The sequence below is a fragment of the Falsiroseomonas stagni DSM 19981 genome (genome assembly GCF_900114315.1).
In the GTDB taxonomy this organism is placed as follows: Bacteria; Pseudomonadota; Alphaproteobacteria; order Acetobacterales; family Acetobacteraceae; genus Falsiroseomonas; species Falsiroseomonas stagni.
Window position 1 is genome coordinate 111804 of sequence record NZ_FOSQ01000002.1, and the last position, 222510, is coordinate 334313.

Below are 222510 nucleotides of genomic sequence, written 5' to 3' on the forward strand. Positions count from 1 at the left end.
ATGGCTGCGCCTTCTGCAACAAGGGCAACACGAAATCGGCGCTGGATGCCGGCGTCACGCCGGCGCAGATCGATGCCATCGGCGATATCGGCAATCCCGTCTTCGACGACCGCGACCGCGCCGTGATGCGCCTGGCCGCGGAAATGGCGCTGCCGAACATGCAGGGCGAATGCACGCCCGCCCTGCAGGCGGAACTCCGCCGCTTCTTCACCGAGGCCGAAGTGGTCGAACTCGCCATGGTCGCCGCGGTGCTGACCGGCATGGCCAAGATGCTGTTCGTCTTCGACCTGGTCAGCCGGGAAGCCACCTGCCCGATCGGGCCCAACGCCCTACGGTAGCGGCTCCACCCGCCAGCCGAATTCGCCCCGCCGCAGCATTACCGGCTCCGGCCCCGTCATGGCTGGAGGCGCGCCGCGCCAGGCGCAGAGCATGGCTTCCTCCTCCCCGGTCCAGCGCCAGAAGGTGAAGAAGGTGAAGCGTTCCGGCGCCCCTCGCGGCAGATGCTGCCAGGCCCGCACCAGGCCGTCGCGCGACAGGTCGAAGACCTCGATCCCATTGAGCGCCATGTAGTCGGAGGCCGAGACGGAGATCATCCAGCGCAGCTCCGGCGAGAAGCGCGGCTGGTCGGCCAGCGATTCCATCGCGCCATGGGCCCGGTCCACCCAGAGGAAATCGGCATGTTCGTAGTGCTGGCGCTGCACCAGATAGCCGCGCGGGGCATCGAAGACCGCGACCAGGCGATGGGTGACGCAGTCCGGATCGTCGAGGCCGCGGGCGCAGGCCGCGGAATCCGCCAGGCGGATCGGCTCCCGGTCCCCCTGCAGCACCAGCACGCCGTCCCCCTGGCGGGCCAGCGCCAGCGCTGCCGGTGTCGGCAGCGGGGTCGCCGCCCCGAAGCCGGGCGCGGCCACGAAGGGGTCGCCCTCTCCCTCGCAGGGCATGGCGGCCACAGCGAGGCCGGGCAGCAGCAGCAGGGCGGCGAGAACGGATCGCATGGCCGGCATGATGCCAGCGCCGCCTTGACGAATCACCAGCGCCATCGGCCCCCGCCGGCCGGGCCCGGGCTGACTCCGGCAGGCCAGGGCGCTACACCCTCGGCCATGGCCACCCACCCCCGCCGCCCGCCCGGCCAGCGCTGGATCAAGCGCCCGCCCCGGCCCTCCCGCGCCGCGCCGCCCCAGCCGGCGGTGCGCCAGAAGCCCGGCCGCACGCAGCTGCTCATGGCGGTCGGCACCGGCACCGCGGCCGGCATCGTCGCCGTCATCCTCGCCCAGCTCGCCGGCGCCCGGCCCGGCATCCCCGGCTTCGCCTTCGGCGTGGCCTTCTGCCTCGGCTTCATCCTGCTCTGGCGCGGCTTCGGCGGCACGGTGCAGGACATCAAGGACCTCTTCCGATGACACGCAAGCTCATCATCGCCGGCGCGCAGCTCGGCCCCATCCAGCGCGCGGACAGCCGCGCGGCGACGCTGGCGCGCCTGGTCGCGCTGCTGGAAGCGGCGGCCGCGAAGGGCGCGAAGCTCGTGGTCTTTCCGGAACTCGCCTTCACCACCTTCTTCCCGCGCTGGCCGATGGACCGCGACGCGCCGGAACTGGTCGGCTGCTTCGAAGCCGCCATGCCGAACCCGCAAGTGCAGCCGCTCTTCGACCGCGCGCGCGAACTCGGCGTCGGCTTCTACATCGGCTATGCGGAGCTGACGCCCGATGGCCACCGCTTCAACAGCGCCATCACCGTCGGCCCCGATGGCGCGATCCTGTTCAAGTACCGCAAGATCCACCTGCCCGGCAGCGACCATGTGAAGCCCGGCCAGACGTACCAGCAGCTCGAGAAGATGTATTTCGAGTATGGCGACATGGGGTTCCCGGTGCAGCGTGGCCCGGATGCCTGGGGCCGCCCGGTGCTCGGCATGCTGGTCTGCAACGACCGCCGCTGGCCGGAGGGCTGGCGCTGCCTCGGCCTGCAGGGCGTGGAACTCGTCATGGTCGGCTACAACTCCGCCGCCTACGATCCCAATGGCGGCGATGGCGAAAGCGAGGAACTGCGCACCTTCCACTCCATCCTCGCCGCCCAGTCCAACGCCTACATGAACGCCACCTGGGCGATCGCCGTCGCCAAGGCGGGCGTGGAGGATGGCGCGGGGCTGATCGGCGGTTCCGTGATCGTCGATCCCAACGGCCAGGTGGTGGCGCAGGCCACGACCAAGGGGGATGAGGTGATCGTGGCGGAGGTCGATTTCGACGCCTGCCGCCAGGGGAAGGAGAAGATGTTCAACTTCGCCCAGCACCGCCGCCCGCAGCACTACCGCCGCATCGTGGACCAGGTGGGCGCCGAGACGCCCGTCTGATCCATCCGCTCCGCCTGGGGTTCGAGTCGCCGGCCATCGCCGCGCGCGATAAGGGAACAGCATGTCCACACGCCGCCTGACCGTCGCCGCCGCCCAGATGGGTCCCCTCCAGAAGGCGGAGGGCCGCGACATCGCGATCGCCCGCATGGTCGCGCTGATGGAAAAGGCGGCGCGCCGCGGGGCGGAGGTCGTGGTCTTCCCCGAACTCGCGCTGACGACGTTCTTCCCGCGCTGGTACCACGAGAACCTGGCGGAAGCAGACCACTGGTACGAACACGCATTGCCGTCGAACGAGACGGCTTCCCTGTTCGACGCCGCCCGCCGCCTGAACATCGGCTTCCACCTGGGCTATGCGGAAAAGACGCCGGACGGCCGCCGCTTCAACACCGCGGTCTATGTCCATCCGAATGGCGAGATCGTGCTGAAATACCGCAAGGTCCACCTGCCCGGCCACGCGGAATACGACCCCGTCCGCCGCGTCCAGCACCTGGAGAAGCGCTATTTCGAGCCCGGCGACCTCGGCTTCCCCGTGGTCCGCGCGCCCCTCGGCGCCGCCGGTCCCGTCAATATCGGCATGATGATCTGCAACGACCGCCGCTGGCCGGAAGCCTGGCGCGTGCTCGGCCTGCAGCAGGTCGAACTCGTCATGCTCGGCTACAACACCCCCAGCCTGAACATGGAGAACCGGGGGTTCGAGGCGCATCACCTCCGCGTCGCGCACAGCCATCTGTCGATCCAGGCGGGCTGCTACCAGAATGCCTGCTTCGGCGTCGGCGTCGCCAAGGCGGGGACCGAGGATGGCCACGAACTCTTCGGCCATTCCATCATCGTCAACCCGCAGGGCGAGATCATGGCCCAGGCGACGAGCTGGGATGACGAGGTGATCGTCGCGGAATGCGACCTCGGCATGTGCGAACTCGGCCGGAACACGATCTTCAACTTCGCCCGCCACCGCCGCCCGGAACACTACACCCGCATCACCGCGCAGGTCGGCAGCGAAGCCCCGCCGGCCTGGACGCCGCGCGAAGGCTAGCCGCCGCCCCGCCGCCCGCGCTAAACCCCCGCCACGCCCCGATCGCGAAGGCCACGCATGACCGACCCTGCCGCCTACCCCGTCCTTTTCCGCGTCACCGCGGCGACAGAGCTGCGCCAGGGTCCGGGCGCGGACCAGAAGGCGGTCCGCGCCCTGCCCGCCGACCAGATCGTGGTGATGGTGGCGGAAGCCGTCGATGGCTGGGTCCAGGTGGAGGCCCCCGGCGGCCAGCAGGGCTATGCCCCGGTCGGGCTGCTCCGCCGCCAGGTCGCCGGCGCCAAGTCGCCGACCCATGTGACGGAAACCTTCCCCTGGCGGAATGTGGATCGCGTCAACCGCGATCCGAAGATGCTGCACCCCGCCTTCCGGGACCGCGCGCTGCGCGTCGTCAGCCGCCTCAACGCGGAAGGCATCCCCTTCGGAATCTATGAGGGCATGCGCGGCCCCTGGCGGCAGAACCACCTCTACGCCTCCGGCCGCAGCCGGTCGGGCCGGATGCTGACGCCGGTGCAGGCCTGGAACAGCCTGCACCAGTTCGGCCTGGCCGCCGATTTCGTCCTCGCCCTCGAAGGCCGCTGGTCCTGGGATGCGGATGAGGGCCAGGCCCATATGTGGGACCGCCTGGAAGCCGTCGGCCGCGACGAGGGCCTGGTCTCCAAGCCCGGCGAACGCCCGCACCTCCAGCTCGCCGGCATCACGGTCGAGGATCTGAAGAATGGCGGCCTGCCCCCCGGTGCGGACCCGGCCTGGGTCACCGCCTTCACCTGGGTGACGGATAGCTGGGACGGCAAGCCGGCCGGCCCGAAGGTCAAGTAGCCGCGCTACCTGGCGCGGGCCAACTCCCGCGCCAGCGTCTCCCGCTCCGGGCAGGCGCCGCAGCTGTTGGTGAGTTGCGCGAGGTTCGCCGCCGCCCCCGCGCGGTCCCCCATCTCCAGCATCAGGCTGCCCTGGTAGGCCAGGGCGCCCGGGTGGTTCGGGTTGCTGCCCAGCGCCAGCAGATAGGCCTCCATCGCCGCGTCGCGCCGGCCCATCCGGCGATGCGCGAAGGCGATGTAGACCAGGATGTCGGGATCGCCCGGCAGCCGGGCCAGCGCGGCCTCCAGCAGCGGCAGGCCGAGTTCGTAGCGACCACCCTCCACCAGCCGGGCGCCCTCCGCCACCTCCGGATCACCGGGCGGGTCCGGCAGCACCGCCAGCGCCGGCCCGGCCAGCAGGGCCAGGGCCAGGGCCATCACCACCGCGCGCATCATTCCGCCGCCAGGGCCAGCGCGGGGCGGCCCGCCACCACGGCCTGGATCGCCAGCGCCGCCGCCGCCTGGCAGGGCTCGATCACCGGTACCCCGCAGGCGGCCTCCACCGCCGCGCGATGGGCCGCCATGCCGGCGCAGCCCAGGATCACCGCCTCCGCCCCCTGGTCCACGATGCGCCGCGCCGCGGCGATCAGCGCGGCGCGCGGCGCCACCGGGTCCGTCAGCACATCCATCGGCAGGTTCAGCGGCACATGCCCGGCCAGCCGCGACTCCACCCCCATCGCCGCCATGGAACGCCGCTGCCGCGCGACGGAGGGATCGGCGAAGGCGATGATGCCGAAGCGGTCCGCCCGCGCCAGCGCCGCGGCGATGGCGCTGCGCAGCGGGCCGAAGACCGGCGCCTTCGTGACCGTCCGCACGGCGTCCACCCCCGGGTCCGACACGCAGGCGATGATGTAGGCCGCGGCGGGTTCCTGCTGCACCAGCTGGCACAGCGGTTCCGCCACGCTGAACCAGTCCCGCCAGGTCACCACCGCGGGCGGGCCGTCCCGCAAATCCGTCACCTCCAGCACCGGCATCCCCGGGGCGGCGAAGCCTGCCAGCGCCGCCGCGATCCCCCTGGTGCAGGCGGTGCTGCTGTTCGGGTTCACCACCAGGATACGCTCTGCCATCGCCCCGCTCCTTGCTGCCACCGCGGAGCCTTTCGCCCCGCCGCCGCGTTGACGCAGCATCCCGGACCAGGCCCGCGCCGACAAGCGCCGGGCTGGGCGAGGCCCGCCACTGCCACCCTGCCATGCAACCGCAACGCTTGATCCAGCCCCGGCGCCACGCCATGATGCAGTGCACAATTGGCGGGGCACGCCTGGGCTTCCCGGCCGTCACCGACGGCCGCCGCCCCGGTCGGGGCCACAACGCCGGAAGGGACGCCTCATCATGCGCTGGGAGCCCGATCGCTCGGTCGCCGCCCTGCCCTACACGCCCCCCACCAGCATCTGGCAGGCCGCCGGACGCGGGATGCGGAACCGTTGCCCCATCTGCGGGGTCGGGAAGGTCTTCAAGGGCTATCTGAAGGTGGTGGACGAATGTTCAAACTGCCACGCCCCGCTAGGCCGGCTGCGGGCGGATGACGCGCCGCCCTATTTCACCATCTTCGTCGCCGGCCACATCCTGTTCCCGCCGGTGCTGTGGATCGAGAAGGCGTACCAGCCGCCCATGTGGCTCCACATGGTCGTGTGGCTGCCGGCCTTCACCATCGCCTGCCTGCTGCTGCTGCCCCCCATCAAGGGCGCGACGGTCGGCTGGATGATGCGCCTCGGCTTCGATGGCTCCGAGCATGGCGCGGAGCCCATGCCCCGTCCCAGGCCCTCACCCGGAACGCCCGATGCCTGATCGCGTGCATGGCAAGCGGGACCTGGTCAGCATCGTGCTGCCGGACGCGACGCCGCTGCCCAGCCCCTATGCGGAGGCCGATCGCCGCCAGGCGGTGGAGGATCTCCTCGCCGGCAATTGCTTCCGCCCCGACGGGCTCGGGCATGGCCCCTATGGCCTGGCCATCGCGGTGCGCGACGGGCGCCTGATCCTCGATATCCGCGACGCGCAGGACCAGCCGCTGCATGCGCTGGTCCTGGCGCTCGGCCCCTTCCGCCGCCTGATCAAGGACTACCACCTGGTGGTGGAAAGCCATGAGAAGGCGGTCGCGGAAGGTGGGTCGGAGGCCCGGATCCAGGCCATCGACATGGGCCGCCGCGGTCTGCACAACGAGGGGGCGGAACTGCTGACCACCCGCCTCGCCGGCCGGGTCGAGATCGATTTCGAAACCGCGCGCCGCCTCTTCACCCTGGTCTGCGCGCTGCACCAGCGAATCTAGCGCGGGCGAATCTAGCGGGCGCGGGCCTCGCCGCTCACGGGATCGACGCGCAGTTCCACCTTGCGCCCATCCCGCGTGCGGTATTCGACCTTCCAGTAACCGCCATCATCCCAGTCCAGTTCCTCCAGATGCCCGAAATCCGGCCGCTGCTCGATCATCCGCAGCACGTCGGAAGCCGGCCGTGCATTGGCGGGCGGTGCCGCGGCCCATCCAGGCAGGGCGACCAGGGCGAGCATCGCGGCGGCGGGCAGGGTCAGGCGCATCATTCTTCCTTTCGTCACCGGCCCCCTGGATGAGGAGGCACCCGGCATGGTTCAACACAGCCTCTTCGGGAGACAGGCATGAAGATCGACGGCACCCCCTATCGCAGCGTCTGGGTCGACCAGGCCGATGGCTGGTCCGTCCGCATCTTCGACCAGACGAAGCTCCCCTGGTCGCTCGACATCCTGAGCCTGACGGATGAAGACCAGGTTGCCACCGCCATCCGGTCCATGCAGGTGCGCGGCGCGCCCCTGATCGGCGCCGTCGCGGCCTATGGCGTGGCCCTCGCGCTGCGAACCGATGCCTCCACCGCCACCCTGGACCGCGTCGTGGCCATGCTGGGGGAGACGCGGCCGACGGCGATCAACCTGCGCTGGGCGCTGGCCCGCATGCGCGGCGCCCTCCACAACCTGCCGGCCGCCGATCGCGTGGCCGCCGCCTATGCCGAGGCCGCCGCGATCTGCGACGATGATGTGGAGACCTGCCGCCGGATCGGCGAACACGGCCTGCCCCTGCTGCGGGACATCGCCGCGCGCAAGCAACCCGGGCAGCGCGTGAACATCCTGACCCATTGCAATGCCGGCTGGATCGCGACCGTGGATTACGGCACCGCGCTCTCCCCCATCTACCAGGCCCATGATGCCGGGCTGGACGTCCATGTCTGGGTGGATGAGACGCGGCCACGCAACCAGGGCGCGGCGCTGACGGCCTGGGAACTCGGCCGCCACGGCGTGCCGCACACCGTCATCGCCGACAATGCCGGCGGCCACCTGATGCAGCACGGGGCGGTCGACATCGTCATCGTCGGCACGGATCGCGTGACCCGCACCGGCGATGTCGCCAACAAGATCGGCACCTACCTCAAGGCCCTCGCCGCGCGGGACAATGGCGTGCCCTTCTGGGTCGCGCTCCCCCATTCCACGCTGGACATGACGGTCGCCGACGGCGTTGCGGAGATCCCGATAGAGGAACGCAACCCCGTCGAGATCACGGACCTCACCGGCCGCACGGCCGATGGACGGATCGAGACCATCCGCGTGGTGGCGGAAGGCAGCCCCGCCGCCAATCCCGCCTTCGATGTCACCCCCGCGCGCCTCGTCACCGGCCTGATCACCGAACGCGGCCGCTGCGAGGCCAGCGAGGCCGGGCTCCGCGCCCTCTATCCCGACAAGGGCTGAGAGGCGGGGCCCGGGGGCGCCCCGCCTGTCCCATCCTGTTCGCCCATTCCTTACAACTCCTTCATTCCTCCCGGCCTAGACGTCGCCCCGCAAGGCTAAGGGAGGTACGTCGATGGCCAGGTTCTCCATCCGCGAACAGATCATGGCGCTGACCGGCGCCTTTCTCCTGCTGCTCGCAGCCATGGGCATCGTCGCCGTCACCAAGGTCGGGGCGCTGCGCGACCAGATGGAGGAGGTCGCCACCAACTGGATGCCCAGCATCATGGCGGTCGCACGGATCGAGAACCTCACCAACGACATGCGCGTCTCGGTCCTGTCCCATGTCATGGCAAGCGACGGGAGCGAGATCGCCCAGTTCGAGCGCCGGCTGGACCAGACGCGCGCCAGGCTCGCCGATGCCCGGCGGGTCTATGAGGCGCTGATCTCCTCCCCCGAGGAAGCGGCGATCCACGCGCGGTGGCGCGATGCCTGGATGCGGTACGAGGCCGCGGTGGCCGATGCCCTGGCCCTGTCGCGCCGCAACGCGGATGAGGAGGCCCGGGCGATCATCAACAGCCGCGCCCGGCCCGCGGCGCTGGAGGCGATGGCGCGGATCGAGGAACTGGCCGAGCTGAACAATGCCGGCGGCCAGGCCGCGGCGGAGACGGCCAGGACCCTCGCCACCAGCGGCTTCCTGCTGATCGCGACGCTGGGCGCCCTGTCAGTGCTCGGCGCGGTGCTGGTCGGAACGGCGGTGATCCGCGGCCTGTCGCGCCAGATGGAGGCCGTGCTCCAGCCCATGGAAAGCCTCGCCCGCGGTGACCTGGCGGCGGCGGTGCCAAGCCTTCCGAAGCGGACCGAGATGGGACGCGTGGCCGACAAGCTCGGCAGCTTCAAGGCCGCGCTCATCGCCCAGCGGGACGCCGATGCGCAGGCGCTGCGCGACGCCGAGGAGAAGGCGAAGAAAGCCGCCACCCTTGCGCGCCTGGTCGCGGAATTCGAACGCAGCGCCGCCGCGGGGCTGCGCGGCGTGGCCGGTGCGGTGACGGAGCTGGATGCCATGGCTTCCGCCATGGCGGAGACAGCCAAGCGTGGCGAGGGCCAGGCTGTCGGCGTCACCACCGCCGCGACGGACGCCGCCGGCTCCGTGAACACGGTCGCCAGCTCGGCCGAGGAACTCGGCGCCTCGATCGGCGAAGTCGCCCGCCAGATCAGCGAAACCGCCCAGGTGGCCCGCCGCGCCAGCGACAACGCGCGCACGACCGATGGCACGGTCACGAACCTGTCGGAGGCCGCGCTCAAGATCGGCGACGTGGTGCGGCTGATCTCCGGCATTGCCGGTCAGACCAACCTGCTGGCGCTGAACGCCACCATCGAAGCCGCACGCGCCGGTGAACACGGCAAGGGCTTCGCCGTGGTGGCGAGCGAGGTGAAGACCCTGGCGGCGCAGACCACCAAGGCGACCGAGGAGATCAGCGGCCAGATCGCCGCGATGCAGGCGGAGACGAGCCGGGCGGTGGACGCCATCCGCGGCATCGTCGCCACCATTGGCCAGGTCGATGGCATCGCCATGCAGGTGGCCGCCGCGGCGGAACAACAGGCCGCCGCGACTCAGGAAATCATCCGCGCCGTGGTCGCGGCGTCCGCCGGCACGAAGCAGGTGTCAGACTTCGCGGAGGAGCTGATGCAGGGCGCCACCGCGACCGGCGCCGCCGCCACGCAGGTCGGCGCCTCCTCCCGTGAATTGTCGCAGCGGGCGGAAACGCTGCGGCGCGACGTGGATCAATTCCTCGACGGCGTTCGCGCGGCCTAGCAGGCGGCGTTCAAGTCAACGCAGCTCTCGCCCTAGAAGTGATTGAATCTAGGACAAGAAATGCGTTCAGATGATTCCATCTGAACGCAGCCTGCTAGCGCCCCGCCAGGGGCCCCTTCGCCGGCGTGGCGCCCGCGCCATCCAGCAGCCACAGCCCGGCCACCAGCGAGATGCCGCCAATTCCCGCCAGCGCCGCCGCGAAGAACGGCGGCACGCGCCCGGGCAGGGTCGCATCACCCATGACGAGCAGCACCGTCAGCAGGATCGCCAGCAGGCCGAGCACGACGAGGGTGAGCGCAAACCGGGGCATGGGGTTGGTTCCAGGGGCAGTGGTGAACATCAGCATCCCCCTTCTACGCACCCCATGGGGCGGGCACGGGCCGCTGGCGGGGCGAAATTGGGGCATGGCGTTAACGGCATCCTTCATGCTGCATACGAAAGAAGCACAGGATTTTCCGGGACTTGCACGCCCGGCCGCCATTCCGCCCTCCCGGCGGGCAATCGTGTCTCGAAATCAGGTGAATTCTCAGTAATCCGGGCCTGCGCCGCGTGGCGTCCGGGGCGCGCTGATGGGAGTGTCCCGGCCAGACCACACCAATGACCCGGAGGCCCGTCACCATGCGCCGTACCCTTGCCGCATGCCTGCTTGCATTCAGCACGCTCGCCGCAGCGCCCGCCAGCGCGCAGCAGCCGCCGCTGCGCTGCGCCGTGGACGGCACCTTCGCGCCCCACGCCTTCCCGCGCCTCGAAGGCGGCGTGCAGGGCTTCAACATCGACCTGTTCCGCGAAGTCGCGAAGCGCATGGGGCGCGAGATCGTCATCGACAGCGCGAGCTTCTCCGGCCTGGTCCCCGCCATGAATGCGGGCCGCTACGACTTCCTCTGCGCGCCGACGACCGCGACGGCGGAGCGCGCGCAGAACATGCTGCTGACGGAAGGCTACCTCTACACCGCCTTCCAGTTCGGCATCCGCCGCGGCAGCGCGCCGATCCGCAGCCTGGACGATCTGCGCGGCAAGGCGATCACGGTGAACAAGGGCAGCGCCTATGATGCCTGGGCGGCGGCGAATGCGGAGCGCCTCGGCTTCACCGTGCAGACCTATGACACGCAGACGGATGCGGTGCAGGCCGTGATCTCCGGCCGCGCCTACGCCAATCTCGGCGGCAACACCGTGGTCCGCTATGCCGCGTCGCGCACGCCGCAATTCATCGCCGACTTCGTCATGACCGACACGCGCGCCCATTGGTCCGCGCCGCTGCCGCTGGGTTCCACCGCCATGCGCGTGCAGCTGGAGAACGCGCTGGAATGCATGAAGCGGGACGGCACCATTGCGCGGCTGTCGCAGCAGTGGTTCGGCAGCGCGCCGGCGGCCGACGACGCCGAGAACACGGTATTCCCGGGCACCGGCGTGCCGGGCCTCGCCAACTACGACCCGACGCCGCGCGAACCCCGTTGCTGATCCTGGCTGCCACGACGCCCTCTTCCCCCCTGCGGGGAAGAGGGATGCCTGAAGCCGGAGTCCCCGCCGCATGACGGGCTGGGAAAAATTCGCCTTCTCCTTCCTGAACCCCCGGGTCGCGGCGGAATACGCACCGAAGATCATCGAGGGTCTCGGCCTCACCATCCTGCTGGCCGCCTGCATCATCGCGACCGGCCTGGTCGCGGGCCTTGTGCTGGCCACCATCCGCGCGCTCGGCATCCGGCCGCTGAACTGGCTCATCATCTTCACGGTCGATGTGTTCCGCGCGCTGCCGCCGCTGGTCATCATCGTGCTGATCTATTTCGGCCTGCCCAATGCGGGCATCGACTTCTCCGGCTTCGGCGCCACCTGGCTCGCGCTCTCCCTGGTGCTGATGGCCTTCGCGGAGGAGATCTACTGGGCCGGCATCTGCGCCGTGCCCGCGGGGCAGTGGGAGGCATCGCGCGCGCTCGGCCTGCGCTTCCTGCCGACACTGTTCCGCATCGTCCTGCCCCAGGCCATCCGCATCGCCATCCCGCCGCTGGTCAACCGCACCATCGCCATCACCAAGGGCACCGCGCTGGGTTCCGTCGTGGCCGTCGCGGAGATCCTCGGCGCCGCGCAATCCGCCATGGCCTTCTCCGGCAACCCGACGCCGCTGACGCTGGGCGCCATCGCCTACATCATCCTCTTCCTCCCCGTCGTCTTCGCCGGGCGATGGATCGAGACGAAATTCGCCTGGAAGCGCTGATGGAAGACTTCATCGAGACCTTCCTGAACCTGGACATCGCGCGCCAGGCCAGCCCCATCCTCATCCAGGGCCTGATCCAGACGCTGCTGCTGGCGGCGATGACGGTGCCGCTCGGCCTCGGTGCCGGGATCATCCTGGCGGTGCTGTCCACGCGGAAGAACCCCTGGCTGCGCTATCCGCTGATGGCCTTCGTCGATTTCTTCCGCGCCATCCCGCCGCTGGTGCTGCTGATCTTCCTCTATGCCGGCCTGCCCTTCGCGGGCGTGGATCTCGGCGCCTGGGGCGCGGTCGCGCTCGGCTTCCTGCTCAACACCGGCGCCTACTACGCGGAAATCCTGCGCGCGGGGATCGAGAGCGTGCCCCGTGGCCAGCCGGAGGCCGCGCGTGCGCTCGGGCTTCGCCCCTGGCAGGTCTGGGTCTTCATCGTGCTGCCCCAGGCCGTGCGCAACGTGCTGCCGGACCTGATCTCCAATACGCTGGAGGTGGTGAAGCTCACCTCCATCGCCAGCGTCGTGGCGCTGCCGGAGTTGCTCTTCCAGGCCCGCCAGGCGCAGAGCGTGACCTACAACGCGACGCCGATCATGGTCGCCGCGCTGGCCTATTTCATCCTGCTCTGGCCCTGCGTCAGGCTGCTGTCACGGCTGGAGAACAAGCAGATCGCGGGGAAGCGGTAACGCTCAGAACCTCAGCCCCATCGCCCGCACCATCGCGCTGTCCTCCGCGTAGAATTCCCGCGCATAGCGCGCGTAGTCGGCGCCATTCGCGTACATCAGCGGCATGTTGAAACGCTCCAGGATGGCGAGATGCGCGGGGTCCCGCAGCGCGTCGCGGAAGGCGTCGTGCAGCGCGGCGACGATTTCCGGGTCCATCCCCTTCGGCCCCGCCAGGCCATAGGGGGACGAATTCACCACCGGCACGCCCGCCTCCCGCAGGGTCGGCGCCATGGTGAAGCGCGCGGGCCGCTCCTCCCCCCAGGTCGCCAGCAGGCGCAGGCGGCCATCCAGCACCAGCTCCGCCCAGACGCTGCTCTCGGCCGAGACATTGATCTGCCCGCCCAGCAGCGCCTGGATGTTGTCCGCACCGCCGCGGAACGGGACATGCACCCATTGGATGCCGCCTGACAGCTGCGCGATGCGCTCCATCGTCACATCCAGCGTGGCCACGCCGGGGGTGCCATAGGTGATCTTCCCGGGATTGGCCCGCGCATCCGCCAGCAATTCCTGCAAGGTCCGCCACGGCGCATCGGCGCGCACGACGATGCCGAAGGTGTAGCCCACAAGGCGGATCACCCAGGTGAAATCCTCCAGCGGGTCGTAGCTCGGCCGCGCCATCATCACGGGGATGCGGAAGATGGAGTTCGGCATGCAGGACAGCGTGTAGCCATCCGGCCTGGTGCCCTGCGCCAGCGCCGTGGCACCCAGGCTGCCGCCGGCGCCGGGCCGGTTCTCGATGACGATGGGCTGGCCGAGCCGCCGCGACGCGCCCTCGCACAGCGCCCGCATCTGGATATCCGTGGTGCCGCCTGGCGGGAAGGGAACCAGCACGCGGATGGCACGGTCCGGGAAGCGCCCCTGAGCCAGCGCGGGCGTTGCCAGCACCATTCCCAGCGCGGCGCGGCGGCCCAAGCGGAATCCCTGCATGGATCGTTTCTCCCCAAGAATTTCTTGGGAATCAGACTGCCTCGGGCAGGCCCCCCGCTGCAACCACGACGCGCAGATGGTGGTCCACATCGCCGAACAGCGTGCCGATCATGGTCAGCCGCTTGAAGTAGTGGCCGGCCTTGTATTCCTCCGTCATCGCGATGCCGCCATGGAGCTGGATCGCATCCTTGCCGAGCTGGTCGGCCAGCTTCGCGACCAGCGCCTTGGCCGCGGACAGCGCCGTGCGCCGCGCCGCCGCATCGCCGGACTGCACCATCATCGCGGCATACATCGCCATGCTGCGCGCCTGTTCCGTCGCCACCAGCATATCCGCCGCGCGGTGCTGCAGGGCCTGGAAATTGCCGATGGCCTGGCCGAATTGCTGGCGCTGCTTCAGGTAGTCCACCGTCAGGTCGCGCAGCACATCCATCGCACCCAGCGCCTCGGCACACAGCGCCGCATTCGCCTCATCCACCACCAGCTCGATCAGCGGCAGCGCCTGGCCTTCATGGCCCAGCAGGGCGTCCGCGGGCACCCGCGCGCCCTCCAGCACCAATTCGGCCGCCCGCAGCCCGTCCTGCGTCGCGTAGCCGCGGCGCGTGACGCCAGGCGTGGCGGGGTCCAGCAGGAACAGGCTGATCCCCTCCCGGTCCCGCCGCGCGCCCGATGTGCGGGCGGAGACGATGATCCGGTCCGCGCTGTCGCCGGCCAGCACGACGCCCTTGGCGCCATCCAGCACCCAATCCGCGCCATCCCGCCGCGCCGCCGTCGCGACGTCATGCAGATCATGCCGCGCCTGGCGTTCCTGATGCGCGAAGGCGAGGACCATGGAACCCTCGACGACGGAGGGCAGGATCGCCTCGCGCTGCGCCTCGCTCCCCGCCCGTCGCAGCAGCCCGCCCGCCAGCACCACCGTCGCCAGGAAGGGCTCCAGCACCAGGCCGCGGCCGAAGGCTTCCATGACGATCATCGTCTCCACCGGCCCACCCCCGAAGCCGCCATCGGCCTCGTCGAAGGGCAGGCCGAGCAGCCCCATCTCCGCCAGCGCCTGCCAATTGGCATCGGCGAAGCCCCGCGGCGCGGCGCGGTATCCCTTCCGGTGCTCGAAGTCGCCATAGGCATGGGTGAGGAGGCGATTGACGCTCTCGCTCAGCATGCGCTGTTCGTCGGTCAGGTCGAAATCCATCGGTGATCAGAGCCCCAGAAAGGCTTTTGCGATGATGTTGCGCTGGATCTCGTTGCTGCCACCGTAGATCGAGACCTTGCGGTAGTTGAAGAACAGCGGCGCCGCCGCATCCGCCCATTCCGGCCCGACGGAGGGCAGGTTCAGCCCTTCCTCCTCCCGGTCCGGCCGCGGCATCGCATAGGGGCCGGCGACATCGACCAGAAGCTGGGTCGCCTGCTGCTGGATCTCGCTGCCCTTGATCTTGAGGATCGACGATGAAGGATCGGGCTTGTCCGATGCCTTCGTCCGCTGCGCGGCCACGACGCGCATCTGCGTGATCTCCAGCGCCTTCAGCTCGATCTCGGACCAGGCGAGGCGGCGGCGGAAGTCGGGATCATCCCAGACCATCCCCTCCCCGGCCGGCGTCTCCTGCGCCAGGCGCTTCACCCGCGCCAGGCGTTCCTTGGTCAGCCCGATGCGCGCGATGCCGATGCGTTCGTTGGAGAGGAGGAACTTCGCATAGTCCCACCCCTTGTTGACCTGGCCGACCAGGTTCTCCGCCGGCACGCGCACATCGTCGAAGAAGACCTCATTCACCTCATGCCCGCCATCGATGGTGATGATGGGGCGGATGGTGATGCCCGGCGTCTTCATGTCGATCAGCAGGAAGGAGATGCCCTGCTGCTTCTTCGCCGCCGGGTCCGTCCGCACCAGGCAGAAGATCCAGTCGGCATATTGTCCCAGTGTCGTCCAGGTCTTCTGCCCGTTGACGACATATTCGTCGCCTTCAAGCTTCGCGGTGGTCTTCAGCGATGCAAGGTCCGACCCCGCCCCGGGTTCGGAAAAGCCCTGCGCCCACCAGATATCCAGCGTCGCCGTCGACGGAAGAAACCGTTCCTTCTGCGCCTGGGAGCCGAAGGTCGCGATGACCGGCCCCACCATGTTCACGTTGAAGGACAGCGGCTGCGGCACGGCGCAGGCCTGGATTTCTTCGGAAAAGATGTAGCGCTGCACCGGCGACCAGTCCTTGCCGCCCCATTCCAGCGGCCAGTTCGGCGTCGCCATCCCATGCGCGTGCAGGACGCGCTGCGTCGTCACGATATCCTCGCGCGACAGCTTCCGCCCCTCGCTCACCTTGCGGCGGATCTCCGCGGGGATCTGGGTCTTGAAGAAGGTGCGGAGGTCGTCGCGGAAGGCGATCTCGTCCGGCGTGTAGCGGAGGTCCATGGCGTCTCTCCTAGTGGTGGGCCGCGCGCGCGGCTTCCTCGTCCCGCAGCGTCGCGGCCATCAGCTTCCCGGCCGCGCTGCGCGGCAGGCTTTCGCGGATTTCCAGCGCCGAAGGCAGTTCATGCTTGCCGAGCCGGTCGGCCAGAAATGCGCGCAATTCGTCGAGCGTGAAGGGGGCCGCACCCGGCTTCAACGCACAGAAGGCCTTGGCGGCCTGGCCGCGATAATCGTCCGGCACGCCGATGACGATGCATTCCGCGACGGCGGGATGTTCGTAGATCGCCTGCTCGATCTGCGCAGGATAGACGTTGAAGCCGCCGGACAGGATCATGTTCTTGCGGCGATCGACCAGGGTGAAATAGCCCTGTTCGTCCATCCAGCCGACGTCGCTTGTCAGGAACCAGCCATCGACGAAGGTGTCGGCATTTTCGCGCCCCCAATAGCCCACGAAGACATTGGGGCCGCGCACCGCCATCTCCCCCACCTCACCGGGCGGCAGCACCCGCCTGGGGTCGTCCAGCGCCACGATCCGGGCATCCACGCCCGGCAGCGGCAGGCCGATCAGCCCCGCGCGGCGCGGCGCATGGGGCGGCAGGCGCGTGCCAGCCGGCCCCGTCTCCGTCATCCCCCAGCCGCCGCCGATACGCTGGCCGAGCACCGCTTCCAGCCTCTGCTGCACCTCATGCGGCATGGGCGCGCCGCCGGAACTCAACTGCCGCAGGGAGGAGAGGTCCCGCTTCTCGATCCCCGGCAGGTTGAGGATGCCGATCCACATGGTCGGCACGCCGGGGAAGGTCGTGATGCGCAGCCGCTCCACATCATCCGCCCAGGCGGCCGCGTCGAAGCGCACGCGCAGATGGCACAGCGCGCCTTCCGACATCTGCCGCAGCAGCACGGCGGTCAGCGCGAAGATGTGAAACAGCGGCAGCGCCACCAGCACCCGCGCCGTGCCCTCGGGCAGGGAGGTCGCGTCCCGCCACGCCTTGTAGCAGGCGACCGTCGCCGTCAGGTTCCCATGCGTCAGCATCGCGCCCTTCGGCGTGCCCGTGGTGCCGCCGGTGTATTGCAGCAGCGCGATATCCTCGACGCCGATCGCGGGCCATGCGAGCGGCAAATCCGCTTCGGGCAACTCGAAAAAGTCGTTCGCCGCATCCTCGCCGCCCCAGCGCGCCTCCGGCGCCAGGAACACGTCGCGCACCGCGCCCGTCTCAAGCAGCCATTGCGCGTTCGCCACCAGCGACCCGAAGCCGGTGGTGATGACGCAGGTGGCGCCCGCATCCCGCGCCTTGTGCGCGATCTCCCGCTTCGCATCCAGCGCCGAGAGATGCACCACCCGCGCCCCCGTCCGCAGCACGGCGAAGAAGCAGAGCGGATGCCAGGGCGTGTTCGGCAGGTAGAGCGCGACGCAATCCCCGCGCCCGACGCCCCGCGCCATCAGCCCCGCCGCGATGCGGTCCGACCAGTCACGCAGTTCGGCGTAGCGCAGCAGATGCCCGCGATACTCCAGCGCGGGCAGGCCAGAAAAACGCGTGGCGACGTCGTCCAGGAACCCCGGCAGCGTGCCCGTCCGGATGGGCACGTCCCACCGGCATTCCGGCGGGTATGCGGAATCCCAGGGGCGCATCACCCGGCCTTGAGACTCGCGAAACCCTTGCCCTCCGCCGCCAGCCTGGCCAGCAGCGGTGCGGGGCGGAGCGATTCGTCGCCGGTCTGGTCGGCGAATTGCGAAAGCCGCGCGGCAATGTCGGAAAGCCCGCGCGCATCCGCGTAATGCATCGGCCCGCCACGCCAGGCCGGCCAGTTGTAGCCGTTCAGCCAGACCACATCGATGTCGCCCGGTCGCGCCGCGATCCCTTCCTCCAGGATGCGCGCGCCCTCGTTCACCATCGGCAGCACCAGGCGATCGAGGATTTCATCGCCATCAATCGCCCGCCGCGTCACGCCCTCGGCGCTCGCGACCTTCTCGATCAGCGCATCGACATCCGGGTCGGCCACGCCGGTCCGCGCACCCTGCGGATACAGATAAAAGCCCTTCTGCGTCTTCTGGCCGAGCCGCCCGGCCTCCACCAGCGCATCCGCCACCGGCGCGCGGCCGCCCGTGGCCTTGCGCACGCGCCAGCCGATATCGAGCCCCGCGAGATCCGTCATCGCAAACGGGCCCATCTTGAAGCCGAATCCCGTCAGCGCGGCGTCCACCTGCGCCGGCGAGGCCCCTTCCAGCAGCAGCCTTTCCGCCTGGCGCGACCGCTGCGCGAGCATCCGGTTGCCCACGAAGCCGAAGCAGACGCCGACCACCACCGGCACCTTCTTCAGTTTTCGGCCAATTTCCGCAGCCGTCGCCAGCGCCTCCGGGCTCGTATGCCTCGCGCGCACGATCTCCAGCAGCTTCATGACATTGGCCGGCGAGAAGAAATGCATGCCGAGCACGTCGCCGGGGCGCGATGTCACCGCCGCCATCGCATCGATGTCGAGGTAGGAGGTGTTGGAGGCCAGCACCGTCCCCGGCTTCGTCACGCGATCCAGCGTCGCGAAGACCTGCTTCTTCAAGTCCAGGTCTTCGAAGATGGCTTCGACCACCAGGTCCGCATCCGCCGCGCTCTCCAGCCCGACCGAGCCTTCGATCAGCGCCATCCGCGCATCGCGCGCCTCACCCGTCAGGCTGCCGCGCTTCACGCTGGCCTCATAGGTGCCGCGGATGCGCTCGATGCCCCTGGCGCTCGCGGCCGCATCCGTCTCGATCACGCGTACGGGGATGCCGGCATTGGCGAAGCACATGGCGATGCCCGCCCCCATGGTGCCGGAACCCAGCACCGCGGCGCGCTTCACCTCCCGCGGCTTCGTGCCGGCAGGCACGCCCGCGATCTTCGCCGCCTCGCGCTCCGCGAAGAAGACATGGCGCAGCGCCTTGCTGCGGGGGTCATCCAGCAGGCGCAGGAAGGCCGCGCGTTCGAAGGCGACACCATCGACGAAGGGCATGTCGAAGCAGGCGCGGACACAGGCAATGCAATCCGCGATCTGCGGCTCATCCTTCGCGCGGCCCGCCAGCTTCGCGGCCTCGGCCTCGAATTCCTCCCGCGATCCCAGCCCCTCATCCCGCGCCGAGACCGGCTTCGACCGCTTCCCATCGGCAAGACCCGCGGCATGGGCGCGCGCGGCCGCCACCAGATCGCCCTCCGCCACCGCATCCGCCAGGCCCGCTTCCACCGCGGCCTTCGCCGGCAGCGGATCGCCTGCCACCATCAGCTTCAAGGCCGCCACCGCCCCCATCAGCCGCGGCGCCCGCTGCGTGCCGCCAGAGCCCGGCAGCAGCCCGAGTTTCACTTCAGGCAGGCCGAGGCTGGCCTTCGGCCCCAGCACCCGCGCCGTGCAGGCCATGGCCACTTCCAGCCCACCGCCCAGCGCCGCCGCATGGATCGCCGCCACCACCGGCTTCGCGCAGCCATCCAGCGCTGCCACCAGCTCCGCCAGCGTGGGCGAGGCCGGCGGCTTGCCGAATTCGGAGATGTCGGCGCCCGCGATGAAGGTCCGCCCCTCCGCGGCGATCACCAGCGCGCGGACCGAGGCATCGGCCTCCGCCCGCTTCACCGCATCGAACAGCGCGGCCCGCAGGGCAGCCGAGAGCGCATTGACCGGGGGATTCGACAGCGTCGCGACACCGATGCCGTCCACGACCTCGAACCGGACCAACTCGGCCATGCGGCGCCCCCTTATTCCGTATTACGGAAATTAATACTCAATACTTGGCATACAGGTCGCTCATCCCCGGCATAGCGTCAAGCCAAGGGCATAATTTCATGATACAGAATTATGGACCGACGCCTTGCGATGCCGAAAACCCACCCCCATCCTGCGCCATCCGACGCGGAGCCCCCGATGCCCCTTCCCGCCCTGCTGCAATCCCGCCTGAGCCTGCCCGCCATCGCCGCGCCGATGTTCATCGTCTCCCACCCCGACCTGGTGATCGCCCAATGCCGGGCGGGCATCGTCGGTTCCTTCCCCGCGCTGAACGCCAGGCCGAAGGAGGCGCTGGACGAATGGCTGACGCATCTCCGCGCCACGCTGACGGATCGCGATGCCCCCTTCGCCGTCAACCAGATCGTCCATGCCTCCAACGACCGGCTGGACCATGACCTGGACATCTGCGCGAAGCACCGCGTGCCCATCATCATCACGTCGCTGCGCGCACCCAACGCCGTGATCGACAAGGTGCATGGCTGGGGCGGCATCGTGTTCCATGACGTCACGAACCTCAGACACGCGGAGAAGGCGCTGGAGGCCGGGGTCGATGGCCTCATCCTCGTCGCCGCCGGCGCCGGCGGCCATGCCGGCACGCTGTCCCCCTTCGCCCTTGTCGCGGAGGTGCGGCGCATCTTCGACGGTCCCCTCGCGCTGTCCGGCAGCATCACCCAGGGCGGGCAGATCCTGGCGGCCCAGGCCATGGGCGCTGACCTCGCCTATATCGGCACGCGCTTCATCGCGACGCGGGAGGCGAATGCGGCGGAGGGCTACAAGCGCATGATCGTGGAGAGCAGCGCCGCCGATGTCCTCTACACGCCCTTCTTCACCGGTGTGCATGGCAACTACCTGAAGCCCTCCATCCTGGCCCAGGGACTGGACCCCGATGCGCTGCCGCCGCGCGACAAGACCGCGATGAATTTCGGCAGCACCAGCGTGAAGGCTTGGCGGGACATCTGGGGCGCCGGCCAGGGGGTGGGCAGCATCACCGATGCCCCCAGCACGGCAGAGGTCGTGGCCCGCCTGCGCACGGAATACGAGGCGGCGCGCGAAAGGCTGCGCTGATGGCCCGCCGCCGCGCCGGCGAAGCCCTGCCCGCGGAGGCCGCGGATACCGTCACCGCCCTCACCCGCGGCCTCGATGTGCTCGGCTGCTTCCGCCGCGGCGATGGCCCGCTCGGCAACCAGGAGATCGCCGCGCGCACCCGCCTGCCGCGCAGCACCGTCTCACGCCTCACCGCCACCCTCACCCGCGCGGGCTGGCTGCTGCATGTGCCGGAGACGCAGCGCTACCGCCTCGGCCCCGCGGCCATCGCGCTGGGCGGCGCGGCGCTGGGGGGCCTCGACATCCGCGGCATCGCCCGCGCGCCGATGCAGGACCTCGCGAACCGCACGCGCGCTGTCGTGGCGCTGGGCATGCGCGATCGGCTGTCGATGCTCTACCTCGAAGTCGTGCGCAGCGACGCGCCCATCTCGCTGAACCTGGAGGCAGGCTCACGCATCTCGCTGGCCTTCTCCGCCATGGGCCGCGCCTGGCTGGCCGCCGCCCCCCCCGCCGAACGAGAGGATGCGCTGCTGCGCCTGCGCGAATTGGATGACGGCGCCTGGCCCCGAATCGCCGCCGGCGTGGCCCGCGCGCGGGAGGATGCGGCTGTTCTCGGCATCTGCTGTTCCTTCGGCGAATGGCAGGATGGCGTGAATGCCATCGCCACCAGTTTCCGCCCCGGCGGCGGCCTGCCGCTGATGGTGCTGAATGTCGGCGCGCCGGCCTTCGTCTGCTCCACCGAGTCGCTGCTCGACGAAGCGCGCCCCGCGCTGCTCGCCCTCGCCCGCAGCCTGGACGGTGTGCTGGACCGCCCCGGTTGACTGGCCGAATTGACCCCGCGCCCGCACGGCGCCTAGCCTCCCCGCGCTGTCGAGAAGAACAGCGAGGAGGAAGCCACCATGCAACGCCGTTCCCTGCTGCAGGCGGGGGCGGGGCTCGGCCTGTTCGCGCCGCATGCCCCCGCCATCGCCCAGCCCGCCCGCACCGCCACGCTGCGCTTCGTGCCACAGGCCAATCTGACCGCGCTCGATCCCATCTGGACGAGTGCCATCGTCACCCAGATGCATGGCTACCACGTCTACGACACGCTTTACGCACTCGACGCCCAACTGCGCCCGAAGCCGCAGATGGCGGAGGGGCATGAGACCTCCGCCGATGGCCGGACCTGGCGGATCAGGCTGCGGGAAGGCCTGCGCTTCCATGATGGCGAACCCGTCCGCGCCCAGGATTGCGCCGCCAGCCTGGCGCGCTGGGCCCGTCGCGATCCCTTCGGCCAGATCCTGGCGCAGTCCGTGGACGAATGGCGCGCCGCCGATGACCGCACCCTGGAAGTCCGCCTGAAGCGCCCCTTCCCGCTGCTGCTGGAGGCGCTGGCCAAGCCGGACGCCAATGTCCCCTTCATCATCCCCGCCCGGCTTGCGGCCACCGACGCCAACACCCAGGTCAGCGACCCCGTCGGCAGCGGCCCCTATCGCTTCGTCCGCGACGAATTCGTCAGCGGCAGCCGCGTGGTCTATGCGAAGAACGAGGCCTATCGCCCGCGCAGCGACGCCAATGAAGGTGCCTCCGGCGCCAAGATCGCCCACTACCCCCGCATCGAATGGCACATCCTGCCCGACCCCGCGACGGCCGCGGCCGCCCTGCAGGCCGGCGAGGTCGATTGGCTGGAACAGCCGCTATCCGATTTGGTGCCGACGCTGGCGCGCAACCGCAACATCCAGGTGGGCGTGCTGAACGATGCCGGGCTGATGTCCGTCATGCGCCTCAACCATTTGCAGGCCCCCTTCAACAACCTGAAGGTGCGCCAGGCCGTGGCGCTGGCGGTGGACCAGCAGGAATACATGCGATCCACGCTGGGCGACGACCAATCCGTCTGGCGCGAATGCCGCAGCCTGTTCCCCTGCGGCACGCCCTATGGCGTGGAGGATCTGTCACCGCTCAACGCCGCGCCCCGCAGCCTGGACCGCGCCCGCGCGGCGTTGCAGGCCAGCGGCTATAACGGGGAGAAGGTGGTGGTCATCAACCCCACCGACTTCCCGCTGATCGGCCCGCATGGCCAGATCACGGCGGACCGCCTGAAGCGCATCGGCATGAATGTCGAACTGGCGGAAACGGATTGGGGCACCGTCGTCCAGCGCCGCGTCCGCACCGAACCGACGGAGCGCGGCGGCTGGAGCATCTTCCACACCTACGGGTCGTCGCTGGCCTACCTCAACCCCGCCGTGTCGTCCCTGGTGAAGGGGCCGGGCGCCACCGGCTGGTTCGGCTGGTACGACAGCCCCCGCGCGCAGGAGCTGATCCAATCCTGGTTCGACTCCCCCGACGCCGCGCAGCAGCAGCGCCTGGCGAATGAGATCAACCGCCTGGCGCAGGACGATGTCGCGACCGTCCCGCTCGGCCAGTTCACCGTGCGCAACGCCTGGCGGCGGAGCATCACGGGGCTGGTGAAGGGGAGCATGCCGTATCCCTGGGGGGTGCGGCCGGCGTAAGGATCGACCCCCTCACCCAACCCTCTCCCCCGTCCGGGGGAGAGGGCTTTTCGAGTCAGCCGCCCAGCTTGGCCTTCAGCACCTCATTCACCAGGGCGGGATTCCCCTTGCCCTGCAACGCCTTCATCGTCTGGCCGACGAAGAAGCCGAACAGCGTCACCTTCCCGGCCTTGTACTGCTCCACCTGCCCCGCATTCGCGGCCAGAACCTTGTCCACCGCGGCATCGATGGCGCCGGTATCCGTCACCTGCTTGAGGCCGCGCTCCGCCACGATCGCGCCGGGCGTCTTGCCCTCCTCGAACATGATCTCCAGCACATCCTTGGCGATCTTGCCGTTGATCGTCTTGTCCGCGATCAGATCGATCAGCGCGCCGAGGTCCTTGGCCGGCACCGGGCTTTCCTCGATCCCCACGCCGCGCTTGTTCAGATGCGCGAAGAAATCGCCGGTCAGCCAGTTCGCCACGATCTTGGCGTCCCGCCCCGTGGCGACGCTTTCGAAGAAGACCGCCGTCTCCTTCTCCAAGGTCAGCACATGGGCGTCATAGGCTGACAGGCCCATGGCGACGTAGCGCGCGCGGCGCGCATCCGGCAGTTCCGGCAGCGCCGCCTTCAGCGCCTCCACCCAGTTGGATTCGAGGACCAGCGGGGGAAGGTCGGGCTCGGGGAAATAGCGGTAGTCATGCGCGTCCTCCTTGGACCGCATGGACCGCGTGGTGCCGCGGGCGGTGTCGAACAGGCGCGTTTCCTGCGACACCTCCCCGCCATCCTCCCACACCTCGATCTGCCGCCGCGCCTCGGCCTCCACCGCCTGCATGACGAAGCGGATGGAGTTGACGTTCTTCACCTCGCAGCGCGTGCGATAGCCCTCGCCCGCCTTGCGGACGGAAACGTTGACGTCGGCGCGCATGGACCCCTCATCCATGTTGCCGTCGCAGGTGCCGAGGTAGCGGAGAATCTGCCGCAGCTTCGACAGATAGGCCCCCGCCTCCTCCGGGCTCCGCATGTCGGGCTCGCTCACGATCTCCATCAGCGCCACGCCGGACCGGTTCAGGTCGATGAAGCTCTTGGACGGGTGCTGGTCATGCAGCGATTTTCCCGCATCCTGTTCAAGGTGCAGGCGCGTGATGCCGATGGTCTTCACCGCGCCATCCGCCAGCGTGATCTCCACCGCCCCTTCACCGATGATCGGGTGCGCGAACTGGCTGATCTGGTAGCCCTGCGGCAGGTCGGCGTAGAAGTAGTTCTTCCGGTCGAAGCGGGACCAGAGGTTCACCTTGGCGTTCAGCCCGAGCCCGGTCCGCACCGCCTGCGCCACGCATTCCGCGTTGATCACCGGCAGCATCCCGGGGAAGCCCGCATCGATGAAGCTCACCTGGCTGTTCGGCGCAGCGCCGAAGGCAGTGGCGGCGCCGCTGAACAGCTTGGACTGGCTGATGACCTGGGCATGGACCTCCAGGCCCACGACGATTTCCCAGGGGCCGGTGCGGCCCTCGATGGTGTAGCTCATGCCCCAGCCCTCAGTCCCGGCAATGCCGTGAATCCAGCCGCCTGTTCGATCGCGCGGCCCACGGCGAAAACGCTTTCCTCGTCGAAGGCCCGCCCGATCACCTGCAACCCCAGCGGCAGCCCCTGCCCGTCCAGCCCCGCCGGCACGGCCAGGCCCGGCAGGCCCGCCAGGTTGGCCGTCACGGTGAAGACGTCGTTCAGATACATCGTCACGGGGTCGTCCTGCTTCTCATCCATCCCGAAGGCGGCCGACGGCGTGGCCGGCGTCACGATGGCGTCCACGGTCCTGAACGCTTCCTCGAAATCCCGCCGGATCAGCGCGCGGATCTTCTGCGCCTTCAGGTAGTAGGCGTCGTAGTAGCCGGCGCTCAGCACGTAGGTGCCGATCATGATCCGGCGCTTCACCTCCTGCCCGAAGCCCGCGGCGCGGGTGCGCTCATACAGGTCGCGCAGGTCGCTGCCCGGCTCCGTCACCCGGCTGCCGAAGCGCACGCCGTCATAGCGCGCCAGGTTGGAGGACGCCTCCGCCGGCGCCACGATGTAGTAGGTCGGCAGCGCGTATTTCGTGTGCGGCAGGCTGATCTCCACCATCTCCGCGCCCTGCTCCCGCAGCCAGGCGAGGCCCTGGTCCCACAGCGCCGCGATCTCCGGCGCCAGGCCATCCAGGCGGTATTCCTTCGGCACGCCGATCCGCAGGCCCTTCACGCCCCGCCGGCAGGCCGCCGCGAAATCGGGTACGGGCATGTCCGCGCTGGTGGAATCCTTCGGGTCGTAGCCCGACATGGATTTCAGCAGCAGCGCGCAATCCTCCACAGTCCGCGCGACCGGCCCCGCCTGGTCGAGCGACGACGCGAAGGCCACGACCCCGAAGCGGGAGCATCGGCCATAGGTCGGCTTGATGCCCGCAATGCCGCAGAAGGCCGCGGGCTGGCGGATGGACCCGCCGGTATCGGTCGCCGTCGCCCCGAGCGCCATCCGCGCCGCGACCGCGGCCGCGGACCCGCCCGACGACCCGCCCGGCACCAGCCGCGTATCCGGGTCATTGGCGCGCGACCACGGATTCTCCACCGGCCCCGCCGCGCTGGTCGTGTTGGACGACCCCATGGCGAATTCGTCGAGATTCGCCTTGCCGAGGAAGACCGCCCCGTCATCCAGCAGCTTCTGCGACACCGTGCTCTCATAGGGCGGCACGAAGCCCTTGAGGATCCTGCTGCCGGCCGTCGTCTCCGTCCCCGCCGTGCAGAACAGATCCTTGATCGCCAGCGGGATGCCTTCCAGCGCCCGGGCATCGCCCCGCTTGCGCCGCGCATCGCTCTCGGCGGCCTGGGCCAGCGCCTTCTCCGCCGTGACGGTGATGTAGGCGTTGATCCGCGGATTCAGCTTGGCGATCCCGTCGAGATGCGCCTGCGTGAGTTCCACGCTGCTGATCGCGCCTTCCTCCAGCGCGGCGAGGGCGCCGGCCAGGGTGAAATCGGTCGGATGCATCACTCAACCACCTTCGGCACGCCGAACCAGGCGCCCATGCGGTCCGGCGCATTGGCCAGGACCTGTTCCGCGCGATCGCCATCGGTCACGGCATCCGGCCGCAGCCGCGCCTGCGCCTGGCCCACCGGGCTGCCGCCCGACATCGGCTCCACGCCTTCCGTGTTCACGGCTTGCAACTGCTCGATCCAGCCGAGGATGCCGTTGATCTCGGCCTGCACGCGGGGAAGCTCATCATCTTCCACCCGGATGCGGGCCAGGGCGGCGATGCGCCGGACGGTTGCGGAATCGAGGGACATGGAGCGCCGAAAATCCTTGATATCGCTTGGTTTGCCCAAAGCGAGGCGGCGGACCATAACGGCCGCCATGCCCATCTTCAACATGGCCGACCTTCGTGCCGCGCTTCCCCGCCATTCCCGCCTGATCGGGATCGACCCCGGGGCGAAGATCATCGGGCTCGCGCTGAGCGATGTCCTGCTGATGCTGGCCAGCCCCTACGGCTCCCTCCCCCGCGGCAAGCTTGGGAAAACCGCCGCCGAGATCGCCGCCATCGCGACGAAGGAAGGCGCCGGCGGCCTGGTGGTCGGCCTCCCACTCTCCATGGATGGCAGCTTCGGCCCCGCCGCCCAAGCGGCCAAGGATTTCGGGCGCGACCTGGCCCATGCCGCCGGGCTGCCGGTCGCCTTCTGGGATGAACGCCTGTCCTCGGCGGCGGTGAACCGCGCGATGATCGAGGCCGATGTGACGCGCGCGAAGCGCGCCAAGGCCGTGGATGCGGCCGCCGCGGCCTGGATGCTCCAGTCGGCCTTGGACGCGAGCGTGCCCCCCGGCTAGTTTCGCCCCAACCAGCGGCGAGTCCCCATGTTCCCCTATCCCCACCGCCATCTGCTCGCGATCGAGGGCCTCGAGCCCCCCTATATCGCCGACCTCCTCGACCTCGCGGAGAACTACGCCCTGCTGAATCGCCAGGGCAAAACCCAGCGGGATTTGTTGAAGGGCCGTACCCTCATCAATCTGTTCTTCGAGGACAGCACCCGCACCCGCACCAGCTTCGAACTCGCGGGCAAGCGGCTGGGCGCGGACATCGTCAACATGTCCGTCTCCACCAGCAGCGTGAACAAGGGGGAGACGCTGCTCGACACCGCCTCCACGCTGAACGCCATGAAGACGGATTTGCTGGTCATCCGCCACGGCCAGTCCGGCGCGCCGGCGCTGCTGGCGCAGAAGCTGGACGCCGCCGTCATCAATGCCGGCGACGGCACCCATGAACACCCGACCCAGGCGCTGCTGGATGCGCTGACCATCCGCCGTCGCAAGGGAACGCTGGAGGGGCTGACGGTGGCCATCTGCGGCGATGTCCTCCATTCCCGCGTCGCGCGGTCCAACATCCACCTCCTGCTGGCGATGAACTGCCGCGTCCGCATCGTCGGCCCGCCCACCCTGATCCCGGCCGAGGCCGCGGCGCTCGGCGTCGAGGTCCACCACTCCATGAAGACCGGCCTCGCCGATGCCGATGTCGTCATGATGCTCCGCCTGCAGAAGGAACGGATGACCAACGGGCTCGTGCCGAGCGCCCGCGAATTCTTCCGCTTCTACGGCCTGGATGCCGAGAAGCTGGCCCATGCCAAGCCCGATTCCATCGTCATGCACCCCGGCCCCATGAACCGCGGCGTGGAAATCGACAGCGCCATCGCCGACGACCCCGTGCGGTCCGTGATTGGCGAACAGGTGGAGATGGGCGTCGCCGTGCGGATGGCGGTGCTGGACGTGCTGGCCCGGGGCCTGCGCCGGAACGCGTAAAGAGCATATTGCCTACAATTTTGTTGCCGATCACGTCGCCGTGATCGATATTACGGGCCTCTGCACGGAGGCCCCGCATGACCACCATCGCCTGGGATGGCCGCACCCTCGCCGGCGACCGCCGCGGCAATGCCGGCGGCATGGCCTATGAACTCGGCAAGCTCCGACGCACCGCCGATGGCCGCCTGCTCGGCTTCTCCGGCGATATCGGCGTGGGGATGCTGATGCTGGATTGGCTGGATCGCGGGGGCGCTCGCCCGCCCCAGCAGGACACCGACCGCTGGGCGACCGTGCTGGAAATCACTCCCGACGGCGCCTGCTGGTGCCATGGCCGCGACAGTCGCTGGCGGATCGAGCAGCCCTTCTTCGCCATCGGCTCCGGCCGCGACTTCGCCCTCGCCGCGATGGCGCTGGGTCGGTCAGCGGCGGAGGCCGTCGACCTCGCCGCGCGCTTCGACACCGGCACCGGGAATGGCGTGGATGCGCTCGCGCTGGCCGAGGCCCCCGCGCTGCGCGTCGCAGCCTAATCCGCCGTCGCCCCGCTCGCCCTGACCAGCGGCACCCATTCCGCCAGTTCCCGCCGCAGGAAGGCGGCAAACTCCGCCGGGCTGCCTTCCAGGATCGGCGGCAGATCCTGTTCCACCAGCCGCGCGCGATTGCCGGGCTCCATCACCGCCGCGCGCACTGCCTCATTCATCCGCGTGACGATCGCGGCCGGCGTGCCGGCCGGCGCAAACAGGCCGAACCAGGAATAGGCCTTGTACCCCGGCAGCCCCGCCTCCGCCGCCGTCGGCACATCGGGCATCAGGGGAGAGCGCGCATCCGTCGCCACCGCCAGGCAGCGCAGCCGCCCGCCCGCGTGGTGGGGCGCGATCAGTGCCGGCGTGTCGAAGCAGATGGAGACCTGCCCCGCCAGCATATCCGTCAGCATCGGCGCGCTGCCGCGATACGGCACATGCGTCGCCTCCGCCCCGATGGCGTTCAGGAAGGCGACGGCCCCGATATGCGCCGACCCGCCCGCGCCCCCGGTCCCATAGGCATACTTCCCCGGATTGGCCTTCAGCAGTGCCACCAGCCCGCGCAAATCGGTGACGCCGAGCGACGGATGCACCGTGATGCAGATCGGCACCATCACCGTCGGCGCCACCGCCACGAAATCCCGCTCCGGGTCATAGGGCAGCCGCGCGCCGTAAAGCCCGACCGCCAGCACATGGGTGGAGATCGTCCCCATCACGAAGACGCTGCCATCCTGCGGCGACTTCGCCACGCTGTCCGACCCGATCGTGCCCCCCGCGCCGCCCCGGTTCTCGATCACCACCGGCTGCCCCAGCACCTGCTGGATGCGCGGCGCAAGGAGCCGCGTGGAGACATCCGTGCTGCCCCCCGCCGCGAAGGGCACCACGATACGCACGGGCCGCGTCGGCCAGGGCGCCTGGGCGCGGGCTACCCCCGGCAGGAGGAGGGCGGGCAGGAGAAGGGCGGAACGACGATGCATGTGGCAGGCCCCAGGGTGAAGCCAGGACGATAGGCCAGTGCCGAGCCCACGCCACCAGGCCCGCCTGCGTCCGTTGCGATGGCGGCGCCATGGCTGCCGCGGTAGCGTGCGGCCCGATGCACGACATGCGCGCAGCCTGGGCAAGCCCGACCGATGCCTGAGCCGGCAGCCCCCTGCCCGCGATCCCGTCGATCGACCGCCTGCGTCGGACCGCATGACCGCGGCTGACCCGCCCCCGCCCACCCCCCTGCCCAGCTACACCTACCTCCTGGTCGGCTGGCGCCAATTCTGGCCCACGCTGCTGGAGGAAACCCGGCGCCATCCGGAAAGGCGCCTCCGGCGGTCGGGCACCTGGGTCCTTCTCTCCGTCGTCACGCTCTGCATCGTCGCCGCGGCCCAGCTTTCCGCCGTCATCCCCGACATCCGCGCCCGCCAGGCGTGGAAGCCGCTGCCGGCTACCATCGTCGCCGCCCAACCCGGCGGCGGTGGGCGCCAGGGCGGCTGCTTCCACCTGCGCCTTGATGTTGAGGCGCGGGGCCGGGTGATTCCCACCGTCACCACCACCCACCCGCATTGCCCGCGCCGAAGCTGGTCCGACCCGCCCCGCCCGCCCCAGCCAGGGGATCGCATCACCGTGCGCGCAGACCCGAACGACCTGCGCCGACTGATGCCGGACAGCGCCCTGTTGAGGGTCTTCAACTACATCGCCATGGTCATCCTGTTGACGATCCTCGGCATCATCCCCACCGCCCTGGCCCTCGTCGAGCACCGCGCCGCGAGGATCATCCTGCGCGAACGCGAAGGCCGCGCCTGAGGGCCGATGGCGGGACTCCACCGCCACGCTATAACCGCCGCATGGCCGACATCCTCCTCACCAACGCCCGCCTGATCGACCCCGCCTCTGGCCTCGATGCCCCGGGCGGCCTGCTGGTGCGGGATGGCGCGATCCTCGACCTCGGCGGCAATCTCGGCGTGCCGAATGGCGCGACCATCGTCGATGCCGGCGGCGCCGTCCTTGCCCCCGGCATCATCGACATGCGCGCCGCCCTCGGCGAGCCCGGCTTCGAGCATCGGGAGACCGTCGCCTCCGCCGCCCAGGCCGCGGCTGCCGGCGGCATCACCACCCTCTGCGCCCTGCCCGATACCGACCCGCCCATCGACGACGCCGCCCTGGTGCAGTTCCTGATTCGCCGCGGCGAACTCACGGGCAGCCTCACCATCCTGCCCTACGGCGCCGCCACAGCGGGCTGCGAGGGCCGCGACATCGCCGAATACGGGCTGCTGAAGGAATCCGGCGCCATCGCCTTCACCGATGGCCGCAAGGCGATCGGCAGCGCGCGCCTCATGCGGCTCGCCCTCTCCTACGCCCGCGCCTTCGGCAGCTTCATCATCCAGCACCCGGAGGACCCCTCCCTCGCCGCCAACGGCGCCGCGACGGAGGGCGAACGCGCCACCCGCATGGGCCTGCCCGGCATCCCCCCGGCGGCGGAGGCGATGATGGTCGCCCGCGACATCGCCCTCGCCCGGCTGACCCGCGGCCATGTCCACTTCGCCCATGTGTCCACCGCCGCCGCGCTGGACCTGATCCGCGGCGCGAAGGCCGAGGGCCTGGCCGTCACCTGCGACACCGCGCCCCCGTATTTCGATCTGAACGAGACGGCGATCGGGGAATACCGCACCTACGCCAAGCTCTCGCCCCCGCTGCGCATCGAGGCCGATCGCCTGGCCGTCGTCGCCGCCCTCAAGGACGGCACCATCGATGCCGTGGCCTCCGACCACCAGCCCCGCGACGCCGACGACAAGCGCCTGCCCTTCGCCCAGGCGGAGGCCGGGGGTGCCGGCCTCGCCACGCTGCTGGCCGTCACGCTCGCCCGCGTCCATGGCGGCGACCTGACCATGCCCCAGGCCCTCGCCCTCCTCACCGCCCGCCCCGCCGCGCTGCTGGGCCTGGAAACCGGCCGGCTCGCCAAGGGCGCCCCCGCCGACCTGATGCTGTTCCAGCCGGAGCGCGGCTGGCGGGTGGAGGCCGGCAAGCTGCCCGGCAAGGCGCAGAACACCCCCTTCGATGGCCGTGCCCTTGAAGGTCGCGTCATCGGCACCTGGAAGGCCGGGCGGAGGGTCTTCGGCTGATGTCCCTGATCCTGGCTGGCCTGCTCGGCTACCTGCTCGGCTCCGTCCCCTATGGCCTGCTGCTGACCCGCGCGGCGGGGCTGGGCGACATCCGCGCCATCGGGTCGGGCAATATCGGCGCCACCAATGTGCTGCGCACCGGCAACAAGAAGCTGGCGGCGGCGACCCTGGCGCTGGATGTGCTGAAGGGCGTCGCCGCCCTGCTGATCGCCCGCGCCGCCTGGGGTGAGGACGCGGCGCTGGTCGCCGGCTTCGCCGCCATGGCGGGCCATGCCTTCCCCGTCTGGCTCGGCTTCAAGGGCGGCAAGGGCGTCGCCACCGGCGCCGGCGTGCTGCTGGCCGCCACCTGGTGGCTCGGCCTTGTCGCCGTGCTGACCTGGGCGGCGGTCTTCTTCGCCACCCGCATCTCCTCCGCCGCCGCGCTGGCCACCTGCGCCATCGCCCCCGCCATCGCCATCCTCTTCGGCGACACCAGGCTCGCCCTCTTCGCCCTCGGCCTCGCCGCCCTCATCACCTGGCGCCACAAACCCAACATCCAGCGGTTGATGGCGGGGACGGAGCCGAAATCCTCCTTCGGCGCCAAGAAGGGCTGATCCGTCGCGCTTGCGCGCACACCCGCTGCGCGATCACACTGGCCGCCTATCAACCTGGACGACAGGATGGCGGCCACTTCCCTTTCCCCCGAAGACCTCGCCTGCCTCCGCCTCGCGCGGAGTGAGGGGATCGGCCCCGCCACCTTCCGCCGCCTGATCGCCCGCCATGGCAGCGCCCGCGCGGCGCTCGATGCCCTGCCGGCCCATGCCGCCCGCAGCGGACGGCCACTCATCCCCTTTCCCGAAGCCCAAGCGGAACGGGAGCTCGCGGCGCTCACCATGCTGGGCGGCCGCTTCCTCTTCCTCGGCTCCCCCCTCTATCCACCCCTGCTGGCGCTGCTGGAGGATGCGCCCCCCGCCCTCGCGGTCCTCGGCAACCCCGCCCTGCTCGCCACCCGCCAGATCGGCCTGGTCGGCGCCCGCTCCGCCTCCGCCGCCGGGCGCCGCATGGCGGAACAACTCGCCGGGGAGTTGGCGGCAGCCGGCCTTGCCATCACCTCCGGCCTCGCCCGCGGCATCGACGCCGCGGCGCATGAGGGCGCGCTGGCCGCGAAGGGCGCCACCATCGCCGTGGTCGCCGGCGGCCTGGACGAGCCCTACCCGCCGGAGAACGCGCCCCTCCAGGCCCGCATCGTCGCCGAAGGCGGCGCGGTGGTGGCGGAAGCCCCCCTCGGCACCGCCCCCCTCGCCCGCCACTTCCCCCGGCGCAACCGCATCGTCGCCGGCCTGGTGCTGGGGGTGGTGGTGGTGGAGGCCGCGCCCAAATCCGGCAGCCTCATCACCGCCCGCCTGGCCCTGGAGGCGGGGCGGGAGGTCTTCGCCGTCCCCGGCAACCCGCTGGACCCCCGCGCCAGGGGGGGCAACGACCTCATCCGCCAGGGCGCCCACCTGACCGAGACGGCGGAGGATGTCCTGCAATTCCTCCCCGAAACGCCGCGGGACCTGCCCCTCTTCGCCCCGCGAAACACGCCCGAAACACGCGCGGATGCCCCGCCGGAGGCCCCTTTCCCCCCCGGCGAGCCATCCAAAGTGCTTGAATTGATTGGCACCCAACCGGTAGCCGTTGACGATCTGGTCCGCCGCTGCCAGCTATCCGCCCCGTCCGTGCAGGCGATCCTGCTTGACCTGGAGTTGTCCGGGCTGGTGGAAACCCTGCCCGGAAACCGGGTCGCACGGTCCCTTTCCTAGGCCTTGCCGACAAGCGCGCGAAAGCAGATCGACAGAACATGCCCGACGTCCTCGTGGTCGAAAGCCCTGCCAAGGCGAAGACCATCAACAAGTATCTCGGCTCGGACTTCACGGTCCTCGCCTCCTTCGGCCATGTCCGCGACCTGCCGCCCAAGGACGGCTCCGTCCGGCCGGAGGAAGACTTCGCCATGGATTGGGAGGCCGATGAGCGGGGCGAACGCCAGGTCGGCGCCATCGCCAAGGCGCTGAAGGGCGCCCGCCGCCTGTTCCTGGCCACCGACCCGGATCGGGAAGGAGAGGCCATTTCCTGGCACGTCCAGGACATGCTGGCCCGCCGCGGCGCCCTGAAGGGCATCGACGTCAAGCGCATCACCTTCAACGAGATCACGAAGCGCGCCGTCCAGCACGCGGTGGCGAACCCCCGCCAGCTCGACGTGCCGCTGATCGACGCCTACCTGGCCCGCCGCGCGCTCGACTACCTCGTCGGCTTCAACCTCTCGCCGGTCCTGTGGCGCAAGCTGCCCGGCAGCCGTTCCGCCGGCCGGGTGCAGTCGGTGGCCCTTCGCCTGATCTGCGAACGGGAAGCGGAGATCGAGGCTTTCCGCGCCCGCGAATACTGGACGGTGGAGGCGCAGTTCGCGACCCCCGTCGGCGCCAAGTTCACCGCCCGCCTGACCCACCATGAGGGCAAGCGCCTCGAACAATTCGACCTGCCGAACGAGGCCACGGCGATGGCCGCCAAGGCGGCGGTCGAGGCCGGCAAGTTCAGCGTCGCCGCCATCGAGAAGAAGCGCACGAAGCGAAACCCGCCCGCCCCCTTCACGACCTCCACGCTTCAGATGGAAGCGTCGCGAAAGCTCGGCATGGGCGCGCAGGCGGCGATGCGCGTGGCGCAGCAGCTTTATGAAGGTGTCGATATCGGCGGGGAGACCGTCGGCCTCATCACCTATATGCGCACCGATGGCGTGCAGATGGCGCGGGAGGCCATCTTCGCCATCCGCGACCACGTCAAGGAAGCCTTCGGCGACAACTACGTCCCCGGCGCGCCGCGCGAATACTCCTCCAAGGCCAAGAACGCCCAGGAAGCGCACGAAGCCATCCGCCCGACGGACGTGACCCGCACGCCGGACCAGGTGGCCCGCTTCCTCGATGACCGGCAGCGCAAGCTCTATGACCTCATCTGGAAGCGCGCCGTCGCGTCCCAGATGCAATCCGCCGAGATCGACCAGACCGCGGTGGACATCGCCGACCAGACCGGCCGCACCAGGCTGCGCGCCAATGGCTCCGTCATCGCCTTCGACGGCTTCCTGCGCCTGTACCGGGAGGATGAGGACGACCGCGCCGCCGACGCCCGCGCCGGCCTCGCCACCGCGGCGGAGGATGAGGACAGCAAGATCCTGCCCCCGATGCGGGAGAAGGACGGGCTGAAGAACGGCCCCGTCGCCGCCAACCAGCATTTCACCCAGCCCCCGCCCCGCTTCAGCGAGGCGACGCTGGTGAAGCGGCTGGAGGAACTCGGCATCGGCCGCCCCTCCACCTACGCCTCCATCCTGCAGGTATTGCAGGACCGCGAATATGTGCGCCTCGACAAGCGCCGCTTCATCCCGGAGGACCGCGGCCGGCTCGTCACCGCCTTCCTCGTCTCCTTCTTCGAACGCTACGTCGATACCGGCTTCACCGCGGGGCTTGAGGAGAAGCTGGACGACATCTCCGGCGGCCGTGCCGATTGGCGCGCCGTGATGCACGCCTTCTGGGAGGATTTCTCCAAGGCCATCTCATCGACCAGCGAACTCACGATCAGCGACGTGATCGATGCGCTGGACGAAGACCTCGGCCCGCACTTCTTCCCCGCCCGCACGGACGGCACGGACCCGCGCGCCTGCCCGGCCTGTTCCGGCGGTCGCCTCGGCCTGCGGCTCGGCCGCACCGGCGCCTTCATCGGCTGCAACAACTATCCGGAGTGCCGCTACACCCGCCCCCTGGTCGCGCCGGGTGCGGAAGCCGATGGCGCCGCCAGCTTCAACGAGGGCGCGCGCGAACTGGGCGTCGATCCGGTCTCCGGCCAGCGCGTCCAGCTGAAGCGCGGCCCCTACGGCCTCTACGTCCAGCTCGGCGAGGAAACCGAGGACGCCAAGGGCAAGAAGGTGAAACCCCGCCGCGCCAGCCTGGCCAAGGGCATGGACCCGGAGGGGCTGACGCTCGACCGCGCCCTCGCGTTGCTGTCGCTGCCCCGCATCGTCGGCGTGCATCCCGAGACGACGGAGGAGATCACGGCGGCCATCGGGCGCTTCGGGCCCTATTTGAAGATGGGCAACCTCTTCAAGTCGCTGGACCCGGATGATGATGTGCTGGTGGTCGGCCTCAATCGCGCCGTGGCGCTGCTGGCCGATGTGAAGCCGCGCGGCCGGGGGCTGGGCGACCATCCCAGCGGCGGCGTGGTGGAGGTGCGGCGCGGCCGCTTCGGCCCCTTCGCCATGCATGGCAGCCGCGTGGCGTCCCTGCCCAAGTCGATGGACTTTGACAGTGTCACGCTCGACGAAGCCGTGAAGCTGCTGGCGGAGAAGGGCAAGGATCTGCCGCCCAAGGGGGGCAAGGGCGCCAAGGGGAAGGCCAAGGCCGCGCCGAAGAAGGCGGCCGCCAAGGCGCCAGCCGCCGATGACGCCCCCGTGGTGAAGAAGGCGCCTGCGAAAAAGGCGGCAGCCCCCAAGGCCGCGGCCGCCAAGAAGCCGGCGGCGAAGAAGCCGGCGGCGAAGAAACCCGCGACCACGACGAAGAAGCCGGCCGCCCGGAAGGCCAGCTGAGATGCCGCGGCGCGCCCCGCCGCTGAAGGGCTTCGGGGTGCGCAGCCGCGCACCCCTCGGCAAGAAATCCGCCCTCCATCGTATCGCCGCCACCGCCGAGCCCGGCGTGATGCCGACACTCGAAAAACTGCGGGAATTCATCCAGGCGGCGGGCCAGCGTGTCGGCAAGACGGAAATCGCCGCGCATTTCGGGCTCAACTCCGACCAGCGCATCGAACTCCGCGGCATGCTGCGGGAGTTGACGGAAAGCGGCCACGCCACGCCGATCGGCCGCAAGGGCCTCATCGCCCATGACCGCCTGCCGGACATGGCTGTCGTGGAGATGACCGGCACGGACCCGGATGGCGACCCCATCGCGCGCCCCGTGCAATGGGACAAGGCCAACGGCCCGCCGCCCATCATCTACATGCACCGGGAAGCCGCCGGGCAGCCCGCCCTGGCCCCCGGCCAGCGCGTGCTCGCGCGCCTGAAGTTCATCGGCATCGGCCGCTATGAAGGCCGCACCTTCAAGCGCCTGCACAGCACCGCCCCCACCCGCATCCTCGGCGTGTTCGAGGATGGCAGGATCACCCCCACCGACCGCCGCCAGAAGGCGGATTGGCGCGTGCCGGCGAATGAGGTGAACGGCGCCCGCCCCGGCGATATCGTGCTCGCGGAGCCCCTGCCCTCCGGCCACGGCCTCGGCGCCCGCCCCGCCCGCATCATCGAGCGCATCGGCAAGATGGGGGAAGCCCGCGCCGTCTCCCTGATCTGCATCCACGCCCATGGCATCCCCGACGTCTTCCCGGAGGAAGCGCTGGAGGAAGCCGAGGCCGCGAAGGGCGTGACGAAGCGCGGGCGGGAGGACCTCCGCGCCATCCCCCTCGTCACCATCGATGGCGAGGACGCCCGCGACTTCGACGACGCCGTCTGGGCGGAGCCCAGCGAGGGAGGCTGGCGCTGCCTGGTCGCCATCGCGGATGTCGCGCATTACGTGAAGCCCGACAGCGCGCTGGACCGCGAAGCCTGGGCCCGCGGCAACAGCGTCTATTTCCCCGACCGCGTCGTGCCCATGCTGCCCGAAGCCCTCTCCAATGGCTGGTGCAGCCTGCGGCCGAAGGAGGATCGCGGCTGCCTCTTCGTCGAGATGAACTTCGACAAGTCAGGCACGAAGACCAGCCACCGCTTCGGGCGGGGGATCATGAAAAGCGCCGCGCGCCTCACCTACGAACAGGTACAGGAAGCGCGCGATGCCGGCAGCGTGCCGGATGGCGTGCCCGACGACCTCATCACGCATCTCTACGGCGCCTTCGACGCCCTGCTGGCCGACCGCGCCCGCCGCGGCACGCTGGACCTCGACCTGCCCGAACGCCGCGTGCTGCTGGACGCGAAGGGCCAGGTGCAGGGCGTGGTGCCGCGCACGCGCCTCGATTCGCACAAGCTGATCGAGGAATTCATGGTCGCCGCCAATGTCTGCGCGGCGGAGGAGCTGGAACGCCTGTCCCAGCCCTGCATGTACCGGGTCCATGACCGCCCCTCCGACGAGAAGCTGGAGGGCCTTCGCCAGTTCCTCCAGTCCCTCGACCTGAACCTCCCGGCGCGGGACCGGCTGCATCCCCGCGACTTCGGCGGCATCCTGGAGCGCGTGAAGGACAGGCCGGAGGAGCGCCTGGTGAACGAAGCCGTGCTCCGCGGCCAGTCCCAGGCTGCCTATGACCCCGAGAATATCGGCCATTTCGGGCTCGCGCTTTCCCGCTATGCCCATTTCACCAGCCCCATCCGCCGCTATGCGGATCTGCTGGTCCACCGCGCCCTCATCCGCGGCCTCAACCTCTCCAAGGGCGAAGGCGGCCTGACCGATGCCGAAACCGCCCGCTTTCCCGACACCGCGGAGCACATCACCAGCACCGAGCGCCGCGCCGCGGCGGCGGAGCGGGAGGCGGTGGACCGCTACCTCGCTGCCTTCATGGCAACACGCGTCGGAGAGTTGTTCGAAGCGCGGATTTCGGGGGTGACACGCTTCGGCCTGTTCGTCACCGTGGAGGAGAACGGCGCCAGCGGAATCGTACCGCTCGCGTCCTTGCCGGACGACAGATGGACGTTGGACGAGGCCGGACGCGGATTATCCGGCCGCAATACGGGTCTGACCTTTTCCCTTGGCCAGGCGGTCGAGGTGCGGCTGGCGGAGGCGACTCCGCGGACGGGTGGGATGGTCTTCGCCATCATGCAGGGCGATCCCTCCGCGGTGGCACCCCGCGGCGCGCGATCGCGCGCCGGTGGCAAGCGCTTGTCGAAATCGCCCGCGCGGCGACCCTCGGAACGCTCCTCGCGGCGGCAGTAGCCGCGCCTGCCACGGCGCAGGAAGGCAGCTTCCCCCGCAGCGCCGTGGAACCCGTCCTGGCGGAGAGCCACGCCGTGGTGCTGGAACGGCACCTGGACGCGGAGAACCCGGCCAACCTCGCGTTGTGGTCGCTGCGCGGCCTCACCGTGCTCGATTCGCGCCTCGGCGCGGAGATCCGCCAGGACCGCCTCCGCCTGCTGGGGGAGGATCGGGTCCTGGCCAGCATCCCCATCGCCCCCCTGGTCGCCCGCGCCGGCCCGCGGCAGCTCGGCAACGCGGTCGCCCTGACCCTGACCGACCTCTACGAGGCCGCCTGGCGCGCCTCCCCCGCGCTGCGCCGCGCCGGGCATGAACGCATCATCGCCTCGGGGTTCGAGGAGCTGTTCAACCACCTCGACCCCTACAGCCGCTACGTCACGCCGGCGGAGGCACGGACCGCGCGCGAACGCCGCGTCGGCCAGTCCGGCCTCGGCCTTCGCGTCGCCGCGCGGCGCGATGCGCTGGTGATCGCGGAAGTGTCGCGCGACGGCCCCGCCGCCCAGGCCGGCATCCGCCAGGGGGACCTGCTGATCGCGGTGGAGGGCCGCACCCTCGGCCCCCGCGACCCGGGCCTGGCCGCGACGCTGCTGGAAGGCCCGGAAGGCTCGGAGGTCACCTTCACCATCAGCCGTGGCCGGATGCGCCGCGACGTGACGCTGGTGCGGGAAGTGGTGGTGCCGGAAACCGTCTCGGCGGAATACCGCGACGGCATCCTCTGGCTGCGCATCACCGGCTTCTCCGCCGTCACCGACCGCCGCGTCGCCACCCTGCTGAGCGACGGATTCGCCGTATCCCGCCCGCCCCGCGGCGTGGTGCTGGACCTCCGCGGCAATCGCGGCGGGCTGCTCGGCCAGGCCGTGGCCGTCGCCGATGCCTTCCTGGCCGATGGCGAAGTCGTCCGCACCGAAGGCCGCCACCCCGAGGCCAACCGCCGCTACCGCGCCGGCGGGCAGGATCTGGCCCAGGGCATGCCCGTGGTGGTCCTCGTCGATGGGCGCACGGCCTCCGCCGCGGAGATCGTGGCCATGGGCCTGGCGGAACGCGGCCGCGCCGCCATCGTCGGCAGCGCCACCATGGGCAAGGGGCTGATCCAGCTGGTCGCCCCCCTGCCGAATGAGGGCGAGATCCTGGTTACCTGGTCCCGCGTGGTGGCGCCGAGCGGCTGGCCCATCCAGGGCATGGGCGTGCTGCCCGCGCTCTGCACCAGCCTCGGCCCGGAAGCCCTGGCCCAGGGCCTGGCGCGGCTGAACACCGGGGAAGCCCCCATGGGCCGCGCCCTGCTCCGCCAGCGCGCCGCCCGCGCCCCGGTCCTGGCCAGCGAGATGTCGGCACTGCGCGGCGCCTGCCCGCCCGCGGAGGGCCGCACCGCCGACCTGACCGCTGCCCGCGCCCTGATCGAGTCGCCCGCCGCCTACGCCACCGCCATCCGCGGACCCGGCGGCTGAGCGGCGAATCGCCCCGCCGCGCTTGACCTTCCCGCCCGCCGGACTATGGTGCGCCTCCTCGACGGGCGGGCCGCAAGGCTCGCCCGCAACCTGTTTCGCGCGTTGGAACCTGAACGATGGCCAAGGCCAATACCATCCTGATCAAGCTCGTCAGCACGGCGGAGCCGTCCACGGGCTACTTCTACGTGACCAAGAAGAACACCCGTAACGCCCAGGGCAAGCTGGAGCTGAAGAAGTACGACCCCGTCGCGCGCAAGCACGTCGTCTTCCGGGAAGCCAAGATCAAGTAATCCCGCGCGGGGCCCCGCGCCCCGCGCCGATTGACTGATCCAACGCGAACCGCGCCAAACCCAGGTGGTTTGGCGCGGTTTTCGTCGTTTGCTGTACCGCATTGATGAATCGGGGAAGGCGTTGCCTTCCCCGAACCCCATCCACCAGGGCCGAGACGGCCCTGGACCGTCGCCAGGAACTACCGCGCCTGGCGGGCGGCAGGCGTGCCTCGATCGGCGCTCGGCGGCCAGTCTTCCTCGACCGCGGGCTCGACCCGGTCCCGGCCATTGTTCTTCGCGCGATACAGCGCCGCATCCGCGGCACTCACCACATCATCGGACTGCGCCCCGATGCCGCCGGACGCCACGCCGATGCTCGCCGTGACATTCAGCGCATGGCCCTCGGCCACCATCGGCACATTGGCAATCGCCGCCCGCAGGCGCTCCGCCACCAGCATCCCATCCTCGGTCGTCGCACCCGACATGACGATGAGGAACTCCTCCCCGCCATAACGCGCGATCACATCCGCGGCGCGCAGATGCCCGCGCACGCGCTCCGCCACCTCCCGCAGCACCACATCGCCCGCGGCATGGCCATAGGTGTCGTTCACCGACTTGAATCGGTCCACGTCGATCAGCAGGCAGGCCGCGCCGGAATTGCGCAGCACGCCTTCCAGATGGCGGCGGACATAGCGGCGGTTGCGCAGCCCCGTCAGCGGGTCCGTCACCGCCATCTCCAGGCTGCGGTCGAGGTCCGCGCGCAGCCTTTCCTGGTAGCGCTTGCGCCGGATCTGGTTGCGCACCCGCGCCCGCAACTCATTCGGGTCCACCGGGCGCAGCACATGGTCATTGGCGCCCAGGTCGAAGCCCCGCAGCACCAGACCCTTCTGCCCGGTATCCGCCACCAGCAGCACCGGCAGGTCCCGCGTGGCCGCCTGCGCCCGCAGGCGCGACGCCAGGCGCAGCGCATCGCCGCCATCCAGCGACAGGCTCAGCAGCACCACGTCATGCTGCCCATCCATCAGGATGTCCCAGCTTTCCGCACTGTCCGTGCAATGCGCGACATCGATGCCATCGGCGGCCAGCACGCGGGTCAGCGCATCGGCCTCGTCGAAATCCTCATTGACGATCAGCGCGCGGGCACCGGCCACATTGGGGGATGGCCCCGGCGGTGGCTCGAACCCCAGGTCGCGCGCCGTCTCCGCCCGCAGGCGCCAGGCATCCAGCACCTGCTTCATGCGCAGCAGCGCGCGCAGCCGCGCGAACAGCGTCGCATCGTCCACGGGCTTGGACAGGAAGTCATCCGCGCCCGCTTCCAGGCCGCGCACACGCTCCACCGGATCGGTCAGCGCCGTGATCATCACCACGGGGATATGCGCGGTGCCCGGCTGCGCCTTCAGGCGCCGGCAGACCTCATACCCATCCATCCCCGGCATCATGACGTCGAGCAGCACGACATCCGGCATCCAGCGCTGCACCGTCGCCAGCGCCTCCGGGCCGGAGGAGGCGAGCTGCACCTCGTAATACTCGTTCAGCAGCTTGGCTTCGAGCAGCCGGAGATTGGCCGCGATGTCATCGACGACGAGGATTCGGGCGGTCATCGGCCTGCCACTCCCGGCTGGCGGCGCAGGGCGAATCGGCGTAGAGAAACCCGGTTATCGGCTACGCACATCGTCATAAATTTGTCAAGGACAAAATCATGGCAGATACCACCACCGGCGGACGCCCCCATGCGGAGGTCGCCAACGCCACCCTCTTCTTCCGGCGATGGCTCGCCAATCCGCTGCAGATGGGCTCCATCATCCCCTCCTCCCCCGCACTCTGCCGCCGGATCGCGGCCCTCGTGCGGCATGCGGAGGACGAGGTCGTGGTGGAACTCGGCGCCGGCACGGGCGTGATCAGCCGCGCGCTCCTCGCCGCGGGGGTGCCCGCGGAAAAGCTGGTGGTGGTGGAGATCGTGCCCGACATGGCGAACCATCTACGACGGGTTCTGCCCGGCGTCACGGTCATCCAGGGCGATGCCTTCCAACTTCCCGATGCCTTGCCGGCGCGGCTGCACGGAAAGGTGGGCACCGCGATCTGCGGCATCCCCCTTGTGCTGCTGCCGATCGAGCAGCAGCGCCGATTCGTCGCGGCGGTCGAGGCCGTGGCCCCAGGCAAGGGCTTCCTGCTGTACACCTACTGCATCACCTCGCCGCTGCCATGGCGCGATCTTGGACTGGCGGCGAAGCGGAAGGCCTGGACCCCCCTGAACTTCCCACCAGCCAGCGTCTGGCATTACCAGCCTGCCCGCTAGCGCGCCGTCCCGCAACGTCCGTTGGCCGGAATTGCGTGAAGCTCTACCGGCCCGCGCACAGGACGCCCCGCTGCTCAACCGCTGGCAAGTGCCACGTCCGTCCCATCCGCCCGCATCATCCGCGCCACCAGCCGGGGATGCGGGCTGCGCCGGACCTTCAGCGCCTCCTCCAGCCCGCGCGCCGCCAGCGCCTGGCGCAGCGCGTCCACGTCGTGGTGCTCGGCCTCCAGCGCCACCAGGCGGCAGCCTGAATCCGCCAGCCGCGGCGCCGCCCCCTGCCCGTCATCCCATTGGATGAGGGAGGGGATGAGGTTGCGCATGTCCTGGCGCTGCGGCGGCATCGCCATGCGCCAGGACAGCGTGCCCCGCTTCCACGCCTTCACCTCCCCGGCCACGGCCGGGCCCAGCCGGGCGGCCACCGCCTCCAGCGCCGGGGTGCGGGCCACCCAGCCGATCAGATGCGGCCCCGCTTCCAGCATCAGCGCCACGGAGGGGTCATCGAGGTCGAAGGGCCGCCCCTGCGCCGGCGCCGGCTGGTCGGGATCGGGGGCGATCACCTCCAGGTAGCAATCCGGGCCGAGGCCCATGACCAAATTGTGGGTGCCGATGCCCTCATGCTTCCCGCCGGGAAGCGGACGCGCACCGAGATGCGCCTCCACATAGGCGGCGCCTTCGTCGAGCGTCCGCGCGCCGATGACGATGTGGTCGATCTCCGCCATGGTCAGCGTGCCTTGAACTGGGTGTTGCCGAACAGCACTTCGCGCTCCTTGTCACTCATCGCGCCGACCCGCTGGTTCGCCGCCAGCACCTCAACGCCGCGGATCACCGCCGGTCGCATCGCGATCGCATCGTGCCAGCGTTTCACCGAGGGGAAATCCGCCAGGTCGATGGCCCGGCGCGCGGGGTTGCGGATCCAGGGGAAGGTCGCGATGTCCGCGATCGAATACTCGGCGCCCGCCAGGTACTCGGCCTCCGACAGCCTTTTCTCCAGCACCCGGTGCAGGCGGCCCACCTCCTTGGCGTAGCGGTCCTTGGCGTAGGGGATCTGTTCCGGCGCATAGGCGTGGAAATGCCCGTACTGCCCGAACATCGGGCCGACGCCGCCCATCTGGAACATCAGCCATTGCAGGCAGGCGTAGCGCCCGGCGGGATCGGCCGGCACCAGGCGCCCTGTCTTCTCCGCCAGGTACATCAGGATCGCGCCCGATTCGAACAGCGCGATCCGCTGCCCGCCCGGCCCATCGGGATCGACGATGGCGGGGATGCGATGGTTGGGCGTGATGGCGAGGAATTCGGGCGCGAACTGCTCCCCCGTCCCGATATTCACCGGCACCACCGTGTAGGGCAGGCCCAGCTCCTCCAGCGCGATATGCACCTTGTGGCCATTCGGCGTCGGCCAGGTCCAGACCTCGATCGGCTTGGCGGCTGCCATGGGGGCGTCTCCGTCGGTTCTTGTCGCGGACGTTGATCCCGCCCCGCCGGGGTTGCAAGACCGGGCCGCGATGCCTCCCACGCGGGCAGGGCCGCGCATCGACCACGCGGCAACCCCGCTTCCCCCCGACGATGCTGCGCTGCGGCCTGCTTGCCGCTATAAGCCCGGCATCAAGAACCGAGGCCCCCTTGCCCGATCATGACCTGCCCCCGGCCATCCGCGCCCTCGATGACCGGGCCTGGCTCGACCTGCTGCTGAAAAGCCTGGTGTCGCGCGATGTCGCCGGCGCCACCTTCCCCGCCTTCCCGGATGCCGAGACGCAGCGCCGCTTCGTCGGCGCCGATGGCCCTTCGACGCTGCATGAGGCCTTCAGCTTCTACACCCTGCTGAAGGAACGCGCCGCGGCGCTGGGACAGCCCCTGTCCGATGGCCGCGCCTTCCTCGATTTCGGCTGCGGCTGGGGGCGCTTCCTGCGCTTCTTCTGGAAGGATGTGGGGGCGGAGGCGCTGCATGGCTGCGATGTCTGGCCCCAGGCGATCGATCTGTGCCGGGACCTCGGCGTGCCGGGCAACCTCGACCGGCTCTATCACTGGGGCCGCCTGCCCTATGCCGATGCGTCGATGGACATCGTCATGTCCTATTCCGTCTTCACGCATCTGCCGGAGAAGCCGCATCGCCACTGGGTGGCGGAGATCGCGCGCGTGCTGCGCCCCGGCGGCATCTTCGCCCTGACGCTGGAGCCGCGCCGCTTCCTCGATTTCGTGGAATCCCTGCCGGAGGGCGCGACGGGGTGGGAAGGCGATCTGCGCCGCCACGCGCCGCGCATCCCCGCGCTGCGCAACCAGTTCGACGCGGGCGACATCGCCTTCCTGCCGAGCGGGGCGGAGGGCGACTTCGCCAGCGCCCTCTATGGCGATGCCGCCGTGCCGCTGGCCTTCATCGAACGCCACTGGTCCGACTGGTTCACCATCCGAGACTACGTGGACGACCCCGGCCGCTTCTTCCAGGCCGTCCTGGTCGTGCAGCGGAAGTAGCTGGCCTTGCTGCCTCCCCCGCGATTGCGGGGGAGGGTCGGCGCAGCCTTGGCGGTTAAGCCAACGGCCTCAGGCATTCCCGCCGAGATACTCCATCGCCACCTGCACGCCGCCCGCCTTGTGCGGGATGCCGGCCGCGCGCAGCCCCATCTCGACCCCGCCCAGCGCGCCGACCAGCTGCAATTCGCTGATGTCGCCGAGGTGCCCGATGCGGAACACCCGGTCATTCAACTGGCCGAGCCCATTGCCCAGCGACATGTTGAATTTGCTCAAGATTGTCGCCCGCAAATCGTTCGCGCTATGGCCCTCCGGCAGCCGCACCGCGGTCAGCACACTCGAGAAATGCCGGGGGTCCTGGCACTGCGTCTCGAAGCCCCAATGCCGCACCGCGCGGCGCGTGGCTTCCGCCACCTTGTCGTGGCGGGCGAAGACGTTCTGCAGCCCTTCCTCCAGCAGCATGTCGAGCGCGGTGTCGAGCGCGTAGAGCATGTTGGTGGCCGGCGTGTAGGGGAAGTAGCCGGTCGCATTCGCCGCCAGCATCGGCTTCCAGTCCCAGAAGCTGCGCGTCAGCTTCGCCGTCTCGCTGGCCTTGATCGCCTTGGCGCTGATCGCGTTGAAGGACAGCCCCGGCGGCAGCATCAGCCCCTTCTGGGAGCCGGAGACGGTGACATCGACGCCCCATTCGTCATGCCGGTAGTCCATGGAGCCGAGCGAGCTGATGGTATCCACCAGCAGCAGCGCCGGGTGCCCCGCCGCGTCGATGGCCTTGCGCACCTCATCGATGCGGGAGGTGCAGCCCGTGCTGGTCTCGTTATGCACGACGCAGACGGCCTTGATGGCGTGGCCCTTATCCGCCGCCAGGCGCTCCGCGATCTGCTCCACATCCGCGCCGCGGCGCCAGTCGGTCTTGATGAAATCGGCCTGGATCGACAGCCGCTCCGCCATCTCGTTCCACAGATGCGCGAACCACCCCGTCTCGCACATCAGCACGCGGTCGCCGGGGGACAGCGTGTTGACCAGCGCCGCTTCCCAGGCGCCGGTGCCGGATGCCGGGTAGATCACCACCGGCCCCTCGGTCTGGAACACCTTCCGCACCTTGGCGAGCAGCTGCTTGCCCATGGCGCCGAAATCGGGGCCCCGATGGTCCATGGTCGGGTTGTCCATCGCCCGCAGCACGCGGTCCGGCACGTTGGAGGGGCCGGGGATGTGCAGGAAATGCCGCCGTGAATCGGGCTTGGACTGGAAATAGGCCATGGGGCGATCCCTCTCTTGTCCCCCTCCCCTACCGCCCTTCCATGCCACCCGCCAATGAGTAACCCTTGTCGGATTGATGAGCATTATAGATCGGATTTCCAGGCAGGCCCGCGCTACATCCTGCCGGAGATGAGGGACCGTCACCGCATGAACGCCATCGCCGGCCAGCACAGGCTCACCGACAGCCAATTCGGGCAGCGCCTGCGCCGCCATGTGGAGGGCGAGGTCCTGTTCAGCGCGGGCGATCGCGGCCGCTACGCCACCGATGCCTCCATCTACCAGATGCAGCCCGTGGGCGTGCTGGTGCCGCGCAGCATCGATGACGTCGCCGCCGCCATGGCGATCTGCCGGGAGGAAGGGGTCGCCGTGCTGCCCCGTGGCGGCGGTACCAGCCAATGCGGCCAGACGGTCAACCACGCCCTCGTCATCGACTGCACGAAGCATCTGCGGAACGTCTTGTCGGTGGAGGGCGATACCGCCCGCGTGCAGCCCGGCATCACCCTCGGCGCACTGAACGACGCGCTGAGGAGCGCCGGCAAATTCTTCCCGGTCGATCCCTCCACCTGGCAGCGCTGCACCATCGGCGGCATGGCGGGCAACAATTCCTGCGGGTCCAAATCCATCCGCTACGGGCTGATGGCCGATAATGTCCGCGCCATCGATGCCATCCTGGCCGATGGCGCGCGCTTCACCTTCGGCGACATCCCCGACAATCTCGGCCCCGACATCCCCGGCAGCGTCGGCGACCTGATCGCGAAGCTGCGTGCCCTCGGCGCGCAGGAGGCCGAGGAGATCGCCGCCCGCTTCCCCGAACAGCTCCGCCGCGTCGGCGGCTACAACCTGGATGCGCTGACGCCCGATGCCCGCGCGCATGGCCGCGGGTCGCTGGCCCGCCTGCTGGTGGGCAGCGAGGGGACGCTCGCCTTCTCCGCCGCGCTCGATCTGAAGCTCTGGCCCATCAAGCCGCGCAAGGTGCTCGGCATCTGCCAGTTCCCCTCCTTCCGCCGCGCGATGGAGGCGTCGAAGCACCTGGTCTCGCTCAATCCGGAAGCGGTGGAACTCGTCGATCGCACCATGATCGACCTCGGCCGCTCCATCCCGATCTATCGCGACACCATCGACCGGATCCTGATCGGGGAGCCCGACAGCCTGCTGATCGTCGAATTCCACGGCCATGACGATGCGACGCTGCTGCAAGGGCTGGACCGGCTGGAGGAGATGATGGGCGACCTCGGCCTGCCCGGCCAGGTCGTGCGCATCACCGATGCCGGCTTCCAGGCCAAGGTGGCCGAAGTCCGCGAAGCCGGCCTCAACATCATGATGTCCATGAAGGGCGACGGAAAGCCGGTCTCCTTCATCGAGGATTGCGCCGTCGCCCTCGACGACCTCGCGGACTACACCGAACGCCTGAACGATGTCTTTGCCGAATACGGCACGAAAGGCACCTGGTACGCCCACGCCTCTGTCGGCTGCCTCCATGTGCGGCCGGTGCTGAACATGAAGTCCGGCGAAGACGTCAGCAAGATGCGCGCCATTGCCGAAAAGTGCTTCGCGCTGGTGCGCGAATACAAGGGCAGCCATTCCGGCGAGCATGGCGACGGCATCGTCCGGTCCGAATTCAACGAACCCATGTTCGGCCCCCGCATCGCCCGCGCCTTCGAGGCCGTGAAGGACGCCTTCGACCCGGGAACCGCCGAACTCCCGCACGGCCTGCTGAACCCCAACCGCGTCGTCCACCCGCCCCGCATGGATGACCGCACCCTGCTGCGGTACCACCAGGACTACACCCCCGCCGCCATCACCCCCGCCATGGACTGGTCCGCCTGGCCCGGCCCGCAAGGCGGCCTGCTGGGCGCGGTGGAGATGTGCAACAACAACGGCACCTGCCGGAAATTCGATGCCGGCACCATGTGCCCCTCCTACCGCGCGACGCGCGACGAGAAGCACCTGACGCGCGGCCGCGCCAACACGCTGCGCCTGGCCCTCACCGGCCAGCTTCCCGGCGGCCTCGCCTCCGATGACGTCGCCGACGCCATGGAACTCTGCGTGGGCTGCAAGGGCTGCAAGCGCGAATGCCCGACCGGCGTCGACATGGCGAAGATGAAGATCGAGGCCGCCGCCGCCCGCAACGCCGCCCATGGCCCGCGCCTGCTGGACCGCCTGATCGGCTCCATGCCCCGCTGGGCGCCCTTCGCCGCCATGGTGCCGATCCTGGCCAATGCGCGGGACCTCATCCCCGGCGGCAAGCGCCTGTCGGAGGCGCTGCTCGGCCTGGCTGCCGGGCGCACCCTGCCCCGCTTCCGGCTCGACGCCTTCCATGACTGGGAATGCCGCGCGCCGGATGGCCGCGCGGGCGAGGTCATCCTCCTCCCCGACCTCTTCAACCGCTATTTCGAGCCCGAGAACATCCGCGCCGCGCTGCGCGTGCTGCGCGCCGCGGGCGCCGATCCCGCCGTGGCCCGCCCGCCGCGTGGCACGCGCCCCCTCGATGATGGCCGCACCTGGCTCGCGGCCGGGATGGTGGACCAGGCCCGCGCCGAGGCCCGCCGCACCATCGAGGCCCTGTCCCCCTTCGAGGCGCCGGTCCTCGGCCTCGAACCCTCCTGCCTCATGACCTTGCGCGACGAATTCCTCGCTTTGCTGCCCGGCGAGGCCAGCGAGAAACTCGCTGCCCGCGCCATGCTGATCTCCGAATGGCTGGCGGCAACCAAGCCGACGCTCCGCCTCAAGCCCATCGGGGCGGAGGCGCATATCCACGGCCATTGCCACCAGAAGGCCTTCAACGCCTTCACCCCCGCCGTCGCCATGCTCGCCGCCATCCCCGGCCTGAAGGTGACGCCGATCACGTCTTCCTGCTGCGGCATGGCCGGCGCCTTCGGCTATGAGGCGTCGAAACTCGCTGCCTCGAAGGCCATGGCCGAACTCTCCCTGCTGCCCCACATCCGCAGGACCGCTGCCAGCGCCTTCATCGTCGCGGATGGCACCTCCTGCCGCCACCAGATCGGCGACCTCGCGCAGCGCAACGCCCTGCATTCCATCCGCCTGCTGGACAAGGCCCTGGCATGAGCGCCGATATCCAACGCCTGCTGGATTTCTGGTTCAGCGAGGGCCCCGACACCTGGCGCCAGGCCTGGTTCGTGAAGGATGAGGGCTTCGACGCCGCCTGCCGCGACGGCTTCGGCGCGCTGGTCGTCCCGGCCCGCGAGGGCGCGCTGGACGCCTGGGCGGAGACCCCGGCGGGCGCGCTGGCCCTCCTCCTCCTGCTCGACCAGTTCCCCCGCAACCTGTTCCGCGGCAGCGCGGAAGCCTTCGCCAGCGATGCGCATGCCCGCGTCATCGCCCGCCGCGTGGTGCTGGACCGCAAGCTGGACCTGGCGCTGACGCCGCTCCAGCGCGTCTTCCTCTACCTCCCCTTCGAACACAGCGAGGCCCTGGCGGACCAGGACCTCGCCGTCGCGCTGTTCGAGGGTCTGCGCGATGTCCCCGCTTTGGCGCGGCCCGGCAGCGTCATCGCCTATGCCTGGGCGCACCGCGTCGTCATCCAGCGCTTCGGCCGCTTCCCCCACCGCAACGCCGCGCTCGGGCGCGCGACCACGCCCGAGGAAGCTGCCTGGCTCGCCGCCGGAGGGGGATTCTAAACATAAGCGGTGGCCAAGCCTAAATTCGAGTAAGGCTTCATGTCAATCAAATAGAAAAACAAGATGTCCACTAAAATCCCAAGAGATAGCCTGCTCATTTGGGAGCCGGTTATGCCGGACCGTCAGAACAACCTGACCCGCGACGTAATCCGCCGGGAGGATCGTAATTCTATCGGATCTACCACGCCCATTCGCCACAAAAATTGCTGTTGGTGTCTTTTGGAGCGGCGGCACCAAATCAACGAAACATCGATACGTATTTGGCTCATCATTCCGCGCGAGACCGTACTCAGCCGGACGCCACAAGCACCTTGAACGTGTAGCGTTAACGGAACTCGCGAAATTAGCGTTTGCCGTATTATTCAAGGCATCAAGGAGGCGGACTTCGTTTGCGGCAAAAGCGATGGCTACGCTTCTTGTCACACCGGACAGCGCAAATTCGGCACGGGATTCTGCTCGCTCAATCCGCCCCGAAAATTGCCAGATAACACCAGCGCTGATAGCAACACCGGTGGAGATCGTCACAATGGGCGCGAAGTCCTTGAAATAACCAAGCAACCTCTGATTTAGAGGGATGTCAGACGCACTCGTTTTTTCCGACTTACCATCAGGCTCGTTGGACATCGTTTTTCCTAGCCTCAATACGCGTTCAAACAATTTGACAGGAAGCGCATACAGCGCACCATATTCAATACGAATAAGCAACAATTAATTGCGCACGCGATAGTTGTCACGCTGCGATCGCCGCCGCGACCGCCGGCCCCAGCCCCTGGAATTCCGCCGCGCGGGGGCTCTTCGGCCGCCAGGCCAGCGCCAGCACGCGCCCCGGCGCCGCCCCCTCCAGCCGCCGCACCTCCACCGGCGCGCCCGCCAGCACCCCGCCATCCAGCGCCAGTTGCGGCAGCAGCGTCACGCCCAGCCCCCCGGCCACCATCTGCACCAGCGTGTGCAGGCTGGTGGCGGCGAAGCCTTCCTCCCCGCCCGGCAGGATGCCCCGCGGCAGGCCGCAGGACGCCGCCGCGTGGTCACGCAGGCAATGGCCATCCTCCAGCAGCAGCACCCGCTCGCCCCCCAGCGCCTCCACCGGCACCGAGTCGCGCGCCGCCAGCCGGTGGCCCGCCGGCAGCGCCACGCTGAAGGCATCCTCCCCCAGCGGCAGCGTCTCCAGCGCCGCCGCCGGCCCCGCCAGGGGCAGGGCCAGCAGCAGCAGGTCGAGCCGCCCATCCTCCAGCCCCTGCACCAGGCGTTCCGTCAGATCCTCCCGCAGCCACAGCCGCAGCCGCGGATAGGCGCGCCGCAGCGCGGGCATCAGCCGCGGCAGCAGGAAGGGCCCGATGGTCGGGATCACGCCGAGCCTGAGCGGCCCCGTCAGCGGGTCCCGCGCCGTGGCCGCCGTCTCCGCCACCGCCTCCAGCGCCGCCAGCGCCACCCGCGCCCGCGCCACCACCTCCCGCCCCAGCGGCGTGAAGACCGGGCGCTTGGAGGCGGAGGCGCGTTCCAGCAGCTGCGCCGCCATCTGCCGCTCCAGCGCGATCAGCCCCGCCGACAGCGTCGATTGCGTCACCGCGCAGGCGGTCGCGGCCCGCCCGAAATGCCCGTGATCCGCCAGGGCGATGAGGTAGCGAAGCTGCTGCGGGCTGGGCAGGATCATCGAGCCATCCGATCACCGGGACCCCGTCTTCCCAGCCGAATGATCGGCCCGGTCGATGGAAATCCGGAAAACAATTCATTGGAAGCGACTGAGCAGGTGCAGCATATCGCAGTGCAGCAATGCCCCGCGACCGGTCCCGCGAAACATTCCGCGACCGGCCGCGCCGCCTTGCGCAACCGCAGACAGGAGCTCCCCCTCATGCTGACCGTTGGCGACAAGTTTCCCGACTTCAAGCTCACCGCCGTCAAGGCGGGCAAGGAAGGCCTCGGCGGCCCCGGCAAGTCCTTCACCGAGATCACCGAGAGCACCGATGCCGGCAAGTGGAAGGTCGTGTTCTTCTGGCCGAAGGACTTCACCTTCATCTGCCCGACCGAGATCGCGGCCTTCGGCAAGCTCGCCGGCGAATTCGCCGACCGCGACGCGGTGCTCTACGGCGTGTCCACGGACAGCGAGTTCGTCCACCTGAACTGGCGCGTCCACAACGAGGACATCAAGAACCTCGAGATCCCGATGCTCGCCGACGTGAAGCGTGAACTGTCGACGGCGCTCGGCATCCTCGACAAGGCCGCCGGCGTGCCGCTGCGCGCGACCTTCATCGTCGATCCGGACCATACCATCCAGTGGGCCTCCGTGAACGGCCTGAATGTCGGCCGCAACCCGCAGGAAGTGCTCCGCGTGCTCGACGCGCTGCAGACCGATGAGCTGTGCCCCTGCAACTGGACGAAGGGCGAGGAAGCCCTGAAGCCGCAGGAACTCTTCGACAAGGCCGCCTGATACGCCCCCTCCCCCGCGCTTGCGGGGGAGGGCCGGGGTGGGGGTCCGCCCCACCTCTCCAGTTCCATCGAGGCCCCCATCCCCGGCGACCTCGGCGCGGGATGGAGCGGGCCCCCAGCCAGAGGTCCCTCCCCATGTCCCTCGAAGCCATCCGCAACCGCCTGCCCGACTATGCCAAGGACCTGAAGCTCAACATCGGGTCGCTGGCGACGGAGCCCGCGCTGACGCAGCAGCAGCGCGCCGGCACCTTCGTCGCCTCCGCCATCGCTAGCCGCAACGCCGACCTCACCGCCGCGCTGGTCGCGGAATTCGGCGCGCAGCTGTCGCCGGAAGCCCTGGCCGCCGCCAAGGCCGCCGCCGCCATCATGGGCATGAACAATGTCTACTACCGCTTCACCCACCTGGTCGGCGGCGACTACCCCTCCATGCCCGCCAAGCTGCGCATGAACGTCATGGCCAAGCCGGGCGTCGAGAAGGTGGATTTCGAGCTCTGGTCGCTCGCCGTCTCCGCCATCAATGGCTGCGGCATGTGCATGGAAAGCCATGAGAAGGTCGTCCTGCATGGTGGCCTCGGCAAGGAACAGGTCCAGGCCGCCGTGCGCATCGCCGCCGTCGTCCACGCCGTCGCCGGCGTGCTGGATGCGGAAGACGCGCTCGCCACCACGCTCCGCGCCGCCGCCTGATCAACGCCGCAGCCCTCTCCCCCCCCACCGGGGGGGAGAGGGTTGGGTGAACGGGGACATGCCGGCGCCGGCGCAACACCGCCCCCCGCCCGACACCCTTCCTCAACCTCTCACGGCCTACCGTCCGCCCATGGCCGCCGCACAGCAACGTTCACTGGGTGACAGGGAGCGCTTCGTCGCCTTCGCCTTCGCCTCGGCCGATCTGCTGGTGGAGGTCGGGGCCGATGGGCGTGTCACCTTCGCCGCCGGCGCCTTCCGCGCCCGGCTCAACCGCACGCCGGAAAGCCTGATCGGCCGCGACGCGGCCGATGTCCTGGCGCCGGAGGATCGGGGCGCCTTCCAGACCGCGGTCGCGCTGCTGCCGCCGCATGGGCGCCTCGGCCCCACCGCGTTCCGCCTCGCCGATGCCGCGCGCACGGTCGTCTCGGTCTCCGGCCTCCAGCTCGCCTCAGCGGATGCCGGGCAGCGCCTCTGCCTGACCTTCGCCCCCATGCCCGCCCCGCCCGAATTCCGCGCCTGCGACGGCGAGGTCCTGATGCGGGAAGCGACGCAGCAGCTCCGCGCCGGCGGCAAGGTCCAGCTCGGCCTGCTGGAGGTGAAGGGCGTGGCCGGCACCGAAGCCGAACAGCGGATCGACAGGCTGATCGCCAGCCAGCCCGACCCCGGCGGCCTGGCCGCCCGGCTCGGCCCCGGCCGCTATGGCGTCGTCCCTGGCGAGGCCGGGACATTCCCCAATCTGCAGGAGGTGACCAGGCACCTCGAAGCCTTTCTCGGCCCGGACGATCCGGGTATCGCCGTGGTCGCCACGCCCATCAACCTCTCGACCGACGGCCTCACCCCGTCCCAGGCCGCCCGCGCGCTTCGCCACGGCCTGGCCGCCTTCGCGCGTTTCGGCGCCGATGGGCTGCGCGATGCCGGCTTCGCCGATGGCCTCGGCGGCGTCGTCGCCCGCGTCACCGCCCGCGCGACGGCGCTGCGCCGCACCGTCGCCGAACGCCGCTTCCGCCTGGATTTCCAGCCCATCGTGGACCTGGAGACACGGCAGCTGCATCACCACGAGGCCCTGATGCGCCTGGAACCCGGCGTGCTGGAACCCGGGGAGGGCCCGCAGGAATTCATCGCCCTGGCCGAGACCATCGGCCTGACGGAGGATCTCGACCTCGCCGTCGCCTCCATGGCCATCGCAGCCGCCAATGCGGTGCCGGAAGGCCGCCACCTCGCCTTCAACATCTCCGGCCTCTCCACCCAGTCCCGCGGCTTCCGCACCCGCCTGCTCGCGCTGCTCGACCGCGATCCGCGCGGCGCGAGGCGCGTGATGGTGGAACTGACCGAGAGTGCCGAGATCGAGGATGAGGACGCCGCCGCCGCCACGCTGCGGGCACTGCGGGGGCGCGGCGTGCCCGTCTGCATCGATGATTTCGGCGCCGGCGCGGCTGCCTTCCGCTACCTGAAATCCTTTCCCACCGACTATGTGAAGGTGGACGGCACCTTCGTGCAGGCCGCGCTGACCAGCGACCGGGACCGCAGCTTCGTCGCCGCCATGGTGGATCTGTCGCTGGCCGTTGGCGCCAAGGTGGTGGCGGAACGCATCGAGACGGAGGAGGAGGCCGAGATCATGCGCGGCCTCGGCGTGCATTACGGCCAGGGCTGGCTGTTCGGGAAGCCCGGCCCGCTGTAGCAGGCGCCATGCGCCTTGCCCTGTCCCTGCTGCTGCTGGCGCCCGGCCTGGCGAGGGCGGAGGCGCCGCGCCTGGCGCTGCCCGTCACGCCCGCCTGCATCTCCTCCCCCTTCGGCCCGCGCGACCTGCCCAATCCCCGCGCCTCCGGCGACCACAAGGGGATCGACCTGCCCGCCCCCGCCGGCGCCTGGGTCCGCGCCGCCGCCGCGGGCACCGTCACCAGCATCCGCCGCACCCGCGCCGGCACGGGGCTGGAGGTGGAGTTGCGCCACGCCGATGGGCTGGTGACGCGCTACGCCCATCTCGGCACCGTCGCCCCCGCCCTCGCCAATGGCCGCCGCCGGGTGGCGGAGGGCGAGGCGATCGGCCGCATCGGCCGCACCGGCATCACCACGGGCACGCATCTGCATCTGGAAGTGCTGCGGGAAGGCCGCCACCTGGACCCCGCGCCGTTCTTCGAGGTCAGCCCCTGCCCCTGATTCCGCTGGCGCGGGCCGGTATGTTTCTGTTATGTTCCGTACATCACGCACGCGGATTGCGTCCGCCGCCTCCCGCCAGAGCCCCGAACGCCCGCCGGCGGCACCGCGAAAACGGTGCTAAACGCACCTAATCGGCATAATCGGCTTAAACGGGTTAGCGACTAAAAAGTCACATCAGGGCCTGTGGACACTTGGCTGCGGGCGCACTCGGCGGCGTCTTTCCGCGCGGGGTCGCGTGGGGTCAGGGTGACGATGGAACCCCATCGCCACCCCGCCCCCGCTACGACGCCCCCCTTGGCAGGCACGAAAATCCACTCGCCGATTGCATCCCGGGCCAAGTGTCGACAGGCCCTACCCGCCATACCCCGCCTGTCGCGGCAGCCAGAGCGCGATCTCCGGGAAGGCGATCAGCATCGCGGTCCCGAAGGCCAGCATCAGCATATAGGGGTAGATGCTGCGGTTCACCTCCGACAGCGGCGCGCCGGTGATGGCCTTGATGACCACCAGGTTCAGCGCCACGGGGGGGGAGATCAGCGCCATCTCCAGGCTCAAGGTCAGCAGGATGCCGTACCAGACCTTGTCGATGTCGAGTTGCGCCAGCAGCGGCAGGATGGCCGGCATGGTCAGCAGGATGATGGAGAAACTCTCCAGCACCAGCCCCAGCACGAAGAGCAGCACCATCATGGCGATGAGGAAACCCGTGCGCCCCAGCCCAAGATCGGCAACGAGCTTCGTCAGCTCCTGCGGCACCTGCAGCTTGGTCAGCATGAAGCCGTAGATCGCCGCGCCCGCGATGATCATCAGCAGCATGGCGGAGGTCCTCGTCGCCTCCTCCACTCCCTGCACCACGTCCCGCCAGGTCAGGGTGCGGTAGATCAGCCCCGCGATGACCAGCGCATAGAGCGTGCCCGTGCCCGCGGCTTCCGTCGCGGTGAAGACACCCATGTAGATGCCGCCGAGCACGAAGATCGGCAGGCTCAGCGACCAGCCCGCGCGGGCCAGGGCGTGATGCGCGGCCTCCGGCACCGGCTCATCCGCCGGCACCACCGCCTTGCCCTCCGTCACGAAGCAATAGACGGCGAACATCGCCGCCATCAGCAGCCCCGGGATGATGCCGGCCAGGAACAGCGCGGCGACCGAGGTCTCCGTCACATAGGCATAGAGCACCATCGGCGCGGAGGGCGGGATGAGGATGCCGAGCGTGCCGCCACCGGCGACGACGCCGAAGGCGCCCTTGCGGGACATGCCGTATTTCAGCATCTGCGGGATGGCGATCTTGCCGATGGTCAGCGCGGTCGCGACCGATGAACCGCTGATGGCCGCGAAGATCGTGCAGGCCGCGACGGTGGCGATGCCGACGCCGCCGCGCACCTTGCGCAGCATGGCGAAGGCGGCGTTGTAGAGGTCATCCACCACCCGCCCGCGCACCATGATATGCGCCATCAGCATGAACAGCGGGATGGCGATCAGCAGATAGCCATCCAGCTTGCCGATCACCATCTCCCCCAGCGCCGGCACGCCGCCTTCGAGGGCGATGAGCACGCCGAGCGGCAGCAGGAACAGCGCCGCGAACATCGGCATGCCGAGGTAGAGCAGCCCGATCAGGACAGCCAGCAGGATCAGGAAGGTCACGCGATCACTCCCCGCGCGCCAGCGTGTCGCGCGGCAATTCCTCGTCGCCCGTCGGCAGGTGGTCCGGCCGCCCGCCGAGTGCCAGCACCAGGCTCTGCACCAGCGCCACCACCAGCATCAGCCCCGCGCCGATGGGCAGCAGAAGCTGGATCCACCATTCCGGCACGCCGTCGATATCGGTCATCATGCCGACCATCAGGCTGAACTCGATGGCTTCCCAGCCCGCATGGACCAGCACCGCCGCCACCGCCGCGACACTCAGCGTGCCGATGAGGTGCGCGGCCCGCGCCAGTTTCGGGCCGAGCCTGGAGACCGCGACATCGACGCCGATATGCTCGAAGCACCGCTGTGCCTCCGGCGCCGCCAGCATCACCAGCCCCAGCACCAGCCAGCCCGCCACCTTGTCCACCCAGGGCTGCGGCGCGCCGAAGGCGTAGCGCATCACCACGGAGTAGCCGACGAGGAACAGGCAGGTGACGGTCGCCATCGATCCGATGGCGACCGCGATTCGGCTGAGGAAGGCCGACAGGCGCTGCACGAAACTCACGCGGCCGGGATGCCGCGCAGCAGTTCCAGGATGCGGGCCCCGCCTTCCGGCGCGATGCGCAGGAAGGCGTCGATCACGGGCTGCTGCATGGCGGCCCGCCACGTCGCGAGTTCCTGCGGCGTCTGCTCATGGATCGTCATGCCCTTGGCGCGGAGTTCGGCCACCGCCGCGGCGGCCGTCTCCTCCGTCACGCGCAGCTGGTCGATCTCCGCCTTGCGCGCCGCGGCATCGATCGCCGCGCGGTGCTCGGCGCGCAGCCCGTTGTACCAGCGCGGGTTGACGTAGACATGGCTGATGACGGCGAAGTAGGGCGTGACGGTGCCGAAGCGCTGCACTTCGTAGAAGCGGCGCGACACGGCGGCGGAAAGGTCCGTCAGCCCCGCATCCAGCACGCCGGATTGCAGCGCCTGCGGCACTTCCGGCCCGGGCATGGAGGACGGCGCCGCGCCAACGGCCGTCAGCGCATTGTCCGTCAGCGAATTCAGCCCGCGGATCTTGAGGCCCCGGAAATCCTCCAGGTTCACGATCGGCCGCCGGCCACTGGTGAAGATGCTCTGGCGGGTGGTGTAGAGCCACATCAGGTTCTTCACCGCGCGGCGTTCCAGCGCCGTCTCCAGGAACCTGGCCGCGTCGCTGCCGACGAAGCGCTGGATGCGCGGGAAATCCGTGAAGAAGTAGGGCACGGTCATCGCGTTCATCTCCGGCAGGGTCGTGCCCCACTGGAAATTCACCGCGGCCGCGGCCTCGAAGGATCCGCGGGCGACGCCCGGGAAATTCTCGCCGGCGCGGGCGAGCTGTTCCGCCGGGAAGACCTGCACCGCCACCTGGCCGTTGGACCGCGCGGCGACATCCTCCGCGAAGGAGGCGATGACGCGCGCATTGTGGTGCGCGGGCGGGAATTGGTGGGACAGGCGCATCGTCACCGCGGCCTGGGCGCGGGCGATGCCCGGCGCGGCGATGACGGCAGCGGAGGCGGCGAGCAGGTGGCGGCGGCGCATGGCGTTGTTCTCTCCCCGATCTGGCGGGCGAGGTTTGCGACAGCAGGCGCCGCCGGTCAACGTCAGGGATGGATGCGCGGGGGATGGTGGTGGGCGCTACAGGGATTGAACCTGTGACCCCTACCGTGTCAAGGTAGTGCTCTCCCGCTGAGCTAAGCGCCCCACCGCCGGGAAGGCCCGCTGATTAGCGCCCATCCCGGGGGGAGACAAGCCCCCCAAAACGGCACTGCGCAGGCGCGTGGACAGCATGACCACCGACAACATCCTGTTCCTCCTCGCGCGGCTGCTGATGGGCGGGCTTTGCGGCCTGGCCGCGGTGCTGGCGCTGTGGCGCCTGGCCGCCGCGTCGCGCCAGGGAACGCCGGAGCCGGTGCTGGGCCTCATCGCCCTCGTGCTCGGCATCGGCGTGGCGGAGGCGGTGCAAGACAGCTGGACCAATGTCGTGCAGGCCCCGACCGCGCCGATCGGCCTCAATGCCTGGCTGTGGGTGGCCTTCGACCTCGCCGTGCCGCTGTTGTCGCTGCGGGTGATGCAGGTGATGGCGCAGCGCGACGCGGCGCTGGCCAGGCTCGCGGCGCTGTCGGTGACGGACCCGCTGACGGGCCTCGCCAATCGCCGGGGGTTCGAGGCGCAGGCCCATGCCGCCATCGCCGCCTGCCGCCGCCGCGGCCAGCCCCTGGCGCTGCTGGCCTTCGACCTCGACCGCTTCAAGCGGATCAATGATGGCTGGGGCCATGCGGCCGGCGATGTGGTGCTGGCCGGCGCCGCCCGCGCCATGGCGGGGCAGCTCCGGGCCGGGGATGTGCTGGGCCGGCTGGGGGGCGAGGAATTCGCCGCCCTGCTGCCCGCCACCACGGTGGAGGAGGCCGTCACCCTGGCGGAGCGCCTGCGCCAGGCCGTTCGCGCGGAAGTCCCGCATCCCGCCGGCGGCGACGTGGTGACGACCATGTCCATCGGCGTCGTCGCGCTGGGCGCCGGGGAGGTGGCTGAAACCCTGAAGGCCGCCCTCGCCGCCGCCGACACCGCGCTCTATGTGGCGAAGGAGAAGGGGCGCGACCGCGTCGAAGTGTCGCAGGCGGGGTGACAGCAGGGGTCGCGCTGTGGCTTGATCGGGGCCTTCATGGACCTCCCCCTCAACACCGAGGCACAAGCCGCGGACACCCCGCCCTACCGCGTCGCGCGGCCGGAGAGGCAGACCGTGCCCCTGGTCTTCGCCTCCCCGCATAGCGGCACGAACTACAGCGCGGATTTCCTCGCCCGGGCGCGGCTGGACGCGACGGCGCTGCGCCGCAGCGAGGACAGCTTCGTCGATGAGCTGTTCGCCGCCGTGCCCGGCTATGGCGCGCCGCTGCTGACCGCCACCTTCCCGCGAGTCTATTGCGACGCGAACCGGGAGCCCTGGGAACTCGACCCCACGATGTTCGACGGCCCCCTGCCCGCCTGGGTGAACAGCGCCAGCCCCCGCGTGGGCGCCGGCCTTGGCACCATCGCCCGCGTGGTCGCGAGCGGCGAGCCCGTCTACCGCCACAAGCTGCCCTTCGCGGAGGCCGAGGACCGCATCCGCCGCTGCTGGCAGCCCTATCACGCGGCGCTGGGCGAATTGATCGCCGATACGCGATCGGCCTTCGGCGTCTGCCTGCTGATCGACTGCCATTCGATGCCCGCGCACCCCGCCCATGGCGGCAACCCCGCCGATTTCGTCCTGGGCGACGCGCATGGCACCGCCTGCGCCCCCCGGGCGACCCGGCTGGTGGAGGAGACGCTGGCCGGCATGGGCTACCGGGTGCGCCGGAACGACCCCTATGCCGGCGGCTACGTCACCCGCCACTACGGGCGCCCGCGGGAAGCCGTGCACGCCCTGCAGATCGAGATCGCCCGCAGCCTCTACATGAATGAGACGCGGGTGGAGCGCGCGCCGGGCATGGGGCCGCTGACGCGGGACCTGAAGCGCCTGGTCAGCGTGCTGGCCGGGACGGACTGGACGTTTCTGCGCTGAGGTCGATGGCCGGGGGCTTCCGGCCTCTGCTGGCAGCGCGTCAACCGCGCCCCGTAACCCCTTGATTGTTTCCCCGCCCCGCCGGGCAAAAAAAAGGGCGGTCCCGTGAGGGACCGCCGAGTTTAGGGAGGAAACGTCCAAGAAAGACAGACAACCCGGCGGTGCCTTGTTGCTGCGATGCACAAAATAGGGATGGCCTCCCCTCGCCGCAAGGTCTTTTTGCCCCCGCAGCCCAGCCATGCACCGCGCGCATGAAAACGTTAACGATCTGCGCCCGGCGCTTAACGAACGCCCAAGCAATCATCCGAAAGGGAGCATTCGTGGCAAGCTTTGCCTCCTCGCGGTGCAGCGCTCAGGCCGCGAATTCCGCCCGGATCGCCGCCCCGTGCTCATCCAGCGCGGGAACCCGGCCGTATACGCGCGCGCCATCCGCGAATCGCGCCGCCGGCGCGGCCATGGAGACGACCCCCGCCGGAGTCTCCACCGCGAGCCGCCGCAGCGCCGGATGCGCCGCCAGCTCCGCCACCCCGTTCACGAAGCCATAGGCAATGCCCGCCGCGTTCAGCCGGGCCGCCGCCTCCGCCCGGGTCAGCACGGCGAAGTGCCGCGCGACCTCCGCATCCACCGCCGCGCGGTTCGCGACCCGGTCATTGTTGCTGCCCCAGCCCGGCCGCGTGGCGATCGCCGCATCGCCTATGAACCCCGCGCAGAGGCCGATCCATTCGCGTTCGTTCTGGATGGAGATCAGCACCAGCGCGCCGTCGGAACACGCGAAGGCGCCGTAGGGGCAGATGGAGGGGTGCGCCAGCCCGACCCGCGCCGGCGCGCGGCCCGTGCCCTCGAAATACAGCAGGGGGACATTCATCCAATCCGCCATGCCGTCGAAGAGCGAGACGGCGATGCCCTTGCCGCGGCCGGTGATGCCGCGCTCGATCAGCGCCTCCAGCACCGCCGCATGGGCATTCATCCCGCAGGCGATGTCGACGACGGACACGCCAACCCGCCCCGGCCCCGCCGGATGGCCGGTGATGGCGGCCAGCCCGGACTCCGCCTGCACCAGCAGGTCATAGGCCTTCATCGCGGCATACTCGCCTTCCTCCCCGTAGCCGGAGATGTCGACGGTGATCAGCCGCGGGTGCTGTTCGCGCAGCGCGGCGCTGCCGAACCCCGCCCGCGCCATGGCGCCCGGCGCCAGGTTCTGGATGAAGACATCCGCCTTCGCGAGCAGCCGCCCGAGAAGCGCCTTGTCCTCGGGGTTCTTGATGTCGAGGGCCAGGCTCTCCTTCCCCCGGTTCAGCCAGACGAAGTAGCTGGATTGCCCCGCCGCCGCCTGGTCATAGCCCCGGGCGAAGTCGCCATCCGCGCGTTCGATCTTGATGACCCGCGCGCCGGCATCGGCGAGCTTCACCGAACAGGTCGGCGCGGCGACGGCCTGTTCCATGGCCACCACGAGCAGCCCAGCCAGCGGCTTCCCCGCCTGTTGCGCAAGATCGATCAAGCCATCCCCCCTTGCCGCGATCGTCCCGCAGCCACCAATTGCGCGCCGACACGATGCATCGGGATGCGTCCATGCCGAAGAGCTGGGATCAGAAATACCACGGCGCCAAGCCCGCCCATGTCGCCGTGCTCGAAAAACCCTTCGCCGGCCTCCGCGCCGGACAGCGCCTGTTCATCGCGACGCCGGCGCTGCTGGAGGCGCGCATCCGCGCCATCCCCGCCGGCACGACGCAGGACATCGCTGCGCTACGCGCAGACCTCGCGCGCGAACACCGCGCCGACGCCACCTGCCCCACCTCCACCGCCATCTTCCTGCGCATCGTCGCGGAGCGGGCGCTGGAGCGGATGGCGGAGGACCCCGCGCCCTTCTGGCGCCTGGTCGGGCCGGAGACGCCGCTGGCCCGGAAGCTGTCCTGCGGCCCCGACCTCATCCGCCACCATCGGGAGATGGAGGCCGGCCGCGGCGCACCGGCACCGGAGAGGGCTAGCGTCGCCGCAAGCCGAGCAGGCTGAGCAACTGGCGCGTGAACCAGAACGCCGCCAAGGCGCAGAACAGGGTGCCGCAGGTCCACAGCACCTGATCGCCCAGGCTGAGCGGCCTGACCAGCACGGCTCGCCCCGCGACCAAGGCCACCCAGGCGCACAGCATGATCTGGGCGACATAGAGGGCCACCTGGATTCCGCGCCAGAACAGCGCCAGGGCGGGCCGCCACCCCATCAATAGCTCCGCGGCATCCCCAGCACATGCTCGCCGATATAGCTCAGCACGAGGTTCGTGCTGATCGGCGCCACCTGGTAGAGCCGCGTCTCGCGGAACTTGCGCTCGATGTCGTATTCCTCGGCGAAACCGAAGCCCCCATGGGTCTGCACGCAGGCCTCGGCGGCAGCCCAGGCGGCATCGGCGGCGAGCATCTTGCCCATATTCGCCTCCTCCCCGCAGTTCTCGCCGCGCTCGAACTTCTCCAGCCCCTGCTTCACGATGGCCTCCGCCGCACGCATCTGCGCGTACGCCTTGGCGATCGGGAACTGCACGCCCTGGTTCTGCCCGATGGGGCGGCCGAACAGCACGCGTTCCTTGGCATAGGCCACGCTGCGCTCCGTGAACCAGCGCGCATCGCCGACGCATTCGCTGGCGATCAGCAGCCGTTCCGCATTCATGCCGTCGAGGATCTGGCGAAAACCCTTGCCCTCCACGCCGACCAGGTTCTCGGCGGGGACTTCCATGTTGTCGAAGAAGACCTCGCAGGAATTGTGGTTCATCATCGTGCGGATGGGGCGGATGGTCAGGCCGTTGCCCAGCGCCTTGCGCATGTCGACGATGAAGGTGGACAGCCCATCGGTCTTCTTCGCCACCTGGTCCTTCGGCGTGGTGCGTGCGAGCAGCAGCATCAAATCGGAATGCTCCGCCCGGCTGGTCCAGATCTTCTGGCCGTTGACGATCCACTTGTCGCCCTCGCGCTTCGCCGTCGTGCGCAGCGCGGTGGTGTCCGTGCCGCTCGTCGGCTCCGTCACGCCGAAGGCCTGGAGCCGCAGCGATCCATCCGCGATGCCAGGCAGGTACTGCGCCTTCTGCGCCGGGCTGCCATGCTTGAGGATGGTGCCCATGATGTACATCTGCGCATGGCAGGCCGCGCCATTGCTGCCGCTGGCGTGGATCTCCTCCAGGATCGCGGCAGCACCGGACAGCTTCAGCCCGGCGCCGCCGAATTCCTCGGGGATCAGCGCGGCCAGGTAGCCGCTTTCCGTCAGCGCGTTCACGAACTCCGTCGGATAGCCGCGCCGCGCATCCAACTCGCGCCAGTATTCGCCGGGAAAGCGCGCGCAGAGCTTGCGGACCTCGGCCCGGATCTCGGCATAGGGATCGGTCGCGGGGTGATGCATGTCCATGGCGGTTTCCTCGGGGAGATTCGCGGCAATCTGGCGTGGGCGGTGCGGCGCGGATACTACAATCGTGGCCGATCACCTATGCCGGCTTTGTATCGGCGGCAATCAGCTGCCCGTCCCAGACGCCGCTTTCCACCATGGCGCTCACCTCCTCCCGCAGCATCTCCGCGAAGCGGCGCACCGCGTTGCCGGGCTGGCGGCCCAGCGGTTCCGCCACCACCAGCTTGCGGGACAGATGCGGGTCGATGATGGGGGCGGCGTGCAGGCGGCCCGCTTCCACCTCCTCATGCACCGCGGCGCGGGGCAGGATGGTGGCGCCGAGCCCCCGCAGCACCAGGCCCTTCAGCACCGTCAGGTCATCGGCCTCCACCGCCACCTCCAGCGACAGGCCCCGGCGCTCCGCCTCCGCCTCCACCAGCAGCCGCAGGCCATGCTGGGGCCCCGGCAGGATCAGGCGATGCGCCGCCACCGCCGCGAAGCCGATGCCATGATGCGGGGATGGCACCTGGCCGCTGGCGGTGACGAAGCACAGCGTCTCCACCAGCAAGGGTGAGGCCCGGACGCCGGCCGCCCGCGCGCCCGCATAGACCACGGCGATATCGACCTCGCCGCCCTGCAGCCATTCCAGCAGGTAGCCGCTGAAGGCCTGCACGACGCGCAGCTTCACCTCGGGATGCGCGGTCAGGAAGCGTTCCACCAGGCGGTTCGCGACCACGGCGCCGACCGTCGGCGGCATGCCGAAGATGACGCGGCCGCGCACCGCGCCGGCTTCCTCCATCAGCCCCGCCCGCGTCTCCTCCACGTCGCGCAGGATGGAGGCCGCCCGCGTGCGCAGCCGTTCCCCCGCGGCGGTCAGCACCATGCCGCGGCCATGGCGGGTGAAGAGGGGCACGCGCAGCTCCTCCTCCAGCAGCCGGATCTGCCGGCTGAGCGCGGGCTGGGCGATGCGCAGCCGGTCGCTGGCCCGGCTCAGGCTGCCGAGTTCCGCCACCTGCACGAAGGTATTGAGCTGCCGGAGGTCCATGACCCATCCCATCACGGCATAGCTCAATGCACAACCTTATAGTCCCGCTATGCCCCTGCCCGCGCCATCATCCCGCTGGACCGAGGAGGAACACCATGACCCCGCACGACACCCCGGATTGGCGACGACAGGTCTTCGACGTGCTGAAGGCCGCCGGCGTCAAGCACATCGCCTATGTCCCGGATGCCGGCCACGCCACGGCGCTGCGTCTGGCGGAAGCGGATCCCGACATCAACGCCGTGGTGCTGACGACGGAAGAGGAAGGCATCGGCTACCTCGCCGGCGCCTGGCTGGGCGGCGAAAGGGGCGCGCTGCTGATGCAATCCTCCGGCGTCGGCAATTGCATCAACACGCTGGGGCTGGTCGCGATGGCGCGCTTCCCCTTCCTGACGGTGGTGACGATGCGCGGGGACTGGGCGGAGTTCAACCAGCACCAGAACCCGATGGGCCAGGCGACGGAGGCCGCGCTCAAGCTCATGGGAGTCATGACCTGGCGCGCCGACCATGCGGCCGATGTCGCGCCCCTGCTGAAGGGCGCCGCGACGATGGCCTTCGAGGGTGATGGCGCCTGCGCCGTCCTGCTCGGCCAGCGACTGATCGGTGAGAAGGCGTGGGTGCAATGACGATGAGTGGAAACCTCGACCGCCGCGCGGTCGTCGCCGATCTGCTGCGGGACCGCGGCGGGTTGATGGTCGTCAGCGGCCTCGGTTCGCCGAGCTACGATGTGATGGCCGCCGGCGACCACGATCTGAACTACTACCTCTGGGCCGCGATGGGCAGTGCGATGACGGTGGGGCTCGGCCTGGCGACCGCGCAGCCGACGCGCCCGGTCGTGGTCATCACGGGGGATGGGGAGGCGCTGATGGGCTTCGGCGCGCTGGCGACCATCGCGCTGCGACGCCCGCCGAACCTTTCCCTCGTCATCCTCGACAACGGCCATTTCGGGGAGACGGGGATGCAGCCCAGCCATACGGGCCAGGGCATCGAGTTCACCCGCGTGGCGGAAGCCTGCGGCTTCCCGACGGTGGATCTGGTGACGGAGCGCCAGGGCGTCGAGCCGCTCCGCCGCCGCATCCACGCCATGGCCGGGCTGAACCTGGCCGTGGTGAAGATCGCGGCGGAGAATCTGCCCCGCGCTTTGCCGCCCCGGGACGCGGTCCATGTGAAGAACCGCTTCCGCCAGGCGCTGGGCTTCAGCCCGGCCTGACGGCGCCGGTCCTACCGGTAGCGGTCGCGGTCCCGCCCGCGGCCGCGACCGCGATTATCGTAGTAGGGCTGCCGCGACTGCTGCGACTGGTCATAGAGGTAACCGCCCGCCCCGCCGACGCCGGCGCCGAGCAGCGCGCCCAGCCCCGCATTGCCGCTGAAGCTGCCGAGGATCCCGCCGACGGCACCGCCGCCGAGCGCACCCGTCGCCGTGCGCTGCTGCGTCGGGTTGAGGTCACCGCAGGCGGAAAGGCCGAGGCCGGCCGCGAGCAGGATGCCAAGCTTTGCCTTCTTCATGATGGCGTCCTGCTCAGCGGGCCGCGCGCGGGGCGCGGGCCGGGGGCGTGGGTTGCGGGCAGGGGAAGGTCGCCTGCGCCCAGCGCAGCATCCCATCCAGCGCCGGCTCCCGCGCGTATTGCGGATTGGCGCGCGCCCAGTTGCTGAAGGCGATGCCGGATTCCGCGACGGTCGGCCCCGGCGTCGGGACGCAGAACAGCGGCCGCATCGGGCTGGAAGCGGGGTGCAGCAGCGTGTGGTACTGGCCGGCCGCGGTCAGGAACCCCTGGCAATAGGCGATCGCCTCCAGCCGCGGCACGCCGCCCCAGCTCGGCTGGCACACCGCCGCGAGGTCGGAGACGGTGGCGACATGGTCGATCAGGTCTTCCTGCTGCCGGGTGGCCGCAGGCTGGGCGGCGGCCGCCCCCGCCGCCAGGCATAGCGCGAGTGCAATGGGTATCGTCGTCTGCCGCATGGCGTGCCCCCCTGTGGCCGACAAGTTCGGCCGCGCAAGGAACGCGCGCGATGGGAAACGGTTCCCCGCGTCAGCGCAGCATCGGCACCAGGCTCGCCACCAGCAGCAGCGCCATCAGGATGTTGAAGGCGCGCAACCGCCCGGGGCTGCGCAGCAACCGCCCCGCCCCCGCGCCGATCCCCGCCCAGACCAGCAGGCATGGCAGGGATACGGCGATGAAGGCGGCGGAGATGGCGACGACCTGCGGCAGCAGCGGCTCCCCCGCCCGGGTGAAGGCGGGCGTCACCGCGGCCGCGATCATCCAGGCCTTGGGGTTCACCCATTGGAACAGCGCCGCGCTCCGGAACCCCATGGGCGGGCGCCGGGGCCCCTCACCCGCCCCCTTTCGGTCCGATACCGGCGCGGAGGCGATCTTCCAGGCCAGCCACAGAAGCCAGGCCGCACCGGCCCACCGCATCGCCTCATGCAGCCAGACGCTGGCCGCGAGCGGCCCGGCCAGGCCGAGCCCCACCAGCAGCAGCATCGCGCCGAAGCCGCCGGTGATGCCCAGCATGTGCGGCACGACGCCCCGCACCCCATGGCTGGCCGCGCCGGCCGCCACCATCAGCACATTGGGCCCCGGCGTGACCGAGGTGGCGATCGCGAAGCCCAGCAGGGGGAGCCATTCCGTCATGCGCCCAGCCTGCCGGTCAGGGGATAAAGGTCAATATGACTGACCCATATGGCAGCCCTGCGTTTGCGTCAGGGGTTGGTGACCGCCATCCGAGCCGCGATCGCCTGCACCCGCACCCCGTCATGCGCCACATCCAGCGTGACGGAGATCAGGCGGTTGTCGTCCCGCCGCGCGCGGTAGCGGCATTCCACCGCCGCCCCCGCCACGGGCGGCGCCCCGCAGGTGAAGCCGAACCGGGACAGCCGGCCGAACAGCGGCCCGATCTCGCTGCCCGGGGGATGCGCGGCGCGCAGATCCCGCTCCAGCTCCTGCGCGCCGATCCGCGGGCCGGACCGCACATAGCGCTCCATCTCCGTCGGCCCCGCCGTCCAGCCGCCCCGGAACACCTGGGACGCCACCAGCAGCCCACCCAGCATCAGCGCCACCATGATGAGGGCGTTGCGGCCGGTATGCTGCTTCCCCTCCGGCGCCGGCGTGTCGTCATTGGCGACGCGCCGCTTCAGGGGCAGCCAGGCAGGGAGGAAACGGGCCAGCGGATCAGGCCCGGTGCCGTGTGACCAGGCGCCCGGGCCGGGCACCCGTCGCGCCGCCCTTGTCGCCCACGCCGTGCCGGAAGGTCGCGACGCCATTGGCCCAGACCTCCTCGATGCCGATGGAGGGCACCATCGGCGTGTCGAAGGTCGCGGCATCGATCACCGTCGCGGGGTCGAACAGCACCAGATCGGCATAGGCGCCTTCCCGCAGCACGCCGCGATCCACGATGCCATAGGCCTCCGCGCAGCGGCCGGTCATCTTGTGGATGGCGGTTTCCATGCTGAACAGGTTCAGGCCGCGCGCGTAGTGGCCAAGCACGCGGGGGAAGGTGCCCCAGAGCCGGGGGTGCGGATGCGCGTCATGCGGGATGCCGTCGCTGCCGATCATGGACAGCGGATGCGCCATGATGCGCTGCACATCATCCTCATCCATCTGGAAGCTGATCTGCCCGGCCGGCGTCAGCTTCTGCGCGGCGGCGCGGATATCCGTGTTCCAGCCGCGGGCGATGTCCGCCAGGTACTTCCCCGCCATCTCCGGGTGCGGCACCGACCAGGTGATCATCACCGGCACGTCGTCCCGCAGCCGGTCCGGCATCAGCACGGTGGAACCGGCGGGATAGGGATAGACGTCGTAGGCCACTTCCTGCGTGCGCGAATAGGCCTCGATCAGCGGCAGCGTCTGCACGGAGCGCCCGTAATTCTCTGGCAGCGAGCATTTGTGATGGCTGATCTGCACCGCGACGCCGGCCTTCTTGCCGATCCGCATCGTCTCCTCGATCGAGGCCAGGACGCGATCGGCCTCATCGCGCATATGCGTGGAATAGAGCCCGTCATAGGGCTTCAGCGCCTCGGTGATCGCGATGACTTCCTCGGTCGTCGCATGCTTGTTGGGGTCGTAGTAGAGGCCGGTGGAGAAGCCGGAGGCGCCTTCCTGCATGGCCTGCTTCACGCGGGCATGCATGTGGTTGATCTCCCGCTCATTGGCCGGGCGCATCACATCGCCCTCCATCGCCTCCACGCGCAGCGTCTGGTTGCCGACCAGCGCGTAGACATTCACCTCCGACCCCTTGGAGTTGATGGCGTGGGCGTAGTCCCCGAAATCGCCGAAGCGCCACCAGCCCTCCGCCCCGATCAGGTCGAGCGGCGGCGGCGGCGCCGTCTTGAACCGCGCGGGGGCGAGGGAGACACCGCAGCAGCCGCAGACCACCGTGGTGACGCCCTGGCTGGTCTTGCAGGTGGTGGCCTGGTGGCCCATCAGCACGGCGCGGTCGTCATGCGTGTGGGCATCGATGAAGCCCGGCGCCACGGCCTTGCCCGTCGCGATGATCTCCCGGTCCCCGGAGGCGCCGCCGAGGTCGCCCATCGCCGCGATCCGGTCCCCCTTCACCCCGATATCGCCCACGCGCCGCGGCGCGCCCGTGCCGTCGAACAGCGTGGCATCGCGGATGATGAGGTCGCAGCGGAGGGCCATGGGATTGTTCCTAGGCGTCAGGGATCGGCGTCGAGAAGGGCGGGAAGGACGCGCTGGCCATGGATGATCCGGATGACCTCCACTTCCTCCCCGGCGTAGCGAAACAGAATCACGTAGTCCCGCCAAGCCAGGGACCGGATATCCTTGCCAAGGTCTGCACGCACGCGTCCGAGCGTCCCGGACAGGCTGGCGATCTCATCACCGCGCTGGCGCAGCCGACTGGTGAAGTCTCTCGCCTGATCAAGCCTGCCCCCGTCGCCCGCGTGAGGTACTGGCGCAGATCCAGCAGGTCCCGCAGCGCCGCCGGCGTGAAGAGCGCGCGGCGCAATCACTCGCGGCCTTCGGCGCGTAGCGGGGCGTCCAGCGCCCGGTCGACTTCCTCCGGCAATAGTCGTCGCGGATCGGCCAGCGCCTCCGCGATCGAGTCCCGCAGCGCCTGGTGTCTGGGCTGGTCGGCCGCGAATAGCCCGAGCGCCCCTGTCACAACACCCTTGGGCACCACATCCTCGGGCGAGGTGTAGGGGCCGGATTCCACCGCAGCCGCGATCACGCCCTTGAAGCGATCACCGATCTCGATCCTCACCCCGGCGCCCTCCTTGGCTTGCGCGGGAGGATACTAGCACGCGCGGGGGGCGTCGCCGGAAGCAGGAGACGGGGTGGCCTGCGTCCGCTCCCATGTCGCGGGACGAGAAAGACAGTTCGTTCTTGGTCCTGCCATTCGGGAGGCATGCCGGAATATTGTCCTGGCCTATGGAAGGAGGCCCATGATCGAGCGACTCCAGATCGATGAAGGCGACCTTCGGCGCTTCATGAGCAACCCGCCGGCACTCCCAGACGGACAATGATGTCGACTGGGTCACCCGGGGCTTCCAGGCCCTCTATGGCGAGGGCAATGCGAGCAAGGCAGGCTCTGTATGGGTCGAGCCCTATTCGCGCATGCGCGACGGCCGGAAGGAGGACGTCTCCGGCCATTGGCGATCCCACAAGCCCGGCGTGGGCGGGGAGGACGACGCGACGCCCACCGCGCGCCGCCCCCGCGACGACATGTTTCCCAAACACTCGGAGGGCGGCGGCCCGATGGGTCCCGGCGGAGGCGGTGGCGGCGGTCCGCGACCTGCGCCGGCGGCTCCTGCAACAACGCCGCCACCACGGCCATACACGACACCCGAGACGCTTCGATCCGGTGCTTCGCGGTCAACCAGCGCGCGCGTGTATGACCGTCCTGGCGGAGAAGCCCAGTGGCGCGCCGATTGGGACGCACTCGAAGGAAGCGTAGAGCAGAGATCGAACTCAATCGGTGAAAGCATGTCGATCCGCCGCCTGCCCGACGGACGCATCGCGATCATGCGAGAGAGCCGCGCAAACGGCATGCGCATCGAGATACACGATCCGGCGGCAAGTCCGGCGCTGCGGTTCAAGTTGCAGTATGGCCACCGATAGGAGTCGCATGATGGTATCCCCGCTCCCATCCCTCGCATCCAGCGGCCTCAACCTTGCCATGGCCCGCCCGGGCTTCGAGCGCCTTCCACCCGCCACCGAACGCGACCAGGCGGCGGCCGCGCGCCGCCTTCTCGCTTCCCTCCCCTCCTCAGGCCACCAGGGCTTCAACCGCGACTTCCTGCGCCAGGGTGGCATGCAGATCGCCTTCCTGTCCTGTGACGGCGCCGACCCGGCCGACCTCGACCGCCTCTTCGCGGCGCTGCGCGCTGCCGGTGTCACGACGCTGCTCGGCACCGCCGTCGCGCCGGGGGCGGCGCCAACGGCGGTCTGGCACTTCCCGGCCGACGTCGCGCTCTACGATGCCTTCACGGCCGATCATCGCGAACCGGCCCTCGCCTGGTCGCCTGACGGGGCGGTCTCGATGCTGACCGACGGCGAAGACATCAGGACCATCGCCGCGCCGCCCGCCCTGCTGGCCGCCGCGCTCGATGGCCGCGCCAGGACGCTGAGGGAGGCGCTGGCGCGGGAGGTCGGCCCCGGCGCTGCCGTGGCTTACGCGGAAATGCTCGATCACTACGCCGGGTTGGTGTTCGATCCTTCGCCATGACACCCCGCGGCGGCCCCAGCGCCCTTCCCGATTTCTGGCCCGCCGAGGACCTGGCCCGCCGCGGCATCGTCCCGCACGGCAATGACGACGTCATGCGCCAAGCATTCACCGAGGCCATGACCTTTATCGATATCTACACCGCCGCCTGGGGCGCCCCTGCTACCCGGCTGTCCCTGCCGGCGATCCGCACCCGCGGCTGGTCGGTCATCGCCGGCTTCATGGAAACAGGATTCCGGGACCGCGGCGACGAGGACGACACGCGCCTCGCAGACGCTGTCCGCGGCCGGGCGAAGGATGGCGTGGCCGGCATCATCATCGCCGGCCCCAACCCCGCCCCGAGCATCGTCTGGCACGTCCCGCCCAGCATCATCGGCCTGCGAAGCCTCTGGATGTGCCACAAGGGGATGGAGACCCTGATGCTGCCCCCGGATCGCGGCTTCGCCCTCTTCGGCGATGGCGAGCAAATCGTCATCCTCGCCGGCCCGCCCGATTTTCTCCGCGCCGCCGTGCCCGACCCCGCCGCGATGCACCGCGACATCACCGCCCACGCCGCGGAGATGGACCGCATCAACGGCCACAGCCACAACACCGACCTGCTGCGCTACTACGCTCCCGTGACGATCGACTATTGAGCCCGCCTGCATGACGACAAGCCCCTCCGCCCTCCCCGACCCCGCCGCGATGCACCGCGACATCGCCGACCATGCCGCCACGATGGACCGCATCAACGGCCACAGCCACAACACCGACATGCTGCGCCACTACGCGCCCATGGCGCTCACCGCCTGAGCGATCCCCGCTCGCCACCCGGTTGCATCGGGCTTCCGGTTGTTCTCTATTTGCGGGAAAGCAACAGGGGGCTTCGACCGATGCAGCGTTCCGTCTTCCCGCCCGTCACCCGCCGCGCCTGGCTCACCGCCACCGCCGGCACCCTCGCTTTGCCGGGCCTCGCCCGCGCCCAGGCCGCGCCAGTGAAGATCGGCCTGGTCACGGTGCTGACGGGCCCGCAGGCCGCGCCCGGCACCCATCTGCGCGACGGCTTCCTGCTGGGCATGCGCCACCTGGACAACCGCATCGGTGGCAGGCCCGCGGAGGTGCTGGTCATCGATGACGAACTCCGCCCCGATGCCGCCGTCACCAAGGTCCGCGCGGCGCTGGAGAGGGATCGCTGCGACTTCATCGTCGGCACCCTCTTCTCCAACATCCTCGCCGCCATCATCCGCCCGGTCACGGAAACCCAGACCTTCCTGCTGAGCCCGAATGCCGGCCCCTCCCCCATCGCGGGGCGCGGCTGCAACCCCTTCTTCTTCGCCACCTCCTACGTCAACGACCAGAACCACGCCGTGCTGGGCGCCGCGGCGAATGACGGGATCGAGGTCGCGGGCACCGTCCGCCCGATCCGCCGCGTCATGATCATCACGCCGAACTACCAGGCCGGCCGCGACGCCGCCGCGGGGTTCAAATCCACCTTCCGGGGTGAGGTGATGGACGAGACCTACGTCCCCCTCACCATCACCGATTTCTCGGCGGAGCTGGCACAGATCGCGTCACGGCGGCCGGATGCCATCTACACCTTCATGCCCGGCGGCCTCGGCGTGCAGTTCGTCCGCCAGTACCGCCAGGCCGGCATCACCATCCCCGTGCTCTCCGCCTTCACCGTGGACGAAGCGGTTCTGCCCGCGCAGGGCGACGCCGCGCTCGGCCTCTTCACCGGCACGACCTGGACGCCGACGCTGCCGAACGAACAGAACACGCGCTTCGTCGGCGACTTCCTGACGACGTTCAACTACGTCCCCGCCAGCTACGCCGCCCACGCCTACGACACGGCCATGCTGCTGGACAGCGCCGTGCGCCGCACCGGCGGCAACCTGGCCGACAAGGGCGCGCTGCGCGCCGCCATCCGGGCCGCGGATTTCCGCAGCGTCCGCGGCCCCTTCCGCTTCGGGTCGAACAACTTCCCGGTGCAGGATTTCTGGCTGGCCCGCGTCGGCCGCCGCGCCGATGGCCGCCTGCAGACCGAACATGTCCGCAAGGTGTTCGAGAATGCGGTCGATCCCTTCGCGGCGGAATGCCGCATGCCGGCGGGCTGAGCGCGATGGACCAGGCCCCCGTCTTCCCCCGCGCCGACGCCTCCCGCATTCCCTATTCCGTCTTCACCTCGCCGGAGGTCTATGCGCGGGAACAGGAACGCATCTTCCGTGGCCCCACCTGGAATTTCCTCGGCCTGGAAGCCGAGATCCCCCGACCCGGCGACTTCAAGAGCACCTATATCGGCGACACGCCCGTGGTGATGACACGGGCGGAGGACGGCACCCTCGCCGCCTGGGTCAATCGCTGCGCGCATCGTGGTGCGGCGGTCTGCCGGCTGCGGCGCGGCAATGCGCTGAACCACACCTGCGTCTACCACCAGTGGAACTACACGGCGAAGGGCGACCTCCAGGGCGTGCCCTTCCGGCGCGGGATGAAGGAGATGGCGGGCATGCCCGCCGATTTCGACCCGAAGAACCACAGCCTGCGACAGCTCCGCGTGGAGAGCTATCGCGGCCTGGTCTTCGCCACCTTCGATGGCAGCATCGGCGATGTGGCGAGCTACCTCGGCCCGCAGATGCGCCCCTATGTCGATCGCATCTTCAGCAAGCCCATCGTCTATCTCGGCTGCACGCGGCAGTATTCGAACAGCAACTGGAAGCTCTACCTGGAGAATGTGAAGGACCCCTACCACGCCTCCCTGCTGCATCTGTTCCACACCACCTTCAACATCCTCCGCGTCGGCATGAAGGTCAGCACGGTGACGGACAGCACCGGCCTGCACAGCGCCCTGCTGGTGGTGAAGAACGAGGAGGAGAATGCCGGCGCCTACAAGCAGCAGGCGATCCGGTCCTACGACGAAGGCTTCCGCCTGGAAGACGACAGCGTGCTCGGCATGATCCGCGAATATGACGAGCTGAGCACGAACCACATCCAGCCGATCTTCCCGCAGCTCGTCATCCAGCAGATCCACAACACCCTGGTCGCGCGCCAGGTCATCGCCAAGGCGCATGACCGCTTCGAACTCGTCTTCCACTTCTTCGGCTATGAGGACGATACGCCGGAGCTTCGCGCGCTGCGCATCAAGCAGGCCAATCTGGTCGGCCCCGCCGGCTACATCTCCATGGAGGACACGGAGGCCACGGAACTCGTCCAGCGCGCCGTCACCGGCGGGGGCGACTCCCATTCCGTGCTCGACATGGCGCGCGGCGCGGCGAACGACCTCGACAGCATGGTGAGCGAGGGCCTGGTCCGCCGCTTCTGGCGTGGCTACCGCGACATGATGGGCTACGAGACCATCCCGGAAAGGGACATCGCATGAGCCCCGCGCTTCTGCTGCGGCTCGAGATGCAGGACCTGCTCGACCGCTACATCGCCGCCATCGACGATGACCGGCTGGAGGATTGGGCAGCCTTCTTCACGAATGACTGCCTCTACGAGATCATCCCGCGGGAGAATGAGGAACTCGGCCTGCCCGCGCCGCTGATCCGCTGCGACAACGCCGCCATGCTGCGCGACCGCGTCGCCAGCCTGCGCCACGCCAACATCTACGAGAAGCCGGCCTATCGCCACCTGGTCTCCGCCCTGGTCGTGACGGGATCGACGGAGACGGAGGCCAGCTTCCGCGCCAACTACGTGGTGGTGAACACGTCCCAGGAAGGCAGTTCCGCCATCTACCAGGCCGGCAGCTATGCCAGCACCGCGGTGCGAACGCCTGATGGCTGGCGGTTCAGCCGCAAGCGTGTGATCTACGATACGGCCAGGGTGCAGACGCTGCTGGCCTACCCCATCTGACCGCAGCACCGCCCCGCGCGCGATGGCGCGCGGGGCGACGGGGCGGCATCACGCCCCGTAGAGCGCCTTCGCCTGCGCCGGGCTCACCAGCCCATCCGCCACGTCACGCTCAACCAGCGCGCGGTCGCGGTCCTTCGCATCGCCCATGCCGCCGCCGCCCGGCAGCTTCAGCAGCAGCCGCTTGCCCTTCGGCACCACCTGGTAGCCCTTGGTGCGGATCGTCGTGCCATCGGTGAAGCCGACCCAGCCGGAGGCGCCATCACCCCCGCCATCCCGCCCCTTCGGCGCATTGGCGACCCGGTCGAAGATGGCGTTGACGGCGAATTCCGCCTCCCCCTTCGCGCCGATCTCCATGATCTTGCCGAAGCCGCCGCGCGTGCGGCCGGCGCCGGCGGAATCCGCGCGGATCTGGTTCTGCCAGAAGATCACGGGCGCGACATTCTCCGTCGCCTCCACCGGCATGGTGCGCACGCCGCTGGGGAAGGCCGTGCCATCCAGCCCGTCCTTCGTCGGGCGCGCGCCGGTGCCGCCGGAATTGAAGGTGATGATCTCGAAATCCGGCAGTTCCGCCGCGGCGCCGCTGACCTGCGCGCCGCCCCGCAGCGGCGGGTTCCACAGCGCCGACGACCCTTCCGCATTGACGCGATCCGGCACCGCCTGGTGCAGGCATCCCATCATGAGGTCCGGCAGCAACTGCCCCACCACGTGACGGACGGAGACGGGATAGGGCCGCGGCGCATTCAGGATGCAGCCCTCCGGAATCTCCATCCGGAAGGGCGCCAGGCTCGCCCAGTTGTTGGGGATCTCCGGCGCCACCACGCATTTGATCCCGAAGCAGGCATAGGCGCGGCAATAGGCCGCGGGGACATTGATGCCACGCCCCGACAGGCCCGACGTCCCCGCGTAATCCACGACGATCTCGTCATCCTTGATCGTCATCGCGGCCTTCAGCGTGACTTCCGCCTCATAGCCATCGGATTTGATCGTGCCGCGATAGGTCCCCTTCGGCAGTTTCCGGATTTCATCCAGTGTCGCGGTCAGGGATGCGTCGAAGATGTAGCTGGCGAGGGGATCGATGCTCTCCATCCCGTACTCGTCCATCATCTCGACCAGCCGCTTCGCGCCCGCGTCGTTGCAGGCGCACAGCGAATAGATGTCGCCTTCCAGTTCCACCGGCGTGCGGCTGCCCATCCGGACGAAATCGAAGAAGGTCTCGTTGGGCTGGCCCTGGTCGAAGCACTTCACGATCGGGATGTAGAGCCCTTCCTCGAAGACGCTCCTGCCATCCGGCCCCATGCCGAGCCCGCCGACATCGATGACATGCGCGGTATTGGCAAACAGCCCGACGATCGCGCCGTTGCGGAACGCCGGCGTCACCACCGTCAGGTCATGCAAATGGCCCGTGCCGAGCCAGGGATCATTGGTGATGTAGTGATCGCCCGGCTTCATCGAGGCCGCCGGGAATTTCGCGAGGAAATGCCCCACGGATTCCATCATGGAATTCACATGCCCCGGCGTGCCCGTGACCGCCTGCGCCAGCATCCGCCCCTGCAGATCGAAGATGCCGGCGGAAAGATCGCCGGCTTCCCGCACCGTGGTGGAGAAGGCCGTGCGGATCATGATCTGCGCCTGCTCCTCCACCACCGCGACCAGGCGGTTCCACTGGATCTGGCGCTGGATCTTCTCGAGAGCGTTCATCACGCAGCCTCCCCGCGGGTCAGTTCCAGATACCCCAGCCCATCCACCCGGCAGCGCCACCCCGGCCCCACCAGCGTGCTCGTCTCCGCCTCCGCCACGATGCACGGCCCCGGCACGGTGCAGCCCGGCGGCATCGCCGGCCGGTCATAGACCTGCCAGGTCGCGACCTCCCCCGTCGCGGTATCCCGCACCTGCTGCACGCGTAGGGCCGCCGGCGCCGGCGCATCCGCCACATCGGCCACCGGCAGCACCTCCTCCGGCACCGTCGCCACCGTCACGGCGAAGGCCAGAATTTCCACGTCGCTGCCCGGCACCGGCCGGTCATAGAAGCGCGTGTATTCGGCGTCATAGGCCGCGCGGATCACCGGGATGTCCTCGGCCGTCAGCGCGCGGGACGGCAGCACGACGCTGATCTCATGCCCCTGCCCGACATAGCGCATGAAGGCGAGCCGATGCTCCGCCATCGGCGCGCCGAAGGCCCCTTCCGCCACCACGCGCCGCGCCTCATCCGACATCGCACCCAGCAGCGCGTTGACGGCGCCGACATCGAAGGAACGAAAACGCTGGTAGAGCGACTTCACCACCTCATACCCCACCGGCGCGCGCAGGAAGCCGATGGCGGAGCCGACACCAGCGCCAGACGGCACCAGCATCCGGTTCACGCCGATCTTCTCCGCCACGCGATAGCCATGCACGGGCCCGCCGCCGCCAAACGCGATGATCGCGCGCCCGCCATAGGATTTCCCGCTTTCGATGGCGTGGACGCGGGCCGCATTGGCCATGTTCTCGTCCACCATCTCCACCACGCCGAGCCCCGCCATCTCCGGCGGCAGGCCCAGCCTCTTCCCCACATCGCGGCCCAGCGCATCCAGCGCCGGCTGCACATGCAGTTTCAGCGCACCGCCCGCAAACAGGTCGGGCTCGTACCGCCCGAGCGAGAGGTTCGCATCCGTCACCGCGGGGTGCCTGCCGCCGCGCCCGTAGCAGGCCGGCCCCGGATCGGCGCCGGCGCTTTCCGGCCCCACCTGGATGCGCCCCAGCGCATCGCAATGCGCGATGGAGCCACCACCCGCGCCGATCTCCACCATCTCGATCACCGGGATGCGCAGCGGCAACCCCGATCCCTTCTTGAATCGCCCGACGCGCGCGACCTCGAAGCTGCGGGACGCCTGCGGCGCGTAGTCGTCGATCAAACACACCTTCGCCGTGGTGCCGCCCATGTCGAAGGACAGCACCTTCCCCCAGCCGCGCTGCTTCGCGACATGCGCCGAGAAGATCGCGCCCCCCGCCGGCCCGCTTTCCACCAGCCGGATCGGAAACCGCGCCGCCGTATCCAGCGTGGTCAAGCCACCACCCGACAGCATGAGGAACAGCGGGCAGGTGAAGCCACCACCGCGCAGCCCGGTCTCCAGCCGCTTCAGGTAGCTGGCCATCAGCGGCTGGACATAGGCGTTGGCGGCGGTGGTGGAGAACCGCTCCCACTCCCGCATCTCCGGCGACACTTCGCTGGACAGGGAGATGTTCAGTTCCGGCCACAGCCCCCTGACGATCGCCGCCGCGCGCTGTTCATGCGCGGGGTTCACGAAGGCATGCAGGAAGCCGATCGCCAGGCTCTCGATCCCCTCCGCCTTCATGAAGGCGACCTGGTCGGCCACGGCCTTCTCATCCAGCGGCAGCAGGACCTTGCCTTCATTGTCCAGCCGCTCCGGCACCGTCAGGCGCCAGCGCCGCGGCACCAGCGGCTGCGGCAGGTCGATGTTGAGGTCGTACTGGTCGTAACGGCTCTCATTCCCCAGCGCGAGGACGTCGCGGAACCCCTCCGTCGTCAGCAGCGCCGTCTTCGCGCCCTTGCGCTCGATGATCGCGTTCGTCGCGAGCGTCGTGCCGTGGATGACCAGCACGATGTCCGCCGGCGTCATCGCCGCGCGCGCCATGACCACGCGCACGCCTTCCAGCACGCCGAGTTCCGGCGCGTGCGGCGTGGTCAACACCTTGCCGGTCCAGCGCTCGCCGTCGCGTTCGATCGCGACGTCGGTGAAGGTGCCGCCGATATCGACTGCGAGGCGTGCGCTCACTGCGCCGCCCCCGCAACCCAACGCTGCACCACCGCGCAGGCACTGGCAAAATCGTCCATCCGCATCGCTTCCTTGGGATTGTGGCTGCCGTGCTGGTTGCGCACGAAGATCATCGCGGCGGGGATGCCCGCCATCGCAAACGCCGCCGCGTCATGCCCCGCGCCGCTCGCCATGCTGAGGTGCTTCACCCCAAGCTCATCCGCCGCGCGGATCAGCCCCGCCTGGATGCCCGCATCCATCGGCGCCGCGCGGCTCGTCGTCTCCCGCCCCAGCTCGAACTTCACGCCGCGGCGCGCCTCGATTTCCGGCACCGCCTCGTACAGCGTTTCCATCAGCGCATCGACGCTGTGCGGATTGACGCTGCGGACATCGAGCTGGAATTGCGCCTCGCCCGCGATCTTGGTGAAGCCCGCCTCGGCCGTCGTGCCCATCACGCAGAAGGTCACCACCAGCCGGTGGCCCTGCGCCTCCAGCTCCACCCAGCGCTCGTCGCAGCGGAAGGCGAGTTCCGCCAGCGCGATCGCCGCATCGCGCCGGTATTTCCGGGGTGTGGCGCCGGAATGGTTGTATTCGCCCAGCACCCGCGCGGCGCGCAGCCGGCGGGAACCGGGGATGCCGGTGACGATGCCGACGGGCACGCCCTCCCCCTCCAGCACCGGCCCCTGCTCGATATGCAATTCGAGGAAGGCCGCGGTGTCGTCAGCCGAGAACGTCTTCCCGCCCGCTTCCACGAAGCCCGGGTCGAAGCCCTCGGCGCGCATATGGTCGGCCAGGCTCCGGCCATTGTCCTGCCGCTTCACCTGCAGCTCCTCGGCCTTCAGCAGGCCGAGCGCGCCGCGCGATCCGGGGTAGGAGATCGGGAACCAGCTCCCCGCCTCCTCCGCCCGTACCGCCAGCACGGTGATGTCCCGCGCCGGCACGAAGCCCGCGCGCTTCATCCCCGACACCGCGGCGAGTCCCGTCAGCACCCCGGCCGCGCCGTCGAAGTTCCCGCCATTGGCAACACTGTCGAGGTGACTGCCCAGCACGATGCGCTTCGCCGCGCGATCAGCCCCAGGCAGCGTCATCAGCAGATTGCCGACGGGATCGGCCCGGCATTCCAGCCCGATCGCCTCCGCCGCCGCGCGGACGATGGCGTGCGCGCGGCGCTCGCCCTCCCCATAGGCATCGCGGGTGATGCCGATGCCGTCGAAGGTCGCCTCCCGCAGTTCATCGAACAACGTCGAGGCCAGCGCCACATCGGGCGTCAGGTTCGGCAGCATCGGCGAAACCTCCTCAGAACGCCTTCACGACGCCACCATCCACGCGGATGATGCTGCCCGTCATGTAGGACCCCATCTCGGAGGCGAGGAAGGCACCCATCGGGCCGAATTCCTTCGCATCCCCGATGCGCCCCGCCGGGATGGTCGCCGCGCGCTCCTTCATCACCTGCTCCACCGGCACGCCGCGCTTTGCGGCCAGATTGCCCTGCGTCTCCCGCTGCCGGTCCGTCAGGATGGCGCCGGGGGCCAGGATGTTGCAGGTGACGTTGTCGCCCGCCACTTCGCTGGACAGGGACTTGTTCCAGCCCACGATGCTGGCGCGCAGGATGTTGGACAGCGCCAGGTTCGGGATCGGCTGCACCATGCCCGTGGAGCCCACGGTGATGATGCGCCCCCATTTCTGCGCCCGCATCGCCGGCAGCAGCTTCATCGCGAGCCGGATGGGGTGCAGGACGATCTTCGGGAACCACTCGGCGATCTGCGCCTCCGTGATCTCCAGCGCCGTGCCGGGCGGCGGGCCGCCATGGTTCAGCACCAGGATGTCGACGCCGCCCATCAGGCGCACCGCCTCATCGCCGAGGCGATCCATGTCGGCGGCATTCGCGACATCGGCCGGCACGCCATGGGCGGAAGCGGCGCCGGCGGCCACCATCGCCGCCGCGGCCTCATCCAGGCTCGCCTGGGTGCGCCCGCTGATGACGAGGTGCGCGCCCTCCGCCGCCAGGCTGTCCGCGATCGCGCGGCCAAGGCCCTTGGAAGCCCCCATCACCAGGGCGCGCTTGCCCTTCAATCCCAGATCCATGGCGTGATTCCCTCTCGGCAGAATGCGCCGGACCCTGCCGCCATGCCGTCCTGCTGGCAAGCCGGGCACGGTCTGCTAACGCTGCTGCAACGCCGATGAGGGAACGCCCGATGCCCAAGCCCATCCTGCTGCTGACCCGCAAGCTGCCCGACGCGATCGAGGCCCGCGCCGCGCGGGACTATGACGCCCGCCTGAACAGCAGCGACGATCCCTGGTCCCGCGACGGCGCGGAAATCGCCCGCCGCGCCGCCGAATGCGGCGCCGCCGGCATCCTGTGCGCGGCGGGGGACCCGATGGGCGCCGCGACGATCGAGGCGCTGCCCCCCTCGGTGAAGATCATCGCCACCTTCTCCGTCGGCACCGACCACCTGTCGATCCCGGCCGCGGCGGCCCGCGGCATCACGGTGGCGAACACGCCGGGGGTGCTGTCCTTCGCCACCGCCGAATGCGCCTTCACGCTGATGCTGATGGCCGCCCGCCGCGCCGGGGAGGGCGAACGCCTGGTGCGCGCCCGCGCCTGGACGGGCTGGGCGCCCACCCAGCTCATGGGCGTGACGCTGGAAGGCAAGAAGCTGGGGATCGCGGGCTATGGCCGCATCGGCCAGGAACTGGCCGCCATGGCGCGAGGGATGCGGATGGAAATCCACTACCACAACCGCAACCGCGTGGCGCCGGAACTGGAACAGGGCGCCATCTTCCACGCCGATGCGAAGGACTTCCTGGGCGCCATCGACGTGCTGTCCATGCACATCCCGGGCGGCGAGGCCACGCGGAAATGGCTGAATGCGGAGCGCCTGTCCTGGATGAAGCCCGGCTCCATCGTCGTGAACACGGGCCGCGGCGGCACGGTGGACGACGCAGCCCTTGTTACGGCGCTGTCATCTGGCCATATCCGGGCGGCGGGCCTCGATGTCTATGACGGGGAACCGGCCATCCACGAAGGATACTTCGCGCTCGAAAACATCGCACTTCTCCCGCATCTCGGGAGCGCCACGGAGGAAACGAGAAACGCCATGGGGCATCGCGCGCTGGATAACCTCGATGCCGTCCTGCTTCGCGGGACGGTAGCGCCTGATGCGCTGCCGTGAGCGTTTTTTTTGGTCGCATTGAATGATTGACTTTCGCCATTCGGTAGAGCCCAACTATCTGGGGTTGCAGTAATTACACGAAGTCTACGTTGTTCGCGGGGGGCATCCGGCCATCCGCAACGCGTTCGAACCAGGGGGACCCGCCTGCCAAGGCGGGTCGTGACGGGATGAGAAAGGCGGCTCGGATCACCCTGTTCGTCCAGGAACGCGAAGGCGGCCTGGACACCACGCCGGACCTCGAACTCCTGCACGCGCTGCTTCGTCAGCCCCCCCTCGTCACCCGCAACGATGATGGCAGCCGGACCTATGTGTTCGACCTGGTCGATCCCGGCGGCGCCACGCAGGATCTGGATTTCGCCAATCGCATGCTGTCGCTCGAATCGCTCAGGGCCTGCAGCCTGGCGCTTGGCCGCACCGCCCGCGCCATGGGCCTGCCGCTGACCGCCGCCCTGGCCGATTCGGCAGAGGTCGTGGCGGAAGCGGAGATCCGCTCCCTCATGCCGGTGTCGCGGCAGCGCATGCAGGCTTAGCCACGCCCGCCCCGTCTCACGGGACGGGACGCCTGAGGCGCAACCGCCCGCGCCGCCGCCCCTCGACAGCCATGCCACCCGGCGTCAGTTTCCCCGCGCCAGCCCTCCGCGCGCCGCAACCGGGACACACCCCATGCTCTTCGACTTCGATGCGATGCCCCATGGCAACCGCTACAAGCTCCTTGTCTCCTGCGTCGTGCCGCGGCCGATCGCTTGGGTCGTCTCCCGCGATGCGGCGGGCGTGCTGAACGCCGCCCCCTACTCCTTCTTCAACGTCTTCGGGGAAGACCCCGCCGTCGTCGCCATCTCGGTGGGCCCGCGGCCGGAGGGCTCGGCCAAGGACACGCTGGCCAACATCCAGGCCACCGGCGAATTCACCCTCTCCATGGTCCCGCATGACCTGGCGGAGCGCATGGTGATCACCGCCGCCGACTTCCCGCCGGAGGTCGATGAACTGGCGGAGGCCGGGCTCTCCACCATCGCCTCCACAAAGATCGGCACGCCGCGCATCGCGGAGAGTCCGGTCGCCATGGAATGCACGCTGTGGAAGACGATCCCCGTCGGCGTCCACACCATGGTGATGGGAGAGGTGAAGGCCATGCACATCGCCGATGAGGCGGTGATGAACGCCGAGCGCGCCTATATCGACACGCCGAAGCTGGACCTGGTGGGCCGCATGCATGGCCGGGGCTGGTATTCCACCACGCGGGACCGCGTGGAGATCCCCCGCATCACGCCGGCGGAATGGGCCGCGCGCAAGAAGGCGGCGGAGTAGCCCCTTTCGATGTCAGGCGGCGTGTCAGGCGGCGTGTCCGGCCGGCTGGGCGGGGCAGGCCCCGACCTGGCGCCGCGCGCGCCCGCGGCCCCGCGCCGCCGCCGCGCCGCGCCCTTCTGGGCCTGGGCGGCGGTGCTGGTGGCGCTGCTCATCACCGCGCCGCTGGCCTCCGTCCTCCTCACCGCCGCGACGCCCCTCTTCGCCGCCGATGGCGGCCAGGCCTGGGCGCATATCCTGCGCACCATGCTGGCGGAGCTGCTGGTCAATTCCGTGCTGCTCTCGGTGCTGGTGGGCATCATGGCGGCCTGCATGGGCGCGGTCTCCGCCTGGCTCGTCTCCACCTGCGCCTTCCGCGGCCGGGGCTTCCTGGAAGTGGCGCTGCTGCTGCCCATGGCGATGCCGGCCTATGTCTGCGGCTACGCCTATGTCTGGCTGCTGGACGTGGCCGGCCCGGTGCAGGAAGCGATCCGCGCCGCCACGGGCCTGCGCTGGGGCCAGTACTGGTTCCCGGAGATCCGCAGCCTGCCCGGCGCCGCGCTGATGCTCGCCGCCGTGCTCTACCCCTATGTCTACCTGCTGTGCCGCAACGCCTTCCTGCAGCAGAGCGTCTGCCTGCTGGAAGCGAGCCGCACGCTGGGCCACGGCCTGCCACGCACCTTCCTGCATGTGGCGCTGCCCATGGCGCGCCCGGCGCTGGCCGCCGGCGTGGCGCTGGTGCTGATGGAGGTGCTGGCCGATTTCGGCACGGTGCAGCACTTCGCCGTCCGCACCTTCACCACCGGCATCTACGATGCCTGGTTCGGCCAGGGGGATCGCCCGGCGGCAGCACAGCTGGCGGCCTGCCTGATGGGCGTGGTGGCGCTGCTGCTGCTGCTGGAACGGCTGTCGCGCGGGGGCCGCCGCTACCACCCCACCACCACGCGCCACCCGCCGCTGCGCCCCGTGGTGCTGCAGGGCTGGAAGCAGGCCGCGGCCATCATCGCCTGCGCCACGCCCGTCCTGCTGGGCTTCGTGATCCCCGGCGGCACGCTGCTGGCGCTGATGCTGCAATCCGGCGATCCGCTGGATGCAAGGCGCACCCTGCCCTTCGCGCTCAACAGCCTGACGCTCGCTTCCGTCACCGCCGGCATCGCGGTGGTGGTCGGCGCGCTGCTGGCCTGGGGCAACCGGCTGCATCCGTCCCGGCTGCGTGGCGCCGCCAACCGGCTGGCCTCCCTCGGCTATGCCTTGCCCGGTTCCGTCATCGCGGTGGGCACGCTGGTGCCCTTCGCGCTGTTCGACAATGCGGTGGATGCCTGGATGCGCGCCCGCTTCGGCATCTCCACCGGCCTGCTGCTGTCCGGCACCATGGCGGCGCTGGTCTTCGCCTATCTGGTGCGCTTCCTCGGCGTCGCGCTGTCCGCCGTGGAATCGGGGCTGACGCGCGTGAGGCCGAGCCTCTTCGCCGCCGCCCGCGTACTCGGCCGCCGCCCCGGCCAGGCGGTGCGGGAGGTGGAGCTGCCGCTCGCCCGCGGCGCCCTCCTCACCGCCGCCGTGCTGGTCTTCGTGGACACGATGAAGGAGCTTCCCGCCACCCTCATCGTCCGGCCCTTCGACTTCGATACGCTGGCGGTGCGCGTCCATTCGCTGGCCTCCGACGAACGCCTGGCGGAGGCGTCGACCAGCGCGCTGCTGATCGTGGTGGTCGGCCTGCTGCCCGTGATCGCCCTGGTGCGCGGCATGCGGAAGGGCTGAGGGCCACCGCCCGCCCTGGTGGCTGGCGCAAGCTCCCCCACATCATCGTCGATCCCGCCTGCTGCGCGGCCGCGCTGCCGGTGCCGGCGGCATCATCGCGCCTCGTTCCCAGCCAGGAAGGTTCCCCGCCATGAAGACGACCCGCCGCGCCACGCTCGCCGCCGGCTTCGGCGCTTGCCTGCTGCCCGCGCTGCCCGCCCTGGCCGCCGCACCGCCACGCGGCGGGCAGGTCGCGGGCTGGTACCGCTTCCGCCTCGGCGCCTTCGAATGCACCGTCATCTCCGATGGCGCCATCACGCTCGCGCCCCCCTTCCCCACCTTCGGCGCCGGCGTGGCGACGGAGGCGGAGGTGACCGCCGCGCTGCGGCGCGCCTTCCTGCCGGAGGACCGGCTGCCCACCGCGATCAACTGCCTGGTGGTGAACACCGGCAGCCAACTCATCCTGCTGGATGCCGGCGTCGGCGCGCAGCCCGTGTTCGGCCCCGGCACCGGCCGCCTGGTGGAATCGCTGGTGGCGGCCGGCATCCAGCCGGCGGAGGTGGATCTGGTGGCCTTCACCCATGCCCATCCCGACCATGCCTGGGGCATCGCGGATGCCGCGGGGAACAGCGTCTTCCCCAATGCCCGCTACGCCATGTCCTCCACCGATTTCGACACCTGGACGAATGAGGCGCTGCTGTCCCAGGCCGAGCCGATCCGCGGCTTCGTGCAGGGCACCCGCGCCGTGCTGCTGCCGCGGCGGGACCGCTTCACCATGCTGGCCGTGAATGCGCAGGTGGCGCCGGGCATCCGCGCCGTGCCGACGCCCGGCCATACCCCCGGCCATGTGGCCTTCCACCTGGAAAGCGAGGGGCGGCGCCTGCTGGTGCTGGGCGACATCGCCAACCACCATGTGCTGGCGCTGTCCCGCCCCGACTGGCCCTTCGGCTTCGACAGCGACCCGGCCCAGGCGGCCGCCACGCGCCGCCGCACGCTGGACATGGCGGCGACGGACCGGCTGCAGGTGCTGGGCTACCACTTCCCCTGGCCGGGTCTCGGCCATGTGGAGACCTCAGGCCAGGGCTTCGCCTTCGTGCCGACGCCCTGGCAGTGGGGCTGACGCCCCACGCCATGGGGCGTTGAAGAGGCCGTGGGGCTAGCGCCCCACGGCATCGGGAGTTGAAGAGGCCGTGGGGCCAGCGCCCCACGGCCAGGGCGGCTGAAAGCCCCGCCCTATTCCTGGTCGGGCGCTGCGTCGCTGTTCAGCAGGATGTAGCGCTCGATCCCGATCTGGCGGATGAGGTCGAACTGGCGATCGAGGAAATCCTCATGCTCCTCCTCATTCGCCAGGATCTTCAGCATCAGGTCGCGGGTGACGTAGTCGCGGACGCTCTCGGCATAGGCGATGCCGTCGCGCAGATCGACCAGCGCCTTCTCCTCCAGCTTGAGGTCGGCTTCCAGCACCTCCTGCACGCTCTGGCCGATCAGCACCTGGTTGAGCCGCTGCACATTGGGCAGGCCGCCGAGGAAGAGGATGCGCTCGATCAGCCAATCCGCGTGCTTCATCTCCTCGATCGATTCCTCGTATTCCTTCCGCGCCAGCTTCGTGACGCCCCAGTGGCGCAACGTGCGGCTGTGGAGGAAATACTGGTTGATCGCGGTCAGCTCGTTGGTCAGCTGGGCGTTCAGGTATTCGATGACCTTGGGGTCGCGCATCTTGCGTCGGTTCTCCGGCGTGGCGTGTCGGGGCCCGGGGCCCTCACCGCGACGCGGAGGTGGCCCCGGCCCGGACCATCTCGAGGATGGTCCGGGTGCAGCAGCCGCACTGGGCCTGGCAGCCGCAGGCGGCGTATACATCATGGGGCCTGTCGGCCCCCGCCGCCACCGCCGCGGCAATCTGCTGATGCGTCAAGACGTTGCAGAGGCAGATCACCATGGCGGGTCCTCCGGTTAAGCTTCGACTCGCCGCCTCAGCGCCAGCCCGCGCGCTGCATGATCCGCAGCGCCTCGGCCGCATTGGCCGCGGATTGCGTCGCATGCACCGGCTCCGCCCGGAATTCGCCCATCGCCACCAGCGCGGGGTGCAGCGGCACGCCGGCCACCACCGGGTATTCCATGTTGCCCAGCGCGAAGATCCGCTGCGCCTCCGCCGTCGTCATGAATTCGATGAACCGCACCGCATTGTCCCGGTTGGGGGAGGTGCGGACCAGCGCGACGCCGGAGATGTTCACATGCGCCCCGCGGTCGCCCGCGCCCTGGTTCGGGAAGATCACGCCCAGCCGCTCGAACAGCGCCTTGTCGGCCGGGTTCTCGGACGCGCCGATCTGGCCGAGGTAGTAGGTGTTGGCGATCGCGAGCTGGCACTGGCCCGGCGGGATGGCGCGGAACTGGTCGCGGTCGCCGCCCTGCGGCGGGCGGGCCAGATTGGCGGCCACGCCGCGCGCCCAGGCCTCCGTCGCCGCCTGCCCGTCGGCCGCCAGGATGCTGGCCGCCAGGCTGACATTGTAGGGGTGGTTGGCGGCGCGGACGCAGATCTGGCCGCGGAAGCGCTCGCTCGCCAGGTCCTCATACCGAGTCAGCCCCTGCGGCACGCCGCGGGTCCTGTCGTACATGATGACGCGCGCGCGCTGGGAGACGGCGAACCAATGCCCCTCCGCATCGCGCAACCCGGCCGGCACCCGCTCCTCCAGCACCGCGGATCGCAGGCCCTGGGTCACGCCCGCATCCTTCGCGCGCGCCAGCCGCGCGGCATCGACGGTGATGAGGACATCGGCCGGGCTGTTCGTCCCCTCCGTCCGGATGCGCTCCACCAGCTGGTCGGCATCGCCCTCGATCAGGCGGACGCGGATGCCCGTCTCCCGCGTGAAGGCGTCGTAGAGCCGGCGGTCGGTGTCGTAGTGCCGGGCGGAGTAGACCGCGACCTCGCCCCGGTTCTGGGCGGAGGCGGCGGGGGCCAGGGCGGGTGCCGCCATCAGCAGCGCGGCGAGCATGAGGCGGCGGGGAGCGAGCGCGGTCATTGGCGGCCTTTCCGTGTGCGTCGAGCGCCGATTATCGCAATTGAGAAGCGTTCGCAAGTATCCATCCACCGCATCCTGGCTTCCCCTGCCGCCCCACTGCCCGCACCATGAGGTCCAAGGCCGAAACCGGACGACACCCCATGCGCGCCCCGCTGCTGCTGCTGGCCCCCCTTCTGCTCGCCTTCCCCGCCTCGGCGCAGGACCTCCCCGTCACGGCCGTCACCCTGTCCAATGCCGGCCTGGCGCAGATCGAGCGATCGGGCCGCCTCGACCCCGGCGCGCCGCTGTCCTTCCGCGTGCCGGTGGAGGATGTGGATGATGTCCTGAAATCCCTGCTGGTCCGCGATCCCGCCGGCCGGGTGGAGGGCGTGCGCCTGCCGGCGCAGGATCTGGTGGCGGAGGCCTTCCGCGGCCTGCCCCTGAAGCCCGAGGATTTCGCCAACCGCACCACCCTGCTCCGCGCCCTGCGCGGCCAGGCCGTGGAAGCGGCCGGCGCCACCGGCCGGCTGGTGGATGCGGAGGAGGTGCAGGCCCCGAACACCGCCCCGGCGCTGCGCCTGACGCTAGTGACGGAGCAGGGCCTGCGCAGCCTGGCGCTGGCCGATGGCGATGGCATCCGCTTCGCCGATCCGGACCTGGCCGCCCGCCTGCGCCGCGCGGCGGAAGCCCTGGCCGCCGCCAGCACCGCCGACAGCCGCGTGGTGGAAGTGCGGCTCGCCGGCGCCGCCGCGGCGCGGGAGGTCTCGCTCGGCTACGTCGCGGCCGCGCCGCTCTGGAAACCCTCCTGGCGCCTGGTCATCCCCCCCCGCCGGGGGGAGGCGCGGCTGCAGGGCTGGGCCGTCGTCGAAAACCGCTCCGGCGCGGATTGGGAGGGGGTGCGCCTCGCCCTCGTCTCCGGCAACCCCGCCGCCTTCCAGCAGGCGCTCTACGCGCCCATCCGCGTCGCGCGGCCCGAATTGCCGGTGCGGGTGGCGGAGGGGGTTTCCGTCCGCGCCGATACCGGCGCCACCCCGCCGCCGCCGCCCATGCCGATGCCGCTCGCCATGGCCCCGGCCATGGCGGCCCCGGCCCCGCGCGCCATGGCTTCCCCGGGGGCCGGCGCCGCGCCGGAAGCCGCGCTGCGCTTCGCCGACAGCGTCGCCGCCGTGCCCGCCGCCCTCCCCGCCAGCGCCGCCGGCCGCGTCGCCTTCGCGCTGCCGAACCCCGTGACGGTGCGGAGCGGGGAGACGGCGAACCTCCCCTTCCTCGATGCCACGCTGCCGGCCGAAAGGCTGTGGTGGGTGCAGGACCTCTCGGCCCGCAACCCGCTCTCGGCGCTCCGTCTCCGCAACACCTCCGGCCACACGCTGCCGGACGGCCTCGCCACGCTCTATGGCGCGGAGGGTCCGGAAGCCGGCGCCTTCCTCGGCGATGCGGAGATCCGCGCCGTGGCACCCGGGGAGACCCGGCTGGTCGGCTTCGCGCGGGACCGTGACCTGCGCCTGTCCGCCGCCCAGGCCAGCGGGGAACGCCCGGCCGGCGCGACCTTCCGCCGCGGCGTGGTGGTGCTGCGCGTGGTGGTCCGCCAGGAAGCCGCGCTGGCGCTGGACCCCGGCGGCGCCCCGGATGCCGGGCGCGGCGCCGGGATGGTGGTGGACCTGCCCCGCCGCCCCGGCTTCACCCCCCGCTTCACCGTGGCGGCGGAGGGCGATTTCGGCCTGCGGCACGAGGTGGTGCTGGATGGCGGCCCGCAGACCCTGCGCTTCGCCTGGGAACAGGAGACCAGCCGCGAATTGCCGGTCTGGGATGCGGGCCTCGGCGACCCGATCCTGCTGCGCTGGCGCGACATCGATGTTGAACAGAGCCTGCGCCGCCTGCCCGGCGGCCCCGCGACGCTGGAGAATTTGCGCGCCACGCTGGAACGCCTGCCCGCCGAGGCCCCGGGCCGCGACCGCCTGGCCGCGCTGGCGGAGAGGATGGCGGAACTGCGCGGGCTGCTCGATACGGCCCGCACTGCGATCCGCGGCTACCGGACCGCGGAGGCCGCGCTGGCCCGCGCCCGCGCCGCGGCGGAGGACCGGAGCGGGGCGGAGCGGGAGGAAGCCCGCCGCCGCCTGAACGCCGCGAGCCTGGCCGCCGACCGCGCCGGCACCGCCGCCGATGCCGCCTGGGATGGCTGGGCGCGCGCGGCGCAGGATCTGCTGGCGCGGATGGAATGAGGGAGTGGAATTTTCCTGGCCGCCGCGCTGCGTTCCCGCTATGTTCGGTCCATCACCGTCCGAACCTTGCCCGACACCCCGCTGAATCGCGACTAAATGCGCATAAACGGCATAATCGGCTAAATCGGATTAGCGACTAAAAAGCCACACCGAACGCGCGTTCAGGGAATTTCCACGCCGTCGATCATCGCCTCCAGCGTCGCCAGCCGGTCGGCCTCCGCCGCCGGCTTGTCGGCGCGGATGCGGGCGATGCGGGGGAAGCGCAGCGCGACGCCGGATTTGTGCCTTCCGCTGCGCTGGGCGGCATCGAAGATCACCTCGAGCACCAGGCCCTTCTCCACCTCCCGCACCGGGCCGAAGCGGGCGGTCGTGTTGTTGCGGATCCAGCGGTCCAGCCAGAGCAGTTCCTGGTCGGTATAGCCGGAATAGGCCTTGCCGATCGGCACCAGCTCCTGCCCGCCCGCGCCATCCGGCCGCCACAGCCCGAAGGTGTAGTCGGAATAGTAGCTGCTGCGCTTGCCATGCCCGCGCTGCGCATACATCAGCACCGCATCCACGCCGAGCGGCGCCCGCTTCCACTTCCACCACATCCCCTTCACGCGGCCGGCGACATAGGGGCTGTCGGCGCGCTTGATCATCAGCCCCTCGATCGCCGCCGCCCGGGCGCCGTCGCGGATCGACGAAAGCTGGTCCACCGAGCCGAAGGCGATCTGCGCCGAAAGGTCCATGCGCGCCGGCTTCGTGCGTGCGAACCAGGCCTCCAGCCGCGCGCGGCGTTCGTCGAAGGGAGCCGCGCGAAGATCCTCGTCCCCATCGAACAGGATGTCATAGAGCCTGACGCCGACGGGATGCGCCGCCTGCATCTTCGCGCTGACGATCTTGCGGTTGAGCCGCTGCTGGAGGTCCGCGAAGGGCGCCACCTCGCCCTCCCGCACCACCAGCAACTCCCCATCCAGCACGGCGCGGAACTCCATCGCGGCGATGATCTCGGGAAAACCGGAAGAGATGTCCTCCGCCCCGCGGGACCAGAGGCGCCGCCCGCCGCCGGTGGCCGACAGCTGCACGCGGATGCCGTCCCACTTCCACTCCGCCCGGTGCTGCGCGGGATCGAGCGCGGCGAGGTCCGCTTCCTCCAGCGGATGGGCCAGCATGAGGGGCCGGAACACCGGCAGGTCCCGCGCATCCGGCTGCGGGCCGCGCTTCTCCAGCCAGGCGAACAGGTCGAGATAGGGCAGCGTGAGGCCGTGCCACACCTCCTCCACCGCCGCGACCTCGACGCCCGCCCATTCCGCCAGCGCCGTCTTGGCCAGGCGGGCGGAGATGCCGACGCGGAGCCCGCCCGTCACCAGCTTGATGAGGGCGAGGCGCCCATTGGCATCCAGCGTATCCAGCCAGCCCGCGATCAGCGCCGGCAGTTCGGATTTCGGCGTCGCCTCCAGCGCCTCCACCACCTCCGCCAGGGATGGCGGCGGCGCATTGACCCCGGCGCGCGGCACCCAGATCAGCGCGACGGTCTCCGCCAGGTCGCCGACATAATCGTAGGAGAGGTCGAACAGCACGGGATCGGTGCGGGATGCCGCCAGTTCCCGTACCAGCGCCGGCTTGGCGGCGCTGAGGGAAAGCTCACCCGTCAGCGCCGCCAGGCCGACGCCGCGATCCGGGTCCGGCTGCGTCGCGAACCACTGCCGCAGCAGCGCGAGTTTGGCGTTCCGCCCCGGCGTGAAGGCGAGGCGTTCCAGCAGCGCCGCGAAGGCCGGCAGGCTCATTGCTTGCCCCCCTGGCGACGCGCCTGTACCAACACGGCGCCGTGAACAGCATCGCCGCCCTGCCGGAGACCATCAGCGAGGCAGCGGCGCCCGGATTCTCCATCTGCACCCTGGTGACGGACCAGGCGCAATGGCTGGCCATGCAGGCGAGCTTCGTGGCGCATGGCTTCGGGGATGCGGAGTTCCTCCACCTCGACAACAGCGAGGCCAATCGCTGGTGCGCCTTCACGGGCCTCACGGCGATGATCCGCCGCGCCCGCGGCCGATTCGTCATCTGCTGCCACCAGGATGTGCGCCTGATCGGCGACGGCGCCGCGGTGCTGCGCGACCGGCTGGCGGCGCTGGAGGCGCATGACCCCTCTTGGGGCATCGCGGGCAATGCGGGGGCCTCGCCGGAAGGGCGCCTGGTGATCCGCATCACGGACCCGCATGGCGCCGACCAGGCGCGCGGCCCCTTCCCCGGCCTGGTGCACAGCCTCGACGAGAATTTCCTCGTGCTGAAGGGCGGGACGGGGATCGTGCCCTCCCCGGACCTGGCGGGCTTTCACCTGTACGGCACGGATCTGTGCCTGGCGGCCCGGCAGGCCGGGCGCAGCGCCTGGGTGATCGACTACCACCTGCATCACCTCAGCCCCGGCCGCGTCGATGCCGGCTTTCTCGACTGCCAGGCGGCGTTCGAACGGGCCTGGGGGCGTCGCCTCGGCCGGGCGTCACGCATCCGCACCACCTGCACCCATCTCACGCTCCGCGCCGGCTGGCGCGGCCATCTCCTCGGCGCCTGGCGCCTCGCCCGAAGGCGCTGGCGCCTCTAGGGCCTCATCCTCCTCGCCCCGGCCCAGCAGATGCAGGGCGCGGCCCTTCACGCCGCGCAGGCCCATGGCATGCACCAGCGCATCGTCGCGCCCATGCGTCACCCAGACCTCCGGCGCGCGCACCTCCTCCACCGTCTGCAGCAATTCCTCCCAATCCGCGTGGTCGGAGACGATCAGCGGCAGTTCGACGCCCTTCGACTTGGCACGCTGGCGCACCCGCATCCAGCCGGAGGCCGCGCAGATCACCGGCTCCGCCAGGCGCCGCACCCAGGGCGTGGCCTCCGCCCCCGTGGGCGCCAGCACGATCTCGCCCGCCAGCAGCCCGCCGGCGCCGCGCTTCGCGGGCATCGGCACGGGGCGCAGGTCGCCGAGGTCGATCCCGTGCCGGGCATACAACTCGCACATCGCCAGCAGGCCGCCATGCAGCCAGATCGGCCGGTCCCAGCCGGCCTGGCGCAGCAGGGCGATCAGCCGCTGGCACTTGCCCAGCGCGTAGACGCCCACCAGATGCGCGCGGTCCGGGAACAGCCGCACGCTGTCCAGCAGCCGCCCCACCTCCACATCGGCGGGCGGGTGGCGGAAGACCGGCAGGGCGAAGGTCGCCTCGGTGACGAAGACGTCGCATTCCACCGGCTCGAACAGCGTGCAGGTGGGGTCGAGGCGGCGCTTGTAGTCGCCGGAGATCACGATCCGGCTGCCCTGCCAGTCCAGCACCACCTGCGCCGACCCCAGCACATGCCCCGCCGGCACCAGGCGGATGGCGACGCCGTTGCGCACCACGCCCTCCCCGTATCCCAGCGCCTGCTGGCTGCGCCCGGCCCGGCCCTCGCCCATGCGCTGGGTCATGATGGCGAGCGTCTCCGGCGTGCCGAGCACGGCGCCATGGTCCGGCCGCGCATGGTCGGAATGGCCATGGGTGATCACGGCATGGGGCACGGCCCGGACGGGATCGATGAAGAAGTCACCGGCTTCGCACCACAGCCCCTGGGGCGTGACGCGCATCCAGGTCGAAGGATGGGGCATGGGCGGGACATCGTGGGCCCGGCCGGCTGGTCAAGGTGCCGGCCCTTCGTCACGCCTGGCGATCACGTCCTATCGACCAGCGCCGTTTAAGCGGACCTACACCGCCATCCTCCTATACGAGCATCCAGGACGGCAATTGCGAGGCGCCGGAACCCTGCGCCACCTCAAGGCTTCGATGCCGGCCCGTGCCGCGCGTCATCGACGGAGAACCCATGATCGAGTTTGGAATCGAGGCCACCCCGAAGCCGCCCGAAGATCTGGTGCTGACGGTCCGCCAGGACGGCAAGCGGCGCCGGCGCCAGGCCGTGCAGCCCGGCATGGGCCGGTTGGCGAGCTGGGTGGTGGCGCGCGGGACGAACGGGGAGGCGATCGGCGCGGTATCCATCAGCGGCATGCTGGGCGTGGCCGAGCTCGGGCAGTTCTGGGTGGCGGAGGCAGCGCGGAACCAGGGCGTCGGCCGCCGCCTCCTGCTGGCGGCGGAGGATGCGGCCCGCGAGCACGGCCTGGCCCAGCTGCTCGTGCGTGCCTATGAGTTCGAGGCGCCGGGCTTCTTCCTGCGCCATGGCTACCGGCAGCTGGCCGTGCTGCCCGCGGGGCCCGCAGCGGCCGGCCTCGTATGGCTGGCGAAGCCGCTGGCCTCCCGATCGGAAGCCCCTTCGGAACCCCCATCGGAAGCGGCGCCAGGGCCGGCGCGGGATGGCCCTCCCGCTGCGGCCGTTGAGGCAGCGGCCGGGACACCGCAGGCCGCGCCATCCCTGGCGCCGGAGCCGTCACTCGCGCTCGAACATGCCGCGCCGCAATCCCCGACACCCCCCGCGAAGCCCATCGGCAAGGGCAGGCAGCGGCGCGGCCGGCGGCGCTGACACCTCGCCCCCGCCCTCGTCCCCGGGGGCGGGTTGCTCGCGCCTTCGGAATCGCGAAGGCCAGCGCCGATCCGGCCATGGCCCGTCCATGGCGCCGGGATCGGCCCGCGGGTCTGGCCATCGCCGGACAGATCGGCGATGCTCCGCGCGCGGGTTCCAGGCTCGGCCGGCGCGCCCTGCGCACCGGCGCCCCTGCCACGCCCACCGCGGCACCCGTGGCAGGGACCTCGGCAGGCAGGGGGAGCAGTAAGCCGCGATGAAGATCGCCGCCTTCACCATGGTCTACAACGAGCCGCTGTTCCTCCGGCTCTGGGCCGCGCATTACGCGCGGGAAGTCGGCGCGGAGAACCTGTTCTGCCTCGACCACGGATCCACCGATGGCAGCACCGATGGCGTGGTCGCCAACACCATCCGCCTGCCGCGCGGTGAATTCGAGGAGGTGGCGCGGGCGCGCTGCGTCAGCCACTACCAGGCGTCGCTGCTGTCCTACTACGACGCGGTCATCTTCTCCGACGCCGATGAATTCCTCGTCGCCGATCCGGCGCGCCATGCGGGCCTGGCCGATCTCATCGCCCGGTCCCGGCACCCGACGCTGCGCGCCATCGGCTGCGACGTGGTCCAGGTGACCGGCACGGAGGCCAGGCTGGACCCGGCGCAGCCCATCCTCGCCCAGCGCGGCTTCGCCAGGTTCAGCCCGCGCTACTGCAAGCCGCTGGTCTCCCGCGTGCCGGTGGTCTGGCGGCCGGGCTTCCATCACTGTCCCCAGGCCGCCGAACTCGATCACGACCTCTACCTGTTCCACCTGAAATACGTCGATGAGGCGCTGTTCCGGGAAACCCAGGCGCGGCGCCAGGCAGTGACCTGGTCGGCCGAGGCGATCGCCAGCCAGCATGGCGGGCATTGGCGCATGGCGGCCGAGGGCCTGGCGGCCAAGGCCTTCCCCCTCGCCGCACCGTCCGATGCGCCGGAACTGGGCGAAGCGGCGTTCCGCGCCCTGGTGGGGGACCGGGAGGCGGCGCGGGACCCGGCCCGGCTGCGCGCCCCCTTCCGCATCCCGGACCGCTTCCGCCTGGCCATCCCCCCGGCCCCGCACGCAAGCTGGACGCCGGCCGCCATGCCGGCGGAGGTCCCGAGGGAGGCACCCAGGGAGGCCCAACCGGAAGCCCCGCCTGCGGCACCCCTGATGGACACGCCGCCAACGGCCGGCAGCGAAGCCGTGGCCGACCAGAACCGCGTGCTGCTGCGCCGCTTCCTGGCCGAGCCCGTCCGGTATGACAAGGAACCGGCGATCGAGCATCACGAGAAGGCCGTGGTGGTGCCTTCGCTCCGCAGCATCGCGATGGCCGACCCGGTGATCGAGGCCGAGTACGGCTTCAGCAGCCGCGCCGGCATCGCCGTCGATGGCGGTCCCTACACCGCGGCCGGCGCCATCATCCCGCGCAGCCTCCATCGCGCCGGGGCCCGCGTGCACATGCCGCGGCCGGACCTGGCCGCGGCGCTGGAAGCCTGCGGGCCCGCCCTGCGCACCCCCATCACGCAGCGGGGGCGCTGGCTCTATGGCGGCGGGCTGCATCACCATTTCGGGCACTTCCTGACGGAAAGCCTCGGCCGGCTCTGGGCGATGGAGCCGCTGCGCGACTGGGCCGACGGCATCGTCTGGACCCTCGCCTCCCCCCGCCCCGGCAATGCGGCGCGCTTCGCCAGCGTCACGCTCCAGCGGCCCTACATCCAGGATACGCTGCGGCTGCTGGGGCTGGACGGGAAGAAGCTGCTCGTCGTCATCCGTCCGACCATCTTCGAACAGCTGGCGGTGCCCTCCGCCCTGATGCTGAACGCCTCGGCCGACGTCGCGGCGGGCCATCCCGCCTTCCGGCGCTTCGTCGGGCGCATGGCCGGCCCAGCGGACGCCGATGGCCCCGCCACACTGCCCGGCCTTTACGTCTCCCGCGCCGGGCTCGTCCCGCCGGCGCGTTTCGCCGAGGAGGAGTCGCTGGAGCAGGCCTTCCTGCGGGCGGGCTGGCAGGTGCTGCGGCCGGAGGATCGGTCCGTCCCCGAGCAGATCGCGCTCTACCGCGCCGCCAGGCGCCTGGTCTTTGCCGAGGGCTCCGCGCTTCACCTCTACGCCTATGTCGCGCGGCCGGAGCAGCGCGTCGGCATCATCCTGCGGCGGCTGCCGCCCAAGACCAAATTCGCCATCCAGCTGCAGGACTCCGGCGTGACGGAGGTGCATGTCGCCGACGCCATCGCCGGCATCGCCCTGCCCGCGGACGCGGCCAGCGTGAAAGGCCGGGCCGCGACAGCCAACCAGGGATCGACGGTGCTGGACTACCGCCAGCTCGGCGACTGGCTGGTGCAGCGGAGCTTCCTGTCCGCCGGCGAACGCGCCGCTGCCTGGGGGCCGCTTGAAGCCATCCCCCTGCCGGAGGAAGCCCCGGCGGAGCAGACCTTCGGCCCCTTCATGGTGACGCGGGCGCGCCTGATGCCCGCGCGCGCGCCGAAGGCGGCCCCCCCGGCATAGAGCTTGTGAATAAACAGGCTGCGGAAAAACGGGACGGGTCGGCTGGGCGGCGCCTTTCCGCGCAGGATTCGTCTGCCGCTTGCCACGATGCAACCACATCGTGTCTGCGCGTCATCCTTTCCTGCCCGAAAATTCGCTCGCCCATCCTCAGCCGCCCGTTCTTCCGCAGCCTGTTGATGCCCGAAAGCGCCGGAATCCGAGGAAAAAGCCCAATGATTTCAACGGGCATTAATGCTCAAGCTCGCTTCTTTCACAGGCTCATAGTCGGCCCGCCCCTTCCCCATTCCCGAAGCGGCGCCATAATGGGGCGATGCGAACATTACCGGAACCATTCACCGCCTGGTTCGCCGGCCGCGGCTGGGCGCCGCGGGCGCATCAGCTGGCGCTACTGGCGGCCGCGCGGCGGGGTGATTCCGCGCTGCTGGTGGCGCCCACCGGCGGCGGCAAGACGCTGGCGGGCTTCCTGCCCAGCCTGATCGACCTGCACGGCCAGCCGCGCGACGGGCTGCACACCCTCTACATCTCCCCCCTCAAGGCGCTGGCCGTCGACATCGCGCGGAACCTGACGCAACCCGTCGAGGAGATGGGCCTGCCCATCCGGATCGAGACGCGAACCGGCGACACGCCCCAGAACCGCCGCACCCGGCAGCGGGAGAATCCGCCGAACTTCCTGCTGACCACGCCGGAAAGCCTGGCGCTGCTGCTGACCCTGCCCGATGCCGGCAGCTTCTTCGGCGGGCTGGCGGCGGTGGTGGTGGATGAGATCCACGCCATCGCCGGCACCAAGCGCGGCGACCAGCTCGCGCTGGGCCTGGCGCGGCTTGGCACCCTCGCGCCCGGCGCCCGGCGCGTCGGCCTGTCCGCCACCGTCGCCCACCCCGATCCGCTGCGCCGCTACCTCTCGCCCACCGGCGGCATCGACGACGTGGCGCTGGTGGTGGGCGAGGGTGGCGCGGAGCCGCGCCTCGACATCCTGCTGCCGGAAGGCCGCCTGCCCTGGGGCGGGCATATGGGCCTGGCCTCGATGCCGGAGGTCTATCGGCGGATCCGGGAGGCCGGCGTCACCATCGTCTTCGTCAACACCCGCGCCCAGGCGGAGCTGTGCTTCCAGGCGCTGTGGAAGATGAATGACGACAACCTCCCGATCGGCCTGCACCACGGGTCCCTGACCGTGGAGCAGCGGCGAAAGGTGGAGGCCGCGATGGCGGCGGGGCGGCTGCGCGCGGTGGTTGCGACAGCCTCGCTCGACCTCGGCATCGACTGGGGCGCGGTGGACCAGGTGGTGCAGGTGGGGGCGCCCAAGGGCGTGGCGCGGCTGCTGCAACGCATCGGCCGCGCCAACCACCGGATGGACGAAGCCAGCCAGGCCGTGCTGGTGCCCGCCAACCGCTTCGAGGTCATCGAATGCACCGCCGCCCGCCAGGCCATCGCGGCGCATGAGCTGGATGGCGACCCGCCGCGGCCGGGGGGCCTCGACGTGCTGGCGCAGCACATCCTCGCCGTCGCGGTGGCGGGCCCCTTCCGGCCCGACGACCTCTATGCGGAGGTCACCCGCGCCGCCCCCTATGCCGCCCTGCCCCGCCGCGACTTCGACGATGCGCTGCGCTTCGTCGAGGATGGCGGCTACGCCCTGCAATCCTACGACCGTTTTCGCAAGTTGTTCCGGGACGCGCAGAGCTACATCCATGTCAAGACCACCGCCGTGGCGCGCCAGCTCCGCATGAATCTCGGCACCATCGTCGAGACGCCACTCATGAAGGTCAGGCTGCGTGGCGGCGGCGTGCTGGGGGAGGTGGAGGAATGGTTCGTCTCCACCCTCACCCAGGGCGACTGCTTCATCTTCGCGGGGCAATTGCTGCGGTTCGAGGGCCTCGACACCACCGCCTGCCTGGTGACGCGGGGCGGTGAAGGCGAACCCCGCGTCCCCGCCTATGCCGGCAGCCGGATGCCGCTGACGACCTACCTGGCCGCCCGCGTCCGCGCGATCCTGGCGGACCCCAAGGCGTGGAAGGCGCTGCCCGCCCCCGTGCAGGAATGGCTGCGGCTGCAGCAGAAGCAATCGGAAATGCCACCCCGCGACGGGCTGCTGGTGGAGACCTTCCCGCGCGGCGAGAAGTGGTTCCTCGTCGCCTATTGCTTCGAGGGGCGGCTGGCGCACCAGTCGCTCGGCATGCTGGTGACGAAGCGGATGGAAAAGCTCGGCATGGCGCCGCTCGGCTACCTCGCCACCGACTACGTCCTGGCCGCCTGGTGCGCCTTCGAGCCCGTGGGCGTGGAGCGGCTGTTCGAGGAGGACATATTGGGGGAGGAGCTGGAGGAATGGATGGCGGAAAGCTCCATGCTCCGCCGCACCTTCCGCAACATCGCGACCATCGCCGGCCTCATCGAGAAGAACCATCCGGGGCAGGAGAAGTCCGGGCGCCAGATGACGATGAATGCCGACCTGATCTACGACGTGCTGCGCAAGCATGAGCCCGACCACATCCTGCTGCGCGCGACGCGGCAGGAAGCCGCCGCGGGGCTGACGGATGTGGCGCGCATCGGGCTGATCCTGGCGCGCGCCCGGGCGGGCGGCATCCGCCACCGGGCGCTGGACCGCGTCTCGCCGCTCGCCGTGCCGGCGCTGATCGAGGAAGGGCGCGAATGGGTGGCGGGCGGCGCGGAGGATGCGCTGCTGGCGGAGGCGGAGGCGCTGGTGGCCGACGCCACGCTCGGCACCGATGCCTTCAACGAGGTGCTGGCCACCGTGACGGAGGCGATTCCGCCGCGCGGGGATCGTGACAGGGCGCGCCGGCCCCGCGACAAGAAGGCCCGCTACAACCGATTCATCCGCAGCGCCCCGAAGCACCTGGGAAGCCCCGACCGATGACTGCCGCCCCCCTTCACATGGCCGGCCAGCGCCTGATGCTGGACCCCGCCGGCGTCTGCACCTGGCCCGCCCAGAAACTGCTGGCCGTGACGGACCTTCACCTGGAAAAGGGCAGCCACTTCGCCGCCCGCGGCCAGTTCGTACCGCCCTACGACACGCGGGATACGCTGGAACGCCTGGGCGCCGCGCTGCGCAAGTGGAACCCGCAGAAGCTGGTCCTGATGGGCGACAGCTTCCATGACCGCCATGGCTGCGCCCGCCTGCCGCCCGCCGACTGCGCCACGCTGAAGCGGCTGCTGGAGGGGCGGGAAGTCACCTGGCTGCTCGGCAACCATGACCCGGAGCCACCGGAGGGCCTGCCCGGCACGGCGGTCACGGAACTGCGCATCGGCGCCATCGTCTTCCGGCACCAGGCCGATCCCGCCCGCCTGCCGCTCGGCATCATCGAGGTGTCCGGCCATTTCCACCCCAAGGCGACCATGCCGGTCAGGGGTGGCGGCGTGACGCGGCCGTGTTTCCTGACGGATGGGCGGCGCCTGATGCTGCCGGCCTTCGGTGCCTTCACCGGCGGGCTCGATATCCGCGATCCCGCCATCGCGCGGCTGTTCCATCGCGGCGGCCGCGCCTTCCTGATCGGGCAGGAACGCCTCTACAGCTTTGCCACCGGCCCGCTTCGCGGCGCGATGCGCGCGATGGAGGCCGAGGCCGCGAACGGCCCCTGAACGCAACGAGCCCTCCCCCGCACTGGCGGGGGAGGGTCGGGTGGGGGTGTGGTCCCGCCTTACGGCCAGATCACCTGGTCAATGGCATGGATGATGCCGTTGCTGGCCATGATGTCCGCCTGCACCACCTGCGCCGGGCGGGCCGACACATTCTGCCCCGCCGCGCCGAAGCCGGCGATCTGCTGGCCGGGCGCCGGGTTCTGCAACGACAGGCGACCATTGGCCGAGGTCAGCGCGATATCCGCGCCGTTCACCGTGCGCAGGCGCCGGTCGCCCGTCAGTTCCGCCGCGCGCAGCATGCCCGGCACGGTGTGGTAGTCGATCAGCGCGCCAAGGCGCAGGCGATCCACGTCGTTCCGGTTCTGCCCGGACTGGGACCCGCCCAGGAGCTGGTCGAGCAGGCCGGAGGGTGCGCCGGCGAAGGCGGCATCGATCGGCGCGAAGACCGTCATCGGCGCCGCCTGGCGGAACTTCTCCACCATCGAACCATGGGTGATCAGGTTCAGGAATTGCGAGAACCGGGAATCCCCGGCCATCGTATCGGCCAGCGTGCGAAGCTGCGTCTGCGCGCGCAGCACCGTCGGCGCCGCCAGGCCTGCACCCATCGCGGCACCCGCCGCGGCGAGCGTGAACAGCCCGCGCCTCTGCATCGGGGTCATGCGTCTTTTCCTTTTTCCGTGTCCCGCGAGGCCGGCCATCCACCGAAGGTGGTCGTTCCGGCTGCTTGCGGTCGCCCATCCAACGCCGCGAACCCGCGATGGTTCTCTCGGGATGCTCGCGCCGCGCGCGTTTCGTCCTACATGAGGGGGATGACTGCGATCGCCGCCTCCCCCGCTCCCGCCCTTCTCTGGTTCCGCCACGACCTTCGCCTGGCCGATCACCGCGCCCTTGCGGCCGCCCTGGCGGGGGGGCGGCGCGTGCTGCCGGTCTTCGTGCTGGACGATGAGGCGGCCGGCGACTGGGCGCATGGCGGGGCGGCGCGGTGGTGGCTGAAGGGCAGCCTCGATTCGCTGGGCCGTTCGCTCGCCGCGCGCGGCGCGCCGCTGCTGCTGGCGCGTGGCCGGGCGGAGACGGTGATCCCCGCCCTCGCTGCCGCCATCGGCGCGGCAGAAATCCATGCCGGCCGCGGCTACGAGCCCTGGGCACGGGAACAGTCGCGCCGGGTGCATGAGGCCTTGCGGGAAGCGGGCCGCGCCCTGGCGCTGCACACCACGGCCATCCTGCGGGAACCGCATGGCTTCGGCTCCGGCAGCGGGAAGCCCTATGCCGTCTATTCGCCCTTCGCGAAGACCCTGCTGGCGGCCGGCGACCCGCCGCCCCCCCTGCCCGCGCCGGACCGCATCCCGGGGGTCGAGGCACCGGCGGGAGGCGAGACACTGGACAGCCTGGCCCTGTACCCCGTGAGGGGCGAGCCAGACTGGGCCCGGGGGTTCGGGGCGCTGTGGCAGCCGGGGGAGGAGGGCGCCGCCGCCCGGCTTTCGCGCTTCACCGCCCGCGCGCTCGGCCGCTACGACAGCGACCGGAACCTGCCGGGCATCGAGGGATCATCCGGCCTGTCGCCCCATCTCCGCTGGGGCGAAATCTCCCCCGTGCAGGTCTGGCACGCCGCGCGCGCGGCAGGGGCCGCCGCCGGGGCCACGGAGACCTTCCTGAAGGAGATCCTCTGGCGGGAATTCGCCTATCACCTGCTGTGGCATCGGCCGGAAATGCCGGCCCGCGCGCTGCGGGGCGAATTCGATGCCTTCCCCTGGGTGCCGGACCAGGCGCTGCTGACGGCGTGGCAGCAGGGCCGCACGGGCTATCCCATCGTCGATGCGGGGATGCGGCAGCTCTGGCGGACCGGGTGGATGCACAACCGCGTGCGCATGATCGCGGCAAGCCTGCTGGTGAAGCACCTGATGCAGCCCTGGCAGGCGGGGGAAGCCTGGTTCCACGATACGCTCGTGGATGCCGACCTCGCCTCCAACAGCGCCTCCTGGCAATGGGTGGCGGGGTGCGGGACGGATGCCGCGCCCTATTTCCGGGTCTTCAACCCGGTGCTGCAGGGGGAAAAGTTCGACCCGGAGGGCGCCTATGTCCGCCGCTTCGTGCCCGAACTGGCGAAGCTGCCGGCCGCCTTCATCCACAAGCCGTGGGAGGCACCGGCCGGCATCCTCGCGGGCTGCGGCATCCGGCTCGGCGCCAGCTATCCCCGCCCGGTGGTGGAGCATGCGGAGGGCCGCGCCCGCGCGCTGGCCGCCTTCGCCGCGCTTCGGAAGCCCGGGGACGCGGCCTGATGGCGCCCCTGCCCTCCCCGGTCGGGCATCTGTGGCGCGGCTTCGCGGGGCTGCGCGTGGTGGCCGATGTGCATGGGGATGCCGCGGCCTTCATCCACGCGATCGAGGGCGCTCTGGCCGCGGACATGTTCATCATCCAACTCGGCGACCTGACGGACCACGGGCCGGACAGCCCGGAGGTGCTGCGCCGGATGTTCGCGCTGATCGACGAAGGCCGCGGCCTCTTCATCCTCGGCAACCACGACCACAAGCTGCGCCGGGCGCTGACCGGCGCGCCGGTGCGGGGCCAGCCGGAAGGGCTGCACCGGACGCTGGCGCAGCTCGACGCCGCACCGGATGGGGAGGCATTGAAGGCCCGCGCGATCGAGGAGATCGGCCGCGCCCCGGCCTGGGTGCATGATGGCGGGCGGCTGTTCGTCCATGGCGGCTTCCACCCCGGGATGCTGCACAGCGCCCCGCCGCCCGATGCCGGCGAACGCAAGGCGCAGGGGCTGATGACGCGGGCGCTGTATGGCCAGGTCACGGGCCGGATGCGCGCCGATGGCTTCCCCGACCGGGTGCATGACTGGGTGGACCGCATCCCCGCCGACATGGTGGTGGTCTGCGGCCATGACCGGCGCAGCACCGATGGCCGCCCCTATGTCGCGGAAGGCGCGCAGGGCGGCCGCGCCATCTTCGTGGATTGCGGCGCGGGCAAGGGCGGGCACCTCGCCTGGATCGACATGCCCGCCTGGGCGTGACGCCAGCCTGTTCATCCGATTGACACAGATCATCGTGCCACATGCGCGCCGGGCGCAGCCTGCCCCGCGATGGAGACGCCCGCCATGACCGAAGACGGCACCACCCTGCCCGAAGCCCTGCCCGCGCCCGACGGCCAGGCGCCGGAAGGTGCCGCCAGCATCGCCCATGCGGCCGCGGATCTAGTGCGCCCGCATCGCCGGGCAGCGCCGCGCCACGATCCCGAAGCCGTGCGCCGCGCCTTCGAGACCGGCGAATACCCCTACGCGACGCGCCTGACCGAACGCGAATACTTGGCGCGGGTGAAGCCGCTGCAGGTGGAACTGCTGAAGGCGCAGGCCTGGGTGAAGGACGCCAACGAACGCATCGTCATCCTGTTCGAGGGCCGCGACGCGGCCGGCAAGGGCGGCACCATCAAGCGCTTCATGGAGCATTTGAACCCGCGCGCCGCGCGCGTCGTCGCGCTGGAGAAGCCGAACGAGCGCGAACGGTCGCAATGGTATTTCCAGCGCTACATCCAGCACCTGCCCGCGGGCGGCGACATGGTTTTCTTCGACCGCTCCTGGTACAATCGGGCGGGCGTGGAACGCGTGATGGGGTTCTGCTCGCCCTCCGAATACCTGGAATTCATGCGCCAGGCGCCGGAGCTGGAGCGCATGCTGACCCGGTCCGGCATCCGCCTCTTCAAGTTCTGGTTCAGCGTCACGCGGGACGAACAGCTCAAGCGGTTCGAGGCGCGGGAGACCGATCCGCTGAAGCAGTGGAAGCTCTCGCCGATCGACAAGGCGAGCCTCGACAAATGGGACGACTACACCGAGGCGAAGGAGGCGATGTTCTTCTATACGGACACCGCCGACGCGCCCTGGACCATCGTGAAGTCCAACGACAAGCGCCGCGCCAGGCTGGAAGCGATGCGCTACTTCCTGCACGCCCTGCCCTATGCCGGGAAGGATGAGGGTGTGGTGCATGCGCCCGATCCGCTGATCGTCGGCGGCGCAGGCCATGTGATCGGGCGGTCGTCCCACATCCTCGGCACCGCGCTGCATCCGGACCAGCGGCGCGGCTTGAAGTAGCCGGGCGGCCCCCGGGGGAGTAACCTGCCGCGCGGAGGAACCGCCATGACCGACCTGCCCCGCCGCGTCGAGATCCGGGAGGAAGGCCCGCGGGAGGGCTTCCAGATCGAGCCCGGGCCGATCCCGACCGCGCGCAAGATCGCGCTGGTGGATGCGCTGTCCGGGACCGGCCTGCACCACATCCAGGTCTGTTCCTTCGTCAGCCCGAAGATCGTCCCGGGCTGGGCGGATGCGGAACAGGTGGCGGCGGGGTTCGAACCGGCCCCCGGCGTCACCTACACCGCGCTGTGGTTCAACGCGGCCGGCATGGCCCGCGCGCTGTCCTTCCGCGACCGGATGACGGTGGAGACGGCCGTCACCGTCGTGGCCAGCGAGGCCTTCTCGCTCAAGAACCTCAACCGCGACCGTGCGAAGAACATCGAGGCGCAGCATGTGAATATCCGCGCCCACCAGGACGCCGGCGTGCCGGTCACCCGCATCAGCGTCCAGGCCGCCTTCGGCTGCAACTACGCCGGGGACGTGCCGGTGGAGGCCGTGATCCAGGCGCTGGAGGATGCCTTCGCCATCGGCGCGGCGCATGGGCTGTCCCTGCCGGAAGCGACGCTGGCGGACACGATGGGCTGGGCGACGCCGGCGCGGATCGAGCGCGTGGTGGGGGAGGTCCGGAGCCGCTGGCCGGACCTGTCGGTGATCCTGCACCTGCACGACACGCGCGGCCTCGGCATCGCCAATGCCCATGCGGGGCTGCGGATGGGCATCCATCGCTTCGATACGACCGTCGGCGGACTCGGCGGCTGCCCCTTCGCCGGCCAGCCCGGCGCGCCCGGCAATATCGCCAGCGAGGAGTTGGTGCTGCTGTGCGAGGAGATGGGCATCGAGACCGGCGTGGACCTCGATGCGCTGGTGCAGGCCGGGCGGCTGGCGGAGGAGGTTGTGGGGCACCGCCTGCCGAGCACGCTGCTGCGGAGTGGCACGCTGGCGCGGTTCAGGCGCGTGGCGTAGGGGGGGCGCCAACGGATTCCGACTTACGCGAAGGCGCCGGCCTTCCTATCGTTGCGAGCACGACGCGATGAGGGGGCGGAATGCGGTTGCTTCGCGCTTGGCTGTTCGGCCTGCTGCTGGCGGGCATCGCGATCGCGGCGCCGGCGGCCATGGCACAGGGCCAGCGCGTGGCGCTGGTGGTCGGCAATGCGAACTACACCGCCGCGTCGGTCGCGCGCCTGGCCAATCCACTGAACGATGCGGCGGATGTCGCGGCAGCCCTGTCACGCCTCGGCTTCGGCGTGACGGTGCTGTCGGACGGCCGGCAGGACGCGATGCGCCGCGCGCTCCGCGATTTCGGCCGGGCGGCGGAGGAGGCCGACCAGGCCATCGTCTTCTTCGCCGGCCATGGGATCGAGATGGGCGGCGAGAATTGGCTGCTGCCCGTGGATGTGGAGATGCGCGCAGAGGGCGACGTGCAGCATGAGGCGATCCGCCTGCGTGACGTGATGGAGACGGTGGCCCGGGCGCGCAGCCTCGGCCTCGTCATCCTCGATGCCTGCCGCGACGATCCCTTCCGCAACCGGATGCAGCGCAGCGCGGGCGTGCAGCGCAGCGTCGGGCGCGGCCTCGCGCGCGTGGAGCCGGCACGCTCCGCCGTGCTCGTCGCCTATGCCGCGAAGGAGGGCAGTACCGCCGCGGACGGGGCCGGCCGCAACAGCCCCTACACCACGGCGCTTCTGCGCCACCTCGGCAATTCGGCGCTGGAAGTCTACGATCTGTTCCGCGAAGTGCATGAGGATGTGGTGGAGGCGACGCGCGGGCAGCAGCAGCCGGCGATCTACGGACAGATGGGCCGGCAGCGCGTGTTCCTGGCGGGCGTGGCCCCTGGCGCAGCGCGGCCGCCGCAGCCGGCAACCTTGCCAGCGATCACGACAACTCCGATTCCGCCAACACGCCCCAGCACCCAATTTTCGGACACAGCATTGCAGTTAGAGCAAGCACAGGCGGCGCTTGGCCGGCGCCATTTCGCGCAGGCCTTTGCGATACTGTCGCCCATAGCGCGTTCCGGCGACGCGACAGCTCTTTACCTGATTGGCGCAATGTATCGATGGGGTCAGGGCAGGCCTCAGGACCCGCCGGCTGCCGTGGAGTATCTTTCGGCCGCAGCGGATCGCGGGCACGCCGATGCCATGACAACGCTGGCGTCAATGTATCGCACAGGCGTCGGAGTACCACGCGACATACCGCGAGCCCTGCATTGGTACATGAATGCGGCACGTCTCGACCACATCAACGCCAGCTACCGCCTTGCGTTGATCTATCATCAGGGCGATGGCGTCGCTCGTGACCCAGTCCAGGCCATGATGTGGCTGTTGGTCGCCGAGGGACGCTCCCCGGAGCCGGCTCGTCTGCAAGCGCAAATTGATGCGCAACTGACGCCCGACCAACGGCGAGAGGCCGAGCGAAGGCTCAGGCAATGGCGCGCCGCTGTTTCCAGGTGACGTGGGCCCCGCTAAACCGCCGGCATCGCCTGGCTCAGCCGCCCGCCCATGCGCACCGGCTCCACCCGCAGCGCCAGGCCCGTCGTGTCATCCGTCTCCACGAACAGCCCGCAGACCGTCGCCTCGCCTTCCGCCGGGGCCAGCTTCTCGCCGGGCACCTTCTTCCAGAAGCGCAGCGCGGCCGCGCCCTTCTGCATGCCGATCACGCTGTCATAGTCGCCGCACATGCCGGCATCGGTCTGGTAGGCGGTGCCGCCCGGGAGGATCTGGTGATCGGCGCTCGGCGTATGGGTGTGGGTGCCGACCACGAGCGAGACCTTGCCGTCGAAGCTGTGGCCCATGGCCAGCTTCTCGGAGGATGCCTCGGCATGGAAATCCAGGATGATGGCGTGGACGGTGCCGCCGGTTCCCATGCGATGCGGCGCGATCACCGCCTGCACGCCGCGGAAGGGATCGTCCAGCGCATCCATGAACAGCCGGCCCATCGCCTGCATGACCAGCGCGCGACGGCCATCCGCCAGCACGGCGATGAAGGCGCCCTTGCCCGGCGTGCCGGGGGGGTAGTTCATCGGGCGGATCAGGCGGGGCTCGCCCTCGATATAGGGGATGATCTCCTTCCGGTCCCAGGCGTGGTTGCCGAGGGTCACCACATCGGCGCCCGCCGTGAACAGCGCCCGCGCCATGTCGGGGGCGAGACCGAAGCCGTGGCTGGCGTTCTCCCCGTTCACCACCACCAGGTCCAGCGCCAGGCGTTCGCGCAGCACGGGGATGGCGGCATTCGCGGCATCGCGGCCGGCACGGCCGACCAGATCGCCCAGGAACAGGATACGCATTAATCGGCCACTCCGGCGCGGGTCACACCACGCTCGGTGACGATCGCGGTCAGGGGCGCGTCCTCGGGCCCCGCGGGCACTTCGTCAACCTCCTGGGCCGCGAAGGCGGTGCCGATGGCCGTGGCGCCGGGCAGCGCGGCGAGCGTCCGGTCGTAATAGCCGCCCCCGTAGCCGAGGCGCCTGCCCGCGCGGTCGAAGGCGAGCAGCGGCACCAGCAGCCAGTCCGGCACCAGGGGCGCGGCGTCCGGTCCTGGTTGCGACGTGCCCATGGGGCCACGCGCCAGCGCATCGCCCGGGGACCATGCCCTGAAGTGAAGCGGCAGCCCCCGCTTCGGCGTGACCGGCAGCGCGATGCGGTGGCCGCGGCCATGCAGCGCGTGCAGCAGCGGGCGGATGTCGATCTCCGGCCCCATCGGCCAGAAGCCAGCGACGACGGCGCCGGGCGGCGGCGGCATGTCCCGCAGCAGATGCGCGGCCAGCGCCTGCCCGCATGCCAGGGGGTCCTGCCCCAGGCGTCGCGCCAGCGCGGCCTTCCGCGCCTCCGCCTTCAGGTCAGCGAGCAGGACGGGGCAGAGCATGACCGGACCCATCGATCAACACCACGACCCGCGATAGCGGGCCCGCGCGCAGCACGCGCTCAACGCTGGCGCCGCAGTGCGTCGGCGCGAAGGCAAGCCCGCGGAGCGGGCGCCCGCCGTCTGAGGGCACGAAAAAAACAGGCGCGGAGCCACCATGGCCGTGGGCTTGATAACCCTCCTGAGACCTGCTGGTGCAGGTGGGAGCCAGATGCTCGGACCACGGCCCGAACAGCGCCAGCCCCCGGAGGATGCTCATTGGCCCCGGGGGTTAAAGTGCCTCACCAACCGGGCAGCCCCGCCCACCCTAGTTAGGGGCGGTCGAGGGTCTGGGCAATGCCCTCGATCCGGTCGGCGATGCGGGCAAGGCGTTCGGCGAGGCGCGGGTCGGGCTGCGGCGCGGCCGCCACCTGGCCGGCGCGGGCCTGGGCCAGGGCCACCTTCAGGTCATGCACCTCATCCGCCAGCAGCAGCGCGCCCAGCAGGATCAGGCGGCTTTCGCCGAACTGCCCGCCCATCGCCTTGATGGAATTCACGCGCTTGTCCACCTCGGCCGCCAGGGAGACCAGGTGTGCCTCCTGCCCATCCTCGCACGAAACGGGGTGGCTGTAGCCGCCGACGCGAACGGTGACCTGACCCATGCCTACTGATCCTCTCCGAGCGCCGCGCGAAGCCGCGCAATCGTCTCGTCCAGCCTGTCGGCGATTGCCGCAACCGCGGCGCGGGACACGCCTTCGCCAGCGACCCCTTCCGGCCGCGGCCGGGCGGCGGCATCCGCCAGGCGTTCCACCGCGGCTTCAAGCCGCGCCAGGGCGCGACCCGTCGGATCGCCCCCGGCATCGATCCCCGCACCTGACGCGCGTGCACCTGACACGGTTGTTCCGAAGCCCCCAAGCCTGATCCGGTGCCGGTGCCCGCGTAGCGCCATGGGCGCTTGCCGCAGGCGGTCCCGGCATGCTGCAACGCTTTACATGCAAGGGCCTGCGGGTCAACGGTGAGCTCGATTCCAGCCCGGATTCCTCGCGCGGTGATGGTCGTATCAGCCGCGGAAGCGATGGCCACGCTAACGCTGGCGGGGCCGGGCGGCGTCGCGCTGCTGTCGGCGGAGGGTGCGGCGGGCTTCCTCGGCCCCCGCGCCTGGCGCGCCCTGGTCGATGCCGCGCGCGCCGCGCATCCCGCCGTCCCGGCGCCGGACCTGCTGTGCTGCGGCACCGCGCCGGGCGACGCGCTGGCGGCGCTGCGGGCGGGATGTCGCGGCATCGTGCTCGATGCCACCGCCCCCGCCTTCGCGGCCATCGCTGGCGCCTGCGCGGAAGCCGGCGCCACCCTGCTTCCCGGCCGCCCGCCTGCGATGGAGGCCCGGTCACTCGACCTCCGCCACCCCGCCGGGCGGTCGCGGCTCGCCGCTTGGTTGACCGTTCCACCGGATGACACGCGCGGACACCTGCGCTAGACCCCGGGCCAAGCCCGCAACCGCCGCTGACCGAGGAAAATTCCACGATGCGCCTGACGCCGAAGGTCCAGGAAATCCTGTCCTGGTACGAGAGCGACAACCCCGGGACGAAGGCCAACCTCGCCCGCATCCTGATGCAGGGCAAGCTGGGCGGCACCGGCCGCATGGTGATCCTGCCGGTCGACCAGGGCTTCGAGCATGGCCCCGCGCGCAGCTTCGCGCCGAACCCGGCCGCCTATGACCCGCGCTACCTGTTCGAACTGGCGCTCGAGGCCGGGCTGAACGCCTATGCCGCGCCGCTCGGCATGATCGAGGCCGGTGCCGCCACCTATGCCGGCACCATCCCGACCATCCTGAAGATGAACAGCAGCAACAGCCTGTCCACCACCAAGGACCAGGCCGTGACGGCGACGATCGGCGATGCGCTGCGCCTCGGCTGCTCCGCCATCGGCTTCACCATCTATCCCGGCTCCGAATACCAGTTCGAGATGATGGAGGAACTGCGGGAACTGGCGGAGGAGGCGAAGTCCGTCGGCCTCGCCGTCGTCGTGTGGTCCTATCCGCGCGGCCCGATGCTGGACAAGGTCGGTGAGACCGCGCTCGACATCTGCGCCTACGCCGCGCACATGGCGGCGCTGACCGGCGCGCACATCATCAAGGTGAAGCCGCCGACCGCGGCCATCAGCCTCGATGCCGCCAAGGCGACCTACACGAAGAACCCGGTGCAGGACGATGCCGCGGCGCGCTTCGCCCACATCGTCCAGGCCTGCTTCGGCGGCCGGCGCCTGGTCGTGTTCTCGGGCGGCGAGGCCAAGGGCCAGGAGGACATCCTGAAGGAAGTCCGCGCCATCCACGCCGGTGGCGGCAACGGCTCCATCATGGGCCGCAACGCCTTCCAGCGGCCGAAGGCGGACGCGCTGGCGCTGCTGCAGGCCATCATCGACGTCTACAAGAACTGATCCTGGCCTGACCGGCCTGGATCGCGGCGCGGCGGCGGGGGCAACCCCGCCGCCGCTTTTCGTTCGGCCCTGCCCGAAGCATGGCCCGGCGGCATGACGCCAGGATGGGCCATGGACAATCTTCCCCTCATCCTCCTCGTCTTCCTCGCGGCCGGCCTCGCCAAGGGCATCATCGGGCTCGGCCTGCCGACCATCTCCATCGGGCTGCTCGCGCTGGTGATGCCGCCGGCGGAGGCCGCTTCGCTGCTGCTGCTGCCATCGCTCGCGACCAACATCATGCAATGCGCGGGCCCGGCGCTGCGGCCGCTGCTCAGGCGGCTGTGGCCGATGCTGCTGGCGCTGGTGCCGGGCACCTTTCTGGGCATCGGGCTGTTGACGGAAGGCGGCCCCGCGGCGCTCGGCCTGCTGGGCGCGGCACTGGTCGCCTACGCGGCCTGGGGGCTGGCGGCGCCGCCGCTGCATCTCTCGCCGCGCGCGGAAGGGCTGGGCGCGGTGCCGGTCGGGCTGCTGGGCGGCCTGATCACCGGCGCCACGGGCGTCTTCGTCATGCCGGTGGTGCCGTGGCTGGGCGCGCTCGGCCTGGCAAGGGATGCGCTGGTGCAGGCGCTGGGCCTGGCCTTCCTGGCGGCGACGCTGGCGCTGGGCGCGGCACTGGCCTGGGCAGGAAGTGTGACCCCCGCGACCTCGCTCGCCTCCCTCCTCGCTTTGCCGCCGGCGCTGATCGGCATGGCGGTGGGGACCAGGCTGCGCGGCCGCATCCCGCCGGCCCTGTTCCGGCGCCTGTTCTTCCTGGCGTTGCTGGGCATCGGGGCGCAACTCGCGTGGCGCGGACTATCGTGATCGTGCGTTGCATCCACCGGCGGGCTCCGCGCGTATCGCGTTCATGCCGCCCCTCGCGATCCGCCTTGCCGCCCTTGTTCCGTTGACCGCCGGCGCCGCCGGGGTCCTGACCGGCGCCGGCTTCCTGGGGGAGGCAGCCGGCCCGGCGACGGACAGCCACCTGCGCTACCTGTCGGGCCTGCTGATGGGCATCGGCATCCTGGCCTGGTGGTGCGCGGCGGACCTGAAGCGGCGCGGTGGCGTCTTCACCATCCTGGTGCTGATCGTGGCGCTGGGCGGCCTGGCGCGGTTGGCGGGCGTTGTCGGCCAGGGCCGCCCGCCCACGCCGCATCTGCTGGCGCTGGGGATGGAATTGCTGGTGACGCCCGGGCTCTGGATGTGGTGGCGCGCGACGCGGGCGGGGGCGGAGGCCGAGCCCCGTCCCGGCGACCTGTATCGCTGGCTCGGCGGCGCCTGACCCCCTTCCCAATCCCCGCCGGGCGCGCGACATCCCTGCCATGCCAGACGCCCCCGACCGCGATTGCCGCCTCTACCTCATCACCCCGCCCGCCCTGCCGGACCTGCCGGCCTTCGCGGACAGACTGGCGCGCGCGCTGGATGCGGGCGATGTCGCGGCGCTGCAGATCCGGCTGAAGGATGTGGCGGATGACGCCATCCTGCGCGCCGCCGCCGCCATCCTGCCCATCGCCCAGGCCGCCGGCGTCGCCGTGCTGATGAATGACCGCATGGACCTGGCGAAGCGCGCGGGCTGCGATGGCGTGCATCTCGGCCAGGGGGATGGCGACCCCCTCGCCGCCCGCAAGCTGCTGGGGGCGGAGGCCACGATCGGCGTCACCTGCCATGCCTCCCGCCACCTGGCGATGGAGGCCGGCGAGAACGGTGCGGACTATGTCGCCTTCGGCGCCTTCTTCCCCACCACCACCAAGGACGCGCAGCACCACGCGGACCCCGAGATCCTGGAATGGTGGAGCGAGATGTTCGAACTGCCCTGCGTCGCCATCGGCGGGATCACCGCGGGCAACTGCGCGCCGCTGGTCCGGGCGGGGGCGAATTTTCTCGCGGTGGTCGGCGCCGTCTGGAACCACCCGGAAGGGCCCGCCGCCGGGGTGCGGGCGATGAACGCGGCGATTGCCTCAGCCTGACCGCACCGGGCGCCAAACCGCACGGAACACCAGCCCCGCCACAACGCCGATGGCTGCGCCCTGGATGGCCGGGCGCAGACCCAGCCCGCCCGTCGTCGCCCCGAGCAGCGTGCCCAGCAGCAACCCGCCACCCAGTGCTCCGGCCACCGCGTAACCGAGAAAACCCTGCCGCCGCATCGCCGCCAGCGCCAGGTGCATCGGCAGGCCGCCGATCAGCGTGAACAGCATGGCGAAGGGCAGCAGCGGCAGCATGTCCAGCCAGAGGTCCAGCGCCTCCCGCCACGCCGCGGCATCGGCGGGCAGCGTTGCCTCCCCCCGCAGCACGGCCAGCAGCATCACCGCCGGCATGCCCACCGCCATGGCCGCAAGCGCCGCCAGCAGGATGCCCGCCGCGAGCCGCCTGACGCCGCTGCCGATGATGCGCTGGAGAAATGCCTGACCCATGGCCGCACCCTGCCATGCGGCCCCGCGGCGGTCACGCCAGCCGTACCCTTGCCCGCCGGGCGCCCCTGGCGCATGCCCCCGCGAAAGGAGCCCGCCCATGCGCCTGATCTTCGAGACCTGTGACGTCTTCACCGACCGCCGCTTCGGCGGCAATCCGCTGGCCGTGGTGCGGGACGCCGCGGCGCTCGACACCGCGGCGATGCAGACGATCGCGCGCGAATTCAACCTCAGCGAGACCGTCTTCGTGGAGGCGGCGGACGAAGCCTCGGCGACCGCCCGCATCCGCATCTTCACCCCCGGCCTGGAACTGCCCTTCGCCGGCCACCCGAATGTCGGCGCCGCGGTGCTGGTGGCGCGCTACCTCGGCATCCAGGGGGACCGCCTGTTCCTGGACCAGGCGGCGGGGCGCGTCGTCGCGGAACTGACGCGGGACGAGACCCATCACGTGATCGCCGCCAGCATCACCGCGCCGAAGCCCTTCGCGCTGGGCCAGGCGCTGGACCCGGCGGGCATCGCCGCCTGCGCCGGGCTGCCCGGCCTGGCCGGCGACGCCGTGGTCGCGTCCTGCGGCACGCCCTTCGCGCTGGCGGAGGTGGCAGATGAAGCGACCCTCGCGGCCGCCACGCCCGATGCCGCCGCCTTCCGCCGCCACCTCCCCGCCTCCACTGCGGTCGGCCTGCACCTCTTCTGCCGTCAGGGGCAGGAAGATTCGGTGCTGCGGCTGCGCGCGCGCATGTTCGCGCCGATGGGCGGCATCGCGGAGGATCCGGCGACGGGCGCGGCGAATGTCGCGCTCGGGGGGCTGCTGCTGCACCGGAGCGGGGCTGACCGGATCGCGCTGGTGGTCGAACAGGGGATCGAGATGGGCCGCCCGAGCCTGCTGGCCGTGGAGGCGTGGCGGGAGGGGGAGGCGATCCGCGTCTCCGTTGGCGGCGGCGTCGTCCCCGTCAGCCGGGGCTGGCTCTATCTGTAGCGGCGTCAGGGGGAGCGGAAGCGGGCGCCGTCGGCGCGGATGAAGACCTCCAGCGGCGTCGTGCCCTCCCCATTGCCGTCCCGCCCGCGCCAGCGCCCCCGGGTGCAGAGCACGCCCCCGCCTTCCACCGGCACCGCATCGAACACCACCGTGTTGAGGATGCGCTCACCCGCCGGGGAGAACACCGTGAAGTCGGTGACGCAGACGGCACCGACGCGCCGCGGATCATAGTCGTCGATCACCCAGCCGCCCCCGCCGGTGCTGGCGAAGCGCCGTTCCAGCGGTGGCCAGGCCAGGAAGGCCGATGGCGTCAGGACGGGCTGGGCGGGCGTCGCCTGGGCCATGGCCTGGTGCCGCGGGGACAGGAGGACCAGCGCCAGCAGCAGGGCGGGGAGGATCGGCGATCGGGGCATGGTGAAGCCTTGGTAACGGGGTGGGGGGCGAAAGCCCTTGCCGGCACTACGGCCGGGGACGCGCGCCGGACGCGCCGCGGCCTCAGAAAAAACGGCCGGCTGCCGGTCTCGCATCGAACCTTTTCCCGAACGGTTACGGACCGCCGCCGATGGCGCATACTCAGCGCAGCCACCCCTCCGGCGCGCGGATGCCCCATGCCGCGCGGCGCCCGGGCGGCCAACAGGCGCCCCGGAGGCGCGGAGGAGGAACCATGCACCGTCACACCCTGGCTGCCACGGCGGCCGCCTTGTTCATATCAGCGCCGGTGCTGGCGCAGAACTTCAATCGCCCCCCATCCTTCGGCACGCTGAACCTCAGCGCCAATTTCGCGCCGGACCCGACGGTGGTGGCCGTGACGGCGGGCGGCAACCTGCCGGCGGAACGCCTTGGTGGATCGCAATGCGTCGGCTCCATCGCGGATGCGCCGGATGTGCGGCTGAACTACCGCGCGGGCCAGGGGCTGCCGCTCTACCTCTCCGCCGTGTCGCGGGCCGATGTGACGCTGGTGGTGAACCTGCCGAACGGGCAGTGGGCCTGCAACGACGACCATGCCGGCAGCACCAATGCGGGCCTCGTGTTCCGCAACCCGCAATCCGGCCAGTACGACATCTGGATCGGCCACTACGACCGCGGCAGCCGTGTGCCCGCGCAACTGCGGATTTCCGAGATTCCGCCGCGTTGACCTGACGCGGAGCGATGCCCGCCCCACATGCGGGCGGGCATCACGGCGCGGGCGACGACATGGATGAACTTACCTTCCACACCCGCATGCACGCGGCCGGCACCATTCTGGATGTCGGCGCGCATGATGGCCTTCTCGCCATCCCGCTGTCCCGCCTTCCCGCCAGCCGCCTGCTGGCGTTCGAGCCGCTGCCGAGCGCCTTCACGCGACTCGATGCCGCGATGCGGGCGGCGCATGGGGGCAGCATCCCGCCGCATGTGGCGCTGCATCCCCGCGCGCTCGGCGCCGCGCCCGGCAGCCTGACGCTTTCCGTCCCGGTGCTGGATGGGGTGGTGCAGGAGCAATGGGCGAGTGCGGCCAAGGACTATGCCGGCTTCGCTTCCGTCGGCGTGGAGCGTCACCGGGTGGAGGTCGTGACCATCGACAGCCTCGGCATCCCCGACCTGACCCATGTGAAGGTCGATGCCGAGGGCTTCGAGGAGGAGGTGCTGCGCGGCGGCGCGGAGACGCTGCGCCGCTGCCGTCCCGTGCTGAGCCTGGAGGTCGAGGAGCGCCACCGCCCCAGCAGCACGCGGGACGTGCCGGCGCTGCTGGTGGGTCTGGGCTACGCCGTTCGCTTCCATCACGCAGGCCGCTTCCATCCGATCGAGGCCTTCGATGCCGCGACGATGCAGGTGGCGTCGCCCGATCCCGCAGTGTTCGCGGCCTCCGACCCCTACATCTTCACCTTCTACGCCTGGCCGGTTGAGCGTGACGCGGAGATCATCGCCCGGCTTGCGTGACGCGCAGGGCCACGGGAGGCTTGCGGCCGATGGATCACCTCTGGCTCGCCTGGCTGCTCGCGCCCATCGCCACCACGCTGATCGCGGGGCTGAAGGGCGCCTTCGGGGGCGGCTTCGCGCTGCTGGGCATCCCGCTGCTGGCCCTGACGATGGACCCGGTGGAGGCCGGCGCGATGCTGGCGCCGCTGTTCCTGGCCATGGATGTCGCGGCCTTCCGCTACTGGAAGCCGGGCACCTGGTCGAAGCCGGATTTGGCCGTGCTGCTGCCGGGCCTCGCGATGGGCGTCGTCATCGGCACCGCGATCGTGGCGCTGCTGCCGCGGGATGGCGTGGCCCTGGCGATGGCGGTGGTGACGCTGGCCTTCGCCGCGAAGTATTTTGCGAGTCAGCGGGCTGGGCGGGCGCCGGTCGCGCCCCGGCCGCGCAGCGCCAGGCGGGGCGTGCTGGCGGGGACGGCTTCCGGCATCACGACCATGCTGGCGCATTCCGGCGGGCCGCCGCTGGCGATGTACCTGCTGCCGCTGCAATTGCCGAAGGCGGTCTATGCGGGCACCACCAGCATCTATTTCACGGTCGCCAACCTGCTGAAGGTCGGCCCCTGGCTGATGGCGGCACCGCCGACGCCCGGCACCTGGCTGCTGATGGCGGCCTGCCTGCCCTTCGTCTGGCTCGGTGTCTGGGGCGGCTGGACGCTGCACCAGCGCCTGGACCAGAAGCGGCTCTACTGGTGGTGCCATATCCTGCTGGTGGCGACAGGCCTCAAGCTGCTGTGGGACGGGTTGGCGGGCTGAACGCGCTATCGCGGGCCTTCCAGCAGCTTCACCGGTGCCGCCAGCGCCAGGGGCGCGTCGCGGGGCACGGCCGGCAGCCACAGCACATCCTCGATATCCCGCGCGCCGCTGACCAGCATCGCCAGGCGATCGAAGCCGAGCGCGATGCCCGCACCCTCCGGCATCCCCTGCTCCAGCGCGGCGAGGAAATCCTCATCCACCCCCCAGCCTTCCTCCCCGCTTTCCCGCCGCCGCTCCGCGACATCGCGTTCGAAGCGGGCGCGCTGCTCCACCGGGTCGGTCAGCTCATCGAAGGCATTGGCGAGCTCGAGCCCCGCCACGAAGAGTTCGAACCGCAGCGCGACGCGGCCATCCCGCGGGTCCCGCCGCGCGAGGGCCGCCTGCGGCGTCGGCCAATGCGTCAGGAACGTCGCACGCCCGCGGCCGAGATGCGGCTCCACATGGTCCAGCATCAGGCGGAAGAACCCGTCCTCCCAGCTGTCGCCCTCCGGCACCTGCAGCCCGACGCGCGCGGCATTGGCGCGGAGCGTCGCGGCATCACCCTCTCCGCTGGCCGGATCGACGGTGCCGAGGATGTCCATGCCCCGGCAGTACCGGCTGAAGGCCTCCGCCATGGTCAGCCGTTCGAAGGGAAGCGCGAGGTCGCAGGTGGCGTCCCCATGCGCGACGTGGCGCGGCGCGACGGAACGCAGCAGCAATTCCGTCTCCGCCATCAGCGCGGCCATCCCCTGCCCCGGCGCATACCATTCCAGCATGGTGAATTCCGGCGCGTGGCGGGGGCTCGCTTCCCCGTTCCGCCAAACCCGCGCGAGTTCGAAGACCTTGCCCGAACCGCCGACCAGGAGCCGCTTCAGGGCCAGTTCCGGGGAGGTGCGCAGCCACAGCGGCACCCGCGCGCCGACGCCGAGATGCGGTTCATAGGCGCTGGCGAAGGCGCGGAGATGCACCTCCATCCCCGGCACCGGCACCAGGCAGGGGGTCTCGGCCTCCATGTAGCCGCGGGCGGCGAAGAAGGCGCGGATATCGGCGGTGAGGCGGGCCCGGCGCTTGAGGAAGGGGAGCCGGGCCTGGAGCCGTTCCCAGGGTTTATCGCCAGCCTCGGCCATGGACGCGCGCCCCGCATTGCGGTTTAGGAGGGACGGATCATGCCCGAAGCCCCCGCCCCCCACCACACCCGCGCGCTGCGCGACGCCGCCGGCCTGGCCGCCGCCGGCCTGGTACCTGCCGCCGCGGTGCCGGGGCTGGAGGCGGTGCAGGCCCGCTATTCCATCGCCGTGACGCCGGCCATGGCCAGGCTGATCGACCCCACCGACGCCGCCGACCCCATCGCCGCGCAATACATCCCCCGTGCGGAGGAACTGGTGACGGCGCCGCATGAATTGCTGGATCCCACGGCCGACGAAGCCTTCACCCCCGTCCCCGGCGTGGTGCATCGCTACCCCGACCGCGCGCTGCTGAAGCCGCTCCTCGCCTGCCCCGTCTATTGCCGCTTCTGTTTCCGGCGGGAGGTCGTGGGTCCCGATGGCGGGCTGCTGACGGAAGCGGAGCTGGACGCGGCGCTCGCCTGGTTCGAACGGACGCCGGGGGTGCGGGAGGCGATCCTGACCGGGGGCGATCCGCTGATGCTCTCGCCCCGGCGGCTCGGCGCTATCCTGGCCCGCCTGGCCGCGATTCCCCATATCGAGGTGCTGCGCATCCACACCCGCGTGCCCGTCGCCGATCCGGGCCGGGTGACGGCGGCGCTGGCCGCGGCGATGGGGACGGAGACGGCGCTGTATCTCTGCCTCCATGCCAACCATGCGCGGGAGTTTTCATCAGCGGCCGCGACGGCGCTGGCGCGGCTGACGCAGGCGGGCGTGGTGCTGCTGGGCCAATCCGTGCTGCTGCGCGGGGTGAATGACAGCGCGCATGCGCTGGAGGATCTATTCCGCACCATGCTGCGGCACCGCGTGAAGCCCTACTACCTGCACCAGCTGGACCACGCCCCCGGCACGGCGCGGTTCGAGGTGCCGCCAGAGGAAGGCCGCGCGCTGCTCCGCCAGCTGCGCCACCGCGTCACGGGCCTCGCCTGGCCGACCTATGTCCAGGAACGGCCGGGTGGCGCGGGCAAGGTGCCACTCGGGCCGGTGTGGGAAGTGGGTTAACTCCTTCCCCCGGGCTTGCGGCTGAGGTTGGGGGTGGGGGTCATCCCGCCTCAGACCCCGTACATCCCGCCGACATGCCAGCCGCGATGCGGCAGGTCATCCAGGCTGCTGCCATCGAAGAAGATGCGCTTGGCGGGCTTGCCGCCGGGGTCCGTGCCGTCGAAGGCTAGGACCTCCTTCGTCGGCATCTCCGCGCAGAATTTCCCCGAGGTGATCTGCACCTGCTTCGGCTTGTCCGGGGAGGTGCGGTGCTTCTCGATATTCCCCTTGGTGCCCCATTCCGCGAGCCAGAGGTTGTAGGTCGAGCCCTGCACCAGCTCGCATTTCTCCACCAGGGCGATGTGGCGCCAGCGGAAGCCGCGGCCGTCCTTTTCCCCGAAGGTGCAGGCGACGGTGCCTTCCGTGACCTTGGCGGCGTCCGTCACGAGGTCGAGCGGCAGGCGGTTGCGCGTCGCGTAGACGTCGGGCGTGGCGCCCAGCAGCTTGTCGCTTTTCCCGTAGCCCATGGCATAGGCGAAGATGGCGGAGGAGGGCGAGATGCCGAGCCAGTTGCCGACGAAGGTGTTGCAGTCCAGCCCGAACCACTTCTCGCCATAGGCTTTCGGATTGCCATTGGTCATGCCGCAGAAATGCGCGAGGCGCACGGCATCCGCGATCTCCTCCGGCGAGGCGCGGCAGGCATAGGCGCGGCTGAGGGAGGGGTCGTACCACTCCTCCGCCGGGTTGATCAGCGAATCATGCTCCTTGATGAAGAAGGGCTGCGACTGCGCGCGGACGGCGGCGGGCGATTTCAGCTTCAGCTTGCCGGCGAGCTTGGAGAGCAGGACGTAGTATTCGGCCTGGTTCTCCGGCGTCCAGCCGTTGACGTAGCGCTGGATGTCGAGCGTGACGGAGAGGCCGAGCCGCTGATCGATGATGGGGATGGCGTGATACAGGCCGGCATAGGCCGCGGGGGAGTAGTAGGTCATGCGGGCGGGCTTCCTGGCTGGGGCCGGGCGGGGCGCCGGTGGGCAGCGAGGCTAGCGCGGGTGTGGCGGGGGAATGTGTTGCGCGTGTTACGCGGGGCGACAAAGCGATGGCGGATGACTGGCATCTTCTATGCGGCAGCCGATAGAGAGAATGGCCGCTGGATGATGATCATTCAAATAAATTAATCCGCCAGCTAAGCCTTGATAACAGTCACTTCCATCAGAACCTTCTTCCCGTAATCGGTTAACGTCAGGTATTCCGCAACACCGCCCTTCACCATGGTCGCTTGATAGCTTCTGACGAGCGATAGGGCGATTAGCTGAATTTTGAGCTGGCCCTTCCAAGCCACCCCGATATCACATGATATCCTGCCGGCCGAATGGGTAACAAATTTTTCACACAAGGTGCCAAAGGCGTCTACGTGAACCGGCGCCATGAGATTTGGGCAAACAAAGACAAAGATATTGCGCCAAGTCGTTGCCAGGATTCCACGCTCAGTTAACGACCCAGACCGATAATATACACTGTAAGTATATGGAATGTCAATTTTGGCACCGAGCGGGGCTATACCGCTCACGGACGGAGCTAGTTCGGCCCTCAGCCGCGCGTTTTCTTCTTGTAGGCGAGCCAGAGCGTTAGACGTCTCCAGCAACTTGGAAATTGTGTCTTCAGAGGCCGCACGGTTCGCGCGTATCCAACCCACGCGCTGGAAATCAGAGAATGCGTGCGATAAGGATCTTGCAAGCTCATACCGAAGATCTTTGCGATCCGCCCAAAAACGCACAAGTCGAGAGTCAGCCAATTTTGCACGAAATTGCTTCAGTTTCTCAATTCGATCCAGCAATTCAGGCTGATACACACCATCATCCAGAGAACTATTCTGCTCCTCTCGAATGAATGCTAAAATCGGCAATCCAATTTCAAGTGCGTATTCGTACTCTCGCTGAGTATAGCTCACTCCTCCCGCGTCGACTGACCCATACCGACCAGCCACAATAATAACATAATAGTCGCACTGGTCTATGACTTTTTTGATATAGCGGAGCTGCTCTGTATCAGAGGCCGGGAATGCCTCCATGCCTGCGGGGATGTGCCCGAGGTCTAAAACGACCCTGGATGCATCAGTGCGCTCTTCGACCAAGTCTCGGTAGGTCGAGGACAAAAAAATCTGGTATTTCTTTTCCATCAAACCTCGCCATACGCGAGATGGTCGCTCAGCGTAGCCAAATATCGCAATGATGCAACTGCGACACAAGGCGCCCGCAGGCTTTCTGCGCCGTGCTTAAGGCAAACGAGGGCGCCAGGGCGTACCGATGGCCGACACTTCCAGCCCCCCCCGCCGCTTGCCCTCCCCTCCCCCACGTTGTAAGCGCCCCCGACACTCCACACCCGCTGATTCAGGACGCCCACCCTCATGGCGAAGATGCAGGCCAACCAGATGCGTGCCGGCATGGTCATCGAATTCGAAGGCCAGCGCTACACCGTCCTCAAGCAGAACATCATGATCCCCGGGAAGGGCGCGGCCGTCATCCAGGTGGAGATGCGCAACATCCGCTCCGGCGCCAAGAAGGACCAGCGCTGGCGCACCGCGGATACTGTCGAACGCCTGACCACCGAGGACAAGGAATTCACCTTCTCCTACGCGGAAGGCGAGATGCTGGTCCTCATGGACCCCGAATCCTACGAACAGACCCAGGTGCCGAAGGAGATCCTCGGCGATCGCCTGCCCTTCCTGGTCGAGAACATGACGGTGAACGTCCGCCTGATCGAGGGCGAGCCCGTTTCCATGGACCTGCCGGAACAGGTGACGCTGGAAGTGGTGGAGGCCGATCCCGTCGTGAAGGGCCAGACCGCCGCCTCCTCCTACAAGCCGGCCGTGCTGTCCAACGGCGTGAAGACCATGGTCCCCCCCTTCATCACGGTCGGCGAGAAGATCGTGGTGAAGACCGAGGACGGGTCCTACTACGAGCGCGCCAAGGGCTGACCCGCCCCGCCCTGGCCGCAAGCCGGGGCACCCGAACCGCCTGCCCGGCCCGCACCTCGCAAGGGGGCGGGCCGTTCCGCTCTTTCCACCCCTGCATCCGGACCCCGCCCGCCCCATGGCCGTATCCCCCCGCCTTTCCCCCGCCATGTCCGTCGTCGTCGGCGCCGTCCAGAAAGCCGCCCGCCGCCTGCTGCGCGATTTCGGCGAGGTCGAGAACCTCCAGGTGACGTCGAAGGGTCCGGGCGATTTCGTCAGCCAGGCGGATCTCCGCGCCGAGCAGACCCTGCGGGAGGAACTGTCCCGCGCCCGCCCCGGCTGGGCCTTCCTGGGTGAGGAAGGCGGCCAGGCCGATGGCGACTGGGAATGGCGCTGGGTCGTCGATCCCCTCGACGGCACCACCAACTTCCTGCACGGCATCCCGCACTGGGCGATCTCGGTCGGCATCGAGAAGCGCCTCGGCCCGAACCAGACCGAACTCGTCGGCGGCTGCATCTACAACCCCGCGGGCAATGAACTCTTCTGGGCCGAGAAGGGCATGGGCGCCTACCTGAACGACAAGCGGCTGCGGGTCTCGGCGCGGCGGGACATGGTCTCGGCCCTCTTCGCCACGGGCATCCCCTTCGCCAAGGTGCAGCGAAAGGCGGAATTCAGCGCGACGCTCGGGCGGCTGATGCCGCAGGTCGCGGGCGTGCGGCGCTTCGGCTCCGCGGCGCTCGACCTCGCCTGGGTCGCCGCCGGCCGCTACGACGGGTTCTGGGAACTCGGCCTGAACAAGTGGGACATCGCGGCGGGGCTGGTGATCGTGAAGGAAGCCGGCGGCTTCGTCAGCGACCCCAATGGCGGCGACCAGCATTACGAGACGGGCGACGTCGTCGTCGGCAACCAGGCGCTGCACCCGAAGCTGCGGGAAGTGGTGGCGGAAGGCATCGCCGCCGCCCAGGCCGCCCGCGCCAGTATCGCGGAGCGGTAGCCACCGCAGCGCGGAGCGCTGACACAGCCGTCAATTCCGGTCTGGTGATTCCGCCGGGCCGGAACTTCCTCTAGGGTGCTGGGATGCTCACGCGCCGCGTCTTCCTGGCCGCCCTGACGACCCCGCTAGCGGCCACGCTCCTGCCCGCCCTGCCGGCGCGTGCGCAGCATCGCGCGGCGCCGCCCCCGCCGCTCGCCCTGCCCGCCGGCATGTCGCCGCTGCGGGACGGGGCCTACCGGGTCGCCTTCCTCGTCGGCCAGTCGGGACTGCAGGCGGGCATGGCGCCGACTCTGGCGGAAATCGGCCGGCGCCTGGCGGCCGCCCATGCCCAGGGCTCCGGCCGCATCACCATCGAAGGCCATGCCAGCGGGCCGGTGGCCGATGCCTCCACCGCGCGGCGCATCAGCCTGGCCCGCGCCAATGCCGTGCGGGATGCGCTGGTGGCCGGCGGGCTGGAGGAGACGCGGATCGACGTCCGCGCGCTCGGCCGCACCAATGCGGCGCTGGACGCCGCCGATATCCTGCCCCCCGGCGCGGTCCGCGCCGGCGAACGCCGCCCCGGGAGAAGCTGATCCGCATGACCAGCCCGACCACCTTCCTCTGGCGCATGCTCGGCTTCCTCGGCGCCGTCGCCGTGCTGGTCGTGCTGCTGGCGGGCGAACTCGCCCACGCCTTCGCCGCCAACATCCTGCTGAACAGCGTCATCGCCGCGGTGCTCATGCTGGGCATCGGCTGGAACATCCGCCAGGTGCTGTCCCTGACGCGGGAAGTGGAGTGGCTGGAAGGGTTCCGGAACCCCGCCACGGCCGGCAAGCCGGATCGCGCGCCGCGCCTGCTGGCGCCCATGGCCAGCATGTTCGCGCAGCGCCGGTCGGAACGGCTGACGCTGTCCGCCCAGGCCATGCGCAGCGTGCTGGACGGCATCGAATCGCGGCTGGATGAGAGCCGGGAGCTGTCGCGCTACGGGACGGGACTGCTGATCTTCCTCGGCCTGCTGGGCACCTTCTGGGGCCTGCTGCTGACGATCGGCTCCGTCTCCGACGTCATCACCAACATGTCGGTCGGCTCCGGCGACATCAACCAGCTCTTCAACCAGCTGAAGCAGGGGCTGGCGGAGCCGCTTCGCGGCATGTCGATCGCCTTCTCCTCCTCCATGCTTGGCCTCGCCGGCGCGCTGGTGCTGGGCTTCCTCGACCTCCAGGCCGGCCAGGCGCAAAGCCGCTTCTATGTGGAACTGGAGGATTGGCTCGCGTCCTCCACGCGGCTGTCCAGCGGTTCGCTGGGCGGCGACGGCGAAGGTTCCATGCCAGCCTATGTCCAGGCGCTGCTGGAGCAGAGCGCCGAGAACATGGAGGAACTGCACCGCGCCATCGCCCGGGGCGAGGAAGGGCGGATGCAGTCGAACCAGGCGCTGATGACGCTGACGGAGCGGCTTTCGATCCTGGCCGACCAGATGCGCGCGGCTCAGGTGCTGATGTCGCGCATGGCGGAAAGCCAGGCGACGCTGGCGCCCACGCTGGCGCGCATGGCCGAAGCCACCGCGAATGGCGCGCTGGATGAGGCGAGCCGCGGCCATATCCGGAACCAGGAACTCTACCTCGCCCGGATCCTGGAGGAGATGACCCAGGGCCGCATGCAGGCGACGTCGGAGATCCGGAACGAGATCAAGGTCCTGGCGCGCACCATCGCCGCGCTGGCCGAGGAACCCCCGCGCTGATGGCACTCCGGCGCAGGCGCAAGGGCGGTGGCGGGCTGGAGGCATGGCCGGGCTATGTGGACGCGCTGTCCACCTTGCTCATGGTCATCATCTTCGTCCTGCTCGTCTTCGTGCTGGCGCAGGGTTTCCTTTCCGTCGCGCTGTCGTCGCGCGACCGGGCGCTGGAGCGGCTGAACCGGCAGGTCAGTGAACTCTCCGAATTGCTGGCACTGGAACGCGGGCAGGCGGAGGAACTGCGCACCGGGCTCTCCCGCAACGCGGAGGAACTACGGGCGAGCAGCGCGGCCCGGGAAGCGCTGGCCCGCAACTTCTCCATCCTGCGGGAGGAACGGGACCGCCTGGCGACCGAACGCGAATCGACGCGGGCGGAGCGTGACCGGCTGGCGGCCCGCATCGCCGATCTCGACCTCGCCGCCGGCGGTGGCGCCGCGCGCATCGCGGAACTCGAAGGGCGGCTCGCGGAAGCGCTGGCGCGGGCGGAGGCCGCGGGCGGCGATGCGGCGGCCACCGTCCGCACCCTGACCGATGCGCAGCGCCTGCTGGCGGCGGAACGCGCGGCGCTGGAGGCCGTGCGACGCGACCTCTCGGCAGCGCGCGACCAGTCCGCCACCCTGACACGGGACCTTTCGCAGGAACGCGGCACGCGGGAGGCTACGCAGCGCGAGCTGGTGCAGGAACGCACGACGCGGGAGGCCACGCAGCGTGACCTTGCCATGGCGCGGAGCGAGATCACGGCGCTGTCCGGCAACCTGGCCGCCGAACGGGACCAGCGCGCGCAGCGGGAACGCGAACTGGCGGAGGCACGGACGCAGGGCCAGGCCCTCTCCCGCGACCTCACCGCCGAACGCGACCAGCGCGCGCAGCGCGAGCGCGAACTGGCGGAAGCACGGACGCAGGGTCAGGCCCTCTCCCGCGACCTGGCCGCCGAGCGTGAGCAGCGCGCGCAGCGCGACCGCGAACTTGCGGAGGCCCGGGCACAGGGCCAGGCGCTTTCGCGCGACCTGACCGCCACGCGCCAGGCGCGCGACAGCGCGACCGAATCGCTGGAGGCCCGTCGGCGGGAGGCCGAGGCGCTGGCCCGCGACCTCGCCGCCGCCCGTGCCTCCCTGGCCGCCGCGCAGCGGGATATCGCGACACTGCGGGAAGAAGCGGCCGCGCTGGACCGCACCGTCCGCGCCGACCGCGCGACGATCGAGGCGCGGCTTTCCGATATCGCCCGGTTGACCGACCAGATCCGCGGCCTGGAAGCGCTGCGGGACCAGTTGGAACGCCAGGCGGCCGCGGCCCTCGCCCGCGCCGGCGACGAGGAGCGGCTGCGCGGCACCGCGGAGGCTGCGCTGGGGGAGGCGCAGCGCCTGCTGGCCAACGTCACGGGCCGCGCCACCACCGCCGAACGCGACACCGCCGAGGCCGCCGCCCGCGCCAACGCCGCCGACCGCGCCGCCGCCGAAGCGGCCGCCCGCACCGCCACCGCTGAACGCCTTGCGGGCGAAGCGCGGCAGGCCGCGGGCGTCGCGGATGCGCGCGCCGTGGCCGCCGAACGGGTGGCGCAGGAATCGCAACGCGCGGCGCAGGATGCCGATCGCGCCCGCGCCGCGGCGACGCTCCTAGCGACCGAAGCCAGCCGGCGCGCGCAGGAAGCCGACCGCGCGCGGGCGGCTGCCGACGGGCAGGCCGCCGAATATGCCCGCCTGTCCGAAAGCGCGCGCGCACAGGTCGCGCTGCTGACGCGGCAGCTTGAAGCGCTGCGCGCCGAGCTTGCCCGCGTTGCCGCGACGCTGGAGGCGGAGGAGAATGCGGGCCGCGACAAGGACGTGCAGATCGTCAATCTCGGCCAGCGGCTGAATGCGGCGCTTGCCGCCCGGGTGGAGGAACTGCAGCAGTACCGGTCCGATTTCTTCGGCCGGCTGCGCCGCGTGCTGGGCGACAGGCCGGAAGTCCGCATCGTCGGCGACCGCTTCGTCTTCCAGTCGGAAGTGCTGTTCCCCGTCGGTGGCGCCGAATTGTCGCCGGGCGGGCAGCAGCAGGTCCGCGACCTCGCCCGCGTGCTGATCGACCTGGCCGCGCAGTTCCCGCCGGACCTCGCCTGGGTGCTGCGCGTCGACGGCCATGCGGATCGCAGCCCGATCCGCGGTGGCGGTCGCTTCGCCAGCAACTGGGAACTTTCCGCCGCACGCTCCATCGCGGTCGCGCAGCTGCTGATGCAGGAAGGCCTGCCCGCCAACCGCCTGGCCGCCGCCGCCTTCGGCGACACGCAGCCGCTGGATGATCGCGACACCCCCGATGCCTTCGCCCGCAACCGGCGGATCGAGCTGCGCCTCGAAGCCGGGCCCGCGGGCACGCGCGCCGCAGCGCCGACGCCGGCGCGCAGCACGCAGGAAGCCATCCGCGGCCTGGCCTGCGGGCGCGTGGCGGAATTGCAGGGCGGAAGCCTGGTGGCTGGGATCGGGCCGCGGGGCAGCCAGGCCCGGCTCCGCGCCGCGCTGCCGGGCGCCACGCCGCGCCTGGCCATCGCGGAATTTGACGGCCCCTATTGCCCGGTGCTGGAAGCGCTGCGGCCGGTGGAGCCCTCCGCCGGCGCCGCGGCCATGCGCATCGGCCTCGGCAACGGCAACCCGGTGCGGGAAGGTGATCCGCTGCTCTTCGACCTCGCCCTGCCGGATTGGGCGGCGCATGTGACGCTGGTCTACCTGTCCTCCGACAACAAGGCGGTGACGCTGGAGACGCTGGGGCGCCAGCAGGCCGGGCAGCGGCTCCGCCTCGGCACGCCGCGCCCCAATTTCCCGGGCTGGATGGCGGAACCGCCCTTCGGCACCGATCTGGTGCTGGCGGTGGCGTCGGAAGCGCCGCTCTTCGCCACGCCGCGTCCGATCATCGAACCGGTGCAGGATTTCGCCACCGCGCTGCGCGGCGCCATCGCCGCCGCCCGCGCCGCGGCCCAGCGCATCTCCGCCGACCTGACCGTGGTCGAGGTCACGCCACGCTGACCGCCGCCACCCGCATCACGCCACCCCTCTTGCCTGGAAGTCCGAGATGGTCCCGCAACTCCACGTCGTCGATCACGCGCTGCTCGCCCATCGCCTGGCCTCGCTGCGCGATGCCGCCACCCCCTCCGCCCGCTTCCGCCGGCTGCTGGCGGAAATCGGCGCGCTGCTGACCATGGAGGCCACGCGCGGCCTGCCGACGGTGACGGCGCGCGTGACGACCCCGCTGACGGAGATGGACCACCGGATGCTGGCGGCGCCGGAACCCGTCCTGGTGGCGGTGCTGCGCGCGGGACTCGGCCTGATGGAAGGCGGCATGCAGGTGCTGCCGGAAGCGCCTGTCGGCCATGTCGGCCTGGTGCGGGACGAACACACGCTGAAGCCCAGCCAGTACATGCTGCGCATGCCGCCGGAGGTGAAGACGCGCGGCGCCATCCTGTTCGACCCCATGCTGGCCACCGGCGGCAGCGCCATCGCGGCCGTGCAGCGCGTGAAGGAGGCAGGCGCGCCGCATCTCCGCTTCGTCTGCGTCGTCGCGGCGCCGGAAGGCGTGGCGAAGCTCGCGGCCGCGCATCCGGACGTGCCGATCTTCACCGCGGCGCTGGATGAGAAGCTGGACCACCGCGGCTTCATCGTCCCCGGCCTGGGCGATGCCGGCGACCGCTGCTTCGGCACGGAGTGATGGACCCCTTCGCCGCGCGCCGGCGCGCCTTCCGGGCGCTGCACGCGGAAGGCTGCTTCCTGCTGCCCAACCCCTGGGATGCCGGCAGCGCGCGCTACCTGGCGGGCCAGGGCTTCAAGGCGCTGGCAACGACGAGCAGCGGCGCCGCCTGGGCGCGCGGGATGGCGGATGGCGCGCTGGACCTGGACGGCACGCTCGACGCCATCACGGAGATCGTGCGCGCGACTGAACTGCCGGTGAACGCCGATTTCGGCCATGGCTTCGGCCGCGACGCGGCCGAGGTGGCGGCCGCCGTCACGCGCTGCGTCGCGACCGGCGTCGCCGGATTGTCGGTGGAGGATGCGACGGGCGATGCCGCCCGGCCCCTCTTCCCGCTGGCCGAATCAGTCGCGCGGCTGCGCGCCGCCCGCGATGCCATCGATGGGTGCGGCGCCGATGTCCTGCTGGTTGGCCGGGCGGAGTGTTTCCTGACGGGGCATCCCGACCCGCTGGCCGAATCGCTCCGCCGCATCGCGGCCTATCGCGATGCGGGGGCCAATGTCCTCTACGTCCCGGGCCTCGCCACGGCGCGGCAGATCGAGTCGGTGGTCCATGCCGCCGGGCGCTGCCCCGTGAATGTGCTGATCCATCGCCCGATCGGGCTTTCCCTGGCCGACCTGGCGTCGCTGGGCGTCCGCCGCGTCAGCATCGGTGGCGCGCTGGCCGCGATTGCGTGGCGCGCGGTCACGGAAGCCACGACAAGGCTGCTGCACGGGGATCTGGATGCCTTGGCTGCCCGCACGCCGGGCAGTGATCTGGACAAGCTGTTTGCTTGGCGTGGACAATCATCCACAAATCCCACGGAGTAAGACAGCGTCAACAGGCGCCTCGGAACAATCGACTCAATCCCGGGACAAGCCGTCCCGGTAGACGAAAATTGCCGGGGTCTTCGCCATGCTCACACTGCTGAACCGAATCAAACTTCTGCCGAAGCTGCTCGCTTCCATCGCCCTCGTAGGCGGGGTCGCGGCGCTGCTGGGCTGGAACGCCTATACCGCAGCGGATGAGATCGATCAGCAGTCGAACCTAAACCGTATCGCCGCCGACCGGGTGTTCGCCGCAGGGCGCGCGACGAGTAACCTGCTGTCCTACGCGCGCTCCGTCGAGTTCCTGCCCATGGAATTGCCGGCGGAGCGGCGCCAGGCCTTCGAGCGCTCGATGGAGCGTGAGCGGGGCCTGCTGGGCGAGCGGCTGGAGGAGATCGCCCGCAGCGCCTCGCCCGAGGGACAGCGGGATATTCGCTCCGTCCGCGAACAGCTCGCGGCCTATGACCCGGTGGCGAACCGCGTGCGCGATCTGGCCCGCGCAGGCCAGATGGATCAGTCCAGCCAACTGGCCCTGGACGCAGCCCGCATGGTGGCGGAAAGCCGCAACCTTCTCCGCCAGATCGAGGAACGCGCCGCAGCCGCAGCCATCGCCCAGCATCAGGAAACCGATGCCGCGCTCGAAGGCATCCAGCGGACCGTCCTCCTCTCCGCGGGCCTGGGCCTGCCGGTCACGCTGATGGTGGCCGCGCTGATGGTGATCCTGGCCGTGGTCCGTCCGCTGCGTGCGTTGACGGCCTCCCTCAGCCGCATCGCCGATGGCAGGCTGGACCAGCCCGTGCCCGGCACCGACCGCGGCGACGAGCTGGGCGGCATGGCGCTGGCGGTCGAGGCGCTGAAGCAGAACTCCATCCGTGCCCAACAGTTGGAAGCGGAGGCGACCGAAGCACGCGAAGCCGCCGCCCGCGACCGCCGCGCCACCACGCTGCAGCTCGCGGCGCAGATCGAGACCTCGCTCGGCGCCGTTGCGGCTACGCTCGGTGCCGCGGCGACGCAGCTCGACGCCTCCGCCACGACGGTCGGGCAGACCGCGGTCCTGACCCAGGAACAGACCGCCGGCGCCGCTTCCGGCGCGCAGCAGGCCAGCAACTCGGTGCAGACGGTCGCCGCCGCAGCGGAGGAACTCTCCGCCACCGTGTCGGAAATCGCCCGCCAGGTCGCTTCCTCCGCCGCCGCGACGGGGGAAGCCGCTGACCGCGCCCGCGCGACGGACCAGACGGTGGCGGCGCTCGCCGATGGCGCGCGCAAGATCGGGGAGGTGACGCGCCTGATCGGCGACATTGCCGGCCAGACCAACCTCCTCGCCCTGAACGCCACGATCGAGGCCGCGCGTGCGGGCGAGGCCGGCAAGGGCTTCGCGGTTGTGGCCGGGGAGGTGAAGACGCTGGCCGCCCAGACCGCCCGCGCGACGGAGGAGGTGAACCGCCAGATCGCCGAGATCCAGGCGACGACCCGCGCCGCCGTGGACGCCATCCGCGGGATCGGGGAAGCGGTCGAGAAGGCCAGCACCACCGCCACCGCCATCGCCTCCTCCGTGGAGGAACAGGGTGCGGCAACGCGGGAGATTGCCCGCGCGGCGAATGACGCGGCGGTCGGCACGCGCACCGTCTCCGGCGGCATCGCAGGCGTGGGCGATGCGGCGCGCGAAGCGGTCGTCGCCTTGCAGGAAGTGAAGCGCGCCAGCACCGAGGTCGCCCGCCAGGGCGAAGCGCTGAAGAGCGCGATCGGCACCCTGGCCAGCCAGCTCCGCCAGCAGGCCGCGGCCTGACGCGGCAGCCCCTCCCCCGCGCAGGCGGGGGCGGGGCCGCCAGGGCCTGCGGACAGTTGGCCCCGGGATGCGGGCGGCGAGGGATTTCCCGTGCCTGCCGGGAAGGTGGCGCCGCCGATACCCTCGGTATCGCCAAGCCGCCTGACGCCGCAGGCGCGGAAAAGCGCCGCCGAACGCGCCCGCAGGCTCCCTGTCCACAGGCCCTACAGGATCGTCGCCTCGAAGGGGGTCTTCAGGTCCGGGGCGTCGAACTCCACCACCCAGAGATCGGGGTCCCGCTTCACCTGGCGTTCCACATAGGCATCCGCGGCCTGGTCATCGACCGGCGCCGGCCCGGTCCCCCGCAGCCAGGCGGGGCGGCCTTCCGCGTCCCGCACCTGGGACAGGACCACGATCCCTTCCCTGCCCCGCAGCACGCAGAGGATCCCGCCCGAATCCGGGTCCCCCTTGCGCAGCACCGCGCCCGACCGTCCGGCGATGTCGGACAGGCGCAATGCCATCGAAACCCAGATGCCGGCCTTCACGCGTGGATCCATGGGGCCGCACCCTCGGCCCGTCAGGCTCCGTAGGCAAGCCGTGATCCGCGCCGCTTCGCCGAGCCCTTGCGAAGCCGGGCGCGCCACGCCATTCCCTCACGCGAAAGGGAGTGCCCCAGCCCATGGCCAAGCCGCAGGAACTGACCGAAGGCCAGCGCGCCTATGAGGCGAAGCGCGCCGCCAAGGCCGGCATGACGCTGGAGAAGTGGCTGGCCGAGAAGGACCGCCGCGCGAAGCTGGAAGCCGCGGAAGCCGCGAAGGTGGCGGAGGCCGAGAAGCCGCCCGCCCCCAAGGGCTGGTTCGGCCGGCTGCTCGACAAGGCCCACCAGCCGCTGAAGAAGTAGCCTGCCGGTCAGAGCCTGTGAAAGAATCGAGCCTGAGCATTAATGCCCGTTGAAATCATTGGGCTTTTTCCTCGGATTCCGGCGCTTTCGGCCATTGCTTCACAAGCTCTCAGAGCATCCGCATCAGCGTGCCGTCCTTGCGGATGGCATGGTGGAAGATGGCCCCGCCGATATGGGCCGCCAGCAGCGGCAGGAACAGCCAGCCGATGATGCTGTGCGCCCAGTGCAGCACCGTCGCCAGCGCCCCCCATGGCTCCATGAATTTCGGCAGGTCGATGAAGCCGAGGAAGGCCGTGGCACCCTGCAGGGGGAAGCCATAGGCATTGGTGGTGAAGAAGCCCAGCAGAGGCTGCAGGATCAGCGCGGCGTAGAGCGCGTGATGCACCCCCGCCGCCGCGGCCCGCATGGAAGCCGGCAGGTGGTCCGGCAGCGCCGGCGGCCGGCTGATCCCGCGCCAGGCCAGCCGCGCCACCGCCAGGCCCAGGATCAGCAGCCCGATGCTTTCATGCAGCGCGTAGAACGCCATCTTCGGGTCATCCTTGATGAAGCGGATGACCAGGCCGGAAGCCAGCGCCAGCCCCATCAGCGGCACCGTGACCCAGTGGAACACTTTCGCCAGCGCCGAATACTGGCCATCCGGGTGCATCGCATCCTGGCCGCGGAGCGGCGATCCCACGCTGGTCGTCGACATCGGACATCCTCTCCCGGCCTCCTGGACACTATGGCATGAGCGGCCGGACCCTTTGGAAGCGAAAGCCGTGATCGCCGCCCATGCGGATTGGAGCATCAGCCCGGGCAAGCGGTGGATCGCCATGGCGCGGCGCCGCGACGGCCAGTGGCAGGCGGCGGCGCCTCGCCTGGTGGGCGACACCGCCGCGCTGCTGCCCACCCTGCTTGTGGAAGGCGTGCCGGTGGCGCTCGGCCTCGACCTCCCGCTCGGCGTGCCGCGGGAATGGGCGCAAGCACGGCCCGAATCGGGTTTCCGCCCATTCCTGGCGGGCCTGGCTGCGACGCCGGATTTCTTCACCGTCAGCCCGACGCTGGACATGGTCAGCCCCGCCCGCCCCTTCTACCCCGCCCGCGGCGTGAAGGGCATGACACGCGCCGCCCATGCGGCCGCCATCGGGCTTGCTTCCGCCCAGGGCCTGTCCCGCTGCTGCGACCGCGCGACCGCGCTGCGCCCCGCCGGCGCGCCGGTGTTCTGGACGCTGGGCGCCAACCAGTCCGGCAAGGCCGCCATCAGCGCCTGGCGGGACTGGCTGGCACCCGCCCTGGCGCAGGGCGCCCCCATCGCGCTCTGGCCCTTCGACGGGCCGCTGCATGCCCTGCTGGCCCCGGGCCGCGCCGTGCTGGCGGAGGTCTACCCGGCGGAGGCCCTGCGCCAGCTTGGCCTGGTGATGCCCGGCAGCAAGCGGGCGGAGGCGCCCCGGCGCGCCCTGGCCGGGCCGCTGGCCGCCACCATGGCGCGGCTTGGGGTCACGCCCCTGCCCGCGCTCACCACCATGATGGGAGCCGGCTTCGGCGCCGATGCGGCCGGTGAGGACCGGATGGATTGCGTGCTGGGCCTGCTGGCGATGATCGCGGTCCTGGACGGACGCCAGCCCGACCATGTGCCGGAGGACCCCTGGATCCGTCGCTGGGAAGGCTGGGTGCTCGGGCAGGTGGAGATGCCGCGATGAGGCGCTACCCGATCGGCGGGTAGAGCCCCTGGCCGCGCGCCGCCTGCTTCACCAGCGCCACCAGCAGGGACAGGTTCGGCGCGCGCGCGCCCGTCAGCGCCGCCAGTTTCAGCGGCACGCCGAACAGCGCATCGATTTCCATCGGCCGGCCGAGTTCCAGGTCCTGCAGGATCGACGGCTTGTGCTGCATGTTACTGGCCGAGACGCGATCGATGACGTCATCGCCAATGCTGATGCCGAGGGATGCCGCGATGGCGCGCGCTTCCTCCGCCACCGTGCGCGCCATGGCGCGCAGCGCCGGATCGGCCAGGCTGTCCCGCACGCCGAGGCGTGTCAGCGAACAGATCGGGCCGGAGGACAGGTTGCCCAGCAGCTTCGACCAGACCGCGGCGCGGATGTCGGGCGTGACCGGGGATGGCATCCCGCCGGCCTCCAGCAGCGCGGACAACGCCCTGGCGCGGTCGCTGACGCTGCCATCGGGTTCGCCCAGGATGACGCGGATGTTGCCGTGTTCGGACCGCACCACGCCCGGCGCGATGACCTCGGTCGCCGAATAGACGACGCCGCCGATGGTGCGCTGGATGCCGATGCTGCGTTCCAGCACGCCATCGGGATCGACCTCCGGCAGGCGCAGCCCGGCCATCGGCACATCGCCGGCCAGGAAGTACCACCAGGGAATGCCGTTCATCACGAAGGCGACCGGCGTGTCCGGCGCCAGCAGCGGCGCGATGCCGGCCGCGACCGCGGGCAGCGCCGGCGCCTTCACCGTCACCACCACCGCATCCTGCGGGCCGAGTTCGGCGGGGTCCGCACTCGCGCGAACCGGCACGACATGCGTGCCGTCATGGGCATGCACCGTCAGCCCATTGGCCTGCATGGCGGCGAGGTGGGCGCCACGCGCCACCACGGAGACCTCGGCCCCGCCCCGCGCCAACCGCGCCGCCAGATGCCCGCCGATGGCGCCGGCGCCGAAGACGCAGACCTTCAAGACAGCAATTCCAGCGCCGCGCGGCTGAGTGCCTGCACGCCCAGGCCGATGCAGCGCTCATCCGGCTGGTACTTGTCATTATGCAGCCGGTCGTCGCGCCCCTCCGCGCCGCTGCCGATGCGCAGTTGGAAGGACGGTGCGCGCGCCGCGAATTCAGCAAAATCCTCGCTGCCCATGGAGGCCTCGCCCTCCTCCACCACCTCGCCGAACTGCGCGCGGACGGCGGCCATGGTGGGTTCCAGCACGCGGTCGTCATTCACCAGCGGTGGCACCTTGCGCTGGTAGTCGAGCGTGCAGGCAACGCGCATCGTCGTCTCCAGACCCGCCACCAGGCGCCGGATCGCGACCTCCGCCGTGTCGCGCGCGGCCGCGTGCAGCGTGCGCACCGTGCCGCGCAGGTGCACGCGTTCCGGGATGATGTTGTAGGTGGTGCCGCCGGTGAACTGCGCGATCGTCACCACCGCGGGATGCAGCGGCTTGATCTCCCGGCTCACCACCGTCTGCGCCTGTGCCACGAAACTCGCGGCGGCGACGATGGGATCGATGGCGGCATAGGGATGCGCCGCATGGCCCGACTTGCCGCGCACGATGAGGTCGAAGCGGTCGGAGGCCGCGAGGCAGGCGCCACGCGCGAACCCGAAGGTGCCGACCTTCATGTCGGGGTGGTTGTGGAAGCCGAGCGCGAGGTCGATCCCCTCCGCCGCGCCATCGGCGATCATCGCGCCAGCGCCTTCAAGGATCTCCTCCGCCGGCTGGAACACCAGCAGCACGCGGCCGGCGAGTTGCGGCGCCATGTCGCGCAGCACGGCGGCGACGCCGAGCAGCGTCGTGGTGTGGATGTCGTGCCCGCACGCATGCATCTTGCCGGCGACGGTGCTGGCGTAGGGCAGGCCGGTATCCTCATGGATCGGCAGCGCGTCCATGTCCGCGCGGATTGCGAGCGTGGGGCCTGGCCGCCCACCCTCGATCACGCCGACAACCCCGGTGCGGCCGAGCCCTGTGCGATGCGGTATCGCGAGACGCGCGAGTTCGGCGGCCACGACACCCGCGGTGCGTGTCTCCTCGAAGGCGAGTTCGGGATGCGCGTGCAGGTCGCGGCGGATGGCGACGAGGGAGGGCTCCATGGCCGAAACGGCTTCCCGGATGCGTCGCCCGGGATCGTTGATGAGCATGGGCGTTGACTCCGCGCAATTTCCTGGCGCCATGGTAGGTGAAGAAGTGGTCATGGCAAGAAGCAGCGGCTTGCGAGTGCCGGAAACTGCGTGCCATACGCCTGCCAACGTCCAAGGAGGCCGAATGCCGGGGCTCATCCATCGCCGCGCGTTTTTCGCAGGAACCGCTCTGGCGGTTTCCGCCCCGTCCCTCGTGCGCGCCCAGACATGGCCCTCGGGCTCCATCCGCCTCGTGGTGCCCTTCGCGCCCGGCGGAAGCACGGACCTGGCGGCCCGGCTGGTGGCCGATGGGCTGGCGCAGCGCCTTGGCGTCCCGGTCGTTGTCGAGAACCGGCCCGGCGCCGGCGCGACGACGGGTAGCCAGGTGGTCGCGGACGCGGCGCCAGACGGCCAGACGCTCGTGATGAGCAACATCGCGAGCCACGCGATCAGCCCCGCCCTCTACGGCAACCGGGTGCGCTACGACCCGGTCCGGTCCTTCACCCATATCGCCATGGTGATCACCAATCCCTCCGTCTGGGTGGTGAACCCGCGAAGCGAGATCGGCAATCTCGCCGACCTCGTCCGCATCGCGAAGACGCGCCGCGGCGGGCTCGACATGGCGTCCTCCGGCGCGGGTTCGTCCAATCACCTGCTGCTGGTGCGGTTCAGCGAGATGGCGGGTATCGAGCATACCCACGTCCCCTTCCGCGGCGCCGGCCCGGCGATGACGGCGGTGATCGCGGGCCAGGTGCCGATGATGTCGGACAGCCTGCCCTCCGCCGCGGGACATGTCCGCCAGGGCAGCGTGCGCGCCATCGCGATGAGCAGCGCGGAACGGCATCCGGCCTTCCCCGATGTCCCCACCTTCCGCGAGCAGGGCTTCGACCTGGTCAGCACGTCCTGGTTCGCGCTCTCCGGACCCGCCGGTCTGCCGGCCCCGATCGTGGAGCGCCTGCACCGGGAGACGATGGCGCTAATCGCCACCCCCGAATCGCGGCAGCGCTTCGCCGAGCTTGGCGGTACGCCGGGCGACATGACGACGGCGCAATTCAGCGCCTTCGTCGCATCGGAAGTCGCGTCCTGGGCCCCGGTTGTGCGGAGCTCGGGAGCTACGGCAGACTAGACAAATTCACGACGTGGCGCAGGGTTCATGAACCTCTCGATTGCGTGATCGAGGGAGCCCGGCCTAGGGTGACGACAGGGTGCAGGATGCGGCCATGGCCGTCTGCCAGCCTTGTTGGGGAGTTGCAGGAAAGGCGGTATCGCCGGCCTGCAAAGGTTGACGGGAACGGACTAGGCATCGGCGAAAGCCGGGCAGGAACGAGGTGCGGATGAAAATCAATGCGAAGGACGTAGCGTCCGGGGCCCTGCTGATCGCGATCGCGGTCGCCGGGCTTTGGCTGAACCAGGATCATACGCTGGGCACTGCCCGGCGCATGGGGCCTGGCTACATGCCGATGATGACCTTCTGGCTCCAGATGGGGCTCGGCGCCATCGTGCTGGTCATGGGTCTGTTCAACGGACCGGACAAGCTGGATCGCTGGGCCTGGCGTGAGCTGACGCTCATCCTCGCCTCGCTCTGCGTCTTCGCGCTGCTGTTGGAACAGGGCGGCCTGTTCCTCGCCATCGCCGCGACGGTGGGCGTTGCCTCTCTGGGCGACCGCACACACAAGCCGCTCGGCGTGCTGGGGCTGATCATCTTCCTCATGGCGCTCTGCTGGTTCGTGTTCATCCGGGAATTGGACATCCGGGTGAATCTCTGGCCGTCCTTCTTCTGAGCCCGGGGAAAAGGAACCATGGATCTCTTCGCCAACCTTTATCTGGGCATGAGCGTCGCGCTCAGTCTCGATAACATCACCTTCGCGCTGCTCGGCGCCTTCATCGGCACGGCGATCGGCGTGCTGCCGGGCATCGGCCCGGTCGCCACCATCTCGCTGCTGCTGCCGATCACCTTCGGCATGTCGGCGACGACGGCCATCATCATGCTCGCCGGCATCTACTACGGCGCGCAGTATGGCGGCTCCACCACCTCGATCCTGCTGAACCTGCCGGGCGAAGTCTCCTCGGTGGTCACCACGCTCGAAGGCTACAAGATGGCCCGCAAGGGCCGCGCGGGCGCGGCGCTGACCATCGCGGCGCTCGGCTCCTTCTTCGCCGGCACCATCTCCACCATCCTGGTGGCGGCCTCCGGCCCGCTGCTGACCTCCGTCGCCCTGTCCTTCGGTCCGGCCGATTACTTCTCTCTGATGCTGCTCGGCCTCATCATCTCCGCGGTGCTGGCGCAGGGCTCCATCGTCAAGGCCATCGGCATGGTGGTGCTCGGCGTGGCGCTCGGCCTGGTGGGCACGGACGTGCAGACCGGCCAGCAGCGCTTCACCTTCGGCGTGCCTGAACTGTCCGACGGCATCGGCTTCGTCGCCGTCGCCATGGGCATGTTCGGCATCGCGGAAATCATCCTGAACCTCGAACGCCCGGAAAGCCGCTCCGTCCTCACCAACAAGGTGGACAGCCTGTGGCTGACGCGGGAAGAGGCGATGCGCTCCATCGCCCCCGTGCTGCGCGGCACCACCATCGGCTCGGTCCTCGGCATCCTGCCGGGTGGCGGCGCGTCGCTGGCGGCCTTCGGGTCCTACATGCTGGAAAGCAAGGTCTCGAAGTACCGGCATGAATTCGGCACCGGCGCGATCGAGGGTGTGGCCGGCCCGGAGGCGGCGAACAACGCCGCCGCCCAGACCAGCTTCATCCCGCTGCTGACGCTCGGCATCCCGGCCAACGCCGTGATGGCGCTGATGGTCGGCGCGCTGATCATCCAGGGCATCCAGCCCGGCCCGCGCATGGTCGAAGCGCAGCCCGACCTGTTCTGGGGCCTCATCGCCTCCATGTGGGTCGGCAACCTGATGCTGCTGGTCATCAACCTGCCGCTGATCGGCATGTGGGTGAAGCTGCTGGAGGTTCCCTATCGCTACCTCTACCCCGCGATCCTGATCTTCTGCGCCATCGGCGTGTACTCGCTGAACAACAACGTGTTCGACGTGTACCTGACCGTTGCGTTCGGCCTCTTCGGCTACCTCTGCTCCAAGCTGAAGCTGGAAGGCGCGCCCCTGCTGATCGGCTTCGTGCTCGGCCCGATGATGGAGGAACACCTCCGTCGCGCCATGCTGCTCAGCCGTGGCGATCCCATGGTGTTCCTGCAGCGGCCGATCTCCGCCACGCTGCTGGGCATCGCCGCCCTGGCGCTGCTGACCATGCTGCTCCCGGCGCTTCGCAAGAAGAAGGAAGCCGCGCTGGCCGAGGGCTGACACCCTCGTCCCACCGGACCCACCAGGAAGGGGCCGCTCCGCAAGGGGCGGCCCCTTTCGCTTGCGCCCCGCCGGACGCACCCTGGCGCCCATTCACGGAGGAACCCTCGCATGGACCTGCAACTCACGGGCAAGGTCGCCCTCGTCACCGGCGCATCCGCCGGTCTCGGCCGCACCATCGCGCGCCTGCTGGCCGAGGAAGGCTGCAAGCTCGCCATCCTCGCCCGCCGCCGCCACCTGCTGGACGAACTCGCCGCCACCCTGCCCGCCAGCGCGGAGCCGCTGGTGATCGTCGATGACTTCACGGACAAGGGCGCGGCGGAGCGGACGCGGGATGCGGTGCTCGGCCGATTCGGCCGCTGCGACATCCTGGTCAACAACGCCGGCGGCAGCCGCCCGCAGACGGATCTCGGCCCGGATGAGGTCTGGATGGAGGCCATGGAGATCAACTTCCATGCCGGCCGCCGCATGACCCACGCCTTAGTGCCCGCCATGCGCGCCCAGAAATACGGGCGAATCGTCAACCTGACGGGGTCCGACGAGCCGCACATCATCAACGCGGCCAACGCGCCCAACGGCGCGGTCCATATCTGGGCCAAGGCGCTGTCCAGGCAACTCGGCCGGGATGGCATCACGGTGAATTCGGTGCCACCTGGCCGCATCCGGTCGGAGCAGATCGACGCCCGCATCCTGCCAACGGAGGAAGCCCGCCAGGCCTGGGCCGCAGCCGAGGTCCCGGTGGGCTTCATCGGAGAGCCGGAGGATCTGGGCGTGCTGGTGACCTTCCTCTGCTCGCCCCGCGCCCGCTACATCACCGGCCAGGTGATCCATGTGGATGGCGGGACGCTTCGCCACAGCCATTGATGCGCCGCAGCCATTGAAGGAGTGCGGGGCTGCGGTGTCGCCGCGGGTGTAGGCTGGGTCCGAAACGGGAAGGATCACCCCGGATGACCCAGCCACACGCCCCCACCCATCTGCGCCGCACGATCGCGCGCGCCAAGCAGCGGCGTGGCACCGCACCGCCGCCACCCACGCTCGGCGCGCGGCTGGCGGATGCCGTCGCCGCCACGGTCGGCTCCTGGCGCTTCATTGTCATCCAGTCCGCCCTGCTGGTGGCCTGGATCATCGCCAATGTCATGGCAGGCACCCATGCCTGGGACCCCTACCCCTTCATCCTGCTGAACCTGATGCTGTCCTTCCAGGCGGCCTACACCGCGCCCATCATCATGATGAGCCAGAACCGGCAGTCCGACGTGGACCGCGACCGCGCGCTGGCGGACTATCAGGTGAACCTGCGGGCCGAGGCCGACATCACCCTGCTGCACGAGAAGATCGACCTGCTGCGCGAACGCGAATTGCTGGAGATGATGCAACTGCTCCGCCGCGCGCTCGACCGGATCGAGGCGCTGGAACAGCGCCCGCCGAAGGAGGCCTGACCGATGTCCTGGCTGCTGCGCATCCTGCTGGTCGCCGCCGGCGCCATCGCCGCGCTCTTCGTCGCGCGTGACGCGCCCAACTTCCCGGTGGTGGAGGGCATGGTGGCGGTCGCCCTCATCGCCGCCATCGTCCTGGTGCTGGCGCTGACGCGAAAGAAGTAGGGCCCGGCCGGCGCCCGGCTCTGGCGCCCGGGGCAAGACTGGCGGTTGTCGCCGCCCCCCTGCCTTCCGCTATGGTTGCCGCATGGAAATCGTCGAGGCCGTGCTGGCCCTCATCGCGGTCTGCATCGGCTTCGCGCTGGTCGCCCGCCGCCTGAACATGCCCTATGCCGTCATCCTCGTGCTGGGGGGCATGGCGCTGGCCTTCGTGCCGGGGCTGCCCGCGGTCACGCTGGACCCGCAGATCGCACTCGCCTTCTTCCTGCCGCCGCTGCTCCAGGCCAGTGCCTGGCGAACGGATTGGCGGGCCTTCCGCGCCAATATCCGCCCCATCCTGCTGCTGGCCGTGGGCGCTGTCCTGTTCACCGCCGTGGTCATCGCGGTCGTCGCGAAGCTGCTGATCCCCGCCCTGCCCTGGGCCGCGGCCGTCGCACTCGGCGCCATCGTCGCGCCGCCGGATGCCGTGGCCGCCGCCGCCGTTCTGCAACGGCTGCGCATCCCCCGCCGCATCGTCACGGTGCTGGAAGGGGAGAGCCTGGTGAATGACGCGACGGCGCTGGTGCTCTACCGCTTCGCCATCGCGGCGGTCGCGGCGGGCGGCGTCGCCATCGAACAGGCGGCCTTCTCCTTCGTGCTGGTGGCCGCGGGCGGCATCGTCGTCGGCTATGGCGTCGCGCTGGCCGCGGCCTGGGTCTTTCCGCGCCTCAAGGACACGCTGCTGGTCGTCGCCGCCAGCTTCATCGCCTGCTTCGCCAGCTTCATGGCGGCGGAGGCTTTTCATCTGTCGGGCGTCATGGCGGTGGTGACCACGGGCTTGGTGCTGGGACAGAAGCAGCATGCCACGCTGTCCCCGCAAAGCCGCATCGCCGCCGTCACCGTCTGGCAGTTCGTCGAATTCGTCCTGACCAGCCTCGTCTTCATCCTCACCGGCCTGCAGCTGCGCGCGATCCTCGACCGCATCACGACCCATGGCGTGGGGGAGATGGTGCTGCTGGCCGTGGCGCTGTCCGTCGCGCTGATCGTGGCGCGCTTCGTCTGGGTGTTTCCCGCGCTCTATGCGTCGCGCCTCATCCCCTCGGTCCGCCGCAGCCAGCCACCGCCGCCGGTGGGCCATGCCGTCGTCATCTCCTGGGCCGGGATGCGCGGCGTGGTGTCGCTGGCCGCGGCGCTGGCCTTGCCGCTGGATTTCCCGGAACGCGACCTGCTCGTCTTCCTGGCCTTCTGCGCCATCCTGGCCACTCTGGTGGTGCAGGGCACCACGCTGGAATGGGTGATCCGCCGCTTCAAGGTGGAGGAACCTGGCGTCAACGGCATGGCGCCGGAGGAAGCGGCGGTGCGGCGCCATGTCGCCGGCGCCACCCTGGCGGAGATCCAGCGCCGGGCGGAGGACATCCTGGAAGGGCCTGTCGCGCAGGACCTCCTCGCCGAGTACACCGACAAGGCCCGCGTCTTCCAGGGCGTCGCCAAGGGGCGCGGCCAGGCGGAGCTGGAGGCGCGGATGCGCATCCGCCTCGCCGCGCTACGCGCGGGCCGCCGGGCGCTGCTCGACCACCACCAGGACGGCAAGCTGGACGACGAATTGCTGACCGCGCTGGAACTGGAGCACGACCTGGAGGAGATCCGCATCCTCCGTCTTCTCGGCGCCGCACCGGCACACTAACTGCCGCGTCATGGATGACGCCGCCCTCGCCGCCCGCCTGCAGGAAGCCCGACGCGGGCTGCTGGACCTGTCCACCCGCAACCGCCTGCTGGCCCTGCCGAAGCCGGGCCGGTCCCGCGGCGTCATCATCCTGGAGGATGAGGACGCCGATTTCGTGCTGGAGTCGCTGGGCGCCAACCGCGCCTTCGGCTTCGAGGCCGCGCCCGCCGACAGCGCCGCACCGCCCCCCGCGCCGGACGGCGAGACCCCCGCGCCGCGCCGCCGCCGCGCCACCCGCACGCGCCGGGCGGAGGGGATCGCCACCGCCGATGCCGCGCAGAGCGCGGAGGATGCGCGCCGCGACACCAAGCTCCGCGTCCGCCTGTCCCCGGAGGACCTGTCCCGCCGCCTGCGCGACCTGATGCAGGATGCCCGCACGGCGCGGGAGGAGACGGGCGTCGCCACCCTCTCCCTCGCCCTCGGCACCCTGGCGTGGCGCGACCCCGCGACGCCGGAAGCCGAACGCCTCGCCCCCCTCGCCTTGCTGCCCGTGACGCTGGAGCGCGAAGGCGTCGGCCAGACCTATCGCCTGCGCGCCGCGGGGCTGGAGGTGCAGGAGAACCTCAGCCTGCGGGAGAAGCTCGCCACCGAGTTCCGGCTCGACCTGCCGGCCTTCGACGCGGAAACCTATGATCCGACCGCCTGGGCCGATGCCGTCCGCACCGCGCTGGGTGGCCGCGAAGGCTGGGCCGTGGACCCGGACGGTCTCGCCATCGGCCTGTTCAGCTTCCAGAAGTTCCTGATGTGGCGGGACCTGGACCCGGCCGCGAACCCCGGGCTGCTGACCCACCCCATGGTGCGCGCCCTGGTCGGCGGGGAGACGCTGGCCAACCCGCCCCCCTTCCCCGACGACACCGATGTGGATGCGGAAATCCCGGTGGAGCGGCTGGACCACGTCATGGATGTGGATGGCAGCCAGGCCCTGGCAGCGGAAGCCGTGCGCCGTGGCGGGCACACCGTCATCCAGGGCCCGCCCGGCACCGGCAAATCCCAGACCATCGCGAACATCATCGCGCAGGCCATCCTGGATGGCCGCCGCGTGCTCTTCGTGGCGGAGAAGCTGGCGGCGCTGGAGGTCGTGCAGCGGCGCCTGGGGTCCATCGGGCTGGGTGCCGCCTGCCTGGAACTGCACAGCGAAAAGCAGTCGAAGCGCGCGGTGCTGGACGAGCTTCGCGCCACCCTGGCCCTGCCCCCGCCGCGCCGGCCGGACCGGGATGCGCTGATCCGCCGCCTCGGGTCGCTGCGCGGCCGGCTCAACGGCCATGCCCGCGCCATGGCGGCGCCCGTTGGCGACAGCGGCCGCCCGCTGCATGCCGTGGTCGGCCGCCTGGTCGGGCTCCGCGCCAGCGGCCAGGCCGCGCCGGACTTCATGCTACCGGCCGGCGACTGGACCGCCGACCGGATCGCCGCCGCCGAGGCGGCCATCGAGGAACTGGCCGCCCGCGCCGCGGAAGGCGGCCCCGCCAGCGCCTGGCGCGGCATCGGCTCCGACCTTGCCCCGATCGAGCAGGAACGCCTGCTGGCCCGCCTGCCGGCCCTGATCCGCGCGCTATCCGCCGGCGCCGCCGCGCTCGCCCCCGCCGCCCGCGCGCTGGGCCGCCCCGCCCCCGGCGCGGCGGGCGCGACGGCGTTGCTCGCCCTGTCCGGCGCCGTGGGCGCCGCCCCGGCGCATGACCGCGCCGCCCTGGCCCACGCCGTCTGGGCCACGGACCCGGCGCCCCTGCGCGCCCTGGCCGATGCGCAGGCCGCGCTGGCCGCCGCGCAATCCGACCGCCGCCTGAAGCCGGGCGCCCTGGCCGAGGGCGGCATCGCGGAGGCTCGCCAGGCGCTGGCCGCGGGGGGCGGGTTGTTCGGCTTCCTCTCCACCACCCAGCGCAACGCCAAGGCCCTGGCCGCGCGCATCGCAGCCGATGCCACGGCCCCCCTCCCCGCCCTCGACGCCGCCCTGGCGGGGCAGGAGGCCGCCCGGACGGTCGCGGGCGGGGAGGCGCTGGGCCGCGCCGCCTTCGGCACGCTGTGGGGCGATGCCCCCGCCATGCAGGCGCTGCTGGCCTGGCGCGACACCCATGGCGCTGGGGCCGCGGCGGCCCTGGCCGCCGGCATGCCCCTGCTGGACCCGGCACCGGTGGAGGCCGCCCTTGCCGCCCATGCCGACCTGGTCGCCGAGACCGCGCTCGACCCGATCGCGGCCTTCGGCGTCGCCGACCCTCCCTTGGCCGACATCGCCGCCCGCCTCGGCGACTGGGCCGGCCAGCCGGAGACGCTGCCCCTCTGGCTCGGCTGGCGCCGCGCCGTGGCGGCGGCGGGCGAGGATCTCAGGCCGTTGGTCGATCGCCTGGCCGATGGTCGCCTGGCGCCGGAAGCCGCGCGTGCCGCCTTCGACTATGCGCTGGAGGAAGCGCTGCTGAAGGCCGCGATGCGCGCGCGCCCCGAACTCGCCGCCTTCGACGGCGCCGGCTTCGACCGCCTGGTGGAGGATTTCGCCGAGGCCGACCGCGCCCGCATCGACCTGGCCCGCCGCGAATGCAGCGCCGCTCATGCCGCCCGCATCGCGGGGCTGCGGGACCTGCCCGGCTTCACCCTGCTGATGGGGGAGTTCGAGAAGAAGCGCGGCCACCTGCCCGTCCGCGAATTGCTGCTGCGCGCCGGCCCGGTGGTGCAGGCCGCGAAGCCCGTGCTGATGATGTCGCCGCTCTCCGTCGCGCAGTTCCTGGCGCCGCCGCATGGCCTTCGCCCCGGCCTGTCCTTCGACCTGCTGGTGATCGATGAGGCTTCGCAGGTGGAGCCTGTCGATGCGCTCGGCGCCATCGCGCGCTGCGGGCAGGTCGTCGTCGTCGGCGACGACAAGCAGATGCCGCCCACGCGCTTCTTCCAGCGCATGACCTCGGAGGATGACAAAGCCGTCGAGGCCGAGGATGGCGGAGAGGCCGTGGCGGCGCGGGAGGTGGAGAGCATCCTCGGCCTCGCCAATGCGCGCGGCGTGCCCAATGTCATGCTGCGCTGGCATTACCGCAGCCGGCACGAAAGCCTGATCGCGACCTCCAACGCGGAATTCTACGGCAGCCGCCTGTTCGTGCTGCCCTCGCCCCGCGCGCGCTCCGCGACGCTCGGCCTGTCGCTGGTGCGCGTGGACGGCGCCTGGGAAGCCGGCGCCGGTGTGAACCGCGCGGAAGCCCGCGCGGTGGCAGAGGCCGTGCTGCGCCATGCGAAGGAGACGCCGGGGGACACGCTCGGCGTCGCCGCCTTCTCCCTCAAGCAGCGGGACGCGATCCTGGATGCGGTGGAGGCGCTGCGGCGCGAGAGCCCCGATACCGAGGCCTTTTTCACCGCCCACGAACACGAACCCTTCTTCGTGAAGAACCTGGAGAACGTGCAGGGCGACGAACGCGACTCCATCATGATCAGCGTCGGCTATGCGCGCGGGTCGGACGGCAGGCTCGCCATGCGCTTCGGCCCGCTTTCCGCCGATGGCGGCGAACGCCGCCTCAACGTTCTCATCACCCGTGCCAAGAAGCGGTGCATCGTCTTCAGCGGCATCGGCGCGGAGGACATCGACCTGGAGCGCGCCGCCGGCCGCGGCGTCGCCGCCCTGAAGACGTTTCTTCAGGCTGCCGCAGGCGGGTTGCGAAGCGGGGCGCCCGGGTCGGGCACGGTGCGCGCGGGGCTGGGGACGGTGATCGGGGCGGAGATCGAGGCGGCGGGCAAGGAAGCCGTCGGGCGCGTCGGCACGGCGGGGCTGTTCCTCGATGTCGCGGCGCGGGACGGCGCCGACTTCATCCTGGGCGTGGAGGCCGATGCCGGCGACTGGACCAGCATCCGCGCCGCGCGCGACCGCGAACGGGGTCGCGCCGCGGCACTCGGCCAAATGGGCTGGCGGCTGCACCGCGCCTGGTCCATCGCCTGGCTGCAACGGCCGGAGGCCGAACGCGCGCGGCTTCGCGCCGCCCTCGGCGCCGCGCCGGAGGTAGCGGACAGCGCGCCGATCGGCGGCCCGGACCCGGGCATCGCGACGCCCTATGTGGAAGCGGCGCCGACGGTGGACACCGCCATCGCCATCCCCGCCATGCCCTTCGCCGCACTGTCGGAGGCTCTGGCCGCCATCATCCGCGTGGAGCAACCCGTCCACACCGACGCGGTTCTCGAACGCATCCGCCTGCTCTGGGGCCGGGACAGGCTGGAGGCGGCGGACCGCGCCGCCTTGCAGCAGGCGCTCCGCCTGGCGGGGCAGTTACAGGGGGTTGCGGAGGCTGGCGGCTTCTGGACCGCCGAGGATGCGCCCCCCGTCGCGCCCCGGGATCGCCGCGCCACCGCGCCGCATCTCCGCCGCGCCGCCATGGTCGCGCCCGCGGAGATCGAGGCCGCCGCCCGCGCGCTGCTCGACGCCCTGCCGCAGACGACGGAAGCCGAGCTTGCACCCGGGATCGTCCGCCTTCTCAGCCTGGATGCCACCGCCGCCGCGGCCATCGCCGCGCGCGTCGCCGCCCTGGCCGGTGCCGGGAGGATCACGACCGCGGGGTAGCGCCGCTTCCCGTCCCGCCCGACGAACCCGGCCACGCAACCATCGCCATCCCCGTCGCGTTCACCGCCCGTCGGATGATCCGGACGCCGTCCGCCGCTTCCATGCGGGTGGTGCCGGAAGAACGAGGAGCGAAGCCATGTATGCGAAGATCATGAGTGCCGCAGCCCTGGGCCTGCTGGTTGCCGCCTGCGGCACGGACCCGCAGGAACGCGTCCAGGGCGGTGCCGCCGCCGGCGCCGCGACGGGCGCCGGCATCGGGGCACTGGGCGGGCCTGTCGGTGCGCTGGCGGGCGCGGCGATCGGCGGCGGCGCCGGGGCGATCACCGGTGCCGCGACTGATTCGCGTGACGTGAACCTCGGCCGCCCGGTCTGGGAGAACCCCGAGACCCGCGTCCCGGGCGTGACCAGTACGGGCAGCCGCGCGGGTGCAGCGAGCGGGACCACGCGCCAGGCACAGCAGGCGCTTGCCTCGCGCGGCTTCAATCCTGGCCCGGCCGATGGCATCTGGGGCGAAAGGTCGCGCCAGGCGACCATGGACTTCCAGCGCGCGAACAACATCGAGCCCAGCGGGCGGCTCGACAGCCGGACGATGGCGGCGCTGAACGTGAGCGGCGCGCGCAGCAGCAGCGCCGATCGCGATCGCGCCTATATGGGCGGCGGCCAGGTCAGCCAGACGCAGCCAGGCGCGCCGATGACCGGCCCGATGGGCGGCAACGATCCCCGTGGCATCAATACCCCCGCCAACCAGCCCGGCGGCCGCATGTCCGGCACGGCGAGCGGCAGCGTCGGCCCCTCGACGACGCCGGCGTCCCCGGGCGTCGCCCTGGGCCAGGGCAGCGTGCCGGGCGTGGCCGGCGGCCAGCAGGTCCCCGGCGCGGCGCGTGGCGCCACGCCGGGTGACGTCAACACGGGCGGCGGCAGCGGGGCCGGCTCCAGCGGCTCCGGCGGCGGCGCCGGCCGATAAGGCAAGGCGCCAGGCATGACGGTCGCGGGCAGGGAAACCCTGCCCGCGCCTTTCGTCGCTCAGCGTGCCAGCAGCCACTCCGGCAGGCCGGTCACGAGCGTGACGGGAAACAGCGTGATCAGCACCAGCGTCACCACCAGCATCATGAAGAAGGGCAGCGAGGCCATTGCGACCTCCCCCTGGTCCTTGCCCGTCATCGTCTGCATCACGAAGAGGTTGAATCCGACCGGAGGCGTGATCTCCGCGATCTCCACCAGCAGGACGATGAAGATCCCGAACCAGACCAGGTCGAACCCTGCCTGCTGGATCATCGGCACCACGATCGAGGTGGTGAGCACGATCATCGACACGCCATCCAGCGCCGTGCCCAGCACGATGTAGACGACCACAAGGATCGCGATGATCCCGTAGGGGCCGAGGTTCAGCGCGGCCACCCCCTCGGCCAGTGCGGCGGGGATGCCGGTCAATGCCATCGCCTTGGTCAGGAAGGCGGCGCCGGCCAGGATGAACATGATCATGCAGGACAGCCGCGTGGCACCCAGCAGGCTGTCGCGGAAGCTCTCCCAGCTCAGCGTCCGCGTCACCGCCGCCAGCACCAGGCTGCCCAGCACGCCGAAGGCCGCGGCCTCCGTCGCCGTTGCCCAGCCCACGAACATGCTGCCGATGACGACGACGATGAGAATCGCGCAGGGGATGAGCTGTGCCGATGCGCGCATCTTCTCCATGAAGGACAGGCGCGGTTCCATCGCCGGCTGCTTGGCCGGGTTCAGCAGCGCCCACACCACGATGTAGGCACTGAACAGCAGCATCACGATCAGCCCGGGCAGGCACCCCGCGATGAAGACGCGGACGATCGAGACCTCCGCCGCCACGGCATAGACCACCATGATGATCGAGGGCGGGATCATGATGCCGAGCGTGCCGGCGGTGGCCAGGCTGCCGATCGCGATCCGCTCGTCATAGCCGCGCTTCTTCAACTCCGGCAGTGCGATCTTGGAGACGGTCGCGCAGGTGGCGGCGGAGGAGCCGGAGACGGAGCCGAAGATGCCGCAGGCCAGGATGTTCACATGCAGCAGCCGCCCGGGGATACGCCGCACCCAGGGTGCCAGGCCGTTAAACAACTCCTCCGACAGCTTCGTGCGGAACAGGATCTCCCCCATCCAGACGAACATCGGCAGCGCGGCCAGGGTCCAGGATCCGGTCGATTCCCACATGGCGCCGGCCAGGAACAGGCCCGGTGTCGGCGATGTCGTGATCATTGCCAGGTAGCCCACGGCCGCGAGGCTCATGGATATCCACACCCCGGCGCCAAGCAGCATGCAGAGAACGACGAGGAGCAGCAGGGAAAGCGTCAGCAGGTCCATGGCGCTATACCTCCGCCGAGAAGTCGCCGCGTGCCGCACGATCTTCCGCGGCCACGACATAGGTCGGCTTGGCACCGCCCAGCACGATGACGAATTCGTCGATGATGGCCACCAGCAGCAAGCCGGCGCCGATCGGCATGGCGAGCTTCGGGATCCAGATGAGGAAGGGCACGGTGCCTTGCGCCACCTCCTCGATCTCCCAGCTGAACAACACGTCCTGCGCGGTCCACCAGGTGATGTAGGCGACAACGGCGCCCGCGATCAGCAGCGCCAGGATCTCCGCCCCCCGCCGCACCGGCGGCGACAGCTTCTCGATCCCCATGCCGACGCGGATCAACTCACCCCGCTTGAAAGTGGCGGCCAGCGCGAAGAAAGTCGTGGCGACACAGAGATAGGCGCTGAGATCGTCGGAGCCCGGCACCTGCATGCCGACCTCCCGCAGGCCCATCTGCGCGATCATCACGCAGAAGATGCCGAGCAGCGACAGCGCCGCGACGCCGGCGGCGAGCGCGTAGGTGGCGTCAAGCAGCCGCCGAAGGAGACCGGGCGCGTTCATGCGGGGCTTCGCCGGGCAGCATGCCGTGCCGCCACCCCGTGGCGGTCGATGGTCATTGTCATGAAGCCCCCGCATTGCAGCCGAATACGGGGATCATCGGAGCCACCCGCCAGGGGCGCAAGTCCCGCCCGCACCGGCAGCGGCCCCGACTCCCCGCCCCTGCCCAGCTTCGCGGCGCCGGCTGCCTCAGCGAGAGGCGCGATAGGCTTCCAGCATGCGCCGGCCATCCTCGCCGGCGCGCGTCACCCATTCGTCGATCATCGTCGTCCCGGCCTGGCGGATCGCTGCCAGCAGCGCCGGCGACGCGTCCACGACCTGCACGCCGCGCGCGACCATCCGTGCCTCGGCTTCCGCCTGCGCCTCCTCCGCCAGGCGCCAGCCGCGCGCCTCCGCCTGCCGCGCAGCGGCCAGGACGGCGCTGCGCTGCGACTCCGTCAGCGCCTCCAGCGACCGGCGGCTGACGAAGACCGCATTCTTGCTGGTGGCGATCGAGGCACGGATGAAGACGCGCGAATAATCCCAGACCGCAGTATCGGCGGCGACGGGGGCCGTGGTCAGCTGGGCCTGGATGATGCCGCTGGCGAAGGCCTGCGGGACTTCCGGCGCTGTCACCAGCACGCCCTGGGCGCCCAGCAGCGCGGCGAGCCGCGTGGAGATCGGGCTGTAGCTGCGCAGCCGCAGGCCCCGGAATTGCGCGGGGTCGGTGATCGGCTGGTTGGCGGTGATCGCCACCTGCGGCCAGGGCGCCATGTAGAGCAGCGCCAAGCCCTGCCGCGCCAGCCGCACCTCGATGAACGGCGCCTGCACCGCGGCCAGGCGGCGCGCATCGTCAAGGTTCTGCACCAGGCCCGGCACCGCATCGGCGTCGAAGAACGGATCCTCGTTGCCATAGGCGGTCAGCAGGATCTCCCCGAGCTGGATCTGGCCCGACTGGACGCTGCGCTTGATCTGCGGCTGGGGGACAAGGCTGCCATTGCTGTGCAGCTGGATCTGCAAGGCCTCGCCGCTCGCCTGCGCGACATCGGCGATGAAGGCGCGCAGGTTGCGCGTATGGTAGTTGCCATCGGCAAAGCCCGTGGCCGCCTGCCAACGCGTGGATTGCGCGGAGGCACCGCGCGCCAGGAGACCTGCGGCAGCGGCACCGAGTGCCGCGCGACGTCCGAACACCATCGTTGTCGTTCCCCCCAAGGAAAAGCCCCGGCGCGCTGGCGCCGGGGCCGCAGTCACGCCCTGCTCAGGCGCGGTAGGCGTCGATCAGCCGCTTGCCGTCCTCGCCGGCGCGGCCGATCCATTCCTCGGTCATCGTGGCGGAGATGCGGCGCAGCCCGGCCAGGAATTCCTCGGTCGGCGGCACGATCTGCATCCCACGCGCGCCGAGTGTCGCTTCCGTGCTGCGCTGCGCCTCGCTGCTGAGGTCATAGCCGCGGCGTTCCGCCGCCGCCGCCGCCGCGCGCACCACCTGCTGGTCGCTGGCGGAAAGCCCCTCCATCGCGCGGCGGGACACCATCACGGCGTTCTTGGTCATGGAGAAGCCGAGCGGCGTGAACACCCGCGCATAGTCCCAGGCGGAGGTATCGACGCCCGTCTGGGCGGAGGTGATCTGCGCCTGCACGACTCCGGTGGCGAAGGCCTGGGCCAGTTCCGCCGCCTGCACCAGCGTGGGCTGCGCGCCGACCAGGGCGGCGAAGCGGTTGGTCGCCGGGCTGAAGGTGCGGAAGCGCAGGCCGCGCAGACCCTCGATCGTCGGGATCGGCGCCTGGGCGTAGAGGCCCGCCGGCGGCCAGGGCACGGTGTAGAGCAGGCTGAGGCCCTGCCGCGCGAGCCGCGTCTCGATGAAGGGCTTCTGCAGGTCGGCCAGCTTCTTCGCCTCGGCGAAGTTCGTCACCAGCTGCGGGATGGCATCCGCGTCGAAGAAGACGTCCTCGTTCGAATAGGCGGTCAGCAGGATCTCGCCCATCTGCACCTGGCCCTGCTGCACGCCGCGCTTGATCTGCGGCATGGGCAGCAGGCTGGCATTGGAGTGGAGCTGCACCTGCACGCGCCCGCTGGTGCCGGCCTGGATCTCCTCGATGAAGGTCCGGATGTTGCGGGTGTGGAAATTCCCGTCGGGATAGGGCGTCGCCATCTGCCAGCGCGTCTGCGCGCTGGCGGGGCCGGTCAGGGCGGGCGCGGCAAGCGCCGCGCCGGTGGTGGCGAGAAGGGTACGGCGGCTGAGCATGGTTCGGGTCCCCCGGGGCTGAGGGGCGGGAGCATCGCCTCCAACCGCCGGATGAGGCAAGCCCCGGGGAATCCGCGCCCTACAGCGGATAATCCCGCGCCGGGTCCACCCCCGCCGTCTCCAGGAACTTGCGCATCGCGCCGACTTCCTCCTTCGACAGGCTGTGGTGACTGTCGTGGAAGCCCTGCACATGCCCGTTCAGCGTCACCTTCACCTGGCCATGGCCGCCATGGCTGACGTCAGCGCCCAGGGCCTCGAAGACCGAGGCGACGTGCTTCGGGTCGATGTTGCTGCTGACGGGGTGGGAGAACAGGGCGTGCAGCGTCTTGCGATGATGATGGTTCATGGAATCCATTCCTCTGCCGTTGTTGGATGCCATGATGGGACGCAGGCCCGGTGCCGTCCTTGATGCGGATCAAGCCGGGGCTCAGGGGGCCGGGCGCGTCCCCATCGCCACCGTCCGCTCATCCATCCGCGGCTGATGCACCAGGCCGCGGCGGGTCGCCCAGGAATTGGTGATGTTGAACAGAGGCACCACCGCGACATCGTCGCTGGCCAGCCGGATCGCCTCCCGCAGCACCGCGGCGCGATCCTCCAGCGCCAGCAGGGTCGCGGCGCGATCGGTCAGCGCATCCAGCGCTGGGTTGGAATAGCGCGCGGCATTGGCGGCGCCGCGCTGCGCCGCGCGGTCGAAGGTGCCGATGACGGAGATCAGGAAGCTCCCGGCCTCCCCCGTGCTGCTGCCCCAGCCCGCGAGGCGCGCCGGGAATTCCTGCCGGGCGGAGCGGGCGGAATAGCTGGTCCAGGGCAGCGCCTCCACCTGGGTCCGCACGCCGATCCGCGTCCACATCTGCGCCACGGCCTGGGCGGTGCGGGCATCGTTGGGGTAGCGGTCATTCGGCGTGAACAGCGTCATGCGGAAGCCCTGGGGATAGCCCGCTTCCGCCAGCAGGCGTCGCGCGCCCTCCACATCGAAGGCAGGCACGGGCACTTCCGGCGCATGGGTGGTGGTGCCGGGCGGCATCCACTGCCCCGCCGGCGCGGCCGCACCCTCCATCACCCGTTCCACCAGTGCGTCGCGGTTGACCGCGATGTTGAGGGCGCGCCGCACGCGCACATCCATGAACGGGTTCACCGGCAGGGGCCGGCCCTCATGGTCGCTCACCTGCGGCAGGCTGCCGGTGCGCGAATGATCGAAGGCGATGAAGATCAGCCGCAGGCCCTGGATTTCCGCGATGCTGACGCGCGGGTCGCGCTTCAGTCGCGCCAGGTCGGTGGAGGGCACCTGGTCGATCAGGTCCACATCGCCGGACAGCAGCGCCGCCGTGCGGGCCGTGTCATTGGCGATGACGCGATAGGTGACGCGGCTCCAGGGCTCCCGCTGCCCGAACCAGCTGTCATTCCGCGCCAGTTCAAATCGGTCGCCGGGGATGGAGGAGGCAAGCCGATACGGCCCCGTCCCGATCGCCGCGCGGCCGCTATTGAAATCCTCCGTCGTCCGCCCCTCCGCCGCATGCTTCGCCACCATGGCGATGGAGCCTAGTTCGATGGGCAGCAGCGGATGCGGCAGCGCGGTGTGGAAGCGCACCGTCAGCGCGTCTACAACCTCCGTCCGCTGGATGGCGCGGACGAAGGGGCTGAAGCTGGCGGGGGAATTCGGCACCAACGGCGGCCGAGCCACGCTGAAGGCGACATCCTCGCTCGTGAAGGGGCGGCCATCATGCCAGGTGACGCCCGGCCGCAGCCGGAACTCCCACACCGTCGGTGCGATGGCCTCCCATGACGCGGCGAGCCCAGGATAGGCCCGCACCTCCGCATCCCGCTCCACCAGCCGGTCGAAGATGTGCATGGAAAGCGCGAAGTTCGGCGCCGCGTTGTAGAAATGCGGATCGACCGAGGTCGGTGGCGCGCCCGTGGCCACCGTCAGGTTCTGCGCCGCCGCCGGGGCGGCGAGCAGCGCGAGGAGAAGCGCGCTAGCCCGCGCTTTCCACGTAGTGGCGGAGTTCCTCGGCTTCATGCACCGCTTCCTCGATCCGCGCCTTCACCAGGTCCCCGATCGAGACCAGCCCGGCAAGGCTGCCATCATCCTCCATCACCGGCAAATGCCGGCAGCGCCGATCCGTCATCAGGGTCAGCGCCTCCCCGATGCGTGTCCGCGGCGTCACGGTGTGCAGCGCGCGTGTCATGAGCTGCGCGGCGGGCATGCCCACGGAATCGGCGCCGTGCAGCGCCATGGCACGGACAATGTCCCGTTCGCTGACGATGCCGAGCACATCGCCCGCGCCGTCCCGCACGAGGGCCGCGCCGATGCGATGCCGGGCCAGCGTCTTCGCCACCTCTGCCACGCTGTCATGCGCCTGGATGGACACCACCTCGTGTCCCTTGCGCTGCAGGATGATGGCAATCGTCATGGTCGTGTTTCCTCCCGTTGCGGGAGGGGGCGCGAGGGATCAGCCGGCGCCGCCTCCACCATGCGGAGGATGGTGGCACCGCGTGGCATCGCGGTTCAAGGATTGCGTGCGTGCCACGCGCGATTGCGCGCGGGGGTTGAAAGCCCGGTCAGGCGGCCGGGACCGGCTCCGGCCCCGTCAGCTGTGTCTTCACCAGTTCGGCGAAGCGCCCACCCTGCGCGACCAGAGCCTCGAAACTGCCGCGTTCCGCCACCTTGCCATGCTCGAAGACCAGGATCTCATCCGCATCGCGCACGGTGGACAGGCGGTGGGCGATGACGAAGGTGGTGCGGCCCGTCATCAGGGCCTTCAGCGCCCGCTGCACCCGCGCTTCCGTCGCCGCGTCCAGCGCGCTCGTCGCCTCGTCCAGGATCAGCACCGGCGGGTCTTTCAGCAGCGCGCGCGCGATCGCCAGGCGCTGGCGCTGGCCGCCGGACAGGGCGGCGCCGCGTTCCCCCACCATCGTGTCGTAGCCCTGCGGCTTGGCGGTGATGAAGTCATGCGCCTCCGCCATCCGGCAGGCACGCTCCAGATCCTCCTGGCTCGCATCCGGCCGGCCGATCAGCAAATTGTCGCGGATGGAGCGGTTGAACAGCAGGCTTTCCTGGAACACCACGCCAACGTTGCGCCGCAGGCTGTCGAGCGTGAGGTCGCGAAGGTCATGCCCATCCAGCGTCACACGGCCTTCCACCGGGTCCCACAGCCGCTGCAGCAGCGCCATGGCGGTGGATTTGCCCGCGCCGGTCTGGCCCACCAGCGCTATGGTGCGCCCGGGCGGGGCATCCATCGACACATCGGCCAGGATGCGCGGCCCGCCGGGATAGGCGAAGGCCACATTCTCGAACCGCACGGCGCCAGTCACGCGCTGCAGGTCCTTCGCATCCGCCTTCTCCGCGACGGAGGACCGGGCATCCAGAACGGTGAAGAACTCCTCCAGCGACGGCATCTGGAACACGAGGCGGGACACGAAGCCGACGGCCCCTTCCAGCCGCCCGATCAGCAGGGTGGCGAAGCCCATGAAGGACACGATCTCACCGACCGTCGCCTGGCCACGCACATGCAGCATGGTGCCCAGCACGAAGACGGCGATGACGGTGATGGTGGAGGCGCCGCGCGTCAGCACCGCGACCACCGCCCACCAGTTCAGCACCGGGAACTGGTGGTCCAGCACCTGCCGGACAATGTCGCCGAACAGCCTGGCCTCGCTGGCCAGGCGGGAGAAGGACTGCACGACGACGACATTGGACAGGGCGTCCTGCGCATTGCCGGCCAGCCGCGTGTGCAGCGTCTCCACCTTGCCCTGAGCGGCCTCGGTCTTCCGGATCACCCAGGCGGAGACGATGGCGAAGAGGATCACCAGCACGATGAGCAGCAGGCCGAGCCGCCAGTTCATCACCAGCGTCAGCGGCAGCAGCACCAGGCAGGCGATGAAGGTGGTCAGATGTTCGCGGAAGAAGGAAAGCCACAGGCCGAACAGATTGTCCGACCCCACCAGCATCACCTTCATCAGCCGGCCGGATTGCGTGTCCCCGTGGAAGGACAGGGGCAGCGACAGCACATGTTCGAAATACCGCGCCATGATGGTCAGGCGGTTGCGATGGGCCATGCGGTCCGACAGCAGCGCCACCGCGACATTGGCGCCGATGGCCGAAAGCCCGACCGCGGCCCAGAGGCCGAGCAGCGCGAAGGCTTCCGTCCAGAGCGCCGCGTCCGACATCCGGTCAGACCGCGACAGCAGGTCGATCACCCGCCCGAAGAGCACGGGCTCCAGGAAGGACAGTCCCGCCAGCGCGAGCGCCGCGAAGGTCAACCCATAGGCTACCCAACGGTCCGGGCCCAGCAGCCGGAGCACCCGCAGGTAGAGCCTCATGAAACGCATGAACCGCGCCCCTCCATCCCGCCCCGCGCGTATCCCGAGTCCAGGCCGGCTGGCAAATGCGGTGTAGCACGCCCGCCCATGCCGCCGCTTGCCAGCAAAGCCTATCTTGCGGCAGGAACGGCGTGGAAGCGGTGGAGCGGGACGGAAGTTCCCGCGCCCGCTGCGCGCGGCACCGCGCCGCGCGTCATCGAGGAGGACATCGTCATGCGCATTACCCGCCGCGCCACCCTGGCCACTGCCCTGGCCCTTCCCTTCGCCGCCCCCGCTTTGGCCCAAGGCACGAGCGCCGGGACCTCCTGGGCCGCGGGCCGGCCCATCCGCCTGGTCGTCGGCTTCACCCCGGCCGGCACGACGGACATCGCCGCCCGCCTGCTGGCCGAACCGCTCGGCCGCCGCCTCGGCACGCAGGTCGTGGTGGAAAACCGCCCCGGCGCCGGCGGCAACATCGGCAACCAGGTGGTCGCCCAGTCGGATCCCGATGGCCACACCCTGCTGATGCAGACGATCAGCGGCGGCGCCATCAACTACTCCCTCTACGGCGCCCGCATGCCGGTGAAGCCGGAGGATCTGGCGGCCGTCGCGCTGATGCTCCGCGTGCCGAACGCCATCTTCGTCAACCCGCAGCTGCCCGCGCGCACGCTGCAGGAACTGGTGGCACTGGCGAAGGCCCGCCCCGGATCCCTCAACATCGGCTCCTCCGGCGCCGGCACCTCGCTGCACATGACCGGCGAACTGCTCAAGCTGGAAGCGGGCATCGACATGGCCCATGTCCCCTTCCGCGGCGCCGGCCCGATGATGCAGGAGATCATTGCCGGCCGCGTGGAGGTGGGGGTGGACAATTTGCCCTCCGTCATCGGCCATCTCCGCGAAGGCCGCCTCCGCCCGCTGGCGGTCACGACGCGCGAACGCAGCCCCGCCATGCCCGATGTGCCGACCACCGCGGAAGCCGGCCTGCCGGGCGTGGAGGCGACCGCCTGGTTCGGCCTGCAGGCCCCCGCGCGCACCCCGGCTGCCATCATCCAGCGCATCTCGGACGAGGTGAACGCCATCATCCGGGACCCCGACATGGCCCGCCGCCTCGCCGACCTCGGCGGCATGGCGCCCGGCCTGACGCCCGATGGCGGCACCAGCCCGCAGACCTTCGACGCCTTCATCAAGGCGGAGATCACGAAGTGGGGCGAGGTCGTCCGCCGCTCCGGCGCGACGGCCGACCAGTAGGCGGAGCGGCGATGCAGGACCTGTCACCGATCGGCGGCGCCGTGGCCTGGACGGGCGCGACGCTCGGCGACTGGTCCGTCACCCTATCGCCCGCGGAGATCGCGGAGATCGAGGCAGCGCTGCGCGGCCTCGGCGACCGCGACATCCCCCGCATCACCGCCGCGCACTTCCCGCTACCCCGCACGGCGCCCCGGCTGAAGGCCCTGGCGGCGGTGGCGGAAAGCGGCGCGGGTGTGGTTCGCCTCGGCGGCCTCGACCCCGGGCGGTATCCGGCGCGGGACCTGAAGCGCCTGTTCTGGGGGCTGATGTGCCATATCGGCACACCCCTGCCCCAGAACACGACCGGGGAGGTGCTGGGCGAGGTGAAGGATGAGACCGGCACGGGGGAGGCCCGCGCCGAGGGCTCCGCCCGCAACCGCAGCCGCTCCACCGGCCCGCTACGCTTCCACACGGACAAGTGCGACCTGCTGGCGCTGCTCTGCGCCAGCAACGGCATCGCGGGCGGCGTCTCCCGCATCGTGTCCACCATCGCGATCCATGACGCCCTGGCACAACGGCGGCCGGACCTGCTGGCCGTGCTCTACCAGGATTTCTGGCGCGCCCGCCCGGCGGATGAGGAGGGCGAGGGCATGGCAGCCCGCCCCTTCCCCATGCCGGTCTTCGCCCGCGGTCCCACAGGCGCCTTCACCTGCCAGTACAGCCGCACCTATGTCGAGATGGCGGAGCGCCAGCCCGGCGTACCGCCCCTGACGGCCCCGCAGGTGGAGGCGATGGACATGCTGGCCGCGCTGGCCGACGAACTCTGCGTGGAAGCGCCCTTCGAGGCCGGGCAGATCCAGATCATGAACCAGCACGTCACGCTGCATGGCCGCACCGCCTATGCGGATGACGCAGCCGCGGGCGCCAGGCGCAACCTGCTGCGCATCTGGCTGTCCAGCCCGCTGTCCCGCGCGCTCCCGGCCGGCCATGCGGGGCAATGGGGCAGCACGGAGGCCGGCGCGCTGCGGGGCGGCGCCATGCCGGGGCGGAGCGCGATCGCGGCCTGATATTGCGCTTCCTGGCCGGCTGTCGTTACTGGCGACCAACACGCAGGGAGACGACCATGCAGACCCTTACCCGCCGCGCCGCGCTGGCCACGACCCTGGCCCTGCCGGCCTTGTCCGTCCGCGCGCAGACCCCCTGGGCGCCCAGCCGCCCCGTCCGCATCGTCGTCCCCTTCCAGGGCGGCGGCGCCACGGATTTGACCGCGCGTCTGCTGGCGGAACGCCTCGGCCCGATGCTCGGACAGCCCGTGGTGGTGGACAACCGCCCGGGTGCGGGCGGCAATGTCGGTGCCGACATGGTCGCGAAGTCCGACCCCGATGGCCACACGCTGCTGATGTGCACGATCGGCACCGCCAGCATCAACCAGTTCCTCTACAGCCGCATGCCCTTCCGGCCGGAGGATCTGGCCGCCGTCGCGCTGGTGAACCTGGTGGCGAACGGCGTGATCGTGAACCCCAGCGTGCCCGCCCGCAATTTCGCGGAGTTCCTGGCCTATGCGAAGGCCAATCCGGGGCGGCTGAACTACGGCACCCCCGGCAACGGCACCTCCGGCCATCTCTGCGGCGAATACCTCAAGGCGCGGGCGGGAATCGATCTCACCCACGTGCCCTATCGCGGGACCGGCGGCGTGGTGCCGGACCTCATCGGCGGCAACATCCAGGTCGCGATCGACAACATGCCGGCCTACCTGCCGCATGTCCGCGCCGGCACGCTGCGGCTGCTGGCCGTTACGACGAAGGATCGCTACTTCGCGGCGCCGGAGGTTCCGACCGTGGGCGAATCCGGCGTGCCGGGGTTCGAGGCCGTGGCCTGGTTCGGCGTTCAGGCCCCCGCCCGCATGCCGGCCGTGATCCTGCAGCGCTACGCCGCGGCCATCGCGGAGATCTCCCGCGACCCCGCCGTCATCGCCCGGCAGCGCGAGATCGGCGCCGAGCCCAACTACCTCGGCCCCGTGGAGTTCGAGGCCTTCATCCGCGCCGAGAACGAGAAGTGGCGGGAAGTGGTGCGCCTGTCCGGCGCCAAGCTGGACTGACGCCGGGGCGTGGAGGCGGCGTCGCCGCCCTCACAGCACCCAGTCATCATCCGCGATGCGCCCGATGCCGAGCGCATCGGCGATCGTCGCGCCGCTGGCGGAGAAGAGTTCCAGCCTGAACTCCTCCGCCCGCTCCGCGACCTCATCCGCGCGGATCTCGACCTCGATCACCTGCCGCGTCTGGCCGGGCTGGAAGGTGAGAACGCCGGAGGCGTGGACATAGTCCGTCGCATCGGCCGTGCCCGGCGCGGTGCGCCAGCCCACCGTCACGGGGCTGCTGACGGGATCGCTCAGCGTCACCGTGAAGCTCGCCTTGCGCACTGCCTCCGCGGGGTCTGGCAGGATCTCCTCGATCGCCGCGATCTTCTCCGTCAGCACCGTCTTCCAGTCATCGGCCAGGATGCCGCCCGTGTCGCCGGAATTGGGGTTCCAGGACCACCAGGCATAGGAAACACCCGGGCCGGCGATGTCCTTGTCCCCATCCGCATCCACGTCGCCCGACATGTAGTCGACGATCTTCTCGAGCCAGGCGCGATCCTTCGGATCCGTCATGCGGGTGCCGAATTCGCCGACGAAGATCGGCGCCGTCCCGCTCTCCCACAGATAGCCCCACATCCTGTCGAACAGGTCGGGCAGCTTGGCGGCGAAATCGGCGCCCTGGAAGAAGGGCTGCGCATAGACAGAGTTCGGATAGTCATGCGGCGAATAGACCAGCTTGTTGGCCACGTTCAGCTGCACCGGCCGTTCCGCGGCCCCCATCAGGTTGCCACCCCACCAGTAGTAGTTGTTCTGATGCTCGGCCACGCCCTCGACGAAGATCAGCCAGTCCGGGTTCTTCGCCAGGGCCGCATTGCCCGCGAGTTCCGCGGCACTCGCCCAGGCATTCCAGCTCGCGCCATGCGGTTCGTTGCTGAGGTCGGCGCCGATCACCGTGGGGTCGCCGGCGTAGCGGCTGGCCAGCATCTCCCACATCCCGACCCATTGCGCCTGGGTGTACCCGCCATCGAACCACAGGCCGTTGCCGTTCGGCCCATTGCCGGCGGCACTGCGATGGTGGTCGAGGATGATGCGAAGCCCGATATCGCCGGCATAGTCGACGATCCGGTCCATGATCTGCAGCGGCGTCAGCCCGGCCAGGTCCGGGTTGAGGTTGAAGTTGATGCCGTTCGGCGTGCCGCCCTTCAGCACCGATTCCGCGCTGAAGGGCAGGCGGATGGCGTTGAAGCCCGTCTCCGCCATCTGGTCCATCATGTCCTTCCAGTTGCGGACATCGAGGCCATGCGGCGCGAAGGTCGTGCCCTCCATCCCGAACCAGTTCACCGCGGCGATCTTCACGGCCTGGCCGGTGGCGTCGACGATGTCGCGCCCCCTGGTGGACAGCACGCCCACCATGCCCGGCGCCCCCGGGTCGCCTTCCTGCACCGCCGCATCGGCGATGGCGATGCGCGGGCGGTCATTGTTGACGATGGTGCCGATGCCGGTGCCATCGGCGATCACGCCGCGTTGGGGTGACGACAGCGTCAGCACCACCGTCTCATCCATCTCCACCAGGCGGTCGCCGATGACGGTGATGTTGACGGTCCTCTCGGTCTGGCCGGCGGCGAAGCTGACCTTGCCGCTGCGCGCGACGAAGTCCACGCCGGATTGCGCCGTGCCGCCGCTGGTCGCGAAGCTGACGGAGACGGTGCTGGTCATCGCCTCCGCCAGCGTCACCTTGAAGGCCAGGATCGTGTTGCCGCTGTTGCCTTCCACCACCGAGGCGTCGGAGACGGAGAACCGCGCCGCGTCATCGTCGCGGAGGGTGGCGACGCCGGTATTGTCCGCGATCGTCGCGCCCGTGGCGCCGCTCAGCCGCAGGCTGAAGCTCTCGGTGGCCTCGAAGACCCGGTCATTGGTCAGCGCGACGGAGACGCGCTTCACCGTCTCCCCCGCCGCGAAGGTCAGGCCGCCGCTCAGCGCCGAGAAGTCCAGGCCCGACCTGGCCGTGCCGCTCACCGTCGCGAATTGAACGGTGACGGGACCGGTCGCGGCGGCGGAGAGCTTCACCTCGAAGGTCGCGAAGCCCGCGCCTTCCAGCACCTCCACATCGCCGACGCTGAGGCTGGGCGGCGCGGGGGGCACGGGTGGCAGGCCGGCCGCGCCACCCAGGGTGAAGCCCGCCGGGTCCGCGATGGCGCCGGGGCCTGAAGCGCTGAAGCCGAAGCTGATCGTTCCCCCGGCCGGTGCCGTGCTGTTCCAGGATTGGCCGCGCACGAGGTAGCGGCCGGCGGAGACGCTGACGATCTCCGCCCCCCAGATGCTGTCGATCGCAAAGGCACCGTCGAAGGCCAGGGTCAAGCCATTCAGCGCGGCATCGGGCGTCAGCGTCACCTGGCCGACGAAGCCGGTGCTCCAACTGGCGGTGCGCTGGAACAGGATCTGAGCGGGCATCGGCAGGCCATCCAGGGGTGCAAGCTGAGGCTTGATCCCATGGCGGCCACCAATGGTAAAGTTTCATTTTACACTATTTGTCTCAATAATCGCGTTTTACGACAATTCTCGAATAACGATACGCCCTAAAGGGCCCAGTCAGATGCCGCGAGCCGCGCCGCGGCCACCCCCGCATCATCGTCCAGGATTGTTGCCACGCCGATACCGTCCCCGATCGTCGCGCCGCGGGCCTGGGACAGTTCCAGTTCGAAGGTCTCCGTCCCTTCCCCCGCCTCATCCGGCCGCAACGCCACCGCGATGCGCTTCACCGTCTCACCCGGCGCGAAGGTCAGCACGCCAGTTGCCGCCACGAAGTCGCTCTCGGCGGCTGTGCCGGGCCGGGTCCGCCAGTTGACCGAAACCGGCGCCGCCGCTGCCTGGCTGAGGCTGACGAGGAAGACGGCCTCCGCCGGTGCCTCCGCGACGCCGGGCATGATCGGCGCCAGCCGGTCGGTCTTGGTGGTCAGCACCGTCTCCCAGTCATCCGCCAGGATGCCGCCCGTGTCGCCGGAATTCGGGTTCCAGGACCACCAGGCGAAGGATGCCGCGGGGCCGGCGATGTCCTTGTCCCCATCCGCATCGACGTCGCCGGAGAGGTAGGCGATCAGCTTGTCCGCCCAGGCCTGGTCCTTGGGGTCCACCAGGCGGGACCCGAATTCGCCCATCAGCACCGGCGCCGTGCCTTCGCGCCACAGGTAGCCCCACATCTTGTCGAACAGGCCCGGCAGGTTGGCCGGGAAGTCCGGGCCCTGGAAGAAGGGCTGCGCATAGACCGAATTCGGGTAGTCGTGCGGCGAATAGACCAGCTTGTTCGCGACGTTCAGCTGCACCGGCCGTTCCGCGGCCCCCATCAGGTTGCCGCCCCACCAGTAGTAGCTGCCATTGTGGTCGCCCACGCCCTCCACCAGCACCAGCCAGTCGGGGTTGGCCGCCAGCACGGCATTGCCCGCGCGTTCCGCCGCCCCGGCCCAGGCGTTCCAGGCCACGTTGTGCGGTTCATTGTGCAGGTCGGCGCCCACTACGGCGGACCCGCGGTAGCGCACCGCCAGATCCTCCCACATGTCGATACACCGCGCCTCGGTGAAGCGCCCATCGTACCAGAGGCCGTTGCCGTTGGCCCCGTTGCCGGCTGCACTGCGGTGGTGGTCGAGGATGATGCGCAGCCCGATCTCCCCGGCATAATCGACGATCCGGTCCATGATCTGCAGTGGCGTCAGCCCGACCAGATCCGGGTTCAGGTTCCAGTTGATCCCGTTCGGCGTGCCCCCCTCCTGCACCGCCTGGGCGGAGAAGGGCAGCCGGATCGCGTTGAACCCCGTCTCCAGGATCTGGTCCATCATGTCCCGCCAGTTGCGGGTGCCGAGGCCGTGCGGCGAGAAGGTGCTCGTCTCCAGCCCGAACCAGTTCACGGCCGCCAGCTGCACGGCATTGCCCTGCGCATCGACGATGCTGCCGCCGCGGGTGGACAGCACCCCCTCGGGCGGCGCCAGGCCGGCGAAGGGATCGCCTTCCACCACGGCCGCCGCATCCGCCACCGTGATGCGCGGCAGGTCGTTGTTGATGATGGTGCCCGTTGCCTCCGCATCGCTGTAGGCGGCGCGGACCGGATTGGTCAGCCGCAGGAGGAAGCTCTCATCCGCCTCCACCTGCGTGTCGCCATTGATGGTGATGCGGATGGTCTTGCTCAGCTCGCCAGGCTGGAAGGACAGCGTACCGCTGCGGGCAACATAGTCGCTGCCGGCCAGGGCGGGGCCGTCCGCCGTCTGGAAACGGGTGGAGACCACGACATCCTGCGCCTTCGACAGCGACACGGCGAAGGTCATCACCCTTGTGCCGGCATTGCCTTCCGTGACGCTGGCATCGGCCACGCTGAAGCGGGCGATGTCGTCATCCTCGATGGTGGCGATGCCCTGGCCATCGGCGATGGTCGCGCCCGTGGCGCCGGTCAGGTTCAGCAGGAAGCGTTCCGCCTGCTCCCGCGTGGCATTGTCCACCAGGCCGACGGAGACGACCTTGCTGGTCTCCCCCGCCGCGAAGGTGATGCTGCCGGTCGCCGCGCGGTAGTCGCTGCGGGCCAGGGCCGTGTCGTTGGCGGTGGCGAAGGTCACGGTGACGGGCGTCGCGCTGGCCTTGGACAGCGTCAGCACGAAGCGCGCCGCGCCATCATGCTCCCACGCCAGCACATCGCCGACGGACACTGTCGGCAGCACAACGACAGGCGGCGGGGGCAGCGCCACCGCGCCCGGCGCTGCCAGCGTGAAGCGGGACGGATCGGGCTCGGGACCCGTCGTCGCCGCCTGGAAGCCGAAGCCGATCTCCCCGTTCCAGCCTGTCGCGTTCCAACTCGCGTTGCGGATCGTGTAGACGCCGTCGAGGAAGGAGACGATTTCCGCCCCCCAGATGTTCACGATGCTGAAGCCCGCATCGAAACGCAGGGTCCATCCGTTGAGGGTCGCCTCCGGCCGCATCGTCACCTGCGCGACGAAGCCCGTGCTCCATTCGCTGGACCTTGTGACGCTGAACTGCGTGGGCATGGTGGCGCCGCTCCCCCTGGCATGGCGCCGGCCCTCCCCCCCCGGGCAGCCGGCCTCATCTTCCTAGCGGGGCGTGTCGTCAGGCAGGGTACCGTTGTGTCGTCTTGTGTCGCCGCCGCGGCGACAATCCGGATCGTGACTCAACGCCAGGATGCGGGGACGTGGCGGAAGGGCAGCGCCGCCAGGTCCAGCGCCGCGGGGCCGGGGCAGTCGCATTCCACGATGGCGCTGCATCGCGCCGCGAAGGCGGCGCGGAAGTGGTTCTTCGCCTTGTTCGCCAGCAGCCGTGTCGTCGCCAGGTCGATGCCGTGCAGCGCGAAGAAGGCCGGGTCCACCGCCGCCTCCTTCCGGCTGGTCACGATCACCCGCAGCAGGCCGGCCCTCAGCACCACGGTCGGGCCGAGATCGACCGGCGCGCCGCGCTCCATCGGCCCTTCATTCACGAAGCGTCCCGCGGTCAGTCGTTCCACTACGGCATCCATGGCCACGGGCGGCCCGAAGACATCGGTGGTGCGCCCGCCCAGCATGAACGCTGCCCGCGCGCCCTCCCCCATCGCCGCCGCCCGCGCCACCACGGCGGCATCGTGCAGGAAGGCGAAGACAGTCGGCACCGGCGGCCCGGCTTCCGCCAGCACGCGCAGCATGTCGGGCGTATCGGCGACACCGCCGGAGAGCGGGTTGTCCGCGGGATCCAGCAGCGCCACCAGGCCCGGCGGGGCCGCGAGCGCCGTGGCCAGCGCATCCCGCGGCGCCGGCAGAGAAACCGCGAAGCGGGGCAGCCGCGCGACGATCGCATCCCGTACCGCCGCCGCCGCGCGGGCCGCGGCCTCCGGCGTCGTCGCCCAGGCCATGCCGCTCGGCCCCGCATAGGGCGCATCGCCCCAGGAGAAGCCGCCAAACGGGGCGGCCTCCACGACGCCGTCGCCTTCCAGCGCCGCCGCTTCCGCCCAGACCTCCGCCATGGGGCCGGCCTCGCTGCGCATGTGGAAGCTGTGCAGCACCCGGGGATGCTTCGCGATGGCGCCGAACAGGCGCTGCCCCGCCAGCCGCCGTTCCAGCATCGCCAGCGCCCGCAGCGCCACCGCATCCATGTCGAGATGCGGGTAGGTGCGATAGACACTCGCCCCATCCAGCAGCGTCGCCAGTTCCGGCGCCATGTTGCCGTGGAAGTCGAAGCTCGCCACCAGGGGCGTGGCGCCGATCGCCGCCCGCACGCGCCGCACCGTCGCGAGGTCCGCGGCCGGCTCATGTTCCGCCACGCAGGCGCCGTGGAGGGAGAGATAGACGCCATCCCAGGGCGCGCCCGCCGCCAGGCCGTCCATCACCTCCGCCAGCCAGCCCTCATAGGCGTCCCGCGTCAGCGGCCCGCCGGGTTGCGCGGAGGTGCAGCGCAGCACCGTCGCCTGCCAGTCGGGCCGCGTGGCGAGGAAAGCCCCAAGGCCGCCAAGCTCCGTCGCCGTGCCGGCATAGCGGGCCAGCGCCGCCTCCCCCGCCACCCATTCGCGGGATCGCAGTTCGGCCGGGCCGGTCGGGACCGGGGTGAAGGAATTGCCCTCGAACCAGAGGCGGGCGACAGCGATGCGTGGCATGGCGCGATCCTACCGTCACGCCGCGCCGCCTGCCCATCCCGCGTCAGGGGCGCGCCGGCCGGAAGGTGTCGCAGGCTTCCAGCTGGCCGGATTGCAGGCCGGTGCGGAACCACCGCACCCGCTGTTCGGAACTGCCATGGGTGAAGCTGTCCGGCTGCACGTGGCCGCGCGCCCGGCCCTGCAGCCTGTCGTCGCCGACGGCGGCGGCGGCGGCCAGACCTTCCTCGATGTCGCCATCCTCCAGGATCTGCCGGGCATCCTGCGCCCGGCGCGCCCACATCCCCGCCAGGCAATCCGCCTGGAGTTCGACGCGGACCTGGAGCGCATTACCCTCGGCCTCCGCCACCCGGCTGCGCAGTTCCTGCACGCGCCCCAGCACGCCGAGCTGGTTCTGCACGTGGTGCCCGACCTCATGCGCGATCACATAGGCCGCCGCGAAATCCCCGGGCGCGCCCAGTTGCAGCTGCATCTGCGCGAGGAAATCGAGGTCGATGTAAACCCGCTGGTCGCCCGGGCAGTAGAAGGGCCCGACCGCCGACTGCGCCATGCCGCAGGCGGACTGCACCGCGCCGGAGAAAAGCACCAGGCGCGGTTCCTGGTAGCGGCGGTTCATCTGCTGGAAGACCGGGTTCTACACATCCTCTGTCTCCGCCAGCACACGGCGCACGAAGCGGCTGCCTGCATCGTCCGCCGGCGGCGCCGCGCCACCACCCTGCGTTTCAGCCCGCTGCGGCGCGGGATCGCCGCCGGACAGGATCACGCCGGGATCGACGCCGAGCAGCAGCGCCAGCACCACCAGCACCACGCTGCCGAGCCCGCCGCCGAGCGCGATGCCCCTTCCCCCGAGGCCGCCACTGCCGCGCCGGTCCTCGACATTGCTGCTTTCGCGTCCATCGCCGAGTTGCATCGCGTCCCGTCCTCCGTGGCGGGCTGGCAACGTGCGGCGTCCTGAACGGTTGCGGCGCGGGCGCTTCGGCGCGAGCATCCGTCCACGCGCAAGGGAGACGACCATGTCCACCGAACCGCTGATCCTCGACCTGGTCGAATGGGTGGCCGCCCACCCCCGCCCCTATGCGGAGGTCATCGACGCCTGGCGCACCAACTGCCCGCGGCTGACGGTGTGGGAGGATGCGTCGGAGCGTGGCCTGGTATCCTGCGCCACCGACCCGTCCGGCATCCTGATGGTCTCCGCCACCAAGACCGGGCGCCAGGCGCTGGCCGCGCGCCTCAGCCCAGCAGCGCCACCATGACCCAGCCGACCACGACGACGCCCAGCAGCGACGGCAGCAGCAGCCGCCAGACCTGGCCCGGCCGCGCACCATCCGCCAGCAGGCCGCAGACCATCGCCGTGACGGCGAAGGACATGCCCGCGCCGGCGGATCCCGCGAAGTTGTGGAGCGCGGGCGCCAGCCCCTCCGGCATCCCGGCTTCCCGCCCGAGCGCGAATTGCACCGGCATCAGCGCGGCGTTGGACCCCACATTGCTGCCGGTCACCATCCCCGACACCAGGCCCATCACCGGCACCGCATAGGGCGCCGCCGGGCCCAGCGCCTCCGCCGTCGCGCTCGCCAGGCTGGCCGCGATGCCGGACCCCGCCATCCACCGTGCCAGCACGACATAGAACAGCATGGCCATGGCGGGCTTCAGCGCGCGGCGAAAGGCGCCCGTGGCCACCACCGGCGCATCCGCCCGCATCGCCAGCAGCACGCCGGCCGCCAGCCACAGCACGACGGCCACATGGGTCAGCGGGAAGCCCGGCAGCTCGGGAAAGGGTGACCAGGACGGCGCACCGGCCCAGCTGCGCGCCAGCAGCAGCGCCGCCGTCAGGCCGAGATAGGGCGCCATCGCCCGCCCCGCCCGGCGCCAGCCCGCCGCGCCCGAGGGCGGGTCGAGCTTCCACAAGGCCAGCAGCAGCGGCAGGCCGGAGGCCAGCACGCCGATCACCTCGAAGGGCAGGACGGGATGCAGCAGTACCAGCATCGCCGCCATCGCCGCCAGGAAGCCCATCTGCGCCAGCTTTTCCGCCGGCGGCACCACCACGCCGGCGGCGGCGCAAAGCCGCCAGAGCACCGGCCCCATCAGCAGCAGCCAGGCGGCATTGGGCCAGGACGCCATGGTGGCGATCTGCTGCGCCGGCATGCCCACCAGCGCCGCCCCCAACGCCGTCCCCGGGCCGAGGCCGCCCCAGGGCACCAGCGTCAGCGACAGCAGCGCCATGGCGGCGGCCGGCGCGCCGCCGATGCCCATGCCCCGCAGGGCGGAGAGCGCGAAGACCGCGCCGACCGCGAAGCCGGTGACGCTTTCCATGAAGACGCCCATCAGCAGCGTGGCGACGAAGATGCGCCGCGGGTCGGGCGCGCCCTGCCCGGCCTCCGGCTTCGCCAGCGCCGCATGGAACAGCAACCCGCCCATCACCACGGCGATGGGCTTGGAGGCCAGGAAGGCGCCGCGCAGCGTCTCTGCGCCCAGGAAGGGCAGCGCGGACACGCCATCCGGCAGCGACAGCAGCACCGCCGGCAGCGCCACGACGAGGGCCGCCAGCACCGCCGGCACCGGCCCCGCGCGGCCGGAGACGAGAAGGCCCAGCAGCAGCAGCAGCGGCGCGGCCTGGAGGAACAGGATCATCCCGGCATCCTTGCCACATCGCCGCGGCGGCGCCAGCCTGCCGCCCCATGCTCTACGCCGCCTATGGCAGCAACCTGGACCACGCTCGCATGCTCGGCCGCTGCCCCGGTGCCACGCCGCTCGGCGCCGCGCTGCTGCCGGGATGGCGCCTGGCCGTGAACCGCTTCGCCACCATCGAGCGTGACGGCGCGGCCGCGGTGCCGATCGGCCTCTGGCGCATCACGGAACAGCACCGTCGCGCGCTGGACATCGCGGAGGGTGTGGCGCTGCGGATCTACCGCGCCGTGATGCTGGACATCGACGGCCACGGTCCCGCCCTGACCTATGTCGAGCAGCGCCTGCGCCCCGGCCCGCCATCCGACGCCTATGTCGCGCATCTCCGGCAGGGCTACGCCGATTTCGCGCTGGACGGCGCGGCGCTGGACGAAGCCCTGGCCCGCTGGAGCATCGCTTCCCGCCGCGTGATGTAGAGCGTGGAGCCGATGATCAGCGCGCCGCCCGGCAGCAGCCACCATTCCGGCACTTCCCCGAACAGCGCCACGCCGAAAGCCACGGCGAACAGCAGCCGCACATAGGACAGCGGCGCGATGAAGCTGGCATCCGCCATGCGCAGCGCCATGATCCAGACCCACATCGCCGCCGGCCCCAGCACCGCCGCCGCCAGCAGCAGCCCCGCATTCCACCAACCCGGCCAGGCCAGGCCCGGCAGCGCGACCGGCAGGCTGACGGCCAGCGCCACCACGCCGACATAGAACATGATCGTCACCGTGCGCTCCGTCCGCGCCAGTCGCTTGGTGGTGATCAGGATGCCCGCGCCGAAGACCGATGCCGCGATGGCCGCCAGCACCGGGATGCCGATCGGCACCATCCCCGGCCGCATGATGATCAGCACGCCCGCGAAGCCCGCCAGCGTCGCGGTCCAGCGCCGCCAGCCCACGCGTTCGCCCAGCAGCGGCGCCGCCATGGCGGTGACGAACAGCACGGTGGTGAAGGACAGCACCGTCGCGGTGGCCAGCGGCATGCCGGAGAAGGAGACGTAGTAGAGATACCAGGCGATGGCGGAGAGCAGGCCGCGGAAGATCTGCATCGGCAATTCGCCCGTGCGCACCAGCAGCACCGGGCTGCGGATCAGATCCGGCACCGTCCAGGCCAGTTGCCCGATGGCCCGCGCCAGCACCAGCGTCGCGATCGGCACGCCGACCAGCGCCTTCACCGCCAGCGTCTCCAGCGTGAAGAGCAGCGACGCGGCCAGCGCCAGCAGCGCCGCCTTCGTCGTCTGCGTCACTTGCGGCGCGCTTCCGCGATGGTCACCACCATCGCCCCACCCAGGATGATCGCCGCGCCGATCCAGCCGAAGAGGTCCGGCACCTCCCCGTACAATACCCATCCCGCCACCGCGACGACGACGATCCGCAGGTACTGGAAGGGCGCGATGGCCGAAGCCTCGCCCGCGCGCAGCGCCTCCGTCACCAGGAAGATGATGCCCGGGCAGATGATCGCCACCAGCAGCATCAGCGCCATGTCGCCCAGGTTGAGCGGCACCCAGGCATGGATCGCGAAGGGCAGCACGCCGGAGAAGGTGACAAGGCCCACCCAGGCCAGCACCGTCTTCGTCGTCTCCGTGGTGGTGAGCATCCGGCTGGTCACCGTGATGCCGCACCAGGCGATGGCGGCGCCGATCGCCGCCGCCGCGCCGATCCAGTCGATCTGCGCCCCCGGCCGCAGCATCACCGCCACGCCGACCAGCCCCACGATGGTGCCCGTCCAGCGCCAGCGGTCCACCCGTTCCCCCAGCAGCACGCCGGCGAGCATGGTGGTGAACATCACGTTGGTGAAGGACAGGACCGTGCCCGTGGCCATGTCGAGCCTGGTGAAGGAATAGTAGTACAGCCCCCAGCAGATCAGCGACGACATGCCGCGGAACACATGCATGGGAGCGCGCTTCGTGCGGAACACGCCGATGCCGCTCACCAGCATCGTCGGCATCACCCAGAGCAACTGCCCGAAGGCGCGGGACGCCAGCTGAACCTCCGTCGGGATGCCGCGCAGCGTCATCCAGCGGATGAACAGCACCTCCGTCGCGAAGAAGACGGCCGCCGCCGCCATCAGCGCGGCGCCCTTCAGGTTATTGGTCGGCGGGTTCACCGCGCGTGAGACCGGTGCATTGACCTCTGTTGTATCCCAGCTAGCGTGACACCCAGGGTGGGCCGCCCGTGCCGCGTCGCGCAAGCGCCGTGCCTGCATGGCGGCCCCCCGCTGGACAGAAGGGGAAGCGCGCGTGGCGAAGGAAGCCGAACAGGCGGCGGCGAGGCAGGCCGTGGATCACGGCCCCATCCTGGTCTGGGGCGCGGGTGCCATCGGCGGCACGATCGGCGCGCATCTGGTTAAGGCCCGCCACGCCGTCGTGTTCTGCGACGTGGTGGCGGACCACGTCGCCGCCATCGCGGACCCGGCCCGCGGCCTGGTGATCGAGGGCCCGGTCACGCAGTTCAAGGTCGTCGCCCCCGCCGCGACGCCCGACCAGGTGAAGGGCGTCTTCCGCCGCATCATCCTGGCGGTGAAGACGCATGACACCGAAGCCGCCTGCCGCGCCCTGCTGCCGCACCTCGCCCCCGACGGCTACGTGCTCTCCGCCCAGAACGGCCTGTGCGAGCGCGTGATCGCCGAGGTCTGCGGCGCCCACCGCACCATGGGCGCCTTCGTCAATTTCGGCGCGGATTGGCTGGAACCCGGCCGCATCACCTATGGCAATCGCGGCGCCGTGGTCGTCGGCGAACTGGATGGCGAGAAGACTCCTCGCGCCATCGCCCTGCACGCTTTGCTGCAGCAGGTCTTCGAACCCGATGCGGTGCTGACCGACAACATCTGGGGCTATCTCTGGGGCAAGCTCGCCTATTCCTCCCTGCTCTACGCGCAGGGGCTCGCCGCGCATGGCATCGCGGACATGATGGCGCGTCCCGAATTGCTGCCCATGGTCCGCGCGCTGTGCGGCGAAGTGATCACGGTCGCGCGGGCCGAGGGCGTGAAGCCCCTCTCCTTCAACGGCTTCGACGCCACCGCCTTCGGCCCCGGCGGGACGGAGGACGCGGCCCGCGCCTCCATGATCGCGATGGAGGCCTTCAACCGCCCTAACGGCAAGACCCATTCCGGCATCTGGCGCGACCTCTGGGTGCGCCATCGCGCCACACCCGCGGACGCCCAGATCGGCGCCGTGCCGCCCATCGGCCGCACCCACGGCATCCCCTGCCCCACGCTCGAGAAGCTGATCGCCATGATCCATCAATGCGAGCGTGGCGAACGCCCCATGTCCGACGCCAACCTGCTGGAGCTGCTGCCATGAACATCCGATTCGACGGCCAGACCATCGCCGTCACCGGCGCCGGCCACGGCTATGGCCGCGCCATCGCCCGCAGCTTCGCAGCGATGGGCGGCAATGTCTTCGCCTGCGACCTCTCGGCCGGGGAACTGGCGGAAACCGCGCGCTGCGAGGGCAGCATCACCACCGCCGCCTTCGACCTGACGGCCAAGGGCGCGGCCTTCGACTGGATCAAGTCGATCGAGGCCGCGACAGGTGGCCCCATCGCCGTGCTGGTCTGCAATGCCGGCGGCGTGCGCGGCCAGGTGAACCGCCCGGTGGAGGATGTGCCGGAGGACGACTGGCACGCCATCTTCGACATCAACACCCATGCCGCCTTCAACATGGCCCGCGCCGTGGCGCCCGGCATGAAGGCCGCCAAGGCGGGGCGCATCGTCACCATCAGCAGCGGCGCCGGCCTCAAGGCCAGCAAGACGGGCATCCAGGCCTATTGCGCCGCCAAGCACGCCCTTGTCGGCCTGACGCGCCAGCTGTCCCGCGAACTCGGCCCGCATGGCATCACGGTGAACTCCGTCGCGCCGGGCTTCGCCCTTTCCAACCCCGCCACGGTCAAGCAGTTCGAGAGCTACGGGCCGGAAGGCCAGAAGGCGCTGGTGGAGGGCATCTCCATGCGACGCCTCGGCGATCCGCAGGACATCGCGAATGGCGTCCTCTTCTTCGCCTCCGCCTATTCCAGCTGGGTCACGGGGCAGGTGCTCTCGGTCGATGGCGGGGGCTGAGGAGCCACCGCCCGGCTTTGCGCCGGATTTCTTCGACAGCGCGACGGGTGGCAGCGAATCACCCGCCGCGGCGCTGTACGGCTTCGCCCTCGACCTCGACGCCACCGCCCGCTACGCTCCCGACTGGGTGATCGAGACCGCCGGCAACCGTCCGCTGCGCATCACCCCGCTGCGCTGCGCGCCCGATGGTGGCAGCGTCGCCTTCGAAAGCCAGGGCGTCAGCGGCGTCATCAGCCTCTCCGCGCATCCATCGGGCTGGGTGCGCGTAACAGCCACGATCGACAGCAAGCTCGCCTTCAGCGCCTTCGCCGATCGCATCTGGGAGGAATACGAGGTCCATCCGCCCGCCAGCCCGCAGCGTCCCCGGGGGGTGGCGGAGGATGCGCCCGGCCGTCTCGCGCACCGGCGCAACCGCCTGTCGCTTTCGGCCCGCGCCTGGCCGCAGCTCCAGCCCTTCGCGAATGCCGAGGGCTGGGTGCTGCTGCACCAGGCAGACGACTGACGCGCGGCGCGACTGACGCGCGGACCTACCGGCCCAGCCTGACCCCGTCCTGCGCTTCCACCGCGCGGCGCGTGGCCTCACGCTGTCGCCGCTGCGCCTCGTTCACCTGCGCCTCGTGCCGCAACTCGCTGGCGGAGGTGCGCCCACCCGCCGGCCCCGTCGCCGTGCGCGGATTGACGGTGCCGAGTGGCGATGTGTTGCGCGTCCGCGGGCGCGCCGCCGCCTGGCGCTGGGGCTGCGCCGGCGCCGTGCGCGGTGCCTGCCCCGCCGCGGGCGATGTCAGGCTCTGCCGCCCTGCCGGCGCCTGACCATGCACCGCCGCCGCATTCGGCCCGGTCAGCGGCGCGCTTTGCGCGAAGGCCAGCCCCGGCGCCAGCACCGCGGCCAGGATCAATGCGCGCATCGTCACGCCCCCAGCCTGGTGAACAGCCCCGCCAGCAGCCGCGCCCGCGGCACCAGGGACGACACGACGATGTGTTCGTCGAGCGTATGCGCCCCCGCGCCCGCGACCCCCAGCCCATCCAGCGTCGGGATGCCCATCGCCCCGGTGAAGTTGCCGTCCGACCCGCCGCCGGAGGATTGCGGCGGGATGTCGAACCCCATCCCCATCGCGATCGCCCGCGCCTCCGCATGCAGCGCCCGCACGCCCGCATCCGCCTCCCACACCGGCCGCGTCACGCCACGCTTCACCTCCAGCACCACATCGGGGTTGGAGGATTTGAGCGCCAGCATCCGCGCGACGCCGGCATCCAGGTCCTCCTGCCGCTTCGCCATGCTGAGCACTTCCGCGTCGCAATGCGTGGCCACGCAGTTCACCCACTGCCCCGCATGGATGACGCCGACGGAGAAGGTGCAGCTCTCCGTCGTCATCGCCTCGATCGCCAGGATCTGCTTGCACATCTCCCGGATCGCGCTGCGCCCTTCCCCCAGCGTGGCGCCGGCGTGGGATGGCCGGCCGGTGGTGCGCAGGTTGAAGCGCGCGATGGCGTAGCGCCCGGTCACCACGCCGCCATCGGGCCGCGCCGGTTCGGGCACCAGCACGAAGCGGGCGCGGGATGCCTCGGCCTCGATCAGGTCGCGCGTGGAGGGGCTTCCCACCTCCTCATCCGGCGTCAGCAGGAAGGTCACGGGCAGCCCCGTGGTGACGCCCGCGCGGACCAGTTGCCGCATCGCCTCCACCGCCAGGTAGGTGCCGCCCTTCATGTCGAAGATGCCCGGGCCGCGGCAGGTCGCGCCATCCCGCCGGAAGGGCAGTTTTTCCAGCGTCCCCACGGGATGCACGGTATCCAGATGGGCCACCACCAGGATGCCCGGCGCCGCATCGCCCGCGGGATGCGGGAAGCGGGCGCGGATGCAGCCCGCGAAGCCCATGCGCCCGGCAATGTGTTCCACCCGCGCCCCGATCAGCGCCAGGTCGCGCGCGGCCAGCGCCAGCATCCGCTCCACCGCCGGTGCGTCGAAGGTCGGGCTTTCGCATTCCACCCAGCCGCGCAGCCCCTCCAGGATCTGCTCCGCGTCGAAGGGCAGGCCAAGCCAGGGCTGGCTGGCATCGAGGCTGCTGGCAGGCGCGTCCATCCGTGTCCGTCTCCGTATCCCGGCCGCCAGCCTGCTGCCTCGGGCCGATGCGGGCAAGCCGCCTGACGCAGCCCTCATGTGGCGGAGGTCGCGGCTTGATGTAGTCTCCCCCCAATGAGTTCCACATCCCCCACTGCACCCGCCCGCCCCCGGCTGATCCCCCAGGCCGGCCCTGCCGCCTGGCGTGCCGCCGATCTCCGCGCCTCCGACTGGATGATCCCGGTCGGCGCGGAGGATGCGGCGGAACTCGAATCCGCTCTCGCTTCGCTCGGCGGCCGGGCGCCGCAGGTGGCGGCCGAAGCGCCCCTGCCGAAATTCGGCGCCGTGCTGCGCAATGCCGCCGCGCGGCTCGATACCGGCAGGGGCCTCGCCGTGCTGCGCGGCCTGCCGCTGGATGAGGCGACGGCCGAGCCCCTGCTGCTGGCACTCGGCGCCCATCTCGGCCGCCCCGTCGCCACGGGCGGGCAGGCGGCCGTGGTGCAGCGCGTCTCCAGCCCCTCCGGCGGCGCGCTGCGCTGGCGCTTCCACGCCGATGCCGCGGACATCGTCGCCATGCTCATCCTCCGCCAGCCGCCGGAGGTCGATCCCGTCATGCTCGTCGCCGCGGCCACGGTGCATAACGAGATGATGAAGCGTGCCCGCCCGGCGCTGGAGGCGCTCTACCGCCCCCTGCCCCATGCCGCGCCTGGCGGCGGGGTGGTCGACCTGCCGGTCTTCAGCACCGCCTCCGGCGCCTTCGTCGGCCGCTACGCCCGCGATGCGATCGAAGCGGCCCAGGCCATCCCCGAGACGCCCCGGCTGAGCGCGGCGCAGATGGAGGCGCTGGACCTGCTGGACACGCTGTGCGCGGAACCCGGCCTGGCGCTCCGCCTCGATGTCCGCCCCGGCGACGTGCTGCTGTTCAACCCGCTGCAGGTTTGGAAGCGGAATGCGGAGGCCCTGTCCCCGGCCGAACCCGATGCGCCACCCACCATCACGCGCCTCGCGCTGCGCCTTCTGCTGTTGAGCGAGACGTCGCGAGCCCTGCCGGAGGGGCTCGTGGCGCTGGGCGGTGCGCCCAACACCACGGACACCGGCATGGTCGGAGGCTAGATCCATGCGAATCCTCATCGCCAACGCCAACACCACCGCCGCCATCACCGATGCCTGCGCCACCGTGGCACGGCAGGCCGCCGCCCCCACCACCATCATCATCGCCGGCACGCCCACCTTCGGCCCGGCCGTAATCTCGACCCGTGTCGAGAACGCCATCGCCTCCCACGCCCTGCTTTCCATGCTGGCGGAACATGCGGGGCGGGTGGAGGCGGTGGTGCTGGCGGTCAGCCACGACACCGCGCTGGAAGCGGCGCGCCAGCTCATGCCCTGCCCGGTGCTGGGCATGACGGAGGCGGGGTGCCTGACCGCCTGCATGGTCGGCGGCCGCTTCGGGATCCTCACGCTCGGCCAGGTCGCGGCCTATGAGGATCTGGTCGCGCGCCACGGGCTGTCCGCGCGCTGCGCCACGGTACGCGGAGTGGCGGCAACGCCGCTGGATGCGCTGCGGGACCCCGATGGCGTCGCCGCGATGGTGCTCGCGGAAGCGCGCACCATGGCGGAACGCTGCGACGCCATCGTGCTGGCCGGCGCCGCCTTGGCCGGCATGGATCGGCACCTGCAGGATGACTGCCCGGTGCCGCTGCTGGATGGCATCGCCTGCGCGGTGAAGATGCTGGAAGGGCTGGTCGGGCTTGGCCTGCCGAAGCCCCGTGCCGGCAGCTACGCGGCTCCCTCGGGACGCGCGAGCATGGGCCTGTCCCCGGCGCTGGACGCGATGTTGCGCGGCGGCTGAACGCCGCCGCATGAACGCGCCTTGCCGGCGCATGGGGCGCCGGCAATGCAGCACGTTACGGAATCGTCAGCCGCGACCGGCTTGGCCTGATGGCCATTCAATCAACCGTGCGGCCGGGGTCCGCCGCATGGCGGCTTCGTCACTTCGGGCCTGAACACGATGCCATGTTTCATCTGTCACCGATGACATGGCACGGAAACTTCGGCTTCCTTCCCGCAGCTAGTAGCCTTGCCACAGGGGGGAAGCGGCTGCCTGATGCGCCGCCCCTGGAGATACGGAATGGACTATCTGCTCGGGCAGGGCGCGCAGTTCCTGCAGATCCTTTGGCTGAACATCATCCTCTCCGGCGACAACGCCGTTGTCATCGGCCTGGCCGCTGCCGGCCTGCCGCCGGCGCTTCGCAGCAAGGCGGTGCTGTTCGGCATCGTCGCGGCCGCCGTGCTGCGCATCGTCTTCTCGATCTTCGCCACCTACCTCCTCGGCCTCTGGTGGATCGAGATCGTGGGCGGCGCCGCCCTTCTCTACATCGCCTGGGGCTTCTGGTCCGAGCTTCGCGGCAAGGACGAGAATGAAGGCGAGGAAGGCCATGAGGTGAAGGAGAAGACCCTCCGCCAGGCGCTGTGGCAGATCATCGTCGCCGACGTGTCGATGAGCCTCGACAACGTCCTCGCCGTCGCCGCCATCGCCCGCAACAACCTGCCCATGCTGGTGATCGGCCTGCTGATCTCCATCGTGCTGATGGGTGTCCTCGGCGGTGCGCTGGCCAAGCTGCTCGATCGCTACAAGATCATCGCCTATGTCGGCTTGGCGCTGATCGCCTATATCGGCGTGGAACTGCTGTGGGAGGGTCTGCAGGCCGCGAATGTCGCGCTCTCGCTCGGCCTGCCCATTCCGGCACCGCACGGGAATTGATCCGAACCCGCCGGTAGCCTCGCCCGGGACGCAGTCCCGGGATTGATGCGCCGGCGGCACCTCTCCTATACGGGGCGGGCATGGGGGCCCCGCCAAGGGCGCCCCCGCCCTTGGGGAGACGTTGCCATGAGCCTGACCCGTCGCGTGGCGATTGCCGCCGCGCTTGCCGCCCCCCTGTCCTTCGCACAGGCCCAGGCGCAGACCACCATCACCGTCCAGCACCCGCTGCCGCTGGCCAGCCACTACGGCGCCGGCGCCACCGCCTTCAAGGAAGCGCTGGAACGCGCGACTGGCGGGCGCTACCGCGTCAACATCCAGCGCAACGACAATGAGCGCGAGGCGATCGAGAGCGTGCAGATCGGCACGATCGAATGCTCCCTCACCTCCACCGGCCCGGTCGGCAACTTCGTCCCGGAAGTCCGCAACTTCGACGTCCCCTTCCTGTTCCGCGACACCGCCCATGCCCGCGGCGTGCTGGATGGCGAGATCGGCCAGCAGATGCTGTCGCGCTTCACCGCCCGCGGCCTGGTCGGCGTGGTGTGGATGGAGAACGGCTTCCGCCACCTGACGAATTCGCGGCGTGAGGTGAATGCCCCCGCCGACATCCGCGGCCTGAAGGTCCGCACCATGGAAAACCAGGTGCATATGCGTGCCTTCACCCAGCTGGGCGCGCTGCCGACGCCGATGGCCTTCTCCGAACTCGTCCCCGCCCTGCAGCAGGGCACGGTCGATGGGCAGGAGAACCCGATCGCGGTGATCCTGGCCAACAACCTGAACCAGGTGCAGCGCTTCCTGACGCTGACGGGCCACGTCTATTCGCCGGCCATCCTGATCTGCAACCCTGCGCTGTTCGCCCGCATGAACGCCGCCGACCGCGCCGCCTTCAACGAGGCCGCGCGCGCCGGCGCCGCCGCGAACCGCGCCAAGAATTCGGCCGATGAGGCCGCGGGCGTCGAGGAACTGCGCCGCCGCGGCATGACCGTCGTCACCCAGGTGGACAGCGCCGCCTTCCAGACGGCCCTGGCCCCCGGCGCGGCGCAGATCGAGCAGCAGTTGGACAGCGCGCTGCTCCGCCGCATCCGCGAATGGCGCGCGAACTGACCTTCCATCGCCGGATCGACTGACGGGGCGCGGGGACAACCCCGCGCCCCCGCTGTTTCAGGGGGCAAGCAGGCATGAATGCGATGAACACGCTGCCGCTGCAGGTGACGGGGGTCCTCACCCTCCTCACCGTGGCGCTGGCGCTCTGGGTGGCGGAGGGTGACGGCGCCCGCGCCAGCATACGCCGGGCCGTGCTGGGCCTGGACCGGATCACGACCGGCGCGGCATCCATCATCGCCTGCCTCGCCCTTTCCATCGCCGTCGGCGCCGGTCTCTGGCAGGTCATCGCCCGCTTCGCCACCGAATCGCCCGCCATCTGGTCAGAGGCGCTGGTCCGCACCGCCCTCATCTGGATGGCCTATCTCGGCCTGGCCGTCGCGCTGCGCGCCGGCGCGCTGGTCTCCATCGATGTCGCGCATCGCTATTCCACCGGCCGCCTTCGCCGGTCGATCGAGGCCGCCTCGCTGGCCTGCTCGCTCTCCTTCATGGGGGTGATGTTCTGGTTCGGCTGGACCATGGCCAACCGCGTGCAGTTCCAGGAAATGGCGGGGCTCGAGGTCTCGATGTCCTGGGGCTATGCCGCGATCCCGCTCGGCGCCCTCTTCGCGGTGGTTGGCGCCCTCGCCCATTTCCTCGACCGCCGCAGCGAAGAACTGGAGTCCGCGGTATGAGCGGCATGATGCTCACGGTCATGCTGGTGCTGTTCGCCGCCAGCATTCCCGTCGCCATCGCGATCGGCCTGGCCGCCGTCGTCGGCATCCAGGGCTACACGAGCTTCCCGCTGATCGTCGCGGCGCAGCAGCTCTTCGTCGCGCTGGACAAGTTCCCGCTGGCCGCCATTCCGTTCTTCATTCTGGCCGGCAACCTGATGGATGTCGGCGGCATCAGCCGGCGCCTCGTCGAATTCGCGCGCTCCATCGTCGGCGGCATCCAGGGCGGGCTGCCGGCCACCTGCGTCGTCACCTGCATGATCTTCGCCGCCATCAGCGGCAGCAGCGTCGCCACCACCTTCGCCGTCGGCGCCATCATGATCCCGGCGCTGGTCCGCGCGGGCTACCCCGTGGCCTTCGCGGCGGCGCTCCAGGCCACCGCGGCGGAACTCGGCGTTATCATCCCGCCCTCGATCCCGATGATCCTCTACGGCGTCACCACCCAGACCAGCATCCCGGAACTCTTCATCGCCGGCTTCGGCCCGGGTGCGCTGATCGGCGGTGCGCTGATCGCGACTGTGCTGGTGTGGTGCCGCATCAAGGGCTGGGGCAAGCAGGATGGCGAGGGTCGCCTGCCCTTCCTGGTCGCCGCGCGCCAGGCCGGCTTCGCGCTGCTCATGCCCGTCGTCATCCTCGGCGGCATCTATGGCGGCATCACCACGCCGACCGAGGCCTCCGTCATCGCCGTCGTCTACGCCATCATCGTCGGCATGTTCCTGCACCGCGAACTCGGCTGGCGGGACCTCTACCCGATCTTCCGCAAGTCGGTGATCAGCAGCGCGGTGATCATGTTCATCATCGCCTGCGCCGCGCTGTTCTCCTGGCTGCTCAACCGCCAGGGCGTGCCGGACCTGGCCGCGGCCTGGCTGGTGGAAACCTTCGACGGCCCGGGCCTGTATCTGCTCGGCGTCAACATCTTCCTGTTCATCGTCGGCATGTTCGTGGAGACCTCGGCCTCCATCATCGTGCTCGCGCCGATCCTGCAGGAAGCGGCGGAGCGCTTCGGCATCGATGGCGTGCATTTCGGCACGATCATGGTGGTGAACCTGGCGATGGGCATGATCACGCCGCCCTTCGGCGTGAACCTCTTCGCCGCCGCGCAGGTGGCGAACACCAGCGTCGACCAGATGATGCGCTATTTGCCCATCTTCATCGGCGTCATCTTCGCCTGCCTGATGGTGATCACCTACGTGCCCTGGATCACCCTGTCGCTGCCGCATTTGGTGTTCCGATGACGCAAGGGGCCGGCGACCTGCCGGCGCTGGCGGCCCGCCGGGCGGCGGACCGTCCCGCGCGGCTGGTCGGCGGCCCCGCGGCGCTGACGCATCTCCGCCGCGATCCCGTGCTGCGGCGGGTGATCCGCCAGATCGGCCCCTGCACGCTTCGCCCTGCCCGGCGCGAACCCTATGAGGCACTGGTCAGGGCGATCGCCCACCAGCAGGTGCATGGCCGGGCGGCGGAGGCGATCCTCGGCCGCTTCGTGGCCCTCTTCCCCGGCCATGACTTCCCCCCGGCAGCCCTGGTGCTGGAAGCCCCGGCCGAAACCCTGCGCGCCTGCGGCTTCTCCGGCGCCAAGGTCGCCGCCATCCGCGACATCGCGGAGAAGTCGGTCGCCGGCCTGGTACCCAGCCGCGCGGCCGCCGCGCGCCTCGGCGACGACACGCTGATCGAGCGCCTGGTGCAGATCCGGGGCGTCGGCCGCTGGACGGTGGAGATGCTCCTCATCTTCACCCTCGGCCGGCGGGACATCCTGCCCATCGACGATTTCGGCGTGCGGGAGGGCTGGAAGGTCGCCGCCGGCCTCGACGCCCAGCCGAAGCCCAGGGAACTGGCCGCCATCGGCGAAGCCTGGGCGCCCTGGCGCAGCATCGCCGCCTGGTACCTGTGGCGCGCGGCCGATGCCGCCAAGGCCAGCGGTTTCAAGCCGCAATAGCCGGTCTTCTTCGAAGCTCCGCGCTTCTTCGAATATCGGCGTTGACACCCCTCGACCGGCCTCGCGAGACTGCCCGCAACAAGGGGGGATCACATCCATGGCCTTCACGCTCCGCCGCCGCTCGGCGCTGGTCCTGCCGCTGATCGCCCCCACCCTCGCCCGCGCCCAGGCACCGCTCCGCCTCAGCGTCTTCCCCTCCGGCAGCAACTGGCCGATCTGGGTGGCGCAGGAGAAGGGTTTTTTCGACCGCCACGGCGTGGCGCTGGCCGTTACGCCGACGCCCAGTTCCGCCGCGCAATTCACCGCGCTGATGTCGGGGCAGGTGGATATCGCGAGCACCGCCATCGACAACGTCATCGCCTATGTCGAGGGCCAGGGGGAGGCCCCCGGCGCCGCGGCCAACCCGCCCGACATCATCGCCGTCGCCGGCATCAACAACGGCTTCCTCCGCCTGGTCACGGCGCCGGAGGTGCGCAGCTTCGCCGACCTCCGCGGCAAGGAATTGTCCGTCGATGCACTGACCACCGGCTTCGCCTTCGTCCTGCGCCGCCTGCTGGAACGCGGCGGCCTGGCGGAAGCCGAGGCCCGCCTGGTGCGCGTCGGCGGCACCACGCAGCGGATGGAAGCGCTCTTCGCCGGGCGCCAGGCCGGCACGCTGCTGACGGTGCCGCTGGATGCCGTCGCCGCCCGGCGCGGCTTCAACATGCTGGCCGATCCCAGCGACATGCTGGGCGCCTACCAGGGCCTGACCTTCGCGCTGCGCCGCGACCGCGCGGCGGCGGACCGCCCGCGCCTCGTCGCCTTCCTCCGCGCCTATCTCGATGCGCTGGAATGGCTCTACGCGCCGACGAACCGGGCGGAGGCGGTCGCCATCATGGGGCGCAACCTGGCGGAGGTGACGCCAGACCTGGCCGAGGCCTCCTACGATTCCATGCTGCATCCGCGCAGCGGCTTTCCCCGACGGGCAGAACTCGACATGGCGGGGATCGCCACGGCGCTTTCGCTCCGCGCCGCCTATGGCCCGCAGGGACGCGCCCTTTCCGCGCCCGATCGCTATGTGGACGGGCGCTACCTCGCGGAAGCCCAAAGGGGCTGACCGGCGGGCTGATCCGGCACCAGGCGTCCCAGCAGCGTCGGGATGCCCTCCCGGAACGGGAAGAAGCCCTTCGTCGCCAGCGGCCAGCAGGCGCTGTCCCAGTCCCGCCGGACGCGCCGCATCGGCACGCCGGCGCCCGCCAGCGCATCCGCCGTCCAGCCGACCGGCGCCCAGGGCGTCACCACCGGCAGCCCATGCGACGCCGCCCAGCCCGCCAGCTCCGGGACCCCGACCCGCACCGCCGGCACGCCCCAATGCGCCGAGGCCCGCGCCAGCCCATCCGCCAGCGACGCGCCGACGCTGTCCGCCACCAGCGCCGAACAGCCGCCATCGGACCGCGCTTCCGGCACCGCCACCCCCGCGATGGCCGCCACCCGCGCGCCCGCGGGCAGCAGGCTCTCGGGATGCAGGTCATCCTCATGCAGCAGCAGGGCGAAGGCCCCGTCGGGCAGCCGGTCCGCCGCCGGCAAGGCGCCGGCGCGGGGCGGCGGCGGCGCGTCGATCGGACGCGGGTCTTCCTCAAGCTCCCCCGTCGGGTCGAAGCGGCCTTCCGTGTAGCGGGCGATGTTCTCCGCCCGGGCGACGTAATGCTTCCCCGGGGTCTGGATGCCCGCCACCCAGCGCCAGGACAGGGTGTTGGACGCCGCATCCCCATCCCGCAGGTGGCGCAGCATGAAATCCGCCCCGAGCGTCCAGGGCAGTTTCAGGGTGAAGATCCAGATGCTGGCGAACCACATGCGCGCGTGGTTGTGCAGCCATCCCGTGGAGCGCAACTCATCGACCCAGGCATCGAAGCAGCCGATCCCGGTCGTGCCCGCCTCCGCCCGCGCCAGGGCGTGGCCCCTGATGGCCGCGCGGTCGGCCGCCACCGCCGTCCGGTAGCCCGCCCACATCCCGGGGCGCAGTTCGAGAAAGCCCTTCCAGTAGCTGCGCCAGAAGACCTCCTGGATGAACTTCTCCGCGGCCCTCGGCCCCGGCCCGGCAACAGCCGCGCCCACCACCTCCGCCTCCGTCACCAGGCGGTGCCGGATGGCGGGGGACAGGCAGGAGACATCGCGCCGCCGGCCCGGCCCGGGATCGGTGTTCCGTCCCTGCGCGTAGTCGCGCCCCATGCGCGGGGCGAAGTCGGCCAGGCGTTGCAGCGCGGCGGTGCGGTCAGTCGGGAAGGGGTCGCTCATCCCTCGCCATCTGGGGCCGGTCCCTGGCCCGGCAACCCGGATCAGTCCAGCGCCGGTTCCAGGGCGATGCGGAAGATCGCCCCCTCCGCGCCATTCTCCGCCTCGATCGTCCCGCCCATGGAGGTGACGAGCCCATGGCAGATCGAAAGGCCGAGCCCGGTGCCGCGATCGGGCCCCTTGGTCGTGACGAAGGGCTGGAACAGCCGCGACATTACGGCATCGGGGATGCCGCCCGCATTGTCCGACACATCCAGCTCAACGCGCCCATCCTCGGCCTGCCGCGCCGCGATGCCGATGCAGGCCCCGCTGTCGCGGATGCCGAGCGCGTCCCGCGCATTGGCGAGCAGGTTGAGCAGGACCTGTTCCAGCGCCATGCTATCGCCCCGTACCGGCGGCAAGCCGGGCGGCAGGTGCAGCGCGACCTCGATGGAGGCTTCCCGCAGCGCCCCGCCAATCAGGGTCAGCGCGCCTTCCACCGCCGCCGGCAGTGCCGCCGTGGCATTGGCGTCACCCCCCTCCCCGCCCCGGGCGAAGCGGCGCAGATGGTCGATCAGCACGCCACCCCGCGCGGCCTGGTCGGCGATGCGGCCCAGCCGCACCAGCACCGCCGAGGTATCGCCGCGTTCCGCCGCACGGCTCGCATTGGCCGCGGCCAGGGCAATGGCGGTCAGCGGCTGCTTCAATTCATGCGCCAGCCCGGCCGCCATCTCGCCCAGCGAGGTCAGCCGCCCCGCCGCCGCGGCGCGCGCCTCCGCGGCCCGTTCCGCCGTCACGTCCATGACGGTCACGATGCAGCCGCCACTCGCCAGCCGCTGCGCCGCCACGTCGAGGCGCCGGCGGTCATCGGTGAAGATCTCCGCCCGCGCCGGCCCGTCCCGCCCATCCACCAGGGCGATGCGGGTCGCCAGCAATTCCTGCAGGTCGGCGCCGCGGTGCAGCCCCGACGCCTGCTCGATCGACAGCTGCTCCGCATGGCTGATGCCGGGCCGCAACGCCCCGCGCCCAAGGCCCAGGATCTCATGGTAGCGCCGGTTCACGACCACCAGCCGGTCCTGCCGGTCATAGAGGCAGAGGCCCTGCAGCATGTTGTCGAGCGCGGCCTCGAACCGCAGGTTCTGCACCCGCAGGTTCTCCACCAGCGCTTCAAGCCGCCGGTTGGCGCCCTCCAGCTCCTCCGCCATCAGCGTGATGGCGCGGTCGGTGCGTTCCCGGTCCCGCGCCGCATCCTCGTAGCAGGCGACGACGAGGTGCCGCAGCTGGTCCAGGTCCACGCTGCCATCGGGGCGCGTGGCGCGCAGCACCTGGCGGCTGAAGAGCCGCTCGGCCGCCATTCCCGCGACCATCACCGCGGCGCCTCGGTCAGGGTCAGCACGGTCATCGTCTGGTTGTGCAGTTCGCTGCGCCCCGTCATCGGGTGCGGCGCGATCTCGCCATACGAATAGAAACCCAGCACCCGCATGGAGGGTGGCAGGCATTCCCGCGCGGCCAGGACCTCCTCCTCCACCCGCTGCCCCATCATCAGGCGCCGCCCGACGCAGCTGACGATGAAGGCGGCGCTGTCGCCCGCCGCGGCGGCCAGGGCGCCCGCGCCCGCCGCCGCCGCCGCGCCATCGGCCAGGCCGCCGAAGCGGCCGCGCATCAGCTGCGCCCGCCAGCCCACCGGCAGGTCGGCGGCGAAGATCAGGCTTCGCGCGTCCCGGTCCACGCCCAGCAGGGTGCGCAGCACGTCATGCCTCGGTTCCTCGGCATCCCAGATCCGCAGCGGATAGAGCAGCCCGGTGCCGGGCAGGCCGGCCGCTTCCGGCCCGAGATAGCGTTCATACAGATCGAGCGCCGGCTCTCCGTCCAACTCTCGCAGCACCCGTCCCTCGGAGGCGGTGATGGAGCGCAAGGGCCCGAAGGCATCCCAGCCGGAGGCGCAGCCATGCCCGAAGCGGACGGCATGGCCGAAGAAGCCGATGGCAGCCACCATGCCAGGCATCGGCACCTCATCCCCCGCGCCCACCAGCGTGCGGCGGAAATGCGGGCCATCCCCGGCCAGCCCGCCCACGATCGGCACGCCGGCCCCGATACCCTCCTGCAGCCCGGCCACCAGGTCGCCGGCGTTCACCGCCAGCCCTTCGGAAATCAACAGCACCCCGGCCAGATCCGGCGCCGCCAGCGCCACCCCCAGGCGCCGGCCGCAATCGCGGGACTCACCCTCGGCTGCCAGGCGTTCCGTCACCAGGCGGAGCCGCGTGGCGTCGAAATCCAGCTTGAGGGCCTGCACCCCCTCATCCACCACATCCGATTCGTCGATCTGCCCGCCGGTGCTGCACCCCGCGACCATGGCACCGGGGAAGGCGTCCCTCAGTTCCCGGTGCCGCGCGCCGCTTTCCAGCGCCTCCCGCCCGGCGACATAGAGGACGAGGCACGGGCCATCCGCCACCGAGGGGACGATTCCCCGCCAACCCTCCGCAGGCGACCATCGCAGGGTCAGTGCTCGCATCCGACAACCCCTTCAGGCATGCCTCTCGGGGCATGTCCCCGGCTTGCTGGCCCATGATCGGTCCCATAGCAGCCACAGCCTTCCTGGCCGTTACCGCGGCATGGACGTTCAGGTGGGGGGAAGCGAGTCGGCCTTTGTCACGAAATGTCAGTCCTGAGACCATAGCTCAGAAACGACACACGTCACCGTCACGCCACGGAAAGAAATTCCTCCACCGCCGCCAGGAAGGCGCGCGGATTTTCCGCGTGCAGCCAGTGCCCCGCCGCCATGCTGGCGAAGCGCGCCGCTGGGAACAGCGCGCGGATCGCTGCATGATGCTCCGGCTTCACATAGGCGGAGGCATCGCCGGACAGCACCAGCACCGGCCCGCCATAGCGCCCGGGCATGGCCGGCCAGCCGCCGATCTCCCCCATCCCCGCGGCGATCGCCGCCAGGCCGATCCGCCAGCGCGGCGGCGATTCGGTGAAGATCAGGTTCTGCAGGAGGAAGGCGCGCAGCGGCGCCTCCGGCACCGCTTCCGCCAGCGCGGCATCGGCATCGCGGCGCGTCAGCCCGTCCCGCAGCGGGATCGCCTGCATGGCGGCGACGTAGCGGGTGAAGACGGGCGTGGGGTAGGTGACGGGCGCGATGTCCGCCACCAGCAGCCGCTCCACCCCCGCCGGCTTCGCCAGCGCCAGCGCCATCGCCACCTTGCCGCCCATGGAATGGCCGATCACCGCCGCGGGCCAGGCACCTTCCGCCACCAGCGTCTCCGCCACATCCTCGGCCATGGTGGCGTAACCCATGCCATCGGCATGCGGGGACTGGCCATGGTTGCGCAGATCGAGCGCCAGCACGCGGTGCCCCCTGGCCGCGATCGCCTTCTGGATCGCGCCGAAATTCTGCGCGGCGCCCAGCAGCCCGTGCAGCAGGACCACCGGCGGGCCTTCGCCCATGGCGACGACGTTCAGCCTCATCCCAGTGCCGCCAGCACGACGGAGGCGACGATCAGAATCCCCCCCACGATCACGTCCCAGCCGATCGGCTCCCCGAGCCAGAGGGCGGAGACCGTCACCCCGAAGGCCGGCACCATGAGGAAGCCGACGGAGGCCACCGCGCCCGGCAGCTTCCGCCCGGCCTCGATCACGCACCAGGTGCCGATCGGCGCCGCGAAGAAGCCGATGTAGAGCAGGAAGGGCCAGGAGGAGAGGCCGACGCCCCCATCCGGCTCCATGAACTGGGCCAGCGGCGCCAGCAGCAGCGCGCCGATGCCGAAGCACCAGGGCAGCAATTCGAACATCGGCGTCTTCGGCGGCCATTTCCGGCTGGCGATGATGGCGATGGTCCAGAGCAGGCCCGCCAGCACCAGCATCAGGTGCCCGACCAGCGCATCATGCGACGACCAGTCCACCGCCCAGGGCCCGATCAGCACGCAGGCCCCCGCCAGGCCCAGCCCCGCCGCCGCCCAGCGCTGCGCCGACACCTTCTCCCCCAGCACCAGCACCGAGAGCGGGATCAGCCAGTAGGTGACGACATTGGAAAGCACCGCCGTCCGCCCCGCCGGCACCAGCGCCACCGCCAGGTGGGTCAGCGCGAAGAAGGCGCCGAGCTGGAAGATGCCGAGGAACAGCACCGCGATCCGGTCCTCCGCCTGCGGCAGCCGCAACCGCCCGAGGAAGGCCAGCAGGATCGCCGCCCCCAGCGCGGCCAGCGCGGACCGTCCGGTGCCGAACCACAGCGGCGACGCATCCGCCAGCGCGGCCTTGGTGATGGGCCAGGCGCCACCGAACAGGATGACGGCCGCGAAAAGCAGCCGGAAGGCGGAGGCCATGGGCATTGGATACAGCCTAGCCGCGCGCCACGTATCGCGGATAGCCCGACGCGCGGCGAACGGCGTGACGCATTGCCGGCGGGCTCAAGCGCCTGCCAGGGCAGCGCGCATCGCGATCGCCTCCGCCGCCGCCCCGCCCGCGGCGCGCGGCATCAGGTCAGCCTCCGTCACCAGCGAACCCGCCGGCAGGTCCCGCGCCAGCGCCACGCCATGCGCCAGCCCGATCGGCACCGCCCCCGATTGCCGCGACCGCGCGGCGGGGATGCACTTGCCCCAGACCGTGGCGCCGCCTTCGCCGTCCAGCACCTCGCCCCGCCGCAGCGCCCGCTTCGCCACCGCGACGCAATCCGCCGACCAGCTCTCCGAACATCCCGTCGGTTCGCGTCGCAGCGCCGCGGAGGCGACGGAGACGCCGAGTTCCAGCCCGATGAAATGGTAGGGCCGCCACAGCGCGGCGTAGCGGCCGGAGGGATCGGTGGCGACGCCGTATTCGGCGAAGCAGCGCCGCGCGTACTCGGTCTCCCCCTCGAACACCACATAGACGCCCCAGCGGAGGTTGTCGGGAATCTCCCGCCCGTCCCGCGTCAGGGAGGAGATGACCTCCACCATGCCCTTGCGCGGCAGGATCCCGCCCTCATTGTGCGGCCGCAGCAGCGTCGGCAATTCACCGGTGCCGCAGGGCGGGAAGGCGAGGCCGTCCTCCGGCGGCGCCAGGCCAGTGGCATTGGCGATCGCCGCCATCTCGATCCCCGACTTGGTGCCATCGAGGAAGCTGTTGAACATGCGCGGGTTCATCCCGCCCGCCTGCGCCTGTTCCGCGCTCAGCCCGTAGAAATCCCAGACCGTCTCCGGCGTGGAGGCGTGGTAGTGTGGCAGGTATTTCGTGCCCTTGCCGGCGGCGACGATGGTGAAGCCGCCGGCGCGGATGGTGTCCACCATCTCCGCCACCAGCGCGGGCTGGTCGCCATAGGCCATGGAATAGACCACGCCCGCCGCGGCCGCTTCCCGTGCCAGGACGGGTCCGGCCAGGACATCGGCCTCCACATTGACCATCACCACATGCTTGCCGTGCCGGATGGCATGGCGGGCGTGGCGCAGCCCGGCGGCGGGATCGCCGGTGGCTTCCACCACCACCTCGACCTCCGGGCTCGCGATCAGCGCCAGGCTGTCCTCGGTCAGCCAGGTGCAGCCCGTCTTCGCCGCGGTGGCGGCATCCGGCGCGGCGGAGGCTTCCTCGGCCCAGCCGATCCTGGCCAGCGCCGCCAGGGCGCGCGGCACGGACAGGTCGCCGATGCCCAGCACATGCAGCCCCGGCGTGCGCGGCGCCTGGTGGAGGAACATGGAGCCGAACTTGCCCGCGCCGATCACGGCAACCCGCACGGGCCGCCCGGCTTCCGCGCGCTTCCGCAGCAGGCGGTGCAGGTTCATGGCGTCGCTTCCCTTCGGATGGTCACGGCTGGGTCCATTGCCGCGGGCCCCAGCCCGGCAGGTGGATGGCGCTGCCCGGGCGGCGGAAGGCCAGGATCACGCCGGTTGCCACCAGCAGCACCGCCAGCCCCTGGGCGCCGCCCCGCGCCGCGCGGCCCCGCAGCATGGCGCTGAACGCCAGCATCGCCACGCCCACCACCAGCAGCGCCCAATGCATCAGCCGACCGTCAGCATGATCTTGCCGACATGCGTGCTGCTTTCCATCAGCGCATGCGCCTCCGCGGCACGCGCCAGCGGGAAGGTCGCATGGATGCGCGGCCCGGCCTGGCCGGCTTCCAGCAGCGGCCAGACCTTCGCCTCCAGCGCCTGCGCGATCAGCCCCTTCTCCGCCGTCGTGCGCGGTCGCATCGTGCTGCCCGTCACCGTCAGGCGCTTCACCATGATGGGGCGCAGATCGGCATTCTCCGCGACATGCCCGTTGAGGAAGGCGATCATCACCAGCCTCCCATCCAGCTTCAGGCAGCGGATGTTCTTCGCGAAATAGGGCGCACCGACCATGTCGAGCACGACATCCACGCCCTTGCCGCTGGTGGCCTGCTTCACCGCCTCGAAGAAATCCTCCGCCCGGTAGTCGATGGCATGGTCCGCGCCGAGTTCCCGGCACGCCGCGACCTTCGCCGCGCTGCCGGCCGTGGCGAAGACCGTCGCGCCGAAGGCTTTCGCAAGTTGGATCGCCGTCACGCCGATGCCGCTGGTGCCGCCATGGATCAGCACGCTCTCACCCGCCTGCAGGCGGCCATGGCCGAACAGATTGGCCCAGACAGTGAAATAGGTCTCGGGCAGCGCGGCTGCGCGGAGCGCGTCGTAGCCCCGCGGCCAGGGCAGCGTCTGCGCCTCCGGCGCCGCGGCATATTCGGCATAGGCCCCGCCATTGGTCAGGGCGCAGACACGGTCGCCGAGCTTCCAGCGCGTGACGGCGGCACCCACGGCCACGACCTCCCCGGCGCATTCCAGCCCGATCACGGGGCTGGCGCCCGGCGGCGGCGGGTAGCTGCCGCTGCGCTGCGCCACATCGGGGCGGTTCACGCCGACCGCCTGGGTGCGGATCAGCACTTCATCCGCGCGCGGCACCGGCACGGGCCCGCGCGCAGGCACCAGCACCTCCGGCCCGCCGCCAGCGCCATGGTCGATCAGCAGCATCTCCGCGGGCAGGTCGGGCATGCACGTCTCCTTCGTGATCCTGGGGCATCGTCCCCCAGGTTCGGCAGAATGAGGGACCATGCGGCACGGCGCAGCGTCAAGGCCCGCGGACATTGCACACGCGCGCGCATCGTCCCGTGAATTGGGACGATTTGAGCCTCCTGGCGCGGTCCTGGGCTTGCGCCCGCACGCCGCCCCATGGGAACCTACCAGCGGTGGACTTGGGGGCATGAACAGCATGCAGGGTATCGGCCGCCGGGCCTTTGTCGGGCTGGCCGGTGCGGCATGGGCGGCCAGCCCCGGCCATGCGCAGGCACCGGCGCCGGATCTTCGCCTCGGCGCCATCTTCCCCCTCTCCGGCCCTTCCGGCCTGCTGGGCGACGAATGCTTCCGCGGCGTCGAACTGGCGGTGGAGGAGCGCAACGCCGCCGGCGGCATCGCGGGCCGCCCGGTCCGGCTGGTGCGCGCCGATGCGCCCGACGAAGCCGCCGCGACGCAGGAGGCGCGGCGCCTGTCCCAGGGCGCGGAACGGGTGGCGGCCTTCCTCGGCAGCTTTGCGACTCCCATTGCCCTGCCCGCCAGCCAGGTCGCCGAACTCGCCGGCATTCCCTATTTCGAACTGGGGGCCCTTGCCGATGCGGTGACGGAACGCGGCTTCCGCTGGATCTTCCGCCTGTCGCCCCGCGCCGCCGATTTCGCCGCGACCTCGATCGACGCCGTCGCCGGCATCGTCGCCCCCTCCCTCGGCGTCGCGCCCGATGCCCTCCGGCTCGCGATCCTGCATGAGGAAGCGGCCGGCGGGCAGAGCGTCGGCGCGGCGCAGGAAGCGCTGATCCGCGTGCGGTCGCTGACGCTGGTGGAGCGCGTGGCCTATGCGCCCCGCCCCGCGGACCTGACCGCCGTGGTGAACCGCCTGCGGGGGCAGGCCGCCCAGGTCGTGCTGCATTGCGGGGCGCCGGGGGATGAGGTGTCGCTGTTCCGCGCGCTCCGCGATGCCGGCTGGCGCCCCAGCATGGTGATCGGCACGGCGGGCGGCTACGGCCTGACAGAAAGCGCGCGGAGCATCGGCGACGACATGCTCGGCACGATGAGCGCGGACTGGACGCCCTTCGAGGTGAATGAGCGTGTCGCCCCCGGCGCCCGCGCCTTCCCCGACCTCTACCTCCGTCGCTACGGCGCGGAGCCGCGCTCCGCCCACGGCCTGGCCGCCTATGCCGGCGCCCGCGTGGCGCTCGATGCCCTGCACCGCGCCGGATCGACGGAGCGCGACCGCATCCGGGCCGCCGTGCAGGCGACCGACCTGGCGGAGGGCACGACCCCCACGGGTTGGGGCGTGCGCTTCGATGAGCGCGGCCAGAACCTCCGCGCCGCCCCCGTTCTCTGCCAATGGCAGGCGGCACCGACGGGCGGGCTCCGCCAGGTCGCCATCGGCCCCGCCGCGGCCGCCGTGGCGGATGCCCTGCCGAGGCTGGGCGGCTAGATTTAACCCGGAACCGGATCGAGCGTCAGCACCAGCGCCCCACGCTTGCGCCCCGCATCGACATGGCGATGCGCCTGCACCACCGCCTCCAGCGGCAGCACGCGGTCGATGACCGGAAGCAGCCTCCCGGCCTCCGCCAGATCCCGCAGGAAGCGGAGATCGGCCGCCCCACCACCGGCGAAGCCGCACACCACCCGCCTTCCCGGCCACAGCGCCGTCAGCAGCATCCAGGCGATGCCTGCCGCGCCGAAGGACAGCAGCACGTGCCGCCCGCGCGGCGCCAGAAGCCGCCGGAATCGCGCGGGATCGCCCGCACCGGCCGTGTCGAGGATCACGTCGTAGCGCCCCTCCTCCCGGCCCGGATCCCACACGGCGCGATCCTGCACGACCGTGGCGCCAAGCGACCGCACCAGATCGATATTGGCCGCGCTGCAGACGGCCGCGACCTCGGCGCCGAGGTGACGGCCAAGCTGGACCGCGCAGGCGCCAACGGCCCCCGCCGCGCCGATCACCAGCATCCGCTCGCCCGGCACGATCCGGGCGATGTCCCGCAGGAAGATCAGCGCCGATAGCCCGCCAAAGGGCAGCGCGGCGGCCTCGATGTCGGACAGCCCGGCGGGCGCCGGCGCCACGGCGGACTCCTCCGCCACCGTCAGCCATTCGGCATGGGCGCCCACCGACGCCAGGCCGAAGACCCGGTCCCCCGGCCGGAACCGCGTGACCGCATCGCCCACCGCCTCCACCATCCCGGCGAATTCCATCCCGGTCACCGGCCGCCGCGGCCGCCACAGGCCGATCGCCAGCCGCAGCGGCAGCCAGAACAGGGCCGGGCAGCGAAAGCCCCGGATGCGCGCATCGCCGGAGGTCACGGTGGTCGCCACGACGCGCACCAGCAGGTCGCGCGCGCCGGGGACCGGGCGCGGCAGATCCTCGATCCGCAGGATTTCGGGCGGGCCGTATCGGCGGCAGGTCACGGCACGCATCGGCGCCTCCATTGTCAGGGAAGCCCGGTCTATCCATGCGCGCAGTCAGCAGGAATTGGCGGGACCTGCCTGGTTGCCATACAAGAGTGCATGGATTGGCACGCCGCCCGCCTGGACTGGAACCACCTCCGCGCCTTCCTCGCCACGGCGGAGGCCGGATCGCTCTCCGCCGCCGCCCGCCAGCTCGGCCTCACCCAGCCCACGCTCGGCCGCCAGGTGACGGCGCTGGAGGGCGAACTCGGCGTCGTGCTGTTCGAACGTGCGGGCCGGGGCCTGGTGCTGACGCCGACGGGGCGGGACCTGCTGGACCATGTCCGCCCGATGGCGGACGCCGCCGCGCGGCTCGCGCTGGTCGCCACCGGGCGGTCCCAGGCGATCGAGGGCGCCATCCGCATCACCGCGACCGAGGCCTGCGCCGCGCATATGCTGCCGCCATTGGTCACGCGGCTGCGCGCGGCGCATCCCGGCATCACGGTGGAGATGCTGGCCACCAACCGCACCGCGGATCTGCTGCGGCGGGAAGCGGACATCGCCATCCGCAACTTCGCGTCCCGCGACGGCGACCTTATCGTGCGGAAGGTAGGGGAGGATCGGGGTCGCCCCTACGCCACCCCCGCCGTGATCGAGCGCCTGGGCCGGCCGGCCAGCCTGGCGGACCTCGCCGCCGCCGATTTCGTCGGCTTCGGCGACCCGGATGATTTCATCGACGGCCTGCGCGGCTTCGGCATCAACCTGTCGCGCCGCCAAATCCCGGTCGTGGTGGACAGCTACCTGGTCCATTGGGCGCTGGTCAGGCAGGGCGCCGGGATCGGCTTCATCACAGAAGCGGTGGGCGATGCCGAACCGGCGGTGCGGCGCGTGCTGCCCGATGCCGCGCCGATCGTCTTTCCCGTCTGGCTGGCGACGCACCGCGAATTGCACACCAGCCGGCGCATCCGCGTGGTCTTCGACCTGCTCGCGGAAGAACTGGGGGCGATGCTGGGCACCGCCCCCGGGGCCGGGGCCCTCAGTTCGCCGTGATGTTCGCCGCGCGCACCAGCGGCTCCCACACCGCGATCTCGCTGCGCAGATAGGCCGCGGCGGAAGCGGGGGTGCTTTCCGGCACAAGCTGCATGGCCAGTTCCGTCAGCCGTGTCTGCACCGCAGGCACCGCGACGGCCTGCGCCACCGCGCGGCTGATGGCATCCACCACCGGCGCCGGGGTGCCGCTGCGCACCATCACCATGTGCCAGGTATAGGCCTCATACCCCGCGACCCCCTGCTCGATGATCGTCGGGATGTTGGGCGCCAGCGGCGAACGCTGCCGCGTGCTGATGCCCAGCGCCCGCAACTCGCCGGACCGGGCATAGGGCAGCGCGGAGGCCGCGATGTCGAAGATCATCGGGATGCGGCCGGACAGCACATCCGGCATGGCGGCGGAGGACCCGCGGAAGGGCACATGGTTCACCCGCAGCCCGCCGGCCGCGTGCATGAACAGTTCCGTCGCCAGATGCACCGCGCCGCCGTTGCCGGAGGAAGCGTAGTCATACTTCCCGGGATTGGCGCGGATCACCTCGATGAACTCACGCAGGTTGGTGGCGGGGAAGCTGTTGTGCACCAGCAGGATGACCGGCACCTGGCCCACCAGCGACACTGGCGTGAAATCCGCGATCGGGTCGAAGGGCAGGCGCGGGAACATGGCCCGCGTCACCGCATGGGCGACCGTGGTGTAGAGGATAGTGTGCCCGTCCTGCGGACCCTTGGCGACCGCGTCGGTCCCGACCACCACGCCGGACCCCGTGCGGTTTTCCACCACCACGCGCTGCGGCAACTGCTTCGACATCTCCTCCGCCAGCAGGCGGGCGGGCACGTCGGTCGGCCCGCCGGCGGCGAAGGGCACCACCATGCGGATCGGCTGGTTCGGCCAGGCTGCGCCCTGCGCCCGCGCGCTGCCGGCGCCGATCGCCGGGGCGGCCAGCGCGGAAAGGGCAAGCAGATGGCGGCGGCGAATGGTCGCGATGGTCATCGACGAAGTCTCCCTTGGGCCTTGTGGTGGCCGTTTCAGTCCTGGACTGGACCAATGATGGGGAGACTTGGCGCGCGCGGCAACCGCCGATGTCCCGTCGCGCGGGACATCGGCGGCGCGGCGCGGGTCAATCCACGCGGATATTCGCCTCCCGGATCAGGCCTTCCCACTTCACCGTCTCCCGCCGCAGCCAGTCGGCGGCGGAAGCGGGCGTGCTGTCGCTGACCAGCCGCATCGCCAGGTCCGACAGGCGCCGCTGCACCCCGGCATCGGCCGCCACGCGGTTGAAGGCCTGGTTGACCGCCGCGATCACCGGCTCCGGCGTGCCGGAGGGCGCCATGACCATGTGCCAGGTATAGGCCTCGAGCCCCGGGAACCCGGCCTCCGCCGTGGTCGGCACGTCGGGCAGCTGGGGCAGGCGCCGGCTGTCCATCACCGCCAGGCCGCGCGTCTCGCCCCGCTGGACATAGGGCACGGCGGAGGTCGCGACATCGACGATCAGCGGGATGGTGCCGTTCAGCACATCGGGCATCGCGGCGGCGGTGCCGCGATAGGGGATGTGGTTCCCCCGCACGCCCATCTGCCGCAGCAGCAATTCCGTCGCCAGGTGCAGCGCGCCGCCATTGCCGGAGGAAGCGTAGTCGATCCCGCCGCGCTCCGCCCGGCCGCGCTGCTGCAATTCCTGCAGCGTCCGCGCCGGGAAATCCTTGCCCACGGTGACGATCATGGGGATCACGCCGACCAGCGCCACCGGCACCAGATCCGCCTGCGGGTCGAAGGGCAGGCGCGGGAAAAGCGCCCGCAGGGAGGCATGGGCGACGGTGGTGTAGAGCAGCGTCTGCCCGTCCTTCGGCGCCTTGGCGACCACGTCGGTGCCGACCACCACGCCCGCGCCGGTGCGGTTCTCGACGATCACGCGCTGCGGCAGCGCCTTGCTGATCTCCTCCGCGAAGAGGCGCGCGGGGATGTCGGTCGGCCCGCCGGCCGCGAAGGGCACCACCAGGCGGACAGGCTGGTTCGGCCAGGCGCCCTGCGCCAGGGCCGGGGAGGCCAAGGGGAAGGCCAGGGTGGAAGCGAGGGGGGCGGTCAGCGCGGCAGCGCCGGCGCCCAGCAGGTGGCGTCGAAGCATGGGACGATTCTCCAGGACTGGCCCCGCCAGCGCGTCAGCACCGCGCGGGTTCCGTGCCTCTGCCGTCCCGGACCTTCCGGGTCAATCATCCAGTCGGGTCAGGCTCTCGTAGAGTTCAGGGTCCGTCGCACCCTCCGTCCCGAACAGCAGCACCCGGCTCTGCGCGTCCAGGCCCAGGATGGCGCGGGACATCGGATCGGCCGCCGCCAGCAGCAGCGCCGCCAGCCCCGCCACGGCGCTTTCCCCGGCGACCACCCCGGGCGACCGGCGGGCCAGCAGCCTCATGCAATCGACCGCGCTTTCATCCGGCACGGCCATGAAGGCGAAGGCGCCGCGCTCCAGCTCCTGCCAGGCCAGCAGGCTCGGCTCCCCGCAGGCGAGCCCGGCCATCAGCGTGTCCAGGTCACCGGGCACGGAGACCGCCTCCCCCGCCTCCGCGCTCGCCAACAGGCAGGCGGCCTTCTCCGGCTCCGCCACGATCACCCTCGGGCCCGCGCCGTAGCGGGCGCGGACCTGGATCGTTACCGCCGCCGCCAGCCCGCCGACGCCGCCCTGGATGAAGACATGGGTGGGCGCATCGCCCGTCCACTGGTCCGCGGCTTCATCGGCCATGACGCGATAGCCCTGCATCACGTCCCGCGGCACCTCCGTATAGCCTTCGTAGGAGGTGTCGGAGACGACGAACCAGGCCTCCCGCTCCGCGGTATGGGCGGCCGCGCGCACCGCGTCGTCATAGGTGCCGGGCACCACCCGGATATCCGCGCCATACCTGGCGATGGCGTCGCGCCGGCCCTGGCTGACGGTCTCATGCACGAAGATCACGCAGCGGCAGCCGAAGCGCTGCGCGCCCCAGGCCACGGACCGGCCATGGTTGCCATCCGTGGCGCAGGTCACGGTGATGCCCTGCGTCGCCTCCCGATGCGCACCGGCCGCCAGCTCGGCGGAGGTCGCGGCATTGGTCACGCCCCGCCGCGCCAGTTCCGTCACCAGCAGCCGCAGCACCGCATAGGCCCCGCCCAGCGCCTTGAAGCTGCCGAGCCCGAATCGCGGCCCCTCATCCTTCCACTGCACCGACGCCACCCGCGCCGCCTTCGCCACATCCTCCAGCGCCAGCAGCGGTGTCGCCGCATAGCCGTCCCAGGACGCGATTTCCGCGCGCGCCCGCCGGAAACCGCCGTCCGGCAACACGACGACACCCGGCGTGCCATGGCGGCGGTTGAGGAGGAGGCGGTAGGTGCGTTCTGGGATCATGGTGCCCCCACCTTGGCGCGGCGGCGCGGGGGCGGCAACGTGCGCCCGGCAATCAATGCGGGGGCGACAATGCAGGTCACGATCCTGGGCGGCGGGGGGTTCCTCGGCCGGAAGCTGGCGGCGCGCTTTGCCGCCGATGGCGCCATCGGCGGCAAGCCCATTACCGGCCTGACGCTGTTCGACCTGAACCAGCCCGCGCCGCTGGACGCCCCCTTCCCCGTCCGCTGCCTGGCGGGCGACGTGGCCGACACCGCCACGCTGAAAGCCGCCATCCCCCCCGGCACCGCCATCGTCATCCACCTGGCGGCCGTGGTCAGCGCGGCGGCGGAGGCCGATTACGACCTCGGCATCCGCGTCAACATCACCGGCACCCAGGCCCTGATCGACGCCTGCCGCGCCCTGCCCGCGCCGCCCCGCGTGGTCTTCACCTCCTCCGTCGCCTCCTTCGATGGCGGCCAGGATGCGATGGTGCCGGATGAGGGCCGCCAGCTTCCCACCAACAGCTACGGCGCCCAGAAGGCGATCGGGGAGCTGCTGCTGGCGGATGCCACGCGCCGCGGCTTCCTCGATGTGGTCTCGATCCGCCTGCCGACGGTCATGGTCCGCCCCGGCCGCCCCAATCGCGCGGCCAGTTCCTTCGTCTCCGCCGTGGTGCGCGAACCGCTCCTCGGCCTGCCCGCCCAGTTCCCGGTGCCGGAGGATTTCCGGGTCTGGGTCTGCTCCCCCCGCCGAGCGGTGGATTGGCTGGCCCACGCCGCGGGGATGGACACGGCGCCGCTCGGCCGCGACCGCGGCATCAACCCGCCCGGCATCTCCGCCACCATCGGCGAGATGCTGGACGCCCTGGCCGCCGTCGCCGGGCCCGAGGCGCGCGCGCTGGCGAAGCGCGTGCCGGATGCCGAAGTGGAGGCGATCGTCGCCGGCTGGCCCGCCGCCTTCGCGGCCACCCGCGCCCCCGGTCTGGGCTTCGTCCGATCAGAATCGCTGGAGGATCTGGTGCGCGCCTTCATCGCGGATGACCTGGACGCCACCCGCCGCGACCGCGGGATGGCCTGACAGCAACGGCGCCGCCTCCGCCTCCGCCTCCGCCGCCGGCACCGGCACCACGCAGAAGGGAACGCTGATCGCGGCGCGCAGGGCCGGCACGGCGGCAAGCGCCGCCTGGGCCTGCGTGGCGACCGCCGCGCCGGCGGGCACCAGCCGGGCCTCGCGCGGCGGGATCACCACGGGCTCTGCCGCCGGCTCCTCCACCCCCGGCAGGGCGATGGCGGCCAGCACCGCCGCCGGCCAGGGATAGGGGTTCCGCACGCGCAGCCGGTATTCCACCTGGCCGGCGCGGGCATCCACCCGCGCGTCGACGGCCTCCGCCACCAGGTGCCCCGCCTTCGCGAAAGGCCCGACCCGGCAGGGCAAGGGAGTCTGCGCCTGCGCGGGCGCGGCGGCGGCCAGCAGGGCCAGGCAGGCGATCCGGAAGGCGGGGCGGGGCATGGCGTCACCTCGATGAACGCGCCCGGTATGCCGCAGCGCATCCCCGCCCGGCCAAGACGCGGTTCCTCTCGCCGCCATCGGCGATGCCTTTGGCTGGTGCTGGCCAGCCCGGTTCGCGCCCTTGCCGCACCCCCCGCCAGCCCGCCATGCTGGCCCCAAGACCCAGGGAGGAACCACCATGACCACCCGCCGCGCCCTGCTGGGCGCCGCCACCGGCACTGCCGCGCTGCTCGCCGCGCCCCGCATCGCCCTTGCCGCCTGGCCCGCCGACCGGGCGATCGAGGTCATCGTCCCCTTCCCCCCCGGCGGCGGCGTGGACAACATGGTCCGCCCCATCATCCACTTCGTGCAGCCCCGCCTGCCCGGCGCCCGCTTCGCCGTGGTGAACCGCGCCGGCGCCGCCGGGCAGCTGGGCTTCGAGGCCAATTTCAACGCCGCGCCCGATGGCTACACGCTGGGTGCCGTCACCAATACCGCGATGCACGCCATCGCCGTGGAACGCCGCCCCCGTTACCGGCCGGAGGATTTCACCTATATCGCCAATGTGGTGGACGACCCCGGCGGCTTCTGGGTGCGCGCCGACAGCCCCTGGCGGACCCTGGCCGATGTCCAGGCCGCCGCCCGCCGCAACCCGGAGGGCATCGGCGTCGGCACCGCCGGCATCGGCAGCGACGACCACCTGCTGCAGCTGGGGTTCGAGGAAGCGGCGGGCTGCCGCCTGCTGCATGTCCCCTACAACGGCACCGCCCCCGTCATGCGCGACGTCCTCGGCGGATCACTCCCCATCGGCAGCCTGAACATGAGCGAGGGCCTGCAGATGCTGCGGGAGGGCCGCATGCGCTGCCTCGGCCAGGGTGGCCCCACGCGCTGGGCCCCGACCGGGGAGGTTCCGACCTTCCGCGAGCAGGGCTTCGACGTGCTGGGCGGCTCCGCCCGCGGCATCGCCGGCCCGCCCGGCATGCCGGCCGAGATCGTGGAACGCCTGCGCACCGCCTTCCGGGAGGCGCTGTCCGACCCCGCCATGATCGCCGACGCCGAACGCACCGGCATGCCGCTGCGCCCCCTGATCGGGGAGGACTACAAGCGCATGATGGCGGAGGATTTCGCGGCCATCCGCGGGCTCTGGCAACGGCGCCCCTGGCGGGAGGGATAGCGGCCCGCGGCGGATGCCGCGGAGTCGCATCGATCGCCTGCCGATCCGTGTGATAGCCCTGCGGCATCATGCCCGGACCAACATTGATGCCGCGTGGCCGCATCCTCGCCTGCCTCCTCCTCCTCGCGGCCTGCACAACGCCGGGCACGTCCCAGCCCGTGACGGGCGCGGAGGCCCCGCGGGCGGCGGCCGCGCCTGCGGGCGACACGGTCGCCAGCCTCGCGGCCTCTCCCGAGCATCGCCGCCGCCTGGAAGCGGCGGCCCGCCGCAGCGCCATCGGCTATGGCTGCACCAACGCGCAGCCGGGCCAGGCCGAAGCCGCCCTGCCCTGGCGTCCCCCCGTTGCGCCCTACATGCTGAACGACCGCCCGGTGCGGCATTCCTGGATCCAGGCGATCGCCGTGCAGGGCTGCCCCGGCTTCGACCGCGTCGTGACCATCACCTCCGTGGCGGATAACGGCACCGCCGCGACGGACACCTACATCATCGGCGGCAGCCAGGTGGATCCGTGGCTGGCGCGGGATGTCCTCAGCCAGGCCGTCAGGCCCATGGCGCGCACGCGCTTTCCCGGATGCGACCGCGTCGCCGTCGCCGGCACGCGGGTGACCCGCCAGCCCACCGCCAACCGCGCGGCGGGATGGGCGGAGGCATGGACCCTGTCGGGCTGCGGCCAGCGGCGCGACATCATGCTCACCTTCAAGCCCACCCCGACCGGCACGGATTTCACGGCCAGCGACCCGCGCACCACGACCCTGTGAGGCCGCCCGCCCGGGCTTGACCCGGCCCTGGCCGGCGCCCTCACGATTAACCATATGGTTAATCGTGAGGGCGCCGCCATGGCTGCACGCCTCTTCCTGCTCCTCGGCACGCGCAAGGGCGCCTTCATCCTGGAGGGTGATGCCGGGCGGGAGGCCTGGTCGCTGCGCGGCCCCTTCTGCGAGGCCTGGCCGATCAACCACGTGATCGGCGATGCCGCCACCGGCCGCATCTTCGCGGGCGGCGGCAATGAGTGGTTCGGCCCCGCCGTCTGGCAATCCGAGGATCTCGGCGCGAGTTGGACCCATTCCAGCCAGGGCCTGGCCCATCCCGAGGGCGAGGCGCCGGTGAAGGCCGTATGGAGCCTGGCATTGGCGCATGGCGCGCTGCATGTGGGCGTGGAGCCCGCGAGCCTGTTCCGCAGCGACGATGGCGGCCAGTCCTTCACGCCCCTGCCCGCGCTGCGGGAGCACCCGTCCCGCCCGCATTGGCAGCCCGGCGGCGGCGGGCTGATCCTGCACCACATCGTCCCGCACCCGCAGGACCCCGCCAGCCTCCACGTGGCGATCTCCGCCGCCGGCGTCTTCCACACCGCCGATGGCGGGCAGAGCTGGGAGCCCCGCAACCGCGGCACCCGCCAGGACTACGCGCCGGAGGACCAGCGCTACCCGGAGGTCGGGCAATGCGTGCACAGCCTGGTCATGGCCGCCGGCAACCCCGACCTGCTCTACCAGCAGAACCATTGCGGCATGTACCGCTCGACGGATGCGGGCCTGCACTGGACCAGCATCGAGGCCGGCCTGCCCTCCACCTTCGGCTTCCCCGCCGCCGCGCATCCGCGGGATCCCGATACGGTCTTCCTGCTGCCGCTGAACGGCGACACCGCCGGGCGCTTCATGCCCGACGCCTCCGCCGCCGTGTGGCGAAGCCGCGACCGCGGGGAGAACTGGCAGGCGCTCCGCACCGGCCTGCCCCAGGGCAACGCCTTCTTCGGCGTGTTGCGCCAGGCCATGGCGGTGGATCGGCTCGACCCCGCCGGGGTGTATTTCGGCACCGGCAGCGGGGAGGTCTATGCCAGCGCGGATGAGGGCGAGACCTGGCGCTGCATCGCCCGCCACCTGCCCACCATCACCTCCGTGGAGACGATGGTGCTGCCGTGACGGTCGCCGTCACCATCCCCGCGGCGCTGGCGCGCCTCTTCCCCGGCGCGCCGCGGCATTTCGACCTGGACGCCGCGACGGTGGCGGCGGCGATCGAGGCGCTGGACGCGCGACACCCCGGCATGGCCGACCGCATCCGCGACAGCACCCCGGCCATCCGCCGCCACCTCAACATTTTCGTCAGCGGCGAGAAGGCCGGCCTGGCCACGCACCTGCCCCCGGGCAGCGAGATGCTGGTGATGACGGCGATCAGCGGCGGGTGATCAGTGGCTCTCGGCGCGGAAGAACACCCCCGCCTTCGCCGCCATGGCCGTGCGCCACGCCACATAGCCCGTGATGCCCGTGGCGATGCCCAGCGCCACCCAGCACAGCAACGGATGAAAACCCTCCACCATCACCAGGATTGCGAAGGCGGCGGCGGGAAAGGTGAAGCTCCACCAGACGATGCTGAAGGGCAGCGCCGCGAAATGCCGCGCCATGGAAACCAGCACCGCCGCGATCAGCACCGCGAGCCCCGTCAGCGCCAGGCTTGCCCCGCCCGCCTCCCCCGTCAGCGCCACCAGCGCCAGCGCGCCCACGGCCGGCGGCGCCAGGAAGATCGCGACGGAGGGCAGCAGGGCCGCCGGCAGCTTCGGCCCCGCAAAGAAGCGATGCAGCAGCAGCGGCATCATGACCAGCCACAGCAGCAGGCCCACGCCGAACATCATCCAGGACGCGTCGATGAACCCCATCCGCGCGCCGAGCGCCGGGGCCAGGATGTTGCCGACGAAGGGGATCAGCAGCGGCGGCGCCAGCATCGCCGCATCCGCCCGCCCGAGCAGCACGCGGCGCAGCAGCAGCATGGCCACCAGCAGGTGCAGCGGCACCGCCAGCGCCCACAACGCCGCGCCCAGCCGCGGCGCGTAGGGCCAGGCCGCGGCGGCGGTGATCATCAGCCCGATGGTGGGTGCCGCCAGGAAGGCCAGCCGCACCGGGTTCGCCGCTTCCTGCGCGAAGGCATCGGGATGCCGCCACCAGCGCCACCCCTGCGCGCCCACAATCACCGCCCAGACCAGCACGGTCAGCGCCAGCAGCGCCTCCCCCACCGCGCCCGTGATGTCGAGCGTCATCGCGGCCTGCCGCCAGGCCAGCCCGACCCCGCCGAGCCCCATCGGCATGGCCAGCAGCGGCAGCGGCAGGAAGGCCAGCGTCGGTGCCATCGTCGCCACGGGATCGATCTTCACAGTGTCACGCTACCCCTGAACATCGGCACGCAGCCGCCACCAACCGTGGCCCGGATCCCGTCCGGGGTCCGTCGCGCCGTGGTGCGCAGCAGGCTCGGCCGCCCCATCTCCACCCCCTGGGTGATCTCCCAGGCGCCTTGCTGCGCGCCCGACAGGTGCAGGAGAAAACCTGCCAGCGGCGTCGCCGCGCTGCCCGTCGCCGCATCCTCCCAGGTCCCGGCAAGGGGCGAGAACATGCGGGCCCGCAGCCCGCTCCCCTCCGGCCGGTAGAGATACAGCGACAGCTTGCCGCCCAGCGCCGGCGTCTCCGCCACCGCACGGCGGAACGCCGCGATATCCGGCGATGCGGCGGCCATCGCGGCTTCCGTCACCTCCACCAGCAGCCGCGGATTGCCGCCATCGCCGGCGATGGTGGGCGGGTGGCGCGTGGTGACGACACCGGCGGGATCGATCCCCGCGCAGGCCGCTGCGATCCCGACGCTCATCGCCGGCCCGACCTTCAGCGCCTGCGGCGCCGCGATGGTCGCGCCGGTCACGGCGCCGGCCGCGTCGCGGTCGAGCCGCACCTCAACGAGCCCCGCGATCTCCTCGAACCGCAACAGCCCGTCCACGGCGCGATGCGCCAGCACATAGCCGGTGCCGACATTGGGGTGCCCCGCGAAGGGCATCTCCGCCGTGCGATGGAAGATGCGCACGCGCGCGGTATTCGCGGCATCCGCCGGCGGCAGCACGAAGGTGGTCTCGGAGAGGTTCATCTCCGCCGCCAGCGCCTGCATCTCCGCATCCGACATGCCCCGCGCATCGGGGAAGACGGCGAGCTGGTTGCCGCCGAAGCGCCGGTCGGTGAAGACATCGACCGTCACGAACTCGAATTGTCTCAAGCCAGCTGCTCCAGCCGCGCCGGGTCCATCGTCACACCATGGCCGAGCGGCCCATGCCCCTGGCCGAAGCCCGGCGCCGCCAGCATCGCCGCCCGCACATAGGCCCGCGCCCGCACCACCGCCGCCCGCAGCCCCATCCCCTGCGCCAGGCCACAGGCCAGCGCGGAGGCCAAAGTGCAGCCCGTACCGTGGGTGTGGCGGCTGTCGATGCGGGGGCTTTCGAAGCTTTCGATGCCGTCCGCCGTCGCCAGAAGGTCGGTCAGCACCGGGCCTTCCAGGTGGCCACCCTTCAGCAGCACCGCCCGCACGCCGCGGCCCAGCAGCGCATCCGCCGCGCGCCGCATGTCATCGACCGTCGCAATGGACAGGCCCGTCAGCGCCTCGGCCTCCGGCAGGTTCGGCGTGATGACGGCCGCCATGGGCAGCAGCCGCGCCGTCAGCGTGGCCACCGCCTCCGCCGCCAGCAGCGGATGCCCGCCCTTCGCCACCATCACGGGATCCGCCACCAGCGGAATGCCCGGGCCGAATTCCGCCAGCGCGTCGCAGACCGCCTCGATCGTCGCGCTATCCGCCAGCATCCCGGTCTTGATGGCGTCGGCCCCGATATCCTCCAGCACCATCCGGATCTGGAGGCGGATGAAATCGGCGCTGACGCCGACCACGCCCTGCACACCCAACGTGTTCTGCGCCGTCAGCGCCGTCACCGCCGTGGCGGCAAAACCGCCCAGCGCCGTGATCGCCTTGATATCCGCCTGGATGCCCGCGCCGCCGCCGGAATCCGACCCTGCGCAGACCAGGACCCGCCCCTTCGCGCCGCTCATTCCGCGGCCCCCACCTTCCTGATCGCCCCCGCCGCTGCCCTGGCCCGGATCAGCGCGGCCAACTCGTCCACGGTGCCGCGCATCTCGCCCTCATCCTCCGCCTCCGCCATGACGCGGATCAGCGGCTCCGTCCCCGATGCCCGCACCAGCACCCGCCCGCGCTTGCCGAGCCGCGCACCGGCGGCCGCGATCCCGGCCGTCACCTCCGCATCGCCCAGCGGGGATGCGCCGGTGAAGCGGATGTTCACCAGGCGCTGCGGCAGCGGCTCGAACCGCCGGCAGACCTCGCTGGCAGGGCGCTTCTCCTCCACCAGCAGCGCCAGCACCTGCAAGGCCGCCACCAGCCCATCCCCCGTGGTGCCGAAATCGGACAGGATCACATGCCCGGACTGCTCGCCGCCGAGATTGCAGCCGGCCTCCCGCATGCGTTCGCCCACATAGCGGTCGCCGACCTGGGTGCGATGCAGGGCGAGGCCCAGCCCCTCCAGGTGTCGTTCCAGGCCGAGATTGGACATGACGGTCGCGACGACACCGCCGCCGACCAGCCGCCCCTGCCGGTGCCAGGACCCCGCGATGGTGGCCAGGATCTGGTCCCCGTCGATCACCCTTCCCTGTTCATCGACCAGCACCAGCCGGTCCGCATCCCCATCCAGCGCGATGCCGAGGTCCGCGCGGCGTTCCCGCACCAGCTCCGCCAGCTTGGCCGGGGCCGTCGCCCCGCAATCCCGGTTGATGTTGAAGCCGTCGGGCGCGACGCCGGTGGAGACCACCTCCGCCCCCAATTCCCACAGGACCGTCGGCGCCACCTTGTAGGCCGCGCCATGCGCGCAATCGATCGCGATCCGCAGCCCGTCCAGGCTGCGCCCCTTCGGGAAGCTCGCCTTCGCGGTCTCGATGTAGCGTCCCGGCGCATCCTCCAGCCGGTTCGCCCGGCCGAGCTTCGTCGGTGCCGCCAGCGATTCGAGAAAATTCGGCGCGTCCATCAGCGCCTCGATCTCCGCCTCCTGCACATCCGACAGCTTGAGGCCATCCGGCCCGAACAGCTTGATGCCGTTATCCTCGAACAGGTTATGGCTGGCGGAGATCATGACGCCGAGGTCACAGCGGAGGCTCCGCGTCAGCATGGCGATGGCCGGCGTCGGGATCGGCCCGACCAGCATCACATCCATCCCCGCGCCGACGAAGCCCGCGGTCAGCGCGGGTTCCAGCATGTAGCCGGACAGGCGCGTATCCTTGCCGATCACCACGCGGTGCCGGTGGCTGCCGCGGTTGAAGAACCGCCCCGTCGCCTGGCCTAGCCGCAGCGCGGTGCCCGCATCCATCGGCGGCTGGTTGGCCTTGCCGCGGATGCCATCGGTGCCGAATAGCTTGCGAGGGGGCGTGCTCATGCGGCGCTTCTAGCGCCCCGCCCGGCGCTTTGAAATGCGGACCTACTCCGCCATCGCCCCCGGCCCCCGCACCGCCGCTTCCGGGCATTTGCCGAGGATGATCATCCCCAGCACCTCATCCTTCGTCACGTCGCGGGTGCGCGCCGTGCCGACCAGCCGCCCGTTCTTCATGACGCTGACCCGGTCCGCCAGGTCGAAGACATCATGGATGTCGTGGCTGATCAGGAAGATGCCGATCCCCTGCGCCTTCAGCTGCTTCACCAACTCCCCCACCTGCGCCGTCTCCGCCGGCCCCAGCGCCGCGGTGGGTTCATCCATGATGAGGATGCGGGCGTTGAAATGGATGGCCCGCGCGATGGCGACGGATTGCCGCTGCCCGCCGGACAATGCGCGCACCGGTTCCTTGAAGCGCCGGAAATGCGGGTTGAGCCGCGCCATCACCTGGCGCGTGGCGGATTCCATCGCCGCATCATCCAGCATTCCCCAGCGCGTCACCAATTCGCGCCCGAGGAATATGTTGGCCGCCGCATCCACGTTATCCGCCAGGGCGAGCGTCTGGTAGATCGTCTCGATCCCGTAGCGCTTGGCGTCGCGCGGCGTGGCGATCTCGGCGCGCTGCCCCTCCACCAGGATCTCCCCGGCATCGGCGCGATAGGCGCCCGACAGCACCTTGATGAGCGTGGACTTGCCCGCGCCATTGTGGCCCAGCAGCGCCACCACCTCCCCCGGCATCAGGTCGACGGAGACATCGTCCACCGCCTTGATGCCGCCGAAGGCGATGGAGATGCCACGCATCTCGACGAGGGGAGCGGTCATCGGATGCGCTTCCTCCAGGCCCCGTCGAGCCAGACGGCGAAGACCAGCACCAGCCCCACCACGATGTTCTGCAGCGGCGTATCGACGCCGAGCAGCACCATCCCGGACTGGAGCGACTGCATGACCAGCGCCCCCAGCATCGCCCCCGCCACGGTCCCCATCCCGCCGGCCAAGGACGTGCCGCCGATGACTGCAGCCGCGATGACATAGAGTTCGTCCAGCGTCCCCGCCGCATTGGTCGCGGCATTCAGCCGCGCCGTGGCGATGCAGGCGGAAAGCCCCGCCAGCGCGCCCATCAGCCCGAACACCATCATCAGGCTGCGGCGCGTGTTCACGCCCGACAGCTCCGCCGCTTCCGGGTTGCCGCCGATGGCGAAGACGTAGCGGCCGAAGCGCGTCCGCGTCGCCAGTACCGTCATGGCCACGCCGACCAGCAGCGCGACGATCACCGGGATCGCCAGCCCATGCGGGATGAACAGCCCGCCGGGCGGCCAGGGGATGCCCTGCGCCTCCGCCATCCGTCGCGCCACGCCGACCGGGATCGGATAGAGGTTGGCCACCGCCACCGCGCCGATCACCACCAGGCAGCCGAGGCCCATCAGCACCCCTTCCGCCCAGGCCGGCCGCACCGGAAACCCGAAGGCGAGGCGCCGGCGCCGCAGCATCACCATGACAGCGACGATCGCCGCGCAGGCCAGTGCCGCCAGCACCCAGGAGGCCGTGGCGCCGATCGCACCCTCGATACCCCCGCCCAGCATCCGGAAACGCCCATCCATCGGCGCCACCGTCTGCCCCTGCGTCACCCACCAGGCCGCGCCCCGCCAGACCAGCAGCCCGCCCAGCGTGACGATGAAGGAGGGGATGCCGAGATAGGCGATCAGGCTGCCCTGCATCAGCCCGATCGCGCCGCCCAGCGCGATGCCGACGGCCACGGCGATGAAGGCCGTCGCCGGATGTTCCAGCCCCAGCATCTCCGGCAGCCAGCGCGCCTGCACCACGCCGACCACCATGCCGACGAAGCCCAGCACCGCGCCAACGCTGAGGTCGATGTTCCGCGTGACGATGACCAGCACCATCCCGCAGGCCATGACGGCCACGGAAGCCGTCTGCACCGAGAGGTTCCAGAGGTTCCGCGGCGTCAGGAAGGCACCGCCCGACAGCAGGTCGAACCCCACCCAGATCACCGCCAGCGCACCGAGCATCCCGACCAGCCGGGGATCGACCTCGAGATGCCTCATTCAGCCGTGACCTCGCATCCCGCGGATAGCCCTCTCCCCCCCCAAAGGGAAGGAGGATGGGGAGAGGGTGGAGTGAGGGGGTCTCGCCGCCCTCAATTGCACGCCTGGACCCGGCCCGCCGGAATGCCCTGGCACACCGCCGCCCGCGGCGCCCAGCCGGCCTCGATCACCAGGCCGAGGTTGTCCCGCGTCACCGGCACGGGCGCCAGGAAGCGCGCCGTCATCCGCGCGCGCTGCGGGCCCTCATTCCACGTCGTGGCGCCCGGCACCTCCGCCAGCCGCGCCCCGCCCGCCAGCCGCAGCGCGATCTCGGCGGCGTTCCTGCCGAGTTCCCGCGCATCCTTCCAGATCGTGACGGTCTGCGTGCCCGCCGCGATCCGGTTCAGCGCCGCGCGATCCGCATCCTGCCCGGAAACCGGCACGCTGCCCGCCAGGCCCTGCGCCGCCAGCGCCGCGATGGCGCCGCCCGCCGTGCCGTCATTCGCCGCCACCACCGCATCGATACGGTTGTTGTTGCGGGTCAGCATCTGCTCCATGTTCCGCTGCGCATTGGCGGGCAGCCAGCCATCCGTATAGGCCTCGCCCACGTTGCGGATGCGGCCGGCATCGATATGCGGCTTCAGGATCTCCATCGATCCGCGGAACAGGAAATCGGCGTTGGGGTCGGAGGAACTGCCCTTGATGAAGGCGTAGTTGCCCTCCGGCTTCGCGGCCAGGACGCTCCGCGCCATCATGCGGCCGACCTCGACATTGTCGAAGGTCAGGTAGAACACCTCCGGCATCTCGATCAGGCGGTCATAGCCCACCACGGGCACGCCTTCATTGATCGCCTTCTGCACGCCGGGCCTGACGGCGGCCGCATCCTGCGCCAGCACGATCAGCGCCTTGGCGCCACGCGCCAGCAGGCTTTCGATGTCGGTCAGTTGCTTGCCCGGGTTGGACTGCGCATCGGCCGAGAGGTAGCTGCCCCCCGCCGCGCGGATCGCCGCCTGGATCGCGGCTTCATCCGTCTTCCAGCGTTCCTCCTGGAAGTTGGACCAGGAGACGCCGATCACCGGCCCCCTGCCCTGCGCCACTGCGCCCAGCGCCGGCAACGCCAGCGCACTGCCCAGCAGCCCACGCCGGGTGAATCGAGTCATCATCGTCGCCTCCCCTCCATCCGATCGTATGCACGACCTTGCTGAAAGGTAGGCTCCCGCGCCGCCCAGCCTCGCGTCAAGCAGGAGTTGCGGCGCGCTGCCTAGGCGTCCTCATCCTCCACGCCGCCAGCCGAAACGGCGTTCCAGACCGCGAGGGCCTGCACGGTTTCCGCGACATCGTGCACGCGGATGATCGCCGCCCCATGCGACGCGGCATGCAGCGCCGCCGCGACCGACCCCGCCACGCGGTCCACCGGCGCCTCCACGCCCGACAACTCCCCGATGAAGCGCTTCCGGCTGGCACCGAAGACGATCGGGCAGCCGATTCCCGCCAGCAGCGGCAGGCGTTCCATCAGCGCCAAATTGTGCGGCAGCCGCTTGCCGAAGCCGATGCCGGGATCGATCGCCAGCCGCCCGCGGGGGATGCCCATGCGCTCCACCGCCGCCACGCGATCCGCCAGGAACTGCGCCACCTCCAGCGCCACATCCCCGTAGCGCGGGTCCTGCTGCATGGTGCGCGGGTCGTCGCCCAGCATATGCATCAGGATCACGCTGGCCTCGCTGCGGGACAGCACCCGCGCTGCGGCGGGGTCGTGGCGCAGCGCCGTCACGTCATTGACGATCTCTGCCCCCGCCTCCAGCGCCGCCAGCATCGTCGCGGCGTTGCGGGTGTCGACGCTGATGGTGGCGGCCTTCGCCAATTCGCGGATCACCGGCAGGATGCGCCGGCATTCCTCCTCCGGCGCCACGGGCTGGGCGCCGGGCCTCGTGCTCTCGCCCCCGATATCCAGCAGGTCCGCCCCGGCTTCCAGCAGCATGTGCCCGGCATCGACGGCATTCGCGTGGTCCGCGAAATGCCCGCCATCGGAGAAGCTGTCCGGCGTGATGTTGAGGATGCCCATCACCAGCGGCCGCCCGCCCTCATGCGGCAGTTCGAGCCCCGCAAAGGCTGATGGCGCCCGGGTCAGGGCCAGCACGCGATCCTGCCAGCCATCCGGCACATCGGCCAGCGCCAGGGCCCCTTCCGGCGCCCCTTCCCCCAGCAGCCGCACCATGGTGAAGGCACCCGGCCCGCCCGCGAGCGGCAGCGCCAGGTCGGCGGCCACCGCGATGGCGGCGGCGCGGCCATGCAGCAGGCCCAATGGCTCCACCCAGTATTCTGTCACGACTCGCCGTCCCGGTATCCGCCCTGCGCGCAACGATGCCGCGCCCCCTGGCAATCGGGAACCCGGAATCGAAAAGGCCCGCACCTTGCGGCGCGGGCCTTTCCCGTCAGAAATCCTGGCCCGGCTTCAGGTCCCGGGCGCCGGGGCGAAGCCGCCACCCGTGCTCGGGCGCGGGTTGGGACGGCCGCTGGACGGCACGCTGCCACGGCCCTGGTTCACCGGCTCATCCGGTCGCGACCGCACGATCGGCTCGCCCTTGATGATCAGCTTGATCTCGTCGCCGGAAATCGTCTCGTGCTCCAGCAGACCCTTCGCCAGCAGGTGCAGCTCGTCGATGTTCTCGCTCAGCACCTTCGTCGCACGGGCATAGGCGGAGTCGATGATCGACCGGATCTCGGCATCGATCTTCCGCGCCGTCTCCTCGGACAGGTTCTTCGACTGCGTGACCGAATGGCCCAGGAACACTTCCTGGTCGTTCGACCCGTAGGCGATCATGCCGAGGTTGTCGGACATGCCCCATTCCGTGACCATCCGCCGCGCCTGGTCCGTCGCCATCTTGATGTCGCCGGATGCGCCGTTGGAGACCTTGTCGGCCCCGAAGATCAGTTCCTCCGCCACGCGCCCGCCCATCGCCATGGCGAGTTCCGCCTTCAGCTTGGACTTGTGCTTGGAATAGCGGTCACCGGCCGGCAGGGACATCACCAGGCCAAGGGCCCGGCCACGCGGGATGATGGTCGCCTTGTGCACCGGGTCGCATTCCGGCTCGTACATCGCCACCAGCGCGTGGCCGGCCTCGTGATAGGCCGTCATGCGCTTCTCATCCTCGGACATGACGAGGCTGCGGCGCTCCGCGCCCATCATCACCTTGTCCTTGGCCGCCTCGAACTCCGCCATCCCAACGGTCCGGCGCCCGGTGCGCGCCGCGAGCAGCGCCGCCTCGTTCACCAGATTGGCCAGGTCGGCGCCGGAGAAGCCCGGCGTGCCGCGCGCGATGGTCTTCGGATCGACGTCGGAGGCCAGCGGCACCTTCCGCATGTGGACCCGCAGGATCTTCTCCCGCCCGTTCACGTCGGGGTTCGGCACCACCACCTGGCGGTCGAAGCGGCCCGGGCGCAGCAGCGCGGGGTCCAGCACGTCCGGCCGGTTGGTGGCCGCGATGATGATGACGCCTTCGTTCGACTCGAAGCCGTCCATCTCCACCAGCATCTGGTTCAGCGTCTGCTCGCGCTCGTCATTCCCGCCGCCGAGGCCCGCGCCGCGGTGGCGACCCACCGCGTCGATCTCGTCGATGAAGATGATGCAGGGCGCGTTCTTCTTGCCCTGCTCGAACATGTCGCGCACGCGGCTGGCGCCGACGCCCACGAACATCTCGACGAAGTCGGAGCCGGAGATGGTGAAGAAGGGCACGTTGGCTTCGCCGGCGATGGACCGCGCCAGCAGCGTCTTGCCGGTGCCGGGGGGGCCGACCAGCAGCACGCCCTTCGGGATCTTGCCGCCGAGGCGCTGGAACTTCTGCGGGTCCCGCAGGAATTCGACGATCTCCTCCAGCTCGCTCTTCGCTTCCTCGATGCCCGCCACGTCGTCGAAGGTGACGCGGCCCTGCTTCTCGGTCAGCAGCTTGGCCTTGGACTTGCCGAAGCCCATGGCCCGGCCGCCGCCGCCCTGCATCTGGCGCATGAAGAACACCCAGACGCCGATCAGCAGCAGCATCGGGAACCAGGAGAGGAGGTAGTGGAACAGCGGGTTGACGTCGCTTTCCTCGGGCCGCGCGACGACTCGCACGCCCTTCTCGGTCAGCCGCGTGACCAGCTGCGGGTCTTCCGGCGTGTAGGTCTGGAAGCTGCGCCCGTCATTCAGCTGGCCGGTCACCGTCCGGCCCGTGATGGTCACGTCCCGGACATGCCCGGCGCTGACCTCGTTCAGGAAGTCGGAATAGGCAACCTGCTGCGCCGCGCGGCTGCTGCCGCCCGAGGGCTGGAACAGGTTGAACAGCGCCACCAGCAGCAGCGCCACGATCACCCACAGCGCCAGATTCCGGCCGAAATTGTTCACGTTGGCATCCCTTTGGGGCTTCCCAGGCTGGCCGTCTCGCACCGATGCGAGGGGCGGGCCGCTCCACTGCACAGATAGGAACGCTGCCGCCCTCTTCCATCCCAGGACCGCAATGCTCAGGCACATGCCCCGCCCGCCGGCGCGAAGCGCAGGCGGCATGAGGGTTGGGCTCCATACGGAGGATAGGACAGCCCGGGCGCCACGACCAGCACAGTGTCGCGACGGATTGCCGGCATCGTCCGCGCCACGGAGGCCGGCAGCCAGGCGGGAAGCGGCAGCCCCGCCGCGCCCAGCGGGCCGATCATGCAGCCCGCCGGCGGCACCCCTTCCAGCAGGAAGCGGCCATCCCAGCGCGCCCCCGGCACCGCCGGCACCGGCGGGGCCATCGCCGCCTCCTCCCGCAGCAGCAGCCCGCCGCGCATCAGCCGCGCCCCGCCGAGCGTGCCCGCCCCGCGCGCCAGCAGGCCCGCCGCCGCCGCCACGGGGGGGGCGAACGCCGCCCCCGACACCACCCGCACCAGCGCCGCCAGCGCGGCGGCCGCCACGCCATCCCGCCCCAGAAGGCCCAGGTCCAGCCGCACGAATCCCTCGGGGTGGAGACGCACCGCCCGGGCGATCCGCGCCGCCACCGCGGCCTCGGCCGCCACCCGGCGCTGCCCGAAGGCCGCCGCGGCCGCTGCCAGCGCCTCGATCGCCGGCCCCTCCCCCCCCGGATCGGCCAGCGCCGCGCGCAGCCGCACCCGGGTGAAGCCGGGGTTTTCATTGGAGGGATCCCGGATCGGCGCGAGGCCCGCCGCCGCCGCCACCGCCTCCAGCCGGGCCGGTGCCTGGCCCAGCAGCGGCCGGATCACCAGCGCCGCCCCGGCACTCCGCGCCGCCGCCATCCCGGCCAGGCCCGCGGGCCCGCTACCCGCGAATCCCCGCAGCAGCACCGTCTCCGCCTGGTCGCCGCGGTGCTGGCCGAGCGCGAGCCACGGCGCGCCCAGGGATGCCGCGACCCGGAGCAGCGCCGCCATTCGCCCCTCTCGCGCCCGTTCCTGCGCGCCCGGACCGGCGGCCAGCCCCAGCGCCACCACCCGCGCCTCGATCCCTCGCGCCGTCATCCAGCCCGCGACGCGCGCCGCCTCCGCCGCACTGTCCGCCCGCAGCCCGTGATCCACGATGCCCGCCACGACGCGCCCGCCCCGCGCGCCCGCCCAGCGCGCCAGCAGCAGCGCCAGCGCCAGGCTATGCGGGCCGCCCGAAACGCCCGCGACGATCACCGGCGCCACGCCGAATGGACCAAGGGGCGCCATCAGCTCGTCGAAATCCGACGCCCCGATGGCCCCCGGGCCATCCATCACCTTTTCGAGAGCTTTGTTAACGCGCCGCCGTCAGCGGCACTGCGCCCGCCGCCGCGCATCCGCCACGCGTTCCGCCAGGGGGCCCGACAGGTTCGGAAAGCGGCTGCGCAGGTCGCCCAGTTGGCCGCAGGCGTCGCGATTGTTGTTGAGACCGATCAGCGCATTCGCCACGCCCAGCATCGCTTCCGGCGCGCGGGAGCCCTGCTGGTTCCGGCGGAAGGCGTCGTCATAGGCGATGGCGGCCGCGGCGAAGTCCCGCTTGCCGCTCAGCGCATCGCCCAGAAGGATCTGCGCATCCGCCGCCCGGGCCGAGTCGCGCGCCGCGATCACCTCTCGCGCCGCGGCTTCCGCGCCGGCGAAGTCCCGCCTTGCGAGCGCCGCCTGGCCTTCCTGCAGCGCGCGCTGCGGCGGCCGGGCGAGCGCGGCCGGCTGCGCCTGTGGCGCCGCGCCGGCCTGGGCCGGCGGGGTTGCCGCCGCGGCCGCCGCCGCCGCCGGACGGGCGGGCGCCGCCGCCGCGGGGGCCGCGCCACCGGGCCTGGCGGCTTCCATCTGCTGGAAGCGGAAATCCACGTCGCCGGTCAGTTTTTCCACCCGCTCGCGCAATTCGCGCTCACGGAATTCGGCCTGCTCCGCGCGGCCGCGCACGCTGCGCAGCTCCTCCTCCAACCGGGAGACGCGGTCGAGCAGTTGGCCGACAAGCTCGCCCTGCGGCGCCTGCTGTTGCTGGGCGGGGCGCGGGGCCGCGCCACCGAAGCCCAGCACGGAACTGCCGCCGGACGGCGCCGGCTGGGCGCCGGCCCCGCCACGCCGCAGCGCCTCCATCTCCTGTCGCAGCTGCAGGATCTGGTTCTGCAGCGCGATTCCCTCCCGCGTCTCGACCTGTGCGCGCGCGGGCGGCGCCAGGACCATCGGTGCGGCCAGCAGGGCCGCAAGCAGCAGGGGGCGAGAGAGGCGCATGGCGCTTTCCTTTGTCACTGGCCGGAAGCTGCGGGGATGGGGGCGGACCATCCGCCCCCATCCCCGCCGCGTCCCGGTCAGCGAACGACCGTGACCGCGCGGCGGTTCTGCGACCAGGCGGTCTCGTCGGAGCCGAGCGAGGCCGGACGATCCTTGCCGTAGCTGATCGTGGAGATGCGGGCGGAGGCGACGCCACCGGCCACCAGCACGTCACGCGCCGCATTGGCGCGGCGCTGGCCGAGCGCCAGGTTGTATTCGCGCGTGCCGCGCTCGTCGGCATGGCCTTCCACGGCGACCTGCACCTGCGGATAGCGGCCGAGCCAGGCGGCCTGGCGGTCGAGGATCGCACGCTGGTCGGCGCGGACGCTGCTGCGGTCGGTGTCGAAGAACACGCGGTCGCCGACATTGGCGACCAGATCTTCCTGGCTGCCCGGGCGCGGGCCGCTCGCCGTCGTCGCAGCACCACCACCAGCCGCGCCGGCGGTGTCGGAGCCGGAGCCGCAGGCGCCGAGCAGGGTGAGCGCGGCGAGGGCGCCGATGACCTTGATGTTCATGACTCTGAAGATCCTTCCAGGGTTGGGGCTGTCTTGCGCCGCGGGCGTTAACGGCACGCGCCCGCAAGGTCAAGAATCCGTGCGGCGGCATCATGGCACCGTGCACAATGTCTTCTGCGCGGAACCAAGTTAACACCGCAACAGCGCGCCGCACCTTTCCCGGGTATCGAATTGCATCCGGCCCACACCGCGGCTTGCGAAGGCGCGCCTCAGCTCAGCAGCGGGCTCCAGGCCGGGTCGGACGCATCGGTCGGTGTGACCATCCGCCTTTCGTTGAAGCCCGCGATGTCGATCTGCGACAGGGTGGAGGAATAGCCGCCGCCCCGCGAATCGCGCGCCGGTGTCTCCCGGTAGAAGGCCAGCACGCGGCCATTCGGCGCGAAGGTCGGCCCCTCCATCGCCCAGCCCTCGCTGAGGATGCGCTCCCCCGATCCATCCGGGCGCATCACGCCGATGCCGAACTGCCCGCCGGAGATGCGCGTGAAGGCGATGAGATCGCCGCGCGGCGACCAGACCGGCGTCGCGTAGCGCCCATTGCCGAAGGAGATGCGGCGCGCGCCCCCGCCATCGGCGGACATGACATAAAGCTGCTGGTCGCCGCCGCGATCCGAATTGAACACGATCTGCGTGCCATCCGGCGAATAGCAGGGCGAGACATCCAGCGACCCGCCGCTTGTCAGCTGCCGCTCCCGCCGGCTGCCGATATCGACGCTGTAGATGTTGGCATCGCCGCCCCGGCTGGCGGAGAGCACGACGCTCCGCCCATCCGGGTGGAAGCGCGGGCTGAAGGTCATGCCGCCGAAGCTGCCGAGCACCTGCTGCTGCCCGGTATCCAGGTTGAACAGATAGACGCGCGGCTCATTGCGGAAATAGGACATGAACGCGACCTGGCGCGCATTCGGATGGAAGCGCGGCGTCAGCGCCTGGAAGCTGCCATCGGTCAGGAAGCGATGATTCTCCCCGTCCTGGTCCATCATCGCCATGCGGCGCGTGCGTCGGTCCCGCGGCCCCGATTCGGCGATGTAGACGATCTGCGTGTCGAAATAGCCCTTCTCGCCCAGCAGGCGCTCATAGATCACGTCACTGATGAGATGCGCGATCCGGCGCCACTGCGCGGTCGGCGCCGTGAAGGCCGTGCCCTGCAGTTGCTGTTCCGGCAGCACGTCCCACAGGCGGAATTCCACCCGCAGCCGGTCGCCGCTGGCTTCCACCCGCCCCGTTGTCAGCGCCTGCGCGCCGATCACGCGCCAGTCCTGGAAGCGTGGGCGGTCCGCCGCGGCTTCCGGCGTCTGGATGAAGGCCTGGCGTTCCACCGGGCGGAACAGCCCGGAATTGCGGAGGTTGGCCTGGATCACCTGCGCGATCTGCCGGCCCATGCGCTGCGCATCAAGCCCCGCGCCCGCCATGTCCGGCACCGCGATCGGCACGGGGTCCGTCCGCGCCCGCGTGACGTCGATGACGGTGGTGGGCTGCCCCTGCGCGGCCGCGCCATCCGGCAGCAGGCTCGCAATGACGGAACCACCGACCCCGGCGAAGACATGGCGGCGCGAGAGCCCGAAGCCCGGCAACGTCATCGGATGAAACCCCTCGGCGAGAAGTTGAACTGGAACTCATTCACCGCCTGCAACCGGGCACGCGGCACCGGCAGCGGGCTGCAGGCCGGGTCGAGCAGCGCCCGGCGGGCCTGCTCATACAACGTCCTGGCGCGCGGATCACGGGGCACACCCTCCGGCCCCGGCCTCACTTCCCGGATAACGCCGCCCTGGTCGACGATGGCGCGCAGGCTCACGGTCAAATCACTGAGCCCGAGCATCCCCTGGTCCACCCGCCAGCATTCGGCGACCCGTTCGCCAACCGCCCGGCGATCGCCGGCCGAAAGCGGGTCCTGCCCCTGCGGCGCGCCACCGGATGGCGCGGGGCGCCCGGCGGCCGGGTTCGGGCGCGCGGTCGGCGGCTGCTGCGCCGCCTGCTGCTGGCGCAGCCGTTCCAGCGTGTTCTGCACGCTGGTCGAACGCTCCTCCGGCCTGGCCACGGGCGGCGTCTGCCCGGTGCCGGTCGGCGTCGATTGTGGCTGCGGCGGTGCCGGCGGCGGGGGTGGCGGCGGCAGCGGCAGCGCATTCTCCGGCGGCCGCGTGGGCGCGGGCGGCGTCGGCGTTGTCGGCTGCGCCGGTGTCGGCTGCGGCGGGCGCGGCGTCGGCGGCGGCGGCGGGGGTGGCGGCGTGGGCGTCACCGCGCTCGGCGCCGGGGGGGGCGGCGGCGTCACCGGGCGCGGCTCCGGCGGCCGGGCTTCGGGCGGCTGCGGCGCGGGGGGCGTCGGCGGAGGCGGGGTCACGGGCCGCGGCGGCACGGGCACCGGCGGCGTCGCCGGCACCGGGGGCGTCGGCGTGGCGGGCGCGGGCGGCGCCGGCGGCGGGGGTGGCGGCGGCGGCGCGGGCTGCGCCGGTTCCGGCCGTGGCGGCGTCGGCGCCGGCGGCACGGGCGCCACATCGGGCGGCGCCGGCACGGGATCGGGGTTGGAGGTCGGCGCGGGCTGGTCCCCCCGCGCCTGGGTGGGCGGCACGGGGGAGGTGAATTCCACCACCACCGCCGTCTCGATCGGCGGCGGCAGCGGCTTCACGAAGCCATAGATGAACCCGGCCACCGCCAGCATGGCGTGCAGCCCGAAGGACACGGCGATCCAGCGCCGCAGGGCGCGGTCCTCGGGTTCCGGGTTCAGCAGCAGGCCGGACAAGCGCGCCGATCCTCCCTCAGCGCGCCGCCGGGCGGTTCTGCGCCCCGGCCGGGGCGGGCGCGGGCGCACGGCCGGCCGGCGCGGCGCCCGGGCGGGCGGGCACGCCTGCCGGCTGTTCCGCCAGCAGCGCCACGCGGCTGAAGCCCGCCGCGTTCACCGTCCCCATCACCTCCATCACGCGCCCGTAGCTGATCGCCCGGTCGCCACGCACGAAGATGCGCCGCTCCGGCTGCCCCTGCTGCGTGGGCTGGGAGGCGAGGATGGCGCGGAGCTGCGCGACCAGCGCCTCCATCTGCACCTCCGTCTCCTGCAGGAAGATCCTGCCTTCCGCATTGACGGAGATGGTCAGCGGTTCCTGTTCCTGGTTCAGCGGCGTCGCATTGGTCCGCGGCAGGTCCACCGGCACGCCGACGGTCATCATCGGCGCCGCCACCATGAAGATGATCAGCAGCACCAGCATGACGTCCACGAAGGGCGTCACGTTGATCTCGCTCATCGGCCGGTAGGCCGCGCGCCGTCCGCGCCCGCCCCCCGTCCTGCCGCCCATCATCCCGCCGGCCATGGCTCAGTCCCCCGCCTGGCGGGCGCCGCGGGAAGGCTCCGCCGCCGCTTCCGACTGGCGGGACAGGATGGCCGCGAATTCGGCGGAGAAGGCCTCCAGCCGCCCGGCGAAGCGCGCCAGGTCGGTCGCCAGCTTGTTGTAGGCAATCGTCGCAGGAATGGCCGCAATGAGCCCGATGGCGGTGGCGAACAGCGCCTCCGCGATGCCGGGCGCCACCACGGACAGGCTGGTGTTCTGCATCCCCGCGATGGCGGAGAAGCTGTTCATGATGCCCCAGACCGTGCCGAACAGGCCGATGAAGGGGGCCGCGGAGCCGACGGTGGCCAGGAACACCATCCAGCGTTCCATCCGTTCCATCTCCCGCTGGATCGCCACCACCATGGCGCGCTCCACCCGTTCCTTCAGCCCCGTGACGGCAAGCTCGGAGGATAGGTTGCGGGCGGCGGAGCGCTTCCATTCGCGCATGGCCGCGCCGAAGACGGCGGCGATGGGGTGGCCGGGTTCCTCGCCCTCCTTCGCGAGCAGGTCTTCCAGGCTGCCGCCCGACCAGAACCGGTCCTCGAAGCCGTCCGCCGCGCGGTTCACCCGCCGCAGCGTCGTCAGCTTCTCGAACACGATGGCCCAGACCCAGACGGAGGCGAGCAGGAGCGAGATCATCACCCCCTTCACCACCCAGTCCGCCATGAGGAACAGCGACCAGAGCGACAGGTCGTGCGCCACGGGGGCCAGGGCCTGCGCGGTGACGTTGCCCAAAGCCGTAACTCCTCTTCTCAGCCGCCGGGCCGTGCCCGGTTGGATGTCGCGCCCTCAGTCAGTCCCGGTGGTCCCGGCCAGCGCGTCCCGCCAGGGCGGCGGGATGCGCACCGGGCGCAACCCGCCCGCGCGGACGCACACCAGCCCGACCGCCAGCGTCGCCAGCAGCGCCACCTTCCCCTCCTCCTCCCGCAACACGGTCTGCGTCAGGTCGAGGGTGGCGGCGCCCATGGCACGCAGGCGGGTCTCGACGATCAGGGCGTCATCGAGCCGGGCGGGGGCCGAATACTCCACTTCGATGCGCCGCACCACAAGCATCGCATCGTAACGCTCCATCATAAGCGCATGGGGCAAGTGCATGGCGCGCAAGGATTCGGTCCGCGCCCGCTCCGCCCACTTCAGGTAGTTGGCGTGATAGGCGACGCCACCGGCATCGGTATCCTCGAAATACACGCGAAGGGGGTAACGATGCGCTGTCATCAGGCCTCAGGGTCCGGGGCCGGCATGTCACGCAGAAGGTCGAGTTGCGCCGAAATCGAGGCAGGCGGCGCCAGGCCGAGGTGCCGCCACCCCGGCTCCCCCAGCATCCGCCCGCGCGGCGTCCGCAGCACCAGGCCCTCCTGGATCAGGAAGGGTTCCACCACTTCCTCCAGCGTGTCCCGGCTTTCGGCCAGGGCGGCGGCCAGCGTCTCCACCCCGACCGGGCCGCCATTGTGGTGTTCGGCGATCCGCCGGAGGTAGCGCCGGTCCTGCGCATCAAGACCGAGGTGATCGACCTCCAGCCTGGCCAGCGCGCCGTCCACCATCGCCCGGTCCGCGACCTTCCCCGTCACCAGCGCGAAATCCCGGATGCGCCGCAGCAGCCGGCCCGCGACGCGGGGCGTGCCGCGGGACCGCCTGGCGATCTCCAGCGCCCCGTCCTCCGCCAGGGCGAAGGCCAGCTTCTCCGCCCCCCGCCGCACGATCAGCAGCAATTCATCGACCGTGTAGAATTGCAGCCGCAGCGGGATGCCGAAGCGGTCGCGCAGCGGCTGGGTCAGCAGCCCCGCCCGCGTCGTGGCCCCCACCAGGGTGAAGGGTGGCAGGTCGATCCTGACCGTCCGCGCCGCGGGCCCCTCCCCGATGATCAGATCGAGGCAGAAATCCTCCATCGCGGGATACAGCGTCTCCTCGATCGCGGGCTGCAGCCGGTGGATCTCATCGACGAACAGCACGTCCCGCGGCTGGAGGTTGGTCAGGATCGCCGCGAGATCCCCCGATTTCTGCAGGATCGGCCCCGACGTCGCCCGGAACCCCACGCCGAGTTCCCGCGACACGATCTGCGCCAGCGTCGTCTTGCCGAGGCCCGGCGGCCCGAACAGCAGCACATGGTCCATCGCCTCGGCCCGCTGCTTCGCGGCCCCGATGAAGACCTCCAGATTCTCCCGCAGCGTCTTCTGGCCGATGAATTCCCTCAGATTCTGCGGCCGCAGGGATCCCTCCCCGCCATCCTCCTCCTGCCGCGCGCCCCCGGTCAGCCTGTCCTCATTCATCGCGGCGCCATGTCCTTCAGGGCCTCGGTGATCAGGGTGTTGAGCGAGGCGCCCTCACCCAGCCGCTTCGCCGCCCGCGCCACCGCCGCGGCGGCTTCCGGGCGCTTCCAGCCGAGGTTGGTCAGCGCCGAGGCCGCATCCGCCTCCACCCCCGCCACCACCGGCACGGCGATGGCGACCGCGCCGACCCCGTCCTCATCCGGCATGGCGCGGCCGACGGCCCATTTCTGCATCGCCGGCTCATCCACGATTCGCGTGGCGGTGGCGGCCCCCAGCCCCTTCACATCCGACAGGCGCTTGCGTTCCTTGGCCGCGATCGCCTGCGCCAACTGGTTGGGCGTGAGGCCCGAGAGCACCACCAGCGCCTTCTGCGGCCCCACCGTCTTCACCTCGATCAGCGCCAGGAAGGCTTCCCGTTCCTGCGCGTCGAGGAAGCCGAACAGCGTGATGGCGTCCTGGCTGACGCGCGTCTCCACCAGCAGCTTCTGGATGCCCTCCCGCGCCGTCAGCCGGTCCAGCGTCTTGCGGGAGCAGTGGACGAGGTAGCCGACGCCGCCCACGTCCAGCACGCAGCCGCCGTCCTGAACGCTCTCCACGAAGCCCTTCAGCGACCCGATCATGCCCCCGCCCTCGCGACCGCCCTGGCAAAGGCGTTCCGCGTGCTGCGGTGATGGGCGTGGCAGATGGCGATCGCCAGCGCATCCGCCGCATCCGCCCGCTTGAAGG

General features: G+C 70.8%; 220 protein-coding genes, 1 tRNA gene, 1 other RNA gene and 1 pseudogene (2 of these 223 running past the window's edge). 114 read left to right on the top strand and 109 right to left on the bottom strand.

Features of this window, described 5'->3' with window-relative positions; genetic code table 11:
- A protein-coding gene (locus BM041_RS07335) for a carboxymuconolactone decarboxylase family protein (RefSeq protein WP_092957907.1) crosses the window boundary here: on the top strand, positions 1-338 show its 3' portion. 232 nt of this gene lie to the left of the window's left edge; only the last 338 of its 570 coding nucleotides appear in the window; its start codon lies off the left edge, out of view; it ends in the stop codon at positions 336-338.
- On the opposite strand, the gene BM041_RS07340 is transcribed toward BM041_RS07335, so the two are convergent.
- Positions 330-995, bottom strand: coding sequence for a hypothetical protein (locus tag BM041_RS07340; protein WP_139225986.1), 666 nt, complete (start codon positions 993-995; stop codon positions 330-332). The two genes, BM041_RS07335 and BM041_RS07340, sit on opposite strands and share 9 nt — an antisense overlap.
- A gap of 105 nt (positions 996-1100) precedes the next feature.
- Here BM041_RS07340 and BM041_RS07345 point away from each other — a divergent pair, with 105 nt between their 5' ends.
- From BM041_RS07345 to BM041_RS07360, 4 genes are all read left to right on the top strand, one after another.
- Complete coding sequence (locus BM041_RS07345) at positions 1101-1397, top strand: hypothetical protein (RefSeq protein ID WP_092957913.1); 297 nt, start codon at positions 1101-1103, stop codon at positions 1395-1397.
- Positions 1394-2341, top strand: a complete 948-nt coding sequence (locus tag BM041_RS07350) for a nitrilase-related carbon-nitrogen hydrolase (protein WP_092957916.1) — start codon at positions 1394-1396, stop codon at positions 2339-2341. Before BM041_RS07345 ends, BM041_RS07350 begins: the two co-directional genes overlap by 4 nt.
- A 61-nt stretch (positions 2342-2402) precedes the next feature.
- Entirely contained in the window at positions 2403-3374 is a 972-nt protein-coding gene (locus BM041_RS07355) for an N-carbamoyl-D-amino-acid hydrolase (protein ID WP_092957919.1), read from the top strand.
- A gap of 57 nt (positions 3375-3431) precedes the next feature.
- On the top strand, positions 3432-4190 hold the full coding sequence (locus BM041_RS07360) for an SH3 domain-containing protein (RefSeq protein ID WP_092957922.1): 759 nt from the start codon (positions 3432-3434) through the stop codon (positions 4188-4190).
- Positions 4191-4195: 5 nt separating this feature from the next.
- On the opposite strand, the gene BM041_RS07365 is transcribed toward BM041_RS07360, so the two are convergent.
- Positions 4196-4606 carry a tetratricopeptide repeat protein gene (locus tag BM041_RS07365; RefSeq protein WP_175533798.1) on the bottom strand — a complete coding sequence of 137 codons (411 nt, stop codon included), beginning with the start codon at positions 4604-4606 and terminating at the stop codon, positions 4196-4198.
- Between the two features lie 14 nt (positions 4607-4620).
- The gene (locus tag BM041_RS07370) at positions 4621-5295 is read right to left on the bottom strand and encodes an aspartate/glutamate racemase family protein (protein WP_092957928.1); all 675 of its coding nucleotides are present in this window, start codon (positions 5293-5295) and stop codon (positions 4621-4623) included.
- Positions 5296-5557: 262 nt separating this feature from the next.
- On the opposite strand from BM041_RS07370, the gene BM041_RS07375 reads away from it, so the two are divergent.
- On the top strand, positions 5558-6013 hold the full coding sequence (locus BM041_RS07375) for a DUF983 domain-containing protein (protein WP_092957931.1): 456 nt from the start codon (positions 5558-5560) through the stop codon (positions 6011-6013).
- Complete coding sequence (locus BM041_RS07380; protein WP_092957934.1) at positions 6006-6491, top strand: UPF0262 family protein; 486 nt, start codon at positions 6006-6008, stop codon at positions 6489-6491. The genes BM041_RS07375 and BM041_RS07380 overlap by 8 nt, the downstream gene beginning before the upstream one ends.
- 11 nt (positions 6492-6502) lie before the next feature.
- On the opposite strand, the gene BM041_RS07385 is transcribed toward BM041_RS07380, so the two are convergent.
- Positions 6503-6757: a PepSY domain-containing protein gene (locus BM041_RS07385; RefSeq protein WP_245761969.1), complete on the bottom strand. Its 255-nt coding sequence runs from the start codon at positions 6755-6757 to the stop codon at positions 6503-6505.
- Between the two features lie 75 nt (positions 6758-6832).
- Between BM041_RS07385 and mtnA the strand changes: the two genes are divergently transcribed.
- The gene (mtnA, locus tag BM041_RS07390) at positions 6833-7930 is read left to right on the top strand and encodes an S-methyl-5-thioribose-1-phosphate isomerase (protein ID WP_092957937.1); all 1098 of its coding nucleotides are present in this window, start codon (positions 6833-6835) and stop codon (positions 7928-7930) included.
- Positions 7931-8042: 112 nt separating this feature from the next.
- Positions 8043-9722 (top strand): methyl-accepting chemotaxis protein, encoded by a 1680-nt coding sequence (locus tag BM041_RS07395; RefSeq protein WP_092957940.1) that lies wholly within the window; start codon positions 8043-8045, stop codon positions 9720-9722.
- Between the two features lie 94 nt (positions 9723-9816).
- On the opposite strand, the gene BM041_RS07400 is transcribed toward BM041_RS07395, so the two are convergent.
- The gene (locus BM041_RS07400; RefSeq protein ID WP_092957943.1) at positions 9817-10032 is read right to left on the bottom strand and encodes a hypothetical protein; all 216 of its coding nucleotides are present in this window, start codon (positions 10030-10032) and stop codon (positions 9817-9819) included.
- A gap of 308 nt (positions 10033-10340) precedes the next feature.
- On the opposite strand from BM041_RS07400, the gene BM041_RS07405 reads away from it, so the two are divergent.
- The 3 genes from BM041_RS07405 (at position 10341) to BM041_RS07415 (ending at position 12605) form a co-directional block, all read left to right on the top strand.
- The gene (locus BM041_RS07405; protein ID WP_092957946.1) at positions 10341-11180 is read left to right on the top strand and encodes a transporter substrate-binding domain-containing protein; all 840 of its coding nucleotides are present in this window, start codon (positions 10341-10343) and stop codon (positions 11178-11180) included.
- A gap of 70 nt (positions 11181-11250) precedes the next feature.
- Positions 11251-11931, top strand: coding sequence for an amino acid ABC transporter permease (locus BM041_RS07410; RefSeq protein WP_092957949.1), 681 nt, complete (start codon positions 11251-11253; stop codon positions 11929-11931).
- Complete coding sequence (locus BM041_RS07415) at positions 11931-12605, top strand: amino acid ABC transporter permease (RefSeq protein WP_092957952.1); 675 nt, start codon at positions 11931-11933, stop codon at positions 12603-12605. The genes BM041_RS07410 and BM041_RS07415 overlap by 1 nt, the downstream gene beginning before the upstream one ends.
- Before the next feature lie 3 nt (positions 12606-12608).
- Here BM041_RS07415 and BM041_RS07420 read toward each other — a convergent pair whose 3' ends face one another.
- From BM041_RS07420 to BM041_RS07440, 5 genes are read right to left on the bottom strand one after another with little or no spacing between them, the layout of a single operon-like run.
- The gene (locus tag BM041_RS07420) at positions 12609-13571 is read right to left on the bottom strand and encodes a tripartite tricarboxylate transporter substrate binding protein (protein ID WP_217648654.1); all 963 of its coding nucleotides are present in this window, start codon (positions 13569-13571) and stop codon (positions 12609-12611) included.
- A 31-nt stretch (positions 13572-13602) separates the two neighbouring features.
- Positions 13603-14757 carry an acyl-CoA dehydrogenase family protein gene (locus BM041_RS07425; protein WP_092957955.1) on the bottom strand — a complete coding sequence of 385 codons (1155 nt, stop codon included), beginning with the start codon at positions 14755-14757 and terminating at the stop codon, positions 13603-13605.
- A 6-nt stretch (positions 14758-14763) separates the two neighbouring features.
- The gene (locus BM041_RS07430; protein ID WP_092957958.1) at positions 14764-15963 is read right to left on the bottom strand and encodes an acyl-CoA dehydrogenase family protein; all 1200 of its coding nucleotides are present in this window, start codon (positions 15961-15963) and stop codon (positions 14764-14766) included.
- A 10-nt stretch (positions 15964-15973) separates the two neighbouring features.
- A complete protein-coding gene (locus BM041_RS07435; RefSeq protein WP_245761970.1) occupies positions 15974-17542 on the bottom strand; it encodes an AMP-binding protein in 1569 nt (522 codons plus the stop codon).
- 44 nt (positions 17543-17586) lie between these two features.
- Positions 17587-19659 (bottom strand): 3-hydroxyacyl-CoA dehydrogenase NAD-binding domain-containing protein, encoded by a 2073-nt coding sequence (locus BM041_RS07440; RefSeq protein WP_092957964.1) that lies wholly within the window; start codon positions 19657-19659, stop codon positions 17587-17589.
- 177 nt (positions 19660-19836) lie between these two features.
- Between BM041_RS07440 and BM041_RS07445 the strand changes: the two genes are divergently transcribed.
- From BM041_RS07445 to BM041_RS07455, 3 genes are all read left to right on the top strand, one after another.
- Positions 19837-20763 (top strand): NAD(P)H-dependent flavin oxidoreductase, encoded by a 927-nt coding sequence (locus BM041_RS07445; protein ID WP_092957967.1) that lies wholly within the window; start codon positions 19837-19839, stop codon positions 20761-20763.
- Positions 20763-21563 (top strand): IclR family transcriptional regulator, encoded by an 801-nt coding sequence (locus BM041_RS07450; RefSeq protein ID WP_092957971.1) that lies wholly within the window; start codon positions 20763-20765, stop codon positions 21561-21563. The genes BM041_RS07445 and BM041_RS07450 overlap by 1 nt, the downstream gene beginning before the upstream one ends.
- 78 nt (positions 21564-21641) lie before the next feature.
- Complete coding sequence (locus BM041_RS07455; RefSeq protein ID WP_092957974.1) at positions 21642-23231, top strand: ABC transporter substrate-binding protein; 1590 nt, start codon at positions 21642-21644, stop codon at positions 23229-23231.
- 55 nt (positions 23232-23286) lie between these two features.
- Here the strand turns inward: BM041_RS07455 and gatB are convergent, their stop codons facing one another.
- Genes gatB through gatC form a run of 3 tightly spaced genes read right to left on the bottom strand, consistent with a single transcriptional unit; the run spans position 23287 to position 26518 of the window.
- Positions 23287-24738 carry an Asp-tRNA(Asn)/Glu-tRNA(Gln) amidotransferase subunit GatB gene (gene gatB / locus BM041_RS07460; RefSeq protein ID WP_092957976.1) on the bottom strand — a complete coding sequence of 484 codons (1452 nt, stop codon included), beginning with the start codon at positions 24736-24738 and terminating at the stop codon, positions 23287-23289.
- A complete protein-coding gene (gene gatA, locus BM041_RS07465) occupies positions 24735-26222 on the bottom strand; it encodes an Asp-tRNA(Asn)/Glu-tRNA(Gln) amidotransferase subunit GatA (protein WP_092957978.1) in 1488 nt (495 codons plus the stop codon). Before gatA ends, gatB begins: the two co-directional genes overlap by 4 nt.
- Positions 26222-26518, bottom strand: a complete 297-nt coding sequence (gene gatC, locus BM041_RS07470) for an Asp-tRNA(Asn)/Glu-tRNA(Gln) amidotransferase subunit GatC (protein WP_092957980.1) — start codon at positions 26516-26518, stop codon at positions 26222-26224. The genes gatA and gatC overlap by 1 nt, the downstream gene beginning before the upstream one ends.
- A 67-nt stretch (positions 26519-26585) precedes the next feature.
- Between gatC and ruvX the strand changes: the two genes are divergently transcribed.
- The 3 genes from ruvX to BM041_RS07485 all read left to right on the top strand — a co-directional run bounded on the left by ruvX (position 26586) and on the right by BM041_RS07485 (position 28546).
- Positions 26586-27053, top strand: a complete 468-nt coding sequence (gene ruvX / locus BM041_RS07475) for a Holliday junction resolvase RuvX (RefSeq protein WP_092957982.1) — start codon at positions 26586-26588, stop codon at positions 27051-27053.
- Between the two features lie 27 nt (positions 27054-27080).
- Entirely contained in the window at positions 27081-28019 is a 939-nt protein-coding gene (locus tag BM041_RS07480) for an aspartate carbamoyltransferase catalytic subunit (protein ID WP_092957984.1), read from the top strand.
- A gap of 77 nt (positions 28020-28096) precedes the next feature.
- The gene (locus BM041_RS07485) at positions 28097-28546 is read left to right on the top strand and encodes an Ntn hydrolase family protein (RefSeq protein WP_092957986.1); all 450 of its coding nucleotides are present in this window, start codon (positions 28097-28099) and stop codon (positions 28544-28546) included.
- Here the strand turns inward: BM041_RS07485 and BM041_RS07490 are convergent.
- On the bottom strand, positions 28543-29514 hold the full coding sequence (locus BM041_RS07490) for a Bug family tripartite tricarboxylate transporter substrate binding protein (RefSeq protein ID WP_092957988.1): 972 nt from the start codon (positions 29512-29514) through the stop codon (positions 28543-28545). The two genes, BM041_RS07485 and BM041_RS07490, sit on opposite strands and share 4 nt — an antisense overlap.
- A 214-nt stretch (positions 29515-29728) precedes the next feature.
- On the opposite strand from BM041_RS07490, the gene BM041_RS07495 reads away from it, so the two are divergent.
- From BM041_RS07495 to rpmG, 8 genes are all read left to right on the top strand, one after another.
- The gene (locus BM041_RS07495; protein WP_092957990.1) at positions 29729-30328 is read left to right on the top strand and encodes a DUF3592 domain-containing protein; all 600 of its coding nucleotides are present in this window, start codon (positions 29729-29731) and stop codon (positions 30326-30328) included.
- 41 nt (positions 30329-30369) lie between these two features.
- Entirely contained in the window at positions 30370-31644 is a 1275-nt protein-coding gene (locus BM041_RS07500) for a dihydroorotase (RefSeq protein WP_092957992.1), read from the top strand.
- Positions 31644-32237, top strand: coding sequence for a glycerol-3-phosphate 1-O-acyltransferase PlsY (gene plsY, locus BM041_RS07505; RefSeq protein ID WP_092957994.1), 594 nt, complete (start codon positions 31644-31646; stop codon positions 32235-32237). The genes BM041_RS07500 and plsY overlap by 1 nt, the downstream gene beginning before the upstream one ends.
- A 66-nt stretch (positions 32238-32303) precedes the next feature.
- Positions 32304-33425 (top strand): DNA-processing protein DprA, encoded by a 1122-nt coding sequence (dprA, locus tag BM041_RS07510; protein ID WP_092957996.1) that lies wholly within the window; start codon positions 32304-32306, stop codon positions 33423-33425.
- Between the two features lie 38 nt (positions 33426-33463).
- Positions 33464-36226, top strand: coding sequence for a type I DNA topoisomerase (topA, locus tag BM041_RS07515; RefSeq protein WP_092957998.1), 2763 nt, complete (start codon positions 33464-33466; stop codon positions 36224-36226).
- A 1-nt stretch (position 36227) separates the two neighbouring features.
- The gene (gene rnr / locus BM041_RS07520) at positions 36228-38546 is read left to right on the top strand and encodes a ribonuclease R (RefSeq protein WP_175533799.1); all 2319 of its coding nucleotides are present in this window, start codon (positions 36228-36230) and stop codon (positions 38544-38546) included.
- A gap of 44 nt (positions 38547-38590) precedes the next feature.
- The gene (locus BM041_RS07525) at positions 38591-40030 is read left to right on the top strand and encodes a S41 family peptidase (RefSeq protein WP_092958000.1); all 1440 of its coding nucleotides are present in this window, start codon (positions 38591-38593) and stop codon (positions 40028-40030) included.
- A gap of 116 nt (positions 40031-40146) precedes the next feature.
- Positions 40147-40320, top strand: coding sequence for a 50S ribosomal protein L33 (gene rpmG / locus BM041_RS07530; RefSeq protein WP_092958002.1), 174 nt, complete (start codon positions 40147-40149; stop codon positions 40318-40320).
- Between the two features lie 179 nt (positions 40321-40499).
- Here rpmG and BM041_RS07535 read toward each other — a convergent pair whose 3' ends face one another.
- Complete coding sequence (locus BM041_RS07535; protein WP_092958004.1) at positions 40500-41900, bottom strand: PleD family two-component system response regulator; 1401 nt, start codon at positions 41898-41900, stop codon at positions 40500-40502.
- A 98-nt stretch (positions 41901-41998) separates the two neighbouring features.
- On the opposite strand from BM041_RS07535, the gene BM041_RS07540 reads away from it, so the two are divergent.
- Positions 41999-42595, top strand: a complete 597-nt coding sequence (locus BM041_RS07540) for a class I SAM-dependent methyltransferase (RefSeq protein WP_092958006.1) — start codon at positions 41999-42001, stop codon at positions 42593-42595.
- A 74-nt stretch (positions 42596-42669) separates the two neighbouring features.
- Here the strand turns inward: BM041_RS07540 and BM041_RS07545 are convergent, their stop codons facing one another.
- Together BM041_RS07545 and BM041_RS07550 are read right to left on the bottom strand one after the other, a co-directional pair.
- Positions 42670-43314, bottom strand: coding sequence for a VOC family protein (locus tag BM041_RS07545; protein ID WP_092958008.1), 645 nt, complete (start codon positions 43312-43314; stop codon positions 42670-42672).
- Between the two features lie 2 nt (positions 43315-43316).
- Positions 43317-44027 carry a glutathione S-transferase N-terminal domain-containing protein gene (locus BM041_RS07550; RefSeq protein ID WP_092958010.1) on the bottom strand — a complete coding sequence of 237 codons (711 nt, stop codon included), beginning with the start codon at positions 44025-44027 and terminating at the stop codon, positions 43317-43319.
- Between the two features lie 188 nt (positions 44028-44215).
- On the opposite strand from BM041_RS07550, the gene BM041_RS07555 reads away from it, so the two are divergent.
- Positions 44216-45061: a class I SAM-dependent methyltransferase gene (locus tag BM041_RS07555; RefSeq protein WP_175533800.1), complete on the top strand. Its 846-nt coding sequence runs from the start codon at positions 44216-44218 to the stop codon at positions 45059-45061.
- A gap of 69 nt (positions 45062-45130) precedes the next feature.
- On the opposite strand, the gene BM041_RS07560 is transcribed toward BM041_RS07555, so the two are convergent.
- A complete protein-coding gene (locus BM041_RS07560; protein WP_092958014.1) occupies positions 45131-46315 on the bottom strand; it encodes a pyridoxal-phosphate-dependent aminotransferase family protein in 1185 nt (394 codons plus the stop codon).
- A 147-nt stretch (positions 46316-46462) separates the two neighbouring features.
- Here BM041_RS07560 and BM041_RS07565 point away from each other — a divergent pair, with 147 nt between their 5' ends.
- On the top strand, positions 46463-49381 hold the full coding sequence (locus BM041_RS07565; RefSeq protein ID WP_092958016.1) for an FAD-binding and (Fe-S)-binding domain-containing protein: 2919 nt from the start codon (positions 46463-46465) through the stop codon (positions 49379-49381).
- The gene (locus BM041_RS07570) at positions 49378-49953 is read left to right on the top strand and encodes a DUF924 family protein (RefSeq protein WP_092958018.1); all 576 of its coding nucleotides are present in this window, start codon (positions 49378-49380) and stop codon (positions 49951-49953) included. Before BM041_RS07565 ends, BM041_RS07570 begins: the two co-directional genes overlap by 4 nt.
- Positions 49954-49995: 42 nt before the next feature.
- Here BM041_RS07570 and BM041_RS29895 read toward each other — a convergent pair whose 3' ends face one another.
- Together BM041_RS29895 and BM041_RS07575 are read right to left on the bottom strand one after the other, a co-directional pair.
- A complete protein-coding gene (locus tag BM041_RS29895) occupies positions 49996-50577 on the bottom strand; it encodes a hypothetical protein (protein ID WP_139225988.1) in 582 nt (193 codons plus the stop codon).
- Positions 50578-50683: 106 nt separating this feature from the next.
- Positions 50684-51604, bottom strand: coding sequence for a hydrogen peroxide-inducible genes activator (locus tag BM041_RS07575; protein WP_092958020.1), 921 nt, complete (start codon positions 51602-51604; stop codon positions 50684-50686).
- A 198-nt stretch (positions 51605-51802) separates the two neighbouring features.
- Here BM041_RS07575 and BM041_RS07580 point away from each other — a divergent pair, with 198 nt between their 5' ends.
- The 4 genes from BM041_RS07580 to BM041_RS07595 all read left to right on the top strand — a co-directional run bounded on the left by BM041_RS07580 (position 51803) and on the right by BM041_RS07595 (position 55218).
- Entirely contained in the window at positions 51803-52378 is a 576-nt protein-coding gene (locus tag BM041_RS07580) for a peroxiredoxin (protein ID WP_092958022.1), read from the top strand.
- Between the two features lie 134 nt (positions 52379-52512).
- On the top strand, positions 52513-53061 hold the full coding sequence (locus tag BM041_RS07585; RefSeq protein WP_092958024.1) for a carboxymuconolactone decarboxylase family protein: 549 nt from the start codon (positions 52513-52515) through the stop codon (positions 53059-53061).
- Positions 53062-53191: 130 nt separating this feature from the next.
- On the top strand, positions 53192-54739 hold the full coding sequence (locus BM041_RS07590) for an EAL domain-containing protein (RefSeq protein ID WP_175533801.1): 1548 nt from the start codon (positions 53192-53194) through the stop codon (positions 54737-54739).
- Between the two features lie 8 nt (positions 54740-54747).
- Complete coding sequence (locus BM041_RS07595) at positions 54748-55218, top strand: M23 family metallopeptidase (protein ID WP_092958028.1); 471 nt, start codon at positions 54748-54750, stop codon at positions 55216-55218.
- A 351-nt stretch (positions 55219-55569) separates the two neighbouring features.
- Here the strand turns inward: BM041_RS07595 and BM041_RS07600 are convergent, their stop codons facing one another.
- The 4 genes from BM041_RS07600 to BM041_RS07615 all read right to left on the bottom strand — a co-directional run bounded on the left by BM041_RS07600 (position 55570) and on the right by BM041_RS07615 (position 58557).
- Positions 55570-56850, bottom strand: coding sequence for a TRAP transporter large permease (locus BM041_RS07600; protein WP_092958030.1), 1281 nt, complete (start codon positions 56848-56850; stop codon positions 55570-55572).
- Positions 56851-56854: 4 nt separating this feature from the next.
- On the bottom strand, positions 56855-57397 hold the full coding sequence (locus BM041_RS07605; protein WP_092958032.1) for a TRAP transporter small permease: 543 nt from the start codon (positions 57395-57397) through the stop codon (positions 56855-56857).
- Positions 57394-58395: a TRAP transporter substrate-binding protein DctP gene (dctP, locus tag BM041_RS07610; protein WP_092958034.1), complete on the bottom strand. Its 1002-nt coding sequence runs from the start codon at positions 58393-58395 to the stop codon at positions 57394-57396. The genes BM041_RS07605 and dctP overlap by 4 nt, the downstream gene beginning before the upstream one ends.
- Positions 58396-58482: 87 nt before the next feature.
- Positions 58483-58557 (bottom strand) — tRNA-Val (locus BM041_RS07615).
- 85 nt (positions 58558-58642) lie between these two features.
- Here BM041_RS07615 and BM041_RS07620 point away from each other — a divergent pair.
- Both BM041_RS07620 and BM041_RS07625 read left to right on the top strand, forming a co-directional pair.
- The gene (locus BM041_RS07620) at positions 58643-59479 is read left to right on the top strand and encodes a GGDEF domain-containing protein (protein ID WP_139225990.1); all 837 of its coding nucleotides are present in this window, start codon (positions 58643-58645) and stop codon (positions 59477-59479) included.
- 36 nt (positions 59480-59515) lie between these two features.
- Positions 59516-60391 (top strand): N-formylglutamate amidohydrolase, encoded by an 876-nt coding sequence (locus BM041_RS07625; protein ID WP_092958977.1) that lies wholly within the window; start codon positions 59516-59518, stop codon positions 60389-60391.
- Positions 60392-60743: 352 nt separating this feature from the next.
- On the opposite strand, the gene BM041_RS07630 is transcribed toward BM041_RS07625, so the two are convergent.
- A complete protein-coding gene (locus BM041_RS07630; protein WP_281244508.1) occupies positions 60744-61889 on the bottom strand; it encodes a CaiB/BaiF CoA transferase family protein in 1146 nt (381 codons plus the stop codon).
- Between the two features lie 71 nt (positions 61890-61960).
- On the opposite strand from BM041_RS07630, the gene BM041_RS07635 reads away from it, so the two are divergent.
- The gene (locus BM041_RS07635; RefSeq protein ID WP_092958038.1) at positions 61961-62401 is read left to right on the top strand and encodes a hypothetical protein; all 441 of its coding nucleotides are present in this window, start codon (positions 61961-61963) and stop codon (positions 62399-62401) included.
- Here BM041_RS07635 and BM041_RS07640 read toward each other — a convergent pair.
- The 3 genes from BM041_RS07640 to BM041_RS07650 form a co-directional block, all read right to left on the bottom strand.
- Positions 62373-62606, bottom strand: a complete 234-nt coding sequence (locus BM041_RS07640; protein WP_092958040.1) for a hypothetical protein — start codon at positions 62604-62606, stop codon at positions 62373-62375. The two genes, BM041_RS07635 and BM041_RS07640, sit on opposite strands and share 29 nt — an antisense overlap.
- On the bottom strand, positions 62606-63775 hold the full coding sequence (locus BM041_RS07645; protein WP_092958041.1) for an acyl-CoA dehydrogenase family protein: 1170 nt from the start codon (positions 63773-63775) through the stop codon (positions 62606-62608). The genes BM041_RS07640 and BM041_RS07645 overlap by 1 nt, the downstream gene beginning before the upstream one ends.
- 76 nt (positions 63776-63851) lie before the next feature.
- Positions 63852-64796 (bottom strand): LysR family transcriptional regulator, encoded by a 945-nt coding sequence (locus tag BM041_RS07650; protein ID WP_175533802.1) that lies wholly within the window; start codon positions 64794-64796, stop codon positions 63852-63854.
- 95 nt (positions 64797-64891) lie between these two features.
- Here BM041_RS07650 and BM041_RS07655 point away from each other — a divergent pair, with 95 nt between their 5' ends.
- Entirely contained in the window at positions 64892-65419 is a 528-nt protein-coding gene (locus tag BM041_RS07655; protein WP_092958045.1) for a thiamine pyrophosphate-binding protein, read from the top strand.
- Positions 65416-66003 (top strand): thiamine pyrophosphate-dependent enzyme, encoded by a 588-nt coding sequence (locus BM041_RS07660; protein WP_092958047.1) that lies wholly within the window; start codon positions 65416-65418, stop codon positions 66001-66003. The genes BM041_RS07655 and BM041_RS07660 overlap by 4 nt, the downstream gene beginning before the upstream one ends.
- A gap of 11 nt (positions 66004-66014) precedes the next feature.
- Here BM041_RS07660 and BM041_RS07665 read toward each other — a convergent pair whose 3' ends face one another.
- From BM041_RS07665 to BM041_RS30485, 7 genes are all read right to left on the bottom strand, one after another.
- Positions 66015-66299 (bottom strand): glycine zipper domain-containing protein, encoded by a 285-nt coding sequence (locus BM041_RS07665; protein WP_092958049.1) that lies wholly within the window; start codon positions 66297-66299, stop codon positions 66015-66017.
- A 13-nt stretch (positions 66300-66312) separates the two neighbouring features.
- Positions 66313-66753: a Rap1a/Tai family immunity protein gene (locus BM041_RS07670; RefSeq protein WP_092958051.1), complete on the bottom strand. Its 441-nt coding sequence runs from the start codon at positions 66751-66753 to the stop codon at positions 66313-66315.
- Positions 66754-66823: 70 nt separating this feature from the next.
- The gene (locus BM041_RS07675; protein WP_092958053.1) at positions 66824-67426 is read right to left on the bottom strand and encodes a LysE family translocator; all 603 of its coding nucleotides are present in this window, start codon (positions 67424-67426) and stop codon (positions 66824-66826) included.
- A gap of 68 nt (positions 67427-67494) precedes the next feature.
- Entirely contained in the window at positions 67495-68004 is a 510-nt protein-coding gene (locus tag BM041_RS07680) for a hypothetical protein (RefSeq protein ID WP_092958055.1), read from the bottom strand.
- On the bottom strand, positions 67964-69430 hold the full coding sequence (locus BM041_RS07685) for an N-acyl-D-amino-acid deacylase family protein (protein ID WP_092958057.1): 1467 nt from the start codon (positions 69428-69430) through the stop codon (positions 67964-67966). Before BM041_RS07685 ends, BM041_RS07680 begins: the two co-directional genes overlap by 41 nt.
- Before the next feature lie 17 nt (positions 69431-69447).
- On the bottom strand, positions 69448-69762 hold the full coding sequence (locus tag BM041_RS30480) for a type II toxin-antitoxin system RelE/ParE family toxin (protein ID WP_175533804.1): 315 nt from the start codon (positions 69760-69762) through the stop codon (positions 69448-69450).
- Positions 69759-70013 carry a hypothetical protein gene (locus BM041_RS30485; RefSeq protein ID WP_175533805.1) on the bottom strand — a complete coding sequence of 85 codons (255 nt, stop codon included), beginning with the start codon at positions 70011-70013 and terminating at the stop codon, positions 69759-69761. Before BM041_RS30485 ends, BM041_RS30480 begins: the two co-directional genes overlap by 4 nt.
- 722 nt (positions 70014-70735) lie before the next feature.
- Here BM041_RS30485 and BM041_RS31770 point away from each other — a divergent pair.
- The 7 genes from BM041_RS31770 to andAd all read left to right on the top strand — a co-directional run bounded on the left by BM041_RS31770 (position 70736) and on the right by andAd (position 75299).
- Positions 70736-70870, top strand: coding sequence for a hypothetical protein (locus tag BM041_RS31770; protein WP_281244510.1), 135 nt, complete (start codon positions 70736-70738; stop codon positions 70868-70870).
- 58 nt (positions 70871-70928) lie between these two features.
- Positions 70929-71477: a hypothetical protein gene (locus BM041_RS07695; RefSeq protein ID WP_175533806.1), complete on the top strand. Its 549-nt coding sequence runs from the start codon at positions 70929-70931 to the stop codon at positions 71475-71477.
- Complete coding sequence (locus BM041_RS07700) at positions 71474-72109, top strand: hypothetical protein (protein WP_092958063.1); 636 nt, start codon at positions 71474-71476, stop codon at positions 72107-72109. The genes BM041_RS07695 and BM041_RS07700 overlap by 4 nt, the downstream gene beginning before the upstream one ends.
- Positions 72110-72119: 10 nt before the next feature.
- Positions 72120-72266, top strand: a complete 147-nt coding sequence (locus BM041_RS30490; protein WP_175533807.1) for a hypothetical protein — start codon at positions 72120-72122, stop codon at positions 72264-72266.
- A gap of 80 nt (positions 72267-72346) precedes the next feature.
- Complete coding sequence (locus BM041_RS07705) at positions 72347-73567, top strand: ABC transporter substrate-binding protein (RefSeq protein WP_092958065.1); 1221 nt, start codon at positions 72347-72349, stop codon at positions 73565-73567.
- Positions 73568-73572: 5 nt separating this feature from the next.
- Positions 73573-74826, top strand: coding sequence for an anthranilate 1,2-dioxygenase large subunit AndAc (andAc, locus tag BM041_RS07710; protein ID WP_245761971.1), 1254 nt, complete (start codon positions 73573-73575; stop codon positions 74824-74826).
- Complete coding sequence (gene andAd, locus BM041_RS07715; RefSeq protein WP_092958069.1) at positions 74823-75299, top strand: anthranilate 1,2-dioxygenase small subunit AndAd; 477 nt, start codon at positions 74823-74825, stop codon at positions 75297-75299. The genes andAc and andAd overlap by 4 nt, the downstream gene beginning before the upstream one ends.
- A 48-nt stretch (positions 75300-75347) precedes the next feature.
- On the opposite strand, the gene BM041_RS07720 is transcribed toward andAd, so the two are convergent.
- From BM041_RS07720 to BM041_RS07735, 4 genes are read right to left on the bottom strand one after another with little or no spacing between them, the layout of a single operon-like run.
- Positions 75348-76997, bottom strand: a complete 1650-nt coding sequence (locus tag BM041_RS07720; protein WP_092958071.1) for a hydantoinase B/oxoprolinase family protein — start codon at positions 76995-76997, stop codon at positions 75348-75350.
- Positions 76997-79072, bottom strand: a complete 2076-nt coding sequence (locus BM041_RS07725; RefSeq protein WP_092958073.1) for a hydantoinase/oxoprolinase family protein — start codon at positions 79070-79072, stop codon at positions 76997-76999. Before BM041_RS07725 ends, BM041_RS07720 begins: the two co-directional genes overlap by 1 nt.
- Positions 79069-80334: a Zn-dependent hydrolase gene (locus BM041_RS07730; protein WP_092958075.1), complete on the bottom strand. Its 1266-nt coding sequence runs from the start codon at positions 80332-80334 to the stop codon at positions 79069-79071. The genes BM041_RS07725 and BM041_RS07730 overlap by 4 nt, the downstream gene beginning before the upstream one ends.
- Positions 80335-80347: 13 nt before the next feature.
- Positions 80348-81136, bottom strand: coding sequence for an SDR family oxidoreductase (locus tag BM041_RS07735; protein ID WP_092958077.1), 789 nt, complete (start codon positions 81134-81136; stop codon positions 80348-80350).
- Positions 81137-81246: 110 nt separating this feature from the next.
- Here BM041_RS07735 and BM041_RS07740 point away from each other — a divergent pair, with 110 nt between their 5' ends.
- The 5 genes from BM041_RS07740 (at position 81247) to BM041_RS07760 (ending at position 86362) form a co-directional block, all read left to right on the top strand.
- Positions 81247-82224: a 2-hydroxyacid dehydrogenase gene (locus BM041_RS07740; RefSeq protein WP_092958078.1), complete on the top strand. Its 978-nt coding sequence runs from the start codon at positions 81247-81249 to the stop codon at positions 82222-82224.
- A 167-nt stretch (positions 82225-82391) separates the two neighbouring features.
- On the top strand, positions 82392-82754 hold the full coding sequence (locus tag BM041_RS07745; RefSeq protein WP_092958080.1) for a hypothetical protein: 363 nt from the start codon (positions 82392-82394) through the stop codon (positions 82752-82754).
- A 133-nt stretch (positions 82755-82887) separates the two neighbouring features.
- Positions 82888-83529 (top strand): flavin reductase family protein, encoded by a 642-nt coding sequence (locus BM041_RS07750; RefSeq protein WP_092958082.1) that lies wholly within the window; start codon positions 82888-82890, stop codon positions 83527-83529.
- 33 nt (positions 83530-83562) lie between these two features.
- Complete coding sequence (locus BM041_RS07755; protein ID WP_245761972.1) at positions 83563-85263, top strand: ABC transporter permease; 1701 nt, start codon at positions 83563-83565, stop codon at positions 85261-85263.
- A gap of 130 nt (positions 85264-85393) precedes the next feature.
- Complete coding sequence (locus tag BM041_RS07760; protein ID WP_092958086.1) at positions 85394-86362, top strand: MBL fold metallo-hydrolase; 969 nt, start codon at positions 85394-85396, stop codon at positions 86360-86362.
- A 113-nt stretch (positions 86363-86475) separates the two neighbouring features.
- Here the strand turns inward: BM041_RS07760 and bfr are convergent, their stop codons facing one another.
- From bfr to BM041_RS07775, 3 genes are read right to left on the bottom strand one after another with little or no spacing between them, the layout of a single operon-like run.
- Entirely contained in the window at positions 86476-86958 is a 483-nt protein-coding gene (gene bfr / locus BM041_RS07765) for a bacterioferritin (RefSeq protein ID WP_092958088.1), read from the bottom strand.
- Between the two features lie 43 nt (positions 86959-87001).
- Positions 87002-87280 carry a (2Fe-2S)-binding protein gene (locus tag BM041_RS32030; RefSeq protein WP_342713785.1) on the bottom strand — a complete coding sequence of 93 codons (279 nt, stop codon included), beginning with the start codon at positions 87278-87280 and terminating at the stop codon, positions 87002-87004.
- The gene (locus BM041_RS07775) at positions 87213-88259 is read right to left on the bottom strand and encodes a Fe(3+) ABC transporter substrate-binding protein (RefSeq protein WP_175533808.1); all 1047 of its coding nucleotides are present in this window, start codon (positions 88257-88259) and stop codon (positions 87213-87215) included. Before BM041_RS07775 ends, BM041_RS32030 begins: the two co-directional genes overlap by 68 nt.
- 140 nt (positions 88260-88399) lie before the next feature.
- On the opposite strand from BM041_RS07775, the gene BM041_RS07780 reads away from it, so the two are divergent.
- The gene (locus tag BM041_RS07780) at positions 88400-90457 is read left to right on the top strand and encodes a DUF4139 domain-containing protein (RefSeq protein ID WP_092958092.1); all 2058 of its coding nucleotides are present in this window, start codon (positions 88400-88402) and stop codon (positions 90455-90457) included.
- A 161-nt stretch (positions 90458-90618) separates the two neighbouring features.
- On the opposite strand, the gene BM041_RS07785 is transcribed toward BM041_RS07780, so the two are convergent.
- On the bottom strand, positions 90619-92223 hold the full coding sequence (locus BM041_RS07785) for a cisplatin damage response ATP-dependent DNA ligase (protein ID WP_245761973.1): 1605 nt from the start codon (positions 92221-92223) through the stop codon (positions 90619-90621).
- Between the two features lie 41 nt (positions 92224-92264).
- Between BM041_RS07785 and BM041_RS07790 the strand changes: the two genes are divergently transcribed.
- On the top strand, positions 92265-93035 hold the full coding sequence (locus tag BM041_RS07790) for an acyl esterase (RefSeq protein WP_139225992.1): 771 nt from the start codon (positions 92265-92267) through the stop codon (positions 93033-93035).
- Here the strand turns inward: BM041_RS07790 and BM041_RS07795 are convergent.
- Positions 92934-94058, bottom strand: coding sequence for a ligase-associated DNA damage response exonuclease (locus BM041_RS07795; RefSeq protein WP_092958096.1), 1125 nt, complete (start codon positions 94056-94058; stop codon positions 92934-92936). The genes BM041_RS07790 and BM041_RS07795 overlap by 102 nt on opposite strands.
- Before the next feature lie 212 nt (positions 94059-94270).
- On the opposite strand from BM041_RS07795, the gene BM041_RS07800 reads away from it, so the two are divergent.
- The 4 genes from BM041_RS07800 (at position 94271) to pdeM (ending at position 101030) form a co-directional block, all read left to right on the top strand.
- Entirely contained in the window at positions 94271-94921 is a 651-nt protein-coding gene (locus BM041_RS07800) for a GNAT family N-acetyltransferase (RefSeq protein WP_092958098.1), read from the top strand.
- A gap of 256 nt (positions 94922-95177) precedes the next feature.
- Entirely contained in the window at positions 95178-97439 is a 2262-nt protein-coding gene (locus BM041_RS07805; RefSeq protein ID WP_092958100.1) for a glycosyltransferase 61 family protein, read from the top strand.
- A 310-nt stretch (positions 97440-97749) separates the two neighbouring features.
- On the top strand, positions 97750-100308 hold the full coding sequence (locus BM041_RS07810) for a ligase-associated DNA damage response DEXH box helicase (RefSeq protein ID WP_092958102.1): 2559 nt from the start codon (positions 97750-97752) through the stop codon (positions 100306-100308).
- Complete coding sequence (gene pdeM, locus BM041_RS07815) at positions 100305-101030, top strand: ligase-associated DNA damage response endonuclease PdeM (RefSeq protein ID WP_092958104.1); 726 nt, start codon at positions 100305-100307, stop codon at positions 101028-101030. Before BM041_RS07810 ends, pdeM begins: the two co-directional genes overlap by 4 nt.
- 59 nt (positions 101031-101089) lie before the next feature.
- Here the strand turns inward: pdeM and BM041_RS07820 are convergent, their stop codons facing one another.
- Complete coding sequence (locus BM041_RS07820) at positions 101090-101689, bottom strand: fasciclin domain-containing protein (protein WP_175533809.1); 600 nt, start codon at positions 101687-101689, stop codon at positions 101090-101092.
- Positions 101690-101839: 150 nt separating this feature from the next.
- Between BM041_RS07820 and BM041_RS07825 the strand changes: the two genes are divergently transcribed.
- From BM041_RS07825 to BM041_RS07845, 5 genes are all read left to right on the top strand, one after another.
- Positions 101840-103306 carry a cryptochrome/photolyase family protein gene (locus tag BM041_RS07825; protein ID WP_092958108.1) on the top strand — a complete coding sequence of 489 codons (1467 nt, stop codon included), beginning with the start codon at positions 101840-101842 and terminating at the stop codon, positions 103304-103306.
- Positions 103306-104046, top strand: a complete 741-nt coding sequence (locus BM041_RS07830) for a metallophosphoesterase (RefSeq protein WP_092958110.1) — start codon at positions 103306-103308, stop codon at positions 104044-104046. The genes BM041_RS07825 and BM041_RS07830 overlap by 1 nt, the downstream gene beginning before the upstream one ends.
- A gap of 84 nt (positions 104047-104130) precedes the next feature.
- Complete coding sequence (gene ppk2, locus BM041_RS07835; protein WP_245761974.1) at positions 104131-105117, top strand: polyphosphate kinase 2; 987 nt, start codon at positions 104131-104133, stop codon at positions 105115-105117.
- Positions 105118-105162: 45 nt separating this feature from the next.
- On the top strand, positions 105163-106119 hold the full coding sequence (locus BM041_RS07840) for a hydroxymethylglutaryl-CoA lyase (RefSeq protein ID WP_092958114.1): 957 nt from the start codon (positions 105163-105165) through the stop codon (positions 106117-106119).
- Positions 106120-106199: 80 nt separating this feature from the next.
- Complete coding sequence (locus BM041_RS07845) at positions 106200-107603, top strand: caspase family protein (protein ID WP_092958116.1); 1404 nt, start codon at positions 106200-106202, stop codon at positions 107601-107603.
- A gap of 11 nt (positions 107604-107614) precedes the next feature.
- Here BM041_RS07845 and BM041_RS07850 read toward each other — a convergent pair whose 3' ends face one another.
- The 5 genes from BM041_RS07850 to BM041_RS29905 form a co-directional block, all read right to left on the bottom strand.
- Positions 107615-108436 (bottom strand): TIGR00282 family metallophosphoesterase, encoded by an 822-nt coding sequence (locus BM041_RS07850; protein ID WP_092958118.1) that lies wholly within the window; start codon positions 108434-108436, stop codon positions 107615-107617.
- The gene (locus BM041_RS07855) at positions 108436-109014 is read right to left on the bottom strand and encodes a 5-formyltetrahydrofolate cyclo-ligase (RefSeq protein ID WP_092958120.1); all 579 of its coding nucleotides are present in this window, start codon (positions 109012-109014) and stop codon (positions 108436-108438) included. The genes BM041_RS07850 and BM041_RS07855 overlap by 1 nt, the downstream gene beginning before the upstream one ends.
- A 142-nt stretch (positions 109015-109156) precedes the next feature.
- A non-coding RNA gene (gene ssrS / locus BM041_RS07860) (6S RNA) lies at positions 109157-109313 on the bottom strand.
- 9 nt (positions 109314-109322) lie between these two features.
- On the bottom strand, positions 109323-109652 hold the full coding sequence (locus tag BM041_RS07865) for a cell division protein ZapA (protein ID WP_092958122.1): 330 nt from the start codon (positions 109650-109652) through the stop codon (positions 109323-109325).
- A 2-nt stretch (positions 109653-109654) separates the two neighbouring features.
- A complete protein-coding gene (locus BM041_RS29905; protein ID WP_139225993.1) occupies positions 109655-109885 on the bottom strand; it encodes a hypothetical protein in 231 nt (76 codons plus the stop codon).
- Between the two features lie 153 nt (positions 109886-110038).
- On the opposite strand from BM041_RS29905, the gene BM041_RS07870 reads away from it, so the two are divergent.
- From BM041_RS07870 to thiE, 5 genes are all read left to right on the top strand, one after another.
- On the top strand, positions 110039-110464 hold the full coding sequence (locus BM041_RS07870; protein WP_217648655.1) for a hypothetical protein: 426 nt from the start codon (positions 110039-110041) through the stop codon (positions 110462-110464).
- Positions 110465-110511: 47 nt separating this feature from the next.
- A complete protein-coding gene (locus BM041_RS07875; protein ID WP_092958125.1) occupies positions 110512-111423 on the top strand; it encodes a class I fructose-bisphosphate aldolase in 912 nt (303 codons plus the stop codon).
- Positions 111424-111534: 111 nt separating this feature from the next.
- The gene (locus BM041_RS07880; RefSeq protein WP_217648656.1) at positions 111535-112263 is read left to right on the top strand and encodes a sulfite exporter TauE/SafE family protein; all 729 of its coding nucleotides are present in this window, start codon (positions 111535-111537) and stop codon (positions 112261-112263) included.
- Positions 112264-112306: 43 nt separating this feature from the next.
- Complete coding sequence (locus BM041_RS07885; RefSeq protein ID WP_092958985.1) at positions 112307-112720, top strand: DUF4345 domain-containing protein; 414 nt, start codon at positions 112307-112309, stop codon at positions 112718-112720.
- A 40-nt stretch (positions 112721-112760) separates the two neighbouring features.
- Entirely contained in the window at positions 112761-113405 is a 645-nt protein-coding gene (thiE, locus tag BM041_RS07890) for a thiamine phosphate synthase (protein ID WP_092958129.1), read from the top strand.
- Here thiE and BM041_RS07895 read toward each other — a convergent pair.
- The gene (locus BM041_RS07895; protein ID WP_092958131.1) at positions 113397-113849 is read right to left on the bottom strand and encodes a hypothetical protein; all 453 of its coding nucleotides are present in this window, start codon (positions 113847-113849) and stop codon (positions 113397-113399) included. The genes thiE and BM041_RS07895 overlap by 9 nt on opposite strands.
- A 97-nt stretch (positions 113850-113946) precedes the next feature.
- On the opposite strand from BM041_RS07895, the gene BM041_RS07900 reads away from it, so the two are divergent.
- Positions 113947-114822, top strand: coding sequence for a PhzF family phenazine biosynthesis protein (locus BM041_RS07900; RefSeq protein ID WP_175533810.1), 876 nt, complete (start codon positions 113947-113949; stop codon positions 114820-114822).
- A gap of 5 nt (positions 114823-114827) precedes the next feature.
- On the opposite strand, the gene BM041_RS07905 is transcribed toward BM041_RS07900, so the two are convergent.
- The gene (locus tag BM041_RS07905; protein ID WP_092958135.1) at positions 114828-115235 is read right to left on the bottom strand and encodes a hypothetical protein; all 408 of its coding nucleotides are present in this window, start codon (positions 115233-115235) and stop codon (positions 114828-114830) included.
- Positions 115236-115486: 251 nt separating this feature from the next.
- On the opposite strand from BM041_RS07905, the gene BM041_RS07910 reads away from it, so the two are divergent.
- From BM041_RS07910 to BM041_RS07920, 3 genes are read left to right on the top strand one after another with little or no spacing between them, the layout of a single operon-like run.
- Entirely contained in the window at positions 115487-115957 is a 471-nt protein-coding gene (locus BM041_RS07910; RefSeq protein WP_092958137.1) for a hypothetical protein, read from the top strand.
- A 59-nt stretch (positions 115958-116016) separates the two neighbouring features.
- Positions 116017-116739, top strand: coding sequence for an FkbM family methyltransferase (locus tag BM041_RS07915; RefSeq protein WP_175533811.1), 723 nt, complete (start codon positions 116017-116019; stop codon positions 116737-116739).
- Between the two features lie 29 nt (positions 116740-116768).
- Positions 116769-117530: a sulfite exporter TauE/SafE family protein gene (locus BM041_RS07920; RefSeq protein ID WP_092958139.1), complete on the top strand. Its 762-nt coding sequence runs from the start codon at positions 116769-116771 to the stop codon at positions 117528-117530.
- A gap of 5 nt (positions 117531-117535) precedes the next feature.
- Here BM041_RS07920 and epmA read toward each other — a convergent pair whose 3' ends face one another.
- On the bottom strand, positions 117536-118636 hold the full coding sequence (epmA, locus tag BM041_RS07925; protein ID WP_092958141.1) for an EF-P lysine aminoacylase EpmA: 1101 nt from the start codon (positions 118634-118636) through the stop codon (positions 117536-117538).
- Positions 118637-118675: 39 nt separating this feature from the next.
- On the opposite strand from epmA, the gene BM041_RS07930 reads away from it, so the two are divergent.
- On the top strand, positions 118676-119674 hold the full coding sequence (locus BM041_RS07930) for a lysine-2,3-aminomutase-like protein (RefSeq protein ID WP_092958143.1): 999 nt from the start codon (positions 118676-118678) through the stop codon (positions 119672-119674).
- Between the two features lie 50 nt (positions 119675-119724).
- Here the strand turns inward: BM041_RS07930 and BM041_RS07935 are convergent, their stop codons facing one another.
- Entirely contained in the window at positions 119725-120642 is a 918-nt protein-coding gene (locus BM041_RS07935) for a hypothetical protein (protein ID WP_092958145.1), read from the bottom strand.
- Between the two features lie 194 nt (positions 120643-120836).
- Positions 120837-121829 carry a DUF4062 domain-containing protein gene (locus tag BM041_RS07940; protein ID WP_092958147.1) on the bottom strand — a complete coding sequence of 331 codons (993 nt, stop codon included), beginning with the start codon at positions 121827-121829 and terminating at the stop codon, positions 120837-120839.
- A gap of 228 nt (positions 121830-122057) precedes the next feature.
- Between BM041_RS07940 and efp the strand changes: the two genes are divergently transcribed.
- The 8 genes from efp to BM041_RS07980 all read left to right on the top strand — a co-directional run bounded on the left by efp (position 122058) and on the right by BM041_RS07980 (position 131611).
- Positions 122058-122627 (top strand): elongation factor P, encoded by a 570-nt coding sequence (gene efp, locus BM041_RS07945; protein WP_092958149.1) that lies wholly within the window; start codon positions 122058-122060, stop codon positions 122625-122627.
- Between the two features lie 115 nt (positions 122628-122742).
- A complete protein-coding gene (locus BM041_RS07950; protein WP_092958151.1) occupies positions 122743-123597 on the top strand; it encodes an inositol monophosphatase family protein in 855 nt (284 codons plus the stop codon).
- A gap of 83 nt (positions 123598-123680) precedes the next feature.
- On the top strand, positions 123681-124169 hold the full coding sequence (locus BM041_RS07955; protein ID WP_092958153.1) for an OmpA family protein: 489 nt from the start codon (positions 123681-123683) through the stop codon (positions 124167-124169).
- 5 nt (positions 124170-124174) lie between these two features.
- Positions 124175-125314, top strand: a complete 1140-nt coding sequence (locus BM041_RS07960; RefSeq protein ID WP_092958155.1) for a flagellar motor protein MotA — start codon at positions 124175-124177, stop codon at positions 125312-125314.
- Complete coding sequence (locus BM041_RS07965; protein WP_092958157.1) at positions 125314-128301, top strand: peptidoglycan -binding protein; 2988 nt, start codon at positions 125314-125316, stop codon at positions 128299-128301. Before BM041_RS07960 ends, BM041_RS07965 begins: the two co-directional genes overlap by 1 nt.
- A gap of 46 nt (positions 128302-128347) precedes the next feature.
- Entirely contained in the window at positions 128348-128980 is a 633-nt protein-coding gene (gene upp / locus BM041_RS07970; RefSeq protein WP_092958159.1) for a uracil phosphoribosyltransferase, read from the top strand.
- Entirely contained in the window at positions 128980-129828 is an 849-nt protein-coding gene (locus tag BM041_RS07975) for an isocitrate lyase/PEP mutase family protein (protein WP_092958161.1), read from the top strand. Before upp ends, BM041_RS07975 begins: the two co-directional genes overlap by 1 nt.
- 85 nt (positions 129829-129913) lie before the next feature.
- On the top strand, positions 129914-131611 hold the full coding sequence (locus tag BM041_RS07980; RefSeq protein WP_092958163.1) for a methyl-accepting chemotaxis protein: 1698 nt from the start codon (positions 129914-129916) through the stop codon (positions 131609-131611).
- Between the two features lie 203 nt (positions 131612-131814).
- Here the strand turns inward: BM041_RS07980 and BM041_RS07985 are convergent, their stop codons facing one another.
- Positions 131815-132147, bottom strand: a complete 333-nt coding sequence (locus BM041_RS07985) for a DUF1491 family protein (protein ID WP_092958165.1) — start codon at positions 132145-132147, stop codon at positions 131815-131817.
- A gap of 122 nt (positions 132148-132269) precedes the next feature.
- On the opposite strand from BM041_RS07985, the gene BM041_RS07990 reads away from it, so the two are divergent.
- A complete protein-coding gene (locus tag BM041_RS07990; RefSeq protein WP_092958167.1) occupies positions 132270-132491 on the top strand; it encodes a hypothetical protein in 222 nt (73 codons plus the stop codon).
- A gap of 109 nt (positions 132492-132600) precedes the next feature.
- Here the strand turns inward: BM041_RS07990 and BM041_RS07995 are convergent, their stop codons facing one another.
- On the bottom strand, positions 132601-133182 hold the full coding sequence (locus BM041_RS07995) for a cytochrome b (RefSeq protein ID WP_175533812.1): 582 nt from the start codon (positions 133180-133182) through the stop codon (positions 132601-132603).
- 67 nt (positions 133183-133249) lie between these two features.
- Here BM041_RS07995 and BM041_RS08000 point away from each other — a divergent pair, with 67 nt between their 5' ends.
- Positions 133250-134170, top strand: a complete 921-nt coding sequence (locus tag BM041_RS08000) for a hypothetical protein (protein ID WP_092958171.1) — start codon at positions 133250-133252, stop codon at positions 134168-134170.
- Between the two features lie 4 nt (positions 134171-134174).
- Here the strand turns inward: BM041_RS08000 and BM041_RS08005 are convergent, their stop codons facing one another.
- Both BM041_RS08005 and BM041_RS08010 read right to left on the bottom strand, forming a co-directional pair.
- Complete coding sequence (locus BM041_RS08005; protein ID WP_092958173.1) at positions 134175-135158, bottom strand: ketopantoate reductase family protein; 984 nt, start codon at positions 135156-135158, stop codon at positions 134175-134177.
- Positions 135155-136330 (bottom strand): M20 metallopeptidase family protein, encoded by a 1176-nt coding sequence (locus BM041_RS08010; protein ID WP_092958175.1) that lies wholly within the window; start codon positions 136328-136330, stop codon positions 135155-135157. The genes BM041_RS08005 and BM041_RS08010 overlap by 4 nt, the downstream gene beginning before the upstream one ends.
- A 193-nt stretch (positions 136331-136523) precedes the next feature.
- Here BM041_RS08010 and BM041_RS08015 point away from each other — a divergent pair, with 193 nt between their 5' ends.
- The 9 genes from BM041_RS08015 to BM041_RS29910 all read left to right on the top strand — a co-directional run bounded on the left by BM041_RS08015 (position 136524) and on the right by BM041_RS29910 (position 148388).
- Positions 136524-137435 carry a Bug family tripartite tricarboxylate transporter substrate binding protein gene (locus tag BM041_RS08015; protein WP_175533813.1) on the top strand — a complete coding sequence of 304 codons (912 nt, stop codon included), beginning with the start codon at positions 136524-136526 and terminating at the stop codon, positions 137433-137435.
- A gap of 208 nt (positions 137436-137643) precedes the next feature.
- Entirely contained in the window at positions 137644-138090 is a 447-nt protein-coding gene (locus BM041_RS08020; RefSeq protein WP_092958179.1) for a tripartite tricarboxylate transporter TctB family protein, read from the top strand.
- An 18-nt stretch (positions 138091-138108) separates the two neighbouring features.
- The gene (locus BM041_RS08025; protein ID WP_092958181.1) at positions 138109-139611 is read left to right on the top strand and encodes a tripartite tricarboxylate transporter permease; all 1503 of its coding nucleotides are present in this window, start codon (positions 138109-138111) and stop codon (positions 139609-139611) included.
- 111 nt (positions 139612-139722) lie between these two features.
- Complete coding sequence (locus BM041_RS08030) at positions 139723-140475, top strand: SDR family NAD(P)-dependent oxidoreductase (protein WP_092958183.1); 753 nt, start codon at positions 139723-139725, stop codon at positions 140473-140475.
- Between the two features lie 83 nt (positions 140476-140558).
- On the top strand, positions 140559-141047 hold the full coding sequence (locus BM041_RS08035) for a DUF1003 domain-containing protein (protein ID WP_092958185.1): 489 nt from the start codon (positions 140559-140561) through the stop codon (positions 141045-141047).
- A 3-nt stretch (positions 141048-141050) separates the two neighbouring features.
- On the top strand, positions 141051-141209 hold the full coding sequence (locus BM041_RS30495) for a hypothetical protein (RefSeq protein WP_175533814.1): 159 nt from the start codon (positions 141051-141053) through the stop codon (positions 141207-141209).
- Between the two features lie 82 nt (positions 141210-141291).
- The gene (locus tag BM041_RS08040; protein ID WP_092958187.1) at positions 141292-142866 is read left to right on the top strand and encodes a Na+/H+ antiporter; all 1575 of its coding nucleotides are present in this window, start codon (positions 141292-141294) and stop codon (positions 142864-142866) included.
- 10 nt (positions 142867-142876) lie between these two features.
- A complete protein-coding gene (locus tag BM041_RS08045; protein ID WP_092958189.1) occupies positions 142877-147424 on the top strand; it encodes a DUF4011 domain-containing protein in 4548 nt (1515 codons plus the stop codon).
- Positions 147425-147575: 151 nt separating this feature from the next.
- The gene (locus BM041_RS29910; RefSeq protein WP_217648657.1) at positions 147576-148388 is read left to right on the top strand and encodes a peptidoglycan-binding domain-containing protein; all 813 of its coding nucleotides are present in this window, start codon (positions 147576-147578) and stop codon (positions 148386-148388) included.
- A 59-nt stretch (positions 148389-148447) separates the two neighbouring features.
- Here the strand turns inward: BM041_RS29910 and BM041_RS08055 are convergent, their stop codons facing one another.
- The 8 genes from BM041_RS08055 to BM041_RS08090 form a co-directional block, all read right to left on the bottom strand.
- The gene (locus tag BM041_RS08055; RefSeq protein ID WP_092958191.1) at positions 148448-149752 is read right to left on the bottom strand and encodes a TRAP transporter large permease; all 1305 of its coding nucleotides are present in this window, start codon (positions 149750-149752) and stop codon (positions 148448-148450) included.
- Positions 149753-149756: 4 nt separating this feature from the next.
- On the bottom strand, positions 149757-150308 hold the full coding sequence (locus tag BM041_RS08060; protein WP_175533815.1) for a TRAP transporter small permease: 552 nt from the start codon (positions 150306-150308) through the stop codon (positions 149757-149759).
- A gap of 186 nt (positions 150309-150494) precedes the next feature.
- Entirely contained in the window at positions 150495-151478 is a 984-nt protein-coding gene (locus BM041_RS08065) for a TRAP transporter substrate-binding protein (RefSeq protein WP_092958195.1), read from the bottom strand.
- Positions 151479-151542: 64 nt separating this feature from the next.
- Complete coding sequence (locus tag BM041_RS08070) at positions 151543-152526, bottom strand: TRAP transporter substrate-binding protein (RefSeq protein WP_092958197.1); 984 nt, start codon at positions 152524-152526, stop codon at positions 151543-151545.
- 79 nt (positions 152527-152605) lie between these two features.
- Positions 152606-152872: a hypothetical protein gene (locus BM041_RS08075; RefSeq protein ID WP_092958199.1), complete on the bottom strand. Its 267-nt coding sequence runs from the start codon at positions 152870-152872 to the stop codon at positions 152606-152608.
- 81 nt (positions 152873-152953) lie between these two features.
- Complete coding sequence (locus tag BM041_RS08080) at positions 152954-154543, bottom strand: ABC transporter substrate-binding protein (protein ID WP_092958201.1); 1590 nt, start codon at positions 154541-154543, stop codon at positions 152954-152956.
- Entirely contained in the window at positions 154500-154937 is a 438-nt protein-coding gene (locus tag BM041_RS08085) for a CBS domain-containing protein (RefSeq protein WP_092958203.1), read from the bottom strand. Before BM041_RS08085 ends, BM041_RS08080 begins: the two co-directional genes overlap by 44 nt.
- Positions 154938-155085: 148 nt before the next feature.
- Positions 155086-156855, bottom strand: a complete 1770-nt coding sequence (locus tag BM041_RS08090) for a glucan ABC transporter ATP-binding protein/ permease (protein ID WP_092958205.1) — start codon at positions 156853-156855, stop codon at positions 155086-155088.
- A 204-nt stretch (positions 156856-157059) separates the two neighbouring features.
- Here BM041_RS08090 and BM041_RS08095 point away from each other — a divergent pair, with 204 nt between their 5' ends.
- From BM041_RS08095 to BM041_RS08105, 3 genes are read left to right on the top strand one after another with little or no spacing between them, the layout of a single operon-like run.
- Positions 157060-158073, top strand: a complete 1014-nt coding sequence (locus BM041_RS08095) for a tripartite tricarboxylate transporter substrate binding protein (RefSeq protein ID WP_245761975.1) — start codon at positions 157060-157062, stop codon at positions 158071-158073.
- An 11-nt stretch (positions 158074-158084) separates the two neighbouring features.
- Positions 158085-159119, top strand: a complete 1035-nt coding sequence (locus BM041_RS08100; RefSeq protein ID WP_092958209.1) for a TauD/TfdA family dioxygenase — start codon at positions 158085-158087, stop codon at positions 159117-159119.
- 56 nt (positions 159120-159175) lie between these two features.
- Entirely contained in the window at positions 159176-160150 is a 975-nt protein-coding gene (locus BM041_RS08105; protein WP_092958211.1) for a Bug family tripartite tricarboxylate transporter substrate binding protein, read from the top strand.
- Positions 160151-160180: 30 nt separating this feature from the next.
- Here BM041_RS08105 and BM041_RS08110 read toward each other — a convergent pair whose 3' ends face one another.
- The 4 genes and pseudogenes from BM041_RS08110 to ypfJ all read right to left on the bottom strand — a co-directional run bounded on the left by BM041_RS08110 (position 160181) and on the right by ypfJ (position 167754).
- Positions 160181-162580, bottom strand: a complete 2400-nt coding sequence (locus BM041_RS08110) for a Calx-beta domain-containing protein (protein WP_092958213.1) — start codon at positions 162578-162580, stop codon at positions 160181-160183.
- Positions 162581-162705: 125 nt separating this feature from the next.
- Positions 162706-165153, bottom strand: coding sequence for a cellulase family glycosylhydrolase (locus tag BM041_RS08115; protein ID WP_092958215.1), 2448 nt, complete (start codon positions 165151-165153; stop codon positions 162706-162708).
- A 140-nt stretch (positions 165154-165293) separates the two neighbouring features.
- Positions 165294-166742, bottom strand: coding sequence for a M81 family metallopeptidase (locus BM041_RS08120; protein ID WP_092958217.1), 1449 nt, complete (start codon positions 166740-166742; stop codon positions 165294-165296).
- A 43-nt stretch (positions 166743-166785) separates the two neighbouring features.
- A pseudogene (ypfJ, locus tag BM041_RS08125) lies at positions 166786-167754 on the bottom strand (KPN_02809 family neutral zinc metallopeptidase).
- On the opposite strand from ypfJ, the gene BM041_RS08130 reads away from it, so the two are divergent.
- A complete protein-coding gene (locus BM041_RS08130; protein WP_092958219.1) occupies positions 167753-167992 on the top strand; it encodes a hypothetical protein in 240 nt (79 codons plus the stop codon). The pseudogene ypfJ and the gene BM041_RS08130 overlap by 2 nt on opposite strands.
- Here the strand turns inward: BM041_RS08130 and BM041_RS08135 are convergent.
- Positions 167970-169367, bottom strand: a complete 1398-nt coding sequence (locus tag BM041_RS08135) for an L-lactate permease (protein ID WP_092958221.1) — start codon at positions 169365-169367, stop codon at positions 167970-167972. The genes BM041_RS08130 and BM041_RS08135 overlap by 23 nt on opposite strands.
- 47 nt (positions 169368-169414) lie before the next feature.
- Between BM041_RS08135 and BM041_RS08140 the strand changes: the two genes are divergently transcribed.
- On the top strand, positions 169415-169837 hold the full coding sequence (locus tag BM041_RS08140; RefSeq protein ID WP_092958223.1) for a gamma-glutamylcyclotransferase family protein: 423 nt from the start codon (positions 169415-169417) through the stop codon (positions 169835-169837).
- Here the strand turns inward: BM041_RS08140 and BM041_RS08145 are convergent.
- Both BM041_RS08145 and BM041_RS08150 read right to left on the bottom strand, forming a co-directional pair.
- Entirely contained in the window at positions 169756-170652 is an 897-nt protein-coding gene (locus tag BM041_RS08145) for a DMT family transporter (protein ID WP_092958225.1), read from the bottom strand. The two genes, BM041_RS08140 and BM041_RS08145, sit on opposite strands and share 82 nt — an antisense overlap.
- The gene (locus BM041_RS08150; RefSeq protein ID WP_245761976.1) at positions 170649-171512 is read right to left on the bottom strand and encodes a DMT family transporter; all 864 of its coding nucleotides are present in this window, start codon (positions 171510-171512) and stop codon (positions 170649-170651) included. Before BM041_RS08150 ends, BM041_RS08145 begins: the two co-directional genes overlap by 4 nt.
- Before the next feature lie 133 nt (positions 171513-171645).
- Between BM041_RS08150 and BM041_RS08155 the strand changes: the two genes are divergently transcribed.
- The 3 genes from BM041_RS08155 to BM041_RS08165 are packed head-to-tail and all read left to right on the top strand — an operon-like array spanning position 171646 to position 173964.
- Positions 171646-172707, top strand: coding sequence for a ketopantoate reductase family protein (locus tag BM041_RS08155; protein WP_245761977.1), 1062 nt, complete (start codon positions 171646-171648; stop codon positions 172705-172707).
- Positions 172704-173462: an SDR family NAD(P)-dependent oxidoreductase gene (locus BM041_RS08160; RefSeq protein WP_092958229.1), complete on the top strand. Its 759-nt coding sequence runs from the start codon at positions 172704-172706 to the stop codon at positions 173460-173462. The genes BM041_RS08155 and BM041_RS08160 overlap by 4 nt, the downstream gene beginning before the upstream one ends.
- Entirely contained in the window at positions 173449-173964 is a 516-nt protein-coding gene (locus tag BM041_RS08165) for a hypothetical protein (RefSeq protein WP_092958231.1), read from the top strand. Before BM041_RS08160 ends, BM041_RS08165 begins: the two co-directional genes overlap by 14 nt.
- A gap of 25 nt (positions 173965-173989) precedes the next feature.
- Here BM041_RS08165 and BM041_RS08170 read toward each other — a convergent pair whose 3' ends face one another.
- Both BM041_RS08170 and BM041_RS08175 read right to left on the bottom strand, forming a co-directional pair.
- A complete protein-coding gene (locus BM041_RS08170; protein WP_092958233.1) occupies positions 173990-174367 on the bottom strand; it encodes a hypothetical protein in 378 nt (125 codons plus the stop codon).
- A gap of 2 nt (positions 174368-174369) precedes the next feature.
- The gene (locus BM041_RS08175) at positions 174370-175539 is read right to left on the bottom strand and encodes a M20/M25/M40 family metallo-hydrolase (protein ID WP_092958235.1); all 1170 of its coding nucleotides are present in this window, start codon (positions 175537-175539) and stop codon (positions 174370-174372) included.
- A 114-nt stretch (positions 175540-175653) separates the two neighbouring features.
- On the opposite strand from BM041_RS08175, the gene BM041_RS08180 reads away from it, so the two are divergent.
- The 8 genes from BM041_RS08180 to BM041_RS08215 all read left to right on the top strand — a co-directional run bounded on the left by BM041_RS08180 (position 175654) and on the right by BM041_RS08215 (position 183119).
- Positions 175654-176631, top strand: a complete 978-nt coding sequence (locus tag BM041_RS08180; RefSeq protein WP_139225996.1) for a TauD/TfdA family dioxygenase — start codon at positions 175654-175656, stop codon at positions 176629-176631.
- 4 nt (positions 176632-176635) lie between these two features.
- The gene (locus tag BM041_RS08185; protein ID WP_092958239.1) at positions 176636-177367 is read left to right on the top strand and encodes an aspartate/glutamate racemase family protein; all 732 of its coding nucleotides are present in this window, start codon (positions 176636-176638) and stop codon (positions 177365-177367) included.
- 279 nt (positions 177368-177646) lie between these two features.
- Positions 177647-178279 carry a TerC family protein gene (locus tag BM041_RS08190; RefSeq protein WP_092958241.1) on the top strand — a complete coding sequence of 211 codons (633 nt, stop codon included), beginning with the start codon at positions 177647-177649 and terminating at the stop codon, positions 178277-178279.
- A gap of 126 nt (positions 178280-178405) precedes the next feature.
- Entirely contained in the window at positions 178406-179380 is a 975-nt protein-coding gene (locus BM041_RS08195) for a DctP family TRAP transporter solute-binding subunit (RefSeq protein ID WP_092958243.1), read from the top strand.
- Between the two features lie 74 nt (positions 179381-179454).
- Positions 179455-180051 carry a TRAP transporter small permease gene (locus BM041_RS08200; RefSeq protein ID WP_245761978.1) on the top strand — a complete coding sequence of 199 codons (597 nt, stop codon included), beginning with the start codon at positions 179455-179457 and terminating at the stop codon, positions 180049-180051.
- A gap of 5 nt (positions 180052-180056) precedes the next feature.
- Entirely contained in the window at positions 180057-181325 is a 1269-nt protein-coding gene (locus tag BM041_RS08205) for a TRAP transporter large permease (protein WP_245761979.1), read from the top strand.
- Positions 181322-182023 (top strand): DNA-3-methyladenine glycosylase family protein, encoded by a 702-nt coding sequence (locus BM041_RS08210; protein WP_092958247.1) that lies wholly within the window; start codon positions 181322-181324, stop codon positions 182021-182023. Before BM041_RS08205 ends, BM041_RS08210 begins: the two co-directional genes overlap by 4 nt.
- 97 nt (positions 182024-182120) lie before the next feature.
- The gene (locus BM041_RS08215; RefSeq protein ID WP_175533818.1) at positions 182121-183119 is read left to right on the top strand and encodes an ABC transporter substrate-binding protein; all 999 of its coding nucleotides are present in this window, start codon (positions 182121-182123) and stop codon (positions 183117-183119) included.
- On the opposite strand, the gene BM041_RS08220 is transcribed toward BM041_RS08215, so the two are convergent.
- From BM041_RS08220 to BM041_RS08255, 8 genes are all read right to left on the bottom strand, one after another.
- Positions 183092-184297: an FAD-binding domain-containing protein gene (locus BM041_RS08220; RefSeq protein ID WP_092958251.1), complete on the bottom strand. Its 1206-nt coding sequence runs from the start codon at positions 184295-184297 to the stop codon at positions 183092-183094. The two genes, BM041_RS08215 and BM041_RS08220, sit on opposite strands and share 28 nt — an antisense overlap.
- Positions 184298-184338: 41 nt before the next feature.
- Positions 184339-185640, bottom strand: coding sequence for a PAS-domain containing protein (locus BM041_RS08225; protein WP_217648658.1), 1302 nt, complete (start codon positions 185638-185640; stop codon positions 184339-184341).
- Positions 185640-186785: an FIST signal transduction protein gene (locus BM041_RS08230; RefSeq protein ID WP_092958255.1), complete on the bottom strand. Its 1146-nt coding sequence runs from the start codon at positions 186783-186785 to the stop codon at positions 185640-185642. The genes BM041_RS08225 and BM041_RS08230 overlap by 1 nt, the downstream gene beginning before the upstream one ends.
- Positions 186786-186973: 188 nt before the next feature.
- Positions 186974-187741: an alpha/beta fold hydrolase gene (locus BM041_RS08235; RefSeq protein WP_092958257.1), complete on the bottom strand. Its 768-nt coding sequence runs from the start codon at positions 187739-187741 to the stop codon at positions 186974-186976.
- A complete protein-coding gene (locus BM041_RS08240) occupies positions 187738-188595 on the bottom strand; it encodes a DMT family transporter (RefSeq protein ID WP_245761980.1) in 858 nt (285 codons plus the stop codon). Before BM041_RS08240 ends, BM041_RS08235 begins: the two co-directional genes overlap by 4 nt.
- 84 nt (positions 188596-188679) lie before the next feature.
- Positions 188680-190023 (bottom strand): NAD(P)H-dependent oxidoreductase, encoded by a 1344-nt coding sequence (locus tag BM041_RS08245; RefSeq protein WP_092958261.1) that lies wholly within the window; start codon positions 190021-190023, stop codon positions 188680-188682.
- A gap of 22 nt (positions 190024-190045) precedes the next feature.
- Positions 190046-190240, bottom strand: a complete 195-nt coding sequence (locus BM041_RS08250; protein WP_092958263.1) for a hypothetical protein — start codon at positions 190238-190240, stop codon at positions 190046-190048.
- Positions 190240-191244 carry an NAD(P)H-quinone oxidoreductase gene (locus BM041_RS08255; RefSeq protein ID WP_092958265.1) on the bottom strand — a complete coding sequence of 335 codons (1005 nt, stop codon included), beginning with the start codon at positions 191242-191244 and terminating at the stop codon, positions 190240-190242. Before BM041_RS08255 ends, BM041_RS08250 begins: the two co-directional genes overlap by 1 nt.
- Positions 191245-191452: 208 nt before the next feature.
- On the opposite strand from BM041_RS08255, the gene BM041_RS08260 reads away from it, so the two are divergent.
- Positions 191453-192703 carry an ABC transporter substrate-binding protein gene (locus BM041_RS08260; RefSeq protein ID WP_175533820.1) on the top strand — a complete coding sequence of 417 codons (1251 nt, stop codon included), beginning with the start codon at positions 191453-191455 and terminating at the stop codon, positions 192701-192703.
- 2 nt (positions 192704-192705) lie between these two features.
- Here BM041_RS08260 and BM041_RS08265 read toward each other — a convergent pair whose 3' ends face one another.
- Positions 192706-193686 (bottom strand): NAD(P)-dependent alcohol dehydrogenase, encoded by a 981-nt coding sequence (locus BM041_RS08265; protein ID WP_092958991.1) that lies wholly within the window; start codon positions 193684-193686, stop codon positions 192706-192708.
- Between the two features lie 90 nt (positions 193687-193776).
- On the opposite strand from BM041_RS08265, the gene BM041_RS08270 reads away from it, so the two are divergent.
- On the top strand, positions 193777-194706 hold the full coding sequence (locus tag BM041_RS08270; RefSeq protein WP_092958269.1) for a LysR family transcriptional regulator: 930 nt from the start codon (positions 193777-193779) through the stop codon (positions 194704-194706).
- On the opposite strand, the gene BM041_RS08275 is transcribed toward BM041_RS08270, so the two are convergent.
- From BM041_RS08275 to BM041_RS08285, 3 genes are all read right to left on the bottom strand, one after another.
- Positions 194693-195691, bottom strand: a complete 999-nt coding sequence (locus tag BM041_RS08275; protein ID WP_092958271.1) for a tripartite tricarboxylate transporter substrate binding protein — start codon at positions 195689-195691, stop codon at positions 194693-194695. The genes BM041_RS08270 and BM041_RS08275 overlap by 14 nt on opposite strands.
- 127 nt (positions 195692-195818) lie before the next feature.
- The gene (locus BM041_RS08280) at positions 195819-196820 is read right to left on the bottom strand and encodes a Bug family tripartite tricarboxylate transporter substrate binding protein (RefSeq protein WP_092958273.1); all 1002 of its coding nucleotides are present in this window, start codon (positions 196818-196820) and stop codon (positions 195819-195821) included.
- A gap of 81 nt (positions 196821-196901) precedes the next feature.
- Positions 196902-198071, bottom strand: coding sequence for a diaminopropionate ammonia-lyase (locus BM041_RS08285; protein WP_092958275.1), 1170 nt, complete (start codon positions 198069-198071; stop codon positions 196902-196904).
- A 69-nt stretch (positions 198072-198140) separates the two neighbouring features.
- On the opposite strand from BM041_RS08285, the gene denD reads away from it, so the two are divergent.
- Positions 198141-199127, top strand: coding sequence for a D-erythronate dehydrogenase (gene denD, locus BM041_RS08290; protein WP_092958277.1), 987 nt, complete (start codon positions 198141-198143; stop codon positions 199125-199127).
- On the opposite strand, the gene BM041_RS08295 is transcribed toward denD, so the two are convergent.
- Complete coding sequence (locus tag BM041_RS08295; RefSeq protein ID WP_092958279.1) at positions 199047-199559, bottom strand: hypothetical protein; 513 nt, start codon at positions 199557-199559, stop codon at positions 199047-199049. The genes denD and BM041_RS08295 overlap by 81 nt on opposite strands.
- Positions 199560-199737: 178 nt before the next feature.
- Between BM041_RS08295 and BM041_RS08300 the strand changes: the two genes are divergently transcribed.
- From BM041_RS08300 to BM041_RS08315, 4 genes are all read left to right on the top strand, one after another.
- Complete coding sequence (locus BM041_RS08300; RefSeq protein ID WP_092958281.1) at positions 199738-200712, top strand: tripartite tricarboxylate transporter substrate binding protein; 975 nt, start codon at positions 199738-199740, stop codon at positions 200710-200712.
- 86 nt (positions 200713-200798) lie between these two features.
- Positions 200799-201470, top strand: a complete 672-nt coding sequence (locus tag BM041_RS08305; RefSeq protein ID WP_092958283.1) for a hypothetical protein — start codon at positions 200799-200801, stop codon at positions 201468-201470.
- 78 nt (positions 201471-201548) lie between these two features.
- Entirely contained in the window at positions 201549-202628 is a 1080-nt protein-coding gene (locus tag BM041_RS08310; RefSeq protein WP_092958285.1) for a WD40/YVTN/BNR-like repeat-containing protein, read from the top strand.
- Positions 202625-202891: a MoaD/ThiS family protein gene (locus BM041_RS08315; protein WP_092958287.1), complete on the top strand. Its 267-nt coding sequence runs from the start codon at positions 202625-202627 to the stop codon at positions 202889-202891. The genes BM041_RS08310 and BM041_RS08315 overlap by 4 nt, the downstream gene beginning before the upstream one ends.
- Here the strand turns inward: BM041_RS08315 and BM041_RS08320 are convergent, their stop codons facing one another.
- The 20 genes from BM041_RS08320 to ruvC form a co-directional block, all read right to left on the bottom strand.
- The gene (locus tag BM041_RS08320) at positions 202892-203827 is read right to left on the bottom strand and encodes an SLAC1 family transporter (RefSeq protein WP_245762009.1); all 936 of its coding nucleotides are present in this window, start codon (positions 203825-203827) and stop codon (positions 202892-202894) included.
- Positions 203828-203847: 20 nt separating this feature from the next.
- Positions 203848-204732: a PhzF family phenazine biosynthesis protein gene (locus BM041_RS08325; RefSeq protein WP_092958291.1), complete on the bottom strand. Its 885-nt coding sequence runs from the start codon at positions 204730-204732 to the stop codon at positions 203848-203850.
- Complete coding sequence (gene thiD / locus BM041_RS08330; protein WP_092958293.1) at positions 204729-205553, bottom strand: bifunctional hydroxymethylpyrimidine kinase/phosphomethylpyrimidine kinase; 825 nt, start codon at positions 205551-205553, stop codon at positions 204729-204731. Before thiD ends, BM041_RS08325 begins: the two co-directional genes overlap by 4 nt.
- Positions 205550-206941 carry a phosphoglucosamine mutase gene (gene glmM / locus BM041_RS08335; RefSeq protein WP_092958295.1) on the bottom strand — a complete coding sequence of 464 codons (1392 nt, stop codon included), beginning with the start codon at positions 206939-206941 and terminating at the stop codon, positions 205550-205552. Before glmM ends, thiD begins: the two co-directional genes overlap by 4 nt.
- Before the next feature lie 42 nt (positions 206942-206983).
- Positions 206984-207757 carry an ATP-binding cassette domain-containing protein gene (locus BM041_RS08340; protein WP_092958297.1) on the bottom strand — a complete coding sequence of 258 codons (774 nt, stop codon included), beginning with the start codon at positions 207755-207757 and terminating at the stop codon, positions 206984-206986.
- Positions 207754-208995, bottom strand: coding sequence for a sugar ABC transporter permease (locus BM041_RS08345; protein ID WP_092958299.1), 1242 nt, complete (start codon positions 208993-208995; stop codon positions 207754-207756). Before BM041_RS08345 ends, BM041_RS08340 begins: the two co-directional genes overlap by 4 nt.
- A gap of 92 nt (positions 208996-209087) precedes the next feature.
- The gene (xylF, locus tag BM041_RS08350) at positions 209088-210137 is read right to left on the bottom strand and encodes a D-xylose ABC transporter substrate-binding protein (RefSeq protein WP_217648660.1); all 1050 of its coding nucleotides are present in this window, start codon (positions 210135-210137) and stop codon (positions 209088-209090) included.
- Positions 210138-210235: 98 nt separating this feature from the next.
- Positions 210236-211300 carry a dihydropteroate synthase gene (gene folP, locus BM041_RS08355; protein ID WP_092958301.1) on the bottom strand — a complete coding sequence of 355 codons (1065 nt, stop codon included), beginning with the start codon at positions 211298-211300 and terminating at the stop codon, positions 210236-210238.
- A gap of 126 nt (positions 211301-211426) precedes the next feature.
- Positions 211427-213352, bottom strand: a complete 1926-nt coding sequence (ftsH, locus tag BM041_RS08360) for an ATP-dependent zinc metalloprotease FtsH (protein WP_092958303.1) — start codon at positions 213350-213352, stop codon at positions 211427-211429.
- A gap of 116 nt (positions 213353-213468) precedes the next feature.
- The gene (gene tilS / locus BM041_RS08365; RefSeq protein ID WP_092958305.1) at positions 213469-214692 is read right to left on the bottom strand and encodes a tRNA lysidine(34) synthetase TilS; all 1224 of its coding nucleotides are present in this window, start codon (positions 214690-214692) and stop codon (positions 213469-213471) included.
- A 33-nt stretch (positions 214693-214725) separates the two neighbouring features.
- Positions 214726-215652: a tol-pal system YbgF family protein gene (locus BM041_RS08370; protein ID WP_092958307.1), complete on the bottom strand. Its 927-nt coding sequence runs from the start codon at positions 215650-215652 to the stop codon at positions 214726-214728.
- Between the two features lie 77 nt (positions 215653-215729).
- Positions 215730-216206, bottom strand: a complete 477-nt coding sequence (pal, locus tag BM041_RS08375) for a peptidoglycan-associated lipoprotein Pal (RefSeq protein ID WP_092958309.1) — start codon at positions 216204-216206, stop codon at positions 215730-215732.
- A gap of 209 nt (positions 216207-216415) precedes the next feature.
- On the bottom strand, positions 216416-217780 hold the full coding sequence (gene tolB, locus BM041_RS08380) for a Tol-Pal system beta propeller repeat protein TolB (protein WP_092958311.1): 1365 nt from the start codon (positions 217778-217780) through the stop codon (positions 216416-216418).
- The gene (locus BM041_RS08385) at positions 217777-218937 is read right to left on the bottom strand and encodes a hypothetical protein (protein ID WP_092958313.1); all 1161 of its coding nucleotides are present in this window, start codon (positions 218935-218937) and stop codon (positions 217777-217779) included. The genes tolB and BM041_RS08385 overlap by 4 nt, the downstream gene beginning before the upstream one ends.
- Before the next feature lie 16 nt (positions 218938-218953).
- On the bottom strand, positions 218954-219433 hold the full coding sequence (gene tolR, locus BM041_RS08390; protein WP_342713786.1) for a protein TolR: 480 nt from the start codon (positions 219431-219433) through the stop codon (positions 218954-218956).
- A gap of 69 nt (positions 219434-219502) precedes the next feature.
- A complete protein-coding gene (gene tolQ / locus BM041_RS08395; protein WP_092958315.1) occupies positions 219503-220252 on the bottom strand; it encodes a protein TolQ in 750 nt (249 codons plus the stop codon).
- A gap of 54 nt (positions 220253-220306) precedes the next feature.
- Positions 220307-220732 (bottom strand): YbgC/FadM family acyl-CoA thioesterase, encoded by a 426-nt coding sequence (locus BM041_RS08400; protein WP_092958317.1) that lies wholly within the window; start codon positions 220730-220732, stop codon positions 220307-220309.
- Positions 220732-221784, bottom strand: coding sequence for a Holliday junction branch migration DNA helicase RuvB (gene ruvB / locus BM041_RS08405; protein WP_092958319.1), 1053 nt, complete (start codon positions 221782-221784; stop codon positions 220732-220734). The genes BM041_RS08400 and ruvB overlap by 1 nt, the downstream gene beginning before the upstream one ends.
- Complete coding sequence (gene ruvA / locus BM041_RS08410; protein ID WP_092958321.1) at positions 221781-222404, bottom strand: Holliday junction branch migration protein RuvA; 624 nt, start codon at positions 222402-222404, stop codon at positions 221781-221783. Before ruvA ends, ruvB begins: the two co-directional genes overlap by 4 nt.
- Positions 222401-222510, bottom strand: the end of a protein-coding gene (gene ruvC / locus BM041_RS08415; RefSeq protein ID WP_092958323.1) for a crossover junction endodeoxyribonuclease RuvC. 415 nt of this gene lie beyond the right edge of the window; the window shows 110 of its 525 coding nt (coding positions 416-525); its start codon lies off the right edge, out of view — the gene reads right to left on this strand; its stop codon occupies positions 222401-222403. Before ruvC ends, ruvA begins: the two co-directional genes overlap by 4 nt.

Bases quoted from the DNA above. Each gene is read 5' to 3' on its own strand.
- BM041_RS07340 (WP_139225986.1), bottom strand. From the start codon at position 995: ATGCGATCCGTTCTCGCCGCCCTGCTGCTGCTGCCCGGCCTCGCTGTG.
- BM041_RS07345 (WP_092957913.1), top strand. From the start codon at position 1,101: ATGGCCACCCACCCCCGCCGCCCGCCCGGCCAGCGCTGGATCAAGCGC.
- BM041_RS07350 (WP_092957916.1), top strand. From the start codon at position 1,394: ATGACACGCAAGCTCATCATCGCCGGCGCGCAGCTCGGCCCCATCCAG.
- BM041_RS07355 (WP_092957919.1), top strand. From the start codon at position 2,403: ATGTCCACACGCCGCCTGACCGTCGCCGCCGCCCAGATGGGTCCCCTC.
- BM041_RS07360 (WP_092957922.1), top strand. From the start codon at position 3,432: ATGACCGACCCTGCCGCCTACCCCGTCCTTTTCCGCGTCACCGCGGCG.
- BM041_RS07365 (WP_175533798.1), bottom strand. From the start codon at position 4,606: ATGGCCCTGGCCCTGGCCCTGCTGGCCGGGCCGGCGCTGGCGGTGCTG.
- BM041_RS07370 (WP_092957928.1), bottom strand. From the start codon at position 5,295: ATGGCAGAGCGTATCCTGGTGGTGAACCCGAACAGCAGCACCGCCTGC.
- BM041_RS07375 (WP_092957931.1), top strand. From the start codon at position 5,558: ATGCGCTGGGAGCCCGATCGCTCGGTCGCCGCCCTGCCCTACACGCCC.
- BM041_RS07380 (WP_092957934.1), top strand. From the start codon at position 6,006: ATGCCTGATCGCGTGCATGGCAAGCGGGACCTGGTCAGCATCGTGCTG.
- BM041_RS07385 (WP_245761969.1), bottom strand. From the start codon at position 6,757: ATGATGCGCCTGACCCTGCCCGCCGCCGCGATGCTCGCCCTGGTCGCC.
- mtnA (WP_092957937.1), top strand. From the start codon at position 6,833: ATGAAGATCGACGGCACCCCCTATCGCAGCGTCTGGGTCGACCAGGCC.
- BM041_RS07395 (WP_092957940.1), top strand. From the start codon at position 8,043: ATGGCCAGGTTCTCCATCCGCGAACAGATCATGGCGCTGACCGGCGCC.
- BM041_RS07400 (WP_092957943.1), bottom strand. From the start codon at position 10,032: ATGCCCCGGTTTGCGCTCACCCTCGTCGTGCTCGGCCTGCTGGCGATC.
- BM041_RS07405 (WP_092957946.1), top strand. From the start codon at position 10,341: ATGCGCCGTACCCTTGCCGCATGCCTGCTTGCATTCAGCACGCTCGCC.
- BM041_RS07410 (WP_092957949.1), top strand. From the start codon at position 11,251: ATGACGGGCTGGGAAAAATTCGCCTTCTCCTTCCTGAACCCCCGGGTC.
- BM041_RS07415 (WP_092957952.1), top strand. From the start codon at position 11,931: ATGGAAGACTTCATCGAGACCTTCCTGAACCTGGACATCGCGCGCCAG.
- BM041_RS07420 (WP_217648654.1), bottom strand. From the start codon at position 13,571: ATGCAGGGATTCCGCTTGGGCCGCCGCGCCGCGCTGGGAATGGTGCTG.
- BM041_RS07425 (WP_092957955.1), bottom strand. From the start codon at position 14,757: ATGGATTTCGACCTGACCGACGAACAGCGCATGCTGAGCGAGAGCGTC.
- BM041_RS07430 (WP_092957958.1), bottom strand. From the start codon at position 15,963: ATGGACCTCCGCTACACGCCGGACGAGATCGCCTTCCGCGACGACCTC.
- BM041_RS07440 (WP_092957964.1), bottom strand. From the start codon at position 19,659: ATGGCCGAGTTGGTCCGGTTCGAGGTCGTGGACGGCATCGGTGTCGCG.
- BM041_RS07445 (WP_092957967.1), top strand. From the start codon at position 19,837: ATGCCCCTTCCCGCCCTGCTGCAATCCCGCCTGAGCCTGCCCGCCATC.
- BM041_RS07450 (WP_092957971.1), top strand. From the start codon at position 20,763: ATGGCCCGCCGCCGCGCCGGCGAAGCCCTGCCCGCGGAGGCCGCGGAT.
- BM041_RS07455 (WP_092957974.1), top strand. From the start codon at position 21,642: ATGCAACGCCGTTCCCTGCTGCAGGCGGGGGCGGGGCTCGGCCTGTTC.
- gatB (WP_092957976.1), bottom strand. From the start codon at position 24,738: ATGAGCTACACCATCGAGGGCCGCACCGGCCCCTGGGAAATCGTCGTG.
- gatA (WP_092957978.1), bottom strand. From the start codon at position 26,222: ATGCATCCGACCGATTTCACCCTGGCCGGCGCCCTCGCCGCGCTGGAG.
- gatC (WP_092957980.1), bottom strand. From the start codon at position 26,518: ATGTCCCTCGATTCCGCAACCGTCCGGCGCATCGCCGCCCTGGCCCGC.
- ruvX (WP_092957982.1), top strand. From the start codon at position 26,586: ATGCCCATCTTCAACATGGCCGACCTTCGTGCCGCGCTTCCCCGCCAT.
- BM041_RS07480 (WP_092957984.1), top strand. From the start codon at position 27,081: ATGTTCCCCTATCCCCACCGCCATCTGCTCGCGATCGAGGGCCTCGAG.
- BM041_RS07485 (WP_092957986.1), top strand. From the start codon at position 28,097: ATGACCACCATCGCCTGGGATGGCCGCACCCTCGCCGGCGACCGCCGC.
- BM041_RS07490 (WP_092957988.1), bottom strand. From the start codon at position 29,514: ATGCATCGTCGTTCCGCCCTTCTCCTGCCCGCCCTCCTCCTGCCGGGG.
- BM041_RS07495 (WP_092957990.1), top strand. From the start codon at position 29,729: ATGACCGCGGCTGACCCGCCCCCGCCCACCCCCCTGCCCAGCTACACC.
- BM041_RS07500 (WP_092957992.1), top strand. From the start codon at position 30,370: ATGGCCGACATCCTCCTCACCAACGCCCGCCTGATCGACCCCGCCTCT.
- plsY (WP_092957994.1), top strand. From the start codon at position 31,644: ATGTCCCTGATCCTGGCTGGCCTGCTCGGCTACCTGCTCGGCTCCGTC.
- dprA (WP_092957996.1), top strand. From the start codon at position 32,304: ATGGCGGCCACTTCCCTTTCCCCCGAAGACCTCGCCTGCCTCCGCCTC.
- topA (WP_092957998.1), top strand. From the start codon at position 33,464: ATGCCCGACGTCCTCGTGGTCGAAAGCCCTGCCAAGGCGAAGACCATC.
- rnr (WP_175533799.1), top strand. From the start codon at position 36,228: ATGCCGCGGCGCGCCCCGCCGCTGAAGGGCTTCGGGGTGCGCAGCCGC.
- rpmG (WP_092958002.1), top strand. From the start codon at position 40,147: ATGGCCAAGGCCAATACCATCCTGATCAAGCTCGTCAGCACGGCGGAG.
- BM041_RS07535 (WP_092958004.1), bottom strand. From the start codon at position 41,900: ATGACCGCCCGAATCCTCGTCGTCGATGACATCGCGGCCAATCTCCGG.
- BM041_RS07540 (WP_092958006.1), top strand. From the start codon at position 41,999: ATGGCAGATACCACCACCGGCGGACGCCCCCATGCGGAGGTCGCCAAC.
- BM041_RS07545 (WP_092958008.1), bottom strand. From the start codon at position 43,314: ATGGCGGAGATCGACCACATCGTCATCGGCGCGCGGACGCTCGACGAA.
- BM041_RS07550 (WP_092958010.1), bottom strand. From the start codon at position 44,027: ATGGCAGCCGCCAAGCCGATCGAGGTCTGGACCTGGCCGACGCCGAAT.
- BM041_RS07560 (WP_092958014.1), bottom strand. From the start codon at position 46,315: ATGGCCTATTTCCAGTCCAAGCCCGATTCACGGCGGCATTTCCTGCAC.
- BM041_RS07565 (WP_092958016.1), top strand. From the start codon at position 46,463: ATGAACGCCATCGCCGGCCAGCACAGGCTCACCGACAGCCAATTCGGG.
- BM041_RS07570 (WP_092958018.1), top strand. From the start codon at position 49,378: ATGAGCGCCGATATCCAACGCCTGCTGGATTTCTGGTTCAGCGAGGGC.
- BM041_RS29895 (WP_139225988.1), bottom strand. From the start codon at position 50,577: ATGTCCAACGAGCCTGATGGTAAGTCGGAAAAAACGAGTGCGTCTGAC.
- BM041_RS07575 (WP_092958020.1), bottom strand. From the start codon at position 51,604: ATGATCCTGCCCAGCCCGCAGCAGCTTCGCTACCTCATCGCCCTGGCG.
- BM041_RS07580 (WP_092958022.1), top strand. From the start codon at position 51,803: ATGCTGACCGTTGGCGACAAGTTTCCCGACTTCAAGCTCACCGCCGTC.
- BM041_RS07585 (WP_092958024.1), top strand. From the start codon at position 52,513: ATGTCCCTCGAAGCCATCCGCAACCGCCTGCCCGACTATGCCAAGGAC.
- BM041_RS07590 (WP_175533801.1), top strand. From the start codon at position 53,192: ATGGCCGCCGCACAGCAACGTTCACTGGGTGACAGGGAGCGCTTCGTC.
- BM041_RS07595 (WP_092958028.1), top strand. From the start codon at position 54,748: ATGCGCCTTGCCCTGTCCCTGCTGCTGCTGGCGCCCGGCCTGGCGAGG.
- dctP (WP_092958034.1), bottom strand. From the start codon at position 58,395: ATGCGCCGCCGCCACCTGCTCGCCGCCTCCGCTGCCGTCATCGCCGCG.
- BM041_RS07620 (WP_139225990.1), top strand. From the start codon at position 58,643: ATGACCACCGACAACATCCTGTTCCTCCTCGCGCGGCTGCTGATGGGC.
- BM041_RS07625 (WP_092958977.1), top strand. From the start codon at position 59,516: ATGGACCTCCCCCTCAACACCGAGGCACAAGCCGCGGACACCCCGCCC.
- BM041_RS07635 (WP_092958038.1), top strand. From the start codon at position 61,961: ATGCCGAAGAGCTGGGATCAGAAATACCACGGCGCCAAGCCCGCCCAT.
- BM041_RS07640 (WP_092958040.1), bottom strand. From the start codon at position 62,606: ATGGGGTGGCGGCCCGCCCTGGCGCTGTTCTGGCGCGGAATCCAGGTG.
- BM041_RS07645 (WP_092958041.1), bottom strand. From the start codon at position 63,775: ATGGACATGCATCACCCCGCGACCGATCCCTATGCCGAGATCCGGGCC.
- BM041_RS07650 (WP_175533802.1), bottom strand. From the start codon at position 64,796: ATGGACCTCCGGCAGCTCAATACCTTCGTGCAGGTGGCGGAACTCGGC.
- BM041_RS07655 (WP_092958045.1), top strand. From the start codon at position 64,892: ATGACCCCGCACGACACCCCGGATTGGCGACGACAGGTCTTCGACGTG.
- BM041_RS07660 (WP_092958047.1), top strand. From the start codon at position 65,416: ATGACGATGAGTGGAAACCTCGACCGCCGCGCGGTCGTCGCCGATCTG.
- BM041_RS07665 (WP_092958049.1), bottom strand. From the start codon at position 66,299: ATGAAGAAGGCAAAGCTTGGCATCCTGCTCGCGGCCGGCCTCGGCCTT.
- BM041_RS07670 (WP_092958051.1), bottom strand. From the start codon at position 66,753: ATGCGGCAGACGACGATACCCATTGCACTCGCGCTATGCCTGGCGGCG.
- BM041_RS07675 (WP_092958053.1), bottom strand. From the start codon at position 67,426: ATGACGGAATGGCTCCCCCTGCTGGGCTTCGCGATCGCCACCTCGGTC.
- BM041_RS07685 (WP_092958057.1), bottom strand. From the start codon at position 69,430: ATGGCCCTCCGCTGCGACCTCATCATCCGCGATGCCACGCTGTTCGAC.
- BM041_RS31770 (WP_281244510.1), top strand. From the start codon at position 70,736: ATGTCGATCCGCCGCCTGCCCGACGGACGCATCGCGATCATGCGAGAG.
- BM041_RS07695 (WP_175533806.1), top strand. From the start codon at position 70,929: ATGGCCCGCCCGGGCTTCGAGCGCCTTCCACCCGCCACCGAACGCGAC.
- BM041_RS07700 (WP_092958063.1), top strand. From the start codon at position 71,474: ATGACACCCCGCGGCGGCCCCAGCGCCCTTCCCGATTTCTGGCCCGCC.
- BM041_RS30490 (WP_175533807.1), top strand. From the start codon at position 72,120: ATGACGACAAGCCCCTCCGCCCTCCCCGACCCCGCCGCGATGCACCGC.
- BM041_RS07705 (WP_092958065.1), top strand. From the start codon at position 72,347: ATGCAGCGTTCCGTCTTCCCGCCCGTCACCCGCCGCGCCTGGCTCACC.
- andAc (WP_245761971.1), top strand. From the start codon at position 73,573: ATGGACCAGGCCCCCGTCTTCCCCCGCGCCGACGCCTCCCGCATTCCC.
- andAd (WP_092958069.1), top strand. From the start codon at position 74,823: ATGAGCCCCGCGCTTCTGCTGCGGCTCGAGATGCAGGACCTGCTCGAC.
- BM041_RS07720 (WP_092958071.1), bottom strand. From the start codon at position 76,997: ATGAACGCTCTCGAGAAGATCCAGCGCCAGATCCAGTGGAACCGCCTG.
- BM041_RS07730 (WP_092958075.1), bottom strand. From the start codon at position 80,334: ATGCTGCCGAACCTGACGCCCGATGTGGCGCTGGCCTCGACGTTGTTC.
- BM041_RS07735 (WP_092958077.1), bottom strand. From the start codon at position 81,136: ATGGATCTGGGATTGAAGGGCAAGCGCGCCCTGGTGATGGGGGCTTCC.
- BM041_RS07740 (WP_092958078.1), top strand. From the start codon at position 81,247: ATGCCCAAGCCCATCCTGCTGCTGACCCGCAAGCTGCCCGACGCGATC.
- BM041_RS07745 (WP_092958080.1), top strand. From the start codon at position 82,392: ATGAGAAAGGCGGCTCGGATCACCCTGTTCGTCCAGGAACGCGAAGGC.
- BM041_RS07750 (WP_092958082.1), top strand. From the start codon at position 82,888: ATGCTCTTCGACTTCGATGCGATGCCCCATGGCAACCGCTACAAGCTC.
- BM041_RS07760 (WP_092958086.1), top strand. From the start codon at position 85,394: ATGAAGACGACCCGCCGCGCCACGCTCGCCGCCGGCTTCGGCGCTTGC.
- bfr (WP_092958088.1), bottom strand. From the start codon at position 86,958: ATGCGCGACCCCAAGGTCATCGAATACCTGAACGCCCAGCTGACCAAC.
- BM041_RS32030 (WP_342713785.1), bottom strand. From the start codon at position 87,280: ATGCGACGCAATCCGCGGCCAATGCGGCCGAGGCGCTGCGGATCATGC.
- BM041_RS07775 (WP_175533808.1), bottom strand. From the start codon at position 88,259: ATGACCGCGCTCGCTCCCCGCCGCCTCATGCTCGCCGCGCTGCTGATG.
- BM041_RS07780 (WP_092958092.1), top strand. From the start codon at position 88,400: ATGCGCGCCCCGCTGCTGCTGCTGGCCCCCCTTCTGCTCGCCTTCCCC.
- BM041_RS07785 (WP_245761973.1), bottom strand. From the start codon at position 92,223: ATGAGCCTGCCGGCCTTCGCGGCGCTGCTGGAACGCCTCGCCTTCACG.
- BM041_RS07795 (WP_092958096.1), bottom strand. From the start codon at position 94,058: ATGCCCCATCCTTCGACCTGGATGCGCGTCACGCCCCAGGGGCTGTGG.
- BM041_RS07800 (WP_092958098.1), top strand. From the start codon at position 94,271: ATGATCGAGTTTGGAATCGAGGCCACCCCGAAGCCGCCCGAAGATCTG.
- BM041_RS07805 (WP_092958100.1), top strand. From the start codon at position 95,178: ATGAAGATCGCCGCCTTCACCATGGTCTACAACGAGCCGCTGTTCCTC.
- BM041_RS07810 (WP_092958102.1), top strand. From the start codon at position 97,750: ATGCGAACATTACCGGAACCATTCACCGCCTGGTTCGCCGGCCGCGGC.
- pdeM (WP_092958104.1), top strand. From the start codon at position 100,305: ATGACTGCCGCCCCCCTTCACATGGCCGGCCAGCGCCTGATGCTGGAC.
- BM041_RS07820 (WP_175533809.1), bottom strand. From the start codon at position 101,689: ATGACCCCGATGCAGAGGCGCGGGCTGTTCACGCTCGCCGCGGCGGGT.
- BM041_RS07825 (WP_092958108.1), top strand. From the start codon at position 101,840: ATGACTGCGATCGCCGCCTCCCCCGCTCCCGCCCTTCTCTGGTTCCGC.
- BM041_RS07830 (WP_092958110.1), top strand. From the start codon at position 103,306: ATGGCGCCCCTGCCCTCCCCGGTCGGGCATCTGTGGCGCGGCTTCGCG.
- ppk2 (WP_245761974.1), top strand. From the start codon at position 104,131: ATGACCGAAGACGGCACCACCCTGCCCGAAGCCCTGCCCGCGCCCGAC.
- BM041_RS07840 (WP_092958114.1), top strand. From the start codon at position 105,163: ATGACCGACCTGCCCCGCCGCGTCGAGATCCGGGAGGAAGGCCCGCGG.
- BM041_RS07845 (WP_092958116.1), top strand. From the start codon at position 106,200: ATGCGGTTGCTTCGCGCTTGGCTGTTCGGCCTGCTGCTGGCGGGCATC.
- BM041_RS07850 (WP_092958118.1), bottom strand. From the start codon at position 108,436: ATGCGTATCCTGTTCCTGGGCGATCTGGTCGGCCGTGCCGGCCGCGAT.
- BM041_RS07855 (WP_092958120.1), bottom strand. From the start codon at position 109,014: ATGCTCTGCCCCGTCCTGCTCGCTGACCTGAAGGCGGAGGCGCGGAAG.
- BM041_RS07865 (WP_092958122.1), bottom strand. From the start codon at position 109,652: ATGGGTCAGGTCACCGTTCGCGTCGGCGGCTACAGCCACCCCGTTTCG.
- BM041_RS07875 (WP_092958125.1), top strand. From the start codon at position 110,512: ATGCGCCTGACGCCGAAGGTCCAGGAAATCCTGTCCTGGTACGAGAGC.
- BM041_RS07880 (WP_217648656.1), top strand. From the start codon at position 111,535: ATGGACAATCTTCCCCTCATCCTCCTCGTCTTCCTCGCGGCCGGCCTC.
- BM041_RS07885 (WP_092958985.1), top strand. From the start codon at position 112,307: ATGCCGCCCCTCGCGATCCGCCTTGCCGCCCTTGTTCCGTTGACCGCC.
- thiE (WP_092958129.1), top strand. From the start codon at position 112,761: ATGCCAGACGCCCCCGACCGCGATTGCCGCCTCTACCTCATCACCCCG.
- BM041_RS07895 (WP_092958131.1), bottom strand. From the start codon at position 113,849: ATGGGTCAGGCATTTCTCCAGCGCATCATCGGCAGCGGCGTCAGGCGG.
- BM041_RS07900 (WP_175533810.1), top strand. From the start codon at position 113,947: ATGCGCCTGATCTTCGAGACCTGTGACGTCTTCACCGACCGCCGCTTC.
- BM041_RS07905 (WP_092958135.1), bottom strand. From the start codon at position 115,235: ATGCCCCGATCGCCGATCCTCCCCGCCCTGCTGCTGGCGCTGGTCCTC.
- BM041_RS07910 (WP_092958137.1), top strand. From the start codon at position 115,487: ATGCACCGTCACACCCTGGCTGCCACGGCGGCCGCCTTGTTCATATCA.
- BM041_RS07915 (WP_175533811.1), top strand. From the start codon at position 116,017: ATGGATGAACTTACCTTCCACACCCGCATGCACGCGGCCGGCACCATT.
- BM041_RS07920 (WP_092958139.1), top strand. From the start codon at position 116,769: ATGGATCACCTCTGGCTCGCCTGGCTGCTCGCGCCCATCGCCACCACG.
- epmA (WP_092958141.1), bottom strand. From the start codon at position 118,636: ATGGCCGAGGCTGGCGATAAACCCTGGGAACGGCTCCAGGCCCGGCTC.
- BM041_RS07930 (WP_092958143.1), top strand. From the start codon at position 118,676: ATGCCCGAAGCCCCCGCCCCCCACCACACCCGCGCGCTGCGCGACGCC.
- BM041_RS07935 (WP_092958145.1), bottom strand. From the start codon at position 120,642: ATGACCTACTACTCCCCCGCGGCCTATGCCGGCCTGTATCACGCCATC.
- BM041_RS07940 (WP_092958147.1), bottom strand. From the start codon at position 121,829: ATGGAAAAGAAATACCAGATTTTTTTGTCCTCGACCTACCGAGACTTG.
- efp (WP_092958149.1), top strand. From the start codon at position 122,058: ATGGCGAAGATGCAGGCCAACCAGATGCGTGCCGGCATGGTCATCGAA.
- BM041_RS07950 (WP_092958151.1), top strand. From the start codon at position 122,743: ATGGCCGTATCCCCCCGCCTTTCCCCCGCCATGTCCGTCGTCGTCGGC.
- BM041_RS07955 (WP_092958153.1), top strand. From the start codon at position 123,681: ATGCTCACGCGCCGCGTCTTCCTGGCCGCCCTGACGACCCCGCTAGCG.
- BM041_RS07960 (WP_092958155.1), top strand. From the start codon at position 124,175: ATGACCAGCCCGACCACCTTCCTCTGGCGCATGCTCGGCTTCCTCGGC.
- BM041_RS07965 (WP_092958157.1), top strand. From the start codon at position 125,314: ATGGCACTCCGGCGCAGGCGCAAGGGCGGTGGCGGGCTGGAGGCATGG.
- upp (WP_092958159.1), top strand. From the start codon at position 128,348: ATGGTCCCGCAACTCCACGTCGTCGATCACGCGCTGCTCGCCCATCGC.
- BM041_RS07975 (WP_092958161.1), top strand. From the start codon at position 128,980: ATGGACCCCTTCGCCGCGCGCCGGCGCGCCTTCCGGGCGCTGCACGCG.
- BM041_RS07980 (WP_092958163.1), top strand. From the start codon at position 129,914: ATGCTCACACTGCTGAACCGAATCAAACTTCTGCCGAAGCTGCTCGCT.
- BM041_RS07985 (WP_092958165.1), bottom strand. From the start codon at position 132,147: ATGGATCCACGCGTGAAGGCCGGCATCTGGGTTTCGATGGCATTGCGC.
- BM041_RS07990 (WP_092958167.1), top strand. From the start codon at position 132,270: ATGGCCAAGCCGCAGGAACTGACCGAAGGCCAGCGCGCCTATGAGGCG.
- BM041_RS07995 (WP_175533812.1), bottom strand. From the start codon at position 133,182: ATGTCGACGACCAGCGTGGGATCGCCGCTCCGCGGCCAGGATGCGATG.
- BM041_RS08010 (WP_092958175.1), bottom strand. From the start codon at position 136,330: ATGCTCATCAACGATCCCGGGCGACGCATCCGGGAAGCCGTTTCGGCC.
- BM041_RS08020 (WP_092958179.1), top strand. From the start codon at position 137,644: ATGAAAATCAATGCGAAGGACGTAGCGTCCGGGGCCCTGCTGATCGCG.
- BM041_RS08025 (WP_092958181.1), top strand. From the start codon at position 138,109: ATGGATCTCTTCGCCAACCTTTATCTGGGCATGAGCGTCGCGCTCAGT.
- BM041_RS08030 (WP_092958183.1), top strand. From the start codon at position 139,723: ATGGACCTGCAACTCACGGGCAAGGTCGCCCTCGTCACCGGCGCATCC.
- BM041_RS08035 (WP_092958185.1), top strand. From the start codon at position 140,559: ATGACCCAGCCACACGCCCCCACCCATCTGCGCCGCACGATCGCGCGC.
- BM041_RS30495 (WP_175533814.1), top strand. From the start codon at position 141,051: ATGTCCTGGCTGCTGCGCATCCTGCTGGTCGCCGCCGGCGCCATCGCC.
- BM041_RS08040 (WP_092958187.1), top strand. From the start codon at position 141,292: ATGGAAATCGTCGAGGCCGTGCTGGCCCTCATCGCGGTCTGCATCGGC.
- BM041_RS08045 (WP_092958189.1), top strand. From the start codon at position 142,877: ATGGATGACGCCGCCCTCGCCGCCCGCCTGCAGGAAGCCCGACGCGGG.
- BM041_RS29910 (WP_217648657.1), top strand. From the start codon at position 147,576: ATGAGTGCCGCAGCCCTGGGCCTGCTGGTTGCCGCCTGCGGCACGGAC.
- BM041_RS08055 (WP_092958191.1), bottom strand. From the start codon at position 149,752: ATGGACCTGCTGACGCTTTCCCTGCTGCTCCTCGTCGTTCTCTGCATG.
- BM041_RS08060 (WP_175533815.1), bottom strand. From the start codon at position 150,308: ATGAACGCGCCCGGTCTCCTTCGGCGGCTGCTTGACGCCACCTACGCG.
- BM041_RS08065 (WP_092958195.1), bottom strand. From the start codon at position 151,478: ATGGTGTTCGGACGTCGCGCGGCACTCGGTGCCGCTGCCGCAGGTCTC.
- BM041_RS08070 (WP_092958197.1), bottom strand. From the start codon at position 152,526: ATGCTCAGCCGCCGTACCCTTCTCGCCACCACCGGCGCGGCGCTTGCC.
- BM041_RS08075 (WP_092958199.1), bottom strand. From the start codon at position 152,872: ATGAACCATCATCATCGCAAGACGCTGCACGCCCTGTTCTCCCACCCC.
- BM041_RS08080 (WP_092958201.1), bottom strand. From the start codon at position 154,543: ATGAAGCCGAGGAACTCCGCCACTACGTGGAAAGCGCGGGCTAGCGCG.
- BM041_RS08085 (WP_092958203.1), bottom strand. From the start codon at position 154,937: ATGACGATTGCCATCATCCTGCAGCGCAAGGGACACGAGGTGGTGTCC.
- BM041_RS08090 (WP_092958205.1), bottom strand. From the start codon at position 156,855: ATGCGTTTCATGAGGCTCTACCTGCGGGTGCTCCGGCTGCTGGGCCCG.
- BM041_RS08095 (WP_245761975.1), top strand. From the start codon at position 157,060: ATGCGCATTACCCGCCGCGCCACCCTGGCCACTGCCCTGGCCCTTCCC.
- BM041_RS08100 (WP_092958209.1), top strand. From the start codon at position 158,085: ATGCAGGACCTGTCACCGATCGGCGGCGCCGTGGCCTGGACGGGCGCG.
- BM041_RS08105 (WP_092958211.1), top strand. From the start codon at position 159,176: ATGCAGACCCTTACCCGCCGCGCCGCGCTGGCCACGACCCTGGCCCTG.
- BM041_RS08110 (WP_092958213.1), bottom strand. From the start codon at position 162,580: ATGCCCGCTCAGATCCTGTTCCAGCGCACCGCCAGTTGGAGCACCGGC.
- BM041_RS08115 (WP_092958215.1), bottom strand. From the start codon at position 165,153: ATGCCCACGCAGTTCAGCGTCACAAGGTCCAGCGAATGGAGCACGGGC.
- BM041_RS08120 (WP_092958217.1), bottom strand. From the start codon at position 166,742: ATGCCACGCATCGCTGTCGCCCGCCTCTGGTTCGAGGGCAATTCCTTC.
- BM041_RS08130 (WP_092958219.1), top strand. From the start codon at position 167,753: ATGTCCACCGAACCGCTGATCCTCGACCTGGTCGAATGGGTGGCCGCC.
- BM041_RS08135 (WP_092958221.1), bottom strand. From the start codon at position 169,367: ATGATCCTGTTCCTCCAGGCCGCGCCGCTGCTGCTGCTGCTGGGCCTT.
- BM041_RS08140 (WP_092958223.1), top strand. From the start codon at position 169,415: ATGCTCTACGCCGCCTATGGCAGCAACCTGGACCACGCTCGCATGCTC.
- BM041_RS08160 (WP_092958229.1), top strand. From the start codon at position 172,704: ATGAACATCCGATTCGACGGCCAGACCATCGCCGTCACCGGCGCCGGC.
- BM041_RS08165 (WP_092958231.1), top strand. From the start codon at position 173,449: ATGGCGGGGGCTGAGGAGCCACCGCCCGGCTTTGCGCCGGATTTCTTC.
- BM041_RS08170 (WP_092958233.1), bottom strand. From the start codon at position 174,367: ATGCGCGCATTGATCCTGGCCGCGGTGCTGGCGCCGGGGCTGGCCTTC.
- BM041_RS08175 (WP_092958235.1), bottom strand. From the start codon at position 175,539: ATGGACGCGCCTGCCAGCAGCCTCGATGCCAGCCAGCCCTGGCTTGGC.
- BM041_RS08180 (WP_139225996.1), top strand. From the start codon at position 175,654: ATGAGTTCCACATCCCCCACTGCACCCGCCCGCCCCCGGCTGATCCCC.
- BM041_RS08185 (WP_092958239.1), top strand. From the start codon at position 176,636: ATGCGAATCCTCATCGCCAACGCCAACACCACCGCCGCCATCACCGAT.
- BM041_RS08190 (WP_092958241.1), top strand. From the start codon at position 177,647: ATGGACTATCTGCTCGGGCAGGGCGCGCAGTTCCTGCAGATCCTTTGG.
- BM041_RS08195 (WP_092958243.1), top strand. From the start codon at position 178,406: ATGAGCCTGACCCGTCGCGTGGCGATTGCCGCCGCGCTTGCCGCCCCC.
- BM041_RS08200 (WP_245761978.1), top strand. From the start codon at position 179,455: ATGAATGCGATGAACACGCTGCCGCTGCAGGTGACGGGGGTCCTCACC.
- BM041_RS08205 (WP_245761979.1), top strand. From the start codon at position 180,057: ATGATGCTCACGGTCATGCTGGTGCTGTTCGCCGCCAGCATTCCCGTC.
- BM041_RS08210 (WP_092958247.1), top strand. From the start codon at position 181,322: ATGACGCAAGGGGCCGGCGACCTGCCGGCGCTGGCGGCCCGCCGGGCG.
- BM041_RS08215 (WP_175533818.1), top strand. From the start codon at position 182,121: ATGGCCTTCACGCTCCGCCGCCGCTCGGCGCTGGTCCTGCCGCTGATC.
- BM041_RS08220 (WP_092958251.1), bottom strand. From the start codon at position 184,297: ATGAGCGACCCCTTCCCGACTGACCGCACCGCCGCGCTGCAACGCCTG.
- BM041_RS08225 (WP_217648658.1), bottom strand. From the start codon at position 185,640: ATGGTCGCGGGAATGGCGGCCGAGCGGCTCTTCAGCCGCCAGGTGCTG.
- BM041_RS08230 (WP_092958255.1), bottom strand. From the start codon at position 186,785: ATGCGAGCACTGACCCTGCGATGGTCGCCTGCGGAGGGTTGGCGGGGA.
- BM041_RS08235 (WP_092958257.1), bottom strand. From the start codon at position 187,741: ATGAGGCTGAACGTCGTCGCCATGGGCGAAGGCCCGCCGGTGGTCCTG.
- BM041_RS08240 (WP_245761980.1), bottom strand. From the start codon at position 188,595: ATGGCCTCCGCCTTCCGGCTGCTTTTCGCGGCCGTCATCCTGTTCGGT.
- BM041_RS08245 (WP_092958261.1), bottom strand. From the start codon at position 190,023: ATGAACCTGCACCGCCTGCTGCGGAAGCGCGCGGAAGCCGGGCGGCCC.
- BM041_RS08250 (WP_092958263.1), bottom strand. From the start codon at position 190,240: ATGCATTGGGCGCTGCTGGTGGTGGGCGTGGCGATGCTGGCGTTCAGC.
- BM041_RS08255 (WP_092958265.1), bottom strand. From the start codon at position 191,244: ATGCCCGACCTGCCCGCGGAGATGCTGCTGATCGACCATGGCGCTGGC.
- BM041_RS08260 (WP_175533820.1), top strand. From the start codon at position 191,453: ATGAACAGCATGCAGGGTATCGGCCGCCGGGCCTTTGTCGGGCTGGCC.
- BM041_RS08265 (WP_092958991.1), bottom strand. From the start codon at position 193,686: ATGCGTGCCGTGACCTGCCGCCGATACGGCCCGCCCGAAATCCTGCGG.
- BM041_RS08270 (WP_092958269.1), top strand. From the start codon at position 193,777: ATGGATTGGCACGCCGCCCGCCTGGACTGGAACCACCTCCGCGCCTTC.
- BM041_RS08275 (WP_092958271.1), bottom strand. From the start codon at position 195,691: ATGACCATCGCGACCATTCGCCGCCGCCATCTGCTTGCCCTTTCCGCG.
- BM041_RS08280 (WP_092958273.1), bottom strand. From the start codon at position 196,820: ATGCTTCGACGCCACCTGCTGGGCGCCGGCGCTGCCGCGCTGACCGCC.
- BM041_RS08285 (WP_092958275.1), bottom strand. From the start codon at position 198,071: ATGATCCCAGAACGCACCTACCGCCTCCTCCTCAACCGCCGCCATGGC.
- denD (WP_092958277.1), top strand. From the start codon at position 198,141: ATGCAGGTCACGATCCTGGGCGGCGGGGGGTTCCTCGGCCGGAAGCTG.
- BM041_RS08295 (WP_092958279.1), bottom strand. From the start codon at position 199,559: ATGCCCCGCCCCGCCTTCCGGATCGCCTGCCTGGCCCTGCTGGCCGCC.
- BM041_RS08300 (WP_092958281.1), top strand. From the start codon at position 199,738: ATGACCACCCGCCGCGCCCTGCTGGGCGCCGCCACCGGCACTGCCGCG.
- BM041_RS08305 (WP_092958283.1), top strand. From the start codon at position 200,799: ATGCCGCGTGGCCGCATCCTCGCCTGCCTCCTCCTCCTCGCGGCCTGC.
- BM041_RS08310 (WP_092958285.1), top strand. From the start codon at position 201,549: ATGGCTGCACGCCTCTTCCTGCTCCTCGGCACGCGCAAGGGCGCCTTC.
- BM041_RS08320 (WP_245762009.1), bottom strand. From the start codon at position 203,827: ATGGCACCGACGCTGGCCTTCCTGCCGCTGCCGCTGCTGGCCATGCCG.
- thiD (WP_092958293.1), bottom strand. From the start codon at position 205,553: ATGAGCGGCGCGAAGGGGCGGGTCCTGGTCTGCGCAGGGTCGGATTCC.
- glmM (WP_092958295.1), bottom strand. From the start codon at position 206,941: ATGAGCACGCCCCCTCGCAAGCTATTCGGCACCGATGGCATCCGCGGC.
- BM041_RS08340 (WP_092958297.1), bottom strand. From the start codon at position 207,757: ATGACCGCTCCCCTCGTCGAGATGCGTGGCATCTCCATCGCCTTCGGC.
- BM041_RS08345 (WP_092958299.1), bottom strand. From the start codon at position 208,995: ATGAGGCATCTCGAGGTCGATCCCCGGCTGGTCGGGATGCTCGGTGCG.
- xylF (WP_217648660.1), bottom strand. From the start codon at position 210,137: ATGATGACTCGATTCACCCGGCGTGGGCTGCTGGGCAGTGCGCTGGCG.
- tilS (WP_092958305.1), bottom strand. From the start codon at position 214,692: ATGGATGGCCCGGGGGCCATCGGGGCGTCGGATTTCGACGAGCTGATG.
- BM041_RS08370 (WP_092958307.1), bottom strand. From the start codon at position 215,652: ATGCGCCTCTCTCGCCCCCTGCTGCTTGCGGCCCTGCTGGCCGCACCG.
- pal (WP_092958309.1), bottom strand. From the start codon at position 216,206: ATGAACATCAAGGTCATCGGCGCCCTCGCCGCGCTCACCCTGCTCGGC.
- tolB (WP_092958311.1), bottom strand. From the start codon at position 217,780: ATGACGTTGCCGGGCTTCGGGCTCTCGCGCCGCCATGTCTTCGCCGGG.
- tolR (WP_342713786.1), bottom strand. From the start codon at position 219,433: ATGAGCGAGATCAACGTGACGCCCTTCGTGGACGTCATGCTGGTGCTG.
- BM041_RS08400 (WP_092958317.1), bottom strand. From the start codon at position 220,732: ATGACAGCGCATCGTTACCCCCTTCGCGTGTATTTCGAGGATACCGAT.
- ruvB (WP_092958319.1), bottom strand. From the start codon at position 221,784: ATGAATGAGGACAGGCTGACCGGGGGCGCGCGGCAGGAGGAGGATGGC.
- ruvA (WP_092958321.1), bottom strand. From the start codon at position 222,404: ATGATCGGGTCGCTGAAGGGCTTCGTGGAGAGCGTTCAGGACGGCGGC.